Origin of the sequence: Bradyrhizobium sp. TM102, assembly GCF_009176685.1 — a bacterium.
Lineage (GTDB): Bacteria > Pseudomonadota > Alphaproteobacteria > Rhizobiales > Xanthobacteraceae > Bradyrhizobium > Bradyrhizobium ottawaense.
On sequence record NZ_AP021855.1, the window covers coordinates 6,065,800 to 6,287,980 of the forward strand.

Consider the following 222,181-nt stretch of genomic DNA (forward strand, 5'->3'; position numbering starts at 1 on the left):
TCTGCGCAGCCGCCTGAGAGTTGGTCCCAGACCGCTCGCCCTGCGCCTGATTGCCGGTTGGCGCCGTCGGTGCCTGCTGAGCCTGGTTGGTCCCGGATGCAGCGGGCGCCTGCTGCGCCTGATTGCTATTGGCCGGCGGCGGATTGGACCGATCCTGCGCCTGGTTCGTGTTTGCCGGCGGCGGGTTGGCGCCCTGCTGGGTCGCGGGCTGGTTGCCGGTCGTGTTCGAGCTTGCCGTGCCGCTCTGCGGCCGCGAGGTGTCCGTGCTGTTCGCAGCATTGGACGTGCCCGATCCGGAATTGGCAGCCCCGGAGGACGGCGCGGTGCTCTGCGTCGTCTGTGCCGAGGTTCCTGTCGACGGTGATTGCTGCGGCTGCGATGTGGTCTGCGGCGTGCCGGCCGCGCCGGATGGCGAGGTCGTCGCTGGCGCCGTGGAACTTGATTGGGATTGCGGCATCTGCTCAGACTTCGTGGTCGTGCTCGGCGATTGCGCGAAGGCGGCGTTCGCCAGCACCAGCCCTAATGCGGTGGTTGCCAACAGGCGGATCATGGTTCACTCCCTTTTATCAAACGAACGTTGGCTACTAACCTGCGCTAAAACGGCCGGTTCCACTTTTTCCCGAGACAAAGCGGACCGCTTCTGCACGGAACCTGCGATGCCATCGAAGAGTGCCGGGATCATCGCCTATCGCAAACGCCGGGCGATCGAGATCCTTCTCGTTCATCCCGGCGGGCCGTTCTGGCGCAACAAGGATCTCGGCGCCTGGTCGATCCCCAAGGGCGAGTATGCGGACGAAGATGATGCGGAGGCCGCCGCGCGACGGGAATTTGCCGAGGAGCTGGGATTCGAGCTGTCCGTGCCGCTGATCGCGCTTGGCGAGGTCAAGCAGCGCGGCGGCAAGCTCGTCACCGCGTTCGCCGCCGAGCTCGATATCGACGTGCACAGCATCCACAGCAACACGTTCGAGATGGAATGGCCGCCCCGCAGCAGCAAACGGCAAGTCTTCCCGGAGGTCGACCGTGCCGAATGGTTCACGCTCGAAGAGGCGCGGGAGAAGATCAACGCAGGACAACGCCCGCTGCTCGATCGGCTGGCGCAGCTGGCCGGCGGTGAATAGCGATGGAAACAGGTGCGCTCCCTACTCCGCCTTGATGTCCGCGGCAGCGACGACCTCGGCGAGCTCCTTGGTCTCCTTCGCGATCTTCGCGGCGTACTCGGCCGGGGTCAGCACGCTGACCACGCCCTGCGAACCGAGCTTGTCCGCGACCGCCGGATCCTTCGCGGCCGCGGCGATCTCCCGGTGCAGCGTCTCCAGGATCGGCGCCGGCGTCGACTTCGGCATGAAGAAGCCGACCCAGAACGAGATGTCGAAGCCGGGGAAGCCGGCTTCCGCGACGGTCGGCACATCGGGCAGCGCCGGCAGCCGCTCGGCCGACGACACCGCGAGCGCGCGCAACTTTCCGGCCTTGACCAGCGGCACGGCGGAGAGCGGATCGAACACGGCCAGCACCTCCTGGGCGAGGATGCCGACCTCGGCGGCCGAACCGCCGCGATAGGGCACGTGGATCAGCTTGATGCCGGCCTTCTGGCTGAGCAGCTCCATGGCGAGATGGGCAAGGTTGCCGTTGCCGCCCGAGCCGTAAGCCAGCGCACCGGGTGCGGACTTTGCCGCGGCGACGAGATCGGCGACGGTCTTGACGTTTGCCGTCTTGGGATTCTCCGGATTGACCACGAGCACGAGCGGCGCCGACACGACGGTCGTCAGCGGCGCGAAGTCCTTTTCCGGATCGTAGCGGATATCCTTGAATAGCGTCTTGTTGAGCGTGATGGTGGAGGAGTTGCAAGCGAGCATGGTGTAGCCGTCGCCTTCCGCATGCGCGACACCTTCGGCCGCGATCATGCCGTTGGCGCCGGCGCGGTTCTCGACCACGAAGGGCTGCCCGAGCTTGTTGCCCAGGCGATCGCCGATGATGCGCGCGACGACGTCGACCGGCCCACCGGCGCTGAAGCCGACCATGATTTTGACCGGCCGCACCGGATATTTCTGCGCCGAGGCCTGCGTCGACAGCGCAGCGGCGCACAATCCGGCGATGACGGCCAGCAGGCGGGCGGTTCGTTGCATTGGTTCTCTCCCCAGACATCAGCAGCGCCGCTTGTGCAGGCTTGTTGGTGCGACGCATGTGAAGATCATGAATAGCGGTCACGCCGGATTTCGCAATCGTGTTCGGGCGCCCGCATTCCGCCGCACGGCACGTGCGCGCCGCCTCCAAGCAAAAAATGCGAAAACAACCCCATGCACAGTAGACGGCCCCTGTCGGAACAAGGACTTACGCCAGGCCGCGAGCTTCGGATGTTACGAAACGATTTTGACTCGTCGGGCAAAACAGGGGCATAATGCCATCATCGCGATCCGCGTCAGCACCCGGCCTCCACGATCATGTGGGCCTCGCTTCGATCGCGCACAAGCCCAGCATCGACATTTCAAAACGCAATCGCCGCACGGCAACTGAGAGGGTCGGCTCGCACCAGAGGGGCCGGCTCGCGCATGCCGTGGGCTCGAAGGAGACATCGACATGACAACAGCCATGACACGCAACAGCACGACGCCAATCGTCAGGTACGGCAGCAGGCCCACCCCCCGGGTCAAGCTCACCGGACAACGGATCGCAATTCAGCATCCGGACGCGGAGACCGGCGAGCACTTGATGGGCGAGGCGCTCGGTGCCGTCGATCAAGACGCTCTGCATGGCATCCTCAAGCAATTGACGAAAGCCAGCGTGATCCTGCAGAAGCCCGATGAGGACAATCTCGCCTTCATGATCTCGATGATGAAAGGCATCGCGCCGCGGAATTCTCTCGAGACCATGCTGACGGCGCAGATGGTGTCCGTCCACGTCGCGACCATGCGCTTTGCCTGCCGTCTCGCCTTCGCCGAAGGCATCCCGCAGCAGGAGGGCATTTCGCGCACATTGACCCGGCTGGCCCGCACCTTCGCAGCCCAAATGGAGGCCCTCAACCGCCACCGCGGCAACGGCGAGCGTCCGATCACGGTGCAGAACCTGTCGGTACAGGACGGCGGCAGCGCGATCGTGGGGAATGTCGCGCAGCATGCGCATCTCATCGCTCCCGAGCCGGGCACCGCGATAGAGGCGGGACCGGTGCCGTCCGGCAACGCCGGCGAGCGCGAACGGGCCGAGGCCATGCAAGGCATCACCGCATGAGTGCCGATCGCATCCGCAACACGCGCGCGATGTCGGCGAGCGCGCGCTGCGGCGCCAGCACGCGCGGCGGCCTCGCCTGCCGCGCGCCGGCGGTGCGCGGCAAGCTCCGCTGCCGCATGCACGGCGGCGCGGCCGGATCGGGCGCGCCATGGGAAAACCGCAATGCCCAGAAGCATGGCGCCTTCACGCAGGAGCGGATCGCGGAACGAAGGGCGATCCGGGAGCTGTTGGACGAGACGGGGAAGCTGCTGGGGGAGCTGGATCCGGACTAAAAGGAAAGCAGGTAGATCGGAAGCGTCGAGGCGACAGATCCGTTCAGAAGGACATGAGCGACACCGCCGCGCCCCTTGCCCACGACAATTCCAGGACGCATTCGCCCGCGCGAAGTGCTGCAGCGTCGGGCCGTATCACCGGCTCGCCGGCCGAAAGCTAGCGCGGCGCGTTTGTCGGATCGACTGCGGAAATCTGCAGCCCTGCCTCATCCAGCGCCTGGGCAATCTGCTTCGCCAGCAGCTTGGCCTCTTCGGTCCCGATCTGCGTGTCGGGATGTCCCTTGAAGAACGCGCAAATGGTCGTGGCGATGATGGTATTCACCTGGTGCAAATCATCCATTTGATGCACGCGAAGTTGCGAACGGATTCACCCGGAAGAGGTGGCGCATCGCGAACGCACAGGAAGAGCGGTCAACGCAAGCCGAAGAACGACAGAATGGCTGCGATCACGACGACTAATCCTATGAGGTAAATCAGGCCGTTCATCGGAGTTCTCCTTTTCGATGGGGTAACCGAATCTATCCGGGGGACGTGAGTCCACCCTTGAGTCCATCCTTGGCGCTGCTCTGCTCCACGAGCTCGAGCTTTTCGAGCTGAACTTCCTTCTCTATGGCCGTCAGGGAGTTGCCGATCTTTTCGACGATCCTGACCAGATCGGCATCGGAGATCTTAAGGCGCTTTCGAACGGACTTGACCTGCTTTGCGTTCGCAAGATCAAGCGTCGTGCGAATGACCCGTGGCGGCCTTGAGCACAGCATGAGCAGGTCTCCTGACCAAGGTAAGAGCCGTGACGTCTCTTTTGTTCCGAATCTTCGTCAGACAACGCGTACTGAATGACGGAATAGACGAGACGACGACGATAGGAGGCGCGATAGACAAGGGATGCGTGTCGGCGCAGAGAACTTCGACCGCGTCGACAGCGGGTCTCACAAGCGTAAGTTGATCTTCCCGGCTACGCCCTCGGTCCCGCCTTGGCATTGTAGACGAATTACGTCGCAGCGCCGGTCGTCTCAACCTCGCGGCGCGCTCGCCGCGCCTCGAACGGTCTCGAAGTTGGCGGGCTGCAGCGCGGCTCGTCTCTCCGCGATGGCGTTGCTCAACAGGCCGAGCACCAGACCGAATGCTGCGAGCTCCTCTTCCTCGATAGCGCCGTCGTCGTAGCATTCGAGCGTTTCAGCTATGATGGCGTCGGCCTCGCGCTGCAGAACCAGAAGCTCCTGGCTCGATCCCGCGGTTCGCGCGCTGGACACCATGGCCAGGATTCTCTTGCGGTGGTCGGTGGTCTCCTCTCTTTCGTCGCGATTCAAATAGCGACGCAACCAGGCAGCGGCCGAGCCGATCCCGGAGAGAAGCAGGAGCCCGAACCAGAAGTAATCGCCGTATCGGTCGAGGAAAGTACGTTCGTTTCCGTCGATGACAGCCGCCGCTCCCCGATGCACCGGCAGCTCCGTGTCCTTGTCGACATCAGGCTTGGTGATGTGCGCAGCGCCCGGGACCTGCCTCGCAATCGCCTGGCGAACGGCAAAGAGCTGACGGAAAAAGGCGGCGACTGTCGTTTCAGGCAGAGACTTTCTCGCGACGATGAGGTGGCTGACGCTGACCGTTTCAACCTTGTCACCCGGCCAGGCCGGATCCGCATTGAAGACGCTGGGCGGAATTTCCTCCGATTCATACCGTGGATGCTTCAGGGCGATCGCTTCCGACGTCTCGATGGCGAGAAATTTCGGCTCGCCGCGCAGGCGCGCCGTTGCAGCCACGGCATCGGACGTGACTTTGCTGTCGAGCGGCCCGACCGCCATGAATGCATCGATGGTAAGATCGCGTGCCAGCTCCTCAGTCTGGTCCGTGCCGAAGTGTGTCACGACCACCTTGTCCGCTTCGACTCCGGAGGCGCTCAGGATGACGCGTAGCAACGCGGCGTTCACCGGGGTCCGGCCGATCACGCCGACGCGGCGCCCTGCGAGATCGGCGACCTCCTTGATCTTAAGCGCGAGCTTTCTTTTCGAGCCCTTGCCCGCAGATCCAGACGGAGCCCACAGCACGACGAAGTTCTTGCGCACGACGGCGACGGTCTGCGCCTCGGCAGGCATGTCCAGGTCGCCCCGGCCGACGGCGAGGTCGGTCTTGCCAGCCCCAAGCAGCGCGAGAGCCTCCACCGCTCCGTTGGTCTCGATCGGAAGCAGCCTGATCGTCCGACTTTCGTCGCCGAACGCATCGGCCATCGCCTGAATGACTTTGTAGTCGTCGCTGCCTGGTGGTCCAACGGCAATGCGGAGGGTGTCCGGCCGCAACGTATAATAGAGAGCGCCCGCCGCGGCGCCAAAGACAAGGAATCCCACGGCGAGAACCAAGAGCAAGGAATTGCTCCTCCTCCGCTCTCGGCGGGCCGCCTCGCTGGTCGTTTGACTTGTACTCTCGGATGAAGACATTGCCGCCGCTGGCCGCAGGTGAAGGCGCGTCCTGCCTGGCAGGATGCCACGTTTCCCCAAGGACAACGTCTGGCGGCCGTCCTGGTTCATAACCGCCGCCTGAGGCCGGCAATGCGATCAGGCGCGTCGTCGTGACGGCCCGCAGACAGGCGGCAAACGCCGTGCTGATTGCCGGCTGAAGCCACAATCCGGAATGAGGGGGGCGCGCTGCCGCCATTGGCGCCCGCCCCGCCATCATGTATCCCCACCCGAAACCCCCTCGGGACGGGACGCCCATGGCCACCAACGACGACGCGGGCATCGCCACCCGCGCGCTGATCTTCGCGCTGCTCGCCCTCGCCTGCGGCCACATGCTCTCCACCTTGCTGCGCACCATTCCGGCGGTCAGCCTCGACCTCATGGCGGCCGATTTCCATATCGAGCCGCAGGCGCTGGCGAGCCTCACCTCGATCTATCCCTTTGCCTTTGCCGCGGCTCAGATCCCGGTCGGGGCGGCGATGGACCGGTTTGGCGTGCGGCCGGTCTCGCTGAGCCTGCTCGCGGGGACCGTATTCGGCGCGGTGGCGTCGGGCTTTGCCACGGGGGCTGCGAGCTTTGCGGTCGGGCAGTTCATGCTGGGCGTTGCCACGTCCGGCATGCTGATGTGCCCGATGACGCTGGCGGCCAAGCAATTGTCGGCGGCACGCTTCGGGCTGTGGTCGGGCGCGATCCTCTCGATCGGCAATATCGGCATGCTGTTGTCGTCGAGCCCGCTCGCTTTCGTCGTCGACGCTTACGGCTGGCGCGCCGGGTTCTGGATGTCCGCGGCTGGCGGCGTCGCAGTCGCGCTCGCCGTGTTCGCGCTGGTGCCGCAGCAGCCGGCCGAGCACAAGGACGATTCCTCGCCGTTGTCGCAGATGATCGAGGTGCTCAGGCTCGGCCTTTCACGTCCGTTGCGAGGGCTGATTGCGCTCGCGCTGGTGTCGCTGGCAACTTCGCTGGTGCTGCGCGGCCTGTGGGGCGGACCGTGGCTGATGGACGTCAAGGGCTTGTCGCGGGTCGAGGCCGGCAACCAGCTCGGCGCGTTCACGCTGGCGATGATCGCAGGGCCCCTGTGCATCGGCATGATCGACCGCAGGCTCGGTCGTCGCCGCGCGCTGGTCGCGGTCACGCATATGGCCGGGGCGCTGCTGCTGGCGCTGATGGCGCTCGGGGCGCCGCATTACCCCGTGTCCGTTTTGTTCGGCGTGCCCGTGATGCCGCCGCAATACGACCTCGTCCTGTTCGTGCTGATCGGCCTTGCGACCTCCGCCCAGCCGCTGCTGTTCGGCATGTCCCGCCAACTCGTCGATGCGCAAGTGGCGGGCAAAGCGCTGGCGGCGGTGAACCTCGCCTTCTTCCTCGGCGCGGCGCTGATGCAGTCGGTGACGGGCGCGGTGGCGGCACTCGCCGGCCTGCCTGCGGTGCTGCTGTTCATGGCTGCCATGCTGGCATTCGGCGTGCTGATCTTTTTGACTTACACCTCGCCGCGTTCGTAGGATGGCGGGCCGGTCTGCCAAAGGAAATAATCATGCCCGTCGATACCAAAGCCGCCACCGACCGCCTCATGCGCTTCCTCGCCGTCGAGGGCGTGACCGGACAGGAGGCGGCGATCGGGCGTGAGCTCATGGCCGCGCTGAAGGAGAGCGGCGTGCCGGCAAAGGCGATCCGGCTCGACGACGCCAACACCCGCATTCCCGTGCCGACCGAGACCGGCAACCTGATCGTCGACCTGCCCGGCCGCGGCGCGCTGCACAACCAGCCGCGCATCATGTTCATGACCCACATGGATACCGTGCCGCTGTGTGCCGGGGCCAAGCCGAAGAAATCAGGCCGCAAAATCGTCAACTCCGCCAAGACCGCGCTCGGCGGCGACAATCGCTGCGGCTGTGGCGTGCTGGTGACGCTGGCGGCCGAGCTCGAGAAGCATAAGCTCGACCATCCGCCGATCACGCTGTTGTTCTGCGTGCGCGAGGAGAGCGGGCTCTATGGCGCGCGCCACGTCAAGCTGGACGAGCTCGGCTCGCCCGTGATGGCCTTCAACTATGACGGCGGCTCGGCCTCCAACGTCGTGATCGGCGCGGTCGGCGCCGATCGCTGGACCGTCGAGATCATGGGGCGCGCCTCGCATGCCGGCGTCGCGCCGGAGCGCGGCATCTCCTCGACCATGATCATGGCGCTCGCGCTCGCCGAGGTGAAGGCCGGCGGCTGGTTCGGCAAAGTGGTGAAGGGCAAGCGGCAAGGCACCAGCAATGTCGGTCCCGTCACCGGCGGCGAGGGCCGCCCCGCGGGCGATGCCACCAACGTCGTCACCGACTACGTGCATGTCCGCGGCGAGAGCCGCAGCCATGACGGAAAGTTCTTCAAGGAGATCACCAAGGCCTACAAGGCCGCGTTCGAAAAGGCGGCAAAGAAAGTGACGAATGCGCAGGGCAAGTCCGGCAGGGTCAAGTTCAAGGCCGAGACCGACTATTATCCGTTCCGCATGAAGGACAGCCAGCCCATCATCAAGCGCGCGGTCGAGGCTGTCTCCGCAGTCGGCGGCACTCCGAACGTCCGCACCGCCAATGGCGGCCTCGATGCCAACTGGATGGTCCGCCACGGCATTCCGACCGTGACCTTCGGCGCCGGCCAGAACGAGGCGCACACGATCGACGAGTGGATCAATCTCGACGAATACGACCGCGCCTGCGCGCTGGCCGTGCAACTTGCGACGATGCGGTGAGTTTCCGTCTGTAGGGTGGGTTAGCCGAAGGCGTAACCCACCACTGTTCGTCTCCGTGGAAGCACAAGTGGTGGGTTACGCCGAGCACATGCGCTTTGCGCATCTGCTCGGCTAACCCACCCTACGAACCAAAAACAAAAAGGGAGGCCACATGCCGCACATCGCAAATATCGAGACCGGGCTCTACCGGATCCCCCTCCCCGTCACGCTCTCCGACTCCACGCATGGCGAGATCGTCGCGTTCGAGCTGATCACCTGCCGCATCCGCGATGCCGACGGCGCCGAGGGCGTCGGCTACACCTACACCGTGGGCCGCAACGGCGGCGCTGTCGCCGACATCCTCAAGCGCGAGATCCCCGCGCTGATCGAGGGACGCGAGGCCGACGATACCGAGGCGATCTGGCATCACGTCTGGTGGGCGCTGCATTATGGCGGCCGTGGCGGGCCCGTGGTGCTGGCGCTCTCCGCGCTCGACATCGCGCTGTGGGATTTGAAGGCGCGGCGCGCCAAGCTGCCGCTGTACCAATTGCTCGGCGGGTTCGACGCGCGCGTGCCGTGCTATGCCGGCGGCATCGACCTCGATCTCTCCGTGGAGGCGCTGCTCAAGCAGACCGACGGCAATCTCGCCAAGGGCTTTCGCGCCATCAAGATGAAGGTCGGCCGGCCCGATCTCAAATCCGACGTCGCGAAGGTCTCCGCGATGCGACAGCACCTCGGCGACGGCTTTCCGCTGATGGTGGACGCCAACATGAAATGGACGGTCGAGGAGGCGATCCGCGCCGCCCGGGCCTTCGTTCCCTACGACCTCACGTGGCTCGAGGAGCCGATCATCCCCGACGACGTCGCCGGCCACGCGCGCATCTTGCAAGCGGGCGGCGTGCCGATCGCGGCGGGCGAGAATTTGCGCTCGCTGTGGGAGTTCAAGAGCTACATCGCCAGTGGCGCGGTGTCCTATCCCGAGCCTGACGTCACCAATTGCGGCGGCGTCAGCGCCTTCATGAAGATCGCGCGGCTGGCGGAAGCATTCAACCTGCCCGTCACCAGCCACGGCGCGCACGACATTACCGTGCACCTGCTCGCGGCCTGCCCGAACCGATCCTATCTGGAGGCGCACGGCTTCGGGCTCGACAAATATATCGAGCACCCGCTGGTGCTGCAGGAGGGCAAGGCACAGGCTCCGGACCGGCCCGGGCACGGCATCAGCTTCGACTGGTCGGGGCTGGCGAAGCTGGCGTGACACCCATTGGCCGTCATTCCGGGGCGCGACGAAGTCGCGAGCCCGGAATCCATCGGCCCCAGAGGTTGCTGCACGATGGATTCCGGGTTCGCGCCAAAAGGCGCGCCCCGGAATGACGAGGGAGAGACGGCGCGTGGCTGCACGCAAGGCATTCCAACGCGCTTGATGCATGCCGCGGATTATCCGCTATGGTGGCGGCAACCGAAATTTTGCGAGAGACCGCTGCCTTGACACCCGAGCTGCACCAGAAACTGACCGCGTGGCGCCGGCACCTTCACGCGCACCCGGAGCTGTCGCTTCAGGAGAAGGAGACCGCCGCTTTCGTGCAGGACAAGCTCACCGAGCTCGGAATTCCCTTCGAGTCGGGCATCGGCGGCCACGGCATCGTCGCGACCTTGACGCGCGGGCATGCGCGCAGCCGCGTCGGCTTGCGCGCTGACATGGATGCACTGCCGATCACCGAAGATACCGGGCTTGCCTACGCCTCCGGGACATCAGGCGTGATGCATGCCTGCGGCCATGACGGACACACCGCCTCGCTGCTCGGCGCCGCTGCGCTGCTCGCCGCCGACAGCAGCTGGAGCGGCACGGTCGATTTCATCTTCCAGCCGGCCGAGGAAGGTTTTGGCGGCTCGCGCGCGATGGTCGCGGCCGGGCTGTTCGACCGCTTTCCGATGGAACGGGTGTTCGGCTTTCACAATTGGCCGGGCCTTGCCGCCGGCACCATCGCCGTGCATGACGGCGTCGTCATGGCCTCCGGCGGACGCATCACCATCACCATCGAAGGCCATGCCGGCCACGCCGGCATGCCGCATCTGACGCGCGATCCGGTGATGGCGGCCGGTCATCTGATCGTGGCCCTGCAATCAGTGGTCTCGCGCAGCGTCGATCCGCTCGACACCGCCGTGCTGTCGCTCTGCACCATCGAAGGCGGCACCGCGCCGAACCAGATCGCCGGACGCGTCACCATCCGCGGCACGCTGCGGTACCACCGCGAGGCGGTCAAGGACACCATCCTCGACGGCATCGAACGGACCTGCGCCGGCATCGCGACCAGCTTTGGCGTCAAGGTGACGCCCGAGATCGTCTGGGGTGTGGGTGTGGTGATCAACACGCCCGCTGAAGCGGGCCTTGCGCGGATCGCCGCCGAGAAGGTGCAGGCCGAGGTGCGGCGCGACCTCGCGCCCAGCATGGCCGGCGAGGATTTTGCCCACTATCTCCAGCAGCGGCCGGGCGCCTTCGTCTGGATCGGCAACGGCGAATTGCGCGACGGCGCCGAGCTGCACGGCCCGCGCTACGATTTCAACGACGCGATCCTGCCGGTGGCGTCGAGCTGGATGGCGGAAGTCGCCAAGAGGGCGCTGGCGTCGAACTAGTTCACGAGATCTCGCCGGGGCAACTTCCAATCCGACCGCGGTGCGAACGTCTCCTCGACGGGCGCCACGTGATATCCGGCAGGGAGAAGCCGGCCGCCCTCCTCGTCCGCGACCGGAACGTCGGTCACGAGGCCCTCGATCAAGGCGGCTTCCCACACCTCCTTCTCGGTCGGAAAGGGATCGCCGATCTGCTTGTTGCCTTCGAACAGCGCGTACATCGGTTGCGGTCCTTGCGTTGGCGGGTTCACCAGCAACGTATCGGCTGCCTGGACGTTCCTCTCCGGCAAAGGCAACGGAGGGCACGGAAACAATGGCGCGCGTTCTGGTCGGAACTTCGGGCTGGCATTACGACTCCTGGCGCGGCCCGTTCTTCCCAGAAGGCGTAACGCTGAAGCAGCAGCTGCGCTACTACGCCGGACAATTCGACACGACAGAGCTGAACGGCGTGTTCTACCGCACGCCGACGCCCGACGCGGTGAAAGGCTGGCGCGAGCAGACCGGCCGCGATTTCGTCTTCGCCTGGAAAGCGTCGAAATTCATCACGCACTGGAAGCGCCTGTCGGAGCGCTCCGTCAACAGCCTCGAGCTGCTGGAGGACCGCATCTCTCGGCTCGGCGGCAAGGCCGGCCCGATCCTGTTCCAGCTGCCGCCGCAATTCCAGGCGGATGCGGACCGCCTCGCGTCCTTCTTCAAGCTGTTGTCGCGGAAACGGCGTTACAGCTTCGAATTCCGGCATCCGAGCTGGTATCAGCCGCGCATCCTCAAAATGCTGGCGGACGAGAACATCTCGCTGTGCCTGTCCGACCATCACGACGCGCCGGCGCCCTGGAAGCGCACCGCGGATTTCGTCTATGTCCGCGGACACGGGCCGGGCGGGCGCTATCACGGGCACTATACCAGGGCGACGCTGGCGCAATGGGCGAAGCGCATCAAGTCGTGGAAGCGGCAGGGCTGCGACGTCTATGTCTATTTCGACAACGACCAGAAGAGCGCGGCGCCCGCGGACGCCAAGGCGTTGAAGCAGCTGCTCTAGATGACACCGCTTTGCCGAAGCGCCGCGATCGCAGCCGCGTCATAGCCGAGTTCGGCGAGGACGCGATCGGTGTGCTCGCCGAGCGTCGGCGGGCGGCTCGTGATGTTGCCCGGCGTTTCCGACAGCCGGACGGCGGCACGCGTCATCGGCGCGGGCTTCGGCAGGCCGGGATAGTCGACGTCCTGCAGGAAGCCGGCGGCGCGGATGTGCGGATGATCCAGCGCCTGTTGCGGTGAGAGGACCGGCCCGGTCGGAATCATGGCCTGGCCCAACGCATCGACGGCTTCCTGCGTGGTGCGCCCGGCGCACCAGCGCGCCATCCGCTCGCTGATGATGGCGCCATTGTTGCCGCGGCTGATGTCGTCGGCAAAGCGGGCATCGTTCAGCCACAGCTCCTCCTCGCCCATCAGCCGCGCCCAGCGCTTGAACAGCGGATGCCCGGTGACCTGGCACAGCACCCAGCCGTCCCGGGTGCGGTAGATGTCGGCGGGCGCTGCGGTCTGGCCGAGATTGCCCGTCGGCACGCGATTGACGTTGATCACGGCCTGCTCGATCAGCGTCGCGTTGGTGAAGGACAGCGCGGTTGCGAGCAGCGCGCCCTCGACGATCTGCCCGCGCCCGGATTTGCCGCGCTCGATCAGCGCGGCGAGCGTGCCGAACGCACAATGCAGCGCGGTGCCGAAATCGACCCAGTTCACCGCGGCGCGGTACGGCGGATCGCCAGTGCCGGTCATGTACACCGACCCCGACATGACCTGCCCGACGCCGTCGAAGCCGACCCGGTCGGACCAGGGTCCCGGGCCGCCGAACGCGGTTGCGGTCGTCAGGATGATGTCGGGCTTGATCGCCTTCAAGGACTCATAGTCGAGCTTCATCGCGCGCAGGGTCTGCGGCGGCAGATTGGCGACGACGACGTCCGCGGTCGCAACCAGCCGGCGCATCACCTCCTGCCCCTCCGGCTTCATCGGATCGAGCGTGATGCACTTCTTGTTGCGGTTGACCTGGAGGAACAGCGCGCCCTCGCCGCCTTCGCCGACCGGCGCCACGAACCGATCCTCGCTGCCCTCGCGCTTCTCCACGCGAATGACCTCGGCACCGAATTCGGCCAGCAAGGTCGCGCAATAGGGCCCGGCGATATAGCGCCCGAAATCGAGCACGCGCACACCCTCCAGAACTCCTCCCATCGATCCCTTCCCCGTTGTTCTCTGCAGATTACAGGGACTGGCTGCGAGGGCAAGTTGGGAAGCGGGATGCACGTGCGACTTTCATCATCGCATCGCGAACAGCTCCTGATGAAACCGCTGTTCGACGGGGAAGCCGTGCGCGCCAAGGTCTCGTCTGAGCGCTTCCCCGAAACCCGCCGGACCACAGAACCAGATGCTCGCTTCGCGCCATTGCGGCACGGTTTCGCGAATGCGTTCGCCGGTCAGTCGTCCGTGACGGGCGTCGATGAGGACGTGGAGACGAACATTTGCCGAGCGCGCGTCTGCTGCGAGCTTGCCGAGGGCTTCCTCATCCACATCAGTGGTGGTGTGAAAGAGGTCAACCGCCTGCGCGACGGAGCAACCCGGAATATCCTTCGGCATGGCCATCTGTTTCATGCGGGCAACGAAGGGCGTGATGCCGATACCACCGCCGATCCAGATCTGGTGCGAGCAATCGTCATCGAAGGTGAAGCAGCCATAGGGCCCTTCCACCTTCACCTTCTGCCCGACACGGAGCTTCTCCCGCAGCCGGCTGGTGTGGTCCCCGAGTTCCTTGGTGATGAAGATGATCCTGGGCTCTGCGGCATTCCAGCACGAGGCGATCGTGTAGGGATGCGCGCCCTCGGAGACATCGGACGTGGCGAAGGCGAACTGGCCCGGCCTATGCCCCGGCCAGCCATGGGGCACCTCGATCTCGGTCTCGATTGCCCTGACGCCGGGATAATATTTGAGCGCGGTGATCCTGCCGTGGACCTGGCGACGGGCGCCAATGCGCCGCAACAGCGCGACAGCCGCCGCCCATGTCCCGAACGCAAGCAGCGCCCCCACGATCCAGCCGAGCGGCGACATCCAGTAGCTGAACTTCATCAGCGTGACGGCGTGAAACACCAATACCAGATACGCGACGGCGAGGAGCCGATGCGTCTTGTAGAAGAGCCGATAGGGGAACATTTGAATGAGCGCCAAGGCAATCAGCACGACGGCGCCGTAGAAGGCCCACTCGCCCAGCCCCTCCGCCGGTCCATGCAGGCCCGCAAGGAAGGCCTCGATGGGATTCTCGATGGCGGGTCTTTCTCCACGCTGCGGTCGGGTCAGCAAACCCCAACCGACCGCCCATTTCGGGGCATTGGCCCAGAGCCAATGGATAATGGCAGTCACGAGGGCAGCGATACCGAGCCATTTGTGCAAGCGGTACATCTTGTCGAGGCCGCCCAGCCACGCCTCCGGCCAACGTGGTCGCAGCGCGAGGATCATCGCCATGCTCATGCAAACGATTGCCAGGACGCCGCTCAGCTGCACCATCCTCTCGCGAAGTGGGAAGAAGGGGCCCGGCCCAAATGGCTGGGGCTCCGCAATCAGCCACAGGAGGACGAGAACCGCCAGGCCGCCCCAAAATACCCGTTTGAGCTTCTCCATGCCGTCGTTGCCTCACAACGTTACGGCGCCAGCTTGACCTGATCGCGCCGCGTTGCATTGAGCTGACTCAAGCCGGATCGTGATGAGCTGCAGGGCCTGGTCGAGGCTGAGCGTGAAGGATTCTCTTTCAGCTCGTCGCCTGACGACCGCCTGAAACCGCCCCGCGACGCATCCTGCGTCGCGGGGCCGCAGCTCATTCCGTTCAAGACTTTGCTCCAGCGCAAACTCCTGAATGCCGCAATCTCCCACCTGAGAGCAAAGAAGCTCTTCGGAGGAAATCCCGTGATCATCTCAACCAAATCGCTCATACCCGCAGCCCTCGCGCTCTGTCTCGTCCTGGGGCAGTCTGCTCTCGCCGCCGGACCACACACGCATGAAGGACCAACCACGACCGCCGGGCCGGTGCTCAACCACGGCAAGAAGTGGCCGACCGATGACGTCTTGCGCCGCGGCATGGACGACATCAGCCTTGCCATGAGGCAATCGCTGGCACCCATTCACGGCAAAGTGTTTACGCCTGCGCAATACGAGGCTCTGGCGAAGCGAATCCAGGCGCAGGTCGATGACGTCGTAGGAAACTGCAAGCTGCCCGAGCAGGCCGACCAGCAACTTCACCTTGTCCTCGAGCAGATCATCGACGGCGCGGCCAAGATGAAAGCCGGGACCAGCCGCGATCAAGGAGCCAATAAGATCGTGCGGGCGCTCGCTCAGTACGGCAAGTATTTTGACCATGCCGGCTGGCAACCGCTGGAGCATTGAGGTCGATTGCCGCTGCCGCCTATGCGGCCACGGCCTCGTAGATGTCCTCCTCCTGGGCCGTGTGCATGCGCACCAGCGTTTCGATCGCCTCGATCACGCGCTGAGCGTCGCGAATGAGGTAGCGGTCGATCTTCTCTGACGGCAGATCCTCCGCGATCCGGGCGAGCAGCCGCGCGAGATGCAGTATCTCGCGATGCGCACGGCTCATGGCAGAGAGTCCGTGGCGGTCGCGCAGCACCTCGTTGAGCTTCGGATAGACGCTGTCTTCATCCTCGCGTTCGTGCATCACGACGCTGCCCTGGACCAGTCGGTGGGCCTCGCCAATCAAAGTCGCGGCGGATTCGGGCACCGCATCGTCCAGCGCATCGACGATCTGCCGCAGGCGGTCGAGATCCCTAAGCAGGGCCTGATGATCGTGATGCAACGTCAGCCCCTGCTCCGCGGTGAGGCGCGGACCGCCCCTGACGAGGGGCGGATTGAGCGCCCGCAGCGCGTTCAGGATGACGGCAACATCGATCACCTCCTGAACGATCGCGGCGGGGACGGGATCGAGCCAGCCAAGGCTGGCCGCGACCATGGCTACCAATGACAACCCCATCCCGACGAAGATGCTTTGCAGGGCAATGTGCCGCGCGCGCTGGGCGATGATGATCGCTTCGCCGACCCGATCGAGCCGATCCGTGAGAATCACCACATCTGCCGCCTCGGAGGAAGCGCTTGCACCGCGTGCACCGAGCGCGATCCCCGTGTCAGCCACGGCCAGCGCCGGGGCGTCATTGATGCCATCGCCGACCATGATGGTCGGATGCAGCCGCTGTTCGCTACGCACCGCTTCGACCTTGTCCGAGGGAACGCGATCGGCCAGCACGGCATCGAGATCGAGCGCCGCTCCGATGGCCTGCGCCGCCGCGGCGCGATCACCCGTGACCATCACCATCCGCGCGATGCCGGCGTCGCGCAGCAGCCGGATCGCGCGTGGCGTGTCGGCCCGCAATTCGTCGGCCAGCAGCAGCGCGCCGATCAGGCGGCCGTCCACCGCGACGAGGACGATCAGCGCCGAGCGCCACGAGGCACGTCGAATCGCCCGCAACGTCCATGGCGACAGCTCGGCTCGCGAGAGAAGCATCTCTCGCGAGCCCGCCACGACTTGGCGTCCGTCGATCTGGCCGCTGAGGCCGGAACCCATGGTCTCCTTGACATGTTCCGGCGGCTTCAGCTTGAGCCCCTTGGCGAGGGCCGCAGCGACGACGGCCTTCGCAAGCACGTGATGCGAAGCTTGCTCGAGCGACGCCCCGAGCGTGAGGACCTCATCCGGATCCTCGCCCGGCGCGACTTCTACGGACAGCAACCGCGCTCCGCCCACCGTCAGGGTACCGGTCTTGTCGAAGAGCACGGTGTGCGCATGGGCCAACGCCTCCAGCGCCTTCCCGCCCTTGACCAGGATACCGCGGCGGGCCGCTTGCGCCACCCCGGCGATGAAGGCGACAGGTGCGGCCAGAATTAAGGGACACGGCGTCGCCGCCACCAACACGGCAAGGCTGCGGGTTACGTCGCCGGAGATGTGCCATGCCACGAAGGACATGACGAGTGTCACCGGCAGGAAGATCAGCGCATACCGGTCGGCCAACCGCACAAAGGGAGCTCTCGCTGTTTGCGCCACAGTCACCATGCGCACGATGCCCGCATAGGTACTCTCGCTGGCCGCCGCGGTCACGGTCAATTGGAAGGTCTCGCCCGCATTCAGAGAGCCGGAAAGAACGGCGCTTCCGCGGGTCTTCTCTATCGGAATCGGCTCGCCAGTCACCGCGGACTCGTCGATCGCAGCGAAGGCCGACGCAACGACACCATCGACCGGCACGATCTCGCCGGCTTTAACCAGAAGCTCTTCGCCGACCGCGACGTCCTCGATCGGAACATCCTCGATCCGCTCGCCGGACTTGCGATGGACCTGCCGCGGCGCCCGATCAACCAGGGATCGCAGATCGTGCTCCGCCCGTGCGATCGCGATCTCCTCCAGGACATTGCCGCCGGAATACATCAGCGCGACCACGGCGCCTGCGAGCGGCTGTCCGAGCGCCAACGCCGCACTCATCGACAGCAGCGCGATCGCGTCTACTCCGACGCGGCCTCTCAGCAGGTCCTGGACGATCGAGGCCGCCAATCCTGCAATCACGGGCGCCGTGCCGAGCGCCCAGGCGAGATCGGCCAGATCAGGTCGGCCCGCGGCTCGCGCGAGAATACCCGCGGTCAACCCTGCGATTGCGATTGCAACCAAAGCCCATCGCAAGACCCGATCAAACGACATGGCTTGGCGCACCCGCCCTCCGGTATCCGCTCGCTATTGCTGCGGGACGGAGCTCTTGCTCCTGTGCATGAACGTCATCATCTCTTCGAAAGTGAGCTTCCCGTCCTTGTCGCGATCCATTGCCTTGAAGATCCGTTCGTGAGCGACTTGAAACTCGGGCAACGAGAGGATCCCGTCACCATCGGCATCCATCAGCGCGAAGATGATGCGGAAGACGACCGGCGGCTCCATGGCGTCACTGCCCGAGCCATGCCCCTTCATTCCTTGTCCCATCATTCCGCGCCCCATCATTCCCATCATATCTCCACCGCGCATCGGACTCTGCCGCTCGGCGGACGGGCTGGCAGGAGAGCTCGATTGCGGCGACGCCGGCGTCTGCTCCTGTCCGGGATGATGGCCCTGATGGTCCGCCGGCGATTGAGCCAACACCGGCTGGCCCAAGGTGACGAACAGCAACGCTGCAGCAATGGTTCGACCTAGCATGGTGCTTCCTCCGGCCTTGGTGTGGGGCCTAAGAAAGTGTCGAACTTCTCCGATTTTACCTTGAGCCAAGTCAAGAAAGCGGCTTCTGCCCAGATGGCTTTTCGGCGCGGCTGACCTCGGTGCCGCATTCAGCCGGCGAGATCGCCCAAAACGGAACCTGCCGCCGGTTCTGCCGGCTGCTTTCTGCGATCTCCCGATCCCGAGGCGGAGTTCCCGCGGCCTAGCTGCCGCCCCTGTGGGCGCAGCCAATCGCCTCCGTCAGGACCTTGCGGTCGCCGATGTGATTGGCGAGCAGCAGGATCAGCCGTGCGTTCATCCGCAGCGCCTGCTCCTCGTCGAGGTCGCGCTGACTGTTGATCAGTTCGGCGTAGAAGTCGTCGGGATCGGCGATGTTGGGTGACAAATTGAGCGTCATGCTGCCAGCTCCTTCCGTCCGGTGGTGTCGTGCCCGGAGGCCCGCAACATCGCATCCGCGATGCTTGCCTCGTCGAATCCGGTCCAGCGTGCGGCGACGTATTGATCGGGTCGGAACAGGTAGGTGGTTCCGGGCGAAGCGCCGTAGCGCGCGGCAAGCAGGCCGGAGGGATCGGCGATGTCGCGGCCGACGACAATGAGCTTCGCTTTGAGCGGCCCCACCGCGATCTCGGTCTTGTCGGTCTCCTTGCCAAAGGCCACGACCGTGAAGCCATCGCCGAGACAATGGAGGAACCAGGCGGGCTTGCCATCCACCGTGATCGGCGCATCGGCCGCATTGGTGCCGGGCCGCACGCCGCCCATCATCGCATTGCCGTCAGGCGTATTGAGCGCCGACGTCGCATAGGGCGTCGGCGTCGAGAGCCGGCCGCTGTTGACCAGCGGGCGCGCAAAGCCGTGATGGCGGGCGAGCTCCAGCACCGCGTCACGGAAATAGCGGCTCACTCTCGTCTTCGGCGTGATGAAGTCGGTGGCCCGCGTCGAGTTCAGGATGTTGTCGTCCGCGGCATAGGCGCGCTCCTCGTGATAGCTGTCGAGCAGCGCTTCCGACGCTTCGCCGCGCAGCACCATCGCGAGCTTCCAGGCGAGATTGTCGATGTCCTGGACGCCGGTGTTGGCGCCGCGCGCGCCGAACGGCGAGACCTGATGCGCGGCGTCGCCGGCGAACAGCACCCGGCCCTGGCGGAAATTGTCGATGCGCCGGCAGGCGAACTGATAGATCGAGACCCATTCGAGCGCGAACTCGGTCTCCTCGCCGAGCATGGCGCGGATGCGCGGGATCACCCGCTCCGGCCTCTTTTCCTCATCGGGATCGGCGTCCCAGCCGAGCTGGAAGTCGATGCGCCAGATCTTGTCCGCCTGCCGGTGCAGCAGCACGGACTGGCCGCGGTGGAACGGCGGATCGAACCAGAACCAGCGCTCGGTCGGGAAATCCGCCTTCATGGCGACGTCGGCGATCAGGAAGCGGTCCTGGAAGAACTGTCCCGTGAACTCGGCGCCGACCATCTTGCGCACGTCGGAATTGGCCCCGTCGCAGGCGATGACCCATTGCGCCTCCATGGTGAAGATGCCGTCGGGCGTTTCCACCGCCAGCGTCGCATGGTCGGCGGCCTGCTTCAGGCTGATCAGCCGGTGCTTCCAGCGCAGCTCGATCAGCGGATTGGCCCTGCATTTGGCGACGAGGATCTCCTCCAGATGATATTGCTGCAGATTGATCATGGCCGGCCATTGGTGGTCGGCCTCGGGCAACAGATCGAACTCGTAGGACAGCTGGTCCTGGAAGAAGACCCTCCCGACATTCCAGCTCACCCCGCGGTCGACCATGGGCGCCGCGCAGTCGAGGCGGTCCCAGATCTCGAGCGGACGCTTGGCGTAGCAGACCGCGCGCGAGCCGATCGAGACGGTGTCGTTGTCGTCGAGCACCACGACCGGCTGGCCGCGCGCGGCGCAGTCGAGCGCCGCGGTCAGGCCGATGGGACCCGCGCCGATCACCACGATCGGATGCCGCTTCACGATCCCCTCGGCCTGCTCCAGAGAGCGCCGGTAACCGAACTTCGGATAGATGTAGCTCGCCATGTTCGCTTCCTGATGCGCGTGCCTGGGATCAATGCGCGTCCGCGAATTCCTTCTCGTGCATCCAGGCAGTGTGGCGCGGCGGGCGCTTGGTGCGCGACCATTCCTCGACCATCTCGTGCGCGACCGACTTCATGCGGTCGATCTGCTCGGGCGTAGCGGTCCAGGCCGCGATTTCCAGGCGATGGCCGCTCGGGTCACGGAAATAGATCGACTTGAAGATGGTGTGGTCGGTGACGCCGACGACGTCGAGTCCGGCGGCCTCCGCGCGCGCCTTGGCCTCTTCCAGCTCGGCGAGGTCCTTGACCTGGAAGGCGATGTGCTGGGTCCACTCCGGCGTGTTGGGATCGCGGCCCATCGGCGGCGAATTCGGCAGCTCGAAGAAAGCGAGGATGTTGCCGTTCCCGGCATCGAGAAAGATGTGCATGTAGGGATCGGGCGCCTTGGTCGAAGGCACCCGATCCTCGGCAATGGCGCCGAGAAGATCCATGTTCATGACGGTCTTGTAGAACTCGACAGTGGCCTTGGCGTCGACGCAGCGATAGGCGACGTGATGGATCTTCTCGATTTTCATGGCGTTTCGCTCCCTGGACTTGCGGTTGCGAAATTAGTATCAGATGTTACTATTTCCTGAATTTGATCTGGATCAATCCACTCTGAGGAATTTTTCGGGTGGATCGGCGGACGGGAATCGCGTGATGGGACGTTCGAGCGTGGCACGCGGGGAAGCGGCCAAAGTCGCAGCGGCGCAGGATGGCGTCGAGCTGGACCTGCAGCGATATTTTCCGTACCGGCTGGCACGCCTCGCCGAGCAGGTGTCTCTGGCGGTTGCCGAAGTCTATTCCGAGCGCTTTGCGCTGACACGGCAGGAATGGCGCGTGCTCGCCATCCTCGGCATGCGCCCGGAGATTGCGACCAAGGAGATCGGCCCGCTGACGACGCTCGACAAGATGCAGGTCAGCCGCGCCGTGCAGGGCCTGGAGGCGCGCGGCATCGCCGGCCGCAAGCACCATCCCGACGATCGGCGCGAGCTGATAGTCTCGCTGACCCCAGCCGGTCGCGCGCTTTATCGCAAGATCGTGCCTTACGCGCTGGCGCGGGAGACGAAGCTGCTTGGGGAGCTGACCGCCGAAGAAGTGGCGGTGCTCGACCGGGTGATGCGCAAATTGTCGGCCGCGCTGGCGTAGCTTCTCCCGCTCAGCCCCACTTCATCTCGCCCTTGGCAACCTTGGAGCCGATATCGAGCGCGACGCCCATGCCGAGATTCGGGAAGCGGGCTTCCATGGCAGCCTTCAGCGCAGCGCTGTCAGCCGCCTTCGCCAGCTCTTCGTCGAACGCGAGCAGATACGTCCTGGTGTGCTCGACAGCGGAAAGATCGACGGCGACGCCCGCGGCCATGTGGCCCGGCACGACAAGGGACGGCTTGCGGGCCGTGATCTTGTCGAGGTTGGCGACCCAGGCTGCGCGCTGTTCCTTGGTCGGCGTATCGGCGGTCCAGACATGCACGCCGGAGAAGATCATCACGCCGCCGAACACGGCATTCAAGGACGGAACGAAGAGATAGCGGCGGTTGGCGAGACCTTCGGCGTTGACGATTTCGATCGCCTCGCCGTCAACCGCAAGAGAAGCCCCATCGAACGCTTCCGGCAGAACAACATCGGCGAGCGTCTGCGGACCGTTCTCCTTGAGCTGCGGTCCCCAGACGGCGAGCTTCTTCTCCACATTCGCCTTGATGCCCGCGAGCGTCGCGGACGCCGCCAGCACCTTGGCATTCGGGAAAGCCTCGCGCACCGGCTTCAGGCTGAAATAATAGTCGGGATCGGATTGGCTGATATAGATGGTGGTGAGCTTCTTGCCACTCGCCTTGATCGCCTCGACGAGCGCGCGTCCGTCCGGATAGGAGAAGCCGCCGTCGATCAGTACCGCCTCGGTCGGACCGGAAAGCAGGACGGGCGCACGAAAAAATCCATTGGGGCCTGCGGGAAAATGTTTCCAGCTCAGCTTGGCCTCCGCGGCATGGCCGACGTCGGCGGCCGCGAATAATGCGGCGGCACCCGCGGCAAGGCTGGTCTTCATGATCCGTCTCCTCGACAACATGGCTCTCTCCATTGAACTCTGCAGGGAAATCAGTTTGGGTGATCAGGCGGCACGAAGTTGTGCGGCCAGCAGATCGAACCGCCCGAACAGCATGCTGCCGTCGAGCAGCCTCCGCCCGGCGCCCTCGCCGACCACCAGAGCCGGCACGCCACCGGCCCCAAATCGCGTCATGTCGGCGCGCGCGGCCGCGATCCGCGCCTGGTAAGCCGCGATCAATGCATCGTCAGGCGCCCGCACGCGGCGTGCCGCATCGGCCAGTTGCGCGCCCTCGAGCACGTCGGCGACGACTTGAAGGCTGGAATTGTCGCGGCCATCGACGTAGCGGGCGCGCTGCAAGAGCTTGAGCGCCTCGAGCTCACGGGCCGGACCACCCAGGCCCACGGCGACGACGCCAAGGGTCGCTGCCGCCGAGTCGAACAGGCTGCCGGTATTGCCGAGAATGCCGGTGCGATAGGCCTCACTGAACGGCTGGCCGGTCAAGCGTGCGATGCGCTGGTCGTTCTGCCAGGCATAGGCGGCAAAATGCTGGTCCATGGTCCGCGCCGCAGGGCCCGCAAACAGGCCGGTCGGTGCCAGCACCAGGGTGGCATCGCCGTGCGCGGCAAGCTGCTCCAGCACCGGCGAGGCGCCGTAGCACCAGCCGCAGAGAGGGTCGAAGAGATAGGTGATTTGCATGATTTCGGGCCGCCAATGTTCGATGCAGAGAAACCTAGCGGCCGATCATTATTTGATAAATATCAGATAATGGTACATATTGTTTGTTATTAGCTAACAATGGCGACGACCGCATGGAAGCGATCAACCTCAACCGCCTCGCTTATTTCGCAGCCGTGGTCGATGCCGGCTCGTTCACACGCGCTGCCGAGCGCCTCGGCATCACCAAGACCGTCGTCAGCCAGCAGGTGGCACGGCTCGAAGCAGAATTGAAAACGGCTTTGCTGCTGCGGACCACCAGGAGGGTCGAGCCGACCGAAGCCGGCCGGTTGCTGCATGCCCGTTGCGTCATGATCCTGCGCACGGCGGAAGATGCCGTCGACGAGCTCGCGCAGACCAATGCCGAGCCGATGGGCATGCTGCGGGTCGCCGCGCCGAACGACTATGGCGCAACGATGATCGCGCCGCTGGCGGCGAAGTTTGCGCGAAAATATCCCGCTTGCAGTGTCGAGCTGATCCTGTCGGACACGCGAACGGACCTCCTCGCTAACCAGATCGACCTGTCGATCCGGGTCGGCTGGCTGAACGATTCAAGTCAGCAGGCCAGGCGGATCGGATCGTTTCGGCAATTGCTGGTGGCCGCACCGGACGTGGCAGCGGCGTTCCGGAGCAAGACGCCCGACGAGCTTGCGGCTCTGCCGTTCATTGCCAACGGCGCGCTCGACGAGCCGCTGGTCTGGCGCTTCACCAGACGCGATATCGACAGCCGCACGATCCGCATGCGGCAGTCGATCTCGATCAACACGACGCCTGCGGTGCTGGGCGCAGCCCTCGCCGGCGGCGGACTCTGCGTGCTGCCCGACTACCTGGTCGCGGAGCATTTCAAGTCCCGCCGGCTGGTCCATGTCCTGCCATCCTGGAGCTTGCCGGCCGGCGGGATCCATGCCGTGTATCCCGCGGCCCGGTTCCGGCCGCCGAAGATCACGGCGTTCGTGGCCATGCTGGTGCAGGAAGGCCGCGTGCTCGCCAGCAAATTTCCGGAATGAAAAAATTTCCGGAATGACACATGCGCGCCTGTTCACGCCGCCGATCGATCCGGCAGGCCGCCCCGCAGAGCGTCAAGCAGGCGCTGCTCGCGCTCGATCCGGGCGCGATAGAGCTCGCGTTCGCTCTCGCTTCTGGCACCGGCCAGCAACACGCGATAGTGCCCGATCACCTTCTCGCTGCCGCTGATGAGGAGGTTGCGGACGTCACTCATCGTTCCACTCCGGTCGTGGCAATCGCCGATGGCGCGTTTGGAACGGTGAATGCGGCCGGGAAGGCATCGGCGGCGAGAGCCTCGAGCGCGGTCTGCTCCTCGGCGAGGCGTCGTTCGATAAACTGGCGCTCAATGTCCGACAGCTCAGTCTTGAGCAAACGTCGATAACGAGAGAGGTTGTTGCGGTGCGCGCGGATGCGGGCGAAATCCTGATCGAGCATCGTCGTCACTCCTGACGGTCTTTCACGGTCCTTTTCGAATTAGCGGTGTCGGAAGAAGCATCTTCCGGCGCAAAAAATATTCAGGCTTGTTTTGCTGTCAAGATCCTCTTTCGCCGCTTCCTTGACGCCGCCGGGCCCCGAAAAAAATTTTGCGCGTCCCTCTTGCAAGGGACTTGTGGCGCTCTAAGTCGTTTTTCGCCGCGAGAGCGGTGTGCCGGATGCCCGATCGGGTCCGGCGCGGGCGCCGGGTCGGGCTTCTTCGGATCCGTTCCCGTTTCCTGACTGGCGCTCCTTCGTATCCATCTTGCTCTTTGGAGGACTTGGTATGAGGACCACCTTTGACTTCGCGCCGCTGTGGCGCTCCACCATCGGCTTCGATCATCTGGCCGACCTCGTCGACAGCACGCTGCGCCAGGCGGGCGAGGACAATTATCCCCCCTACAACATCGAGCGCTCCGGCGAAGACCAATACCGGATCACGCTGGCCGTGGCGGGCTTTGGCGTCAACGACATCAGCGTGACCGCCGAACAGAACGCGCTCACCATCGAGGGCCGGAAGCCGGACAGCGCCGCGCGCGAATATCTCTATCAGGGTATCGCCGCGCGTCCGTTCCGCCGCGTGTTCAATCTCGCCGACTACGTCCAGGTCAAGCAGGCCGCTTTCCAGGACGGTCTCCTGGTCATCGATCTCCTGCGCGAGATTCCGGAGGCCATGAAGCCGCGCCGGATCCAGATCGCGGGTGCTGCGTCACCGCAGATCGAGCAGAAGAAAGCGGCTTAGGCCGGTCGAACGCGTTCGACAGCGACGACCATGGCGGATGGCGACCGATCGCCATCCGCCGATCGGACCATCCCTTCGAAAGGAGTGTAGAGGGAGACAAGTGATGACCAATGCCAATGCGACCATTGGCGGTGTCGGCGCGCTGTTCCATCCCGCTGCGCATCATGCTTCGCCGAGCGCCGTCCTCGACGATGGCAAGCTCTCGACAGCGGAGAAGCGGATCATATTGTCGTCGTGGGCTTCGGACATGTACGCCGTCGAATCCCATCCCGCGCTGCGTGAGATTCCCGGCATGGATCGGCCGATCCGGCTTGCGGACATCCTCACCGCGCTGCGCAAGCTCGATGACGACGACGACCCGCCGCCCGGCGGCGGCGTCCCGATGCGGCTGCGGCGGCCCTGGGCCGCCGCAACGCCGTAATCGAGACCAGCCAAAGGATCTGTACAAGGCCGGCTTCGCCAATTTCAGGGAAGCGGAGCTTCTGGCTGGGGCGGGAGGGATCGAACCTCCGAATGGCGGAATCAAACTCAGTTTGATTATCTAACGGTTTCAAGGCGCGTTTGGAAAAAATGGCCAAAACGCCTCTAGCAATTCCAATAACTTGGCGGACGTTTCCAAATAAGGAAGCAACCTTCACAGGGAGGATCAGTCCCGAAAAACCTGAGGCAGCAGATTCTCCCTTTGTCGGGACGACGGCGAGCAGGAGAGCAGTGGCTGCAGATGCTACAATTACCGACATCCCAAACAGACGGAGTGGGCAAACCGGCGGCTAGCTCTTTGATTCGCGGACTCGTCGACCTTGTCGGGCAGGCCGCACGTTAATCTTTGCAAGTTCGCGACGCTCGGCGTCCGACAACTGCCAATCCTCGCACTGACCGCAGAGCTGCCAGAAGACGTCATATAACTTGCTTCGAGCGACCTTGACGATTTCGGTGTCGTCGAAGTCGCGAGAGTTCAGGAAGATTGGCAAGGCAAAACTGGTCTGATCGCTTTCGAATTGAAACGTCAAACGGATGTCCTCGGCTCGTTCGTTCGGCGAAATCATCTCGATGCGTGCGACGCTTATCTTGAATTTGCCCATTGCCTCACCGGGTCGACTTTGATCGATCCTTCCATATGAAATATCACTTGCCACGGGCCAGTTCTTCCTGCCGCCATGGTCGCCGCCTCGGCTTGATCTCGATCGAGATCAGCACCAATGCAGCCGCGACAATCACCAGAATGCCAGCGAGGCTGAGCGCGATCTGCATCGCTAGCTCATCGGAGATGCTGGACAGGGCGATGTGGCTGGCAGGCGCCAGCAGAACGCCGCGCTTTCGATCTCCACCGTCATCCGCCGCGTGTAGGCGCTCGGCGCGGCCACATCCCCCTCAAGGTCGACACGTGCATCATTCTCTGGACGCCATCGCGTCGCTTCCTGAGCATCAGATGGATCGATCGAACTGATCGTTACCATCTCGAAGAGCCGCAGAGCGGCGGCGCGCAGGTGCCGGTCAGCGCTGCGGACGACACTGCTTCGATCGCCGCCCGCGTACCGCCGACGTCAATCAAGCTTGCATGAACGGTGCGCCTCTTTTGCTCGAATTGCTATCCCATTCTCGGGCTTGTCGAATCATTGACGAGATGCCTGCTCGAGTTCGATCGGGCAGGCGAGCACCGTCCCATCGTCTCCTGCTCTCTCGCTCAACGCGCGGAAGAGCGGCAGCCTCCTCGGCGACAGGATCTCAGACGGACAGCCTGTCTTACCATCCCGCAGCGAATCCCATGGATCGACAGAACGGAACCAGCGCCGAGCCGCGATTGCCGTGGTTCTGTCTGTCAGCACCCAGGCGGGTCGGTTGGACGCAGGGCAAAGCCTGTCCGCGCACTGCTTTGGCAATCTTATTTATGCCTGAGGCTCGTTGTTCGGCCCTTCGATCCCCATATATCCAAGTCTACCCTGGTCAGCCGTCGAGATTGGCCGGAGCGCGCGGAGACTTCCAACGAAAGGGCTCTGCATATGTTCAAATCTCAGCAGCATCGCGCAAGAACAACCGCGTCCGGCGAACTCGTCAAGGGTTCGACCAGCGCTGAGGAAAGCCACAAATTCAAGAGCTGGCGTGCCGGCTTCGTCTTGTTGACGGCGCACGGGCACAAGAATGAAGTCGGTCGCAACGAGCTGCCTTCAGCAAAGGATACGCCTAGCAATGCGAGATCGGGCGCCGCCGCTCTGTCGCGGTGGGAGAACGAGGGAGGCTCAGTTCGCGACGAACTGCCGACGTGACTAAACGCGGAAAAGTTGGAGGACTCGCCGCGTTCAACCGGCAACATCCTTTTATCGAGGTTCTGTTCTCGGACATTGCGGAAAGTGGCGAGGCCTTAGATCTAAGTGAGCTCGTGCGAGAGGTTTTGCCGGCATTTCACAGGCTGACTTGAGATCTGCACCGCGAGCTTGCCGCGAAAAAAAAGCACCGCCGAACAGGACTCGGTCGTGATATCAAGTGGGCTGATGTCACGCGTTTGGCCCGGCGCTTGGTTTGGCCGCGCGGGATCAGTCCTTCCGGTCTATCTCGGATTTGTCGCGCAGAACCGCGTTCAGAAGCGCGCTATGAACCTCGATCTTTCCATTGTAGCTGATGAAGCCGAGCTTGCGGAACTTGTTCATGAAGAAGCTAACCCGTGATCGGGTCGCACCGATCATCTCGGCCAGCGTTTCCTGGCTGATGTTGACGCCAATGGGCTGAGAGCTGGCTTCCTTGCCGAAATTGGCCAGCAGAAGCAACAGGCGCGCCAAGCGTTTCTCGCTCGAATTGAAGAGTTGGTCGATCAGGTCTTCTTCAATCCGGCTATTGCGCGCGAGCAAATAAGCCATGAACAATTGAGAGAACTTCGGCTTGCCTTCGAGCGCTGCAATCATCGCCGTCTTCGATATTCTCGTGATGACACAGGCCTCCGTTGCCGTGGTAGTGGCAATACGCAATGGATACCATTGAGGCAGCCCTCGCCAAAGAATTGTCCCGGCTCCAGAATCCCGACGACGCTTCCTTACCTTGGTCCGAAACGACCGTTAGCTTGATCTTTCCCTCTTGAATATAGAATACCGCGTCCGCGACATCTCCCTGCGCGAACACGTTCTGACCTTTGCCAAATTTCGAAATCGATTTTGCTAGAGGCGGGCGCGTCACTGCGCAGATTTCCGCCGCGCGACTTGCCTGACTATCCACGCAGCTCCACAGCTTTGTTGCTACCAAGCGATTCGGCACAAGCCTTTGCAACCGCCGAGTTTGGCTCAGTGCTTCCCGGCATCGTGGCCCAACCGCCTTTTTCGACGAACTTGCTCTGATCCCATGCATAGGTCGCCTTCTTCATTTCGACCAGGTTCGCCGACGCATCAGCGGCTTGTCGAAACTTCTCAACGCAGATGGGTGTGAGAGCTGCGACGACAGCCGTAGCAGCACTATTCTTCGCGATGGTCTCGGCGGACCCACCCGTCACCCAGCCGCCCCAGCCGAACCCCACGATTGCCAGAGCAATCGCTCCGGCCACAGCTCCCCACAGTGCCGGCCGCACGGCAGCTTTTGTCTCCCTGGAGATTTCCATGATTTTCACCTTGAGTCAGAGGTATGCTGAGCTTCACCCGTTAAGGAGGCTAGACACGTCGAGCGATCGGCGTCTGTACCAAATTGCTCACACAGCGCGTGCGGACACTCGTTGGATGGCCTGGATGCATCTAATCCGGTCGGTTCGCTGCAGTCAGCGCCTGCGGCTGGCGCCTTATGTGGCGAGTATCTGTCACGCGATGCGCCGGAGCTACACGGCCTTTGTGAGATTCCCGGCTCTTTGCAGTTGAGCGCGGCGGTGCCCAACATTTTCGCCCGCTTTGTTCAAGGGGGCGCCCTAATTTCCGGTTCCGCGGGTCCTAGGAAACGGCCTCAGTGCGGGTGGCATCTGAGGCCGCTTGAAACCTTCCGCCGGGCATTGGGCAAAATGTCGACCGGTCGGCCGGCTTTGCTTTCGGAGATAAGTCACCGATTGCTGAGGACCAAGAACTCCCAAGGTCAATCGTTCCGTCCATTTGAAATATTGAGTGTCCTGACCAGGACTGGACTGAATATTCGAAAGGCTCGGGGTTGCCGCCTCCGCCAGACGTTATGAAATGAAAGAGGCCGCCAACTGGGGCGGCCTAGTACTCGTCCTTGTCGCTGTGATGAAGGTTGAAAGCTCGATCGTACCTGTCGCGGGCTTCGGTACCAATGCTGTATCGGCCGGGCCACCATGAATGTGGTGGACTGTAGTTGTCCTTCTCAGCGTCTTCTTTAGCTTTTTCGTCCAGTTTTTGAGGCGTCCAAAACGACATTGATTGATCTTTACCCACACCTTGGTCCTCCAAGTGGGACGACAATCCTCGTCCAGAGCTAATTTGACTCCTGGCCAATTCAAGTTAGGAGACTTGACCTTGAGATTGGCAATTCAACTCGGTGCCGGACGCAGAGCTAAAGGCGTTTGGCCACGACGATCACCCGAACGTGGGCAATCTGATCGGCTATTCCCATCGCAAGCTCGGCAATTCCAAGTTCTCGGAGGGCTGGTACGAGCTCAGGCTGAAAGCCGTACTGACGTGTCAGTATTGCGGCCTCTGGCAAATTGAGCAGGGCAACCGCGACCAGGCGCAAGAAAATGCAGAAAGGCCGGCATCGCTGCCGGACCTTTCTTTTTCTTTGAACGCTGCACTTAGAAATCCATACCGCCCATGCCTCCCATGCCGCCGCCACCCGCGGGCACGCCGCCGCCGGCGTTCCTCTTCGGTACCTCGGCCACCATGGCTTCAGTGGTGATCAACAGAGCCGCGACCGAGGCCGCGTTCTGGATCGCCACGCGAACCACCTTGGTCGGGTCGATGATGCCCTTGGCGACCAGGTTGCCGTACTCACCAGTCTGCGAGTCGAAGCCGTAGGAGTACTGCTCCTTTTCCAGGATCTTGCCGACGATGACCGAGCCGTCTTCACCGGCGTTGATCGCGATCTGGCGAGCCGGAGCCGACAGCGCCTTGCGCACGATCTCGACGCCGGTCTTCTGGTCATCGTTCTTTGTGCGCAGCCCCTTGAGATGCTCGGAGGCACGCAGCAAGGCGACGCCGCCGCCCGGCACGATGCCTTCCTCGACCGCAGCCCGGGTCGCATGCATCGCGTCATCAACGCGATCCTTGCGCTCCTTCACCTCGACCTCGGTCGCGCCGCCGACGCGGATCACCGCGACGCCGCCAGCGAGCTTGGCAAGACGCTCCTGGAGCTTCTCACGGTCGTAATCCGAGGTGGTCTCCTCGATCTGCGCCTTGATCTGGGCCACGCGCGCCTCGATGTCGGCCTTCTTGCCGGCGCCGTTGACGATCGTGGTGTTCTCCTTGTCGATCATCACCTTCTTGGCGCGACCGAGCATGTTGAGCGTGACGTTCTCGAGCTTGATGCCGAGATCTTCCGAGATCGCCTGGCCGCCGGTCAGGATCGCGATGTCCTGCAGCATGGCCTTGCGGCGATCGCCGAAGCCCGGAGCCTTGACGGCCGCGACCTTCAGGCCGCCACGGAGGCGGTTCACGACGAGGGTGGCAAGCGCCTCGCCTTCGACGTCTTCTGCGATGATAATAAGCGGCTTGCCGCTCTGTACGATTGCTTCCAGGAGCGGAAGCAGTTCGTTCAGGCTGGAGAGCTTTTTCTCGTAGATCAGGATATAGGCGTCGTCCATTTCAACGCGCATCTTGTCGGCGTTGGTGACGAAGTAGGGCGAGATGTAGCCGCGGTCGAACTGCATGCCCTCGACGACCTCGAGTTCGGTCTCGAGCGATTTGGCTTCCTCGACGGTGATGACACCCTCGTTGCCGACCTTCTTCATGGCGTCGGAGAGGAACTTGCCGATCTCCGCATCGCCGTTGGCCGAGATGGTGCCGACCTGGGCGATCTCCTCGTTCGAGGTGACCTTCTTGGAGTTCTTGACGAGGTCGGCGACCACGGCGTCGACTGCCAAGTCGATACCGCGCTTGAGATCCATCGGATTCATGCCCGCGGCAACCGCCTTGGCGCCCTCGCGCACGATGGCTGCGGCCAACACGGTCGCGGTGGTGGTACCGTCGCCTGCGGCGTCGGCCGCCTTCGAGGCCACTTCACGCACCATCTGTGCGCCCATGTTCTCGAACTTCTCTTCGAGCTCGATTTCCTTGGCGACGGTGACGCCGTCCTTGGTGATCCGGGGAGCACCGAACGACTTGTCGAGGACCACGTTGCGGCCCTTCGGACCGAGCGTGACCTTTACCGCGTTGTTGAGAATTTCGACGCCGCGCAACATGCGGTCACGGGCATCGACGCCGAATTTGACTTCTTTGGCTGACATAGTGGTCTCCGTTTTCAACCGGTCAGATCCCAAAGACCCGCGCAACTGGCGAGCTCTCGAGGGATGAGATTTGAATTGCGGGCCTCATCCTTCGAGAACCCGGCTACGCCGAATCCCAGGGTAAGGAAAACTGACTGGCGCTTACGCGGCCTTCTTCTTGGCAGCGGGCAGATCAGTGAGAACGCCCATGATGTCGCTCTCCTTCATGATCAACAGCTCCTGGCCGTCGATCGTGACCTCGGTGCCCGACCACTTGCCGAACAGCACGCGGTCGCCGACCTGCACGTCGATCGGGATCAGCTTGCCGGCTTCGTCGCGGCCGCCGCGGCCGACGGCGGTGACTTCGCCCTGGGAGGGCTTCTCCTTGGCGGTGTCCGGAATGATGATGCCACCAGCGGTCTTGTCTTCGGCCTCAATGCGCTTGACCACGACACGGTCATGGAGCGGACGGAATTTCATGCGATTCTCCCTGGCTTTTTTGATTGTTTCTGGATTGGCAGTCGTAACGAGCTACGTGCTCGTAACCGGAGTCTTCCGCGTCCATCAAGACGTCAGTCTTCATTTCAAAAATTAGCGGCGATCAGATCGTAAGAACCCCTGCTGCCGCGGACGTACACCCTGGCAGCGGCGGCACAGATCACATCACGGTTGGAATCGAATGCGTTCAGGAAACCCGTTTCATTGGGGTGAGCGTCCGGTTGAAGTCGCCTCAGCGCGTCTTCCTCTATGAAAAACGATGCCTCTAGCGCGCTATCGTATCCCCAAAAACGCACGGCATGCCGCGTTCGGTCATATGAACGACTATAATTTGGAAACTCGATCATGGTGGGTCCGATCAAGTCCGCGCAAGGGCAAAAGATGTCGAAAGCGATCAGGCTGCGCTAAGCTGTAAATGGCTACTCTGGAATCGGACTACAACCTGCCCACGACATTAAGTTATGACCAGCCTCGCTATTCGGCGGAGCGTCACCATCCCCTCATATCACCGAGCATCCCTGGCTATTATCGGTGACTGAGAGTGTTGCGCTCCCGCCGTTTTGAAAAGGCGGTTCCAAAGGTCGAATATCGATAGATTCAGTGTTAGTGGGTGGCTCGTACCTCCGGTATTGCTGCCGATCTTTTTCGGGCTGTTGATCGTCGCTGCAATAGTTATTCAATGGTAGTCCCCCTCGGCGGACCCGCGCCATCGACTCAAGCCAACAGCGAGTTGGCTCCGATGAAATGACTAACGAGCTGAATGTCAGGGCGGCGGCCCTTGGTGCGATCCTTTCACAAGCTACGACCGTCACGCGTACTGCGCTCAATCCAACAGGTGATCAGCTCGTCCTTAGGGACCGAGCGATCGTTGTGCGAAAATCGCGGACACCGTCCGGTGACCGATTTCGAGTTTCTGGAAGATGTTGTGAGTGAATCGTGGCGAACAAAGATAGCGAGGTCTCCAACGGACGGCGGAATCCACCTTTTCCAAATGGAGCAACGGCGACGGCAATTAATCGAGCAACATCAACTGGCTGGGGCGGGAGGGATCGAACCTCCGAATGGCGGAATCAAAATCCGCTGCCTTACCGCTTGGCTACGCCCCAACAGGCGACCTGGGGCCGGCGGAAGAACTGGCTACCGCAGATTCCCTTGGTCGCAGCCGGTCTATAGGGAGCGGCGCAGCATTTCAACCGCCTGGAGGGGCAAAATACCACAGCCCCGGGATCGGCCGCGCTACACTCTCTTTATGGGCCCGCGACGGCCCCGTTCTGACCGCCACCGTCCGGCCCCTCCCGCCCCATTGAGACCTCCCCCATTTCATGGGAATAGGGCGCCAAGACCTATCCACGGGAGTGAGCCATGACCTACCGCGCGCCGATTTCTGACATGCTGCTGTCGCTCAATCACGGCGCCGGCCTCAAGGCTGCGGTGGAGGCCGGTCATTACGGCGATTTCGACGCCGACATCGCCGCGGCCGTGCTGGAGGAAGCCGGCAAGTTCGCAACCGACGTCCTGGCCCCGCTCAACAAGGTCGGCGACGAGCACGGCATCAAGCTCAGCGACGGCAAGGTGACGACCGCGCCGGGCTGGCCGGACGCCTACAAGCGCTGGACCGAGGGCGGCTGGAACGCGGTGTCCGGCCCGGAGGATTTCGGCGGCCAGGGCCTGCCGATCGCGATCAATGCTGCGTGTACCGAGATCTGGAGCGCCTCGAACCTCGCCTTCGGCCTCTGCCCGCTGCTGACGGCGTCGGCGATGGAGGCGCTGGACGCGCATGGCAGCAGTGAGCTGAAGAAGATCTATCTCGAAAAGCTCGTCTCCGGCGAATGGACCGGCACGATGCAGCTCACCGAGCCGCAGGCCGGCTCCGACGTCGGCGCGCTGCGCACCCGCGCCGAGAAGCAAGCCGACGGCACCTATCGCATCAAGGGGACGAAGATCTTCATCACCTATGGCGAGCACGACATGACCGACAACATCGTGCATTTCGTGCTGGCGCGTCTGCCCGATGCGCCCGCCGGCACCAAAGGCATCTCGCTGTTCCTCGTGCCCAAGTTCATGGTCAATGCAGACGGCTCGCTGGGGCAGCGCAACGACATCTATGCGAGCGGCGTCGAGCACAAGCTCGGCATGCATGCCTCCCCCACCTGCACCATGACCATGGGCGATCATGGTGGCGCCATCGGCTTCCTCATCGGCGAAGAGAACCAGGGCATGCGCTGCATGTTCACGATGATGAATCAGGCGCGCCTTGGCGTCGGCCTGGAGGGCGTCGGCGTCGCCGATCGCGCCTATCAGCAGGCTTTGTCCTATGCGCAGGAGCGCAAGCAGGGCCGCGCCGTCGGCAGCAAGAGCGACGGCTCGGACGCGATCTTCGTGCATCCCGACGTCAAGCGCATGCTGATGCGGATGCGGGCGCAGACCGCCGCCGCGCGCACCATCTGCTACGCGACCGCGGTCGCGATCGACGTCTCGACGCGCGCCAGGGACCCCAAGGTGCGTGCAGATGCCGCCGCGCGCGCGGCGCTGCTGACGCCGATGGCCAAGGGCTATTCCACCGACATCGGCAACGAGGTCGCCTATCTCGGCGTGCAGGTGCATGGCGGCATGGGCTTCATCGAGGAGACCGGTGCGGCCCAGCATTATCGCGATGCCCGCATCACCGCGATCTACGAAGGCACCAACGGCATTCAGGCGATCGACCTCGTCACGCGCAAGCTCGCGGCCAATGGCGGCGCTGCCGTCTGGGCGCTGCTCGACGAGCTCGCAGCGACGGTGAAGAAAGTCGAAGCGTCGAACGATCCGGCTTTTGGCACCACGGGCGTCAAGCTGCGCGAAGCGCTGGAGGCCTTGACGCGCACCAGCAAATGGCTGCTGGAGCGCGTGACGTCCGCGCCGAACGAGGCGCTTGCCGGCGCGACACCCTATCTGCAGCAGTTCGGCTCAACGCTCGGCGGCTGCCTGCTCGCCTCCGAGGCGCTCGCCGCCAAGGCCGACGGCAACACGGACGCCGCGCGCTACGTCTCGCTGGCACGCTTCTTCGCCGAGAACATCAGTGTGCAGGCCGGCGCGCTCGAGCGCACCGTGACCGAGAGCGCGGAATCGGTCGCGGCGGCGGATGCGGTGCTGCTGGGGTGAGCTGCTTACCGAGTACACGGATGCGTAGGGTGGGTTAGCCGTAGGCGTAACCCACCGCTTGTGCCGCTGCGTGAACAAAAGAGGTGGTTAGCCCTGCAGATGCGCTTTGCGCGTCTGCAAGGCTAATCCACCCTACGAACTCCGGGCTACGAAGCGACCGTCTTCCTGCCCTGCCCCGGCCGCCACAACACGATGCCCGCCGCCACGAGATCCAGCACGACGCACATCGCAAACGCCATCGTGTAGTTGCCCGTCAAGCTGCGCACGAGGCCGACGATGCCGGGGCCGAAGGCGCTGACGATGCCGCTGATCGAGGTGCCCAGTCCCATTGCGGCGGCGAAGGCGGCGGCGCCGATCTCGCGCTGGATGATCAAGGGCGGAAACGTGATCATGTTGCCGATCGAGAAGCCGTAGACGGCGCAGCACACCAGCAGCACGGTCGGGCTCGTGCTCTGCACGAGAACGAACAACGCCGCCGCCTGGCTCGTCATCGACGCCGCGCAGGCGAGCCGGGGATCGAGCCGGTCGACGAACAGGCCGAGCGACAGGCGGCCGACCACCGCCATCGCCGCCATGATGGTGACCGCGCCGCCTGCGGCCGGGCGGCCGATCAGCGGCTCGAGAAAACTCACCTGGTGGATGATGAATCCCATCTGCGCCAGCAGTGCGATCGCGATCGGCAGCACCATGGTCCAGAACGCCGCGTTGGCGAGCAGCGCTTTGCGGGAATGACTTGGCGCGGCCGCGCTCTCGCCGGAAGGGCGTCCGCCCGAAGCCGGCGAGGTCCCGGCAGGCCAGCCGATGAAGGTCACGACCACCGGCAGCACCAGCACCATCATCGCGAGCGTGGCCGCCAGCATGGCGGAGCGAAATCCGATGCTGCCGGTCAACGACAGCAGCAGCGGAACGAGGATGATGCCGCCGCAGGTCGCGCCGTTGAACGCGAGGCTGAGCGCGAGCCCGCGCCGGCGTTCGAACCAGGAATTCAACACGGTCGCGATCACCACGGTGCCCATGCCGGTCCAGCCGACCGACATCAGCGCATAGGCGAGATACAGCTGCCAGGGCGTCTGCATCAGCGCCAGCAGCACCGTCGAGGCGCCGAGCGCCGCCAGGCCGCACAGGATCAGCGACCGCAAGCCGATGCGGGCGAGCAGATCGTCGGTGAAGATGACGAGGACGGAGGTCAGGAGAAACGAGAAGGTGCTGGCCGCGGAGACCAGCGTGCCCGGCCAGCCATGGGCGCGCTGCAGCTCGGCGAGATAGACGCCCTGGCCATACAGGCCGAAGCCGAACATGAAGAAGGCCATCAGGAAGCAGGCCAGCACGACGCGCCAGCCGCGGTAGTGCAGCGAGGATTCGTCGACGCGGGTTGCGGCAATCATCAATCGGGCAATCGGGTCACATGGAACCGCGCGGGATCGTGCACCACAACCACCGGTTTTTCAAATGAAACATTGTAGCCAATTGTTGCGGCGCGTTGGCGTCGAAAAGGTTGACTCAGCGCATTGGCACGCCTGCGGGATCATGTAGGCTGATGCTCGGCGAGACTCGCGAAGCGGCGAGCATCGCGGCGCGCGCAGGGGGCTCTCATGCCGAATGGCAATATCGTCGTCACCGAAGAGCGCGGAACGCGTGTCATCACCCTGCGCCGCCCGGGCAAGAAGAACGCGATCACCCAGGACATGTACCGGGAGATGAGCCACGCGATCGACACCGCGCAGAACAACCCCGACATCCGCTGCATGATCATCACCGGCGGCTCAGGCGTGTTCACCGCAGGCGATGATATCGACGATTTCATGCGCGCCGACACCGCACGCCCCGAGACGTTGTCGGAAGGCGCCAAGTTTCTCTATTCGCTCGCCCTCAACGTCAAGCCGATCATCGCCGCCGTCGACGGCGCCTCGATCGGCATGGGCACCGTGATGCTGTTTCACTGCGACTACGTGCTGGCCTCGAACGCTGCGACCTTCTCCGCGCCCTACATCCATCTCGGCCTGGTGCCGGTCGGTGCCGCCAGCCTCTTGATGCCGAACACGATGGGATATCAGCGCGCCTTCGCGATGCTGGTGATGGGGCGAACTTTTTCCGCCGCGGAGGCTCACGCGGCAGGCTTCGTCAACGCCGTGGTGTCGCCCGGACATACCGAGGTCGAGGCGCGCAAGGTGGCGCGCGAAATCTGCCGGCTGCCGGCCGAGGCGGTCGCAACCTCCCGCAAATTGCTGCGCGCGCCCGCCGAAGAGCTCACCCGCCGCATCGACCAGGAAGGCCATCTGTTCGGCGAGCGGCTCAAGTCGGAGGAAGCGGTGGCGGCGTTCAATGCGTTTGCGAACCGGAAGAAGAAGTAGCGGCGCTCTTCCCCTTGTGCGAGACGGGCGATGGTCTGTCTCCGCGAGTTCGGCACCGTAGGGTGGGCAAAGGCGCACTTGCGCCGTGCCCACCATCAATCCCGAAGTCACGAGAGGCCGTGGGCACGCTTCGCTTTGCCCACCCTAAGATACTGAGGTCGGGAAGAAGGCCTGCACGTTCACGACAATCCTTCGTGAAATCTTCGCGCGGACCGACTAATCTTGTTCCATGCGATACCGATCCATCCTCGCCGCCCTCACTCTCGCCTTCGCCCTCCCCGCCTCGGCCCAGACCGCCGCGCCGGTCGAGTTGCGCGTGCTCGCGATCAACGATTTTCACGGCAATCTGCGGCCGCCGCCGGGCGGCATCCGCATCGCCGATCCCGAGGACGGAGCCAGGAAGGTGATGGTGGCGGCCGGCGGCGCCGAATACATGGCGACGCTGGTGAAGCAGCTGCGCGAGGGGCACAAGAACACGATCTTCGTCGCCGCCGGCGACCTGATCGGTGCGAGCCCGTTCCTGTCGGCGATGTTTCACGACGAGCCTTCGGTCGAGGCGCTTTCGCTGATGGGTCTAGCGATCAGCTCGGTCGGCAATCACGAGTTCGACGAGGGCAAGACCGAGCTGCTCAGGATGCAGAACGGCGGCTGCCATCCGGTCGACGGCTGCCAGGGGCCGCATCCGTTCACGGGCGCCAAATTCCGCTATCTCGCCGCGTCCACCATCGAGACCGCGACGGGCAACAGCGTGCTGCCGCCCTACGATATCCGGGAATTCGACGGCATCCCGATCGCCTTCATCGGGCTGACCTTGAAGGAGACCGCGGGCATCGTCTCGCCATCCGGCATCGCCGGGCTCGAATTCCGCGACGAAGCCGCGACGGTGAATGCGCTGGTGCCGCAGCTGAGGGCGCGCGGCGTCGAGGCGATCGTGGTGCTGATCCACCAGGGCGGCGAGCCCGCCGGCGACTACAATGAATGCCCTGCCATTACCGGGCCGATCGTCGACATCGTCAAAAAATTCGACCGCGCCGTCGACGTCGTCGTCAGCGGCCACACCCACCGCGCCTATGTCTGCGACATCGACGGGCGGCTCGTCACCAGCGGCGACAAATACGGCACGCTGGTCACCGCGATCGATCTCAAGCTCGATCCCGTAACCCGCGACATCGTCAATGCCAAAGCCGAGAACGTCATCGTCGCCAATGCCTCGCTGGCGAAGGACACGGAGCAGACCGCGCTGATCGAGGCCTATGACCGGCTCTCGGCGCCGATCGCCAACCGGCCGGCCGGATCGGTGACGCAAACGTTGTCACGCGTGCCGAACGAGGCCGGTGAAAGCGCGCTCGGCAACGTCATCGCGGACGCGCAGCTTGCTGCGACCAGGGACGCCAAGGATGGCAGCGCTGTCATCGCACTCACCAATCCGGGCGGCATCCGCACCGACATCGTCCCGAAGGAGAACGGCGCGATCTCCTTCGGCGATGTTTTCGCCAGCCAGCCGTTCCGCAACCGCCTCGTCACGATGACCCTGACCGGCAACCAGCTCAAGGAGATGCTCGAGCAGCAATGGCTGGACCCGAAGCGGCCGCGGATTCTCCAGGTGTCGAACGGGTTCAGCTATGCCTGGGATGCGTCGAAGTCATTCGGCGAGCGCGTGATCGCCGACAAGATGATGCTCAACGGCAAGCCGATCGAGCAGGCCAGCGGCTACCGCGTCACCCTCAACGATTACCTCGCAGTCGGCGGCGATGGTTTTACCGTCGCCAAACAAGGCACGGCGCCGCAATATGGCGGCTACGACGCGGACGCGCTGTTCGCGTTCTTCCGGGCGCACGGACCGATCGGCCCGCTGCCGCTGAGCCGCATCCTGCGGGTGAATTGATCCGGATCAAACGGGCCAGAATGGGACGACCCTTTGCCATTCCCGTTCAAACGCATAGATTGGGATTTGCATTGCGTTTTGGCGCCGGATGCGCCAAGCGACGTCGAAAGCCCGCATCCATGAGGCCGACCTGATGAGCACGCTTCTCCTTTCCCACAAGGCCTGCCTCGACCATGTCACGCCGCCGGGACACCCTGAAAGGCCGGATCGCCTGCGTGCGGTGGAGGAAGCGCTGTCGCATGAGCGCTTCCAGTTCCTGGTACGCGACCAGGCGCCGGAGGGCGATCTCGATCTCGTCACGCTGTGCCACAACGAGCACTACGTCACCGAGCTGCGCCACATCGCACCGAGCAGCGGGCAGGTCTATATCGACGGCGACACCTCGATGTCCCCTGGCACGTGGGAAGCGGTGATGCGCGGCGTCGGCGGCGCGGTGGCGGCGACCGAAGCGGTGATGGCGGGCGAGCATCGCAACGCCTTCGTCGCGGTGCGCCCGCCCGGCCATCACGCCGAGATCGGCAAGCCGATGGGCTTCTGCTTCTTCGACAACGTCGCCATCGCCGCCCGCCACGCGCAGCGCAAATACGGCATCAAGCGCGCGGCCATCGTCGATTTCGACGTGCATCACGGCAACGGCACGCAGGACATCTTCTGGTCGGACCCGACCGTGATGTACTGCTCGACGCACCAGATGCCGCTGTTTCCGGGCACCGGCGCCACGGGCGAGCGCGGCGACCACGACACCATCGTCAACGCACCGCTCGCCTCCGAGGACGGCGGGCCGGAATTCCGCTCCGCGTTCGAGAATTTGATTCTGCCGCAGCTCGAAAAATTCAGCCCCGAGCTTGTCGTCATCTCCGCCGGCTTCGACGCGCATTATCGCGATCCGCTGGCTTCGCTGAATTTGCGCGCGGAGGATTATGCCTGGGTGACGCGCAAGCTGATGGATCTCGCCGACAAGTCCGCGGGGGGGCGCGTTGTTTCGGTGCTCGAGGGCGGCTATGACCTGCAAGGACTGAAAGAATCTGTTACGGCGCATGTCGGCGCCCTGATGGGCGCCTGACGACGCCCGCCACATTAAGCCCGCAAAACCCGCCTTCACTGCAAGGAAAGCGAATCGGGCAATCGGAAACGGATATGGCCGAAAATACTCAAGTCGACGTCTCCAGGCTTACCTTCGAGCGCGCGATCGAGGAACTCGAAACGATCGTGAAGCGGCTCGAGGACGGCAAGGTGCCGCTCGAGGAATCCGTGACGATCTACGAGCGCGGCGAGGCGCTGAAGCGCCGCTGCGAGGAATTGCTGCGCCAGGCCGAGGCGCGCGTCGACAAGATCACCACCGATGCCAGCGGCCAGGCCACCGGCACCGCGCCGCTGGACGTGCAGTAGGAAAGCCGAGACTTTCCCGCTCAGTCTTCTGATGGCAGCCCCGAAACGTCATCACGTGGCCGCCCGCATCGATTTCACGATCGCACGGCGCTATCCCGCTGAGCGCCGCGGTTCCGTGCAGGCGGATCGGATGCCGCCCCTTCCGGAAATCGGTCCTTCAGGACCAAAAAAAGATCTCATTCAGGCGAAAAAGCCTGCCAGGGGACCCGGCAAGGCTGGAACCCATTGTCCCGGGCCACGGTTAACCACTCTGGCCCGCCGGTTGCATCTGCATACCCCCAATCGGTCCTGCGGGTTGGCTTTGGCCCAAGCTTTGGTGTAAAGCTGCGCGGAGTGTGGCTTTTTGCAAGCCTTGCGTGGGCAGAGAATTCCGACGACAAGCGCTTCAAACTGCTAATGAAATTGGCTGGGACGGACGAAGCCGATCTAAGTGACAGGGATCACAGAGACTGAACCGGAGCGCACTTAAGCTTACCTAAGCTTGAAGACGGGGCCTTGCCCCATGCAGGTGGCTCCGACGGTTTGAGGACTCGCGCTGCGCCGATATTGTGCAAACCCATCGCGCACCGGAATGACCTTCCGGCGCTGACAAATTGGAAATCGCCGTGAACGCATACAGTAAAACGCCGCTTCTCGACACCATCCGGACGCCGGACGACCTGCGCAAGCTCAAGATCGAGCAGGTTCGCCAAGTCGCCGACGAGCTGCGGCAGGAGACCATCGATGCCGTCTCGGTGACCGGCGGTCACTTCGGCGCGGGCCTCGGCGTGGTCGAGCTCACCACCGCGATTCATTACGTCTTCGACACGCCGCGCGACCGGCTGATCTGGGACGTCGGCCATCAGGCCTATCCGCACAAGATCCTCACCGGCCGGCGCGACCGCATCCGCACGCTGCGCACCGGCGGCGGCCTGTCCGGCTTCACCAAGCGCAGCGAGAGCGATTACGATCCGTTCGGCGCGGCGCATTCCTCGACCTCGATCTCCGCCGGCCTCGGCATGGCGGTGGCGCGCGACCTCTCCGGCGGCAAGAACAACGTTATCGCCGTGATCGGTGACGGCGCGATGTCGGCCGGCATGGCCTATGAGGCCATGAACAACGCGGGTGCGATGAACTCGCGCCTGATCGTCATCCTCAACGACAACGACATGTCGATCGCGCCGCCGGTCGGCGCCATGAGCGCCTATCTGTCGCGGCTCTACTCCGGCAAGACCTATCGCACGCTGCGCGATGCGGCCAAGCAGATCAACAAGCGCCTGCCCAAGATCATCGCCAACCGCGCCAACCGCGTCGAGGAATATTCCCGCGGCTTCATGATGGACGGCGGCACGCTGTTCGAGGAGCTCGGCTTCTACTATGTCGGCCCGATCGACGGCCACAATCTCGACCATCTGCTGCCCGTCCTGAAGAACGTCCGCGACATGGAGACCGGCCCGATCCTGGTCCACGTCGTGACGCAGAAGGGCAAGGGCTACGGCCCGGCTGAAGCCTCCGCCGACAAGTACCATGCCGTCGTCAAGTTCGACGTCGCGACCGGCACCCAGGCCAAAGCCAAGCCGAATGCGCCGGCCTACCAGAACGTGTTCGGCCAGAGCCTCGTCAAGGAAGCGCAGAAGGACGACAAGATCGTCGCCATCACCGCGGCGATGCCGTCCGGCACCGGTGTCGACATCTTCAACAAGGCCTTCCCCGACCGCACCTTCGACGTCGGCATCGCCGAGCAGCACGCGGTGACCTTCGCCGCCGGTCTTGCCAGCGAAGGCTACAAGCCGTTCTGCGCGATCTACTCGACCTTCCTGCAGCGCGGCTACGACCAGATCGTGCATGACGTCGCGATCCAGAACCTGCCCGTCCGCTTCGCCATCGACCGTGCCGGCCTCGTCGGCGCCGACGGCGCCACGCATGCCGGCTCGTTCGACAACGCCTATCTCGGCTGCCTGCCGAACATGGTGATCATGGCGGCGGCCGACGAAGCCGAGCTCGTGCACATGGTGGCGACCCAGGTCGCGATCGACGACCGTCCGAGCTCGCTGCGCTATCCGCGCGGCGAAGGCCGCGGCATCGAGATGCCCGAGGTCGGCATTCCGCTCGAGGTCGGCAAGGGCCGCGTGATTCGCCAGGGCAGCAAGATCGCCCTGCTCTCCTTCGGCACGCGCCTCGCCGAATGCGAGAAGGCGGCCGATGAGCTCGCAGCCCACGGCCTGTCGACCACGATCGCCGACGCGCGCTTCATGAAGCCGCTGGATACCGAGCTGGTGCTCAAGCTTGCCCGCGACCACGAGATCCTGATCACGATCGAGGAAGGCTCGGTCGGCGGCTTCGGCTCGCATGTCGCGCAGTACCTGACCGATCAGGGTGTGCTCGACACCGGCATGGTCAAGTTCCGCTCGATGGTGCTGCCCGACGTGTTCCAGGACCACGACACCCCGGCCGCGATGTACGGCCGCGCCGGTCTCGACGCCAAGGGCATCGTCGCCAAGGTGTTCGAGGCGCTCGGCAAGGACGTCAAGGCCGAGACGGTCAAGCTGGCTTGATCGTGGCTTTCTTCACCTCTCCCGCTTGCGGGAGAGGTCGCGACAAAGGCGCGGGTGGGGAAGCGCAGTTTCGCCGCGATTCGAAGCTTGCCTGAATTTCTCCGAAGCAGTCAGTCATGAAGATCTATCTGGCAGGCCCCGACGTGTTCCTGCCGGATGCAATCGAGATCGGCCGGCAGAAGGTCGCGATCTGCGGTCGCTACGGGCTCACCGGCCTCTATCCGCTCGACAACGCCATCGACCTCACCGCGCCCGATGCCGCACGGCAGATCTTTTGCGGCAACGAGGCGATGATGGATGCGGCTGACGCCATCATCGCCAATCTCACCCCGTTCCGCGGCGCAGGCGCCGATCCCGGCACCGTCTACGAGCTCGGCTACATGGCCGGCCGCCGCAAATTGTGCCTGGCCTATTCCAACGACGGCGCCGCCTATGCCGACCGCCTCGGTCGCTTCATGGAGGTCACCTCCGAGGACGGGCGGCTGGTCGATGCGCAGGGGCTGACGGTCGAGGATTTCGGCCTCGTCGACAATCTCATGATGATCCATGCCCTGGAGCTGCACGGCTGCCCGCTGGTGACGCCGGCCGCGATGCCAATCGACGTCTGGCACGATCTGGCCGCGTTCGAGACTTGCGTCCGGATGGCGGCCGCGCGATTGATCGCTACATAAGCGACAAGCCCTGTCCTGGAGAGTCGATTGTCCCCCGCCCGCAAGCGCGCAGATGTATTGCTGGTCGAGCGCGGCCTGTTCGAGAGCCGGGCGCGGGCGCGCGCGGCGATCGAGGCGGGCCTCGTCACCGCCGACGACAAGCCGGTCGCCAAACCGTCGGAGACGATTGCCGAGGACGCCGTGATCCAGGCCGAGCCCGCGCACCCCTACGTCTCCCGCGGCGGCGTCAAGCTCGCCGGCGCGCTGGAGCGGTATCCCATCGAGATCGAGGATCATGTCTGCCTCGACGTCGGCGCCTCCACCGGCGGCTTCACCGAGGTGCTGCTGGCGAACGGCGCGAGCCTGGTGTTCGCCATTGACGTCGGCACCAGCCAGCTGCATGCCTCGCTGCGCGACCATCCCAAGATCGTGTCGATGGAGGCGACCGACATCCGCAGCTATGACGGCAAGCGGCTGCCGGCACGGCCCGATGTCGTCGTCATCGACGTCAGCTTCATCTCGCTGAAGACCGTGTTGCCGGTGGCGCTGTCGCTGGCGGCAGCGCCGATGAGCCTGCTGGCGCTGATCAAGCCGCAATTCGAGGCTGACAGGAAGCACAACAAGAAGGGCATCGTCCGCGACGCCGCCGTGCACCGGGAGATCTGCGACGACATCGCCGCCTTTGCCGCTTCGCTCGGCTGCACCGACATCGAGATCTTCCCCTCGCCGATCACGGGCGGCGACGGCAATATCGAATTCTTCCTGGGCGCGCGCCGTGGTTGAGCGTCTCACCATCGACCATGTCGGCCATCGCGGCGACGGCGTCTGCCTCGACGCCGGCGAAGCGATCTACGTGCCCTACACGCTGGGCGGCGAGACCGTTGAGGTCGATCACGTCGTAGGCAACCATCCCGACCGCCGCAAGCTGCTCGCGGTCGACGTCGCAAGCCGGGAGCGCATCGAGCCGTTCTGTCCGCATTTCGGCGTTTGCGGCGGCTGCGCCATCCAGCACTGGTCGACCGAGCCATACCACGCCTGGAAGCGCGGCATCGTGGTGGAGACGCTGGCGCAGGCCGGCATCGATTGCGAGGTGGCGCCGCTGGTCGATGCTCATGGCGCCGGCCGCCGGCGCGTCACGCTGCACGGCCGGTTCGGCACGCATGACATCCTCAAGGTCGGTTTCTCCGCGACGAGCTCACACGACGTCATCCCGATCCATCGCTGCCCGATCCTCGATCCCGCACTCGACGGCGCGCTCGACGCCGCCTGGGCGCTGGCGGAGCCGCTGACGTCCAAAATGCCGGTGACCAAGCCGCTCGACATCCAGATCACCGCCACCGCCAACGGCCTCGATGTCGACGTGCGTGGCTCCGGCCCGCTGCCGACGCCGCTCGTCACCGCGCTGTCGCGCGTCGCCGAGCAGCACCGCCTGGCGCGGTTGACGCGGCATGGCGAATTGGTGCTGCAACGCCTGGCGCCGACAATAAAGATGGGCCGCGCTGAGGTGACGCTGCCGCCGGGCTCGTTCCTGCAGGCGACCGTCGCGGCCGAAGAGACGCTGGCAGCGCTCGTCGCGGAACGCATCGGCAAGGCCAAGGAGGTTCTCGACCTCTTCTGCGGCGTCGGGCCGTTCGCCTTGCGGCTCGCCGAAAAAGCGCGCGTCACCGCCTATGACAACGACGCCGGCGCTGTCGCAGCGCTGGCAAAAGCAGCGCGCACGCCGGGCCTGAAGCCGATCAAGGCCGAGCCGCGCGATCTGTTCCGCCGCCCCCTGGTGCCGCCGGAGCTGCGCGGCTTCGACGCCGTGGTATTCGACCCGCCGCGCCAGGGCGCGCAGGCGCAGGCGCTGAAGCTCGCCGCGAGCAAGGTGCCCGTCGTGGTCGCGGTGTCCTGCAACGTCGCAACCTTTGCCCGCGACGCGCGGCTGCTGATCGACGGCGGTTACAAGATCGACGCCGTAGTGCCGGTCGATCAGTTCCGGCACACGCCACATGTGGAGCTGGTGGCGCGGTTCAGCCGGTGACGTTGCACGCGCCCGCTCACCCTCGTCCGGGCCGCTATGCTGACGGCTCGAATTGCGGCTGCCATCGCAACAAATAGGACTGCAGCGAGCGCACCGCGATCGCCAGCAGGATGCCGACGAACATCATGACGAAGATCGCGACCATCATCTCGCTGGCATTGGCGCGCGCCTCCGCTTCGATGATGAGCTTGCCGAGGCCGCGCTCGGCGCCGATGAACTCGCCGACGATGACACCGATCAGCGCGAAGGACACCGCCGGCAAAAGCGAAGCGAACACCCAGGCGAGCGCGGACGGGATCACGACGGTACGCAGCACGGTGAATTCGCTGGCGCCGAGCAGACGGGCGGCCGCGATCTGGTCGCGGTCGACGGCGCGCGTTCCCTCGAAGGTATTGAAGAACACCACGAAGAAAACGACGAGCCATGCGGTCGCGATCTTGGAGAGGTCGCCGAGGCCGAAGATCAGGATGACGAGCGGCACCAGCGCAATGCGCGGTATCGAGTTGAGCGCCACGATGTAGGGCCCGAACACGCGGGCAAGGAAGTCCGAACGGCCGAGGATCAGGCCGGCCGCGATGCCGCTCGCTGAGCCGAACAGAAAGCCCCACCAGGTATTCTTCAGCGTGACGAGCGTGGCGAGCCACAGATTGTTGTCGTTGCCCCTGATGCAGGCGGCAAAGCCGCCGGCGTCAGAGAAGCAGCCGAGCCGCAGAAAGCTCTGCCAGATCAGCGACGGCTTGGCGACGAAATAGGGATCGAGGATTTTGGGCACGTAAGCCCTCGGCAGCAGCGCCTTGCTCCATTCGAAGCCCCACTGCCAGATGACGAGCACGGCTGCGAGAATGGCCAATTGCCAGAACAGGATTACGGTGCGGCTGTTGGACATGGTCAATCGGCCCTGGTGCGGCGGAATTCTTCGCCGAGGGAGTGCCAGATGTGAGAATAGAGACGGCCGAATTCGGCGCTCTCGCGCACGGAAACGGGATCGCGCGGCCGCGGGATGGCGACGTCGAAGTCTTCCTTGAGACGCCCGGGCCGGGCCGAAAGCAGGATGATGCGGCTCGCCAGCGTCAAGGCCTCGCCGAGATCGTGCGTCACGAACAGCACGGTCTGCCGCTCGCGCTCCCAGATCTCCAGCAGCGTCTTGTGCATCTCCAGCTTGGTGTGGGTGTCGAGCGCGCCGAACGGCTCGTCCATCAGCAGGATCTCAGGCTCCAAAATCAGCGTGCGCATCAAGGCGACGCGCTGGCGCATGCCGCCGGACAGCATGCGTGGAAAGCTCTGCGCAAAGCCCGAGAGCCCGGCCTTCTCGACCGCCGAAGCGACGCGCCCGGCGCGCTCGGTCTTCGGCAATCCCGCGATCTCCAGCCCATAGCCGATGTTCTGCTCCACGGTTCGCCAGGGAAACAGCGTATCGCGCTGGAAGACATAACCGACCCTGGGGTTGACCTTGCCGGTCTCGACGGTGTCCTGATCGATCAGGATGCGTCCGCCAGAGCGCGGCAACAGCCCCGCGACCATGTTGAGAATGGTGCTCTTGCCGCAGCCGGACGGACCCAGCAGCGCAACGAACTCGCCCTGCTTGACCTCGAAGGAGACGTCATCCACCGCCACGAACTCGCGGCCGGACGCGTTGAAGCGCTTGGCAAGCCCTTGCACGGCAATGCGGACACGCGCTGCCGCTGTGTGATCCTCGTCGCGCGCGAGCGCAAGACCCTGGCCCGGCGCGGCGATCATTTGTACTTCGCCCTGGCTGCCTGGAGGAAGCTCATGTCGACGACATCCTCGTATTTGGTCTCGGGAATATCCGTGCCCTTGCGGTACCAGGGCTTGGCGCCGCGTTCGAACGCGGGCTTGTCGATGACACCGTCATAGGCCCAGGTCGACTTGTCGAAACCGAGCTCGGCGCTGACCGCATCGGGGTCGATGCCCGAGAAATACTTCGGCGTGACCAGCGCCTGCACCTCCGCGAGCGGCGCAGCTTTCACGAACGCCATGGCGCGGTAGATCGCATTGACAAAGGCCTGCACCAACGCCTTGTCCTGCTCGACCGTGTCCTGGAGCGTGTAGATCACGAGCACGGGCAGCGCGCCGCCGAAATCCTTCTCGAACACGCCCGGCTTGGACGTGTCGTAGATCGTCCTGCCAAAGCCCTTCTTTTCGACCTCGACGATCCAGCTCGGCGGCGCCATGATGGCGTCGAACTGCTTGGTCTGGAGCGAGGGGAACATCGTGTTGGGCCCCCCGCCCGCGACCCAGTTCACCCTATCACCGAGCCCGCGCGCCTCGAACACATAGGTGCCGAACACCCAGGTGCCGGAGCCGATGGCGGTGGCGGCAACGATCGGCTTGGCACCGTCAGGCCGCTTGTAGTCGGCAAGCTTCTCGACCGAATTGATCCCGCTGTCGTAGAGGTCCTGCCGGACCATGATGTTGGCGTAGGAGCACACCATCTCGGTGGCGAGCAGGATCTTGCAGGGCTTACCGCGGGCGCCGAGCTGGAGCGGGTGGCTGGCATCGCCGTGCGCGAACAGTGCCTGCCCCGCCGCCAGCGTCTGGCGTCCGAACGTCCCGGCATTGCCGGTGACGAGCTTTGAATCGAGCCCCTCGTCCTTGAAGTACCCCTTCAGCTCCGCAATCATGCCGATGGCGTAGACAGGCGACACCGGTCCGAAGGCGAGCGAGACCTGCTTGCTTTGCGCAAGCAATCGTCCCGGCAACAGCGATGCTCCGGCCAATGCGGAGCCCGCGATCAGCGCCTGGCGCCTGGTAATGCTCATATGCTCCTCCTCCCTTGTCTCTTGTCCGATACGCCGATCGGTCAGGACGGCGCGACCTTGATCGTCCCTGCCTGTCGCAGCGTGTCGATCTCGTCCGGAGACATGCCGATCTCGCTCAGGATCTCGCTGCTATGCTCGCCGATCCCAGGGGGATCATAGCGGTTGGGCAGCCGCCTTCCGTCCATGGAAATCGGCAACAACGGCGTCTTGGCCTCGTTACCGTCGGGCAGCCGAATGGCGGTCAGGCCGCCGGACTGGTTGAGATGCGGATCATCGAAGAGATCGCCGGGCTTGTTGACCGGCGCATAGGGAAGATCGAGCTGCTCGAGGCGCGCGGCAAGATCGGCCTTGTCCCACGGCTTGAAGATCTTCGCGATCTCGGGGATCAGCCAGCCGCGATGATCGACGCGGTCGTTGCTCGTTGCAAAGCGCGGATCAACGAGCCAGGCTTCACGATCGAAGGCGCGGCAGAACGCCTCCCATTGCTCTTCACCGACGATGGTGACGAACAGCTTCGAGCCGTCCCTGGTGTCGAAGAGATCGTAGACCGGCCATGGGCTGTCCTTGATCGAATACGGGATCGACGGCTGGCCGCTGACCACCTCGCACATCATGGCCTGCGCCATCAGGAACACGTTGTTCTCGTACAGCGCGCTCTGGATGTAGCGCCCCCGGCCGGTGCGCTGCCGCTCGGCCAGCGCAGCCTGGATCGCGATCACGCCGAACATGCCGCCCATGACATCGTTGACCGAGGCCCCGGCACGCATCGGGCGGTCAGGCAGGCCGGTCATGTAGGCAAGGCCCCCCATCATCTGCACCACCTCGTCGAGCGCGAGGCGGTTCTCGTAGGGGCCGGGCAGATACCCCTTGAGCGAGCAATAGATCAGGCGCGGCGCGAAGGCCGCGACGCTCTCGTAGTCGAGGCCGATCCGCTTCAACAAGCCCGGCCTGAAATTCTCGATCATGACGTCGCTGCTCTCGATCAGCCTGCGTGCGACGTCCTGGCCTTCCGCGGTCGACGTATCCAGCGCGATGCTGCGCTTGTTGCGGCTGTAGGTGGCGAAGAAACCGGCGGCTGGGCCCTTGAAAGTGCGGGTGCGGTCGCCCTTGGGCGGCTCGACCTTGATCACGTCGGCACCGAGATCGGCGAGGATCAAGCCGCAGCTCGGCCCCATCACCATCTGACTGAACTCGATGACACGAATGCCGGCGAGCGGGCGAAGCTCCGATGCCGTCTCACGCGCAACCGGCGTCATGCCGCGCTCCGCAGGACTTTGGGAATGCCGGCCTCGTGCAGATGCCCCGACAAGTGTTTTGCCGGGATATGGCGGGCGAGAATCTCGCGCGTCTGCATCAGACGGTCGAGGTCGATGCCAGTGGAGAGGCCCATGCGCTCCAGCATGAACACGAGGTCCTCGGTGACGATGTTGCCGCGCGCACCGGGGGCAAAGGGGCAGCCACCGAGGCCTGACACGGCGGCGTCGAAGCGGCGAATGCCGGCTTCGAGACCGGCGACGGCGTTGGCAAGGCCGGCGCCGAGCGTATCGTGCAGATGCAGCCGCAACGTCATTTGCGGCCCGACCTCGCGTCGCACGGCTGCAACGATCTGGCCGATCAGCTTTGGGGTGGCGTAACCAACGGTGTCGGCAAGCCCGATCTCGTCGGCACGGGCCTCGGCAAAGGCGCGCGCCACCCGGCACACCGCCGCTTCACTGACCTCGCCTTCGAGCGAGCAGCCGAAGGAGGTGGAGATCGCGCCCATCAGCTGCGGACGCTGCCCCACGGGCCGGGCGTCGATCGCGGCGCGAACCGCGCGAAATCCCTCGATCTGCTCATCGACAGTCCGGCGCACATTGGCCTGGTTGTGCGTCTCGCTCGCCGAGATGACGAAATAGATGGCGTCGACACCGGCGGCGATGGCACGCTCGGCGCCCTTCACGTTCGGCACCAGCGCACCGATGGTTGCCGACCTGTGCGTGAGCGCGTGCGCCATCACCGTATCGACATCGGCGAATTGCGGCACGACCTTTGGCGGCACGAACGAGCCGGCATCGATCTCGCGCACGCCGGCAGCAGCGATCGTGTCGATCAACGCGCATTTGGCTTCGGTCGGAACGAAGATGTCGAGATTCTGCAGACCATCGCGGGGAGCGACCTCGCAAATATGGACATCCGGCGCGCGTGCCATCGGGCTCTCCCTCGGTCGATTGTATATTGTTGCATAAAAGAACAATCCATGGGACAGTCTGTCAAGCCCTAAACTTTGCGTGCACTGCAATGACTGCATCCGACAGTTCCCGACAGCGCGGCACCCGAACCGACGGTTCCGAACGCGCCGAGCACCTCGCCGGCCTCATCATGGCGTTCGCCCGGCGCGAAGGCATGAAGGCCGGCGACCGCTTGATCGAACAAAGGCTTGCCGACGCGCTGGACCTTTCACGCGCGCCGATCCGGCTCGGCCTCAAGGCTCTGGAGGCCGCGGGGTTGGCGCGCGGCGAGCCGCATCGCGGCTTTGTGCTGGCCAAGAATCCCACCAGCGGCGCAGCCCAACCGGCGCTCGCCGCTGTCAGGCGCAACGAGCAGGTTTATGCGTCCGTCGCAGGCGACGTGCTCGCGAGCCGGCTGCCGACCGACGTTACCGAGGCGGAGCTGATGCGCCGCTATGACGTCACGCGGGCCGAGCTGCAGCGGCTGCTGGACCGGATCGCTGCCGAGGGCTGGATCGCACGCCTGCCGGGCTATGGCTGGCGTTTCGCAGAGACGGTCTCCAGTCCCGAATCTCAAGCACAGGCCAAGGCGTTTCGTGCGGTGATCGAGCCGGCGGCAATCGCGCAGCCGGGTTTTGCCCTGCCGCAGGAAGTGATCGTACGTCTGCGCGAGCGCCAGCTGCGCGTCTTCGAAGGCGAGCTCGAGAAGATGACGATCGGCGAGATCTTTCGCTCCGGCTGCGAATTCCACGAAGACATCATCCGCGGCGCCGGCAATCCCTTTTTTCTCGAAGCGCTCAGGCGCGTGAACTCGATCAGACGCCTGTTCGCCTATCGCAGCTTCGCCGACCGCGACGGCATGCGGCGTCACGTGCGCGAGCATCTGCGCCTGCTCGACATTCTGGAAACCGGGCGTTATGCCGAAGCGGCGGAACTGATGGCCAAGCACCTGCAGCGGCCCCTGGTGGCGGGCTTGTCGTGATGCTCAAGCCAGGATTCCCTGGACCCGCCATCCGATCTTGATTCCGCTCAATCGTTCTGGCGCCCGTTGGTGCTAGAGGCTTGCTGTGCAAGGGCATGGAGCGGACGTTTGTGGTTGACCGGCGACAGTTCATCGGGGCCGCGCTCGGGTTGCCCGCGGCTGCGATCGGCGGCTTCCCTGCCGCAGGGGCAACGATGACCTATGACGAGGCAGTGACGACGTCTCGGGCTCCGCTGCAGGCCGTGCCGAGGGATCGCGAGCTCGTGCGCTTTGCCATCCTCGCCGCCAACAGCCACAACACCCAGCCGTGGATCTTCTCCGCTCGCGGCAACGAGATCGCGATTGCACCGGACTTCACGCGCCGCTGCCCGGCCGTCGATCCGGACGATCATCACCTCTTCGTCAGTCTCGGCTGCGCCGCCGAAAACCTCATCCTCGCCGCATCCACGCTGGGCTGGCGCGCCGATCCGGTCATTGACGGCGACCGGATCGTGATCGCGCTTGAGCAGGCCCCGCCGGCCGCATCGGCGTTGGCGGCCGCGATTCCGGTCAGGCAATGCACCCGCGCGGCGTTCGACGGCAGGCCGGCCGCAACCGAGTCCTTGCGCCAGCTCGAAAGCGCCTGCCGCGAACCTGATGTCGCGGCCATCCTGATGACCGAGCGCGCCGCGATCGCCGGGGTCACCGACTATGTGCTCGAAGGCAACTCCGTGCAAATGCGCGACAAGGCCTTCATGCGCGAGCTCGTGAGTTGGATTCGCTTCAACGAGACGGAGGCGCTCGCGACCATGGACGGGTTGTTCTCGCCCGCCTCGGGAAACCCGTCTCTGCCGTCATGGCTGGCACGGCCGCTGCTGAAGTTCTTCTTCACGGAGCGCAGCGAAAACAAGAAGTACCGGGAACAGCTCGCCAGCTCTGCGGGCGTCGTCGTGCTCGCGGCCGATCGCAGCGATACATCGCACTGGATTGCGGTCGGCCGCGCCTGCCAGCGCTTCGGCTTGCAGGCGACCGCGCTCGGGCTCAAATATTCCTTCGTCAACCAGCCGGTCGAGGTGGCGGCGCTGAGGCCGCAATTCGCGGCCTCAATCGGACTGGGCGAGCGGCGTCCCGATATCGTGATGCGTTTCGGGTACGGCCCGGACCTGCCGAAATCGCAGCGGCGTCCGCCGGAGCTTGTGATGCGATCCTAACGCCGAAGGCCGCCCAGGACCGGCGACTCGCCGGGCAGCATGTTCGATCTGATATCGCTGTCCATGCGACCCGAGTCCTGCTGGATGAAACCGGCGCCGAACGACAGACTGAGGTTGGAGGTCGGTTTGAACTCGACGCCCGCAAATGCGCTGGTGCCGGGTACCGCGCCCGACGTCAGCGGCGCCACCGAGCTGCCGATGCCATTGCCATATTTCAACGTCTCGAAGCCGGCAAAGAACGTCACGGGCAAGCCGCCAGCTGTCTTGGTGGTGTAGCCGAACTGCGTGCTGTCATAGGAGAGCGCGCTGAAATTGCCGGCAAGTCCGCTCTGACTAAGCCCGGTCTGACTCTGCCCGGTCTGACTGAGCCCGCTCCAATTGAGGTTGCCGCGCTGGCTGCCGACGAAGAAGCCATTCGCAAAATTAGTGCGCCCGCCTGCGTCACCGGCATTGAAGCTTGGAAAATTGCCGTAAGGATCCGAGCTCTGGCCATCGCTGCCGCCAAAGCCAAACGGTCCGCCCGGTATGACATACCTCAGCGGTGCAACTTGCGCATCAACGGAGGTGCCGCCGAGCCAGAGCACGGCGAAGATAGCTGCAAGACCGCATGAAGTTGCAAGGCGGGACATTCAGGTAACCTTCGAAAACCTCGCAAATCATACCCTCCGGCGATGAGGAATGCCAGCAAGGCTGCGCCGGCATCGCCTCAGCCGGGTTCCGGGATACCCATGCCGAAGGTGAGTTGATTGCCATCGGCATCAACGATGTCGAAATCGCGCATGCCGTAATCGCGATCCTCCGGCTGGTTGATGGCCTGGCGCCACGGCCGGACAATTCGGCATAGAGCTGGTCGACGTCGCGGACGAAAATGCAGAGGCCGCCCTGCCCGGGCAATCGTTTCGTCCTGGCCGCTGCAAGCAGATGCAGAGCGACAACGTCGCGGCAGAGGCAGGCATAGGACAAGGGCGCACACCATATTCGAAGGTGACCTCGAACCCGAGCACGTCGCGGTAATAGGCGAGGCTCGCGGCGATGTCGGAGACGACGAAAACGGTGGCGGAGCCGGCCATCATGGGATGTTCGTCGGTCATCTGTCCTCTCCAAGTCGCGAGCAATCTCCCGCACGCAGCCTAGCATGCGCGCCCGAGGTCTTGCACGGGTCGCGCCGCAACGTAAGCTGGTCATGAAGCGGGCCCTCTTGCCGCTGACGATGCCGCATCTGACGGAACGGACTGACGATGTCTGGCGGCTGATCGGCGATGGCGCCCTTGCGGCCGCCCGCGAAGTCTTGCGCAAGATCGAGGGGCAGTTGAAGGCGCTGCCTCAATGAAGCATGGAGAACTCGGTGACATCTGACGACCCGGTCGTATACGAGCGTCTCGACGACATCGCCCGCATCACGCTGCGCCGCTCGCCCGTCAATGCGCTGAGCCTCGAGATGATCCGCGCAGTTGTTGCCGCCTTCCGCCGCGCTGCGGACGACGACGGCGCACGCGTGGTCGTGCTGGCGAGCGCAATTGCAAAACGTTTTTCGGCAGGCCTCGACCTCGACATCCTGCTTGGCAGATCCGGCGCCGAGATCCGGGAATTCCTCCAGGCGCTCTATATCGACCTTTACGATGCCCAGTACGGGCTCGGAAAGCCCTCGATCGCCGCGGTCGGCGGTGCGGCGCGGGGCGGCGGCATGACCATGGCGGTGTCCTGCGACGTGGTGCTGGCAGCCGAGAGCGCGACGTTCGGCTATCCCGAGATCGACGTCGGCGTCATTCCCGCGATCCACTACGCGCATCTGCCGCGCATCGTCGGACGACACCGCGCCTTCGAGCTGCTGTTCACCGGCCGGGTCTTCAGCGCCATGGAAGCACGCGAGTTCGGCGTGGTGAATCGCGTCATCGCGGATGCGGAGCTCGAGGCCGAGGTCGCGAAGCTCGCTGCGCAGTTCACCGGCAAATCAGCCGCGGTGCTGCGCATGGGCCGCGCGGCCTTCATGCGCCAGATCGATCTCGACTATCGCCGCAGCATTGCAAGCGCCGTGGACGATTTCTGCATCGTCGCGACGTCGGATGAGGCGCAGGAGGGCTTGAGGGCGTTCGTGGAGAAGCGGACGCCGAATTGGTGAGGACAGCAGGCCCGGCGCGTGTTCGGGGCGCCGCGCGTTCAGGCGGTCCTGTCGACGGAGGACGACGTGTCGGCCGGCGGATATTTCGTCACCGGCACCATGAAGGATTTCGTGCCGACCTGGTAGATGACCTTGCCGTTCTGCCCGTCATCGGTCGCGATCTGCGTCTGCCCGAACATGATGACGTTCTTGTAGACGTAGCCGGTGCCCTGGCGCGTGACGCCGTCGGTGGTGACGCTGACCTGCGCTTCCTTGCCATTGACCGCGAGCACCTTGAAGCTCGCGCTCTTGCCGTTGGCGCTGGAATAGCCGCCCCAGCTTCCCATGAGGCGGCTGTCGGAAGCCGGCGGGGCCTGCTTCTCGAGATTCGCGGTCTGCTTGCCGGCGCCCCCGAAGGAGAACAGCATCACCATGTTCTTGCCGTCCTTGGTGCCGACCGTGACCCCGCCAAAAGTGATAAGTGTGCCCTGAACCTCGGCAAAGCCGCGCTCGGTGTGCCCGTTATGGGTGTACTCGACCTGCGCCCGGGCGCCGCGGATGTTCACGACCTTGAAGCCGACGGGCTGGTTATTGCCCACCCAATTGCCCTTCCAGTCGCCGACCAGAGCACTCTGGTGATACAGCCGCTCGTTGGCGGGCGAAATCTGGTTGGTGCTCGATGTGACGGTGGCCATTGGACTGCTCGGAGACAGGTCTGACAAACCCGCTTTCGTTCGCCTCAGCAGATGTCAGGGTGCTGGCTCGAAACGGACAGAAACCACGCGATTAGGGACACGCGCCGGTTAACGATCGATTAATTTCAACTGCCGGGTGCGGTGGGGCAAATGATCTCATCTTCGGTAGGCGCGGGCATCGTCCGGACAACCCGAGTTCTAGAAGGCGAGCCTCAACCCGCCGCGCCCGCCATAAACCACACTCGAGTCCGACGCCTTCAGGTAGTCGCCAGAGACGAAGAAGCTGGCCGCGCCTCGGCTGAGCTCGAGGCCGCCTCCGCCCAGAACACCCCAGATCGTGTCGGCGCCCGGCGTTGCGAACGGAATGGCCTCGCCGAGCAGCGTGGCGTTCACCGCCGCACCGCCCACCCGTTGCGCGCCGAGCACGCCAACGCGGAGGCTCCCGGTGATCACCGCAAAGTCGGCGCTACGGATCGTTCCCGATAATTTCAGCTCAGCGCGCTCCTCGAGCTCCGACAGCCGGCGTCCGCCCACCGTCAGACTCGCCGTCGAAGCGCTCTCGTTGTAGCCGCCGAGGTTGCCGGCGAGATAGCGGATGCGTCCCACCGGGGTCAGCCGCCACGTCGTGCCGCCCATCTCGCCCAGCTCGATGTGACGCCCGAGACCGAGTTCGGGGATCGCGTACAAGCCGGCGTAGTCGCCCAGGGCAGTCTCGATCCCGGTCGGCGCCAGATTGTTGCTGACCACGCGGGAGCTATGTCCTGACAAGCGGCCGAGCTGGATCATCATGTCGAGGAAGGTGTCGCCGAACGTGCCGCGGGCGAAGGCGCCGCCGAACGCGACATCCGAGCTGACGCCGTTGAGATTGAGATCCTCCGTGCTCCGCATGGCGCCCGCGCCGACGAACGCGCCGAGACGAAAGAACGGATTGGCCTGCCAGTCTCCGCCGATGAAACCGCCCTGGAAGCGATTGACGGTGTGGAGCAGCGGGCCTGTTGCCGATTGATCTCGCTCGCCGGCGAAGCCGCGCGCCCACATGCTCACTCCGCCGCCATAGACGGCCGTCGGCCCCTGCGGCGTCATCACCGCGGCGAAGGCCTCGCGCGCGCCCTGCGCCGGTCTGACCGCCGTGGCGTAGCTCATCGCCGGTCTCGCAGCGGGCGGAGGCGGCTCCGCCAGCGGCAGCGCCGACGTCACCGCCGCGGAGAACGCCAGGATGTTGCGGTTGGTCGCCGCGAAAGGCGTGGGATCGACCGTGACGACCCGCGATCCCTGCACGATGTAAGGCCCCGCCGAAGTGACGGTCACGCCCGCGAGCGAGTTGAAAGTGTAATTGAAGTTGCCACCGCGGAAATCCACCCGATCGGCGCCGCCGCCGAGATCGATGCGGCCGATGATCCGGGAGCCGGCGAACGAAGTGAGCGTATCGGCCGCAGAACTTAAGGAAATCGCCAGGCTGCTGATATTCGCCGCCGCTATCAGGCCGGCATTGCTGATATCGGCCCTCAACGCATAGATCGCCGAAGCGCCGGGATCGCTGACCGACACCGTGCCGGTGTTGAAGAGCGTGAGATCGACGGTTGTGATCGCAATGCCCCGCCCCGCGATCGTGCCGGAATTGTTGATCGCGGCGATCCCGGCATCGATCGCAACCGAGTTGGAGAGGATCGCGCCGGAATTGTCGATAGTCGCCGAGCTCACCGAAACGGCGGAGACGCTTCCCGAGACGGTGCCGCTATTGACGAGCTTGACGCCAGAAAACGAAGCGATGCCGTAGGAGCCGCCGGAAATGCTGCCGCTGTTGGTGATGTCGCCGGCCCCGACGAGGTTGATGGCCCGCAAATTCCCGACGATCGAGCCGGAGTTGACGATGGTCGCGCTCGCGGCACTGAGGCCGTCGGAATTGCCGCGCACCAAGCCTGAATTCGTCAGCTTCAGGCTGCCGCTGAGATCGATGCCGGGGCCGCCGGTGGCGGTGATGGAGCCGGAGTTGGCGATGGTGGCCGTGGCGCCGTGAACACCTGACGTCACGCCGCTGATCGATCCGGAATTGGCCAGGGTGAGGGCCATAACATCGATCGCCGCCGCGGTGGCCGCGGCGATCGAGCCCGAATTGGTGATGGCGGCGGTCGGTGCGAAGATCGCCGTCGTCTGCCCGCTGATCACGCCCGAATTGACCAGCGCGAGGTTGACGAATGCATCGATGGCGGTGCCGCCGGTGCCGCTGATCGTGCCCGAATTGACGATGTTGCCAACGTTGGTGAAGATGCCGAACTGGCCCGAAACGCTGCCGGAATTGTCGAGGTTCAAGGTGAAGCCGGAGGTCGCGATGCCGATGCTGGCGCCACTGATCGTGCCGCGATTGGCGATCGTTGCGCCCGCGGAATCGACGGCGGTGCCGCCGGACAGGATCGTGCCGCTATTGTCGATCGTCGCGCCGTTCACCGACAAGGCGGCATTGTCGCCATACACCAATCCGCGGTTCGCGAGCTTGACGGTGGAAAACGAGAGAATGCCGTAATTGCCGGAAATGTTGCCGCTGTTGGTGATGTCGCCAAAGCCGCTCAGGCTGATCGCCTGGCCGGACGTGCCGACGATCAAGCCGGAATTGGCAATGGTCGCAGTCGCCGCGCGGACACCGTTCTGGCTGCCTTGCACGGATCCCGAATTGGTCAACGTCAGGCTGCCGCTGAGATCGATGGCGGTGCCTCCGCTCGCGAAGATCAGGGCGGAATTGGTGATCGTGGCCGTGGCGCCGAGAACGCCGGACGTGACGCCGCTCACCGTGCCGCGATTCAGCAGGCTCCCGGTATTGAAGGTGATGCTCGCGGCACCCGCCGTGACCGTGGCGCCGGTGTCCACGGTGACGTTCAGATTGGTGAAGCCGGCACCGCCGTAGCCGCCCGCCGTCGCGCCAGTGCAGACGGCCGACACATCGTTTCCGGCCGCGGGCGTGCATGCGGCTTCGGCCCGTGCCGTCAGCAGCATCGAGACGGAAGCGCAGGCGGCGGCGATCGCCACGCAGCGTGCTGCTACGGCGCCAATTTTCGAAGCCATGTGTGCTGGGAATGATGCGGCAATTGCGTGTGCGAGATGGGAAACGAAGAGAAACGAACACTCAACTCTTAGGTTGCTTTGCAACGGCCGGCAATCGAGTTGGAACCGGGTCGAACGCGGCTCGCCCGGGTTGTGGCTAATCCGCCACAAAGCCGACTGCGACGCTACCGTCATCGCGATCGTCGCCACGAGACGGCAGCGAGCATTGGCGACGTAGCACGCCGCTCAGCGCCCCCAGCGGTCCGACCAGATCTTCTCGCCGATCAGGCAGTTGACGCGCGGCTCCTTGTCGGCGACGGGCATCACGGGGCGCTCCGGCGTGCGGCCGGCGACCTCCATCAGCAGCTTGGTGCGGATCGCCTCCTTGAACTTGTCGCGGTCCTTGATCGTGATGACGAAGGAGCCCGGACCGCCGATGACGCAGTCCTCGTAGTAGAAATCGAGATTGTCGATATCCATGGTCGAATAGGACGGCTCCTTGACCATGATCGGCAGGCCGTTGATGACGACGCCCTTCTCCAGCGCGGCGTCGCGCGCCACCGTGACCGGACCGCCATTGTTGTTGGGGCCGTCGCCGGAAATGTCGATCACACGGCGCAGGCCCCGATAGGGATCCTCGTCGAACAGCGGCATCGCGAACGTGATCGCACCGGAGATCGAGGTGCGCGAGGCGCGCCGGATCGGCGTCTTCATGATCTCGGCGGCGACTGCATCCGCCGTCTCCGGGCCGTCGATCAGCCGCCAGGGAATGATGATCTTCTGGTCGCTCGAGGCGGCCCACTCGAAATAGGTCACCGCGATCCGGCCGTTCGGTCCGAGCTTCAGCGCCTGAAGAAATTCCTTCGACTGGATCGCCTGCGCATAGCCTTCGCGCTGGATCGCGAGTTCGTCCATGTCCATGGAGTAGGACACGTCGACCGCGAGGATCAGCTCGACGTCGACCGTCTGCGCGTCCCTGTCGGCCGCAAACCGCTGCGGCTGGTTCTTTGGCGGTTCAAATTTTGGTCCTGGTGCCGCGATGCCCGCGACGTCCCCTCCGGCAAACATGCCGGCAACCAGCACAGCCCCGATCGAGAACAGCAAACGCATCGCAGTCTCCCGTCGTATGACGCGATGGTGACATGCAATCGCCGAGCCGCAAAGGGCGAAGATCGCTTGCGCTTCACATTCGAGTTAGGAAGCTGCGGGTCGGGACTGTGCACGCCCTTGCGCGAAGCTGCCGCCGTGTTGCCGCGCTCGCGCCGCTGGAACGCGCCAGATTGCTCGCATCATCGGGGCCCGCGTTGCGCAAAGCCGGAACGACGAGCCGCGGGACAGAGCGCCCCACCTACTTGTCCGGCCCGATTTCCATGCTAGGTTGGCCATACAGATGGGGATGGAGTCCCCCGATAACCGCCCGCCGGTCGATGACCGTGGTGGGCTGATGACTCCTGCTTGAGGAGGGGCAAACTTTGGGCCTCTGCCTTCGGCGGGAGCATGGACAAACCCGCCGATGGCGGGTTTTTTGTTGTCTGGCGACGAAAGCCGGGAGAAGGCGAAGACGTGACGACGACGACACCGAATGCTGCACGTAGCGCCCTACCCAGAGGGATCTGGGTGCTCGGCTTCGTCTCGATGCTGATGGACATCTCCTCCGAGATGATCCACGCGCTCCTGCCGGTCTATCTCGTCACCGTGCTCGGCGCTTCCACGCTCACCGTCGGCTTCATCGAGGGCATCGCGGAGGCGACGGCCTCGATCACCAAGATCTTTTCCGGCGCATTGTCCGACTGGCTCGGCCGGCGCAAGCTGCTCGCAGCGCTCGGCTACGGGCTCGCGGCCTTCACCAAACCGCTGTTCCCGCTTGCCCCCAGCGTCGGATGGCTGGTGGCGGCGCGCTTCATCGACCGCGTCGGCAAGGGCATTCGCGGCGCGCCGCGCGATGCGCTGATCGCCGATATCGCGCCTCGCGGCCTGCGCGGGGCGAGCTTTGGCCTGCGGCAATCGCTCGACACCATCGGCGCCTTCGTCGGACCGCTCGTGGCGATCGGCCTGATGTGGTGGACCGCTGACAATTTTACCGCGGTGTTCTGGGTGGCGGTGCTGCCGGCCTTCTTGTCGTTCGGCTTGATCGCGTTCGCGGTGAGCGAGCCGGAGCCGGATCCGAGCCGGGAGCCTGCAGGGAATCCGCTCAATCTCGCCGCGATGCGGCAGCTCGGCACGGTTTATTGGCGCGTCGTGGCCGTCGGCGTCGTCTTCACCCTCGCGCGCTTCAGCGAGGCTTTTTTGATCCTGCGGGCACAGAATATCGGGCTCAATGCGATGTGGGTGCCGGCGGTGCTGGTGCTGATGAACATCGTCTACGCGCTGTCGGCCTATCCGGCCGGCGTGCTCTCGGACCGGATCAACCGGACCGGCCTGCTCGCGCTCGGGCTCGTTTTCCTCGCGTGTGCCGATCTTGCGCTGGCGCTGCTGCCGAGCCTTGGCGGACTCGCACTCGGCGTCGCGCTGTGGGGGCTGCATATGGGACTGACGCAAGGCCTGCTCTCGGCCCTCGTCGCCGACGCCGCGCCGCCCAGCCTGCGCGGCACCGCGTTCGGCTATTTCAACCTGTTCACCGGCCTTGCCTTGCTGGCCGCGAGCGTGATCGCCGGCGCGCTGTGGGACGCCTATGGTCCGGCAGGAACGTTCTTTGCGGGGCTCGGCTTCGCGCTGGTCTCGCTCGTGGGACTATTGGCCGTCGGCAACGGTCTGGCAGCGGAGGACAAATGAGGATGAGAGGTCGTTCGTCGTGCTGAGCGGAGCAATCGCCATCATGGTCGGCAGCGTGCTCGGCGGCTGCGCACGCTATTTCGTTTCCGGCGTGATCGCGCGGCGGCTGGGCGAGACGTTTCCGTGGGGCACCATGACCATCAACGTCACCGGTGCCTTCCTGATCGGCATTTTCGGCGCGCTGGCGACCCATCCCGGCTCGGCCTTCGCCGCGCCCAATCCGTGGCTGTTCGCGGTGACGGGATTTCTCGGCTGCTACACCACGGTGTCCTCGTTCAGCCTGCAGACGCTGACGCTCGTGCGGAGCGGCGAACCGATGCATGCGCTCGGCAATGTCGTGTTCTCGGTCGGGCTCTGCCTTGCCGCCGTCAGCTGCGGCTTCCTCCTTGCGGACGGTCTGGGAGGCTAACGCGATGGCATTTGTCGAAGCGTTGGCCAGGCCGCGGCTTCACCTCGCCCCGCTTGCGGGGAGAGGTCGGAATCTGCGTGAAACGCAGATTCCGGGTGAGGGGGACTCTCCGCGAGTCCAACTGCCACCTCCCTCGTGGAGAGCCCCCCTCACCCCGACCCTCTCCCCGCGCGCGGGGAGAGGGAGAAGGGCTAGAGGCCGATGAACTCTCCCGCCGAGCGCTGGCGCACTGCGATGCTTTACGGCTGGGTTGCTGTCGGCAGCATCGTCGGCGGGCTGACGCGCTATCTCGTCGGGCTCGCGCTCGACACCGGGCCGGGCTTTCCCTTCGCGACGCTGTTCATCAACGCAACGGGCTCGCTGATCATCGGCTTCTACGCGACGTTGACCGGCCCCGACGGCCGTCTGCTGGCGCGGCCCGAGCACCGGCAATTCGTCATGACCGGGTTCTGCGGCGGCTACACCACCTTTTCGACCTTCAGCCTGGAGACCTTCCGCCTGTTCCACGGCGGCATGAGATACACCGCGCTCGCCTATATCGCGGCGTCGGTCATCTGCTGGCTGGTGTCGGTGTGGGCAGGCCATATGATGGCGAGCCGCTACAACCGCTTGACGAGGAACTGACCATGCAAATCCCCAATCAGGCAGTTTCGCTCCGGATCTTCATCGGCGAGAGCGACCATTTCGACGGCAAGCCGCTTTATGAAGCGATCGTGATGACCGCGCGCGAGCGGCACCTTGCCGGCGCCACCGTGCTGCGCGGCCCCATGGGCTTCGGCAAATCGAGCCGGCTGCATACGTCGAAGATCCTGCGGCTTTCTGAAGATTTACCGCTCTTGATCGAGATCGTCGACAGCGAGGACAACATCAACGCATTCCTGCCCATCCTGGATGGCATGATGTCGAGCGGGCTGATCACCTTGGAGAAGGTGCAGGTCCTGCAATATGGTGCGAAGGCCGCAGGCTGATCGCTGCGGCGGGGAACTCGAGCCCGCCGTGTCCGGGAGGCGGAATGAACAATACTGTCACCAAGCCGAAGACGCGGACCAGGACCAAGGTCGAGCGGCTGAAGCTGCACAAGGTCATCCTGATCAACGACGACTACACGCCGCGCGAATTCGTCACCATGATCCTGAAGGCCGAATTCCGCATGACCGAGGATCAGGCCTACAAGGTGATGATCACCGCGCACAAGCTCGGCGCCTGCGTCGTCGCCGTGTTCACCAGGGACGTCGCCGAGACCAAGGCCACCCGCGCCACCGACGCCGGCCGCGCCAAGGGCTATCCGCTGCTGTTCACGACGGAGCCGGAGGAGTAGCGGCGCTATCTGCCCGCTTCGGGTCAATTTTAGCGATCCGCGCTACCGCAGGTTCAATCTCCTGTGTCACCACAACGCGATGACAGTCGCACTGCGCAAACAGCTCGCGCTCGAGCCCGCCCGCCCCGAAACCTCGTTCGGTCCGTTCAAGCTCCTGCATGCCCTGCCCTGGCTGATCCTGGCGGCTGCAATGCGGGTGATCGCGTTCGGCGGCGGCGCCGTGGCACTGCCGGCCATCATCGTTTCCGACATTTCGGTGCTGCTGGCGTTCTTTGCGACGGCACGACAATCGATCGAGGCGGCCGGCGGCCAATCCTCGCTCGGCACGCTGACATTGGGCGACCAGTTCAAGCTCTCCTTCTCGATCCTGTGGCGGATCATGCTCGTGATGATCGCTGCGGCGCTCAGCGCCGCAGCGATCGGCTATGAGGCTTCGTATCATCTGATGGCAGGCCTCGACGGCATGGCATTCGACCAGTTCACCCATCCCGGTCGATTCTGGAGCGCATGGATCGCCGCACTCGTGCTGCTCATGATCGTCCGTGCCGAGCGCGACGACGGCAAGGTCGCCCTGTTTGCCGCCATAGGCGAATTCGCGCGGCGCGGACTGTGGCTCGGCGCCGCCGTCATCGTCCTCGGCAGCGTCAACGTCGCCCTCGCCTATGGACAGGAAACGGTGCGCAGCGCGATTTGGAATTTCTGGCAGACCTCGTCGGCGACCCAGTTCAGCAAGAACCTGATCTATTTCGTCTTCATCTTCAGCTTTGCCATGCTGCGGCTGTGGATCACTCTGACGATCCTGACGCTTGGGCTGAGGCAGTCGTATGTGCGCGCTGATTAGTTCCGCCGACCGCTAGGCCATCACAACCGGTGTCTCCTCGCCGAGCCCGTACACGCGCTGCGCCTTGGAAAACCCCGCGATCGGAAACTCGCCGAGCTCGCGCCAGTCGTGGCGGCAGACATTGGCAAAACCTTCCGAGGCAACGACCGTCCGCCCCAGGCGGCCCGTGATCTTCTCGAGCCTTGCGGCAAGGTTCACGGCGGGACCAATGCAGGTGAAGTCGAGGCGGTTGCCGCCGCCGATATTGCCGTAGAGGATGTTGCCGACGTGCAGCGCGACGCCGAAGCGGAAGCGCTCGACGGCCTCGCCAACCGGAAAGGCCAGCGCCTCGACGCTGGCGCGGGACTCGCGCGCCGCTTCCAGCACGCGCGTGCAGACATGGGCGGCATCGCCGACATATTCGTCGATCGGGAACACAGCGAGCAGGCCGTCGCCCATGAATTTCAGCACTTCGCCGCCATGGCCGCGGATCGCAGTGACCTGACAGTCGAAATAGTGATTGAGGATCTCGACCACGGTCTCGGCCGGCAGCCGGTCCGACAGCGCGGTGAAGCCGCGCAGATCCGACAGCCAGATCGCGGCCTGCATGGTGTCGTTGTGACCGCGGCGGATCTGGCCGCCGAGGATGCGCGCGCCGGCGCGGTTGCCGACATAGGTGTCGAGCAGCATCTCGGCGGTGCGGCGCAGGCTGATGATCTCGCTGACGCGCGCCAGCGGCGTCACGATAGAGCGGATCGCCGCGATGTGGTCGTCAGTGAAGCCGCCGGGATGCCGTGTCACCCAGCTCGTCGCGTGGACCGAGCCGTCGAGAAACGGCATCGGCACCGCGATGTAGTCGGTCGCTCCTTCGGCGCGCAGGTCGTCGAGGATCGGAAACCGCTTGTTGTCGGGATCGCCGATGCGCCCCCTGACCTCGATCCCCTGCTCGAACACGATGCGGAGCGGGCTCGCGGCGAATTCGGGCGTGTCGAGGATCTCGAAATCGACGGTGCCGATCTCGACCTCCTCGCCCTGCCGCCAGATGAAGTTGCGGCCGAAGATCTCCGGATGCAGCGTGCGGATGAAGATGCCGAACCGCCAGATTGGCAGGCCGGCTTCGACCAGATGCTCGCAGACGTCCGCGATCATCTCGGCCGGGGTGCCTGACGACCGCGCGCCGTCGATCAGCCAGTTGGTGATGCGCTGGAGCTCGGAGCTTTGCATGCCCGCATTTGCGGACGAAGTTGTAGCGCCGTCAAGCTGCGCGGTGGGCTAGTACCGCGACATCAACGCCCCACCTGCCCGCGATCGCGCAAAAAGTGGTCGGCGAGCACGCAGGCCATCATGGCTTCGCCGACGGGGACGGCGCGGATGCCGACGCAGGGGTCGTGGCGGCCCTTGGTGAAGATTTCGGTGTCCGCGCCCTTGCGATCGACGGTCCGGCGCGGCTGCAGGATCGAGGAGGTCGGCTTCACCGCGAAACGCACCACCACCGGCTGCCCCGTGGATATGCCGCCCAGCACGCCGCCGGCATGGTTGGACAAAAAGCGCGTGCCGTCATTGCCGGTGCGCATCTCGTCGGCATTCTCCTCGCCGGTGAGCTCGGCGGCGCCGAAACCGGCGCCGATCTCGACACCCTTCACCGCGTTGATGGTCATCATCGCGCCCGCCAGATCGGAATCGAGCTTGGCGTAGATCGGCGCGCCAAGGCCGGCCGGCACGCCTTCGGCGACCACCTCGATCACCGCGCCGATCGAGGAGCCGCTCTTGCGGATGCCGTCGAGATAGGTCTCGAAGAACGCGGCCTTGTCCTTGTCCGGGCAGAAGAACGGGTTTCTTGCGATCTCGTCCCAGTCCCACTTCGCACGGTCGATCTTGTGCGGGCCGATCTGCACCAGCGCGCCGCGCACCTTCACGTCGGGCAGCACCTTGCGCGCGATGGCACCGGCGGCAACGCGCGTCGCGGTCTCGCGCGCCGAGGAGCGGCCGCCGCCGCGATAATCGCGCAGGCCGTATTTGGCCTCATAGGTGAAGTCGGCGTGACCGGGCCGAAACTTGTCCTTGATCTCGGAATAGTCCTTGGAGCGCTGGTCGGTGTTCTCGATCAGGAGCCCGATCGGCGTGCCGGTCGTCACCTGCACGCCGGTCTCCGGATGCGCCATCACGCCGGAGAGGATCTTGACCTGGTCCGGCTCCTGGCGCTGGGTGGTGAAGCGCGACTGGCCCGGCCGGCGGCGATCGAGGTCCTGCTGGATGTCGGCCTCGGTGAGCGGGATCATGGGCGGACAGCCGTCGACCACGCAGCCGATTGCCACCCCATGGCTCTCGCCGAAAGTGGTGACGCGGAACATGTGGCCGAAGGTGTTGAAGGACATCGCTGCTCGCTGGCTCGGTTCCGGCGTGTGGTAACGCGCCCTCGATGGAGGGTCAAATGCGTACCACATTCGTCATGGCCGGGCTTGTCCCGGCCATCCACGTTCTAGCTGCCGCGAGCGCGAAAGTCCGTGGATGCCCGGGACAAGCCCGGGCATGACGGCGGAGATTGGGGCGGCACCGTTAGCTATGCTTCTCCAGCCGGCCGTCGCGGAACACGTAGACGGCGCCCTGCTCGATATAGAGCTCGGCGGCACTGACGGGGGTCTCCAGGCCGAGTGACACCATCAGGGCCCGGCAGGTCCCGCCATGGGCGACCGCGACGATGTCGGTCCGCAGCTGGTCGTACCAGGCGCGAACGCGGACCTGCACGTCGGCATAGGTCTCCCCGCCGTCGGGGCCGACCGTCCATTTGTCGGCGAGGCGTCTGGCATAGACGCCGGGATCCTTCGCCTCGCTCTCGGCCAACGTCAGACCTTCCCAGACGCCATAGCCGATCTCGCGCAGGCGATCGTCGAGCGCATAATCCGCCACCGGCAGCTCTAACTTGGCGCGCGCGAGTTCCATGGTCTGGCGCGCACGGCCGAGCGGGCTCGACACATAGGGTAACGCCGCCTTGTCGCGGCCCTCGCGCTTGAACAGATCGGCGAGAATGCTGCCGGCCTGCACGGCCTGACCGCGTCCATGAGCGTTCAGCGGAACGTCCTTGGTGCCCTGAAGCCTCCCGAGCGCATTCCACTCGGTCTCACCATGGCGAAGGTAATAGATCGTGGGCACGGGCATTCCGGATTTGAGGCTAGTCCTTGCCGCCGAACGAGATGTCCGGCGCGTCCGGGCGCTTCATGCCGAGCACGTGATAGCCGGAATCGACGTGATGCACTTCGCCGGTGACGCCGCGCGAGAGGTCGGAGAGGAAATACAGCGCACTGCCGCCGACGTCCTCGGTCGACACGTTGCGCCGCATCGGCGCGTTGGCCTCGTTCCACTTCAGGATATAGCGGAAGTCGCCGATGCCGGACGCCGCGAGCGTCTTGATCGGACCTGCCGAGATCGCGTTGACGCGGATGTTCTTCTCGCCGAGGTCGGCGGCGAGATAGCGCACGCTGGCCTCCAGCGCCGCCTTGGCGACGCCCATCACGTTGTAATGCGGCATCCACTTCTCGGCGCCGTAATAGCTGAGCGTGATCAGCGAGCCGCCGTCGGTCATCAGCTTCTCGGCGCGCTGCGCCACGGCCGTGAACGAGTAGCAGGAGATCAGCATCGACTTGGAGAAATTCTCCTGCGTGGTGTCGACGTAGCGGCCGTCGAGCTGCTCGCCATAGGCGATCGCGTGCACCAGGAAGTCGATCTTGCCCCATTTCTCCTTCAGGACCGCGAACGCGGCATCGATGGTCGCGGCATCCGTGACGTCGCAATGGCCGAGCACGAGACCATCGATCTCGGCGGCGAGCGGCTCGACGCGCTTCTTCAGCGCATCGCCCTGATAGGTAAAGGCGAGCTCGGCGCCGGCGGCGTGGCATGCCTTGGCGATGCCCCAGGCGATCGAGCGGTTGTTGGCAACGCCGAGGACCACTCCGCGCTTTCCTTGCATCAGACCCGAATTCTGCGCCATTTTTGAACGTCCCGTCGAACTCTTGGTGAGGTCTGGAGGTACACCAGCCCTCCCCTGCGGTACAGCCCTAATACGCCGCGTTAACGCTGTTTCGAGCGCCGGAATAGCCGTTCCGTTCGGGTGTTATGATCGCTATAGGCGCTCGCGCCTGATACCAGGACGTCAAGACCGCAATGAGTGCGTTTCGCCAGAGTGTGGAAGCCATGATCCCGGCGTTGCGCCGCTACGCCCGCGCGCTCACGCGCGACGCGGACGCGGCCGACGATCTGGTGCAGGACACGCTGGTGCGAGCACTGCGTTCGGAGCGATTGTTTCTCGGAGGCGACGTCAGGAGCTGGCTCTACACGATCCTGACCAACCTCAACAAGAACCGGCGGCGCTCGCTGGCGAGGCGGCCGCAGTTCATGCAGCTGACGGAGAACAACCCGGATGCCAGCGGCACCGAAGCCGAAGGGCGCGACATCGAGAGAGCACTGGCCACGCTCGTCGAGGAGCAACGCTCGGTGTTGCTCCTGGTCATGCTGGAAGGCATGAGCTACCGCGAGGTCGCCGACATCCAGGGCGTGCCGATCGGCACCGTGATGTCGCGCCTCGCCCGCGCCCGCGCCCACGTCAAGGCCTCGCTGGAGGGCGAGCGACCGACGCTCAGGCGGGTGAAATGATGGCAGGGTTGATGCATCGCGTGTCATCCGCCAGCAGCATGAAGATGAGCTACGCGACGTCGAGCTTTGAACGACATTTAAGGCCACAGAGCCAGAGACGATTGATATGAACGACCGCAATATCCCAGTGACCGAGGACGAACTGCACGCCTATGTCGACGGCGAGCTGCCGGCCGAGCGCCGCGCCGACGTCGAGGCCTGGCTCGCCGCCCATCCTGAAGAGGCCGAGCGCGTGCAGTCCTGGCGCGCAATGGCGGAGATGCTGCACGCCCGCTACGATGCCGTCGCCCAGGAGCCGGTGCCGGCCCGGCTGGAGCTCGAGCGGCTGGAACGCCGCCCGCGGCAATGGCTCTATGGCGCCGCGGCGGCGGTGCTGGTCGCCTTCGTCGCCGGCGGCGCCGCCGGCTGGGTCGGGCATGGCGCCGCCAATGCCCCCTCCACCTTCCGAAGCTTTACGGCGGACGCGCTCGACGCCCACCGCCTCTATGTCGTGGAGGTCCGCCACCCCGTCGAGGTCGGCGGCAATGAGCGCGACCACCTGCAGGCCTGGCTGACCCGGCGCTGCGGCTGGACCGTGTTCGCGCCGAACCTGGAGGCGAGCGGGCTGAAGCTCGTCGGCGGCCGGCTGTTGCCGGGACCGAACGGTCCGGCCTCGTTCCTGATGTATGAGGGCGCCTCGGGCGAGCGCTACACGATCTACACCGCCAAGACCGAGAATGGTGCGACGCAAATGCGCTACGCCAAAACGGACAAGGACGGCGCGTTGTTCTGGGCCGAGCGCGGCGTCGGCTACGTCGTCAGCGGCGGCGGTGATCGCGACCGGCTGACCCGAGTGGCGCAGGCGGTGTATGATCAGGCCGAGAAAAACGGCACCTAGACAGCCGCTCGAGGGCGGTGCCTAGATTCCGTCATTGAAAATTTGGAATGAAGACATCGGCGCGTCTCATTATCGCACCGGATGATCACGCGAAAATGAGCAGCGTTCGATCCGCCGATCGACGCGGGCGGCCTCGATTGGGGTTTTTGGTACCGCGCTGGTCCCCCTCTCGAGGCCGCACCTTTTTATCGGCTGCCCCGCCGGGCAACCGACACGTCTCGAACGTCAGCGTCGAAGCGCGAGCCGCGCTTCAGGCGTATGTTGAGCATCATCCTTTTGGGAAGAGAATGCTCCGATCGTCGGGATGACTCGGCTAGCGCCCTAGCCGAGCCCGCTACGTGGATTGTAGGGGTGTTGGTCCCGCCACTTCTCCATCAATGCTTCAAGCTCGGCGTCGTTCCCGTCCGGTAGCATAATCCTGATGGTGACGAAGAGATCCCCGGTTCCGCCAGATTTCGGCAATCCCTTACCTTTGAGGCGGAAGGTCCGGCCACTGGAGGTATTTTTCGGAACCGAAAGCTCCACGGCATTGCCGAGGGTGGGCACGCGGACCTTGGCTCCGAGCACCGCCTCGTAGAGCGTCACCGGCAGATCGATCCGCAAGTCGGCGCCCTCGACCTTGAAGTGGGCGTGCGGCGCGATGTTGATGGTGATCAGGAGATCGCCAGGCGGATGGCCCTGCGCGGACTCGCCCTGTCCCCGGAGCCGGATCTGCTGGCCCTCAGTGACGCCGGCCGGAATCTTGACGTTGAGCTCCTTGCCTGTCGGCAGCCGGACGCGCTTCTCGCCGCCCTTGACCGACTCTTCCAGCGAGACGGACATGGCGACATTCACGTCGAGATCGAGCCCGACGCCGCCGGTGTCGAATTCGAACTGCCCGGCGCCGCCGGCCCCAGGCCGGGCGCCGCGCATCCCGCCGCCGAACATGCTGTTGAGGATATCCTCGAACGCGCCGCCGCCCTGGCCGGGACCGCCGCCGGAGCGGAACGTATAGCTTTCGAACCCGCCGGGGCCGGCGCGGCCGCGCGGCCCGCCACCGCCCGGAAAACCCTGGAAGCGCGGCTTGCCGTCGGCGTCGATCTCGCCGCGGTCGAACTGCTTGCGCTTGTCCTCGTCGCCGATGATCTCGTTCGCCGAGTTGATCTCGGAGAAGCGTTCGGCGGCCTTGGGGTCGTCCTTGTTGCTGTCGGGATGATGCTTCTTGGCAAGCTTGCGATAGGCGCTCTTGATCGCGGCAGCGCTGGCGCTCCGCGGCACCCCCAAGACCTCATAGGGGTCGCGCATCCGTCACGTCTCCTTCAAGAAATCGAATTGTTCAAAGGGCTCCCCGCCCCACCTGCAATCCATGTGGGGAGAGAGTGGCATTTTTGCAACTAGGGGCGCGCGCCGAATCCTAGCTCCGCCACGGCTTTAGCGTATGAATCTCCCAACGGCCACGGGTGCTTTGGCAGCCGGCACCCTGGAGCCAGCTTTCGGTCGCCCCGTTGACGTAGCTCGCCAGGAAATCGCGGCATTTGCGGCCGTCCTCGGCGGCATAGGACTGCGCGATCGGCGTCACCGAACCGCGCGCGCCGGTCTCCGGATTCTCCCAATGCTGGCTGGAATCCCTGTCGCCCTTGCTAAGGACGTCGGAGGCGGCGTTGCGGGCGAAGGCGAGATCGGTCTCGGTCGGCGGGGCGTCCTTCGCCGGCCGCGCGATCGAACCGGTGAGGTCGCTGTCGTCGGCCCTGGCGTAGGCACTCTTGTCATTGCGGGAAAAGCTGCATCCTCCGGCACCGAGCCCGATGAGAATGATCGTCATGACAAAGCCGGACGGCCGGATCGCCGATAGGCCAACGGGTCCCCATGCCCTATATAGGGCGGTAGCGGACGACAACGCGTTTTGGGCCGCGGGACGCAACTCGGACTCCAGACATGACCGACACGACCTCGATGAAACACCAGACACCCTTAACATCCGGTGATTTCACCGCCGCCGACGAGCCATTTGCGCTGTTCGAGGCCTGGCTGAACGAGGCGATCAAGAGCGAGCCGAACGATCCGAACGCCATGGCGCTCGCAACCGTCGACCCCGACGGCTTGCCTGACGTGCGCATGGTGCTGATGAAAGGCTTCGATACCGAGGGTTTTGTCTTCTACAGCCACATCGCCAGCCAGAAGGGCCGCGAACTCGCCTCAAATCCTAAGGCAGCGTTACTTTTTCACTGGAAGTCGCTGCGCCGTCAGGTCCGCATCCGCGGCAACGTGACGCCGGTGACCGAGGCCGAGGCCGACGCCTATTTCGCCACCCGACCCAAGCAGGCCCAGATCGGCGCCTGGGCGAGCAAGCAGTCGCAGGAGCTGGAAAGCCGCTTCGCCTTCGAACAAGCCATCGCGAAAGTCGCGGCCAGATACGTCATCGGCGAAGTGCCGCGGCCGCCGGGCTGGAGCGGCTGGCGCATCACGCCCTCGCGGATCGAGTTCTGGCACGACCGCCCGTTCCGCTTGCACGACCGCATCGAATTTCGCCGTGACGCGGCGGGCCAGAAGTGGTCCAAGACGCGGATGTACCCCTAAGCTTTAGGCCGACCTGAAAGATGTCCATGCCGCATTCGTCCAATGCGCCGCGCCGCACACTGCTCCTGACCGGAGCCAGCCGCGGCATCGGCCATGCCACCGTGATCCGCTTCTCCTCGGCGGGCTGGCGCGTCATCACCTGCTCGCGGCATCCGTTTCCGGAGGACTGCCCGTGGGACGCGGGGCCCGAGGACCACATCCAGGTCGACCTCGCCAACCCCGCGGATACCACGCGCGCGATTTCCGACATCCGCAACCGGCTCGAAGGCGGCACGCTGCATGCGCTGGTCAACAATGCCGCGATCTCGCCGAAGGGCGCGGGCGGCTCCAGGCTCGGCTCGGTCGACACCGATCTCGACACCTGGACGCACGTCTTCCATGTCAACTTCTTCGCGCCGATCATGATGGCGCGCGGGCTGATCGAGGAATTGAAGGCGGCCAAGGGCTCGGTCGTGAACGTCACCTCGATCGCGGGCTCGCGCGTGCACCCGTTTGCGGGCGCCGCCTACGCCACGTCGAAGGCCGCGCTCGCATCGCTGACGCGCGAGATGGCCTCCGATTTCGGCCGCGTCGGCGTGCGCGTCAACGCCATCGCACCGGGCGAGATCGACACCTCGATCCTGTCGCCCGGCACCGAGAAGATCGTCGAGCAGCAGATCCCGATGCACCGGCTCGGCACGCCCGACGAAGTGGCCAAGATCATCTACGTGCTGTGCACGGACACCTCGTCCTACGTCAACGGCGCCGAGATCCACATCAACGGCGGCCAGCACGTGTAGTCCGTTCGCGTCATTGCAGTGACGCAACAAGGGCGACAACCTCGCTCTCTCGTGTCCCGGACGCGTTGCGGCACGCAGTGACGCTGCGCAGAGCCGGGATCCAGGGGCGGCTCGGCACGCGGCGAGGTGGGCCCCGACTCTGCAGCGCACCGTCCACCCGGACGATGCTTCGCATCGCCGGGATGACGCTGCGCTGCGTCCGGGGCACGAGAACGGAGTGTGGCGCACATTGCGATGCTCCAGTGCACATCCCAGCGGCGGTGCCCGTAGGGCAAAGGCGCATGGCGCCGTGCCCACGAATTTAACCAATACGGGAGAGTGGTGGGCACGCTGCGCTTTGCCCACCCTACGACATCGAGATTGTGGCACGCAGCTCAAGTAGCAGACACGGCATCGCGGCCTCGCGGCGCAATTCGCCCGAGCTTTGCCTGGTCTCGCTACCCTCTAAATCCAAGAGGGCGCAGGGAAGGCCGGGTGCCCAGCTCGCACCCGCGGTCTGCTGCGCAATAGGCACACGCAGAAGAACCGCACAGCAGCATACAGGTGTGGCCAATCACTCGGCCTTCCCTGCGCAGTGGCTGGACGGCTTATGCCGTGATCTCCCGGGAGCCGACCATTCCTTCTGGCCTCCCTCGCCCCGCGAATTGATGATGCAGTCTGCCCGGTTGGGCTCGCTCGCACCTTCGCAGGACTTGACCGTAGCAACGACGGCCAGGACCACACGGTTTTGCCGTACGCACGGCCCGCCATTTCGCCGCAGTTTTCCCGAGCCCTGTCGACAAAGCCGGAAACTTACAGACGAGACGAAGCCTGACAGCGCCGCTCGTCGCACGAAGCCTCGGGCTCACAGGGACACCCCGCCCTGCCCGCGCCTCTCGTGCCGACGCTGCCGCGTCCACCGCAAGCCCGGCTCGCGATGCGTGACGACACATGATCGCCCCTCTTGGTGAGCCGGGATGGGCAACACATACGCCGAAACCGAATTTCGGTAAAGTGGAATATTTTCGGCGACGAGGATTGACAGAGCGCGACACAGGTCCCGCTTTCGGCTGGATGGGCGGTTCAGTCGCTCTCCAGCGCACCCGCCAATCGGACGTCACAGCCGATTGCCCTGAAGAGAAAGGGAAGCAAGGCGATCCAGACAACGCCGCCGCAAGACCTGGATCGCCCTCGCCTTCCGTTCCTCAATCGATTCGAATCCGACGTGACCTGTCGCGCGGCCGCGGAGCGGCCGTGCTGAATGCGGTCGAGCAGTCGTCGTCGTTCTCACCGTCGAGCAGCGGAGCACCACAGTGCCGGCACATGCGTGCCGACATCGACGACGCCTTGCCGCTCGCCAGGACCTGACGATAGTTCGCCAGGTCGATGACGTTGCGGGGCGACGTTATGTGTTTTTCAACCATGGTTGTTCCTCGCGGCTACGCACTGCTTATCGCAGACAAGTTTCGCGCAAACGTTCAGCCCACCGCTCAAATTTTACCGGAGGAATTGCGGCACGGCGAACACATCACGGCGCGGCCTCAATCCCGATCTATTCTGCGACACGATTCACCGTGTCTGTACGACCGGCGTAAGGTCTCGGTAGCTATTTTCCGAGCGCGACGAGATCAGAGCCACTTCTTCCACTTGAAGAGCCAGTACGGAAGAATCGCGGCGACAAGCATCATCACCAGCGCCATCGGATAGCCGTGCGCCCATTCGAGTTCCGGCATCATCTTGAAGTTCATGCCGTAGATCGAGGCGATCAGCGTCGGCGGCATCAGCACGACGGCCATGACCGAGAACAGCTTGATGATGTTGTTCTGCTCGAGATTGACGACGCCGAGCATGGCATCGAGCACGAAGGTGATCTTGCTGGAGAGATAGGAGGCGTGGTCGGTCAGCGAGGAAACGTCACGCTGCATGGTCTTGAGCTGCTCGCGCATGTCCTTCGACCATTTCACGCCCTCCACCACCGCCGAAAGGAAGGTGACGACGCGGCCGATCGACACCAGGCTCTCGCGAACCTTCGAGGTCAGATCGCCTTTGCGGCCGATCGAGATCAGGATCTGGGAATACTGCTTGGCGTGACCGTGGCGCTCGCTCTCGGGCTCGAAGATGTCGTGGCTGACCTGGTCGATCTCGGCGCCGCAGCGCTCCAGGATGTCGGCGCAGCGGTCGATCACGGCGTCCAGCAGTTCCATCAGCACCATCTCGCCGGTAATGGAGGGCGTGCAGGAGCGGGCGAGCTTGGCCTCGACCAGGGCGAACGGCTTCGGCAGGTCGTAGCGCACCGTCACCAGGCGGTGGTCGCCGAGGATGAAGGTCACCGCCGTGGTCCGGGGCATGTCGGTATCGGAGTGGCACATCAGCGTCGCGGTCATGTAGCGGGCGCCGTTCTCGATATAGAGACGGCTGGAGATCTCGATCTCCTGCATGTCTTCCCGGGTCGGGATGGCGATGCCGGCGAGCCGCTCCACCGCCTTGTCCTCGGCCGCGCTCGGGTTGACGAGATCGATCCAGACCGCGCTTTCCGGCAACGCGGTAAGATCTTCGATGACAACCTTCTTCAGAACGGACTCTGAGGGAACAAACACCGAAAACATGCACGACTCCAGAGAACCTGCGACAGAATGACAGCCCTTAGCGCGATTCTGACAAGTTCACGATGACAACCACATTAACGGAGCGTTGGCATTTGTGGCGGTGCCATGGCTCAACTGTGGCACGGAATCGACAGTCCGGCCCCCTTTGGCCCAAAAATCTTCACGGGGCCGCAAAACTTGCGGCAGAAAAGCCACAGCTTGGGTCTCGCAGCGCGGGATAAGGCCTTCAGTGCTGGAATTGTGGCAGATTTCAACGATAATGGGATTAACGGAGTCGAGGAACTTGGGCGGTAAGCTCAGGCCTTCCGCACGGTATTGTTTTGATTGGAACCAAATCATGTCGTCGCTGAAAGTTAAGTTGGGAATTCTGGCCGCCGGCCTGATGCTGTCGGGCTGCATGCAGGCCACGCATTTCGAGGCGACCGACACCAAAGCCTTCAAGCCGAAGGACAAGGAACTGCTCGCCAAGGTTCGGTACGAGAACACCCCGGTTGCGGAGCCGTTCCGCCGCGCCATCGTCCAATACCACCGCAAGGAATCGCCCGGCTCGATCGTGGTCGATTCCGACAATCACTACCTCTATTACGTGCTGGATGGCGGCAAGGCGATCCGTTACGGCATCACCGTTGGCGAAGAGGCCATGGCCTGGTCGGGCATCGCCAAGGTGGGCAGCAAGACCGAGTGGCCGGCCTGGCACCCCACCCCCGGCGAAATTTCGCGCCTGGGCGTGCCGACCTATGTCGCACCCGGCCCGGACAATCCGATGGGCTCTCGCGCGATTTACCTCTATTCCGGCGGGAAAGACACGTTGTTCCGCATCCACGGCACCAACCAGCCGGAATATATCGGCGCCTCGATCTCGTCGGGCTGCATCCGCCTGACCAACGAGGACGCGATCGATCTCTATGATCGCGTCAAGCTCGGCACCCTCGTCGTGGTGCTCGAGCCGAAGCACGGCGATTCGCCCTACAATTCGCGGCTGGCGCTCGGCGGCAGCCAGACCGGCCAGGCGGGCAGCTACTGATCGCCTGCTGATCTCTGAGATCCAAAAGCGCCGGTTTCACCGGCGCTTTTTTGTTGCCGGCTTGCGAGGCTGGGACTTGCTGCCGTCGGCCGCCGGCTTTTTCGCAGGCGCCGCGGACTTCTGGACCGCCTCGTCGTCGGCTCCTTCCTTTTCTTCAGGCTTGGCCTCGGGCTTGACCTCGGGCTTGGCCTCGGGCTTGGCCGCGACCTCGCGCGGTGGCGCCTCCTCGGGGCGTTCCGCCGGCAGCAGCGGGGCGACCTGCGGCAGGGGATCCCAGACGTTCCACTGGCAGATCCGGTAGTCGTTGCGCCGCTGCGCCAAATCCAGATGGATATGGTCCTCATGGTACCAGTCCGAGCCCGGGCCGAGCACGGTGGAAAACCGCGCGCAGACCGAGTGCAGCACGCGCTCGCGCACCTCGCGCGACATGGTGCGGTCGGTGAGGCCGATCGACTGCCCATTGGCCAGCTTGATGCCACGGACGTCGAGGGCGTTGGCCTTGCCGTGCTCAGACAGCAGCGCGCCGACGACGCGGTTGCGTCCGCGGCACTCGAACGAATCGAAATTGTCGAGTTCGCCAATGGTCGAGCCGAGGCTGGTGGCCAGCGGCGCCATGTCCTTGCGCAGCCAATCGGCGATCGCCGACGCCATGGTGCAGCGAAGGATCGCCGCCGGCTTGACCGTCACCTTGCGCTTGTCCGGCAGGACGACGGCTTCCAGCCGCACCAGATCCTCGCCGCCACAGGCGCCGGGGCCGCGGATATCCGGAATCGAGGGTGCGATCGCGATCTCCTCGGTCAGCGCGAGACGGCAGGCCGAGACCGGCTTCTGGGCCGGTGCCGCAGCCTCGGCGGGCTTGTCGGCGCCGGGTTTGTCCGCCGAAGGCTTGCCGTCCGCCTCCGGCGGGGCCTCGTCCGCTGCCTTGGGCGCGTCCTCGGGGCGCGGTCGCGGCAGCGGGATCCTGGCGGAATGAACCGCGGGGCGCGGCCGTGGTGCGGCGATACCGAAGATATCCAGCGGGGACGTATATTTTCGCGCCTCTGCCCTCTCGGCGAGCACGAGCGACAGCCCGAGCACAGCGGTAACCATTGCCGCGCCAGCGGACATATAGCCGCGACAAGACCATTTGCGGCGAAAGTCCGGCAGGCTAAAACTCATGACAATTCTTTGGCCCAACGCTGAGAGCGACAACGCGCCCAGCGACTTCTCGGAGGAACGTCGGAATGCTTGGTTTGATGCAAGATTGGCCCCTGCTCTGCCACCGGATCATCGAACACGCCGCCAAAATTCATGGCAAGCAGGAGGTGGTTACTCGCTCGGTCGAGGGACCGATCCATCGCACCAATTACGCCGAGATCCACAAGCGCGCGCTCAAGGTCTCGCAGATGCTGGAGCGCGACGGCATCAAGCTCGGCGACCGTGTCGCAACGATCGCCTGGAACACCTGGCGCCATCTCGAGGTGTGGTACGGCATCATGGGGATCGGCGCCATCTGCCATACCGTCAATCCCCGCCTTTTCCCCGAGCAGATCGCCTGGATCATCAACCATGCGCAGGACCGCATCGTGATGACCGACATCACCTTCGTTCCGGTCCTGGAGAAGATCGCCGACAAGCTGACGAGCGTGGAACGCTACGTCGTGCTCACCGACAAGGCGCACATGCCGCAGACGACGCTGAAGAATGTGGTCGCCTACGAGGACTGGATTGCGGAGGCCGACGGCAAATTCAAATGGAAGGACTTTGACGAGAACACGGCAGCGGCGATGTGTTACACGTCGGGCACGACCGGTGACCCGAAGGGTGTGCTGTATTCGCATCGCTCCAACGTGCTGCATGCGCTGATGGCCAACAATGTCGACGCGCTCGGTACCAGTGCGTCCGAGACGATGCTGCCGGTGGTTCCGCTGTTCCATGCCAATAGCTGGGGCATCGCCTTCTCCGCGCCCTCGCAGGGCACCAAGCTGGTCATGCCCGGCGCCAAGCTCGACGGCGCCTCGGTCTACGAGCTGCTCTCGACCGAGAAGGTGACGCACACCGCCGGCGTGCCCACCGTGTGGCTGATGCTGCTCCAGCACATGACCGCCAATAATCTCAAGCTGCCGGACCTGAAGATGGTGATCTGCGGCGGCTCGGCGATGCCGCGCTCGATGATCAAGGCCTTCCTCGACATGGGCTCGAACGTGCGTCACGCCTGGGGCATGACCGAGATGAGCCCGATCGGCAGCGTCGCGGCGCTGAAGCCACCGTTCCAGAACGCCACGGGGGATGCGCGGCTCGACGTGCTGCAGATGCAGGGCTATGCGCCCTTCGCGGTCGAGATGAAGATCACCGACGATGCCGGCAAGGAGCTGCCCTGGGACGGCAAGACCTTCGGCCGCCTCAAGGTCTCCGGCCCTGCCGTCGCCAAGGCCTATTACCGTGTCGAAAGCAGCATCCTCGACGAGGACGGCTTCTTTGATACCGGCGACGTCTCGACCATCGACGAGGACGGCTACATGCGGATCACCGACCGCTCCAAGGACGTGATCAAGTCCGGCGGCGAGTGGATCTCCTCGATCGACCTCGAAAACCTCGCGGTCGGTCATCCGGCCGTGGCGGAAGCTGCCGTGATCGGCGTGTTCCACCCCAAATGGGACGAGCGGCCGCTCCTGATCGTGCAGCTCAAGCAGGGTCAGCAGGCCACCCGCGAGGAGATCCTCAAATACATGGACGGCAAGATCGCCAAATGGTGGATGCCCGACGACGTCGCCTTCGTCGAAGGTATTCCGCACACGGCCACCGGCAAGATCCTGAAGACGGCGCTGCGCGACCAGTTCAAGGATTATCGCTTCCCGAACGCGGCGGCGTAAGCGCGCTCGGGGCCACCCTCCCCTGGAGGGTCCGGGACGAGCGGAGCTCGCCCGTGGGTCGGCTCACATGAAGCGAAGCGCAATGTGAGACGGGGTGGGGTGATCTCTCCACACGGTCACCGCCTCAAATGGAGACACTGTCACCCCACCCCGCTCGCGCTCCGCGCGATCGACCCTCCCCCTCCAGGGGAGGGTAAGTCCCTTGAATTTGCCCCCGCGCCGTGGTCTCAACGGCCCATCGTCGCGCCAGATCGGCCGGCATCGCCAACCCCGGCAGAGCTCACTCGATGGCCCGCAGGTTTTCCGCTCCCTATCAGTCGGAGCCCGTGTCCAGCCTCGCGAGCTGGGCGCGCAATCTGGCCGTGTTCGCGGTGGTGGCGGTGGTGGTCTCGATCATCATCGTCCGCTTCGATTTCCTGGAGCCGAAACCGGCGCTCGCGACCTTCTTCGGCGGGCTCGCGATATCAGGCCTGTCGATCCTGTTCGGGCTCGCCGGCTTTGCCGCGATCTGGCAGAACGGCTCGCGCGGCATGGCGCGCATCCTGCTCGCTTTGCTCATCGACGGGGCGATCCTCGCCTATCCCGCCTATCTGGCCTTGCAATATCGCAAGCTGCCGGCGATCTACGACATCACCACCGACCCGATCGATCCGCCGCGTTTCGACGCGCTGGCGCGCCTGCGCACCGGCGAGGGCACCAACACCGCGGTCTATGCCGGGCTCTATTCCGCGGAGCAGCAGCGCCATTTCTACCCTGATATCGAGCCCGTCGAGCTCGAGATTTCCGTCGACCGCGCCTATGCGATCGCGCTGCAACTCGTCAACAAGCGCAAATGGATCGTCATCGACGAGCGTGCACCGCAGCCGCCGCGCCGCATCGGCCGTATCGAGGCGGTGGCGCGCACGCCGATCATGGGTTTTCGCGAGGACATTTCGATAAGGTTCGTGCCGGACGGCGATGATTCCCGCGTCGACATCCGCTCTGCCTCGCGCAATTTCGACAGCGATCTCGGCAGCAATGCCGCGCGCGTCAAGAAATTCATCGACGATCTCAACACCGCTGCCGATGCCGACGCGCTCAAGCCGGTGAAGAAGACGCCGGTGGCGCCGCCGAAGGCGCCGGCAAAGACGGTGAAGAAATAGCTGGCTGTCATCCGGGGCGTGCGAAGCACGAACCCGGAATCCATCGGGCGGCGGAGTTTGTCGATGAATGGATTCCGGGCTCTCGCTTCGCGAGCCCCGGAATGACGGCGAAGGCTACGCGCCAGCCATCCGATACGTCCCGCCAATCACGGGATCGCCCTCGGTCGCGACCACGCCGCGGGCGACCAGATCTTCCAGGTGCGCCAGCACGGAATAGCCGGCGGCCGTCGTCAGCCTCGGATCGATGCCGATATAGATCGCGCGGACCATGGTCGGGATGTCGGTCTCGCCCTTGGCGAGGCGGTGCAGGATCGAGGCCTCGCGCGCCTTGCGATGACGGATCAGGAAGCGCACGAAGCGCTGGCCGTCGGGGATCTCGGGGCCATGGCCGGAGAAGTAGAGATCCTCCTCGCGTGCGGCGAGCCGGTCGAGCGAGTCCATGTAGTCGATCATCGAGCCGTCGGGCGGCGCCACGATCGAAGTCGACCAGCCCATCACGTGATCGCCGACGAAGTTGAACTTTCGCTCCGGCCAGGCGAATGCCAGATGATTGGCGGTGTGCCCCGGCGTCGCCACGGCCTCGAGCCGCCAGCCGTCGCCTTCGACGACATCGCCATGGGCGACCTTGACGTCCGGTGCAAAATCGCGGTCGGCGCCGGATTCCGGATTGTGCTTCTCGCTCTCGAAACGCGGGCGCGAGGCCCGGTGCGGGCCCTCGGCATAAACCGGCGCGCCGGTCGCCTGCTTGATCCGCGCGGTGTTCGGTGAATGGTCGCGATGGGTGTGGGTGACGAAGATATGGCTCACCGTCTCGCCGCGCACGGCATCGAGCAGCGCAGCCGCATGGGCCGCATCGTCCGGACCGGGATCGATGATCGCGACATTGCCCTTGCCGACGATGTAGCTGACCGTGCCGGTGAAGGTGAACGGGCTCGGATTGTTGCAGAGCACGCGGCGCACGCCGGGTCGGACTTCCTCGACGATGCCGGCTTTGAGCGGAAAGTTGCGGTTGAACGGGACGTCGTCATTGTCGGACATGGCTTGCTCATACCTTGCTGACTTCGTCATGCCCGGCCTTGTGCCGGGCATCCACGTTCTTCGCGCGGCCTAAGACGTCGATGGCCGGGTCGTCTCGCGCGAAGACGCGCTTCGCGCTTTTGCCCGGCCATGACGTCGAAGAGTTTCCTGCCGCTTAACCTTACGAGCTCAGAAGAACGCCTGAATGCCCGTGATGGCGCGGCCGAGGATCAGGGCGTGGACGTCGTGGGTGCCCTCGTAGGTGTTGACCGTCTCGAGGTTATGGACGTGGCGCATCACATGGTACTCGATCGAGATGCCGTTGCCGCCGTGCATGTCGCGCGCGACACGGGCGATGTCGAGGGCCTTGCCGCAATTGTTGCGCTTCATGATCGAGATCATCTCGGGCGCGAACTTGCCCTCGTCCATCAGGCGGCCGACGCGAAGCGAGCCCTGCAGGCCGAGCGCGATCTCGGTCTCCATGTCGGCGAGCTTCTTCTGCACGAGCTGGGTCGCGGCGAGCGGCTTGCCGAACTGCTTGCGGTCGAGCGTGTACTGGCGCGCGCGATGCATGCAGTCCTCGGCCGCGCCGAGCGCGCCCCAGGAGATGCCGTAGCGGGCTCGGTTGAGGCAGCCGAACGGCCCCTTGAGGCCGGAGACGTTGGGCAGCAGCGCGTCTTCGGGAACCACGACGCCGTCCATCACGACCTCGCCGGTGATGGAGGCGCGAAGCGAGAGCTTGCCGCCGATCTTCGGCGCGGAGAGGCCCTTCATGCCCTTCTCCAGCACGAAGCCGCGGATCTGGTTGTCGTGCGCGGCCGATTTGGCCCACACCACGAACACGTCAGCGATCGGCGCGTTGGAGATCCACATCTTGCTGCCCGTGAGGCGGTAGCCGTCCGCGACCTTCTCGGCGCGCGTCTTCATGCCGGCCGGATCGGAGCCGGCATCAGGCTCGGTCAGGCCGAAGCAGCCGACCCACTCGCCGCTGGCGAGCTTCGGCAGATACTTCTTGCGCTGGTTCTCGTCGCCATAGGCGTAGATCGGATACATCACCAGCGATGACTGCACCGAGTTCATCGAACGATAGCCGGAATCGACCCGCTCGATCTCGCGCGCGACGAGGCCATAGGCGACGTAGCTCGCATTGGCGCAGCCATATTCCTCCGGCAGCGTAATGCCGATCAGGCCGAGCTCGCCCATTTCGTTGAAGATCTCGCGATCGGTCGTCTCTTCGAGATAGGCCTTGGAGACGCGCGGCAGCAGCTTGTCCTGGGCATAGGCGCGGGCAGTGTCTCGCACCATGCGCTCGTCTTCGGTGAGTTGCTCGTCGAGCAGGAACGGATCGTCCCATTGGAAAGAAGCCGCAGCCGGCTTGTCCTTGGCCTGAGGGCGCACGCTCATGAAACGTCCTTTCGTCTGGTTCCGTCAGAAATTGCCCGACAAACTAAAGCGCCGCGGCAACAAGTGCAATTGCATCCTGGTTCGGTCATTCCGGGTCGCGCAACGGCGCGAACCCAGCAACGGCGTCGTCAGCTCTCGAGCTGTTCGTTGGCGACGATCTCGATGCCGAAGCCCGACAGGCCCTTGTAGTCGTGCACCGAGGAGGTGAGATGCCGGATCGAGGTGACGCCGAGGTCGCGCAAGATCTGCGCGCCGACGCCGACCTCGCGCCACTGGCGGTTGCGGTCTGCCTCCGTCGCGCTCTCGTCGGGCAGCGGGGCGACGGGGACACCGGCAGCGCCGTCGCGCAGATAAACCAGAACGCCACGGCCGGATTTCTTGAAGTGCTCGAGCACCGTCGCCATGCGCTTGTGGCCCGTGAAAGTGTCCTTGACGATGTTCGGCTTGTGAAAGCGCGTCAGCACGTTCTTGCCGTCACCGACGCCGTTATAGACGAAAGCGACGTGGGCGATGGAATCGAACGGCGAACGGTAGGCATAGCCTTGCAAGGGTCCGATCGGGCTTTCGGTGACGAAGGTCGAGACCCGCTCGATCAGCTTCTCGCGCGCCTGACGGTAGGCGATCATGTCCGCGATGGTGACGTGCTTGAGCTTGTGCTTGGCCGCGAACTGCGCGACCTGCTCGCCCTTCATCACGCTGCCGTCGTCGTTCATCAATTCGCTGATGACGCCGACCGGCGGCAGGCCGGAGAGCTTGCAGAGATCGACGGCGGCCTCGGTATGGCCCGAGCGCAGCAGCACGCCGCCATCCTTGGCGATCAGCGGGAAGATGTGGCCGGGCCGGGCGAAATCGTTGGCGCCGACATTGGGATTGGACAGCGCGCGGCAGCAGGAGGCGCGCTCCTCGGCGGAGATGCCGGTGCCGCCATCAGGCTTGTAGTCGATCGACACCGTGAAGGCGGTGGTGTGCGCGGAATCGTTGTGGGCCACCATCGGATCGAGCCGCAGGCGGCGCGCGTCCTCGGTCGTCACCGGCGCGCAGACGATGCCTGACGTATGGCGGATGATGAACGCCATCTTCTCGGCGGTGCAGAGCGAGGCGGCGACGATCAGATCGCCCTCACCCTCACGGTCCTCGTCGTCGGTGACGACCACGAGCTCACCCCGGGCAAAGGCCTGCAAGACTTCCTGAACGCTATCGGGCATGTCCCAATCTCTATCGGTTATGCCGGGAGGCTTAGCCGGACTTGAGCCGGGGCGCTAGTGTCCTGGACGCAACCGCATATTCCGGGCAGCGGGCCATCGGAGGCCAGCCTTGCACCCCAGCCTTGCACCGAAGATACCAGGGATATAGGCGCAGACGGCCGGAGCGGAAGGCGGCCGAGCGCCGTCAGGGCAGCACTTCGCGGCGTTCGCCGAGCCGCTGGTCGAGCTCGGCGCGCTTGTCGGCCAGAAGGCCGGCCTGCGCGGCCTCAATGACCGTGAACAGCTCATGAGCGTCGCTGAGCCGGGTCACGGTGACGTAGCTTGCGCCGGCCGCATAGAGCTCGTCCACGTCCGACAGGAGATCGGCCGTGGCCACGATCAGGGCGGTCGGATTGAGCGCGCGGACGTGGCGGACCAGCTTCTCGTTGCTGGCGCCCTTCAGCAGCGAATCCGGCACGCTGAGGATGATCATCTCGGACTTGCCGACGCCGGCATGGAGCAGCGTATCCGCGCTGCTGATGTCGCCATAGATCACGTGCAGGCCGCGCGACAGCAACGTCTGGTACACATTGGGGTTGAAATCGACCACGGTGATCTGCTCGAGCAGCACCGGCGTCTGCCGTTCGATCTCGGCCAGCAGCGCGCTCGCCGCACGGAAAAAACCGAGGATGACGATACGGCGGGCCTCGCCATGGCCGCCCTCGTGCCCCTCCTCGGCATGGCCGTTGCCGTGATCGAGGTCGCGCAGGCCGATCCGCTTCAGGGGGCCGATCGCCCAGCGGGTGATCTCGTCGCTGCGGCTCATCGCAAAGGTCGAGAGCACCGCGAGCACCACGAAGGCGAAGGAGGCGGCATTCGCCGTCTGCGCTGCGATATGGTGATCGGCGACGCCGGTCTGGATCACCACCAGCGAGAACTCGGAGATCTGCGCGAGGTTCAGCGCCGGCAACAGGCTGGCGCGCAAGCCCTGCTTCATCAGATAGAGCGGCGTGAAGGTGGTGACGAGGCGGCTCACCACCGTGAAAGCCGCGATCATCAGCGCCAGCCCGATCACGGAGAGGCCGGGGACGGGAATGGTCATGCCGAGTGCGACGAAGAACAGGGTGATGAAGAAGTCGCGCAGCGTGGTGACCTTGGCGGTGACGTCGAGCGCGTAGGGAAAGGTCGAGAGCGAGACGCCGGCGATCAGGGCGCCCATCTCGCGCGACAGCGACAGCCGCTCGGCGGTCTCGGCGACGAGAAAGCACCAGGCCAGCGCGCCGAGCAGGATCAGCTCGGGCCGCCGGGCGATCTGGTGGAACAGCCGCGGCAGCACGTAGCGGCTGACCAGCAGAGCTGCGGCGACCAGCACCGCGACACGGCCGATCGAGAGCAGGATGACGCTGGCCTGCAGATTGGCAAGGCTCGGCTGCACCGCCAGAAACAGGATGGCGAAGATGTCCTGGAGCACCAGCACGCCGAGCGTGATGCGTCCTGGCAGCGTGTCGAGCTCGCGTTTCTCGTAGAGCACCTTGACGATGATGACGGTGCTCGACAGCGCGCAGGCGACGCAGAGATAGACCGCATCGAAGTGCCCGCCCCCGAGTGACAGGCCGATGCCGACGAAGAACAGGACCCCGAGCAGGCAGCCGCCGAGGAGCTGGCCGCCCGCCGCGAACAGGATCACCTTTCCCGCCCGCACGATCTTCTTCAGATCGATCTCCAGGCCGATCATGAACAGCATGAAGATCAGGCCGAGCTCGGAGATGACGCCGATCGATTCCTGCGAATGGACCCAGCCCGCGCCGAATGGACCTATGCAAAAGCCGGCGATAAGATAGGCCAGAATGAGCGGCTGTCGGGAGAAATGGGCGAGCAGGCCCAGCATCCAGGCAAACAGAATACAGAGAGTGATGTCGCGAATGAGCTCATGCATGCCAAATTGGTCCGTTTTGCCGCACCCTAGAGGCGGGTTGCGGCGCGGCAAGCGAGCAATTCGTCACATGCGAAAAGGGCTGTTCGCAGCAATGCTGCTATGTCCCCTCGCCTTTGCCGTGCCCGCCGTCGCACAATCCAAGGTCAATATTGAACAGAACTTTGCCGATTCCCTCACCGCGCTGCCGAAGGAGGAACTCGCAATCTCCGGTGGATTCTACGTGCCTGCCTATTCCAGCGTCGCAATGAGCCAGGGCAAGCTGCGCGTCGACTTCTCGGTGACCTTGAGTGTTCACAACGCCTCCGAGACCCAGCCGCTGGTGATCAAACGCATCGCTTATTTCGACACCGCAGGCAAGCAGGTCGAGAGTTATCTGAAGGCGCCGGTGGCCGTGAGGCCGCTGGCCACCGTCTCGATCTTCATTCCGACCGACGACGTGCGCGGCGGGACCGGGGCCAATTTCCTCGTCGACTGGGCCGCGACAGGCGAGATCGCCGAGCCCGTGGTCGAGGCCCTGATGGTTGGCGGCGTCGCCAATGCGCATTACGCTTTCATCAGCCAGGGCCGTCCGACTAGGACGGCCACAAAGAAGTGAGTCCGTCCGACCCGGACGGCTAGCAAGAAGTAAGGCCGTCCGACCCGGACGGCCGGCAAGACACAAGGCTGGCCGGCGCAACGCCGGCTGGCTCAACAAGAACAAAACGAGGAACGCCCATGACGTCCAGCTTCGATTTCGCACCCCTGTTTCCGGCAGGGCTGCCGGCCCCTTCTGCGCGCTGGACCGGCCTCGCCAAATACAGTTTTGTGGGCGGCAATAACGATTCCGAACAGGTGCCGCTCGACGAGTTGATCGAAGCGACCAACACGGTGCTGCGGCGAGAGGGCCGGTCGCTCGCCACTTACGGGCTGGCGCATGGGCCGCAGGGCTACCTGCCCTTGCGCGAATTCCTGGTGACCAAGCTCAAGCGCGATGCCGGCATCAACTGCACCGTCGACGATCTCCTGATCGTGTCCGGCTCGCTCCAGGCGCTCGACCTCGTCAACGCGACGCTGCTGACCCGCGGCGACACCGTGATCTTCGAGCAGGACAGCTATCAGGGCTCGCTGACCCGCCTGGCACGGCTCGGCGTCAATGTGGTCGGCGTCCCCCTCGACAAGGACGGCATGCGCATGGACGTGCTGGCCGCGACGCTGGCCGACCTGAAGAGCCGCGGGATCCGGCCGAAATACATCTACACCATTCCGACGGTGCAGAATCCGACCGGCAGCATCATGCCCGAGAGCCGCCGCACCGAGCTGGTACGGCTCGCGACCGAGTATGGCGTGCCGATCTTCGAGGACGATTGCTATGCCGATCTCGTCTGGTCGGGGCAGCGGCCGCCGGCGATTCATGCGATGAGCCCGAACGGCGGCGTGATTCATATCGGCTCGTTCTCCAAGTCGATCGCGCCGGCGCTGCGCGTCGGCTTCATCGTGGCGCCCTGGGAGGTGATGTCGCGGATGCTGGCGCTGAAGACGGATGCCGGCTCCGGCGCGCTGGAGCAGATGGTGCTCGCCGCCTATTGCAAGCCGCATTTCGCGAGCCACGTGCCGGCCCTGACCAAGGCGCTGCGCACCAAGCTCGACACGCTGATGGAGGCGCTGAACGAGCAGTTCGGGACGGCCGCCGAGTTCGAGGAGCCCAAGGGCGGCATCTTCCTCTGGGTGAAGCTGCCCGACCAGGTCGATACGCTGAAACTCTATCAGGCCGCTCTCACCGCCGGCGTCTCGATCAATCCGGGGCCGGAATGGTCGACCAACAAGAGCCATGCCAGCTCGCGCCTCAGGCTGTGTTTTGCGAGTCCGACGCACCAGCAGATCCGCGAGGGCGTCGCCGTGCTGGCCGAGGTCTGCCGCAAGGAATTCGGGGTGCCGGCCCGGAGTGCCAATGTTGAGAAGCGGGCCTGAGGCCGCGGCCTCACGCCTCGACGTGAAACTCCACGTTGACTTGGCCGCTCCCGGAGGACGGAAAATAGTCGCAGAGCTGCTCGGCGGCGCCGCGGTAGTCGTACCAGCCAAGCGCGGCGAACAGCATGATGGTGTCGGCCATGCCGCCTTCGCCGTTGCACTTGGTGGCGTAATCCGGAAGCATGTCGAGGAATTCGCGATAGCGGCGGCTCTGCCACAGCTCGAGCACGCGCAGATCGACCTGACGGTTGAACTCGCTGGCGACCGACGTCCAGGCCTCGGGGCCCAGCTTCTTGTTCGGCCAGAGCCGATGCGAGAGCGAACCGCTGGCGATGATTGCGACGCGTTCACCGGATTCATCGATCGCGCGGCGGGTCGCTTCACCGAGGATCCGGCTCTCCTCGAAGGAGGTGAATAGCGGCGAGGCGACCGAGACGACCTTCGCGAAGCCGTCCCGGTTCAGGTAGTGCATCGGCACGACGGTGCCGTATTCGAGCCCGAGGCTGGCCACCTGATGGGCGATCACGTTCAGGCCGGCGTCCCCGGCCCTATCAGCGATGGCTTCGGCCAGGCGCGTGTCGCCCGGCAAATCGTAGCGCAGATCCTGGATCATCTGCGGCGCCTCGTGGCTCGTGAACGAGCCGCAATGCCGCGCATTGGCATTGATGTGGTAGCCGAAATTGGAGAGCCAGTGGGTATCGAACACCACAAAGCAGGTCACGCCGCGCTCCTTCGCCCGCCGGCCGAGCTCGCGCAAAGACCTGACCGCCGGCTCGCGCGCATCGCGTAACGGGCTGCCGGGTTGCTCCGACAGCATCAGCGATGGAACGTGGGTGACCTTGGCCGCGAGTACGAGTTGCCCCATGGCGGTCACCCCGAAGCGTCAGGCCGCCTGTGGCTGGCTGCCGTGGATCGCGGAGGCCAGCCTCAGCAAGAGGACGATCGAGACGTTGCCCTTGCCGGCCTCGATCTGGGCGATATAGCGCTCGGAAATCCCGGAACGGCGGGCCAGCTCGCGGCGCGACAGGTCGCAGCGCATGCGCGAGGACCGCAAGCGATCGCCCAGCTCGGTCAGAAACGCGGTCTCGGAATAAGGCGGCACGGCGCAGCTCCCCGGCAGCACTTCGCCCGCAAAATCCATGACTTGATTCAGCATTGGTCTATCCAGGTTCGCCTTCGGGAAGTGCCATCCTACGCCGGAAAAGACCGGCCTCATTGACGCGGATCAAATTCGCGAGCGATCGGCGGGCAGCCATGGACGGAAGCGGACGGGATGCTACACTTTGGAATTCTTCGAGGCGGGGTTCTTTCAGGACATGACGCGTTGTTTGAGCCGCTGGATCGCGGCTGCGATGCTGTGGGCGGCGATCACCTCCACGGCAGGTGCCGAGACACTGACCGCGACGGTCGAGCAATGGGGCCTGCTCGGCTCGTGGGCGGTCGATTGCGCGACCGGGCCCGACCGCGACAAGGGCGCGCTCCTGACTTACGAAATCCGGAAGGACGGCCGGGTGATGTACCGGCGCAATTTCGGCGAGGCCAGGGACGAGAACGAGGTGGTGTCGGCCAGGGTCAGCGCCGAGGGCCTGCTCAATGTGATGGTGTACTTCCCTTCGCTGCACCAGGCCCGTGAGTTCGGGCTGCTGCTGGCGAAGGACGGCAGCAGCCTGCGCGCGATCTACAATCGCAGCGAGCGCGGCGAGTACACGATCAGGGACGGCAAGTACGTCGCCACCGGCGCGCCGACGCCGGCGCAGCAACGCTGCGATTAGTCTCCTGAACAGCTGTTCAGAATTCTCCCGCGTTTCCTCCGGAACGTTCGCGCCAATGCGCGGTTTAAATGTGCATTCGATTGGAGGAGGACATCATGAAGAAGCTTGGTTATGTGGTTGCGGCCCTGGGTGCGCTCGTGATCGCGGCGCCGACGCTGGCGAACGCAGAGACGGTGGTGATCAAGCGCGGCGGCTACCACCACCATCATCACGGGCCGTACGGCGCTCGCGCCGAATTCCGCGGCCATCGCGATTACGGCTGGCATCGCGGCCATCATCGCGACAAGGTCGTGGTGATCAAGCGCAGCCATCGCCATCACAACTGGGACTAATGCAGAGCGCATATGGAAATGGCCCCTCACGGGGCCATTTCTCTTGCGCGCAGTCTTGTAGGGTGGGCAAAGCGACTTGTCCGCCATAGCTCGAGGAGCGACGGCGGAAGCGTGCCCACCGCTTCCGTAGTGATCAAGGAGAAGTGGTGGGCACGGCGCAAGGGCGCCTTTGCCCACCCTACGATTATTCTGCGTTCGCAGGGCGTGTTGACGAAGCTAATCCCACGCCGGCGCGAAGCCCGGATTGACGCAGCGGCGGTCCTTTGGCAGCGCCGCGATCTTGTTGCGGTCGGCATCGTCGAGCGTGATTTTCAGCGCATCGAGATTGGCTTGCTGGCTCTCCCGGCGCGAGGCCTTCGGAATCGCGGCGACGCCGTCCTGGTCGAGCAGCCATTTCAGCGCCACCTGCGCAGCGGTTGCGTTGTGCCTGGCGCCGATCTCGGCCAGCACCGGCTCCGAGGCAATGCGCCCTTGCGCGAGCGGACAATAGGCCACCAGCGGGATCGACTTCGCGGCGAGATAGGTCAGCACCTTCGATTGATCGAGCATTGCGTGATATTCGATCTGGTTGCAGGCGATCGGCGCCCTGATGTCCTCGACCACGGTCTTGAGCAGCGCCGTGGTGAAATTGGCAACGCCAATCGCCCGCGTGCGCCCCTCCTGCTTCAGCTTCATCAATGTCTCGAACACCGCACCCCAGTTCGCCGCCTTCGACGGCCAGTGCACGAGATAGAGATCGACATGATCGAGCCTGAGCTTGTTCAGGCTGGTATCGAAGGCGCGGCGGATCGCGTCGGGGCCGAGGTTCTCATGCCAGACCTTGGTCGTGACGTGCAGCTCGCCGCGCGGCAGGCGAGCCGCGGCAAGGGCAGCGCCGATGGATTCTTCGTTGGCGTACATCTCGGCGGTGTCGATGTGGCGATAGCCGATCGACAGCGCGCTCTCGACTGCGGCGCGGCAGGCATCGCCCTGCATGCGGAAGGTGCCGAGGCCGAGCTTGGGCATGCTGATGCCCTGGGTCTTCAGATTGTCCATGAACAGGCTCCTGACGTCGTTCAACCCGCTGGATGCACGCGGCGTTGCCGCGTGGGCAGACTCTTCGGTGATGGAAAAGAGGTGGCGGGAGTGAGGAGCATAGCCCGGCATGGGCAGCGCGGCCAATCAAGATCGGGTTAGCATTGCACGCACGATTCCTCTCAGACGTCATGCCCGGGACGAGCCCGGCCATGACAACTGGGCTCATAATCGCCCCGCCCCTCACGAATGCTGCGCCACCACGGCAGGTCGCGCCTGCGGCTGCGGTTCGAGATCGACCGACCAGAGGTCGCGATTGTCGACGTCTTTCAGCGTCACAGTCATCACGCCGCTGGCACCGTCGATGTCGACGCGGCCGAAGAATTGCAGTCCGAAACACGGCGCCAAATTCTCGCCCTGCGCCGCGCTACAGCCGTTCTGGTACATCGCGACCGGACCAAAGGTGTTGTCGAGCTCGCCCGGGCCCCAGGTGCCGGCGTGCAGCGGGCCGGAGACGAACTCCCAGAACGGCTCGAAGTCTTGAAACTGCGCCTTGCCGGGATCGTAATAATGCGCGGCGGTGTAATGCATGTCGGCGGTCAGCCAGACGATATTGCGCACGCCGGCGCGCTTGATGGAGGCCAGAAGGTCGGCGATCTCGTGCTCGCGCCGGTCGGGCGGCCCATCACCAAGCGCGACGGCATCCAGGCTGACCAGGCCGATCGGCAAATCGGCCGCAATCACCTTCCAGGTCGCGCGCGAGGCCGCGAGCTCGCGCTTCAGCCAGGCGAGTTGCTCGGCACCCAAAATCCAGCCGCGGTGATCGCCGCCCTTGTTCCAGCTGTCGTCGCGATAGCTGCGCATGTCGATCATGAAGACGTCCAGCAGCGGGCCGTAGGCGATCTTGCGATAGACCCGGCCTTGCCGCGCGCCGAGGTCGCGGATCGGCATGAAGTCGAAGAAGGCGCGGCGGGCGCGCGCGACCAGGCGCGGGGTGCCGTCGTCCTCATAACCGGCCTCGTCATGGCTGCCGGCCGGTGACCAGTCGTTGGTGACCTCGTGGTCGTCCCATTGCGCGAACATCGGCACCTCGGCGTGGAAGGCGCGAAAATTCTCGTCGAGATGGTTGTATCTGTAATTGCCGCGAAACTGCGCCAGCGTGTGCGCGACCTCGGACTTTTCCTCGGTCACGAGGTTGCGCCAGATCTCGCCGTTCGGCAGCCTCTGCTCGGAAGGAACCGTGCAGTCGGCGTAGATGTGATCGCCGGAGTGGATGAAGAAATCCGGACGGTTATCGAGCATGGTGCGATAGCTGCGATAGCCGCCGCGCGAAACGTCGATGCCCCAGCCCTGCCCCGCGACATCCCCGGACCACACGAACGAGATCGACCGGCCCGCGGCCGGCGCGGTGCGGAAATGGCCGACGCGGCTTTCGCCGGCAATGCCGGCCGCGATGTCGTCGAAGCGCACGCGGTAGAAGATATCCTGGCCGGGCGGCAGATCGTTCAGCAGCAGCTTTGCGGTGAAATCCGCATCAAGCAGAGCGTCGCGCGAAGCTGACGCGATGATGGTCTCGAAGCTCTCGACGGTCGAGCATTCCACCTGCATCCGCGCGGGGCGGTCGGCGCGCGCCCAGATCACGGCGGAGTCCCCAGAGACGTCGCCGGACTGGATACCGCCCGCGATCTGCGGCCGATCGGCGGCGCGGCTGAGGTGTGGCGTTGCGAGCGTGCCGAGCGAGGCGACGGCGAGGCTGGAGGTCGAGCGGACCAGGAATTGCCGCCGGGTCCATGCGCGCGAAGCGCGGAGCGTTGCCATTCAGGAAACCTTCGTCGAATCGCGACGGAAGGTGCCTGCGCTCCTTGACTCCTACCCTTACGGTTTCTTGACCCCGCGCCTACGGTTTTGCGACGCGCCGATGACGCGCTCAGACCGGGTTAACGCTGCCAGTTGCAGATGCCGCCGGAGCGGCACGGCCAGGTTTGGATGCGGGTATCCCTCGCCTGCGCATCCAGCGGATTGCCGTGGCGATGCGCGAGTTTGGTCCGGGCTGCGCCGCGCGGCTGGGCAGGCCTGGCGTGCGCAACCTTCGGCTCGGCCGCACGGACGCGTTCGGCCGCAACCTTCTTCGGCGCGTCGACGGGTGCGGCGCGGGCCTGCGCCTCATTGCCGCCGCGCGCTTCCAGCGCAACCGGAGCGAAGTGCGTCTCGGGCCCGAGACGTTTCGGCGACAGCACGGCCTTGGAGAGATCGAGGCCGAGATATTCGTCTGGCTTGTAGTCGTCAGCGCGCGCGAAGCCGCCCCATGCGATCACGAGGGCAACGGCAACTGCAAAAGGAATGCTTTTCAGGACCACGGACGCCTCCTGAAATTGATTTTGAAAGGGATATTTTATCCTTATTTAGGAGGCCTCGCTTGCGATTCCAGCGGCCAAGTGCCGCCGTGGTTAAGAAGTTTAGCGGTGTCAAGCGACCTTTCGCGTCGCCCCCGTCCCATCCAGGAACCCCATCAAACGGCTACGGATGATCTGTTCCGCCTCGGTCATGATCCGATCGACGAGTTCCTTGCAGGAGGGGATGTCGTGGATCAGGCCGGCGACCATGCCGCAGCTCCACGCGCCGGCGTCCATCTGTCCCTCCAGCATGATCCTGGGATAGACGCCCGCGACCTGATCGTGGATGTCGTCGATCTTCAGCTTGTCGCCCTTCTCGCGCTCGATCTCGATCAGGCGATCGACATTGGCGTTCCTCAGCACGCGCTCGGTGTTGCGCAGGCTGCGCATGATCAGGCGGGTGTCGAGCTCGGTCGCGGCGACCAGCGCATTCTTCACGTTCTGATGCACGGGCGCTTCCTTGGTGGCGATGAAGCGCGTGCCCATGTTCATGCCGGCGGCACCCAGCGACAATGCCGCGACGAGGCTGCGCCCGTCCGCCATGCCGCCGGAGGCGACGAAGGGGATCTTCAATTCCTCCGCCGCGCGCGGCAGCAGGATCATGTTGGGAATGTCGTCCTCGCCGGGATGACCGCCGCACTCGAAGCCGTCGACGCTGACGGCATCGCAGCCGATCCGCTCGGCCTTGAGTGAGTGACGCACCGAGGTGCATTTGTGGATGACCTTGATGCCCGCCGCCTTCAGCGCCGGCATGTATTGTTCGGGGCTGCGGCCGGCCGTCTCCACCGCCTTGATGCCACCCTCGACGATGGCCGCGATGTATTCCGGATAGGGCGGCGCCGCGAAGGTCGGCAGGAAGGTGAGGTTCACGCCGAACGGCTTGTCGGTCATGTCGCGGCAGCGCGCGATCTCCTTGGCGAGCAATTCCGGCGTCTTCTGCGTTAGGCCGGTGATGATGCCGAGCCCGCCGGCATTCGACACGGCGGCGGCCAGCTCGGCAAAGCCGACGAAATGCATGCCGCCCTGGATGATGGGGTGCTCGATGCCGAACAGCTCGGTGATCGCGGTCTTCACTTAATTCGCCTCCCGGAATTTGCTCAGATCGGGTTCAGTCTAGCCGGACTTTTGCGCCGCGGTCACCATTTCTCTCCGACGGTGGATCTCCATTTCGAGGATCCCCGAGGCCCACACCTCGCGAGGGCCCCGCTGCCATTCGTGAACGCCGGCTCAAAAAGAAGCGCGGCACAGTGCGTGCCGCGCTCGTCTCTGACGTCTCACGGGAAGCCCGCCTGTCTCAGTGCGTCTTCGTCTCGTGCCATTTCTCGAGATCGGGCTTCTCCTCGTCCGATCCCTGCTCCTTCTCCGGATTGCCCTTCCAGGGCTTGTCCGTCTGCCGGTGCGAACCCCAATCGTTCTGCTGCCGGGGATCGTCGTTAGGCCGTTCCTTGCTCATCGATCTCCCTTTCCGTGAACGTCAAGCAAAGGGAACACCATAATAGGAGTTGATGCCGCGCACCGCGGCATCATCACCCCAGTTCCAATCGCTTCGTTCGCCATATTTCGGCGCCCCTTCCAGTTCCTTGGTGGTGATGCCGGTGACATACCCGCCAAGCTCCGTGTCGTATTTCAGCGACTGCCAGGGCAACGGGTAGTGGTCGTTGCCGAGGCCCAGGAATCCGCCGAAGCCAAGCACGGCGTAGGACACCCTGCCGCTGACCTTGTCGATCATCACGCGTTCGATCGAACCGATCCGGTTGCGGTCGGCGCCGTAAACCGACGTTCCCTCGACCTTGTCGCTGCCGATCAGCCGTCCCATCTCGCTGCGGCCCAGCTCGCCTTGATTCAGCATCTCAATCCTCCACTCAGCCAATGTGAATCAACCGGATGAGCAAGCGATCGTTCCGGCGCCGATGTTCCCGGAAGTGGACCAGGAACATCGCAGGGAAGGAGCCGTTCTCTGAACTTCACGCACAACCGAGAGCCACGCGCGATGTCCCAGACCGTCTCCGACTTCATCGTCCAGCGTCTGCATCAATGGGGCGTGCGGCACATCTTTGGCTATCCCGGCGACGGCATCAACGGCGTGTTCGGCGCGATGAACCGGGCCCAAGGCAAGGAAGGCGAGATCGGCTTCGTGCAGGCGCGGCACGAGGAGATGGCGGCATTCATGGCCAGCGCCTACGCAAAATTCTCAGGGCAGCTCGGCGTCTGCATCGCGACCTCGGGCCCGGGTGCCTCGCATCTCATCACCGGGCTCTACGATGCGCTGCTCGATCACCAGCCGGTGCTGGCGATTGTCGGCCAGCAGGCCCGCAACGCTCTCGGCGGGCACTATCAGCAGGAGATCGACCTTCTCTCCATGTTCAAGGACGTCGCCGGTGCCTACGTCATGCAGGCATCCTCGCCTGCGCAAGTGCGACACTTGATCGACCGAGCCGTGCGGATCGCGCTGGCGCGGCGGGCCCCGACCGTGATCATCCTGCCCAACGACCTGCAGGAAGAAGCTTTCGAGAGCCCGCCACGTGCACACGGCACGCTGCATTCCGGCATTGGTTATAGCGCGCCCAGCATCATGCCACGTGAGGCCGATCTCGATCGCGCCGCGGAAGTGCTCAATGCCGGCAAGAAGGTCGCGATGCTCGTCGGCGCCGGCGCCCTTGGCGCAACCGACGAGGTGATCGCCGTCTCTGACCGGCTCTCGGCCGGCTGCGCCAAGGCGCTGCTCGGCAAGGCCGCGCTGCCCGACGACCTGCCGTGGGTCACCGGCTCGATCGGCCTGCTCGGCACCGAGCCCAGCTACAACATGATGATGGAGTGCGACACGCTGCTGATGGTCGGCTCTGCCTTCCCCTATGCCGAGTTCCTGCCGAAGGAAGGCGCGGCCCGCGGCGTGCAGATCGACATCGACGCCGGCATGATGTCGATCCGCTTTCCCATGGAGGTCGGCCTCGTGGGCGATGCCGCCGAGACGCTGCGCGCTCTGTTGCCGCGGCTGAAGCCCAAGAGCGACGGCGCCTGGCGCCAAAGTATCGAAGCTGACGTCGCGACATGGTGGAAGACGCTGGATGGCCGGGCACATCAGCCGGCGGCGCCCGTCAATCCGCAGCTCGTCGCCTGGGAATTGTCCCCGCGCCTGCCCGACCGTGCGATCATCACCAGCGATTCCGGCTCTTGCGCCAATTGGTTCGCCCGCGACCTGAAGATGCGCCGCGGCATGACGGCCTCGCTCTCCGGCGGCCTCGCCTCGATGGGCGCCGCGGTGCCCTATGCGCTCGCCGCCAAATACGCCCATCCGGACCGTCCGGTGATCGCGCTGGTCGGCGACGGCGCGATGCAGATGAACAACATGGCCGAATTGATCACCGCCGCGAAATACTGGCGCTCCTGGCGCGACCCGCGCTTCGTCGTCTGCGTCTTCAACAACGAGGACCTCAACCAGGTGACCTGGGAGCAGCGCATCATCAACGGCGACCCCAAATTCGAAGCCTCGCAGCGCATTCCCGACGTCTCCTATTCACGCTTCGCCGAGCTCATCGGCCTGCGCGGCATCTTCGTCGACACCCCACAGCTGCTCGGCTCGGCCTGGGAGCAGGCGCTGGCAAGCGAGATGCCCGTCGTGCTGGAGGTGAAGACCGATCCCGAAGTGCCGCCGCTGCCGCCGCATATCACGCTTCAGCAGGCCAAGAACTTCTCGCTCGCCCTCTTGAAGGGCGATCCGAACGAGAGCGGGATGATCAAGGGAGCAGCGCGGCAGGTGCTCGAAACGATCCTGCCCGGAAAGCAATGAGGTCAACCATGAGCGACTTTCGCGACATCCAGCACGGCGTCAACGATCCCGTCGATGGCGTCGATGTGAAGTACCATTTCAACGACAACAAGACTCCGCACGAGCGCGCGCAGCGCCATGCCGATGTGCGTGCCGAAGCCACGGCCGTCGCCGCCGAGCCGTTTCTCCCCGAGCGGCTGCGACGCAAGCCGACCGATCCCATCAATCCGCGCACCGGGCGGAATCCGGCGGATTAGTCGTTAGGAACCTCGGCGCATACGACGTGTTGATCGGCGCAATATCGCGCGGCAAGAGGCCGCGCGCCCACTCGGAGGGACCGAACATGAAACGTACCATCATCGCCTTGCCTGCGTGCTTGTCGCAGGGCCCGCGCTCGCCCAATCTCTTGGCGAGAAGACCGGCGTCAATTCGGCGCTCGGTGTCGCGCCAACGACTACCGACTTCGTCAAGCAGGTCGCCATCAGCGACATGTTCGAGATCGAGTCGAGCAAGCTCGCTACGCAAAAGGGCAACGCGCAGGAGAAGAGCTTCGCGCAGCAGATGGTGACCGACCACACCAAGACCAGCACCGAGCTCAAGGGTCTCGTCGGTGACGGCAAGGTGCAGGCGACCCTTCCGACGGCGCTCGACAGCTCGCACCAGAGCAAGCTCGACAAGCTCAAGAGCGCGAATGGCAAGGACTTCAGCTCGGACTACAATTCCTACCAGGTGAGCGCCCATGAGGATGCCGTGTCGCTGTTCGAGCGCTACGCCAAGGGCGGCGACAATTCGGCGCTGAAGGATTGGGCCGGCAAGACTCTGCCGGCGCTCAAGCACCATCTCGACATGGCCAAGGAGCTCGGCAAGGCGCCGAGCGTCGGCCAGGCGAAGTAAACCTCGAACGAGGGCGCCGGCTTGGCCGGCGCCCCGCGGGCCTGGTGCCGACGCGGCCGAACTCAGGAACCTTCGTTGATTCCGGGCTTTACAAATTTGTCATGAAGAACATCTCGCCTGCGGACCGATGGCGCTCGTAACAGTCAAACCCACCCGGATCGATACGGCGATCGCGAACGAGATCGCGCACCACACCAACTCCGGCCTCGAGCATGCGGCCCAGACATTGACCTGGGGCGCCGACGAGCATGTGCTCATCGCGCTCGCCGCCGCGGGATGGCTCTACACCCGGCTGCGGCAACCGCAGCAGCGTCGCGTTGCAGATCACATTCTCATGGTCTCGCTGGCGACAGCCGTGCTGCCGCATGTCCTCAAATCCGTGTTCGATCAGACCAGGCCGGACCGGCTGACGGTCGCCGGCCACTGGCGCGGCGTCCCCTTCTCGGGGCGATCACGCGACGCATTTCCCTCCGGTCACGCCGTGCACATGGGCGCCCTCGCCTCGGCGGCCGACCTGTTGCCGCCTGCCCGGCGTCAGGCGGTCCGCTTCGTTGCCGTGGCGCTATCGTTGACGCGCATCGTGGTGCTGGCGCATTGGGCCAGCGATGTGGTGGCCGGTTTCACGCTCGGCGTCGCCGTCGAGCGACTGTTCAGGCCGTTCACGCTGGCGAAGCGGCGGTCCAAGGCCTCACGGACACGGCCATGACCGAATATCTCCTGCGCTTCATCGCCGGCGGCCTGATCGTCTCTGCCTTCTCCATCCTGGGCGACATGCTGCGGCCGAAGAGCTTTGCCGGACTGCTCGGCGCGGCGCCGTCGGTCGCTCTGGCCACCCTCAGCATCGCCGTCGTCCAGCACGGCCCGCAATATGTCGCCGCCGAAAGCTGGACGATGATCTATGGTGCCATCGCACTCGGCTGCTACAGCATCGTCGTCTGCCATCTCCTGATGAGGTTTCATTTCTCCGCACTGCCAGCCACCATTCTCGCTTTTGCCGCATGGCTCGTCGTCGCCTTCGCTCTGCTCGCGGGTTTCGGAGGTGCTGCCTGATGCTGGTCAAGATGTCTGCATCGGCGCTGAAACAGACTCGGTGGTACGAGTACGGTATCCGCTTTCTGCTCGGCGGACTGGCGACGGTCCTCGCGGGAGCCGTGACCACAGGTTTCGGCGTCTCCGTCGGCGGCCTCTTCCTCGCGCTCCCCGCCATCTTCTGCGCCAGTGCAACGCTGATCGAAAGCCATGAGCGCCGCGCCAAGGAAAAGGCCGGCCTCAGCGGAGACAGACGCGGGCAGCAGGCCGCAGCGCTCGATGCCGCCGGTGCCGGCCTTGGGAGCATCGGTCTCGCAGCGTTCGCTGCAGTCTTTTATCTCGTGGTTTCGACAACCGTGATCGGCGCATTCGTCGCCGCCATCCTGGTATGGGCGGCCGTGTCGGTGTCGGCTTGGTGGCTGCGGCGAAAGCTTCGCATCACCTCGAGGACCGTGCAGACCAAACGCATGGGGCCATCAGCGAGGGGCCGCGGCCTCTTCCCGTAGCATCAGAAAGCCGTACATCTCGGCGGCCGTCTGAAGCTGATCGATGCGCGCAAGAACAATTTCGCGCTGGCGGCCGTCCGGCAGGCCCGACAGTTCATGCTCGAGCCGCAGCTTCTGCGCCCCGAGACGCTGTTCGAATGTATGTGGCTCAGATCGTCTTCGCATCTTCCGTCCTCGGTGGCTGCAGTCCCGGGCTGTTGGCCCAGCGCTCGACTTGTTCGATGACCTTCTGGTGGCTGGGACGCACCGGCTTGGGGGCTTCCGGCTCTTCGGAAAGCTTGCGAGGCAACCTGACTTCGTCCGTCATGGCTTCTCTCCCTTTCCATGAGAATGCGCCACCGCCGGAGTCGTTTCAATAATAAATCATTGATTTTGTTATATTTTCTTACTCATTCGGCGTCTTTCTCGACTCTTGTGGAACTCCCGCCAAGTTGGTTCGTTGAGTAACCTACTCAACCTGCTCAATTTGTGTGATCGACCATGAACGACCTTCGCGCCGAGCGCCTACAGGTCATGCTCACGCCGGAAGAGTTGGCCGCCGTTGACGATTTCCGGTTCAAACATCGCATGCCGACGCGGGCGGCAGCGGTCCGCGAACTGCTCAAGTTCGGATTGGCCGCCGTCGGCGTCGACGCGGCTGCGGGTGTGAAGTCGAGCAGCTTCGGCGTTTTCGGCCGCGGGCCCGACGGGCATACGCAGGAGGATCCCGAGAACGGCACCGGGGGCTGACCCACAGGAGCCGTTCATAAGCAAACGACCCCGGCACGGGGCGTGCCAGGGCCGTCTTGGAGATTGCTTCCGGCGCACCGGGGGCGTGACAACCGGGAGCAACCTGTCGACGCGTCGCGCGAGGATTCGTTCCTCGCGCTGACCGTTGCGTCTAGCCGCTCGGCGCGTCGCCGGAATCGTCCGGCGTCATGCCGGAGCCCGGCGTCTTGCTGTTGTCGTTGAGCTTGGGATCGCGCGTCGCCTCCCGCGACGGCGAGCCTTTCGAACCCGTCTTTTGCGGATCCGTCTTGTGCACGGACTGTGCGCGCTGCTTGTCGCGCGGCTGTTCCTCCGCCCGTTTGTCCTTGACGATGCCGTGGTCGGAATGGGCCATGATGTGCTTTCACCTCTCCTGATGTGTCGAAGCGCTTACGCACTGCGGCGTCGAATGTTCCGGCGAGGCGCTAGCTGTGCGCCGCGTGGACCGCAGCCGACGCATTCCCCAGATGAACCTGGCGCACCGTCGTCACCGTCGCGAACGCGACCGAGACACCAAAGGCGAGAATGAGTGAAAGAAGAGCCAGACGTGGAGCCATCACAAAACCTCCTTCTGGAAGCGAAAACCAACGCGATCGACTGTCCCCTGATCATCCTGGATTGGTCGCTTGCATTCCGTGAGCGGTCTCACACGCGGATTCACGAAAAGCAGAGCCCTCACGCATCCCGCTTTTGAGGGAAACGGACTACGAGAGGCGGAATTTCCCCGTCGAGCCAATCCTGCTCGTGGGCGAGCGCCGTCCAGGCGTCCGCCATGCGCGAAAAGCGCTTGTGGGCGGGTTGTCCCTCGGCGCGCTCGGCGAGCTGAAGACAGTTGTCGGCATTATCCCTGAAGATGTCAGACTGTTTCATATTGAAGACGTGGGGACGGAACTCTCGGGTCGCAACCCGCTTGCCGGATCGTAATGTTCAGGGAACTCCGCACGCCATTGGCTGTTTGATATCGATGCGAGTTCTTGTCGCGATCATCCTGGCATTCATCAGCACCGCAGCGCTTGCCGACAGCACCGGTGAACGAAAGTCTGGCGACCGCCCTCCGAGCGCAACCGACGTCATCAGCGGCCTTTATGATTTCAGCCGCTTCCAGCAGGGCCTCCTGGAGAGCACCGATCTGAAGGGCAACGCCGAGGTCAAGAACCTCGCCGCCTTGCGTGCCGAGGAAGCGGCCAAGCGCGACAAGGCGCTGAAGCAGATCCAGGAGGCGATCGGCGCGGAGCCGCGCATCGGCAAGACGACGTCGGTCAGCGCGGGCCTGGTCGAGCCCGAAACGTCCGACGGACCGACTTACGTCCGAAGCTTCTATGCCTCGCAGATTCCCGAATATGAATCGGCCATTGACCTGCTCGAACGCTATTTGAAGGCGCCCGATAACGCGGCGCTCGCAACGTTTGCGCGCGAGCAGCTCCCGATGCTGCGCGCACAGGTCAAGGACGCCGGGCGCACCATGGCGGACAAGTAGCCCCCTCTATTTATTTGTCGTTCGGATGATGTTGCTGGCTCTGCGGTCGCACGGTGCGGTCGCTCTCCGGCATCCGGTCCCGGCCCGCATCCCCATTGTCGTCCTTGCCGCCCGAAGACGAGGTGCCGCTGCCGCTCGGGTTCGACCGGGTCGCCGCCCCCGTCGTCGGAGTATCCGCCCTCGGGCTGGCGGAGCTCGCGGCGGGATCGCCGGTCACCGCCCCGCGGCCGCTGGGCGCTCCGCCCTGCGCCAAGGCCGACCCGGCAAACAGCACGACGACGATCGCGGCAAGTCCTGCTTTCATATCCGTTCTCCATGTCTTTGCGGGCTAACCGCGAGGGTTGGCGCTCGTTCCGAAGGGTGGCGGGGACGAACGAGCGGGCCGCAGGATCGCGGACGCCAGCCCTTTTCGAATTCGGATGGAACCAATTCGGCGGATCGTGGTTATATTTGCCGGGCTGAGCAAAGCAGGTTCCATTTGCTGGCGCCGCAAGGTTGGCGCTTGATTTCGAATTTGGCTGACGCTCTATGTTGACCAATCGCGTCTGGCCATAGATTCGGCCGACACCTGCGGGGGAATCAGTATGAGCGACCTCGATCCCGGATCTGCATCACGGTCCGGTCGTCGCGTCCCAAAGCCAAAGCCCAACGGTGTATCGGATCCGGATTCCCGGGCCGAATTGCTGCTCGCCCTGCAGGCCATGCGCAGCGGCGATTTCTCCGTCCGCATGAGCGGCGACTATCTCGGCATCGACGGCAAGATCGCCGACACTTTTAATGAAATCATCGCCGCCAACCAGCGCATGGCGCAGCAGCTCGAGCTGGTCGGCCAGGTGGTCGGCCGCGAAGGCAAAACGCGCCAGCGCGTGAAGTTCGGCCTCGCCTCGGGCTCCTGGGCCGACATGGAAGGCTCCGTCAACACGCTGATCGACGACCTGCTGTGGCCGACCCGCGAGGTGACGCGTGCGGTCGCGGCGGTGGCGCAAGGCGACCTGCTCCAGACCGTCAAGCTCGACGTCGACGGCCGTCCGCTCCGGGGCGAATTCCTGCAGTCGGCGACCATCGTCAACACCATGATCAAGCAGCTCGGCGTGTTCACCTCCGAGGTGACGCGCGTGGCGCGCGAGGTCGGCACCGAGGGCAAGCTCGGCGGCCAGGCCCAGGTGCCGGAAGTGACCGGCGTCTGGAAGGACCTCACCGAGAGCGTCAACTCGATGGCGAACAACCTGACCAACCAGGTTCGCAACATCGCCGAGGTGACGATCGCGGTCGCCAACGGCGACCTCTCCAAGAAGATCACGGTCGACGTCCGCGGCGAGATCCTTCAGCTCAAGGAAGCCATCAACACGATGGTGGACCAGCTCCGCTCCTTCGCCTCAGAAGTGACGCGCGTGGCGCGCGAGGTCGGTACCGACGGCAAGCTGGGCGGCCAGGCGATCGTGCCCGGCGTCGCCGGCACCTGGAAGGACCTCACCGACTCCGTCAACGCGATGTGCGGCAACCTGACCGCACAGGTGCGCAACATCGCCAACGTCACCACCGCCGTGGCGCGCGGCGACCTGTCGCGCAAGATCACGGTGGACGTGCGCGGCGAGATCCTGGAGCTGAAGGACACCATCAACACCATGGTGGACCAGCTCAACTCGTTCGCCTCGGAAGTGACGCGCGTCGCGCGCGAGGTCGGCACCGAAGGCAAGCTTGGCGGACAGGCGCAGGTGCCTGGCGTTGCCGGCACATGGAAGGATCTCACCGACAACGTCAACTTCATGGCCTCGAACCTGACGGCGCAGGTCCGCAACATCGCCGACGTCGCCACCGCCATCGCGAGCGGCGACCTCTCGAAGAAGATCACGGTGAACGTCTCGGGCGAAATCCTTCAGCTGAAGGAGACGCTCAACACCATGGTCGACCAGCTCAACGCGTTTGCCGGCGAAGTGACCCGCGTGGCGCGCGAAGTCGGCACCGAGGGCCGGCTCGGCGGCCAGGCCAACGTGCTCGGCGTCGCCGGCACCTGGAAGGACCTCACCGAGAGCGTCAACTCGATGGCGTCGAACCTGACCGCGCAGGTTCGCAACATCGCCGAGGTGACCACCGCGGTCGCCGGCGGCGATCTGTCGAAGAAGATCACGGTGGACGTGCGCGGCGAGATCCTGGAGCTGAAGGACACCATCAACACCATGGTGGACCAGCTCAACGCCTTCGCCGGCGAAGTCACGCGCGTCGCGCGCGAGGTCGGCACCGAAGGCAAGCTCGGCGGCCAGGCCGTCGTGCGCGGCGTCGGCGGCACCTGGAAGGACCTCACCGACAGCGTCAACTCGATGGCCTCGAACCTCACCGGCCAGGTCCGCAACATCGCCGAGGTCGCGACCGCGGTCGCCAAGGGCGATTTGTCGAAGAAGATCACAGTGAACGTGTCGGGCGAAATCCTTCAGCTGAAGGAAACGCTCAACACCATGGTCGACCAGCTCAACGCCTTCGCCGGCGAAGTCACGCGCGTCGCCCGCGAGGTCGGCACCGACGGCAAGCTCGGCGGCCAGGCCGGCGTGCCCGGCGTTGCCGGCACCTGGAAGGACTTGACCGACTCCGTGAACTCGATGGCGGGCAACCTCACCGCCCAGGTCCGCAACATCGCCGAGGTCGCGACTGCGATCGCGGGCGGCGACCTGTCGCGCAAGATCACCGTGGACGTGCGTGGCGAGATCCTGCAGCTCAAGGACACGCTGAACACGATGGTCGACCAGCTCAACCGCTTCGCGGGCGAGGTGACGCGCGTGGCGCGCGAGGTCGGCACCGAAGGCCGCCTCGGCGGTCAGGCCAACGTGCCGGGTGTCGCCGGCACCTGGAAGGATCTCACCGACAGCGTGAACTCGATGGCGGGCAACCTCACCGCCCAGGTCCGCAACATCGCCGAAGTGACCACCGCCGTCGCGCGCGGCGACTTGTCGCGCAAGATCACCGTCGACGTGAAGGGCGAAATCCTCGAGCTCAAGAACACCATCAATACGATGGTCGATCAGCTCAACGGCTTCGCCGGCGAAGTGACGCGCGTGGCGCGCGAGGTCGGCACCGAAGGCAAACTCGGCGGACAGGCCGAGGTGCCCGGCGTCGCCGGCACCTGGAAGGACCTCACCGACAACGTCAACTTCATGGCCTCGAACCTGACGGCCCAGGTCCGCAACATCGCCGAGGTCGCGACCGCGATCGCAGGCGGCGACCTGTCGAAGAAGATCACGGTGGACGTGCGCGGCGAGATCCTGCTGCTCAAGGACACCTTGAACACCATGGTCGAGCAGCTGCGCTCCTTCGCCGCCGAAGTGACGCGCGTCGCGCGCGAGGTCGGCACCGAAGGCCGGCTCGGCGGTCAGGCCGTCGTGCCCGGCGTCGGCGGCACCTGGAAGGATCTGACCGACAACGTCAACCTCTTGGCCGCGAACCTCACCACCCAGGTCCGCAACATCGCCGAAGTGACCACGGCGGTCGCGCGCGGCGACTTGTCGCGCAAGATCACCGTCGACGTGAAAGGCGAAATCCTCGAGCTGAAGAACACCATCAACACCATGGTGGACCAGCTCAACGCCTTCGCCGGCGAAGTCACGCGCGTGGCGCGCGAGGTCGGCACCGAGGGCAAGCTCGGCGGCCAAGCGCAGGTGCCCGGCGTCGCCGGCACCTGGAAGGATCTCACCGATACCGTCAACTTCATGGCGGCAAACCTGACCGAGCAGGTGCGCGGCATCGTCAAGGTGGTGACCGCGGTCGCCAATGGCGACCTCAAGCAGAACCTCACCGTGAAATCGAAGGGCGAGGTCGCTGCGCTCGCCGACACCATCAACAACATGACCGAGACGCTCGCCACCTTCGCCGACCAGGTGACGTCGGTGGCACGCGAGGTCGGCGTCGAAGGCCGGCTCGGCGGTCAGGCCAACGTGCCGGGCGCGGCCGGCACCTGGAAGGACCTCACCGGCAACGTGAACCTCCTGGCGGCCAACCTCACCTCGCAGGTGCGCGCGATCGCCGAAGTCGCGACCGCCGTCACCAAGGGCGACCTGACGCGATCGATCCAGGTCGATGCCCGCGGCGAAGTCGCCGAGCTGAAAGACAACATCAACACGATGATCACGAATCTCCGTCTCACGACGGACGTGAACACCGAGCAGGACTGGCTGAAGACCAACCTCGCCAAATTCACCAACATGCTGCAGGGCCAGCGCGACCTCACCACCGTCGGCCGGCTCTTGCTCACCGAGCTGTCGCCGCTGGTGAACGCCCATACCGGCGTGATCTATCAGATCGAGAGCGAGGACAATCCGCAGCTCCTGCTGCTCGCCTCCTACGCCAGCGACGGCATCTATCCGTATCAGCGCGTGCTGCAGTTCGGCGACGGCCTGATCGGCCAGTGCGCGCTCGACAAGCGGCCGCGCGTGGTCGCCGACATTCCATCCGACGTGGTGCCGATCAACTCGGCGCTGTTCCGCGTCGCGCCGAAGAACCTCGTCGTGCTGCCGGTGCTGTTCGAGGGCCAGGTCAAGGCCGTGATCGAGCTCGCCTCGCTCGTCTCCTTCACGACCTCGCAGATGACGTTCCTGGAGCAGCTCACCGACTCCATCGGCATCGTGCTCAATTCGATCGAAGCGACGATGCAGACCGAAGGCCTGCTCAAGCAGTCGCAGCAGCTTGCCGGCGAGCTCCAGACCCAGCAGCGCGAATTGCAGCAGACCAACGACCAGCTCGAGCAGAAGGCGCAGCAGCTCGCCGAGCGCAACGTCGAGGTCGAGCGCAAGAACCAGGAGATCGAGCAGGCCCGCCGCGCCCTCGAGGAAAAGGCGACCGAGCTTGCGCTGACCTCGAAGTACAAGTCCGAATTCCTCGCCAATATGAGCCACGAGCTGCGCACGCCGCTGAACTCGATCCTGATCCTTGGACAGCAGCTCACCGACAATCCGGACGGCAACCTCTCGGCCAAGCAGGTCGAATTCGCCCGCACCATCCACGGCGCCGGCACCGATCTGCTCAATCTCATCAGCGACATCCTGGATCTATCCAAGATCGAATCCGGCACGGTGACGGTCGACGCCGAGGAAATCCTCACCGCGAACCTGCTGGAGACCGTCGGACGGCCGTTCCGGCACGAGGCGGACAACCGCAATCTCTCGTTCAAGATCGACGTCGATCCGAACCTCCCACGCAGCATCGTCACCGACTCCAAGCGCCTGCAACAGGTCCTGAAGAACCTGCTCTCCAACGCCTTCAAGTTCACCGCGGAAGGCGAGGTGCGCCTGAATGTCACCGCCGCGGTCGGCGGCTGGGGAACGGATCATCCGGTGCTGAACTCCGCGCCGGCGGTGATCGCGCTCGAAGTGTCCGACACCGGCATCGGCATTCCCGTGGAAAAACAGAAGCTGATCTTCGAGGCGTTCCAGCAGGCCGATGCCGGCACCAGCCGGAAATATGGCGGCACCGGCCTTGGGCTTGCGATTAGTCGCGAATTGGCAAGCCTGCTCGGCGGCGAAATTCATCTGCGCAGCTCGCCGGGCAAGGGCTCGTCGTTCACGCTGTATCTGCCGCTCAAATATTCCGGCCCGACGCTCGCACCGCGCGCCGCACCCGCGCCGCAGCAAAACAATCAGCCGCCTGCGCTGCAGCCCGCCGCCGCGCCGGAGCAGCAGCGCGTCATTGAGCAGCTTCCCGACGACCGGCTCAACCTCGAGCCTGGCGACAGCATCCTTCTGATCGTCGAGGACGACCCGCATTACGCGCGTGTACTGGTCGACCTCGCGCGCGACAAGGGATTCAAGGTCCTGGTCGCCGCCCGCGGTGCGGAGGCGCTGGAGCTTGCCAAGCAATACCAGCCGAGAGCAGTCTCGCTCGACGTGTTCCTGCCCGATATGCTCGGCTGGACCGTGCTGAGCCAGCTCAAGCACAATCCGCTGACCCGCCACATCCCCGTGCAGATCATCACGCTCGACGAGGACCGCCAGCATGCGCTGGCGCGTGGCGCGTTCTCCTTCGTCAACAAGCCGACGACGACCGAGGGCGTCTCGGCCGCGCTGACGCAGATCAAGGAGTATGCACGGCCGCGGCGCAAGCGGCTCCTGATCGTCGAGGACAACGAGGCGGAGCAGCTTTCGATCCGCGAGCTGCTGCACCACGACGACATCGAGATCGTGACGACGGACACCGGCGCCGGCGCGCTCTCGACGCTGCGGGAGGCGCCCTGCGATTGCGTGGTGCTCGACCTCAGGCTGCCCGACATGAGCGGTTTCGAGGTGCTGGACCAGATCCGCAACGACGAGGCGCTGTCCAACGTCCCGGTCGTCGTCTTCACCGGCCGCGAGCTTTCGGCGGAGGAGGATGCGGAACTCCACACCATGGCGCGCAGCATCGTGGTCAAGGGCGTGGAATCGCCGGAGCGCCTGCTCGACGAGACCGCATTGTTCCTGCACCGCGTGATCACGGAGCTTCCGGTCGAGAAGCAGCGCATGCTGGAGAAGCTGAACAGTTCCGACGAGGATTTGATCGGCAAGACCGCGCTGCTCGTCGACGACGACGCCCGCAACATCTTCGCGCTGTCGAGCGTGCTGGAACGGCGCGGCATGAAGGTGCTGACCGCCACGACCGGCCGTGAAGCCGTCACCCTGGTCGAATCCAATCCGGAGATCGCCATCGTTCTGATGGACATCATGATGCCGCAGATGGATGGCTACCAGACCATCGGCGTCATTCGCGAAAACCAGGCCTTCGCCCGCCTTCCGATCATCGCGCTGACCGCCAAGGCGATGAAGGGTGACCGGGAAAAATGCCTGGAGGCCGGCGCGTCCGACTATCTCGCCAAACCCGTCAACACCGATCAATTGCTGCTTGCGATCCGCATGTGGCTGCACCGATGAGTTTGGATCCGCGAATGGACCACGAAAAGGTCAACATCCTCCTCGTCGACGACCAGCCGGCCAAGCTGCTCGCCTATGAGGTGATCCTGAAGGAACTCGGCGAGAACCTCGTGGTCGCTTCGTCCGGACGCGAGGCGCTGGAGGTGCTGCTCAAGACCGAGATCGCGGTGATCCTGGTCGACGTCTGCATGCCCGAGCTCGACGGCTTCGAGCTTGCCGCGATGATCCGCGAGCATCCGCGCTTCCAGAAGACCGCGATGATCTTCATCTCCGCCATCCAGGTCAGCGACATCGACCGGCTGCGCGGCTACGAGATGGGGGCGGTCGACTACGTGCCGGTCCCGGTCGTGCCGGAGGTGCTGCGCGCCAAGATCAAGGTGTTTGCCGAGCTCTACCGCAAGACCCGCGAGCTGGAACGGCTGAATCAGGAGCTCGAGGATCGCGTCCGCGCACGCACGGCGGAACTGGAGAACTCCACCGCGAAGCTGCGCGAAAGCGAGCAGCGGCGCAGCATGGCCATCGCGGCCGGCAAGATGGGTTCCTGGGATTGGGACTGGATCAGCGGCGACTGGATGTGGGACGAGGGGCAATATCGCATCTTTGGCGTCGGCCCGGAGAGCTTCGAGGTCAATCCGGCCAACGTCCAGGCGCTGTTGCATCCCGACGACGTCGATCAGTTGCGCAAGGCGATCGCCGAATTCAACAAGGGCACGCGTGCCTATGAGACCGAGTTCCGCATTGTGCGGCCCGACGGCGAGGTGCGCTGGTGCGTCGGCACGGCGGCCGCGACGGTCGACGACAGCGGTCGCGTCGTGCGCGTGAGCGGTGTCACCGTGGACATCACCGAACGCAAGCGAGCCGAGGAACGGCAGAATTTGCTGGCGCGGGAAGTCGATCACCGCGCCAAGAATGCTCTGGCGCTGGCGCAGTCGATCGTCCGCCTCACCCGCGCCGACGAGGTCAAGGCCTATGTCAGCGCCGTCGAAGGACGCATCAATGCGCTGGCGCGCGTGCACACCATCCTGTCGCTGTCGAGCTGGCAGGGCGCGGAGCTCTCCAAGCTGATCGACGAGGAGCTTGCGCCCTATTCGCTCGGCGGCCAGATCATATTGGCGGGTCCGGAGGTCCAGTTGCTGCCGGCGACGGCCCAGACGCTGGCGCTCGCGCTGCACGAGCTCTTTACCAACTCGGCCAAGTATGGCGCACTCTCGACCAGGTCGGGACGGCTCACGATCGGCTGGCAGGTCGAGGACCAGCTGCTGACGCTGAGCTGGGAGGAATCCGGCGGTCCGCTCGTCATGACGCCGAAATCGCGCGGCTTCGGCACGCGGAGCCTGCTTGCGAGCGTCGAGTCCCAGCTCGGTGGACAGGCGCAATTCGATTGGCGAGCCGAAGGACTGTTGTGCCGCCTCAAGGTGCCGCTGACACGCAAGACGGCGACGGCCGCCCCCGGAAAATTCGACGCCCCCAGCTCAGCCGAATTGCAACGCGCCTCGGGCTAAAGCGCGATGCGATCAGGATGAAGCGTCATCGCGCTTTGGTTTGTTGTTTGAGCATGATCTTTTCGGAAAACCGCTGCGCACTTTTCCGGATCATGCTTTAGCCCGACGCCGCCATCCTGGTTTGCCGCGGCGGCCGCGCTTCCTCGGCGAGGCGTCCTTCGAGCCAGGCTTCCGTTTGAGCGAGGTCGCGTAGCGCCCTCGCGTAGCGGCGGGCCGCACTTCGCTCCGCACCGCGCGGCAGTTTGCGGGCCTTGCGCAGCATGTCCGCAGCCGCGTTGCGATAGGCCAGCGAGCGGTAAAGAAAGACTACCTTACCCATATCGAATGTTCCCGTTTTGCTGACGCTCATCCTCGCAGGCCCGGCATGAACGTCGGATGAAGCCGGTGATGACAATTCCTTCATGCGTTTGGAACCGGCGAATATGGCCCGCGTTTGCATGTCAGTTCGGGATGCGGTTCCCATGCGCGCAAAAAAGTCGTCGGACCTGATCTCTCCCACCGGCCTCATCAAGCTGATGACGCATGCGATGATGGGCGCAGCCCTCGGCCTCGCCTTCAGCCTCACGCTGATCCTGTCCAATCCCGCCGTCGCCAAGCTGCTCGATCATGGCGGAAGCCAGGCCGCAATCGTCTTCGCCCTCACATTGGTGACGACGTTCGCGATCGGCGCGACACTCACCGGCGTCGTGTTCATCCTCGCAGAGGACAAGCAATCTTGAAGCGTGCGTGCGGCCCGGCAGATGCGTTTGTCGGGAACTCCTTCGGCAAATGGCGGTTGGCTGCCTGCGTCAATTTAACTCAGGGAGTTCCCCGCATGACAACGGCAAAACTCGTTCTCACCGCAATGTTGGCCACCGGCCTCGCCGCCGCGCCGCTCGCCGCACAGGCCAAGTCGCACAAGGCCAAACACGGATCATCGATGTCGTCCTCGCAGACCACGGGCGCCAACACCAAGGCCTCGAAGGGCGCGGATCCTTCCGGCCAGGGCGGCTCCGGTCCCGGCTCGGACCAGGGCGGCACCATGACGAACAAGAGCAGCAAGGGCATGAGCAATACCAAGTGAGCTCAGGCCGACATGACATCAAAAGCCCCGCGGCGACGCGGGGCTTTTTTTCTTGATGCGGGATCGGCAATCGAGCGCCACATCGTCGAGCGCCGGCGTCAGCTCGTTACGGGCGACGCGTTTCAGAGTTGAGCGGGCGGCTCGCAGCATTCGTCTTCACGAGTTGCTCGAGCTGCGCCCGCTTGCGTCCGATCAGAAGTTGGGCCGCAGCATCGTCGAGCCCCGCACGCTGCAATTGCCGGATGGCCGAGCCCAATTCGAGAATCTCGGCGCGCAACCTCAAGATCCGGTAAGTGTCCGGGTCCTCCTCCACGGCGCCCCCCCAAAAGGTGTCAGCGCCGCGTGCTCGCGCGCTCGGGACCGACGGCTGTCTTCACGAGACGAAGGCGCACCCGGTCGCGAACGTCAGGCAGGACATCGCCGCCGCCAGCAGCCTTCCATTCGCCGATCAGCAAATTGACCTTCCGGCGCAAATCCATCTGCGCCAGGGCTTGCTGGACGCAATCGCGGTCGCCGTTGATGAGATACCGCACGGAGGCCTCGACGCCGGCCATCTCAACCCTCAAGGCGCTGATTTTACGTCGAATTTCATTAATTCTGTTGTCCATGGCTTGTTAGAACAAAATAAGAACATATAGTCAAGTCACGATTTCAGGACGGAGAAGCGACATGCAGGTTCAGGGCAAATACGACGCCAGGGTTTTCCTCGCCGAGCAGATGACACGGACGCAGGGGCTGAGGTTGAAACGGCTAAGCGAAGAAGCGTATCAGCCCGCGCAATATGCGCGCGATCTGTCCTTCAGCGAGGCCGCACGTCGTATCCAGGTGCTGGAAGCCGAGATCGAGCTGGCGAATTCCTTCTAGGCTGCGCCTGGAACACTGTCCGCGTCCTTCGGAACCATGCCCGTGTCGAATGGTTCTCCCCGGCCAAGGGAGAACATGCATGGCACGCAAGGCAAAGAAGCGCAGCTACTCGCGCAGCGCCGGCAGCGATGTCGAGAGCGAGATGCGCCGCTACAAGAAGGGCACCGCCAAGAGCGGTCGCAAAGGCCGTGGCGGACGTGTGAAGAGTCGCAAGCAGGCGATCGCGATCGGACTGTCGAAGGCACGCAAGAAGGGGAAGAAGGTCCCGAAGAAGGCCGCCAAGAAGACCTCCAAGAAGACGTCCAAGAAGACCTCCAAGAAGAGGACGACCAAGAAGAGGACAACCAAGAAATCGTCGAAGCGCAAATCCAGCAAGCGCTGACCGTTGGCCTGTGTCAGATCATGCTGCCCGGCATGAAGCAGCGGATCGAAACGCCGAACGCGGTCTTCACCGGCCACACCATGGTGCGGCCGGCGCGGTTCGGCTCGGTGATGACGGCTTCGTCCGGCACCTCGATCCACTCGCCGTCGAGACGCACGCGATAATGCCCGTTATGCGACTCCCAGTCGGGATCGGCGACGGCAAAACCATCCGCATCCGAACAGCACGGACCAAGGTGGCTGCGCAGGCTGTCGAACCATGGCTTCAGGGGTGAGTCCGCGTAGCGGCCGTCGTCCCGCCCGAGAGCGTTTCCGCCCCAGAGCACGAATGGCGCCACGAGTAGCGCCCTCCTCAGCGAGAGCTTCAATCGATCCATGTCGGCACCGATCAAATGCGAACCAGCGGCCAGTTCCGGAAACCGGCGGCAAGTTCGAAGTTCCACGCTTGCAACTGGTCCCGGTGGCATCGTTGCCGCCGGCGACCTGCACGAGTCGGAACTTTGATGAGCGAACACGGCTTTTTCGGACGAACCGCGTCATCGTCGCTGCCGTTAACGAGAATGTTATCGATTGCCTCCCGGGAGTCCTGAAGGCGAACGAAAAAGGCGGCCTCGAGGGCCGCCTTTCTTGATCCATGCCGATCGGCGTTCGCCTCAGGCGAGTGGTACCGCGACGAAGCGGGTCGCCTGCGCGCTTCTGACCTGCAACAACACGCTACGCTTGCCGGACGATTTGGCCTGCGCCAACTCCGAGCGGACGTCGCCGACATTGGCGACGGCCTTGCCGCCGACGTTGAGGATGACGTCGCCGGTCTGGATGCCGCGCTGCGCCGCCGGCCCTTGCGGATCGACTTCGGTGACGACAACGCCCTTCTGGCCAGCGCCCTGGACGTCACCGGCCGGAGCCAAAGCAAGACCGAGGCGCGGCGTGCCGGAGCCCGGCTGGTCCTTGCCAACATCGGCCTTGGCCTGCCGTTCGTTCGGCAGTTCGCCGAGCGCGAGCGTCACCGTTTTGCTGTCGCCTTTGTGGAAGACGTCGAGCTTCACTGAGCTGCCAGGCGCAAGAGTCGCGATCGTGCGGGCGAGGTCGCGGGAGTCCTTGATCGCGGTGCCGTTGACGGCGGTGATGACATCGCCCGCCTCGATGCCGGCCTTGGCCGCCGGGCTGCCATCCTGCGGACTGTCGACGATCGCACCGCGCGCCTCCTTCAGCCCGAGGCTGTCGGCAATCTCGGCGGTGACCGGCTGCACTTGCACGCCGAGCCAGCCACGGGTCACCGCGCCCTTGTCCTTCAGCTGCGCGACGACGAGCTTTGCGGTCGAGGCCGGAATGTCGAAGCCGATGCCGACCGAGCCGCCGGAGGGCGAGAAGATCGCAGTGTTCACGCCGATCACGTTGCCGCTCATGTCGAAGGCCGGGCCGCCGGAATTGCCCTTGTTGATGGGCGCATCGATCTGGATGAAGTCGTCATAGGGGCCGTTGCCGATGTCGCGGCCACTGGCAGAGACGATGCCGGCAGTCACGGTGCCGCCGAGGCCGAAGGGGTTGCCGACCGCGACCACCCAGTCGCCGATGCGCGGCTTCTGGTCGGAGAATTTGACGAACGGGAAGTCCTTCTTGCCGTCGACCTTGATCAGCGCGAGATCGGTCTTCGGATCGGTGCCGACGACCTTGGCGGTGTAGCTCGTGCCGTCATCCATGGTCACCTGCACCGACTCGGCGTGGTCGACGACGTGGTTGTTGGTCACGGCATAGCCGTCGGCGGAGATGAAGAAGCCGGAGCCTTCGCCCGTGATCATCTGATGGCGCTGGCGCGGCATGCCGTTCATGCCGCCCGGGCCACGGAAGCCGAACTGCCGCGAGAACTGGTCGAACGGGGTGTCCTCGTCCTGATCCATCCGGTTCTGCTGCAGCATCGCGCTCTTGTCGTTGTCCTGGTCGATCTTGACCCGCACCGAGATGACCGCGGGTTTGACCTTACTGACGAGGTCACCAAAGCCCGGCGGCGTCGCGGCGGATTCGGCGGCCTGGGCCGGGGTAATGAAGGAGCTCGGACCGAACGGCGAAGAGCCGGGAGCAGCCGCCAGCACGGCCACGCCGAGCGCGGCCACGGTGCCGAGCAGCGCAAGCCGGCGCGGCCTCAGGATCTTGCGGGACGTGGTGTCGGAATTGACGCGATCGTTCATGTCGAAATGTCCATGTTGGATAAGGTGTCGCCTTGCCTCCAACATGGCCATCGTCACCTTACGACGTCCCGTCCATCCGATTAAATCTTCGCAAAGAATGCGCGGGCCCCGGGAAAGTCGTCCCTGCGCATTTGATACAGCTCAACGCGGGTCCTTCGGGCAGTGAAAAAATGCGGCCACCGGATGATGTTCATCGGAGGCGCGCCATGTACAAAGACATTCTCGTCCACATCCCCACCGAACGCCCCATGCGCTGCGCGATCGAAGGCTCGATTTCGCTCGCGGCGCGGTTCAACGCCCATCTCGACGCAGTCGCGATCGGCTATGTTGCGACCAGTGCGGCTTACGTGATGGAGGGCGGCGCTGCGGTCGCGGCCGTGTTCGAACTGGAACGCGAGCGCGCGGTAGAGCGGGCCGAGGCCGCGCTGGCGGTGTTTGGCATCGAAGCGGCGAACGCCGGCATCTCCTACGGCTGCCGCGCGCTCGGCGCGATCCCGGTAGACGCGGCCGGCTCGCTCGGCGAGATGGCACGGTTGCACGACCTCAGCGTCGTGCTTCAGCCAGATCCGGCGCAGGGCTCGTTCGACAACGACGTGCCGCGCGAGATCCTGTTCCAGGCCGGCGGCCCGGTGCTGTTCCTGCCCTACACCTTCCATGGAGCTTTCAAGGCGAACCGGATCGGCATCTGCTGGGACGGCAGCCGCCTCGCGGCCCGCGCCGTGCACGATGCCGCACCGTTCCTGGCGCGCGCCGATGAGATCGTGATCATCACCATCAACGAGGCCGATGCGGTCTCCGACGAAGCTTCAGCGAACGGTCTGGCAAGACATCTCGGCCGGCGCGGACTGTCGACCCGCACGGTCGGCCTGTCGGCGACGCGCGCCGACATCCAGCCGACCATCCTGTCGCTGGCGGCCGACGAGGGCCTCGATCTCCTGGTGATGGGCGGCTACGGCCATTCGCGGTTGCAGGAGCGCGTTCTCGGCGGCGTCACCCGCGCCATGCTGCAGGCCATGACGGTCCCGACGCTGATGTCGCATTGAGCCGGGCCGGCCCGGCGCCATCACGCCGCGACCGGGGTCTCCCACGTCGCGGGTACGGCGTCGCCCTCGTCGTGCTGCACATTGCACGCGTCGAAATGCGCCTTGAGCTCGACCTCGGCGAGATATTCGAAATGTTCGGCCTGGCCGAGGAGTTCCCAGTTCTGAAGCGGCCGGTAGGCCGCCTGCTGACGACAGAGGGACGCCAGCGCCCGGTAGCGACGTACGTTCTCCATGAGACCCTCCCTCGCATTCACTGGGCTTATTGCCCCGATTTGCGTCAGGCCGATGGCGGTTGTGCAAAAGATTTGCTGCGCCTAGCCTCGGCTCGCTGCTAGGAAATATATGTCCGGGCCAAAGTTCCAAATGAACCGCGCCTTGGACCCGAAGGCTAGGCGTAGAGCCGGCGCTCCACGGTCACGCCGACCAGGTCAAGATAGCGCTCGATCAGGGCGGGCCGACCGACCAGATAGCCCTGCATCTCCTCGCAGGCCTCCCGCGCCAGGAAGGCACGCTGCGCTTCCGTCTCCACCCCCTCGGCAATGACCGGGATACGCAGGGCGTGCGCGAGACTCAGGACCGCGCGGACGATCTCGGCCGATTGCGGCGTCGCCTCGAGATTGGAGATGAAGCTGCGATCGATCTTGATCTTGTCGAACGGGAACGACTGGAGATAGGACAGCGAGGAATAGCCGGTGCCGAAATCGTCCATCGCGATGCGGATGCCGAGCGCCTTCAGCCGCCGCAGCAGATTGAGCGCGCGGGTGAAATCGCCGATCAGCACGCCCTCGGTGATCTCGACCTCGAGCCGCGTCGGCGTCAGCCCCGTCTCCAGCAGGATCTGGTGGATCGAACGTTCGAGATCGCCGGCCTGGAACTGGATCGGCGACAGGTTGACGGCCACCTGCAGCGGCCGCGGCCAGGAAGCCGCCTCGCGGCACGCTTCGCGCAAGACCCATTCGCCGATCTGGACGATCAGCCCGTTCTCCTCGGCGAGCGGAATGAACTGGTCCGGCGGCACGAAGCCGCGGGTCGGATGGTTCCAGCGCAGCAGAGCCTCGAAGCCGATGACCTCGCCATCCACCCGCGCCTGCGGCTGGAAGTAGACCAGGAACTGGTTCTGCTCCAGCGCCAGTCGCAGGTCGTGCTGCAACAGCCTGCGGTCGCGCAGCTCCTGGTCCATCTCGGATTCGAAGAAGCGCACCCGGCCCCTGCCCTCGCGCTTGGCACGGTAGAGCGCCGAGTCGGCGTTGGCGAGCAGCGTGGCGGCATTCACGCCGTCGTCCGGATAAAACGCGATGCCGACGCTGAGGCCGACATGGGAGAGATAGTCGTCGACCTCCAGCTCCTGGCCGATGGTCTCGACCAGGCGTTCGGCGAGCGCCAGAACGTCATCGCGGCTGATGTCGTCGGGCATCAGGATCATGAATTCGTCGCCGCCGATACGGGCGACGAAGGCGCCGTCGGCTTCCTCGGCAAGCCGGTCCGCCGCCGCCCGCATCAGCAGATCGCCGACGGGGTGGCCGAACACGTCGTTGACTTCCTTGAAGCGGTCGAGATCGAGGCTGAGCACGGCAAAACTGGTCGCCGCCTCCTGCGCCCGCTCCAGCCGTTCGCCGAGCACGGCGTTGAAGGCGCTGCGGTTCGGCAGGTCGGTCAACGCATCATGATGCGCAAGATGGCTGATCCGCGCCTCGTTGGTGATCCTCTCGGTGACGTCCTCGATCACGCCGACCAGGTATTGCGGCGCGCCGCTGCCGTCCCTGACCAGCAGCTTGCGCGAATTGACGAGACGATCGCGGCCCTTCACGCCGACCTCGAGCAGATGCCCCTCCAGGAACATCGGCGCGCCGCTGTCGACGACGCGGCGATCCTGCTCGTTGACGACGCGGGCGATATGGTCCGGAAAGATCTGCTGCGGAGTCTTGCCCAGCATCGCCTCGCGCGGCATTCCGTAATACTCTTCGCCGGCGCGATTGAGCAGGACGTAGCGGGAATCCTTCGCATCCTTGGCAAACACCGCGATCGGGATGCTCTCGATGATGCTGTCGAGGAATTCGCGCGCCCGCAGCAGATCCTGTTCGGCGCGCTTGTGCGTCTGTTCGAGTTCCTCGATCATCAGCTTCATTGCACGGTCGGTGCGGCGGCGATCGCGATCGCCCTCCTCGTAGGCCGCACCGACGAGCTCGCAGAGCTTGGTCAGGTCGACCTGTCCGGACTCGTCCGTCGACTGGCGGATCTGTCTTGCGAGCAGCCGGTGCATGGTCAAGCTGCCGCCTCCGCGATGACGGTGACGGTCATGGTCTGGTTGTGCAGCTCGCAGCGGCCGGACGCGGCCGGCGGAGCGATCTCGCCATAGGAGTAGAACCCGATCCGGACGACGTCCTCGCCGAGCTCGGCGGCAACGGCATCCAGCTCGTCCTGCGTGCGCTGCCCCATCACCCTGCGGCGGCCGGTACAGCTCACCAGGATGGCAAGCTTGTCGCCGTCCACGCCCTCCGCAAGTGCACTGCGCGCCTGCCGGCCGGCCTCGCCAGCGCCGGCGGCAAGACTGTCGAAATTGGCGCGCATCAATTGCGCGGTGCATCCTTCCGGAATGTCGGCGGCGAATGTCAGGGTGCGGGCATTGCGATCCACCGCGAACACCGAGCGCACGATCTGCCGGTCCGGCTCGGCCTCATCGTGAATGCGCAAGGGGAATGCCAGACCCGAACCCGGCATCGCCTCGGCTTCTTCCTCCCCGAGATAGCGGGTGTAGAGGTCGAGCGGCGGCTCGCCGTCGAGTTCCACGACCACGGATCCTTCCGACTTCGTCACCTTGCGACGCGGGCCGAACACGTCCCAGCCGCCGGCACAGCCATGCGCGAAGCGGAACGAGGCGCCGTAGAATGCGATTGCGGCAACGCGGTTCGGCGACGGCTCGGCGTCGGCTCCGACGATCGTCTGTTCAAATCGGGTGCCGTCGCCGGCGAGCCCGCCGGTGACCGGCAAATCCGGCCCCAGAACCTCGGTGATTCCGGCAAGCAGTTCGCCGCCGTTCACCGCCAATCCGTCGGACAGGACAAACAGACCCGCCAGATCGGCCGCCAGCGCCTGGCGGGCAAGGCGCGCACCGCAGGCCCGCGACGCATCGCGGGTCTCGACGACCTCCTGCACCAACCGCACTTGCGTATGGGCGAAGCGCAAGGCGACCGCGATGACTTCGTCATCGCAGATGTCGTCGCCGTGGATCTGGCCGCCGGTGCTGCAGCCGACGATATGGCTCTCGGGATAAAGACCGCGCAGCTCGCGATAACGTTTGCCGTCCACCAGTTGCTCGCGGCTGCCGAAATAGAGCACGAGCTGGGGCGGCTCGCGCAGGGCATCCGCTCCGCGCCAACCATGGGCAGCATTCCAGTGACGATATTGAATGTGCATCCCACGCTCTCTGCAGTCCTTGAACCACAGATTGTGGAGCGGCGCATTGCGTCGCCGTTAATCACGCGTCTACTTCGACACCGTTGGTTACCCCGGCATGAAAGCTAATGCCGACTCGCGCCGGATTCTCCGTAGGACTGCGGGAAAATTTCGGTTCCCTCCAAGCGATCGACACGTCGGCGTAAACACCTAAGTGAGACCGCCCGTAATCTACCGGGTGCGCGCGCCTTCGCCGAGGCGCATCGGCTGCACGGCATTATCTTGCCGCTTTGGAACCCGGCCCGTCTCGGCGGCGACGCGGATGGCCTGGATATTCGCGGCATATTCGGCAACGCTCTTGCCGCGAAACACCGCGGAGCCCGCCACCAGCGTATCAGCGCCCGCTGCCGCCACGGCAGCGGCATTGTCGCGCGTGACACCGCCGTCAACCTCGAGCTGGATCGGCCGGTCGCCGATCATGGCTTTGATCCGTTCGATCTTCTCGAGCTGGGATTCGAGGAAGGACTGGCCGCCGAATCCCGGATTGACCGTCATCACCAGCACGAGATCGATGCGGTCGAGCACATAGGCGATCGCGCTCTCGGGAGTCGCGGGACACAGGCTGACACCGGCCTTCTTGCCGAGCGCACGGATCGCCTGCAGCGAGCGGTCGAGATGGGCGCCGGCTTCGGCATGAATCGTGATGACGTCAGCCCCGGCCTTCGCGAACGCTTCGAGATAAGGATCGACAGGCGCGATCATGAGATGCACGTCGAATATCTTCTTCGTCGTCGGGCGGATCGCCTTGATGACATCGGCACCGAAGCTGATGTTCGGCACGAAGTGTCCGTCCATGACGTCGCAATGGATCCAGTCGGCGCCGGCCGTGTCGATTGCGGCGATCTCCTCGCCGAGGTGCGCGAAATCCGCGGCCAGGATCGAGGGAGCGATGATGATCTCTCTGGTCATGGCTTTGCACTCCGCGCATCGGCGCCGCCGCTGAAGACACGGCTCGCCAGGACGTCCATGGGATCGATGGTTTCGAGATCGTCGACATCGAGCATACGGTCGAGGTCGGACACCAGGCGATCGGCCTGGCGCAAGCGGATGCGGTCGACGGCGTTGCGGATCGAACGCCCATTGGAGAAGAACGGCTGGGTCCGGCGCAGCGCGATGTATTTCTCGAACGCCTCGCGGGCCGCAGCCGAGAAGCGATAGCCCCGCTCCTTCAGCATCAGCTCGGCAATGACGAGCAGCTCGGCTTCGGCATAATCAGGGAATTCGATGTGATGGGCGATGCGCGAGCGGAAGCCGGGGTTGGACGCGAAAAAGCTCGTCATGCGCTCGCCATAGCCGGCGAGGATCACGACGAGGTCTTCGCGCTGGTTCTCCATCACCTGGAGCAGGATCTCGATGGCCTCCTGACCGTAGTCGCGTTCGTTGTCGGGGCGATGCAGATAATAGGCTTCGTCGATGAACAGCACGCCGCCCATCGCCTTCTTCAGGATCTCCTTGGTCTTCGGCGCAGTGTGGCCGATATATTGCCCGACGAGATCGTCGCGCGTCACCGAGATCACCTGCCCCCGCCGCACGAAGCCGAGCCCGTGCAGGATCTTGGCCATGCGCAGCGCGACGGTCGTCTTGCCGGTGCCGGGATTGCCGGTGAACGACATGTGCAGCGTCGGCGGAGCCGATGCCAGGCCCGCGCGCTGCCGGATGCGTTCGATCAGCAGCAGAGAGGCGATCTGGCGCACGCGGTTCTTCACCGGCTTCAATCCGATCAGCTCCTGCTCGAGCTGCTGCAGCGTGTCGGTGATCCCGGCCGCTTCCGCTTCCTTGCGGAGATCGAATTGGGTCTCGCCGGGCTCAGTCGTCGTTGCGTGGGGAACATCCAGCATCGTTACCTCGAAGAAAAGGAGCTTCGCCGCGGGGGAGCGGCGAAGCAGTGGTCCGCCAAGGATGCGGAGCAGGGAGAGCTCCGCGCGGAAGCGGATGGCTTACGTTGGCGCGTGCGCGGCCGGCCGGCGCACGGTGGTGTAACGGATCGCGCGGCCGCCGACTTCCTGCCGCACCAGCTCGAACTCCGCCTCATGCGGAGGCCTATTGACGAGGAAGGAGATCCGCACCGATTCCCAGCCATGGCTTGAATCGAAGCCGCTGATGCGGATGTACTTGTTGCCATACACCCTGCGGCACTCCGCGAGCTCCATCATCACGCCGGCGGCGTCCTGGAGGTCGAACATCGGCAGGCCCCACATCTCCCAATAGGTGTTGCGGGGATGAGGATCGTCGGTGAATTCGATATTCACCGCCCAGCCGTTGCCGAGGCAATATTGCACCTGCTTATAGATCTGATCGTCGGTGAGATCCGGCAGGAACGAAAAGCAACCCTGAGTGAGTTTCATGCTGCGTCTCCTCAAACGGTTTCGAGCGCGGTCGGCACGAAGTCCGGCGTGTCGGTGGATTGATAGTTGAACGTCACGTCCTTCCAGACCTCGAGCGCAGCCTTCAGCGGCGTGCAGGTCTCGGCCGCCCTGGCCAGGATCTCCGGACCTTCGTGGACGTAGTCGCGCCCCTCGTTACGGGCGAGGATCATCGCTTCCAGCGCCACGCGGTTGGCGATCGCACCGGCCGCAATGCCCATGGGATGGCCGATGGTGCCGCCGCCGAACTGCAACACGACGTCTTCGCCGAGCAGGTCGAGCAGCTGATGCATCTGGCCGGCATGGATGCCGCCGGAGGCGACCGGCATCATCTTGTTCAGGCTCGCCCAGTTCTGGTCGAAGAACAGGCCATGCTCGAGCTTGGTCGGGTTGAAGTCCTCGCGGCAGACGTCGTAATAGCCGCGCGTGGTGTTGGGGTCGCCTTCCAGCTTGCCGACCACCGTGCCGGCGTGGATGTGATCGACACCCGCGAGCCGCATCCATTTGGCGATGACGCGGAACGACACGCCATGGCTCTTCTGCCGCGTATAGGTCGAGTGACCGGCGCGGTGCAGATGCAGGATCATGTCGTTGCGCCGCGCCCATTTGGCCATCGACTGGATCGCGGTGTAGCCGATCACGAGGTCGATCATGACGATGCACGACCCGAGCTCCTTGGCGAACTCGGCGCGCTCGTACATGTCCTCCATCGTGCCCGCGGTGATGTTCAGGTAGGTGCCCTTGACCTCGCCGGAGGCCGCCTGCGCGCGGTTCACGGCCTCCATGCAATAGAGGAAGCGATCGCGCCAGTGCATGAAGGGCTGCGAGTTGATGTTCTCGTCGTCCTTGGTGAAGTCGAGGCCGCCCTTCAGCGCCTCGTAGACCACGCGGCCGTAGTTGCGGCCTGAAAGCCCGAGCTTCGGCTTCACGGTCGCGCCCAGCAGCGGCCGGCCGAACTTGTCGAGCCGCTCGCGCTCGACCACGATGCCGGTCGCCGGTCCCTGGAAGGTCTTCACATAGGCGACAGGGAAACGCATGTCTTCCAGCCGCAGCGCCTTGAGCGGCTTGAAGCCGAACACGTTGCCGATGATCGAGGCCGAGAGGTTCGCGATCGAACCCGGCTCGAACAGGTCGAGGTCATAGGCGATGTAGGCGAAATACGAGCCCGGCGTGCCCGGCACGGGATCGACGCGGTAGCATTTTGCGCGATATTTCTCCGCCGCGGTCAGGCGATCGGTCCACACCACGGTCCAGGTCGCGGTCGAAGATTCACCGGCGACGGCCGCGGACGCTTCGATCGGGTCAACGCCTTCCTGGGGCGTGACGCGAAACAGCGCGATGACGTCGGTGTCCTTTGGCGTGTAGTCGGGCTCCCAATAGCCCATGCGCTTGTATTCCATGACGCCCGAGCGATAGCGCTCTTTGCCGCGGACCGTGCCGGTATGTGCGTTCATGTCTCTCTCCTGCTGTTTTCTCTGTTGTTTCCGATTGACTAGGCCGCAACGGGCTCGCGGGCATCGACGCGCGGATCGAGCTCGCCGGCGCGATAGCGCCGCGCCATCTCGCTCAAGGGAATGACCTTGATCTTGCTGGCATGGCCCGCGGTCCCGAACTGCTCGAAACGGTCGCGACAGAGCTCGCGCATCGCGTCCATCGCCGGTTTGAGGAATTTGCGCGGGTCGAACTCGGAACGCGTTTGCGCGGCGACCTTGCGGAACACGGCCGTCATCGCGAGGCGGCAGTCGGTGTCGATATTGACCTTGCGCACGCCGCTCTTGATGCCGCGGACGATCTCCTCGACCGGCACGCCCCAGGTCTGCGGCATCTCGCCGCCGAACTGGTTGAACATGTCCTGCAGCGGCTGCGGCACCGACGAGGAGCCGTGCATCACCAGATGCGTGTTAGGCAAGCGGCGATGGATCTCCTCGACCACGCGCATCGCCAGGATGTCGCCATCCGGCTTGCGGCTGAACTTGTAGGCGCCGTGCGAGGTGCCCATCGCGATGGCGAGCGCATCGACCTTGGTGGCACGAACGAAGTCGACCGCCTGGTCGGGATCGGTCAGGAGCTGGTCGTGGCTGACCGTACCCTCGACGCCGTGGCCATCCTCCTGCTCGCCACCGCCGTGCTCGAGCGAGCCGAGCACGCCGAGCTCGCCTTCGACGGAGGCGCCGACCCAGTGGGCGAGATCGACGACGCGGCGGGTGATCGCGACGTTGTAATCGTAATCGGCCACCGTCTTGGCGTCGGCCTTGAGCGAGCCGTCCATCATGACGGAGGTGAAGCCATGGGCGATGGCGGAGGCGCAGGTCGCTTCGTCATTGCCGTGGTCCTGGTGCATGCAAAGCGGGATGTCCGGATAGGTCCGCTCCAGCGCGTCGATCATGTGCGAGAGCATGAGATCGCCGGCGTAGCTGCGCGCGCCGCGCGAGGCCTGGATGATCACGGGCGCGTCGACCTCGGCCGCCGCCTGCATGATCGCGATGCCCTGCTCCATATTGTTGATGTTGAACGCCGGCACCGCATAGCCATGGCTGGCCGCGTGGTCGAGCAGTTGGCGAAGTGTGATACGGGCCACGAGAAGTCCTCCTTATTGTCGCTTGCGAGCGACCGCCCGGCGGGCGGCTTCCGCAATGCTTTGCGGTGTGATGCCGAATTCGCGGTACAGCACCGGCGCCGGCGCCGAGGCGCCGAAGCCGCGCATGCCGACGAATTCGCCCTCAGCGCCGAGCCAGCGCGCCCAATCGCCCTGCACGGCCGCCTCGATTCCGACACGCGGCGCGGTACCGAGCACGGTGGCGCGGTAGTCGTTCGGCTGCTCCTCAAACAGGGCGAAGCAAGGCGCGGAGACCACGGCCGCACGAATGTGCTCCGTCGCAAGCAGGCGGGCGGCTTCCAGTGCAATCGAGACTTCCGAACCGGTTGCGATCAGCGTCACGTCGCGTCCGCCGTCCGGCGAGACGACGAGATAGGCGCCGTGTGCGACGCGGTTTCTGCCGCGCGCATCGCTACGGAAGGTCGGCAACGCCTGCCGCGACAGGCACAGCACGGAGGGGCGGTCTTCGGAATTGAGTGCGCAATCCCAGGCTTCCAGCGTCTCCACCGCGTCGGCGGGACGGAACACCAGCAGGTTCGGGATCACCCGCAGCGCGGCAAGATGCTCGACAGGCTGGTGCGTCGGGCCGTCCTCGCCGAGGCCGATGGAATCGTGGGTCATCACATGGATGACGCGCAGCCGCATCAGGGCCGCAAGGCGGATCGCGGGCCGGCTATAATCGGAGAACGCGAGGAACGTGCCACCGTACGGGATGAAGCCGCCATGCAGAGCGAGGCCGTTCATCGCGGCGGCCATGCCGTGCTCGCGAATGCCGTAGTGGATGTAGTCGCCGGCGAACGTCCCGCGCTTGACGGGGACTTGCAGCTTGACGTGCGTGAGGTTCGAATGCGTCAGGTCCGCGGAGCCGCCGACCAGGCCGGCAATCGTCCCGGCGATGCCGTCGAGCACCTGTTGCGAGGCCTGCCGCGTCGCGAGCTTCGGACGCTCGGACGCAAAGCGTTCGCGCAACTTCGCCGCGGCCAGCGCGTAGGCGGCCGGCAGGGCAACCGCCTTGCCTTCGACGAACATGTCGCGCTGCTCGGCCGTCGCGCATTCATAGCGATCGAGCCAGGCGAGCCGCTCGACCTGGCCGCGTTGCCCGATCATCCGCCACGCCTTCTGGACCGTGACAGGCACCACGAAGGGTTGATAGTCCCAACCCAGCGTCCGGCGCGCCGCCGCCGTCTGCTCGGTCCCGAGCGGCGCTCCATGGGCTTTCTCCGTGCCCTGCCGATCAGGCGCGCCGTAGCCGATGACGGTGCGACAGGCGATCAGCGACGGCTTTGCGGTCTCTCGCTCCTCTGCGATCGCCTGCGCAATCGCTTCGGGATCGTGGCCATCGATGCTGCGCACCGACCAGCCGGAGGCGGCGAAACGCGCCAGCTGGTCGTCGGACGTCGCCAGCGAGGTGGGCCCATCGATCGAGATCCCGTTGTCGTCGAACAGCACGATCAGGCGGCCAAGCCCGAGATGCCCGGCGAGCGAGAGCGCTTCCTGGCTGAGGCCCTCCATCAGGCAGCCGTCACCCGCGATCACATAGGTGAAATGATCAACGAGGCCGTCGCCATGTCGCGCGTTGGCCATCCGCTCGGCGAGCGCCATGCCGACCGCGGTCGCGATCCCCTGCCCCAGTGGCCCCGTCGTCATCTCGACGCCCGGCGTGTGACCATATTCCGGATGGCCCGGCGTCTTCGAGCCCCATTGCCGGAATGCCTTGATGTCGTCGAGGCTGACGTCGCCGCCGGTCAGATGCAGCAACGCATAGAGCAGCATCGAGCCATGGCCCGCCGACAGCACGAAGCGGTCGCGGTCCGGCCAGTTGGGGTGCGCCGAGTCGAACTTCAGGAACCGCGAGAACAGCACGGTTGCGACATCCGCCATGCCCATGGGCAGGCCGGGATGACCCGACTGCGAGGTCTCGATGGCGTCGACCGCGAGGAAGCGGACGGCATTGGCGAGATCGTTGTGCGTGACCGCCGTGAGGTCGGCTTCGGCATGAACCGAGATGTTCATTGGATTCTCTCCTCGTTCACTTCAAGCTGCGCTTGCGCTCGATCAGCTGCATGATCAGCGGCGTCAGGATCAGCTGCATCGCGAGATCGAGCTTTGCGCCGGGGCACACGATCGAGTTCGCGCGGGACATCCAGCTCTGCGGCAACATCGAGAGCAGATAGGGGAAGTCGATGCCGCGCGGGTTCTTGAAGCGAATCACCACCATCGACTCGTCCGGCGTCGGGATCCAGCGCGCGATGAACGGATTGGAGGTGTCCACCGTCGGCACGCGCTGGAAGTTGATGTCGGTCTCGGTGAATTGCGGGCAGATGTAGTGGATGTAGTCGGGCATCCGCCGCAGGATGGTGTCGGTGACGGCCTCGGTCGAATAACCCCGCGCACTGCGGTCGCGGTGCAGCTTCTGGATCCATTCGAGATTGATGACCGGCACGACGCCGATCTTGAGGTCGGCATAGCGCGCGACATTGACCTTGTCGGTGACGACGGCGCCATGCAGGCCCTCGTAGAACAACAGGTCCGAATTCTCCGGCAGCCGCTTCCAGTCGGTGAAGGTGCCGGGCGCCGCGCCATGCAGCGCGGACTCCTCGGCGTCATGCACGTAGTGCCGTGTCGTCGCGGTGCCGGTCTCGCCATAATCGCGGAACGCGCGCTCCAGCTCCTCGAACAGGTTGGTCTCGGGGCTGAAATGGCTGAAATGCTTGTTGCCGCGATCGGCCTCCTTCGCCATCTGCGCGCGCATCTCGGCGCGGTCGTAGCGATGGAAGGCGTCACCCTCGATGTAGGCCGCGTTGACCTTCTCGCGGAAAAATATCTGCTCGAAGGTCTTCTTGACCGAGGTGGTGCCGGCGCCGGAGGAGCCGGTGATGGAGATGATCGGATGCTTCCTGGACATCGGATGCCCTCCTTACAGCCGGAAGAATCCGCGCCGCGCGAACAGCGGCGCTGAGACACTGGCAACCAGCAGCGGATCGCAATGCAGTTCCTCGACGCGGCGCACCTCGTTGCTCGAGCCCATGATCAGCGGCACGCGCTGATGCAGGCTCTGCGCCGAGAGATCGAGGATGCGCTCGCGCCCCGTCGTGGCGGAGCCGCCGGCCTGCTCGATGATCATGGCCATCGGATGCGCTTCGTAAGTCAGACGCAGGCGGCCGTCGCCATAGCCGGCACGCGCGTCCGAGGGATAGAGGAAGATGCCGCCACGGGTGAGGATGCGATAGGCCTCGGCGACCAGCGAGCCGACCCAGCGCATGTTGAAATCGTGATTGGCTGGCCCGTCGACGCCGGCGAGGCACTCGTCGACGAAGGCACGCACCGGCGAATCCCAGTGCCGGCGATTCGACGCGTTGATCGCGAACTCCTCGCAGGCCTCGGCGATCTGCGCGCCGCTGCGCGCGAGGCGGAAGCAACCCGCCTTGCGATCGAGCGTGAAGATGTCGACGCCTTCGCCGAGCGTCAGCACCAGGGAGGTCTGCGGCCCGTAGGTGACGAAGCCCGCCGCGAGCTGCGCCGAGCCGCGCTGATGGAAGGCAAGCGAGAGGTCGTCGGGCGCGGGCAGGATCGAGAAGATCGTGCCGACCGTCATGTTGATGTCGATGTTGGAGGAGCCGTCGAGCGGATCGATCGCGATGCAGATCTTCGCCTCACGATCGCCGATCTGGGCCTCGCGCATTTCTTCCGAGGCGAGCGCGGCGACCGGCAGCTTGCTGAGGCAGCGGCGCAGGATCGCGTCCGCCTGCACGTCGAGATCGCGCTGGACGTCGCCGTCGCTGTTGCGGCCGGTGGTCAGGCCGGAGGCGTCCGCGAGATCTCCGGTGGCGATCAGGTCGGCGATCTCGATGGCCGCTGCCGCGATGGCATCGACCGCGGCCGCCACGGCGAGCGCATGAGGTGCGGTCTCCGAATACCGTTGAAGGTGGTCGTCCAGCCTCAATTGCCCGGTCATCTGCGCATCCCCTTTGCCGGCGCCGTATCCAGTTCCCTCCCCTCTGGAGGTCGGTACGGTCAGTCCCGGCATCAGGAGATTGACAGGGGCGGCTTAATAAGGAAAATTTCTATTCATAATGAGCGTCAAAGAATTTTCTTATAATGGCCCCAGCCATGCGGCGGCCCAGCTCCGGCATCTGACGATCCGGCAGCTGCGCTCGCTTGCGGCGCTCTCGGCCAAAGGCAGCGTGACGGCGGCGTCCGGGCATCTCGGGCTGACCCAGCCGGCCGTGACCCAGCAACTCCGCCAGCTTCAGGATCTCGCCGGCCTGCCGCTGGTGCAGCGGACCGGCGACGGCATGCTGCTGACGGAGGCGGGCAAGGAGGTCTTGACGCTGGCCGAGCGGGTCGAGGCCGCCATCATGGACTGCCAGGGCGCGCTCGACCTGCTCGCCGGGCGGACCGGCGGCACCGTGCATCTCGGCGCGGTCTCGACCGCGAAATATTTCGTGCCGCACGCGATCGCGGCGTTCTCCAAGCGGTACCCCAAGATCGAGATCAAGCTCACCATCGGCAACCGCGAGGAGATCCGCGAGGCCATGCACGGCTATGACCTCGATTTCGCGGTGATGGGTCGGCCACCGGCCGACGTCACGGTCGACGTCCGCCAGCTCGGGCGCAATCCGCACATCATCGTCGCGCGCAAGGGGCACTGGCTGGAGAACGATTCCGGCCTCAACCTGACCGACCTCGTCCACGAGACCTTCCTCACTCGCGAGCCCGGCTCGGGCACGCGGACGCTGATGGAGGGCATGTTCCAGAAGTCCGACCTCGAGCCGATCATCGGCATGGAGATGAGCAGCAACGAGACCATCAAGCAGGCCGTGATCGCCGGGCTCGGCATCGCCTTCATCTCGGCCCACACCGTGGCGCATGAGCTGACCGAGGGCCGACTCATCGTGCTCGACGTCGCGGGCCTGCCGATCGTGCGGCAATGGTACGTGATCCGCCGCAGCGACAAGGTGCTGCTGCCGCCGGCGCAGGCGATGTTCGATTTTCTGGGCTCGGAAGGGTCGAACTACCTGCCCGACGTGCCCGAGTTCGGCGGACGATGATCCGCCCGCGCTCAGCTCATCAGCTTCATGGCAACCGTCGCCGCCAGAATCACGATGATCTGGAGCAGACGCTCCGTCGTGAAGATGCGGTTGAACGTGATCATCGCTTGCCCCGGCCGACGTGAGGGAGATTTCGGTCGGCCCGTTGCTAGCACAGGCGGGCAGCCAGACAACTCCGTAATTGCCACAGGTGCCGCTTGCCGCCGGCCTGTTGCGAGGAGACCGCACGTCATCCCCTCCCCGGCTGACGGTCGATCCACCACGCAACATCGCGCGCGGCGCCCTCCTGGAATCCGACGACCGGCACGCCTGCAGTCACGCCGCGGAGGCGGCGGACGTCGGCGGCAATGATCGGCTCGGCGTCGATGCCCGTTGCATCGACGGCGCCGAACCTGGCCAGATGGCGTGCTTCGAGGAGACCTGCGACATGCTCGATCACGCTGCGCAGGCTGCGCGTCTCGCCACTGGCGAGATTGACGACGCCGGAGAGCTCGCTGTCGAGCACGGCGGCGATCATCTGCGCGAGGTCATCGACATAGACGAAATCGCGAAGCTGCCCGCCATGCGAGCAATCGAAATGCTGTCCCGCGCGAAGGCTCCGGATCAGCGAGGGGATCAGGCGCGCCTCGGGCTCGTGCGGCCCGAACGGGACAAACACGCGGCCCCAGGCGGCGCCTGCCGCGATATAGGCTTCGGCCGTCGCGAGCTTGGCTTGTCCGTACAGTGTCGTGGGACGGCATTGACTCACCTGCTCCTCGCACGGGCCGCTCTGCGGTCCGTATTCGAGGCAGCTTCCGATGCCGAGGATGCGCTGGGTGCCGCGGGCTCGCGCACGTGACAACAGGTCAATGCTCGCCTCGGCCCACAACCGATTGACGGGATCCTCGCGATAGCGGCCCGGCCGCACCTCCCATGCGAGATGAACGAGATGCGTCGGCCGCGATGCCGACAGCGCATGTACGCGGCCGGCTTCGGTGAGGAGATCGGCCGCATGCCATGTCACACCGGCCACCGCCGATTGAGTCGCGCGCGTGACGCCGTGCACCTCGAAGCCGCGACCAGTCAGCACAGGCAACAGCGCACGACCGACGAAGCCGGACGCGCCCGTGACCAACACCCGCCTCATGCGAGACACGGCAGCGCGCGGTCGCGCGCGGACAGAATAGGATCGGCAAGCGGCCAGTCGATCGCGAGCGATGGATCGTCCCAGCGAATGCCGGCCGCGCCTTGCGCGTCATAGGGCACATCGATGCAATACATCAGCTCGGTGCCCTCAGTGAGCGTCTGGAAGCCGTGCGCGCATCCAGCGGGAATGAATACGGCATTGCCACGGCCGGCGGCGAGCTCGACCGAGCACCATTGTCCGTAGGTCGGCAGCGACCGGCGCAGATCGACGATCACGTCGAACGCGCGGCCGGCAACGCACCGCACCAGCTTGGCCTCCGGCCGGCCGGCCTGGTAGTGCAGGCCGCGCAACGTGCCGGCGCGCTCGTTATGCGAGAGGCTGTGTTGCGCGAAATGCGTCGGCAGGCCCTGCGCCGCGAAGGCCTCAGTGTCGAACAGCCGGGCGAAGAATCCGCGCGCGTCGGTCTCCGGCTCGATCCCGATTTCAACCACGCCTGGCAGCGCCAATGCAGTGAACTTCATCCCGGGCCCCCGCACCGCGACGCCGCCGTTGCGAACGTCGGTTCACCGAAACGCCTTTTGGGTTGCATCATGCGCAACGTTGTCGGAGTTTCCGTGGCTTGGGAGAATTCACTAACAGCCGCGGCACGACGGCACAACCGGACGATCCGTTCATGGACAGGCATCGATGCCGCTTTTGCGCGCGGGAGCTCGATGAGACCTTCGTCGATCTCGGCCTGTCGCCTTTGGCGAATTCCTTCGTGCCGCCGGAGCGGGCGGAGGCGACTGAGCCGACCTATCCGCTGCATGCCCGTGTGTGCCCCGCCTGCGGACTGGCGCAGCTTCCGCAATTCGAGCCTGCGGCCAACATCTTCGAGCAGTATCTGTATTATTCGTCCTATTCCGAGAGCTGGCTCCGGCATGCGGAGAGCTATGCCGCCGAGATGGTCGTCCGTGCGAAGCTCGGCGCAGCGTCCGAGGTGATCGAGATCGCCAGCAACGATGGATATCTGCTGCAATATTTCCTGCGCGCCGGCATCCGTGCGCTCGGCATCGAGCCGGCCAGCGGTCCGGCGGCCGCTGCGATCGCCAAGGGGATTCCGACCCGGATCTGCTATTTCGGCCGCGACGTCGCGACCGCGCTGCGCGCCGAAGGTCATAGGCCCGAGCTGATCGTCGCCAACAACGTGCTGCCGCACGTCCCTGATATCAACTATTTCGTCGCGGGCCTGCGCATTCTCCTGCCCGAGACCGGACGCGCCACGCTGGAGCTTCCGCATCTGTTGCACCTGATCGAAGGCATCCAGTTCGACACGATCTATCACGAGCATCTGTCGTACTTCTCGCTCGCGACCCTGGAGAGGGTCTTTCGCGCACACGCCTTGCGCGTCTTCGACGTGGACGAATTGCCGACGCATGGCGGCTCGCTCCGTCTGCATGTCTGCAGCGAGAACGCGCCTCGGAGCGCCTCGCTTGCACTCGAGAGCTTGCGCCGGCGCGAGACCCTGGCAGGGCTCGACCGGCCGGCGAGCTATCGTGATTTCCAGGCGAAGGTGGCGGCCAAGCGCGAGACGATCCGCGACTTTCTCGTCGCGGCGCGGCGCGCGGGCAAGACGGTGCTGGCCTATGGCGCGCCTGCGAAGGGCAACACGCTGCTCAATTATTGCGACGTCACGCGTGAGCTGATTCCGTTCACCGTGGACCGCAATCCGCATAAGCAGGGCCTGCTGCTTCCGGGATCGCATCTGCCGATCCGCGATCCCGCCGCCCTGATCGCGGCCAGGCCCGATTACGTCTTCATCCTGCCCTGGAATCTGAAGGACGAGATCATCGCCCAGCTGGCGGAGGTTCGCGCCTGGGGCGGACAATTCGTGGTGCCCGCGCCCGATCTGACGATCATATCGTGAGCGATGGTTAACAATCAGGCTGCGAGCGGAGCGGCGTAGTCCGCGCGCAACGCGAAATAGGCTTCCAGCTCCGACAACGCCCGCGCTTCCCAATCGCTCGCCTGCTCCAGCAGCGACCAGCTCTGGCCCGGGCGGAACGCAGCGGTCTGGCGATAAAGCGATGCGATGCCGCGATAGCGGCGCACATTCTCCAAGATGGCTTGACCGTTCATGTCCGAAAACTCCCTCGTCATTCCCGGGGGAGAAACTGCGGCCAAATCTTTTTCGAAAAGTTAGCGGCGCGCGGCAAGCTTGCGGATGGTTGCCGGACTGTTGCGCGGACGCAACGTGCACGGCCGGGCAAGGGCGAATTATTGCGGATTCGTTGCCGCGCTCTCGCCCGGGGACTTCAACCCGCCCTGGCGGACGATCCTCATGGTCTCGCGGCAGAGATCGGCGAGGCCAATCAGCAGCACCGCGAGCAGGCAGAACAGGTTGATGGCATCGGTATTTGCGTTGCTCAGCGCGTTGAACTCGAAGAAGGGCGGAATGAACGCCCACCACACCAGGGGAATGGTGAACAGCGCGGCAAACCCCGCCGCCGGCGTACCCGCAACGATGCCGAGTATGAACAGGCCGGGCAGGAACGCTGCAAAATAGAGCTTTGCGCCGAGCGCAACGCAAATGCCCTGAAACGCAGCCGACATGGCGACAACGACGCATCCGAGCAGAAACGCCTGCCACGACCATGGCCGTACCCGCGGTACGCCAAACAGTCCCGCACGCCTCATCAGCCTCCCCCTGCCGCCCATTAACCGGGCCCGCTTGAGACCAAAGTACTACAGCAGCACCGGAATCGCGAGATGCAAATTGCATCACCCGGCTGCCTCCCGCGGCCTGGTAAACGGCCGCATCGCACAATTGCTGTGGCCGGCGGCTATTCGATCGCCGCATAGAGCAAGCCGATGACGGGCAGAGCGAGGCCGATGGCCGATGCGAGCGTCCAGCCACCTTGCGCGAAAGCCCAGGCGCCGACCGCGGAGCCGGCCGCGCCGGCGGTGAAGAACGTCGCCATGTAGAGGCCGTTGAGGCGGCTGCGGTGCTCGTGCCCGAGCGCGAAGATGGCGCGGAAGCCGAGCACGACATTGCCCTGGACGCCGACGTCGATGGCAATTGCCGCCGCGACCAGACAGACCAGGTTCAGCATCGAGCCGGGCGCGCCGAGATAGGTCACGAGGAAGCCCCCGGCCGCGAGCAGCATCGCGACCAGCGTCGCGATGCGGCTATGGCCGCGATCGGCGAGCCGTCCGGCGATGGGCGCCGCGAACACGCCGGCCACGCCGGCCAGCGCAAACAGCGCGATGCCGCGCTGGGTGAAGCCGAACGCGTCGGCGAGCTGGAGCGGTGCCACCGTCCAGAACAGGGTGAAGCAGCCGAACAGGCTGGCCTGGTAGAGCGCCCGGCGCCGCAGCAGCGGCGTCGCCCGCACCAGATGCGGCATCGACAGCAACAGTTCGCCATAGTGCATCCGCGTCACCGGCTTGCGGTTCGGCAGCGTCATCCAGAGCACGGCCGTCAGCACGATCATCAGCGCGGCGGAGGCGAAGAACACCGCGTGCCACGACAGCGCCGAGGTGACGAAGCTCGACACCGGACGCGCCAGCATGATGCCGAGCATCAGGCCGGTCGAGACGTTGCCGACGACACGGCCGCGGATGGCTTCCGGCGCCAGATGCGCGGCATAGGGAATGATGATCTGAACCGCGACCGAACCGAGGCCGATGAACAGCGCGGCGATCAGGAACGGCAACGCATGGGTGGCGAACGCGGCGGCGAGCAGCGCCGCCGCGCCGAGCGTGATGACGGAGCAGATCAGGATACGGTTCTCGACGAGATCGCCGAGCGGCACGATCAGCAGCAGCCCGGTGCCGTAGCCGATCTGCGTCATGGTGACGATCAGCCCGCCAGCTGCGTGCGACAGGCCGAGCGCGGCGCTGATCGGGGCGATCAGCGGCTGCGCATAGTAGATGTTGGCCGCGATCATGCCGCAGGCCGCGGCAAGCACGAAGGTCAGGCGCTGCGACACCGCATCCGGTTCGGGTGCGGTCTCGATCGTGGCATTCATCGTCATGACGCATAGTCTCCGAGAAATCGGGAACGATCATTTCCTAATATGACACAAATTCAGGCGAGCAGTTTCATCGCGACGCCGACGAGGCGGGCTCCGTCGAGCGGCAGACGCGCCTTGCCGACGACACGCAGGCCCTGCGTGATGCAGATCATCAGCCGCGCGGTGTCGTCGGCCGCGACATGACCGGGAATCGAGCCGTCGACCTGCCCCTCGCGAATGAGGCCGGCGATGAAATCTTCGTTGGTCTCGAGCTGCGCGGCGACGCGGGCGGCGACGACGGAATCGACCGCCGACAATTCGACCGCACTGCCGACCACGAGGCAGCCGCGCCGTCCCTCGGCGCCCTGGGACTGCGCGACATAGGACAGCAGCACATGGCGCAGTCGCTCACGGCCGTTTTTGCCGTGCGCGGCGGCGCCGCGGGTCTGCTCCTGGCGCAGCGCCGTATAGCGCTCGAAGGCGGCCAGGAACACCGCATGCTTGTCGCGAAACGCCTTGTAGATGCTCCCCGTCGCCAGCCGCATCGCCGCGGTAAGGTCGCCGATGGAGGTCGCATGATAGCCGCGCTCACGAAACACCCGCACGGCGCGGTCCAGCGCCGTATCCATGTCGAATTCCCGGGGACGACCGGGCGGACGGGCGGCAGACGGCGATCGGCGGGCGGCTTTTTGCATTGCGGGATAATAGGGAATGATTGTTTCCTAATAAAGACAATTGGTTGTGATGGGGGAGATCGGGTGGTCGGATAAGCAGGCCCCGGGCCTCGTGTCCCGGACAAGCAGCAACGCGAAGCGTTGCGGCGCAGAGCCGGGACCCAGAAGGCGACAGGGCGCGATGCGGATGGATGGGCCCCGGCTCTGCAGCGCACCGCCCCGGACGATGCTTCGCATCGCCCGAGCGCTGCGCTGCGTCCGGGGCACGCGAGCGGAGTGCGGCGATCGCCCTCTCCACCGTCATCGCGACGAGCTCTAGCGACGAAGCAATGACGGTGTATGAGGCGATGGCTCGTTCTCCAAGTGCGCAGTGCCGTAGGGTGGGCAAAGGCGCATAGCGCCGTGCCCACGATCTCTCTCCATAAGCAACAAGACGTGGGCACGCTGCGCTTTGCCCACCCTACGATATCGAGTTTGTGGCACGCAGCTCAGCTCACAGACACGCCTTCGCGTCCTCGCGGCGGATTTCGCCCGAGCTTTGCTTCAACTCTCCACCCTCCAATCCAAGAGGGCGCAGGGAAGGCCGGGTGCCGGTTCGCACCCGCGGTCCGCTGCGCGAAATGCACACGCAGGAAGAACCGCACAGCAGCATACAGGTGGTGCCGATCACTCGGCCTTCCCTGCGCGATGGTCGGACGGCTTATGCCGTGATCTCCCGGGAGCCGAACTTTCCTTCTGGCCTCCCTCGCTCCCGCGAATTGGATGATGCAGTCTGCCCGGTTGGGCTCGCTCGCACCTTCGCAGGACTTGACCGTAGCAACGACGGCCAGGACCACACGGTTTTGCCGTACGCGTTCAGCGTCGCTCGTCCGCACGCGGTTTCGGGCTCACAGGGACTACCCGCCCTGCCCGCTACCATCTCGTGCCGACGCTGTCGCGTCCACCGCAACCCGGCTCGCGAAACGTGACGACGCGCGATCGCCCCTCAAGGTCAAGCCGGGATGGGCAACACATACGCCGAAACCGAATTTCGGTAAAGTGGAATATTTCTGCGCGCGTGGATTGACAGAGGGCGACACAGCCCTCTCCGCTCCGTCAAGTCAGGATGGAGATCACCCCTTCCGCAACACCGGCGTCCCATGCGCCGTCGTCGTCACGCCCTTCCGTTCCACGATCATCCCATAAGCCTGCGGCTGGCGGTGAAGGTCGAAATTGAAGGTGGTGCGCTTGTAGGAGTTGCAGAGGTCGAGATCGCAGCGCGCCAGCGCGATCTCGTCGCCCTTGGTCGTGCATCGCGCGATGATCTCGCCCGAGGGCGCGATGATGCAGCTGCCGCCGATGTGATCCACGCCCTCCTCGACGCCGGCCTTGGCGACGCCGACCACGAAAGTGCCGTTCTGGTAGGCGCCGGCCTGCATCACCAGATGGTTGTGGAACAGCGAGAGATCGTCATGCTCGGGCGCGGGCGGATTGTGCACCGGCGTGTTGTAGCCGATCAGCACCATCTCGACGCCCTGCAGGCCCATCACCCGGTAGGTCTCGCTCCAGCGGCGGTCGTTGCAGATCGCCATGCCCATCACGCCGCCGAAGGCCTCGGTCACGCCAAAACCGCTGCCCGGCTCGAAGTAGCGCTTTTCCAGATGCTGAAATTTCCGCCACGGCTCGGGCTCGGCATGGCCGGGCAGATGGACTTTGCGATACTTCGAGACGATCGCGCCGCTCTCGTCGACCAGAATGGACGTGTTGTAGCGCCTGACGACATCGGCCTCGACCGTCAGTTCGGCATAGCCGAGATAAAAGCCGATACCGATCTCGCGGGCGAGATCGAACAGGGCACGCGTCTCCGGCCCCGGCATCTCGCGCTCGAAAAAACTGTCGATCTCGGCCTGATCCTCAAAATACCAGCGCGGAAAAAACGTCGTCAGCGCAAGCTCGGGATAGACGATCAGATCGCAGCCGCAGGCTTTCGCCTCGCGCATCAAGGCCATCAGCCGGGCGACAACTTCCGTCCTGCTCGCGGTCCTTGCGATCGGGCCAAGCTGGCCGGCTGCGATAGTTACGAATCTCGCCACGCCTCATTCCCTCGTCTTCCGGAGTGCATCGGGCCTGAGCCTATCTAGCAGCGCACCGCGCGCACAGGCCGGCTCGACCCATCGTCGCGATGAGGCACAATCAAATTCCATGCCTGTGGGTATCATTGTGCAGCGGCCGGCGGCCGCGCCTCAAAACGTTGCGAATCTGCAACGGTTCCCCGCGATCTGAAGCCGGACAAAACAAACTCCCATTCCGGCCACGAACCGCTCTCACAAGGCCGTGAGACTAGCAGGGGAACGACGATGCGTGCACAACGCGTTTGGAAAGTGAATGGAGATGCCAGCATCGGGCAGCTCCAGTCGAGACTGGACGATCTGAACAAGCGTCTCGGTCAACTCGAAAACCAGCATCCGGAGAGCTGGAAACTCGAGGAACTGAGAGCGAGCGCGCTCAGCCTGTCCCGCGAGATCGACGACATCCGCTGCGCCGAGGCGACGGCGGCATTGAGCGAGTTGCTGCGGAAGTAGTCACCCCCTGGCGATTCGGCGTTGGCGCCAGCGAAACCCGTCGCTCCCTCTCAGTCGCGCGAGGAACCAACCTCTCTCGCCGTCATTTCCATGAGAGCATGGAGCACGATCATGACCAGGCACCTGACGCGAACCCATCTCGCGCGCGGCGTGGCCGGCGCGGTATCCACGCTGGTCCTGTGCGGGACGGCGGCCTTCGCCCTCGCGCGCCATTTCGCGCTGTAAGGGATTTCGCATGACGTCCGATCCCGAGGAGCAGGTGAGGCTGCAAGGTTTTGGCGAGATGACGCTACGCACGGCGATCGCGACGCTGACGGCGCTCGCGCCGCGGGAGCAATCGGAGGCTGCGATCTTCCGGGTGCGTGACGGCGTGCGTCTCGCGCAAAGCGAGATCGCCGAACTCGCGTCGAGCTGGGACATACCTGCGACGCCTGAAGTCAGGTCCCCAAAACTCGTCCCCGAACAGCACTGGCCCGACATCGTTCGCGGCATGGTGCGCGAAGCGCCGCTGCCGGCGCTGCTGGTGGCGTTTCTGGTGGGGGTGGTGGTGGCAAGGCGGTGAGGAACCCCACCGCCCGCCCGGGGACCCCGACCTATTCGTGACGATCCATCGCGGACGTCGCCTTGGTGTCGCGCATCGTCAGATAGACCAGCAGCGAAACCGCGATGCAGCCGGTCAGATACCAGTAGAACCAGCTTTCGTGGCCGATCGACTTGAACCATAACGCGATCGATTCGGCGGTACCGCCGAAGATCGAGACGGTCAGCGCATAGGGCACCCCGACGCCCGTTGCGCGTACGCTGGTCGGAAACAGTTCCGCCTTCACCACCGCATTGATCGCAGTATAGCCCGACACGATCATCCAGGCGGCGGCGATCAGCAGGAAGGCGGAAAATGCATCGTGCGTGGCCTGCAGCGTCGTCAGCAACGGAATGGTGAACAACGTGCCGGATACGCCGAAGCCGATCAGCAGCCATTTGCGCCCGATGCGGTCGGAGATCGCACCGTAGACCGGTTGCAGCACCATCGCGAAGACGAGGCTTCCCGCTGTCACCATGGTGGTCTGGTCGTCGGTCAGCTTCACCGACAGGCGGAGGAATTTCTGCATATAGGTGGTGTAGGTGTAGAACGCCGCCGTGCCGCCCATGGTCAGCCCCACCACGAGCATCAGCTCACGCGGGTAGTTCAGCAGCGCGCGGATCGAGCTGGATTTCTTCACCGCGGCCTGGCTGCTCTTGAAGGCGTCAGTTTCGTGCAGATTGCTCCGCATCAAGGCCGCGACGACCGCGAGCACGGCACCGAACGCAAATGGCACGCGCCAGCCCCAGGCCCGGATCTCCTCAGTCGAGAGAAACACCTTCTGCAGGAGAAGCAGCACGAGGATGGCGCAGAGCTGCCCGCCGATCAGGGTCACGTACTGGAAGCTGGAGTAGAAGCCGCGATTCTTCTCGTCGGCGACCTCACTGAGATAGGTGGCGCTGGTGCCGTATTCGCCGCCGAGGCTCAGCCCCTGCAGGACCCGCGCGAGGCCGAGGATGACGGGAGCGGCCAGACCGATCGAAGCATAAGTCGGTGTCACCGCAATGATCAGCGACCCGAAGCACATCATCACGACGGACAGCGTCAGCGCGTTGCGCCGGCCATAGCGATCGGCCAGATGGCCGAACATCCAGCCGCCGAGCGGGCGCACCAGGAAGCCCGCAGCAAACAGCAGCGCCGCATTGAGCTGCTGCACCACCTCGTCACCATCAGGGAAGAACGCCTTGGCGAAATACAGGGAGAACGCCGCATAGGCGTAGAAATCGTACCACTCGACGAGATTGCCGACCGAGCCGACGAAGATCGCGCGCAACCGGCGCTTCATGTCGGTGATATCGGCACGCTGCTCCGTGGCGGGCGCTCCGACAGTCTGAATCGAGGCTTCCTGTGAACTCACGACGTCCTCCGCAGATTTATTGGAAAACCGGATGGTTTCGGCGGTGCTTCAGCAACGGCCGTGCCAATCGTGAGCGGCACGCAAAAACGGGGGGAATTGCCGTAAATTGCGCAGTTTTGGAGGAGGACGGCCACGCGAGGGCGGGAGCGTCGGCAAGAATCCGCCGATGCGAATGTCGACATCGGCGGATTTCCGCCGATCAATCGCCGGCTCAGGGCTCCCTGCGGCCGGGCCGCGCCAGCGCGTATTTCGCCATCTTCTCGTTCAGCGTCCGGCGCGGCACGCCGAGCTCCTCGGTGACGGCGGCAATCGACCAGTCATGCTCGCGCAAGGCGGCCTCGATCAGCGCACGCTCGTAGGCCGCAACACGGTCGGCGAGCGACCGCTGCGGCGCTCCCGGTTCGCCGCGTCGAAGGATCTCGGCGACGCTGCGACCGGTCGCGACCAGTCCCAGCGCATAGCGTTCGGCGACGTTCTTCAGCTCGCGCACATTGCCAGGCCAGTCATGCGCGAGCAGCGCATCGAGATCGTCCGCCCGCAGCGGCGACATCGTGCGGCCCGCGCCCTGGGCGGCAGCGGCGGCAAAATGCTCGAACAGCAGCAGGACGTCATTGCCGCGCTCGCGCAGCGCCGGCAGGTGGACCTCCGCCGCCGCAAGACGGAAGTAAAGGTCGGAGCGGAAGCGCCCCTGGCGGCTGTCGGCCGCGAGATCACCCTTGGCTGCCGCGATGACGCGAACGTCGACCGGCAGCAGCTTGTTGGACCCGACCCGCTCGATCGCGCGCTCCTGCAGCGCCCGCAGGATCTTGGCCTGGAACGGAAGCGGCATGCTTTCGATCTCGTCGAGCAACAGCGTGCCGCCGCTCGCGTGCTCGAACTTTCCGATGCGGGCGCCACGTGCGCCGGTGAAGGCGCCGGCCTCATGGCCGAACAATTCGCTTTCAAACAATTCGGCCGGGATCGCGGCGCAGTTCACGGCAACGAAAGGTGCCTTCGCGCGCGGACCGAAATCGTGCAGGGCCCGCGCCACCACCTCCTTGCCGGTTCCGGTCTCGCCGGTGACGATCACGTCGCGATCGTGACCGGCGAGCTCGAGCACGCTGGCGCGCACCGCGACCATCGGCTTCGACAGGCCGATCAGGCGGGCATCGATCTCGCCAGGCGCGGCGAGGCGATCCGAGAGCTGGCGAAGCTGCAATTTCAACTGTCGCCGCTCGATCGCGCGGGTCATGACTGCCGAGAGCAGCTCGGGATCATGAGGCTTCTGCAGGAAATCGTAGGCGCCCTCGCGCATCGCAGCGACCGCCAGAGGCACGTCGCCATGCGCGGTCAGGAGCACGACGGGAATATCAGGATCGGCGCGGCGAATGTCGCGCATCAACTCGAGCCCGGATCGCTGCGGCATGCGAAAATCGGTCAGCACGGCGTCGGGCGGAGTTTCCTTCACGAGGCGCATGGCCTCGTCCGCGCCCGCGGCAACCCGGACCGTGAACCCGCCCAGCTCCAGCCACTGCCGCACCGAATTGCGGACGATCTCCTCGTCGTCGACGACGAGCAAGGACCCGCTCATGCCTGCAGTTCCGATTGCTGGAAAACCGGCGCGACATCCACGACCGGAATGACGACCTTGAAAGTCGAGCCTTTGCCCGGCGCGCTCTCCACCAAGATATCTCCTCCGAACTCCCTGACGATTCCGTACGAGATCGAAAGCCCGAGGCCAAGCCCCTCGCCGATCTCCTTGGTGGTGAAGAACGGGTCGAACAGCGATTTGAGGTGCTCGGGTACGATGCCGGCGCCGGTGTCGCCGACCTCGATCACAGCGCTGTCGTCGCGGCGGCCGAGCCGGACCTGGAGCACCCGCCGCTCGCAATCGCGCATCGCATCGATCGCATTCGACAGCAGATTGACGACGACCTGCTCGAGCCGGATCGGATTGGCAAGGCTATGGAGCGGCTCGGCAGGCGCCTCGCGCACCACCTCGATATGCTCGTGGTCGATGCGGTATTGCAGCAGGCGGACCGCATTGTCGATGACAGGCGCGAGCTCTACGGCGCTGCGCGTCCCGGTCTCCTTGCGCGCGAACATGCGCAGGTGATCGATCAGTGCCATCATGCGCTCGGCGATCGAAGACATCAGGTCGAGGTTGGCGGCCGCGCGATCGACCTCGTTGCGGCGGAGCAGGACGCGACTGCTCGCTACATAGGTGATCAGCGCCGCGAGCGGCTGGTTGATCTCGTGCGCGACGCCGGCAAGCGCCTGGCCGAGGCTCGCGAGCTTGGCGCTCTGCACCAGGCTTTCCATGGTCCGGCGCAGCTCTTCCGTGCGCTCGGCCACGCGCCGCTCGAGAACGTCATGCGCCTCGAGCTTCGCCCTGACGGCCTGCCGCCGCTGCCAGGCAACCAGCACGACCAGCAGCGCGGCGACGAGAGCCAGGACGCTCGCGATCGCGACGGTCGCCGCACTGCGCTTGGCATCCGCGACGTCCGAGAACAGGAGCAGCTTCCAGCCCTGGTCGTGCGGATGGACCTGAAGGGCGTATTCCCCGAGCTCGGCATTACCGCGACCGCGCGCGCGACCGATCTGGATGCGCTGCCGATCGCGCTCGGGCACGAAGATTGGAGCGGCGTCGATCGCCTGACCGAATTGCTGTGCGGCGTTCAGCTCTGCGAGCCGCTCCGCCGGCACCGGGAGCAGCGGACGATATTTCCAGTCCTCGCGGCTGGCGAGGAAGATCACGCCGTTCTCGTCCTCCATCGCCACGAGGTCGCCCGCCCGCGCCCAGTCGGACTCGAGCGAACCGAGATCGATCTTGACCACGGCGACACCGAGGGTTTTGCCGCCCTCCACGATCCGATGCGACAGGAAATAGCCGGGCTGTCCCGTGGTGGCGCCGACGGCGTAGTAATGGCCCTCGCCGGCGCGCATGGCGTCCACGAAATAGGCGCGGAACGCGTAATTGTGTCCGACGAAACTCGAATCCTGGTCGAAATTGCTCGCCGCCAGAGCGAGACCGGTGCTGTCGAGGACATACAGCTCGGCCGATCGAGCTCCCTGGTTGAGCGATTTGAGGTAGCGATTCGCGGCGGCGGTCGCCGATGCGTCATGGGGATCGCGGTAGAGCTCGCGGATGGGATCGGCGAGCGACAGAACCGCCGGCAAATAGCGATAGCGCGCGACGGTCGCGTCGAAGGTGCTTGCAATCAGCGCAAGCCGGTCATTGCCCTCCCGCTGCATGCGCGCGAACCCTGCATCCAGCGCGAGAACGTAGGCCAGCCAGCCCACCGCCGCGATCGCCGCAAGCGCGAGAGCGCCCGTCAGCGTGTGCCGCAGCAGAGCTGGACGAGGAGTTTGCATCTGGGCTCCGGACCGGGACGATATCGCTAGGTAGCATATCGCGCGACCGGCGCCCGAGGGGACCGCCGCGCGGAAAAGGGGCTGCTGGGGGAATGCCGAGCCGTCCGGTCGGTCGGGTCCGGCCCATGGGCCGCAACAAGCCATGCCGCCGCAACAGACCGCCCTGCCCGGCCAAATCGGCCGTGGACCCGATCCCGAAATCGTTGCAAAAAGGCGCTCCCGAGGCGCCGGCGGCCGGTCCGCCAAGCCTCTGGAAAACGTCGACTTTTGGAAGAATGGTCGGAGTGGCAGGATTCGAACCTGCGACCCCTGCGTCCCGAACGCAGTGCTCTACCGGGCTGAGCCACACTCCGACAAGAAGGCGGCTTATAGCGGCGGGTTCGGCGCACTGCAAGCGGCCGGCATGAGGAATTTTGTCCCTGTGAAAACGGGTCTTGAAACGCTGATTTTACCGGCCGGCGAGGCCGGCGTCGAGGCTGCGGCCCGCACGCTGGCCTCCGGCGGGCTGGTCGCGTTTCCGACCGAGACCGTCTACGGGCTCGGGGCGGATGCGGCCAATGCCGCCGCGATCGCCCATCTCTACGCCGCCAAGGGGCGGCCGGCGTTCAATCCGCTGATCGCCCATGTCCCGGACATTGCCGCCGCGCGGCGGATCGGCCGGTTCGACGCGCGCGCGTTGAGGCTCGCGGAAGCGTTCTGGCCGGGACCGCTGACGCTGGTGGTGCCGAAGACGGAGGGCTGCGCGGTGGCCGAGCTCGCCACCGCGGGCCTCGACACGGTCGCGATTCGCATTCCCGCGCACAAGGTGGCGCAGGCGATCCTCCGCGCCTTCGGCGGCGCCGTGGTGGCGCCGTCCGCCAACATCTCCGGCCACGTCTCGCCGACGTTGGCGGCCCATGTCGAGAGCGACTTGTCGGGGCGGATCGACCTGATCGTGGACGGCGGGCCTGTAACGGTCGGCGTCGAATCGACCATTGTCGGCTGCCTCGAGGCACCGATGCTGCTTCGCCCCGGCGGGCTGTCGCGCGAGCGGATCGAGGCTGTGCTGGGCGCCCCCCTGGCCCGGCTGCCGGTGGAGGCCGAGAGCGACGACAGCCAGCCGCTGGCACCGGGCATGCTGGCCTCGCATTACGCGCCGCGCGCCAGCGTGCGGCTTCGCGCGCAGGACGTTGCGCCCGGCGAAGCGCTGCTGGCGTTTGGGTCTGAGCGCCTGCCTGGCGTCGATGCGGCCGTCGCTGTCATCAATTTGTCGCCCACCGGTGATCTCGATGAAGCCGCCGCAAATCTGTTCGGCTATCTTCGCGCCCTCGATGCGAAGGGGCCACGGGCCATCGCGGTGATGACGATCCCCGAAGACGATCTGGGCGAAGCGATCAATGACCGGCTGCGCCGGGCTGCGGTGGCGAGATAGCGCATGATCCGGACCCGAAGGGCCGCGTTGGCGAAAAGTGTGTAGCGGTTTTTCCGATCAGATCATGCGCAAAAGATCAAGAGCGAAGTAGAGACGAGACAATGAACATCAATAAGCCTGCGATCCCTCCACTTGCGCCCGAACTGATCGACCAATTCCGCAAGATCGTCGGCGACAAGCACGCGATCACCGATGCAGCCGACATCGAGCCTTACGTCACCGAGGAGCGCAATCTGTTCCACGGCCGCTCGCCGCTGGTGCTGCGCCCGGGCTCGACGGCGGAGGTTTCCGAAATCTGCAAGCTCGCCTCAGAACACAAGATCGCGCTGGTGCCGCAGGGCGGCAATACCGGGCTCGTCGGTGGGCAGACCCCGCACAATGGCGAGGTGGTGGTGTCGCTGCGGCGGCTCGACAAGATCCGCGAAGTCGACACGGCGTCCAACACCATGACGGTCGAAGCCGGCGTGGTGCTGCAGATCGCGCAAGCGAAGGCGTCCGATGTCGACCGGCTGTTTCCGCTCTCGCTCGGCGCCGAGGGCAGCTGCACCATCGGCGGCAATCTCTCCACCAATGCCGGCGGCACCGCCGCGCTCGCCTATGGCGTGGCGCGCGAGATGGCGCTGGGGCTGGAAGTCGTGCTCGCCGACGGGCGCGTGCTGGGCGTGCTGTCGAAGCTGAAAAAGGACAACACCGGCTACAATCTGCACAATCTCTTCATCGGCGCCGAAGGCACGCTCGGCATCATCACGGCGGCGACCTTGAGGCTGTTTCCGAAGCCGCGGGCGGTCGAGACCGCCTATGTCGGGCTGAAGTCGCCAGCGGCGGCCTTGAAGCTGCTGACCATCGCGCAAAGCGAGGCCGCGAGCGCGCTGACGAGTTTTGAACTATTGTCGGAGATGGCGGTCGATTTCTCGGTGCGGCACGGCATCGACGTGCGCGATCCGCTCAGCGAGAAGCATCCCTGGTACGTGCTGATGGAGTTGTCCTCCCCCGGCGACGACGCCCGCACGCCGCTGGAGACGATCCTCGCCCGCGCCATGGAAGAGGAGATCGTCGACGACGCCGTGATCGCGGCCAACCTCAGCCAGCGCAACAATTTCTGGAAGCTGCGCGAGGAGATGTCGTCGGCGCAGAAGCCGGAGGGCGGCTCGATCAAGCACGACATCTCGGTGCCGATCGCCGCGGTGCCTGAATTCATCGCGGAAGCCAACGCCGCCGTGGTGAAGCTGATCCCGGGCGCGCGGCCGGTGCCGTTCGGCCATCTCGGCGACGGCAATCTGCATTACAATGTCAGCCAGCCGATCGGGGCCGATACCGCGGATTTTCTGGCGCGCTGGCACGACATGAACGCCGTCGTGTTCGAGATCGTGCTGCGCATGGGCGGATCGATCTCGGCCGAGCACGGCATCGGCGTGCTCAAGCGCGACGAGCTGCCCGACGTCAAGGACAAGACCGCGATCGAGCTGATGCGCGCCATCAAGGCGATGCTCGATCCGCTTGGCATCATGAATCCGGGGAAGGTGCTGTGAGCGCTCTTGCGATCGACGCCATCGGGGATGCCGATGTCGAAGAGGTCGTCGCGCTGTGGCAGCGCTGCGGCCTGACGCGGCCCTGGAACGACCCGCATGCCGACATCGCTCTGGCACGGCGGCGCGATAACTCGACCGTGCTGGTCGGGCGCGACGCCGGCGCGATCGTTGCGACCGTCATGGTCGGCCATGACGGCCACCGCGGCTGGGTCTATTACGTCGCGGTCGACCCCGACGGCCGCAAGCGCGGCCATGGCCGCGTCATCATGGCGGCGGCCGAGGACTGGCTGCGCGCGGCCGGAATTTCGAAGCTGCAGCTCCTCGTCCGCCGCGAGAACGCGCAGGCCAATGCGTTCTACGGCTCGCTCGGCTTCGAGCTATCGACATCCGTGATGTTCCAGAAGTGGCTCGACGGCCGCTCCGCCACGCCAAGCAACTGAGATCAGGCAAATGACCATTTCCGACCGCGTCCGCATCAAGGACGTCCGCGTGCTCTCGGACGGCTGGACCACGCTGAAGACCACCACGTTCGAGTACCGGCGCGCCAGTGGCGAGTGGCAGACGCAGCACCGCGAGACCTATGAGCGCGACAACGCCGCCGCCGTGCTGCCCTATAACCGCGCTGGGCGTACCGTGATCCTGGTGCGCCAGTTCCGCCTGCCGGCCTTCATCCGCGGCTACAACGATCTCCTGATCGAGGCCGCCGCCGGCGTGCTCGACAACGCCGAGCCCGAAGAGCGCATCCGCGCCGAGGCCGAGGAGGAGACCGGCTATCGCCTGCACCACGTCCACAAGGTGTTCGAGGCCTTCATGAGCCCCGGCGCCATCACCGAGAAGCTGCATTTCTTCGTCGCCGAGTACGAGCCTTCGATGCGGGTCAGCGACGGCGGCGGCCTGGAGCATGAGGGCGAGGACATCGAGGTGCTGGAGCTTTCGATCGACGAGGCCCTGGCGATGATCGCCGACGGCCGCATCATCGACGCCAAGGCGATCATGCTGCTGCAATATGTGGCGCTGCACGTGTTCAGGTGAGCTTGCTTACCCTCCCCTCCAGGGAAGGGTCAGAGGCGCCGCCCCACCTCATTCTGCAATTCAGGCCTGCGCCCCCCTTGCCCCCCGTTGAGCAACCACAAAACTATCTCTAGTCTGTCGCCAACCAAGAACCAGGAGACGCGCCATGTCCGCGCCGCGCGACGACGAATTCGGCTTTGCGCCCGACTATGATTCCCCCGTCCCCTACATGCAGCGCACCCGCGATTATTACGCGGCGATCGGCTACACCACCGCGTATCGCTGGGCGCATTACACCGAGGCGCCGTTTCAGCCGCTGAAGAAGCCGCTGGCAAAGTCGCGCGTGACCATCATCACGACCGCTGCGCCGTATGATCCCAGCAAGGGCGATCAGGGGCCGGGCGCGGCGTATAATGGCGGCGCCAAGTTCTACCAGGTCTATGACGGCGACACATCGAAAGAGCACGATCTGCGCATCTCGCATATCGGCTACGACCGCAAGCACACCTCGGCCACCGACAACGGCACCTGGTTTCCGTTGCCGCAGCTCTTGAAGGCCTCCGCCGCCGGCCGCATCGGCGAGGTCGCCCGGCGCTTCTTCGGCGCCCCGACCAACCGCAGCCATCGCGTCACGCTTGACACGGATGCACCGGACATCCTGGCGCGCTGCCTTGCGGACAAGGTTGACGTCGCGGTGCTGGTGCCGAACTGCCCGGTCTGCCACCAGACCACCGCGCTGGTGGCGCGGCATCTGGAGCGGAACGGCATCCCGACCGTGATCATGGGCTGCGCCAAGGACATCATCGAGCACGCCGCCGTTCCGCGCTTCCTGTTCTCCGACTTCCCGCTCGGCAATTCCGCCGGCAAGCCGCACGACGTCGCCTCGCAGGCGCAGACGCTCGAGCTGGCGCTCAAGCTGCTGGAGAGCGCGAGCGGTCCGCAGACCACGATGCAGTCGCCGCTGCGCTGGAGCGAGGACGCCTCCTGGAAGCTCGACTACAACAACGTCGCCCAGCTTTCGCCGGAAGAGCTGGCGCGCCGCCGCGCCGAATTCGACAAGCAGAAGGAGATCGCGCGCGGCAACCGCGCCGCCTGACGTCCTCCAATGACAACAAATCAAGGGAGAGCGACGTGACGCGACCGTTCGAGGGCGTGAAGATTTTGGACTTCACCCAAGTGCTGGCCGGCCCCTATGCGAGCTACCAGCTCGCGCTGCTGGGAGCCGATGTCGTCAAGGTCGAGCGGCGCGAGGGCGAGGACATGCGCCGCACGCCGCTGTCACGCGAATGGGCCGAGCGCGGGCTCGCCCCCGCATTCCAGGCCGTCAACGGCAACAAGCGCAGCCTGACGCTCGATCTGCAGAAGCCGGAGGCGATCGCGATCGTGAAGAAGCTCGCAGCGACCGTCGACGTCGTCATGGAGAATTTCCGCCCCGGCGTGATGGACAAGCTCGGCATCGGCTATGAAGCGCTGTCCGCGATCAATCCAAAACTGATCTATTGCGCGGTGTCGGGTTTTGGCCAGACCGGCCCGGATCGCCTGCGGCCCGGCTATGACGGCAAGATGCAGGCGCTGTCGGGCATCATGGCGATCACCGGCCATCCCGAGACGGGGCCGACGCGCGCGGGCTTTGCGGTGTGCGACGTGCTGTCGGGCGCCACCGCCGCGTTCGGCGTGTCGAGCGCGCTGTATCAGCGCGACCGCACCGGCAAGGGCCAGTTCGTCGATGTCTCCATGCTGGAGGCGACGATGGCGTTTCTATCGGGACAGATCGCGGACTGGTCGGTCGCCGGCCATCGCCAACAGCTCTCGGGCAATCAGGCGGTGAGCCGCAGGACCACGGCGAATTTGTTCAAGTGCGGCGACGGCCACATCCTGCTCGCCGTCAACAACGAGAAGCAGTACCGCGCGCTGATGGCTGCGCTTGGCCGCGAGGACACGCTGTCAGATCCGCGCTTTGCCGACTGGTTTTCCCGCAACGAGAACGAACCCGCGCTGCGCGCCATCATCGAAGCTGCGCTGGCGGCAAAACCGACGCGCGAATGGGAAACGATCCTGGAGGACGCCGGCGCGCCTTGCGCCAGCATCTGGAAGGTCGAGGAGGTGATCGACCATCCGCAAATCAAGGCGCGCGGCGCGATTCAGCAGCTGGATACGCCCTACGGACAGCTGCGCTTTGCCGGCAGCGGCTTCAAGCTCGCCTATGGCGGCGGCAGGCTGGACCGGATGGCACCGGAGCTCGGCGCCGATACCGATGCGGTGCTGGGCGAGCTGGGGTTTGATGCGGCGGAGATCGCGGCGTTGAAGGCACGGGAGATTGTGTGACGCTCCAACAAAAAACTCGGCCGTCGTCCCGGACAAGCGTCAGCGCAGATCCGGGACCCATAGCCACAGGATTGGGTTTGGCGAAGACTCGTGGTTATCAGCCCGCGCCACAACTTCTCCCTGGGGTTATGGGTCCCGGATCTGCGCGCGCTTTGGGCGCGCTTGTCCGGGACGACGGCGGAGTGAATGGCGCCAGCTTGGCTAGAACAACGACCCCTGCCCGTCATCAGATGACGCCGCCGCTTTCCGCGCCGCCTTCTTCGGTTTCGCCGCCTCTGCTTCCGCCGCCATCTCCTCCGCGCTGATCGGCAGCAGCAGCTGATCGTCGTCATTGGCGACGCGGTTGACGCGGGTGGAGACCGGGTGCCAGGCGAATTCGCCGATGTGCGGCGCCGTCATCAGCGGCAGGATCGCATCGACCTCGTCGCCCCTGATGTCGAGCCAGCGCTCGAAATCGCGCGGGCTGATGGTGACGGGCACGCGGTCATGCAGGGCGGCGAGATCCTCGCCCGCCGCGGCCGTGACGATCGCGACCGTGTCCAGCTCCTCACCGTTCGGCCCGGCCCAGGTCTCGAACAATGCGGCAAAGCCGAGCGGCGCACCGTCGGCGCGGTGGATGAAGAAGGGCTGCTTGCGGCCGTCCGCCACCTTCCATTCGTAATAGCCATCGGCCGGGATCAGGCCGCGCCGCCGGCGAATCGCGCGTTTGAAGGCGGGCTTCTCCAGCACCGTCTCGGAGCGCGCATTGATCAAGAGCGTAAAGCCCTTGGGGTCCTTGACCCAGCCCGGCAACAGGCCCCAGCGCATCAGGCGAAAATGCCGCGCGCCGTTCTCGGCCAGAACGACCGGAATCGGTTGTGTCGGGGCCACATTGTACCGGGGCGGGAAATTCGGCTGCTCGATGTAGCCAAACAGTTGCCGCAAAGCCGCGGGGGCCGAAGTTATGACGAAGCGTCCACACATCCCAAGGTGTCTATATAGGGTCCGTTCAGGTCCTTTTAACCCCGAACGTTAACACTGCGGCAGATGAGCTCAACGGCCTCCCAACCCGCGCGGACGCATGCACAGACGGGCCCCGAGGCCGCCGACTGGGCCGAGCGGCTGCGCGTGGCCAATATCAACCCGCGGACCGGGCTTGCCACCGACTATCTCAACCATTTCAATGAAGCCGTGATGCTGCTGGAAATGGTTCCGGACATGCCGGAATGCGCGGAAGATTTCTTGACCTGGTCGCCGCTGTCCTATGCCGAGCATTTCACGGCATCGAACTTCAAGGCGCGGGACCTGGCCATCGAGGCCTATGAGAAGGCCAACCCCAACGTGCGCGCCCAGTTCGACCACATCACCGATACCATGACCTCGATCCTGACGGCGGTCGGCTCGGCCATGCGCGAGGTCGAGAAGGACACGACCCGCGTCCGCCTCGCCGAGCAGGCCACGCTCTGGGTCAAGCCGCTGATCGCCGCCTGCGGCGGCATCATCAATGGCGGGGCGGAAGCCGACGTCGACACCATCATGGCGAACTGAGCTGTGGTTGCCGTCGTCCAGCCCACCCATCCCCAGCTCGCCGTCAGCGCCGCCATTTTCCGCGACGGCAAGGTGCTGCTGACCCGCCGCGCCCGGTCGCCCGCCAAGGGCTTCTATTCGCTACCGGGCGGCCGGGTCGAATTCGGCGAGTCGCTGCACCAGGCCCTGAGCCGCGAGGTCGACGAGGAGACCGGGCTCGACATCGCGATCGTCGGCCTCGCCGGCTGGCGCGAGGTGCTGCCGGCGGCGGCCGGCGCCGGCCATTATCTGATCATGTCGTTTGCCGCCCGCTGGGTAGCCCGGGAGACGGTCCTGAACGACGAGCTCGACGACTACCGCTGGATCGCCCCCGACGCTCTGGCGGACCCCGGAGACCTCAAGCTGACCGGAGGACTGGAGGAGGTCATCCAGTCCGCCGCGCGGCTGATTGGAGCCTAGCTGGCGCCGTGAGCTCCACCTCTCCCGCGAGCGGGAGAGGGAGCGCACCGCCCGTGTGGCTCACCTTGCTTCCCCGGCCCCGACGGGGCATACACCCCGCCGATGTCGACGCGATTTCTGGTCATTTTTGCCCTGATTCTCGCCTGCGCCTCCGGGCCCACGAGGGCCCAGGACGTGGCGGCGCCGTTCGACGCCGATTTGCAGCGGCTGGCCGAGATCCTCGGCGGGCTGCACTATCTGCGCGGCATCTGCGGGTCCAACGAGGGCAACAAATGGCGCAACGAGATGCAGGCGCTGATCGATGCCGAAACCCCCTCCGGGGAGCGCCGCACCCGCATGATCGCCGGCTTCAACCGCGGCTATAACGGCTTTCAGCAGACCTATCGGAGCTGCACGCCCGCCGCCACCGTCGCGATCCGCCGATACATCGAGGAAGGCTCGAAGATCTCGCGGGATCTCACGGCGCGCTACGCGAACTAGGTTCTCTCCACTGTCATTCCGGGGCTCGCGTAGCGAGAGCCCGGAATCCATTTCGCGGCAGTGTCTGCGGCACGATGGATTCCGGGTTCGCGCTACGCGCGCCCCGGAATGACAGCGTGGCTGGAACCCTGTCATCGACTTTGTACACAGCCGTTAACCGTTCTTAAAGATGTGGCCTAGCGGTCGTTAATGCGCGTGCTACACCTCTCGCACAGCGCATCGCCGTGGATCGCGCCCCAGCCCCGATCGAGTTTCATGAGCCAGCCGATTTCCTACGCCCCCGACCGCGCGCCGCTGCCCGATCACGAGCAGAAGCAGGCCGCACTGAGTTATCTCAACGAGGCCTGGGCCGAAGCGCGCCATGAGGGCGTCGACGGCGACTGCCTTGCACAGGCGAGCCTGTTTGCGGCCTTCGCCGAACTCGTCGGCACCTACGGCGAGGACGCGGTCGCCAAGTTCGTCGAGGGTTTTCCCGGCCGCATCCGCAACGGCGAGTTCTCGGTCACGCTCGCAAGGCAGTAATCCCTCGTCACGAAAATGACCCCGCCACGCGGGCGGGGCCAGTCAACGGATGAATGACTTTGCGAACGGATTTGGCGAAAGCCTTCGCGAAGTCTGCCGCGTTTATCGCACGGAAGCCGCTTGCCGCGGACAAGCATTAGTCTCGCGGCGGCCGGGAGATGTTCCCGCGGCGATCAGGAACCTGCTCCCTCCCCTCACGGCTCGACCTTGAGCGTCGCTTTCATGTTGGGATGATAGCGGCAGTAATAGTCGATCACTCCCGCCTTCTTCAGAACCGATGTCGCCGACTTCTTCGGCGGCAATGTCACGTCGAAATCGCCATTCTTCGCCGTGGCGGTGTGGGCGAAGACGTCCTTGTTGATCCAATTGATGGTGTCGCCGACCTTGGCCGACACATCGGCCGGAGATATCTCGAGGTTCTCCATCGTGATCTCGATGGTCGCGGCGCGCGCCGGGGCGACCATCGCCGCAAGGACAAGTGCTATGGCGATCGAAGCCAGTCGCTCCGGCATCATTGCCTCCCCTATTTCAGCTCTGCCGCAACGTGCTCGGCGTGTTGCTGATGGCCCTGGAAGATCTTCAGGCCGGTCTGCAGCAGGCTCTTCAGCTCCGCATTGTTCGCCGACGGAATCAGCTGGGTCTCCAGCGCGCCGTTGACCGCCTTGTGGTAGGCGACCTCGTTGGCGACATAGGCCTTGTCGAAGGCGGCGCCACTGAGCTTGTCGAGCTCGGCCAGCTTGTCGCTCGCCTGCTTCGACAGCGACTTGCTGGTGTCGTTGTCTTCAGGCGTGACGTTCAGCTTCTTGACCAGCGCGAGCGCCTGCTTGTTGACCGCCTCGTGGTCGCGCAGCATGTCCTCGGCAAACGCCTTGACGTCCTTGTTCTGTGCCTTCTTCTGCGCCTGCTTGGCGGCGTTGATGTCGATCACGCCGGCGGTGTAGGCGATGTGGGCGATCTGGGGATCGGTGGGCTTGTCGGCTGCGCCGGCGCTTTGCAGCAGCGCGGGGCCAGACAACAGAATTGCCGCGGCGATCGCCGCGCTCCGTCGGGTGAACATGGCTCGATACTCCTGTGGTGCCGGACGCTGGCCGGCGCGTTGCTTCACAGGGATTGGATGCGAGTTTCGAGCAAACGTTCCCGAAAAATTACGCCCCGACGCCAAGGCGCCCCAGCACGGCCTCGGTCAGGCGCTCGCAGCGCTGTCCGGCGAACGGAAACGCGTCCATCACGACGGGGCCGATCTTCTTCTCGACGTTCTCGCGCAGCAGGGTGCGCGCACGATGCAGCCGCGTCTTGACGGTCTCCGGCTTGATGCCGAGCAGCCCGGCCGTCTCCTCCATGCTCATGGCCTCCATCACCCGCGCGATGAAGACCATGCGGTAGACGTCGGGCAATTCATCGACCGCGTGTTCGACGACGCGCTGGATCTCGCGTTGGGCCATGGATTTTTCCGGATCGGTTGCGGCGGACGAAAGGGGAAACTGGATGATCTGTGCTTCCAGCGTTGCCTCCGGCACCGATCCCAGCTCGACCTGCGGCTTCCGACTGCGCAAGCGTCCGAGCGCGTCGTTGATCGCAATGCGCGACAACCAGGTCGACAGCGCGGCTTCACCCAGAAAACCGTCGAGATGTGTGAAGGCGCGGACGTAGGTTTCCTGCACCACGTCCTCGGCCTCGCTGTCGCTGCGCAGGATGCCGCGGGCGAGGCGATAGAGCCTGCGGTTGTTGGCCTGCATGATCTCGCGGAGCGCGGCCTCGTCACGGCGCCGCGCGCGCTCGATCAGCTCGGATTCCGACGTCCTGAGGCCGGCGGACAGGCCGGCTGCGGTCCCTGGCATGGCGGGCACCTTATCTCCATTGGTTCCGGACATTGGATGCCGGCCGGGGGAAAAGGTTCCAGACTTTTCCCAAACCTAGTCCGTTTCGATCGGCAGCGCCGGATCCCTCGCCCATTCGCCCATCGAGGCGTCGTAGAGCGTCAGTCTGTCGTAGCCGAGCTGCGTCAGCAGGAACAGGTCGATCGTCGCCGAGATGCCGCCGCCGCAATAGCAGATTACATTCTTGTCGCGCGTGACACCCTGGGCCGTGAATTTCGCTTCGGCGTCCGCCAGGCTGGTCAGCGTCTTGTCGGCGTTGACGAGCGTTGCGGCTGATACGTTGACGCTGCCGGGAACGCGGCCGGGCCGGCCGTAGCGGCTCGGCTCGAGGCCGCGATGAAACTGCGGCCCGAGCGCGTTGACGATGACCGTCGAGGGATCGCCGATCCGCGCCTTCACAGTCGTCTTGTCGACGAAGAAGCCCGCGCGCGGCGCGGCCTTGAAGATGGTGGCCGGATATCCCCTCGGCGCGCCTGTCTCAATCGGCCGCCCCTCTTCCTTCCATTTGTCGAGACCGCCGTCGAGCACATGGGCATCGACGCCGAGCGAGCGCAGCATCCACCAGAACCGCGTCGCCCACATCATCGTGCCGATGCTGTAGAGCACGATGGTCTTGCTCGCATCGAGGCCGTGGCGGCCGAAGGCGGCCTCCAGCTGGGCGACATCGGGCATCATGAAGAACTGCTGCGCTGAAGCGTCTGAGAACTCGCCCTGCAGGTCGAGGAAATCGGCGCCCGGAATGTGGCCGGCCGCGAACGTCTTGTCGCCGGGGACTGCGCGGTACGGCACGTCGCTGCCGGGCGGAACAGGCTCGTTGTAGGTCGTGCAGTCGTAGAGGCGCAGGTTGGGATCGCCGAGCATGGCGGCGAGCTGCTCGGTCGATATGAGAGCGGCTGGCTGGGACATTGGACCTCTCCCAATTTGAGCTAGTGCGTCGTGGCACACTGTCATTTCCCGCGAAGGCGGGCAATCCAGTGTTCCAGAGGCAGCAGCCGTATCAGCCAACTATCGCCGCGGAGTACTTGATGCCCCGGTCAAGCCGGGGCATGACAGCAGAGGGAGAGGCTTGACCTACTCCTACTGCTTCAGCGTCTCCAGAAACCGCACCGGCTCGCCCTGCGAGGCCGTCACCAGCTCGCCCTGCCACATCACGCGGCGGCCGCGGATGAAGGTGCCGACGGGCCAGCCGGTGACTCGGACGCCGTCATAAGGCGTCCAGCCGGCTTTCGACGCCACCCATTTGTTGGTGATGGTCTCGCTGCGCTTCAAGTCGACGATGGTGAAATCGGCATCGTAGCCCGCGGCGATGCGGCCCTTGCAGGCCATGTTGTAGAGGCGCGCGGGGCCGGCGCTGGTGAGATCGACGAAGCGTGCCAGAGAAAGCCGGCCCGCATTGACGTGATCGAGCATCAGGGGCACCAGCGTCTGCACGCCGGTCATGCCGGAGGGCGAAGCCGGGTAGGTCTTCTGCTTCTCCTCCAGCGTATGCGGGGCGTGGTCGGAGCCGAGCACGTCGATGATACCCTGCTCGATGCCGCGCCAGATGCCGGCGCGGTGATCGGCGCCGCGCACCGGCGGGTTCATCTGAGCCAGCGTGCCGAGCCGCTCGTAGCACTCGGGCGCAACCAGCGTAAGATGGTGCGGCGTCGCCTCGCAGGAGGCGACGTCCTTGTGGTCGCGCAAAAACTCGATCTCTTCCTTGGTCGAGATGTGCAGCACGTGGATGCGCTTGCCGGTCTCGTGGGCGAGCTTGACGAGGCGTTGCGTCGCCATCAGCGCCGCGGTCTCGTCGCGCCACACCGGATGCGAGCGCGGATCGCCCTCGATGCGCAGCGACTTGCGGTCGTTGAGTCGGTATTCGTCCTCGGCATGGAAGGCCGCGCGGCGGCGAATCACCTGGAAAATGCGACGCAGGCTCTCATCGTCCTCCACCAGCAGCGCACCGGTCGAGGAGCCGATGAACACCTTGACGCCGGCACAGCCCGGCGCGCGCTCCAGTACCGGAAGGTCCTGCACGTTCTCGCGGGTGCCACCGATGAAGAAGGCGAAATCGCAATGCATGCGGTGATGGGCGCGCTTTACCTTGTCGGTGAAGGTGGCTTCAGTCACGGTGAGCGGCGAGGTGTTCGGCATCTCGAACACGGCGGTGACGCCGCCCATCACGGCGCTGCGCGAACCGGTCTCGAGGTCTTCCTTCTGCTCCAGCCCGGGCTCGCGGAAATGCACCTGCGTGTCCATCACGCCGGGCAGGATGTGCAGGCCCTTGCAGTCGATGACCTCCGCGGCCGAGGCCTGCGACAACGGCCCCAGCTCGGCGATGCGGCCGCCGGTGATGCCGATATCGCGAACATTCTCGCCGTCCTGGTTGACGACGGTGCCGCCTTTGAGGATCACATCGAAACGCTGGGTCATGGCTGAAGGCCCTTGTCATCCCCAAGCGCAGGGCTCGAGGTCTTGTCGTTTATGCCTCGCGGGCTTACGTTCCGGAGCAACATGTCGCAAGAGATTTTCGCATGAAATCAGCGTTTCTTCCCGACCGGGGCGTGGTCAAGGTCGCGGGCGAGGACGCGCGCAACTTCCTCAACGGCCTGGTCACGACCGACCTCGACAGGCTGAAACCGGGGCTGGGGCGATTCGGCGCGTTGCTGACGCCGCAGGGCAAGATCATCGTGGATTTCCTGATCACGGAAGTCCCCGCGGGTCACGGCGGCGGGTTCCTGATCGACTGCCCCAAAGCGCTGGCCGAGAGCTTCGCCACCAAGCTGAAATTCTACAAGCTGCGCGCCAAGGTCACGGTGGAAAACCTCGATCTCGGCGTGCTCGCCGCCTGGGACGGCCAGCCTGCGGCGCAGCCCGATCTTGCCTTCGCCGATCCACGCAACGAAACGCTCGGCTATCGCATCCTGATCCCCGAAGATCTCAAGCAGAAGCTCTCCGACCTCATCGGGGCCGAGCTGGTCGATGCGGCCGACTACGAGGCGCACCGCATCGCGCTCGGCGTGCCGCGCGGTGGGCTCGATTTCATGTACAGCGATGCATTCCCGCACGAGACCAACATGGACCGCCTTGCCGGCGTCGATTTCGACAAGGGTTGCTATGTCGGCCAGGAGGTCGTCTCGCGCATGCAGCATCGCGGCACCGCGCGCACCCGCAGCGTGAAGGTACTGCTCGATGGCCCCTCGCCCGAAGCCGGCGCGACCATTCTCGCCGGCGACAAGCCGGTCGGCACCATCGGCTCGACATCCGGCGGCAAGGGCATTGCCCTGGTGCGCATCGACCGTGTCGCCGACGCGCTCGATGCCGGCCAACCCCTCACCGCAGGCGGCCTCGCCTTGAAGCTGGCAGAACCTGACGTCGTCCGTATTCCTGCGAAGCAGCCCACCGCATGAGCCGAGCCCCTCGCCTGCATCCCGACGGAAAGACCCGCTGCCCCTGGCCGGGCGATGACCCGTTCTACGTTGCCTATCACGACACCGAATGGGGCGTGCCGGAATATGACGACCGCGCGCTGTACGAAAAGCTGATCCTCGACGGTTTCCAGGCCGGCCTGTCCTGGATCACGATCCTGCGCAAGCGCGACAATTTCCGCAAAGCCTTCGACGATTTCCAGCCGGAAAAGATCGCGCGCTACAATGCCAAGAAGGTCCACGCGCTGATGAACGATGCCGGCATCGTGCGCAACCGCGCCAAGATCGACGGCACGATCGCGAGCGCGAAGTCTTATCTCGATATCATGGAGAAAGGCCCGGGCTTCTCGCAGCTGCTGTGGGACTTCATGGGCGGAAAGCCGCTCGTCAATCATTTCAAGACCACCGCGAGCGTGCCGGCCTCGACGCCATTGTCGGTGCAAATCTCGAAGGAGCTGTCCTCGCGCGGCTTCAAGTTCGTCGGCCCGACTATCGTCTATGCCTTCATGCAGGCGACCGGCATGGTCAACGACCACCTCGTCGACTGCCACTGTCACGCCAGCTGCAGCAAGACGCAGCGCAAGCCGCGCCTCAAGGTCAAATGACGGCCAAGAAGACTGCACGCGACGTGGCGTCCCGCGCCTGGCAGCGCATGCTGTCGGGCCGGCGGCTCGATCTGCTCGATCCCTCCCCGCTCGACGTCGAGATCGCCGACATCGCGCACGGGCTGGCGCGCGTCGCGCGCTGGAACGGGCAGACCGTTGGCACGCACATCTTCTCGGTCGCGCAGCACACGCTGCTGGTGGAGACCGTGATGCGGCACGAGATGCCGCGGGTCGACCAGCGCATGCGGCTTGCAGCCCTGCTGCATGATGCGCCCGAATATGTCATCGGCGACATGATCTCGCCGTTCAAGGCGGTGCTCGACGGCCATTACAAGGCGGTGGAGAAACGCCTGCTCGGCGCCATCCACATCCGCTTCGGCCTGCCGCCGGTGCTGCCTGAGGAGGTCACGCAGGCGATCAAGGCCGCCGATCGCGGGGCAGCCTATCTGGAAGCGACCGAGCTTGCCGGCTTCAGCGAGAGCGAGGCGCGGCGCCTGTTCGGCAAGGATCCCGGCCTCTCCGACAGCGTCCGGCGCGACTACCTTACGCCCTGGACCGCGGCGCGAGCCGAGAAGCAGTTTCTGGAGCGATTTGGCGCGGTGTTTGCGTAGGCATTGTCGTGAATCGGTGGCGCCCGTAACTCCGGTGTCGTCCCTGCGAAAGCAGGGACCCATAACCACGGGGTGCGGTTGCGGCGCAAAACTGGCAACCACGAGTCTTCGTCAAACCGCTCCTGGGGGTCATGGGTCCCGGATCAGCGCTCCGCTTCGCTGCGCTTGTCCGGGACGACGGTGAGGCTTCGCTTTGCCCACCCTACGGCACCGGCTATAATCGCGGCAAAAAGGTCCGCCATGATCCACGTCTGTTCCCTCGCCGCGCTTCCCGAAACCGTCCGCCTCACCAGGGCCAGCCACGTGCTGACCGTGATGGCCAATGTCGAGCAGGTGGCGCGGCCGGTGTCCGTGCTGCCCGCCAACCATCTCAAGGTGTCGATGGACGACATCACCGAGGAGATGGATGGTTTTACCGCACCGTCCGAGACGCACATCGATCAGGTGCTGAACTTCGTGCGCGGCTGGGACCGTAGCGCGCCGCTGGTGGTGCATTGCTATGCCGGCATCAGCCGCTCCACCGCGAGCGCGTTCGCGGCGGTCTGCGCGCTCAATCCGAACCGCGACGAGCTCGAGATCGCCAGGAAGATCCGCGCGGCCTCGCCGATCGCCTCGCCGAACCGGCGCATCGTCGGCCTTGCCGACCGCGCCCTGGGACGCAACGGCCGCATGCTGCGCGCGCTCGACGAGATCGGCCCGGGCGCGATGATGGTCGAAGGCCGTCCCTTCGTGATCGAGCTCGAATGAGGCGAGAGTCGGATAGCAGCCGCAACGCCGCGCTCACTTTGATGCGCAGGCGCATCCACGTCGTCATGGCCGGGCTTGTCCCTGCTATCCACGAACTTTCTCGCGACACGAAGAACGTGGATGCCCGGGACAAGCCCGGGCATGACGAGTTTGTGGCAACTTCCTCGATCATCATCGCATGAGCGACACGCTCCTCACGCCGATCGAGATCGGCCTGACCGCGGCGATCGTCGCGATCGAGGGGCATGAGCCCCTCATCCTCACCGCGCGCGGCAGTGACGGGCTTGCCGGTCTGCCGTTCGGCCCGTTCGACGCGCTCGCGCATCGCACCTTCGACATCGGCCTGCGCGCCTGGGTCGAGGAACAGGCGGGCTTGCGGCTCGGCTATGTCGAGCAGCTCTACACATTCGGCGATCGCGGCCGCCATGCCGAGGCCAGCGACACCGGCGCGCATATGGTGTCGATCGGCTATCTCGCCTTGACGCGCGCGGTGGACGGCGAGCTTGCAGCCAATGCGGCGAGCTTCGCGCCATGGTATCGCTTCTTTCCCTGGGAAGACCGGCGCGAGGAGCCGCCCGCAATCATCGCCCGCGACATCATTCCGGCGCTGACCGAATGGGCGGCGGAGGAGACCCCGGACACGACGCGCGCACTCCCGCGCAAGGATCGCGTGCGGTTCTATTTCGGCCTCGACGGGGCGGCCTGGGACGAGGAGCGCGTGCTCGACCGCTACGAGCTGTTGTATGAGGCCGGGCTGGTCGAGGAGGCGCGGCGCGACGGCCGCCCTGCGGCATTAGCGCGCAAGACGCTTCCCCCGCTCGGGACCTCGATGCAGTTCGATCACCGCCGGATTCTCGCCACGGCGATCGCGCGGCTGCGTGCAAAACTGAAGTATCGTCCTGTCGTCTTTGAACTTTTGCCGCCCGAATTCACACTTACCGAACTGCAGCATACGGTCGAGGCAATCTCCGGCCGGCACCTGCACAAGCAGAATTTCCGCCGCCTGGTCGAAATGGAAGCCCTGGTCGAACCGACCGGGGTGATGTCGACACAGACGGGCGGACGGCCGGCGGCACTCTATCGCTTCCGGCGCGACGTGCTCCAGGAGCGGCCCGCGCCGGGCTTGCGCGTGCGCTCCCGGCGCTAACCCGACATACTACGTGACCGGCCCCTGCCCGCCGGTCGCCTGGAGGCTTTATGTTCGACGGCCCGTTTGACGTCTTTGCGTGGATCATTGCGATCGCCGCCTTCCTGATCGCGATCAAGGCCTCCAGCCAGGCGGCCGAGCTGCGCCGGCGACTGAATTCGCTCGAGGAGATGTTCTACGCGCAGCGGCAGGTGCAGCCGCCGCCGCTCATGCCGGTGCAGGAGCCAGCGCCTGCGCCCGCGACGACGGCCGCCGAGCCGCCGCCGCTTGCACCCGAAGCCGAAGCGGCACCGCCTCCACTCGTCACCGAAGAGCTTTCACCGCCGCCGCTCGAAGCGGGCCCTGCGGCTGCCGCACCACCTCCCATGCCGGCCGCTGCGCCCGGCTTCGAGGAGCAGCTCGGCACCCGCTGGGTGGTGTGGATCGGCGGCCTTGCGCTCGCGCTCGGCGGCTTCTTCATGGTGCGCTATTCGATCGAGGCCGGCCTGCTCGGCCCCGGCGTGCGCGTGTTCCTGGGTGGCCTGTTCGCAGCTGCGCTGCTCGGGGCCGGCGAGTGGTCGCGGCGCAAGGAGAGCATTTCCAACATCCAGGCGCTGCCGATCGCCAACATCCCGGCGATTCTCACCGCCGCGGGTACGGCGGTGGCGTTCGCGACCATCTATGCCGCCTATGCGCTCTACGGCTTCCTCGTGCCCGCGACCGCCTTCGTGCTGCTCGGCATCGTGGCCATGTGCACGCTCGCCGCGGCGCTGCTGCATGGGCCGGCGCTGGCCGGCCTCGGCGTGGTCGGCGCCTTCGTGACGCCGCTCCTCGTCTCCAGCGGCAAGCCGGACTACTGGGCGCTCTACATCTATCTCGCCATCGTCACCGCCGCGAGCTTCGGCCTCGCGCGCATCCGGCTGTGGCGCTGGCTCGCGGTCACGACGATCGCCTTTGCCGTGCTCTGGGTCTTCCCGGGTCTGGATAGCGAAGAGTTGCAAGTCGCGCCGCACGCCTTCCACGTCATCGCAGGCTTCGTGCTCGCCGCGCTGCTCGTCGTCTGCGGCTTCATGTTCGGCCCCAGCATCGAGGACGGCGAGATCGAGCCGGTCTCGTCGAGCTCGCTCGGCGCCTACCTGTTCGGCGCCATGCTGATCGTGCTGTCGAGCGCACATGCGGATCTGGCCCTGATCGCGTTCACGCTTCTCGTTGGCGCGACGCTTCTCGTCGCCTGGCATGCGCCGGCGGCCACCGGCGCGCTCGGCGCGGCGGCAGCGACCGTCTTCATCGTGTTCGCCGAATGGGCGGTGCGCGCCAATCCCGACATGCTGGTGCTGCCGGGCGGCGCGATGTCCGGTATCGGGCCGACCGCGATCGACAGCTCCGTGACGCTGCATCTGATGATGGCCGCGATCTTCGCCATCGGCTTCGGCGTTGCCGGCTTCCTCGCGCAGGGCCGCTCGAACTCGGCAATCATTCCCGTGGTGTGGTCGGCCGCAGCCGTCGCCACGCCGATCGCGATCCTCATCGCGCTATACGCCCGCATCGCCCATCTCGACCGCTCGATCCCGTTCGCGATCCTCGCGGTACTGCTCGCAGCCGCCTTTGGTGCTGCGACCGAAGCGCTCACGCGCCGCGAAACCCGGCCGGGCGTCGCCGTCTCAACGGCCCTGTTCGCGACCGGCACCCTTGGCGCGCTGGCGCTGGCGCTGACCTTCGCGCTGGAGAAGGGCTGGCTGACGATCGCGCTGGCGCTGATGTCGCTCGGCACCGCCTGGATCTCGATGCAGCGGCCGATCCCGTTCCTGCGCTGGCTCGCCGCCATCTTCGCCGGCATCGTCACCGCGCGCATCGGCTATGATCCGCGCATCGTCGGCGACGCCGTCGGGACCACGCCGATTTTCAACTGGCTGCTCTGGGGCTATGGCCTGCCGGCGGCCTCGTTCTGGGCCGCGAGCATCTTCCTGCGCCGCCGCGCCGACGATGCGCCGCTGCGCATGGTCGAGACCGCGGCGATCCTCTTCACCGCCCTGCTCGCCTTCATGGAGATCCGGCACTTTGCGACCAACGGCCGGATGACCTCGCCGCCGTCGCTGCTCGAATTCGCGCTGCAAGTCTGCGTCACGCTCGCGATGGCGATCGGGCTGGAGCGCTTGCGGCTGCGCAGCCGCAGCATCGTGCACAATGTCGGCGCGGTCGTGCTGACGGCGATCGGCGGGCTCATCAGCGTGTTCGGCCTCCTGATCCTGGAGAACCCGCTGATCTGGCGCATCGACGTCGGCGGTGCCGTGTTCAACCTGCTGCTGCTCGGCTATGCGCTGCCGGCGGTGCTGATGCTGCTGCTGTCCTATGCGGTGGTCGGCGAGCGTGGCAAGGTCTACGCCAACACCATCGCCGGTGGCGCGCTCGTGTTCGCGCTCGCCTATGTCACGCTGGAGATCCGCCGCTTCTATCACGGCCCGATCCTCTCCACCGGCGGGACGACGGGCGCCGAGCAATACACTTATTCGATCGGCTGGCTCGCCTTCGGCGTGCTGTTGCTGGGCGTCGGCATTCTCGTCAACTCGGAGCGTGCACGGCTGGCCTCGGCTGCCGTCATCGCACTGACGATCCTGAAGGCCTTCGTCATCGACATGTCGACACTGACAGGCGTCTACCGCGCGCTGTCGTTCATGTGCCTCGGCGTCGTGCTGGTCGCGATCGGCTGGCTCTACCAGCGCATCCTGTTCCGGCGGCAGGTCGCACCGCCGCCGGCTCCGCAGGCGAGCAGCTGAACTAACTTGAGCATGATCCTTTCGGAAAACCGCTTCACACTTTTCCGGATCATGCTCCTGAAGATCAGGCCGCGCGGACCGATTCCAGGAACTGCGCGACCTCGACCTTCAAGCGGGTGCTGTCGGTCGCCAGCGATTTCGCCGCCGAGAGCACTTCGCCCGAGGCCGAGCCGGTGTCGATCGCGCCGCGCTGCACGTCGGTGATGTTGGACGAGACTTCCTGCGTGCCGAGCGCGGCCTGCTGGACGTTGCGCGAAATCTCTTGCGTCGCGGCGCCCTGCTCCTCGACGGCGGCGGCGATGGCCGAGGACACCTCGGACAACCGCTCGATGGTGCCGCCGATCTCCTGGATGGCGCTGACGGATTCCTGTGTGGCCGACTGGATGCCGGAAACCTGCGCGCCGATCTCGCCGGTGGCCTTCGCGGTCTGCTCGGCCAACGCCTTGACCTCGGAGGCGACGACGGCAAAGCCGCGACCGGCTTCGCCTGCGCGCGCCGCTTCGATGGTCGCGTTGAGCGCCAGGAGGTTGGTCTGGCCGGCGATGGTGTTGATGAGCTCGACGACGTCGCCGATGCGGGAGGCCGCCTGCGACAGCGCGTTGACGCGATCGTTGGTCCGCGCCGCCTGCTCGACGGCTTCCGCGGCCATCCGTGCCGAATCCTGCACGCGGCGGCTGATCTCGGTGATCGAGGACGACAGCTCTTCCGAGGCGGACGCCACCGCCTGGACGTTGGTGGAGGCTTCCTCGGACGCTGCCGCAACGACGGTTGCGAGTTCCTGGCCGCGCTGCGCCGTGCCGCTCAACGTGGCCGCGGAGGCCTCGAGCTCGGTCGAGGCCGACGACACGGTCTCGACGACCTCGCCGATCATGGCCTCGAAATTGCGCGTGATGGCATCGACGCGGCGGCCGCGTTCGATTTTGGCCTCGGCGTCGCGAGCAGCCGCCTCATCGGCGGCCTTCTTGGCGATCAGCGCCTCCTTGAAGATCTGAAGCGCATCCGCCATCGAGCCGATCTCGGTCTTCTCGCCGCGATGCGGCACTTCGGCCGAGAGGTCTCCTTCGCCGAGCGACTGCATCGGACGAATGATCGAGGCGATGCCGCGAGAGACGTCGCGCACGAGATAATAGGCGGCGCCGATCGCGATCACGACCGAGAGCACGATGATGCCGACCAGGACGCGGAAGATCGTGGCGTAACTGTCGGCCGCCTGCTTGGTCTCCAGCTCGGCACCCTGGTTATTGAGCTCGATGCCCTTCTGAAGCAGGGGATCGGCGGCCTGAGCCATCTTGGCGACCTTGGTCTGCAACATCTCGTTGGCGTCGGTCGGGAAGCGGCCGACGCTCTTACGCGACAGCGCCATGGTCTCCTGCACGCCGTTCAGATATTCGCCCCACGCCTTGCTCCATTGCTCATAGAGCGCGCGCTCTTCGGCGGCCGTGATCAGCGGCTCGTAGACCTTGCGCGTCTTCTCGATGCGCTCACGCAACGAGCCGAGGCGCTTCTCGGCGGCTTCCTTGCCTTCGGCGGTGTCCTGCATCAGGTGCAGACGCAGCGCGACGCGCAGCTCGTTGATGTCGGCGCGCATTGAGCCGAGCGCACGCACGCTCGGCAGCCAGCTCTCCGCGATCTCGACGGTATGAGCATTGATGTTCTGCATGGTGCCGATCGCCGTCACGCCGACGCCGGCGAGTGACAGCACGAGGACCGATAACACGGCCAGAAGCTTGAAGACGATCGACAACTTCGACATCACACAAATCCCGATGATATCCTGGCAGCACGCACGTCACCCGCGCCGCAGGCGTCACGGCGGACGACCGGGCGGAGGTCAGTTCAACAATGCTGGCTGGTTCTTATCCCGTAAGATTGCGCCCCATAATTGCAAGCAGGCGTTAACAGGAGCCTACGTAAAACTACGGGTCGGCCTCTTCGGACGCTATTTTCTCCGCAGCCGTGCTGCGACGCGAACACGACGCGCCGCCACATTCACCGGGCGGCGGCCGCCTCAGGCCGCCCGCACCGATTCCAGGAAACGCGCGACCTCGCTCTTGAGCCGGTTGCTCTCCTGCGACAGCGACTGCGCGGCCGAGTGCACCTGCGCCGAGGCAGCCCCGGTCTCGCCGGAGCCGCGCTGGACGTCGGCGATGTTCGACGAAACCGCGGAAGTTCCTTGCGCGGCGTGCTGGATGTTGCGGGAGATCTCCTGCGTGGCGGCCCCCTGTTCCTCCACTGCAGCAGCGATGGTCGACGAGATCTCCGACATCCGCGCGATGGTGTCGCCGATCTCCTTGATCGCGCCGACGGATTCGTCTGTCGCGGACTGGATCGCGCCGATGTGCTGACCGATTTCGCCGGTGGCTTTCGCGGTCTGCTCCGCAAGCGCCTTCACTTCGGTCGCGACCACCGCAAAGCCCTTGCCGGCTTCGCCCGCCCGCGCCGCTTCGATCGTCGCGTTGAGTGCCAGGAGGTTGGTCTGCGCGGCGATGGTGTTGATCAGCTCGACGACGTCGCCGATGCGGGAAGCGGCCTTGGTCAGCTCGGCGACGCGCGCATTGGTGCGCTGGGCCTGCCCGACGGCGACGTCGGCGACACGCGCCGATTCCTGCACCTGGCGGCTGATCTCGGACACTGAGGAGGTCAGCTCTTCACTTGCAGACGACACCGACTGCACGTTGGCGGACGCCTCCTCCGAAGCCGCTGCCACGGCGGTGGCGAGGCTGTTGCCGCGCTCGGCGGCGTGGGTCAGCGTATTCGACGACGCTTCGAGCTCGGTGGCCGCCGACGATACCGTCTCGATGATCTCGCCGACCGCGCCTTCGAACGTATCGGCGAGCCGTTGCATGTCGAATTTGCGCTGCTCGCGCCGACGCGCGTCCGCTTCGGCCTGCTCGGCGCGCAGCCGGTCGGCCTCGGCCATGTTGCTCCTGAACACCTCGACGGCACCAGCCATCTCACCGATCTCGTCCTTGCGGCCAACGCCGGGGATTGCGACTGACATGTCGCCCTTCGCCAAACCGGTCATCGCGCGAACCATGGCGATCAGCGCTGTCGAGATCGAGCGGCCGGTGAAGAAGGACACGCTCCCCACCAGCAGGATGGAGCATCCGAGTGCGACCCACATCCAGAGCTTGATCGAGGCCCGCATTGACTCTTCGGCGGCCCGCGCAGCGTCGTATTGCTGACTGACGGTCTTTTCGATCTCGTCGAGGACGGGCTCGATGGTGCGGAACTCCTTGGACATTGCCGAGCCGTGCGCGGTCAGATCCTGCGCGCCGGCTGCCCACGCCACGAAGTCGTCCTGGTATTTGGAGAGCTTCTTGCCGATATCGGCCTTGACGGCCGGCGGGATCGCCGAAGCCTCGACTTGCCCGGAGAATTCCGTCGCCGTCTTCTTCAGGGCGTCGAGATATTTCGGGTCGCGGCGCAACATGAAGTCTTTCTCGTGACGACGCATCGTCAGCATGCCGCTGGTGAGCCTGGGATCGTCGACCTCCTTGAGCTTGGTCTCGATGCCGTGCACCGCCGTGCGCAACGAGCCTGACAGCCCGAGGGTTTCGTTCAATCCAAGCCTGACCTCGGCCTGCTCGACGGCCGCGAATTCGCTCACGTATCTCTCGAATCCGGTGCGGACCAGTGACGCCTTTTCTCCGACCGCCGCGTACCCTGCCGCACGCGCCGCGCTGCCGAGGCGATCAAGATTTCGGGTAATGTCGGAAGCAAGTTCGGCGTGACGCTTCGCATAGGATTGATCGCGGCGGAGCTGGAAATCCTTCTCGGCCCGGCGCGCTTCGAGCAATTGCTGCGAGATCCGCTGGTTCAGATCGGACAGCCGGCGCGCGTCTTCAGCAGCGTCGCGGGACGTGTCCTGAGAGAGGCTGCCAATCTGGTAGATCGTGCCGAAGGCGACGAGCCCAATGAGGCCGAACAGTCCGATCGCCATGACCTTGTGAGTGAGGCGAATGGAAATGCCGCTCATGAAAGTGCTCCAACGATTGAGACGCAATACGCGAAAGGCGACTCAGCGCCCCAAATATTGCGGGCATCATGACTGCGCCGCTTTTCCGGAAGGTTAACCCTGCGCGCATCGGTCGCGGCGTCGAGATACGCGCGCGAGCAACCGCCACGCATTCACGCGTGATGGTTGCAAGCAGGACCTGCCGAAAGACGCCACCGTCAGGCCGCGCGCACGGTGCCGAGAAACTTGCCGACCTCGAGCTTGAGGCGGTTGCTGTCGCCGGACAGCGATTGCGCCGCCGCCAGCACCTGCGAGGACGCCGAGCCGGTCTCGCTCGCGCCGTGCTGCACGTCGGTGATGTTGGACGACACCTGATGGGTGCCCTCCGCCGCCTGCTGCACGTTGCGGGAAATCTCCTGCGTCGCCGCGCCCTGCTCTTCGACGGCAGCCGCGATGGTCGAGGAAATCTCCGACAGTTTCTCGATGGTGTCGCTGATGTCCCTGATGGCGCCGACCGAATGCTCGGTCGCGGTCTGGATGCTGGCGATCTGCTGGCCGATCTCGCCGGTCGCCTTCGCGGTCTGCTCGGCGAGCGCCTTGACCTCGGAGGCGACAACGGCAAAGCCGCGGCCCGCCTCGCCGGCGCGCGCGGCCTCGATGGTCGCATTGAGCGCCAGGAGATTGGTCTGGCCGGCGATGGTGTTGATCAGCTCGACCACGTCGCCGATCCGCGCCGCCGCCTTCGACAATTCGCCGACGCGGTCGGTCGTGGTGCGGGCCTGGCTGACCGCTTCGCTTGCGACGCGCGCGGATTCCTGCACCTGGCGGCTGATCTCCGTGATCGACGACGACAGCTCCTCGGTCGCCGACGCCACCGACTGCACGTTGGTGGACGCCTCTTCGGAGGCGGCAGCAACCATGGTGGTGAGCTCCTGTCCGCGCGCCGCAGTCGACGTGAGCGTCGACGCAGACGCTTCCAGTTCAGTCGCGGCCGACGACACGGTGTCGACGATCTCGCCGATCGCCGCCTCGAAGCCATCGGCCAGCTTGGACATCTCGGCCTTGCGTTGCGCGGCTGCAGCCTGATCCTGCCTGATCTTGGCCTCGGCCTCCTCGCGCGCCTTCTGTTCGGACACGATCTTGAACTTCTCGACAGCCGCCGCGACACCACCGACCTCGTCCTTGCGGCCGAGACCGGGCAGCACCACGGAAAAGTCGCCGCCGGCGAGCTTGTCCATGGCCACCGTGAGCGCGCGGATCGGCCGTGCGATGGTCAGGAACGACATCAGCCAGGAGCAGAGGAGGACGAGCGCCGTGAAAACGCCAATGACCATTGCGATATGCTCGCTGGACGCCATCTCCCGCGCGGAGGCCGCAACCTCCTCTTCGCTTCTGTGCCTGGCGACGTCGGCAATCTGATTGGCTGCCTGGTCCATCTCGCCTGCGATCGGCAACGTGACCTCGCGGGCGAGACGCGTCCCCTCATCGACGAGCTTGGCGAGGCGAGCAGCGGCATCCTCGCCCGTGAGAGCCAGGGCGGCACCGCGCACGGATGCGAGCTGCTGAGCTCCCTTGAGATAGTTCGCCGTGAGGACCTTGAGCTTCTCTATCCTCGCGCGGTTTTCCGGCACGTGCGAGAGCGTGAGCATTGCGTCGGCAACCTTCACCAAATGACCGGCGCGTTCGACCAGCGCGTCGCGCGCCTTCTGCAGTTCATCTGAATTATTGGCGAGGCGGATGTCGCGTGCGGCGAGCTGCATGGCGCGCGCCGCGAGCTTGGATTCGACTGCCTCGCGCGCCAGCTCCTGCTGCTCGGACGCCGTCTGGCTGGACCGGCGCACGTTGCCGTTTCCGATCACCTGACCCGCGATCATCGCGAGGACCAGGAGGATGCCGAGCGCCGATGAGATCGCCAGCTTGGTCCCAATCCGCAAATTCTGAACGAGGCTCAACATGGGCTTGCTTCCCCCCTAGGGAATGCGCGGCCGAGTCATTGCCAGCCGCCCTCGGCGTTGACCGCCCTTGTCCGAAAAGTATGCGTTCGCCATTCCAATTTGGTTAACGCGACCTCCGGGCAACTACTGGATCGGTAGGAAAATCCCTTGAATTTCAGCACGGTATGCGCGCTTAACAGGTTAATCACACGCAGTGATAGGAGCCCCGCTCTGCTGCGTTACGCTCTCGCCGACGAGGCTGATGCGAAAGACCGGCTTCTTGTCCTCGTCGAGCAGCTCCATGCACCACTCGGCGTTCGGCTTCAGGCCGCGCGCGATGCCGCCGAGCAGATTGGCGCAGACCTCGGTCATCTCGGTCCAGGCGGCAGTGCGATCCTCGAACTCGTACGGCTGGTCGGCGGCGCCGGAATAGCGACCGGTGCTGATGCGGAAAAAGTACAGCGACATCGTTGAACCCTTTTATCGGGCCGCGCCCCCGGCCGACCGCAAACTGGGGCGCGAACAGCTACCAACGCATGAAAGCCGCCGTCCGTATGACTACGGCGCGGCGGCTCGGCGTTCGATGGACGTCTTCAACGACAAAGTGCGCGGAACCGACCGCGCAGCCCTCTCACTGGGTGGAACGGCGCAGCTCCAGCGGGCCCTCGTTCCTGGCGGGCTCCGACTTGATCTCCGACTTCACCGGCTCGAGCCGGCTGCTCTCGACACGCGGCGTCTCGACGCGCGCGGCGACTTCGGTGTTGGTCGCGCTGACGGAACCGGTGTGCTCTGTCCTGTGCAGCGAGCGCGGACGCGCCGCAGCGCGCGCCATCAGCATCTGGTTGCCACCCTGGTGATGGAAGTCGCAATAGGCGAAGCCCATCCCCGACACCGAGCCGCGGAAGCTGCGATCGTCGGTCTTTTCCAGGTTGAAACACGGCTCGAACGGAATGCCCTTGATCGAGGCGCAGACGTTCTGGCCACGGATCTGGAGCGTATTGCCGGGCAGGCGGAGATGCTTGACCGGGCCCGCGCCGGAGAACTGCACCGCGCCGGCGGCGCCGAGATCGTCCAGGATGCGGCCCGCGCCGCGGGTGCCGTCGAAACAGGTGAAGGCAAAGACCTTGCCCGCCACGAAGCGACGCGCCTCGTCGGCGTTCATGCCTCCGGCAAGGGCCGGCGCAAACGTTGCTGCCGCCGTGACAGCCCCCAACACAATACGCGCAAGCATGCTCAACTCCGAACCAACCCCCGCAGCGGGCGATGCCTTATCTCTTTACCCGCTGCTTACCATACCAACCATGGCGACATTGAAGCAGCTTGGTTGGTAAAGTCTGAACGCCGTTAGACAATTTTTACCACGATGCGACCGCGGACCTGGCCCGCCAGGATTTTCGCGCCCCACTCCGGCACCTCATCAAGAGGAATTTCGTGAGTGATTTCAGTTAGTTTGGTCCGATCCAGATCTGACGCCAGGCGCTGCCACGCGGCTTTCCGCGGCTCGATCGGGCACATCACGGAATCGATGCCGAGAAGGCACACCCCGCGCAAAATGAAAGGTGCGACAGACGACGGCAGGTCCAGGCCGGCGGCCAAGCCGCAGGCCGCGATCGCCCCGCCGTATTTCGTCATCGACAGCAGATTCGCCAGTGTGGTCGAGCCGACGCTGTCGACGCCACCCGCCCAGCGCTCCTTTGCGATCGGCTTGGCCGGCGCCGACAATTCGTTGCGGTCGATGATCTCGGCTGCTCCCAGCTGCTTCAGATAGTCAGCCTCCGAGGCGCGGCCGGTCGAAGCGATGACGTGGTAGCCGAGCTTGGAGAGCACGGCGATCGCGACCGAGCCGACGCCGCCGGCGGCGCCCGTCACCACCACAGGGCCGCTCTTCGGCGAGAGACCGTGCTTCTCCAGTGCCAGCACCGAGAGCATCGCAGTGAAGCCGGCGGTGCCGATCGCCATGGCATCGCGTGCCGACAGGCCTTGCGGCAAGGCCACCAGCCAGTCGCCCTTCACCCGCGCCTTCTCGGCATAGGCGCCGAGATGGGTCTCGCCCATGCCCCAGCCGGTGCAGACGACCTTGTCGCCGGCTTTCCATTGCGGATGCGAGGATTGCTCGACCGTGCCGGCGAAGTCGATGCCGGCGATCATCGGGAAACGGCGCACCACCGGCGCCTTGCCGGTGAGCGCGAGGCCATCCTTGTAGTTCAGCGTCGACCATTCCACGCGGACGCTGACGTCGCCGTCCATCAGCTCGGCTTCATCGAACTGCGTCAGCGCGGCGGTGGTGCCCTTGTCCGCCTTGTCGATCCGGATCGCCTTAAATGTGGCCACGACTGAACTCCCTGACTTGTTTGTCGGGGATGTTTAGCCGATCACACAGGCTGCGCAACCGCCCGAACGACAGGTTTCTCCACGATCGGAAGGTTGATCAGCGCGGAAAGCACGCCGAACAGGATCGAGAGCCACCAGATCGGCGTATAGGAACCGAAGCGCTCGAAGACGATGCCCCCGAGCCACACGCCGAGGAAGCCGCCGACCTGATGGCTGACGAAGGCAAAGCCATACAGCGTCGCAAGCCAGCGCGTGCCGAACATCAGCGCCACCAGCGCCGAGGTCGGGGGCACCGTGGACAGCCAGGTCAGGCCGGAGACCGCACCGAAAGCGATCGCCGAGAACGGCGTGATGGGGAACGAGATGAAGGCGAGGGTTGCGAGCGCACGCGTGAAGTAGATGGCCGAGAGGATGTAGCGCTTGGGCAGCGAGTTCTGGAGATAGCCGACGCAGAGCGAGCCGATGATGTTGAACAGGCCGATCGCCGCGATCACCCAGCCTCCGGTTTGCGTCGAGATGCCGCGATCGACCAGGAAAGCCGGCAGATGCACGGTGATGAAGGCGAGCTGGAATCCGCAGGTGAAGAAGCCGAGCACCAGCAGCACATAGGAGCGGTGACCGAAGGCTTCGGCGAGCGCCCTGGTGATGGTCTGCTCATCCGCCGGCGTCGCACTGGCCGCAGTTGCAGCCGGCGGCGTCGAGAGCGCCAGTGACAGCGGGATGATCAGCAACATCAGGAAGCCGAACACGGAGAGCGCCTGCTGCCAGCCGAAATTGTCGATCAACGCGACGCCGATCGGCGCGAACAGGAACTGGCCGAACGAGCCCGCCGCCGTGCCGGCGCCGAGCGCGAGGCCGCGCTTCTCGGCGGGCAGCAGCTTGGTGAACGCCGACAGCACCAGATTGAACGAGCAGCCGGCAAGACCAAAACCGACCATGACGCCGGCGCCGATGTTGAGCGACAGCGGCGTCGAGGAATAGCGCATCAGCAGGAGGCCGCCGGCATAGAGCAGCGCGCCGACGCACATCACCCGGAACAGCCCGAAGCGATCGGCGACCGCGCCGGCGATGGGCTGGCCCAGTCCCCACAGCAAGTTCTGAAAGGCGATGGCGAGGCCAAACACGTCGCGGCCCCAGGAGAATTCATGACTCATCGGCTGCACGAAGAAGCCGAGCGCCGAGCGCGGACCGAAGCCGAGCATGCCGATCGCACAGCCGCACAGAATGATGACGGCGGGGGTACGCCAGCTGGAGGAACGTGAGGCCGGAGCGAGTTCGCCCACTGATGTCGACATGGTATTCCCTGTCTGTCATTTGGCGGACTCGCAAAGAGGCGCCGCGAACGCGTCATTTAATGCATTTGCATGAAAATCCCAAATCAAAAACGGTTGCATTCCACGAGGGGCTGCCGCGGGAGCATTGCGTTTCAATCTGGCCTCGCCCGACGCGTCGGACGACGATCTGACGAGATCGTGTGCGTCGGGACCTAGCCGTCCTCGGCAGAGCGTGCTATTTGTGATTTACTCATATTGAGCATATATGAGGTTCGATGAAACCCACTCCGGCCCCTCGGCCGGATTACTCAGGCCCTACATATACTCATATTGAGTATAAATGACATGCGAGGGAGGCTTTGATGCCGATCACTGCAATCTACGGTCCAGACGATTTTGCCAACCGGCCGCAGGGCCATCTCGCCTCCTCCCCCCGCCCCGCACCGGCGCCCACAGCGCGCGCGCTGCCGACGCCCTCGCTGGAATGGACGGCGGAGGTCGAACGCACCACCGCCCCGCTCTATGAGCGCGTGAAGCACGTCATCCCTCCGATCGAGTGGCCGTTGATGGCGCCGACGATCAAGGCGATCAACGAGCTGAAGCGCGCGCGGGGCGCGGTGATCCTCGCCCATAACTACCAGGCGCCGGAGATCTTCCACTGCGTTGCCGACATCGGCGGCGACTCGCTCCAGCTCGCGGTCGAAGCCACCAAGGTGGAGGCCAATGTCATCGTCCAGTGCGGCGTGCACTTCATGGCGGAGACCTCGAAACTGCTCAACCCCGACAAGACGGTGCTGATCCCGGATTCGCGGGCCGGCTGCTCGCTGGCCGCCAGCATCACTGGCGCCGACGTGCGCCTGCTCCGCGAAAAGTTTCCGGGCGTGCCTGTCGTCGCCTACGTCAACACCTCCGCAGAGGTGAAGGCCGAGGTCGACATCTGCTGCACCTCGTCGAACGCGGTGCAGGTGGTCGAGAGCCTGAACGCGCCAAGCGTGATCTTCCTGCCCGATCGCTATCTCGCCACTTACGTGGCCTCGAAGACCGACGTGAAGATCATCGCCTGGAAAGGCGCCTGCGAGGTGCACGAGCGCTTCAAGGGCGAAGAGCTGCGCGCCTTTCGCGAGGCCGATCCGTCCGTGCAGATCATCGCGCATCCGGAGTGCCCGCCGGACGTGCTGGCGGAAGCCGACTTCACCGGCTCGACCGCGCACATGATCAATTGGGTGCGCGAAAAGCGGCCGCGGCGGCTGGTGATGATCACGGAATGCTCGATGGCCGACAATGTGCGCGCCGAGCTGCCCGACGTCGAGATGCTGCGCCCCTGCAATCTCTGCCCGCACATGAAGCGCATCACGCTCGCGAACATTTTGGACAGCCTGCTGACGCTCCGCGAGGAGGTGACGATCGATCCCGCCCTGGCGTTGCGTGCAAGGCGCTCGGTCGAGCGGATGATCAATCTGAAGAATTGAGGGCAACACACACCGCGTCACACACGACTGTCGTCCCGGACAAGCGCAGCGAAGCGGAGCGCAGATCCGGGACCCATAACCACAGGAAGATGTGGTTGCGAAGGAAGGCAACACGCAGTTTCGCGCAACAATTTCTGCTGCGGCGTATGGGTCCCCGCCTTCGCGGGGACGACAGTGGAGTGAAAGGAAAGAACTATGACAAACACCATCCACAACCTCACCCGCACCGACGACATCGTCATCGTCGGCGGCGGCCTTGCCGGACTGTTCTGCGCCCTGAAGCTGGCGCCGCGGCCGGTGACCTTGATCTCGGCCGCGCCGCTCGGACAGGGCGCATCCTCCGCATGGGCGCAAGGCGGCATCGCCGCGGCGGTGGCCGAGGGCGACACGCCGGAAGCCCATGCCGCCGATACCATCGCGGTCGGCGGCGGCCTCGTCGACGAGGTGGTCGCACTTGGGATCGCGCGCGAGGCCGCGCCGCGCATCCACGATCTCTTGAGCTATGGCGTCCCCTTCGATCGCGATCTCGAAGGCAGGCTCGCCGTGGGACGCGAAGCGGCCCATTCGGCCCGGCGCATCGTGCATGTGCGAGGCGATGGTGCCGGTGCCGCGATCATCGCGGCCTTGAGCGAAGCGGTGCGCCGCACGCCCTCGATCCGTCTGGTCGAGGGGTTCGTCGCCGAGGCACTGCTGGTCGAGGATGGCGCCGTCGCCGGTCTTCAATTGCGCGAGGCCGGCAACTTCCAGGCAAAGCCGTTCCTGCTCGCCTCGCGCGCGGTGGTGCTTGCCACCGGCGGCATCGGACATCTCTACGCCGTCACGACCAATCCAATGGAAGCCAGCGGCTCCGGCCTCGCCATCGCCGCGCGTGCCGGTGCCGTGATCGCCGATCCGGAATTCGTGCAGTTCCATCCAACCGCCATCATGGTCGGCCGCGATCCGGCACCGCTCGCCACCGAAGCGTTGCGCGGCGAAGGCGCGACGCTGGTCAATGGCGCCGGTGAACGCTTCATGGTTGCGCGCCACCCGCTCGCGGAGCTCGCGCCGCGCGACATCGTGGCCCGCGGCGTATTCGCCGAGATTGCGGCCGGGCGCGGCGCCTTCCTCGATGCGCGCCAGGCGCTGGGCGCGCGCTTTGCGGACAAATTTCCGACCGTGCATGCGAGCTGCATCGCCGCCGGCATCGATCCGGCCACGCAGATCATCCCGATTGCCCCGGCCGCGCACTATCACATGGGCGGCATCGCGGTGGACGGACGCGGCCGCAGCTCGATCGACGGACTCTGGGCCGGTGGCGAGGTGTCGTCGACCGGCGCGCACGGCGCCAACCGGCTCGCCTCGAACTCGCTGCTGGAGGCGGTGGTCTACGCCATGCGCATCGCCGACGACATCGCCGGCTGCTCGATCCCCGCGCCTGCCCGCCTCCCCGACGCACCGGTCGCGTCGCGCGGCGGCACGCCGGATGCTCTGGCCGGGAAGCGGCTGCGCGCGATGATGAGCGCGCATGTCGGCGTGATCCGCGAGAGCGACGGCCTCTCCGAGGCCGTGCACCACTTCGCTGCGCTCGAACGCGAGGCAACGAGCATCGCGCTGCGCAACATGGCGACGTCTGCCCTGCTCGTTGCCGCCTCGGCGTGGAGCCGCCGCGAGAGCCGCGGCGCGCATTTCCGCTCCGACCATCCGGCTGACGTCCCTGCGCAGGCGCAGCGAACGATGACGACGCTCACGGCGGCGCGCGAGATCGCGGAAAGCCTGAGCTCCCTGCCGCGCGTTGCGCAATCCATGATCGCCTGAAGGAGTTTTCCATGATTACCACCACCTCCCTGCTCTATCCCGACGCCTTCCTCTCGCCGCTTGGGATCGGCGAAGCCGTGCAGCGCGCGCTCGACGAGGACCTCGGCCGCGCCGGCGACATCACGTCGCTGGCGACAATCCCGGAAGCGACCAGGGCGCAAGCCATTCTGGTGGCGCGCCAGTCCGGCGTGATCGCCGGATTGCCGCTGGCACTCGCGACATTGCAAAAACTCTCCTCCGACATCGACGTGCGCGCGCATGTCCGTGATGCCGCACGCGTTGTCCGCGGACAGCAGGTGCTGACGATCTCGGGCCCTGCGCGCGCCATTCTCACAGCGGAGCGGACGGCGCTGAATTTCGTCGGCCGCCTGTCGGGCGTCGCGACGCTCACGGCCGACTATGTCGCCCGCACCGAAGGCACGAAGATGCGCATCTGCTGCACGCGCAAGACCACGCCGGGGCTGCGCGCGCTGGAGAAATACGCCGTGCGCTGCGGCGGCGGCTTCAATCACCGCTTCGGCCTCGACGATGCGATCCTGATCAAGGACAACCACATCGCGGTCGCCGGCGGCATCTGTGCGGTGCTGGAGCGCGCCCGCGCCCATGCCGGCCATCTTGTCAAGATCGAGATCGAGGTCGATACGCTGGCGCAGTTGCGCGAGGTGCTCGATACCGGACTTGCCGACGCCGTGCTGCTCGACAACATGGACCTTGCGACATTGCGCGAGGCCGTGCGGATCAACGAGGGTCGTCTCCAGCTGGAGGCGTCCGGCGGCGTCACGCTGGACTCGATCGCGGCCATCGCGGCAACCGGCGTCGACTACGCTTCGGCGGGCGCGCTGACGCATTCGGCGCCGAACTTTGATTGCGCGCTGGATATTGAGATGTGAGATCACCGCTCTGAGCCCAGGGCTGGCTGCACCTCTCCCGCTTGCGGGGGAGGTCGGCGCGAAGCGCCGGGTGGGGGCTCTCTCCACACGGGGGGTCTCGCCTGCGGAAACACCCCCTCCCCAGCCCTCCCCCGCAAGCGGGAGAGGGAGCATACCTTCACTGCGGCAACGATTGATTGCCTCAGCGCCGCTCGCTCACGCCCATCTCGGCAGAGCTCTTGGCTTCCTGCGCGAGCTCGGCTGACAGCGCGGCGGTCTGGGCCGGGGTGCCCCAACTCGGTTCCTCGCTTCCGTCGCCCCAGGCGCGCGGGCGATAGAAGGTGTGCACGCCGGTCTTGTACATCTTCTTCATCTCGGCGACCCAGGACGGGCGCACCCAGTAGGCGTGATAATGAGTGGACTTGCCCACCTCGGGCAGCCAGATCTGGCCGTCGAGCATCGCCTTCGCGATCTTCTTGGCGCGCTCCCACATCTCGGGCTCGCGGATCACGTCGGCATTGTTGTCGCAGGCGAAGGTGAACTGGCAGGCGAGATGGCGGTGCTTGTTCTGATAGACCGCTCCGCACACGGTGTCGGGATATTTGCCCGAGAACACGCGGTTCATCACCACCTGCGCCACAGCCATCTGGCCGCGAACGGCCTCGCCGCGCGACTCGAAATAGACGGCTTCCGCAAGGCACTTCTCGGACTTCGCGCGCGACTTGTCGTCGAGCGCGAGACGCTCCGCCGGCGATCTGGCGCGCTGGTTGTCGGCGTTGACCTCACCCTTCGGCGCGACGCTCTCGCCGCTCTCGATATCCTTGGCGATGTCCACCGTCGGCGGCGATAGCGAGGCCGTCACCTTCATGTCGGGATCGGGCATCACGATCAGCGGCTCGGCGCCGGGCTGCCAGCTCTCGATGCTTTCGAGATTGCCGCCGAGCGAGGAACTGCCGAAGAACAGGTTGGAGGTCTTGACGCTGAAGGGATCCCGCACCGGCGTCGTCGGCGCAGTGGTCCGCTTAAGCGCCTCGAGCGGCTGCACCGCGAACGCGCGCGCGGCGTCGCTGGCCCGCGGTGGATTGGAATATTGCGGCAGCGGCGGCGCGCGGAGCGCTTCCTGGAGTTCGGGATCGAGGGCGGCCGCGGATTCCGGCGACATCGCCTGCGGCAGCGCCGCGGTCTTGGCGCCGAACACCGAGCTGTTCGACGTCGCGGGATCCTGCTGCGCCGGTGCCGCAGCGGGCGCGGCCGCCTCGGGAGCCTCGGTCGGCGCAACGGTCGCGAGGCGATCACCCTTCATGGAGCGATCGACCTTGGGAAAGTCGGAAGCCTGGTAGCGCGGCGCAGCCTGCAGCCCCGGATTGCGGCTGATCGCGCCGGTGACGTCGCGGCCATCGAGGCTCGCCAGGCGAACCATCGCGCTTTGCGGAACCGAGGTGCCGATGGGGCGGGAAAAACTGTAGGTGGCGAGCTGGATCGAGGACGCCGCGGAGAACACCTGCTTCTGCCAACGCTCGGCTACGCCGGGTTGGCGCGCCAGCAGAGAGGCAATATCCTGATAGCCGGTCTCTCTCGGCATCAATGCGAAGATGCAGAGACCGATGCCGAAGGACGCGAACCGCGCGCCCTTCGGATGGTTACGCAACACAGACATCGATACGCTCACGCTACGCTTACGCCAGAAAAATCGAAACGCAGTACATCCGTGCAATTCGATCTTTATCGTAAGTATCCAATTTAGGTTGCCGGGGCGTTAATCGGCGTTGCGCGTGCGGCACACTCAAGCGATTGCAGGTGTTTTCACGGGGTGATCGCGCACGGTGGTAAACGCGTCCTCACGCGAAGCGGTAAACAACCGGTCAACGCGAATGGTGAAGGAACTCTTGCTGGCGCGTATCATTACGGGACGCGCGTGTGGTTCCTTGTTGTCCGAGCTTCCGCCTCGTCATTGGAGGAGCTGTTGCGACGAAGCAATCCGGGCTGCCGCCGTGGAGAGATTCTGGATTGCTTCGCTGCGCTCGCAATGATGGGTTGGCGAGAGCATCGCGAAAACGAAAAGAGGCGGGGTTTTGGCCCCGCCTCTTTCATCCGCATTCTAGTTCTGCTTACGCCTGGCTGGCGATCGCCTTGCCGAGTGCGGCTTGCGCCGCTGCGAGACGGGCGATCGGCACGCGGTAGGGCGAGCAGGAGACGTAGTCGAGGCCGATGTTGTGGCAGAAGGCGACGGAAGCGGGATCGCCGCCGTGCTCGCCGCAGATGCCGACCTTGAGCTTCGGGCGGGTCTTGCGGCCGCGCGCGACGCCGATCTTGACGAGCTCGCCAACGCCTTCCTGGTCCAGCGCGACGAAGGGATCGACCGACAGGATGCCCTTCGCCACGTAGGGACCGAGGAAGCTCGCCGCGTCGTCGCGGCTGATGCCGTAGGTGGTCTGCGTGAGGTCGTTGGTGCCGAACGAGAAGAACTCGGCCGACTCTGCGATCTCGGCCGCGAGCAGACAGGCGCGCGGCAGCTCGATCATGGTGCCGACCTGATAGGTCAGCTTGGTGTTGGTGTCGCGCATCACCGCCTGGGCGGTCGCATCGATCCGCGCCTTGACGAGGTCGAGCTCCATCTTGGTCGCGATCAGCGGCACCATCACCTCGAGGCCGACGGCCTTGCCGGTGCGCTTCTCGGCCTCGACCGCCGCCTCGAAGATCGCACGCGCCTGCATCTCGGCGATCTCCGGATAGGCGATCGCGATGCGGCAGCCGCGGAAGCCGAGCATCGGATTGAACTCCGAGAGCTCGCGCGCGCGGTCAGCCAGGCGCCGCGGGTCGGTATTCATGGCGCGTGCCACTTCCTCGACCTCGGCGTGGGTATGCGGCAGGAACTCGTGCAGCGGCGGGTCGAGCAGACGGATCGTGACGGGCAGGCCCTTCATGATCTCGAACAGCTCGACGAAGTCGGCGCGCTGCATCGGCAGCAGTTTGGCGAGCGCCGCGCGGCGGGACTGCTCGTCCTCGGAGAGGATCATCTCGCGAACCGTGCGGATGCGGGTCTCTTCGAAGAACATGTGCTCGGTGCGGCACAGGCCGATGCCTTCGGCGCCGAACTTGATCGCGGTGCGCGCGTCGTCGGGCGTGTCGCCGTTGACGCGGACGCCGATCTTGCGGACCTGGTCGGCCCAGGCCATCAGCGTGCCGAACTCGCCGGACAGCTCCGGCTCGATCATCGGCATGCGGCCGGCGAGCACCTGGCCGAGCGAGCCGTCGATCGTGATGACGTCGCCGGTCTTGAAGGTGCGCGAACCGATGCTCATGGTGCCGCGGCCGTAATCGACACGGATGGTGCCGCAGCCGGAGACGCAGGGCTTGCCCATGCCGCGCGCGACCACCGCCGCGTGCGAGGTCATGCCGCCGCGCGTGGTCAAAATGCCTTCGGCGGCGTGCATGCCGTGGATGTCTTCCGGGCTGGTCTCGATGCGGACCAGGATGACCTTGCGCCCGTCGGCCTGAAGCTTGGCGGCCTCGTCCGAGGAAAACACGATCTCGCCGGAAGCAGCACCCGGGGATGCCGGCAGGCCGGTCGCAATCACGTCGCGCTTGGCGTTGGGATCGATGGTCGGATGCAGCAGCTGATCCAGCGAAGCCGGATCAATCCGCGTCACCGCTTCCTTCTTCGAGATCAGGCCTTCATTGGCGAGCTCGACGGCGATGCGCAGCGCCGCCTTGGCGGTGCGCTTGCCGCCGCGGGTCTGCAGCATCCACAGCTTGCCGCGCTCGACGGTGAACTCCATGTCCTGCATGTCGCGGTAGTGCTTCTCGAGCTGCGTGTAGATCCGCGTCAGCTCCTTGAAGGCCTCCGGCATCGCCGCTTCCATCGACGCCTTGTCGGAGCCCGATTCCTGGCGCGCCTCCTCGGTGATATCCTGCGGCGTGCGGATGCCCGCCACCACGTCCTCACCTTGCGCGTTGATCAGGAACTCGCCGTAGAGCTTGCTCTCGCCGGTCGAGGGGTTGCGGGTGAAGGCAACCCCGGTCGCCGAGGTCTCGCCCATGTTGCCGAACACCATGGCCTGCACGTTGACCGCGGTGCCCCAGGATTCCGGAATGTCGTGCAGCTTGCGGTAGGTCACCGCGCGCGCGTTCATCCAGGATGAGAACACCGCGCCGATTGCGCCCCAGAGCTGGTCGTGCGGATCCTGCGGGAAGTCCTTGCCGGTCTCGCGCGCGACGGCGTCCTTGTACTTGCCGACCAGCTCGACCCAGTCCTCGGCGGTGAGGTCGGTGTCGAGGGTATAGCCCTGGCCGTCCTTGAAGGTGTCGAGGATTTCCTCGAAGTGATGATGCTCGAAGCCGAGCACCACGTCCGAATACATGGTGATGAAGCGGCGATAGCTGTCGTAGGCGAAGCGGCGGTCACCCGACAATTCCGACAGCGCTTCCACGGTCTGATCGTTGAGGCCGAGGTTGAGCACGGTGTCCATCATGCCCGGCATCGAGGCGCGCGCGCCGGAGCGCACGGAGACGAGCAGCGGGTTCTTGGCATCGCCGAAGATCTTGCCGGTCAACTTGCCGACATAGTCGAGCGCCTTCTCAACCTGCGACTGCAACTCCTTCGGATAGGATTTGTCGTGGGCGTAGAAATAGGTGCAGACCGAGGTCGGGAGGGTGAAGCCCGGAGGCACCGGCAGGCCGAGATTGGCCATCTCGGCAAGGTTCGCGCCCTTGCCGCCGAGCAGGTCGCGCATCTCCGTGCGGCCCTCGGCCTTGCCGTCACCGAACGTGTAGACCCATTTGCCGGCCTTGCCCGCGGCCGGCGCGGCCTTGGCTGATACAGCCTTCTTCGGCGCAGGCTTCGCAGCGACCTTCGGCAGAGCCGCCTTGGTCACAGCCTTCGCAGCCGGCTTGGCAGCAGCCTTTGCGGCAGTTTTGGCGACCGGCTTTGCGGCAGCTTTGGCGAGCGGCTTGGGCGCGCTCTTGGCAAGCGTCTTGCGGGCTGCCGGCGCGGCTTTCGCCTTGGCGGAAGACTTTGATTTCGCTGGAGTTTTATTGGGCTTCGAGGCGGCTTTGGCCATAGCTTGCACACAACCTGCGAGAGGAATGGGAATTCGCGGGCCTTACACCATTTTGGGCGGGCCCGCGCAAGTCGGACAGTTCCGGAAAATGAACCCCTAGAGGCGGAGCCATTTCAGGAGCCCAAGCCCGATCGCACCGTTCACAATAAGGAAGATCGCGACGATCAGGTTGAGAAGTCGCGGCATGATCAGGATGAGCACGCCCGCAATCAACGACAGGATCGGCGAAATGTGGGCGACGGTGATGTGCATGAATTTTCTTTCTGTGGAGGTGGGGCGAATCGCGGGCGGATCATAGCCCTCCCGGTTCCGCGAGTAGAGACGCGCAAGACGTGATGCGAGTTCCGGCACCCACGAAAACTGCCTGAAATTGCCGCGAATGCGGCGGGCCTTTTCCCGGAACATTGCGAAGGGTGCATGCATTGGCCAACCGGTCGCGCCATTGGCGCGTCCGAAAATAAAATTCACGTCGAAGGAGTTGTCCATGCGGAACAGGATTCTCGCTCTTGTAGCGCTCGCGGCCGCGATCGGCTCGCCCCTTGCGGCGCAGGCGCAAAGCGGTGTCACCGTCGGACGCGCGCCCGCCGTGGTCGACAGCGGCCCAACCATCGCAGTCGAACAGCGGCCGGCCTTCCGCGAGTACGTCGTCGAGCAGCGTGTGCCCGCCTTCAGCATTCCCGATCGCATCATCGTCGGCACGACATTACCCGAGGCAGGCGTCACCTATTATGACGTGCCGCAACGCTTCGGCGCCACCACCTACCGCTACACCGTCGTGAACGGCGAAACCGTTCTGGTCGAGCCGCGCTCGCGCCGCATCGTCGAGGTGCTGGACTAGCACGGATCGACTGTTGGCACTGATCGACTAGATGTCCGGCGCGTCACTTCAATCAGGCTGGCGCGAGCAGTGTAATCGGACATCAGGCCCCGCCCGGTCTTCCCCCCGCCGGGCGGGGCTTTTTGCGCTGTCATTCCGGGGCGCGCCACTTGGCGCGAGCCCGGAATCCATACTCACGATGGTGGTTATGGATTCCGGGCTCGTGCTTCGCACGCCCCGGAATGACAGCGGTATTTGCCCCGCGAGCGCGACCTCAATCCTGGATCTTCGAGAAATCCGCCACCGCACGCGTGGCGCTGCGGATCTCGTTCAGCAGCTTGAGGCGGTTCTCGCGCACCTTCGTATCGTCGTCGTTGACGCGGACCTTGTCGAAGAACGCATCGACCGGCGGACGCAACTTGGCCATCGCGCTCATCGCGGCCGCGAAGTCTTCCCTGACGACGGCGGCGCTGGCTTCCGCCTGCACTTCGCCTATCGCCTTTGCCAGCGCCTTTTCCTCGGCCAGGCTGTAAAGCGCAACGTCGGGCGCGCCTTCGAAGCTGCGCTTGTCCTTCTTCTCCTCGATGCCAAGGATATTGCTGGCACGCTTGATGCCAGCCAGCAGGTTCTTACCGTCGTCGCTCTCGAGAAACTTTCCGAGCGCCTCGACGCGGCGGACGATCATCAGCAGGTCGTCCTGGCCGCCGAGCGCAAACACGGCATCGACGAGATCGTGCCGCGCGCCCTGCTCACGGAGCTGTACTTTCAGGCGATCAGCGAAGAAGGCGAGGAGGTCGCTCGGCAGCTTCTGCGCATCGGCCGGCTTCACCGACAAACCGGTGAGCGCAGATGTCGCCACCTTCATGAGCGACAGACGCAGCGCGTTCTCGGCGATCAACCTGATCACGCCCAGCGCCGCGCGACGCAGCGCATAGGGGTCCTTGCTGCCTGTCGGCTTCTCGTCGATGGCCCAGAACCCGACCAAGGTATCGATCTTGTCTGCAAGCGCGACCGCAACGCTGACCGGATCGGTCGGCACGCGATCAGTCGGTCCTTGCGGCTTATAGTGCTCCTCGCAGGCGGCGGCGACGGACGCGTCCTCGCCCTGGGCCAGCGCATAGTACTTGCCCATCAGGCCCTGCACTTCGGGGAATTCGCCGACGACCTCGGTGAGCAAATCCGCCTTCGCCAGATGCGCCGCGCGCGTCGCCTTCGCGACATCGGCGCCGACCAGTGCCGCAATCTCGGCTGCGAGCCGCTCGATGCGCTTGATCCGCGCTGCCTGCGTGCCGAGCTTCTCGTGGAACACGATCTGCTCGAACTTCGGCAGCCGATCTTCGAGTTTCGTCTTCAGGTCTGTCTCGTAGAAGAACTTCGCATCCGACAGGCGCGGACGGATCACGCGTTCGTTGCCTGATACGATGACCTTGCCGCCGTCGGCCGCCTCGATATTGGCGGTGAGGACGAACTTGTTGGTCAGCTTCCCGGTCTTGGGATCCTTGACCACAAAGCACTTCTGGTTGTTGCGGATGGTGGCGCGGATCACCTCGTCCGGAATCGCGAGATATTCCGCTTCGAACGATCCCATCATGACGACGGGCCATTCGACGAGGCCCGAGACCTCGTCCAGCAGCACCTGATCTTCGACCAGTTCGAAGCCTTGTGCGAAGGTCAGCTCCTTGGCGTCGGCGAAGATGATGTCCTTGCGCGCCTGCGGATCGAGGATGACCTTGGCGGCCTTCAGCTTCGCTTCGTAGTCTTCAAAACGACGCACGGAAATCGCGTCCGGCGCCATGAAGCGATGACCGTAGGTGGTCTGGCCGGTCGTGATGCCATCGACCTCGAATTTCACGACATCGGGCTCTTCGGTCTCGAGCCCGAAGGTCGCGGTGATCGCGTGCAGCGGACGCACCCAGCTCAGCGAACCCGGCTTGCCGGAGCGCGCGCCCCAGCGCATCGATTTCGGCCAGGGGAAGGTGCGGATGATGACGGGCAGGATTTCCGCGAGCACGTCGATCGCGTCGCGGCCAGGCTTCTCGATCAATCCGATGTAGAAATCACCCTTGGGGTCGCGCTGGATTTTTGCTTCATCCAGCGACTTCAATCCCGTCGCCTTCAGGAAGCCCTGCACGGCCGCGTCGGGCGCGCCGACCTTCGGACCGCGACGTTCGGTCTTGAGGTCAGGCTGGCGCGCCGGGATGCCGTGCACGGTGAGCGCGAGGCGGCGCGGCGTCGCGAACGCCTTGGCGCCCTCGTAAACCAGGCCTTCGGCGACGAGCTTGTCGGTGACCAGGCGGCGCAGATCGTCGGCCGCCTTCCCTTGCATGCGCGCGGGGATTTCTTCGGAGAACAGTTCAAGCAAAAGATCGGGCATCAGGCCGCTCCGCCCGCTTCAGTATGGATCCAGGCCTCGCCGCAGGCCTTGGCCAGCTCACGCACGCGAAGAATGTAGCTCTGCCGCTCGGTCACGGAGATCACGCCGCGGGCATCGAGCAAGTTGAAGACGTGGCTGGCCTTGATGCACTGGTCGTAGGCCGGCAGCGCCATCAGATGCGCCTCGCGCTTGTCGTCCTTCCAGCCGGCGTCGAGATATTTCCGGCAGGCTGCCTCCGCCATCTTGAACTGCTCGAACAGCATCGCGGTGTCGGCGACTTCAAAATTGTGCTTCGAATATTCGCGCTCGGCCTGCAGGAAGACGTCGCCATAGGTGACTTTGGCATCGCCGTCGCGGCCGTTGAAGTTGAGGTCGTAGACGCGGTCGACGCCCTGCACATACATCGCGAGGCGCTCGAGACCGTAGGTGAGTTCGCCCGCGACCGGCGCGCATTCGAAGCCGGCGACCTGCTGGAAGTAAGTGAACTGGCTGACTTCCATGCCGTCGCACCAGCACTCCCAGCCGAGGCCCCAGGCGCCCAGCGTCGGGCTCTCCCAATCGTCCTCGACGAAGCGGATGTCGTGCACGGCGGAATCGATGCCGATCGCGGCCAGCGACTTCAGGTACAGCTCCTGAAGGTTCGGCGGCGACGGCTTCATGATCACCTGGAACTGGTAATAGTGCTGCATCCGGTTCGGGTTCTCGCCATAGCGGCCGTCCTTGGGCCGGCGCGAGGGCTGCACATAGGCCGCGTTCCAGGGCTTTGGCCCGAGCGCGCGCAACGTGGTCGCCGGATGGAAGGTACCCGCGCCCATCTCCATGTCGTAGGGCTGCAGGATCACGCAGCCCTGCTCGGCCCAGAACCGCTGGAGCGCGAGGATGAAGCCCTGGAACGAGCGTTCCGGGCGCATATGGGCGGGCAATGAGGCGTCCATCGTCAGATCAGGCTCTCGCGGGGGGGTTGAATCGCGCGGGACCGTATCGACGGCGGGAGTGGGAATCAAGGCAAAGGGGCGGATTCGGGCTTAACGGCCGCCGTAGAGTGACGGTGCCGTAGGGTGGGCAAAGCGAAGCGTGCCCCCCATCGTCGCCACGATTGCCGAAGGGAATGGTGGGCACGGCGCAAGAGCGCCTTTGCCCACCCTAGGGCACCTTACATGGGGCGCGCCTAACCCGGCCGATAGGCTCCGGTCACGGGGTCACGTTTCAGGGTCTGGATGTTCCCCATATGGGCGGCCTCGGCGACGCGCGAGAGGCGCATCTCCTCCAGCTCCCGGTTGATCCTGACAGCAGTCTTGTAGGCCCAGCGGACCACGGCAAGCCCACCCAGGACGCCCGCGAAAGCGACGAACGGCGGCATCGGTCGATCCTCGTTGAGTGCTCAGCCCCCACGCACATTGTTGCGCAGTCGGGGCTGCGCCGCAATCGGCAGGCCAAGAGGCCAAATGGCGCGGGAGGGCTGCGCCTAGAACCCGAATTTCGCCCAGATCGCCCGCGTCTCAAGCGCCGAGATCAGATCGTCCGGCAGGCCGACCATTGATTCCATGGCCGAAAGCTGCCCCGCGCCGGGCGATTTCCGGCCCAGAAAGCCGGAGAGCAGCCCGGTCGGCTGCGCGATCACGGGGGTGAGAACCTTCTCGCCATAGCGGGCACGAAGAGTTGAGCGGAGATCGCCGATGCTGTCGGCGAGCCCCAGCGCGATCGAACTCTCGCCGGCCCAGTATTCGCCCGTGAACAGGGCGTCGTCCGCGCCCTTGAGGCGCGCGCCGCGGCTCTCCTTCACCAGGGAAATGAAAATCTGATGGATTTCGCGCTGGAGCGCCTTCAGCTTGGCGACGTCGTCGGGGTTCTCGGGGAGGAAAGGATCGAGCATCGCCTTGTGCGCGCCGGCCGTGTAGAGGCGCCGCTCGATGCCGAGCCGCTTGATCGCCTCCTGGAAACCGAAGCTGCCGCCGACCACGCCGATCGAGCCGAGGATCGAAGAGGGATCGCAGATGATCTCGTCGCCGGCGCAGGCGATCATGTAGCCGCCGGACGCCGCAACGTCCTCGACGAACACGAGCACCGGCAGCTTCTTCTCCGCCGCGAGCTGCTTGATGCGCAGGTAGATCTGGCGCGACTGCACCGGCGAGCCGCCGGGCGAGTTGATCACCAGAGCCACCGCCTTGGCGTGCCGGTACGAGAACGCGCGCTCCAGCACCCGCGCGACGCCCGCCAGCGTCATGCCCGGGCGCAGCGGCGTCACCGCACCGATCACACCGGACAGCCGCACCACCGGTACGACCGCGGTACCGGGGCGGAAGCGCGCCGGCAGATATTGCATGAGCTTGTCGGCCAGGCCGGAACTCTCACGATCTTTCAATTGTTCGGCCATGCCGTTACCTCTGATTAACCATTTCTTATCACGCGACTGTCATTGGAAGTGCCTGGAACGTGTTGCAGATTTTCCGTTGGGAGGCTGCAATGAGGCAGCGGAGAACACCATGAAAATCTATCTGCTGATGCTGCTGATCGGTGCGCTGTTCATGGCGATCCGCTTGACGTCCCCGCAAGAGCAGCAGTCGGAATCGCTTCCGCAGTAAGTCGTCACGGTTCCATCAGCGGCAAGGCCGCTCTCCCCTCCAAAATCTCCGTCACCTCTTTTTTGGACACGCCTGACTCGTCGTTGAGCATGAGGCCCGGCAGCAATCGCGTCGGAGCCCGGCCGCCTTTGACCGCACGCACCAGCACGCGGATCGCGGGCCGCCCCGCCTCACCGTGAACCGGCAGGATCGAAAGGCTCCCGAAGCCGCGTGACAGCGCCGCCAGGACATCGGCGATGCCATCTGCGCGCCAGATCAATGTCAGCACACCATTCGATCGGAGGATGCGCCGCGCTGCATGCACCCAGGCATGCAGGGTCTCCTCCGTCGCCACATGCGCGGTGTGACGCGCCTGATCCGGCGAGCCGCGATGCCGGGCCGGATCGTTGAAGGGCGGATTCATCAGCACCGCGTCGACGCTGTCGGGCGGCAGCCCGTTTGCCGCAAAGGCCGTGGCGTCGGCGGTGACATCGAGCAGGATGATCTCGGCGGCAAGCGCATTCGCGGCTGCATTGGCGCGCGCGAGCTCGGCCAGCTCCGGATTGATCTCGACCAGGCTCAGCCCGATACCAGCGACGCGCCGGGCCAGCGCCAGCCCGGCCGTGCCGATCCCGGCGCCGAAATCGACCACGCGGTCCCCGGGGCGGGCCTCCGTCGCCGCCGCAAGCAGAATGGCGTCGTGCCCGGCTCTGTGGCCACTCCGCTTCTGTCTCAGGCGCAATTGCCCGCCGAGAAAGGCGTCCTCGGTGATATCTGCGGCCTCACTCATCGCCGCGCAGTTCGTGGCTGAGGCCGGCCTCGGTGAGGAGCTCCCGCGCCTCCTGGGCGTCGTCCTCATGAACCAGGATCCGCCGCGGCAAAATGCCGAGCGAGCCCTCGATGATGCTCATGTTCTGGTCCAGCACCAGATGATGGATGTTGGCGCCGTCGAGCAGCGCGCCGATCGCCGACACCAGCACCATATCGTTGGTCCGAACCAGTTCACGCAAAACGCAGGTTTCCTTGCCTGAGAGGGGGCTAAAGCGGCAAATGTCAATGGTTCCGCGGGCCTTGCCGCATCCGCCGCCAGTTTCTATTGTCTTTCCGTCAGAATAGCCCCTCCGGGGCAAATATTGGAGACCGGCGTGGCCGTCATCGTACCTTTCGAAACTCCCGGCGCGTCGATCGAAGAGCTGGTTGCCCTTGTCGCCCCTGATATGGAGCGCGTCAACGCCACGATCCTGTCGCGGACCGGTTCGGACGTGACCATGATCCCGGAGGTCGCCAACCATCTGATCTCCTCCGGCGGCAAGCGGCTGCGGCCGATGCTGACGCTCGCCATGGCCAACCTCGCCGGCTACACCGGCGACGGCCACATCAAGCTCGCCGCCTCCGTCGAGTTCATGCATACCGCCACGCTCCTGCACGACGACGTCGTCGACGAGAGCGAGATGCGCCGCGGCAAGCTGTCGGCCCGCATGCTCTGGGGCAACGAGGCGAGCGTGCTGGTCGGCGACTTCCTGCTCGGCCAGGCCTTCCGCATGATGGTCGAGGTCGGCTCGCTCCGCGCGCTCGACATCCTCTCTGCGGCCGCCGCCACCATCGCCGAGGGCGAGGTGATGCAGCTGGCCGCCGCCAAGAACACCGCGACCACCGAGGACGAATATCTCGCCGTGATCCGCGGCAAGACCGCCGAGCTGTTCGCCGCCGCCTGCGAGGTCGGCCCCGTCATCGCCAACCGCCCCAAGGCCGAGCAGACCGCCTGCCGCTCGGTCGGCATGAATCTCGGCATCGCCTTCCAGCTCGTCGACGACGTGCTCGACTATGGCGGCAAGAGCGCAAAGCTCGGCAAGAACACCGGCGACGATTTCCGCGAGGGCAAGATCACCCTGCCCGTCGTGCTCGCCTTCCGCCGCGGCAACGACACCGAGCGCGCGTTCTGGATCCGGGCGCTCGAGCGCGGCGAGATCGGCGATAGCGACCTCGATCACGCCATCGGGCTCATGAACAAGCACCGCGCGCTCGAGGACACGCTCAGCCGCGCCCAGCACTACGGCGCCATGGCGGTGGACGCACTGGCGCTGTTCCCCTCCTCGCCGATGAAGAGCGCGCTGGAGCAGGTGGTGGCGTTCTGTCTGGCAAGGTCGCACTAGGCTTTTGCGTTTCGGCGCACCGCCAGCGAAACATCCGGTGTCGTCCCTGCGAACGCAGGGACCCATACCGCGTGATCCATCGATACAGTGTCGGTGCGAGTACCGATAACATCCGATCTTCGCCAAACCACTCCCTGTGGTTATGGGTCCCGGCGTTCGCCGGGACGACACCGGTGAGATAGGTCCGGACTATCTCCACATCGTCATTGCGAACGCAGCGACTTGTCCGCCGAAGCCTTGGCGAAGGCGGAGCAATCCAGAATCCCTCCGCGGAGACGGTCTGGATTGCTTCGCTTCGCTCGCAATGACGGAGTTCGGGGCAACAACACAGTCACTCTCGTGTCCCGGACGCGCTGCAACGCCCTTCGCGTTGCTGCTGCAGAGCCGGGACCCACGGGACATCCGCAGTCATCAGCAACATGGGCCCCGGCTCTGCAGCGCACCGCTGAAGAAGCGCTGCGCTGCGTCCGGGGCACGAGGTTGCCTAGTCACTTGCATTTTGCAAGTCACTCACCTACCTTCCCGCCATGCAACCCAAATCCCCCTCGATCCTGGAATGCCCGGTCGGCCGTGCCGTCGAGACGGTCGGCGAATGGTGGAGCATCCTGATCCTGCGGGATGCGTTTCAGGGTGCGACGAAGTTCGACGAATTTTCGCAAAGCCTCGGGATCGCTCCGAACATCCTGTCGCGGCGCCTCGCTCACCTCACCGCGAGTGGCATGTTCGTGCGGCGCCGCTATCATGAGCGGCCGCCGCGTTACGAATACGTTCTGACCGACAAGGCGCGGGATTTCTTTCCTGTGATCGCTACGCTGCTCGCCTTCGGCAACAAGCATCTCGCGCCCAAGGGCGAATCCATTCTGCTGGCGAACCGGAGCGACGCTCGCCCGTTCGATCCGGTCGTGGTCGACGCTACCGACATGCAGCCGATCACGCTCGCCAATACGGTCGTCGTCGCCGGTCCCCGCGCCAGCCGCGGCATGCGCAAGCGCATCGCTTCACTCAAGGCCATGAACCCGGCCGTCGCGCCGGCTGGAGAGTAATATGCGTCGTATCGTCGTGACGGGAATGGGCGCGGTGTCGCCGCTCGGCTGCGGTGTCGAAACCTCATGGCGCCGGCTGCTCGCCGGTCAAAGCGGACTGCGCCCGCTGCCCGAATGGGCGCAGGCGCTGCCGGCGCGCATTGCCGGACTCGTGCCCGACAAGGCCGACGATGCCGATGGCGGCTTCGATCCCGCGCAGGCCGCCGCACCAAAAGACCAGCGCAAGATGGATCGCTTCATCCTGTTCGCGCTGCTCGCGGCCGCCGAGGCGATCGCGCAGGCGAAATGGACGCCGCAGGATGCTGCCGCGCTGGAGCGCACCGCGACGATCATCGCCTCCGGCGTCGGCGGTTTCCCGGCGATGGCGGAGGCGGTGCGCATCACCGAGCAGCGCGGCGTGCGCCGGCTCTCGCCGTTCACGATCCCCTCGTTCCTGGCCAATCTCGCCGCCGGCCACGTCTCGATCAAATACGGCTACAAGGGCGAGCTCGGCACACCGGTCACCGCATGCGCCGCCGGCGTCCAGGCGATCGGCGATGCCGCGCGCATGATCCATGCGGGCGAAGTCGACATCGCGATCTGCGGCGGCGCGGAGGCCTGCATCGACATCGTCAGCCTCGGCGGCTTTGCCGCGGCCCGTGCGCTATCGAGCGGGTTCAACGCGGAGCCGGCGCGGGCCTCGCGCCCGTTCGATCGGGACCGCGACGGCTTTGTCATGGGCGAAGGCGCCGGCATTCTTGTCATCGAGGAGCTGGAGCATGCGCTCGCGCGTGGCGCCATGCCGATCGCAGAAGTGATCGGATACGGCACGACGGCGGACGCCTATCACATGACGTCCGGTCCGCCCGACGGCGACGGCGCCCGCCGCGCCATGGAGATCGCGCTTCGGCAGGCGAGCCTTGCACCGGCAGATCTGCAGCACCTCAACGCCCACGCAACATCGACGCCCGCCGGCGACGAGAGCGAGCTTGGCGCGATCGCCGCGCTGTTCGGCCGTAACCGCGGCATCGCCGTCAGCGCGACCAAATCGGCCACCGGCCATCTGCTCGGCGCCGCCGGCGGCCTCGAGGCGATCTTCACCGTGCTCGCTTTGCGCGACCAGATCGCGCCGCCGACGCTCAACCTCGAAAACCCCGATGCGGGCGCTGAGGGCATCGACATCGTCGCCGGCAGCGCGCGGCCGATGCCGATGCAACACGCAATCTCCAACGGCTTTGGCTTCGGCGGGGTCAATGCCAGCGTGATCTTCCGCCGCGCGGGCTAAACGAGAGCCTTGCAATCGCGGCCCGCTCCGTTACCAAAACAGGATGATCGAAACGAATTTCTGGCTGTTCCTGGCCGCAGCCTGTCTCATTGCCGCCGTTCCCGGCCCCGGCATCTTCTACGTTGCGGCACGGACCTTGTCGGAGGGACGCACCAGCGGGTTTGCATCGACCGCAGGCACGGCGCTGGGCGGACTGGTTCATGTGGTCGCGGGGAGCCTCGGCATCTCCGCAATCATCCTCGCCAGCGCCGAATTGTTCGCCGCCGTTAAATTCGTCGGCGCGCTCTATCTGGTCTGGCTCGGCATCAAGACTTTCCGGAGCGCCGGCCGCGCACTGTCGCTCGAGGGAGAGCCGGCCGGTGACACGTGCGCGTTCCGCGACGGCGTGCTGGTCGAGGCGCTGAACCCGAAGACCGCCGCGTTCTTCCTCGCCTTCATTCCGCAATTCCTTGATCCCGCGGGATCGAGCCCCACGCTGCAGTTCATCATGCTGGGCGCGATCTCGGTGGCGTTGAACACGCTTGCCGACGTCGTCGTGGTGCTGATGGCCTCCGCAACACGCACGCAGCTGATCGGACGGCCGCACCTGATGCGACGTCTCACGCAGGGCTCCGGCGTGTTCATTGCAGGGCTCGGCCTATCGCTGGCACTGGTGCGGCGGCCTGTGAATGGATAGCGCCCCGATGCCCGCCCCGCAAAGCCGCTTCTACGAGTCTCATGGTCTACGGCTGCATTACGCCGATTGGGGCAATGAGGGCGCGCCGCCTCTCATCCTGGTCCATGGCGGCCGCGATCACTGCCGGAGCTGGGACGTCATCGCCCGGTCGTTGCAGCCGCATTTTCATGTGGTGGCGCCCGACCTGCGCGGCCATGGCGATTCCGACTGGACCAGGGGCGGCAGCTACGCACTGACCGAATATGTCTACGATCTCGCGCAGCTCATCCGCACCATCGCAGCGTCTCAGGTGACCCTCGTCGGCCATTCGATGGGCGGCATGGTGAGCCTGATCTTCTCAGGGTCATTCCCTGAACAGGTCTCGAAGCTGGTCGTGCTCGACGGCGTGACGATGCTGCCGGACACGCCAAAGCCGCCGGCGCATGAGCGCATCGGCAAATGGGTGGTCCAGCTCGACAAGCTGCACGACCGCTCGCCGCGCCGCTATGCGACCCTGGCGGACGCAGCGGCGCAGATGGTGCTTCACAACAGGCGCCTGTCCCGCGACCTCGCGCTGCATCTCGCCACGCACGGCGCACGGCAGAATGAGGACGGTACCTATAGCTGGAAGTTCGATCCCTATCAGCGCGCCTCGGCGCCGCACCGGCTCTGGCCGGACGACCACATCACGCTGTGGTCGCGCATCACCTGCCCGACGCTGCTCTTGAACGCCGGCGAAAGTTTTCTCGCCGGTGCCAGAGCAGCAGGCCTGGAGCGTTATTTCCCGCAAGCGCGCGTCGAGACCATCGCCGGGGCGGGACACTGGCTGCAGCACGACAAGCCGCAGGAAGTGCTGGGCGAGATCCGTGGGTTTCTTGGGCTGGCCGAGGACGGCGCGGGTTAGCTCCGCTGCCGTAGGGTGGGCAAAGGCGCGTCAGCGCCGTGCCCACGTTGTCGGAAGTGGTGGGCACGCTTCCGCCTTCGCTCTTCGAGCTACGGCGGACAAGTCGCTTTGCTCACCCTACGGCACCGTCGCTTAGCTCAACGTCCCCGCATGCACCCACCAGCCGGGGTGGTCGCGCCGGATCTTTTCGGCCGCGGCATGGGTATCGGCGGGCGAGCCGTAGATCGCAAAGCACGTCGCACCCGAGCCGGACATGCGGGCCAGCTTGACGCCGGCGGAGTCGCGCAAGGCCTCCAGCACATCGCCGATGACAGGTTCGATCCGCAGCGCAGGCGCTTCGAGATCGTTGGGAACGCTTTCGAGAACGTCGACCCAATCGGCGATCGACCCACCCTCCTCCGGCCAGGCCGGAGCTCGGAAGACCGAGGTGGCGCCGACCAGGAGCTCGCCGTTGCGCAGGCCCAGCTGCTGGAAAACATCCTTGGTGGCCACAGGCACGCGCGGATTGACCATCACGCAAGGCATGCTCGGCAGTGCGAGCGGCAGCAGCTGCTCGCCGACGCCGGTCATGTCGCAAGCGCGCGAGAACAGGCACACCGGCACGTCCGCGCCGGTCGCGAGCGCGACCTTCCGCAGGCGCGGATCGTCGAGCGACAAATTGTTGAGACGCGCCAAGAGCCGCAGCGCCGCCGCGGCGTCGGCCGAGCCCCCACCGATGCCGGCGGCAACCGGCAGCACCTTGTCGAGCGCAAACGCGCCGAGCTTCAGGTTCGGCACGGCCTCCGCCAGCAGCTTGGCCGCCTTGAACACGAGATTGTCCGCGGTATCGCCGCAGGCCGCGGCCAGCGGTCCGGTGGTTGCGAGCTTCAGCTCGCCGCCCGGCTCCAATGTGAGCCGATCGGCGCAGTCGGCAAACGCGACCACGCTTTCGAGATCGTGATAACCGTCGGCGCGACGGCCGACGACGCGAAGGCTCAAATTGACCTTCGCGCGCCCTTCTTCAATCAACGCCGACATTGGCGATCAGCCCCCAACGAAAAACTCAACCGCCCTTGCCGTCGTCCTTCTTCTTTTCCGCCTGCGCGGCTGAAGAGTTCGAATTGTCCTCGGTCATGCCGTTAGCGATCTTGGCCTCGATCTTCGGAAGCTCTTCCGGCTCGGGCTTGAGGTCACGCGCATGCGCCCACTGGAACTTAGCTTCCAGCGTGCGGCCGACCCGCCAATAGGCATCGCCAAGGTGATCGTTGATGGTGGGATCCTCGGGCTTGAGGTCGATCGCGCGCTCGAGGTTCTTCACCGCTTCTTCGTAGTTGCCGATGCGGTAATAGGCCCAGCCCAGGGAATCGACGATGTAGCCGTCGTCGGGACGCTGCTCGACGGCGCGCTTGATCATCTTCATGCCTTCGTCGAGGTTCACGCCCTGGTCGATCCAGGAATAGCCGAGATAGTTGAGGACGTGCGGCTGGTCGGGCTGGAGCTCGAGCGCCTTCTTCATGTCGGCCTCGGCCTTGGCCCACTGCTTGGAGCGCTCCTCGCAGATACCACGATAATAGTACCAGACGCTGTTGGCCTTGTCGTTGCCGGGCGGCAGCACGTCGACGCCTTGCGAATAGGTCGCGCCGCAGTCGCCGAACCTCTTGCGGCCGCGCTCGATGTTGCCGAGCGCCATGATCGCTTCGAGGTCCTTGGCATCCTCCGATGTAACGCCCTTGAGGATCTTGATCGCCTCGTCGGTGCGGTCGGCGGAATCCAGATCGATGGCAAGCTGGATCTGCGCGTTACGCTTGAGCGGCGAGGTCGACGGCACGCGCTCATAGACCTTGATCGCCATCTGCGGCCGCTTCACGGACTCGTAGAGATCGGCGAGCGAGAGCAGCGCCAGCGGATGGGTCGGCTGGAGGTAGAGCGAGAGCTGGAGGTAGACCAGCGCCAGATCCTCGCCGCCGCGGCGGGTCAGCGTGGCACCGATGCCGTAGAGCGCCTCGGCGGCGCCAGCCTGGGCGGAATCGACCAGCGGCGGCATTTTCTTGCCGGCCTTGGTGTCGCGCAGGCCTTCCTGGATCAGCGGATGGCGCGCGAGCTTCTTGTCGAAGGCCTGATAGACGGTGGTCGCGGCGGCGGAGTCCTTGTTGCGCGACAGCCAGCGCGCATAGGCTTCGGTCACGCGCAGCATGGAATCGTCGAGCTTGTAGGCGCGCTCGAAGCGGGTACCGGCGTCCTTCTCCTTGCCGGAGAGCTCGAGGATCATGCCGGCGTGAAGGTCCTTGAACAGCGGGTACCATTCGGGACCTGCCAGCTTGTCGATGGTGGCGACACCGCCCTTGGCGTCCCCGGCACCGTAGGCGGCCCAACCCGACAGCAGCGTGGCGACGAGATCGGTGATCGGACCGCGGATCGACTGGTTGATGTTGGTCTGCGCGGCTGCGTACTTCTTCACCTTGAGATCATGCACGCCGACGACGAGACGCGCGACGCGGTTGGTCTTGTCGATGGTGAGGACGCGCTCGGCGAGCTTGACCGCTTCGTCGATGTCGCCGTCGGCGACCGACGAGATGAAGGCGCGGTCAAGCAGCTCGTTGTTCTTGGGATCGGTGCGCAGGGCCGAGCGGTAGAACGCAGCGGCGGAGGCCGCGTCGCGCTCGACGCTGGCATGGCGGGCGGCGAGATAGCTACCGGCACCCGTGAGCGACTTCAGATCGTTTCGGGTCGGAAACTGCGCCGCCGTGTTCTCCGGGTGATCCGGCGTCTGCGCCAGGACGCTGCCGGGGACGGTCGCGATCGCTGTGCCCATGAGGGCGATGGCAGCAACAGTCCAGCGGTTGAAACGATTTGAAAACATCAGGGCTCGCCTTGAGTTGGTAGTGCCTGGGTTTGCAGCAGAGGGCCGTATCGCATGCGAACGCGGGCGGTGGCATCGGGACCCGGAACCGTCCGGCGGACAATGCCGCTTTTGGCGCTTCGCCGCAAGGATTCGGGCCGGACGATCCCCTCCGCACGCCTTAAATCGGCCAAGTGACCGGCCAAGAGCGGTCCCAAGACGCTGCCAGTATGGCCTTATCGTGGCCGCGACCGGTGGCCGCAGCCGTGTCCTCACGCGAACGTGCGCCGGATCACCCTCGTGATCAGGTCCTTTGCTCGGCCGGCCCTTACATCGCCTCGTAGTTCGGACCGCCACCACCCTCCGGAGGAACCCAGGTGATATTACCGTTGGGGTCCTTCACGTCGCAGGTTTTGCAGTGGACGCAGTTCTGGGCGTTGATCTGGAAGCGCGGGCTCGTGCCCTCCTCGACCCATTCATAGACGCCGGCCGGGCAATAGCGATTCGAGGGACCGGCGAACACGTCGTGCTCGGAGGTCTTTTGCAGGTTCATGTCGGTGACCTTGAGATGGACCGGCTGGTCCTCCTCATGATTGGTATTGGACAAGAACACCGAGGACAGCTTGTCGAACGAGATCTTGCCGTCCGGCTTCGGGTAGTTCTTCGGCGTGTGCTGCTTGGCCGGATCGAGCGTGGCGCGATCGGGTTTGGCGTGCGCCTGGGTGCCGAACAGCGAAGCGCCGAACAGCGTGTTACACCACATGTCGATGCCGCCGAGTGCGACGCCCAGCACGGTGCCGAACTTCGACCACAGTGGCTTGACGTTGCGGACCAGGAACAGATCCTTGCCGACCGACGACGAGCGCCACGCATTTTCGTATTCGACGAGTTCGTCATTGGCGCGATCGGCGGCCAGCGCCGCCGCGACATGTTCAGCCGCGAGCATGCCGGTGCCCATCGCATTGTGCACGCCCTTGATGCGCGGCACGTTGACGAAGCCGGCCGCGCAGCCGATCAGCGCGCCGCCGGGGAAGCTCAGCCTCGGCACGGACTGGTAGCCGCCCTCGGTAATGGCGCGCGCGCCATAGGCGAGACGCTTGCCGCCTTCAAAGGTGCCGCGGATCGAAGGATGGGTCTTGAAGCGCTGGAATTCATCGAACGGCGACAGGTACGGATCGTCGTAGTTCAGATGCACGACAAAGCCGACGGCGACGAGGTTGTCGTCGTAATGATAGAGGAACGAGCCGCCACCGGTCTTCAGGTCGAGCGGCCAGCCGAAGGAATGCTGGATCAACCCCTTCTGGTGCTTGGCGGGATCGATCTGCCAGACTTCCTTGAGGCCGATGCCGAACTTCGCCGGCTCGCTCTTGGAGTCGAGCGCGAACTTGGCGATGAGCTGCTTGGTCAGGCTGCCGCGGGCGCCTTCGGCGAACAGCGTGTACTTGCCGAGCAATTCCATGCCACGGGTGAAGGAGTCCTTCGGCTTGCCGTCCCGGCCGATGCCCATGTCGCCGGTGGCAATGCCCTTGACGTTGCCGGCGTCGTCATAGAGCACCTCGGCCGCGGCGAAGCCCGGATAGATCTCGACGCCGAGCGCTTCCGCCTTGCGCGCCAGCCAGCGGCAGACATTGCCGAGCGAGCCGATGTAGCAGTGATGATTGTCCATCAGCGGCGGCATCATGAAGTTCGGCAGCTTGATCGCGCCGCCGGCCGTCATCCAGTAGAAGCGGTCGTCCTTCACCTGCGTTTTCAGCGGGCAGTCGGAATCCTCGCGCCAGTCCGGAACGAGCTTGTCGAGCCCGGCCGGATCGATCACGGCACCGGAAAGAATGTGCGCGCCGACCTCCGAGCCCTTCTCCACCACGACGACGTTGAGATCGGCGTTGAGCTGCTTCAGCCGGATCGCAGCCGACAGGCCCGAGGGGCCGGCGCCGACGATGACGACGTCGAATTCCATGGATTCGCGCGGGGGAAGTTCTTCGGTGCTCATCTGATCTCAGCCCTTGAGACGGTCCTTGGTCATTTGCGCCCTCTTGTTTCCGATTTTTCCGGGTAGGACAACCACGGAAATGCGTTTCGCCGGGGTGCAAAGGGGGTGCAAGGCGCCCTAAACTGGACTTCCCCGGTTCTGGTAGGCCAGAACCGGGGAAGTCCCATCTTTTTTGACGCGTTTTCTTCACGCGAACCGAGTGCCCACTTCGCTCGAAAACGCTATGCTCTAATAGTCAGACTTTCCCATGATACCCGAACCCGCACCCACCGTCCGCGAGCTTCTTGCCTTCTATCTGGAGGCCGGCGTCGATTGCGCGCTCGCGGAGGAACCGATCGACCGCCTGGCGGAATTGGATGCCCCGCCGCCGGCCCCGCGCGTGGCGCCTCCGGTCGAGGCACCGCGGCCGGTCGCCGCGCCGGCGGTGATGCGCGGCGAGGCCGCACCTGCGCCCGACATCGCGATTGCCTCGGCGCGCGAGGCTGCGCGCACTGCGCCGACGCTGGACGCGCTACGCGAGCTGATGCAAGGCTTCGAGGGTTGCGCGCTGAAGCACACCGCGACGCGATTGGTATTTGCCGACGGCAATCCGCAGGCGCGCATCATGTTCGTCGGTGAGGCGCCGGGCCGCGACGAGGACATCGAGGGGCTGCCCTTCGTCGGGCGCAGCGGCAAGCTGCTCGATCTCATGATCGGCGCGATCGGCCTCAACCGCAGCACGGCCTACATCGCCAACGTGATTCCGTGGCGGCCGCCCGGCAATCGCACCCCGACGCCGCAGGAGACGCAAATCTGCCTGCCCTTCATCCAGCGCCAGATCGAACTGGTGAATCCCGACGTGCTGGTGACGCTTGGCAATCCCTCGACGCAGACGCTGCTCGGAACGCGCGAGGGCATCATGCGCACCCGCGGGCGCTGGTTCGACTACGAGACGGGGGCGCGCACCATCCGCGCGCTGCCGACGTTCCATCCGGCCTATCTGCTCCGCTCGCCGTCCTACAAGCGGCTGGCCTGGCAGGATCTGCGCGCGATCGCCAAGGTGCTGACGGGGTAGCGAGCTCTCGTGTCCCGGACGCGGTGCGGCACGCAGTGACGCTCCGCAGAGCCGGGACCCAGAAAGCAACACAGTACGATGCGGCGGGATGGCCCCGGCTCTGCAGCGCACCGCCGAAGAGGCGCGGCGCAGCGTCCGGGGCACGAGACCTACGTCCTCACGTCCCCTTCGGCCGCACGATGGCCCAGCCGACGCGCAAGAGCTGCTGGCGACCGGTCACCAGCCATTCGAAGGCGCGCGGGACTTCCGGGACGATGCCGGGAAAGCGCTTGAGGATGTCCGGCGGCGGCGTGCCGGCGGTATCGGAAGCGCGCCAGACCACGACGCCGCCGGTCTCGCTGAATTTGGCCTGATTGATCCACGGCGTGCGCGCAGGGTCGGCGTCGATGAAGAGATGCGGCCGGCCGGAATGCAGCGTGATCAGGCTCGCAAGCGAGGTCTCGCCGGCCACCGCACGCAGGCGATGGTTGGTGCGGCGGGCAAAGCTCTCGTCGAAGAAGTCCGAGATCGCGCGCGCCGGCATCGAGGTCGCGATCTCGTTCGTGCCGGTCCAGGGCAGCAGCAGGACGGCGAGCACGACGCCGACGGCCGGCGCCACGACGGCGGCGGCCCAGACCGTCCGCAGCATCCGCGCACGGCGCATCGCGATGAGATCGCCGGCTGCGACCACCACGGCAAGCCCGGACACAACCAGCACGACGCCGGCGCCGCCGACGACGGAGTCGAGCCCGAGCAGGCCGGAGATGAGCACCGCACCCAGCGCCGGCGCCAGCGCGAAGAAATAGACGAAGTTGCGCGCCAGCGGCTCGACCGGTGGTCGGTAGATGATCGGCGGCTCCTCGCCCTTGCCGGCGAACAGCCCGGTGTTGAGGAATGTCAGCGCCGGGATCGCAGCGGCCCCGAGCACGAGGCCGCCGAACAGCCAGGCCGCATGCAGGGCGCGGGCATCCAGCTCCGCAACTTGCGGCAAGGCCGGCATCACCAGCGTCTCGGCGCGCATCAGCCAGACCGCGTAGGGCAGCGCCAGCACCGCGACGACAACAAGCGCGAACAGCGGATCGAGCGCGCGCAGCGTCCGGCGGCCGCCGGCGGTCGAGACCGCGAAGACGACGAGCAGCAGCAGCAGGAAGATCGCCGCAGGCGTCGTCAGCAGCAGGAGACCGGCCTCGATCGACCAGGCGAACCAGGCATTGCCGCGACGCTGGCCGATGATCTGCCAGGAGTGCAGCAGCAGCAGCGCCCAGAGCGGCCGGGCCAGGACAAGCGGGCCGAAGTCGAGCGCCGACGAGGAGAAGGCGAGCACCGTCATGGTCAAGAGCACCGCGAGCACCGCCTGCTGCGAGCCGACCACGGCGCGGGAGAGATGATAGAGCGCAATGAACGTCGCGATCTCGCAGAGCTCGGCGAGCACATAGACGCCGAACATGTGGCCGCCGGCGGCGCGATAGGCGATGTCGGCGAGCCAGACCGGCAAGGGCGGACCGAGATCGGTGCCGACCTGGTATTCGCGTCCGAAAGCCAGGAGCGTCGCAAGGCTGCCAGGCGGGCTGCGGTAGAACACCAGCGCCACGAACAGCCACATCGCGGCCTGCAGCAGCACGGCGATCCAGACGATCAGCCGCGGCCGGGCGCGAATGAGCTCGATGACCAGGGAGGTAAACCGCATGCAACGCCCGAAAGATGCAGCCAACCCGTCCAGCCGGCCCTATTCGCTCACAAACACTTTGATAAGGGGCGCTGCGCGTTGTGGCAACGACGGTTTCCTCGTCATGCCCTGGCTTGTCCCGCCTGGCTAACTCTAGAGATTCGCCGACGCGTCGATTTCGACGCTGGCTTCCACCGGCACCTCGACCTCGGTCACCGCAAACAGATCCGGCACCGGCTCGACGGTCCACGGCATGTGCTTGGCGCGTGCGGCCGCGACCGGGGCGAAGAAGCGGCGGTGATGGACGGAGGGGCCGAGGCGGTCGAGCGCGTCGAGGTGCTCGGGGACGGCGTAGCCCTTGTGCTGCTCGAAGCCGTAGCCGGGACAGTCCTGCGCCAGAGCGCACATCAGGCGGTCGCGCGTCACCTTGGCGATGATGGAGGCCGCCGCGATCGACAGCACGATGCCATCGCCGCCGATCACGGCTTCGCAATCGCAAGGAGTGTCGAGCCGGTCGCGGCCGTCGACGAAGACGTGCCTGGGCGCCTCCGGCAGTGCCACGACGGCGCGCTTCAGCGCCCACAATGAGGCGCGCAATATATTGTCGCGGTCGATTCGCGAGGGCGAGGCGACGGCGACCGAGACCTGGGCGGTGGCGCAGATCTTGTCGAACAGTTTTTCGCGCTCCTCCGCCGTCAGGCGCTTGGAATCGTCGATGCCGCGCGGGATGCGGTCGGGGTCGAGAATCACGGCTGCAGCCACCACGGGGCCGGCGAGCGGCCCGCGGCCGGCCTCGTCGCAGCCGGCGACCGGCCAGACGCCGCACTTGATCAGCGCGCGCTCGCGCCGGAAGCTCGGCGGTGCGACCGCGATGATGCCTTTCTTGCCTGCGGGAACGGTCGTTGTTTTGGTCGCAGGCGCTTTGCCGGCCTTGGCGGGCGCTGCCTTTTTCGCAGCGTCCTTCCTTGGCGCGTCTTTGGCCGGTGTCTTGGCGGACTTGTCCCGAATCATGGCGGGGATCGTGCGCAAGCGGCCCGGCCGGCGCAACCGGGAACCCGGCGCAATTCCCGTTATTCAGGCCGCCCTACTCCGCCAGATGCACCCGCCGGTCCTCGCCGACCTCGATGCCGGGTGCGACCACGACCTCCCAGGGATGGCCGTCGGGATCGGCAAAATAACCGGAATAGCCGCCGTAATCGGTCTCGTGCGCGGCCTTCGCGAGCTTTGCCCCCTTGCCGAGGGCAAAGGCCAGCACTGCATCGACCTCCTCTCGGGTCCGACAGTTCCAGGCGATCGTGATGCCGCGGAAGGTCGATGGCCTCGGCTGGTCCGGCAACGCCGCGTCGGCCGCGAGCTGATCCCAAGGATACAGCGCGAGCACCGGACCGCAGGTATCGTAGAACGCCACCGCCTCGCCGGTCGCCTTTAGCCGGCGCGAGAACCCGAGCGCGTCGTAAAAGGCGATGCTGGCGCGGATATCGCTGACACCGAGCGTGATGACGGTGAGCCGCGGCACCGGAGCCGAAACTTGCTTACTCATACGACACCTCTTCCACACTTCCCGCTCAGAACAGGCTCAGCTGATCGCCGTTCCGCTTCGGCCGGGCAAAATGATCCGTGGTCAGCTTGGAGCGCCTTTTGTTGAGGCCGAGCCTGTCGCAGGCGATCTCGAAGCGGCGGCCGATGGTCCAGGCCATCGGTCCGGTGCCCTTCATCCGCTCGCCCCATTTCGCATCGTAGTCGCGCCCGCCGCGCATGTCGCGGATCAGCGTAAAGACGTGGCGATAGCGGTCCGGATAGTTCGCCATCAGCCATTCGCGGAAGAGATCGCGCACCTCCAGCGGCAGCCGCAGCAGCACATAGGAGGCCTCCTTGACGCCGGCATGGGCGGCCGCGTCCAGGATGCGCTCGATCTCGGAATCGTTCAGCGCGGGGATCACGGGCGCGACCATCACGGTGGTCGGGATGCCGGCGTCCGAGAGCTGCTTCAGCGCTTCCAGCCGCTTCGGCGGCGTCGAGGCGCGCGGCTCCATGGTGCGCGCCAGCTTCGGATCGAGCGAGGTGACCGAGATGGCGACCTTGGCGAGGTTGCGCTTGGCCATCCGCGCGAGAATATCGATGTCGCGCACCACCAGCGCCGATTTGGTGACGATGCCGACGGGATGGCCGGCACGCTCGAGAACCTCGAGGATGCCGCGCATGATTTTGCGCTCGCGCTCGATCGGCTGATAGGGATCGGTGTTGGTGCCGATCGCGATCATCCGGGGCTCATAGCCGGTCGCGGCGAGCTCCTTCTCCAGCAGCGCCGGCGCCTCGGGCTTGACGAACAGTTTTGACTCGAAGTCGAGCCCCGGCGACAGGCCGAGATAGGCATGGGTCGGCCGCGCGAAGCAATAAACGCAGCCATGCTCACAGCCGCGATAGGGATTGATCGAGCGATCGAAGCCGATATCGGGGGAATCGTTGCGGGTGATCACCTTCCGCGAGGTGTCGACCCCGACACTGGTCTTGAACGGCGGCAGCTCTTCCAGGCTCTGCCAGCCGTCGTCGAAGGCGACGCGCGCCTCGGCCTCATAGCGGCCGCTGGCATTGGACTGTGCGCCCCGCCCTCGCCTGCGCGCGCGGTCGATGGCGACGCCAAGTTCTGGAAAGTCAGAGTCCACACCCGCCGGCTCGGAGGGCGCCTTGACCGGCGGGTGCTTGAGAGCATGAGACGATGCTGCTGGACTCATGAAGCCAGGATAGCACGACAACGGAACAAATCAAGAACACAAACAAAAGATGGGAAAACAACCCCATGCACAGTAGCCGCCCAAATTTCGGGCGCGGTCCTTTGACCTCACGCAACATGCCCGTCGCAACGATTTCGTTTGATGCCGGCCAGGGATCAATCGTCGCGGAACAATGTTGGTGACGATCGCCGGGTGAAGGTCAGCAGGAACATGGCAAATCAACAACAATCGGCCGCGGCAAGCAGCAACCTCGACCTCCTCGATCGCTACTGGCGCGCCGCGAACTATCTCTCCGTCGGGCAAATCTACCTGCTCGACAATCCGCTGCTGCGCGAGCCCCTGCGGGCCGAGCACATCAAGCCGCGCTTGCTCGGCCATTGGGGCACGACGCCCGGCCTGAACTTCATCTACGCCCATCTCAACCGCGTCATCCGCGCGCTCGATATCAGCGTGCTCTATGTCTGCGGTCCCGGCCATGGCGGTCCCGGCATGGTCGCCAACACCTATCTGGAGGGCAGCTACAGCGAGATCTATCCCGACATCGCGCGCGACAAGGACGGATTGCGCGAGCTGTTCAGGCAGTTCTCCTTCCCAGGCGGCATTCCGAGCCACGCGGCACCGGAAACGCCGGGTTCGATCCACGAAGGCGGCGAACTCGGCTACGCGCTGGTGCACGCCTACGGCGCGGCGTTGGACAATCCCGATCTGATCGTGGCCTGCGTCGTCGGCGACGGCGAGGCCGAGACCGGCCCGTTAGCTGCGTCCTGGCACTCCAACAAGTTCCTGAACCCCGCGCATGACGGCGCGGTGCTGCCGATCCTGCATCTGAACGGCTACAAGATCGCCAATCCGACCGTGCTCGGGCGAATGCCCAACAGCGAGATCCGCGATCTCTTTCGCGGCTTCGGCCACGAGCCGCTGTTCGTCGAGGGTGATGATCCCAAATTGATGCACCAGGCCATGGCGGACGCGCTCGACGTCGCGCTCGCCAGCATCCGCTCGATCCAGCAGCACGCACGGGACGGGCGCAAAAGCGTCGAGCGGCCGCGCTGGCCGATGATCGTGCTGCGCAGTCCGAAGGGTTGGACCGGTCCGAAAGAGGTCGACGGCAAGAAGGTCGAGGGTTTTTGGCGCGCGCATCAAGTCCCGGTGGCGGGCTGTCGCGAGAACCCGGCGCACCTCAAAGTTCTCGAAGACTGGATGCGCAGCTACGAGCCCGAAAAGCTGTTCGACCAGAGCGGCGCGCTCATTCCAGAACTTCAGGCGCTCGCGCCCGAAGGCATTCGCCGCATGGGCGCCAATCCGCATGCCAATGGTGGCCTGCTCAAAAAGGAGCTGAGGCTGCCGGACTTCCGCAGCTTTGCCATCGAGGTGCCGCAGCCCGGCGGCGCCATCGGGGAAGCGACGCGCGAGCTCGGCAAATTCCTGCGCGACGTCATCCGCCTCAATGCGAAGGAGCGCAATTTCCGCATCATGGGCCCGGACGAAACCGCGTCAAACCGGCTGGACGCGGTGTTCGAGGAGACCGAGCGGGTCTGGATGGAGCCGATCGAGCCCTATGACGTGCACCTCGCGCAAGACGGCCGCGTGATGGAAGTCTTGAGCGAGCATCTCTGCCAGGGCTGGCTCGAGGGCTATCTGCTCACCGGCCGCCATGGTTTCTTCTCCTGCTACGAGGCCTTCATCCACATCGTGGATTCCATGTTCAACCAGCACGCCAAATGGCTGAAGGTCACGCGCGATCTGCCATGGCGGCGCCCGATCGCCTCGCTCAATTATCTCCTGACCTCGCATGTCTGGCGGCAGGACCATAACGGCTTCAGCCATCAGGATCCCGGCTTCGTCGATCTCGTCGCCAACAAGAAGGCCGACATCGTCCGCATCTATTTCCCGCCCGATGCCAACACGCTGCTGTGGATCGCAGATCACTGCCTACGGACCTACAACCGCATCAATGTCATCGTCGCCGGCAAGCAGCCGGCGCCGCAATGGCTGTCGATGCAGGACGCTGCCACGCATTGCGATGCCGGCATTGGCATCTGGAGCTGGGCGGGGACGGAAGATGCGGGCCAGGAGCCCGACGTGGTGATGGCCTGCGCCGGCGACGTACCGACGCTGGAGACGCTCGCCGCCGTCGACCTGTTGCGCAAGGCGCTGCCGGATTTGAAGATCCGCGTCGTCAACGTCGTCGATCTCATGACGCTGCAACCGAAAGACCAGCATCCGCACGGCCTGTCCGACCGCGACTTCGACAGCCTGTTCACGCGCGACAAGCCTGTCATCTTCGCCTATCACGGCTATCCCTACCTGATCCATCGGCTGACCTATAACCGCACCAATCATGCCGGCATGCATGTGCGCGGCTTTGCCGAGGAAGGCACCACGACGACGCCGTTCGACATGGTCGTGCTCAACGAGCTCGACCGCTACCACCTCGCGATCGAGGCGATCGAACGCGTGCCCGGGCTCGCGGCCAAGGCTGCGCAAGCGAAGCAGCAATTCCGTGACAAGCTGATCGAGCATTCGCGCTATGTGCGCGAGCACGGCGAGGACATGCCTGAGATCCAAGGCTGGGTCTGGCCTAACAGCTCCGGCGGCAATACCCCGGCCGAAGCCGGCGACTAGCCATGTCGGACACGGTCCTCGTCCTCAACTCGGGATCGTCGAGCATCAAGTTCGGCCTGTTCGAGATCTCGGCTGTTGAACCCCGCCTGCTCTGCAAGGGACTGCTCGACGAGCACGAGGCAAAACCCCGGCTCGTGGTGAAGAGCCCCGCGGGCGAAGACCTGTTCGAGACATGGAGCGAGGCGCCGGACGCCGACGGCGGCCATCTGTTCGCCGATGTGCTTGCCTTCATCGACGACCGGTTCGGCGGACACCACCTGCGTGCCGTCGGCCATCGCATTGTTCACGGCGGGCCGGATTATTCAGGCCCGGTCGCGCTGACCGACGACGTGATCGGAAAGCTTAAGGCGCTGACGCCGCTGGCGCCGTTGCACCAGCCGCGGTGCCTCGCGCCAATTCGTGCGCTCGCGGCGATTCGACCAGCGCTGAGGCAGATCGCGTGCTTCGATACGGCGTTCCATCACGGCCTGGCGCCGCCGGCGAGCCGCTTCGCCATTCCGAGGCGCTACGAGGAACGTGGCGTCCGACGCTACGGATTTCACGGCCTCTCCTTCGAGTATGTCGCGGGACGCCTCGCCGAGATTGCGCCGGAGCTCATCGCCAAGCGTACCGTCATCGCGCATCTCGGCAACGGCGCCAGCCTGTGCGCGTTGCGCAACGGCCGCAGCGTCGACACCACCATGGGGCTGACGCCGCTCGACGGTCTCGTGATGGGCACACGCTGCGGCACGATCGATCCCGGCGTGCTGCTCTATCTGCAGCAGCACGAAAAGATCTCGATCGAGGATGTCCAGCACCTGCTCTATCACCAGTCGGGCCTGCTCGGCGTCTCCGGCATCTCCGCGGACATGCGCACGCTGCTTGCGAGCGGCGAGGTTGACGCGCGAGACGCGGTCGATCTTTTCACCTTCCGCGCGGCGCAGCAGGTCGCGATGATGGCAACCACGCTTGGCGGCCTCGACTGTCTGGTCTTCACCGGCGGCATCGGCGAGCACGCCAAGGAGATCCGCAGCGCGATCGGCGAACGTCTCGCATGGATGGGCGTGCGCATCGATGCCGCGGCGAATGAGGAGACACGTGAGCGGATCAGCGGTAGCGATAGCGCGGTCGATGTGCTCGTCATTGCAACCAATGAAGAGCTGACGATCGCGCGCCATTGCGCTGCGCTGCTGCAGCAAGGCCATCCCAACTGAAAGAACGTGTCAGTCTCGTAGCGTGGACAAAGCGACTTGTCCGCCGTTGCTCGAAGAGCGAAGGCGGAAGCGTGCCCACCACGTCTGTCAATGTGGCGTCGATGGTGGGCAGGGCGCAAGTGCGCCTTTGCCCACCTACGATTCCTGACTCGTGTGGACAGAAGAGGGCACAATGACACGCACGAACTAATGCGTTCCCGACCATATCTGAAAACACCCGATCGCGACCTCGATCACGATCAGGACCACGACCGCGATCTCCAGGCGGAGCGAGCGCTGGGTGTCGATGATGTCGGTCAGCGCGTTGGCGGTCTCCGACACCGCGGTGAGCTTGCGCTCGAGCGTGTCGAGGCGTTCTTTCAGCTCGTACTCGTCCTCGAGGCGCGAATAGAGCCGGTCGAGCTCGGGCTTCTCCCAGAGCACGTCGGGCTTCTCGGCGATCGCGACGCGCCCGGCGACGCGCTGCTGCACCAGCAGTGCATTGCCGATCAGTTGCAGGATGCCCTTGCGACGGCGCGGCGTGCGTCCGTGCTCGGCGAGCTCCCGCGCAAACGGCTCGATCACATCGAAGACCGCGGCGACGCGGCGCTCGTCGCGCGCGAGCGACGTACTCTTGGCGAGCGCGTCCGCAACAAGCAGCAGCCGGTCGTCGGAGAACTTTGCGAGGCAGATCGGCCCGCCCGGCTGGATCGCTTCAGTGCTTTCATCCTTGCAGAGCTGTGCCTGCGCAATCTCTTCCTCATACGGGCTGAGCTCGCCGATAACCCGCGGCTTCAGGCTGTCGATCAGCACTTTCTCCTCGGACGGGAGCAGCCCGATCAGCACCACGACGCCGTAACGAAAGATCACGGCGAGGCCGGCATGGACACGGAAGGCGGCGGGCGTCGACGAGACCAGCGTGCCGATCTCGAGACCGGCGGCGTTGATGCGATCGCCCAGCATCAGCGCGCGGATCCGCAAGGTCGGCGCAGCCTCCGGCTTCGGCGATGTCGAGGCCGTGCCAACAGCGAGTTGATCGGCGTTCACAGGAAGCCTCCGCCGCCACCAAAGTCACACATGTCCCGTTCGAACCTTTCTTGCAGGGCGCCCCGTCCCTGCAGGAGCCAACTACCCGCGCGCCGCGCAATGTCGCCGTAAAACTCCAGGTCAATCCCCCCGGGACGAGCTTGTGCCGAAACATTCGGCAACATCGCCAACCCGCGCGTGACACATTTGGCTGCGAGGACTGGCTGCAGTTTACCATCGCACGCCGAAGCGCGGCCGGAAAGTTGCACTCGGCAACGCCACGTGTTTATGACAACATCATAACAAGCTACGCTTCTCCCGAAGTGCAGACATTGAAGCCTCAATCATGCTGAGCGTCATCATTCCGACCGAAGGCGTCGAGCAGACCGCGGTGGCGACTCTGGCCGCGCTGGTCCCCGGGGCCGCCGCCGGCGTCATCCGCGAGGTGCTTCTGGTCGACGGCACCCGCAACGGCGTCATCGAGCGGGTTGCCGACGTCGCAGGCTGCCGTTTCGTCGGCTTCGAGGGATCCTCGCAAGGCGCCGCGCTCGCGGCCGGCGCGCTCCAGGCCCGCTCGCCGTGGCTGATGTTCCTGCCCGCAGGCGCCGTGCTCGAAACCGGCTGGATCGAGGAAACCACCCAGTTCATCCAGGCCGTCGCGACCAGCGGACGGGACCGTGCTGCCGTGTTCCGCTATGCACGCTCGCCTTACGCCGATACCGGATTGCGCGACATCCTCCGGGCCGTGGTGCGCAGGGTGATCGGCCCGCTCGGCGATCAGGGCCTTTTGATTGCGCGTGATCATTACGACCGGATCGGCGGCTACCCGCCGCAGGCCCGCCGTTCCGAGGCACGGCTGCTCCGGCGGCTCGGCCGCTCGTCCCGGACCGTGCTGCGCAGCCAGATCGTCATGGTCGGCTGAAGTCACCTGATACTTGCCAAAGTCAAATAATTAATTGACAATGGCAAATATTGAGGTGCCGTCATGCCATCAAGCTCTTCCCCATTACCCCTTGCAATCGAGCAGGTCGCCGACGATCGCATCGCAGCGGTCCGCGCCTTCAACCGCTTCTATACCCGCAAGCTCGGTGTGCTCGACCAGCATCTTGGGAAGAGCCCGTTCTCGCTCAGCGAGGCCCGCGTGCTCTACGAACTCGCGCATCGCGACGAGCTGGCGGCAAAGGAGATCGGAATCGAGCTTGGCCTCGATCCCGGCTATCTCAGCCGCATCGTGCAGAGCTTCGACGAAAAGGGGCTGATCACGCGCAGGCCCCTGCCCGCAGATCGCCGGCAATACCAGCTCAGCCTCACCGCCAAGGGCCGCCAGACCTACGCCAAGCTGAACCTGAGCTCGCAAAACGAGGTCGCCGCAATGCTGGCTCAGCTTTCGGCCAGCGATGCAACGCGGCTCACGCAGGCCATGGCGACCATCGAGGCCCTACTGGAGCAACGTCGAACCCAGCCTGCGGCTTTCATGCTGCGCAGCCATCGCGTTGGCGACATGGGCTGGGTCATCTCCAAGCAGGCCGCCGCCTATGCCGCGGACTACAACTGGGACATCAGCTACGAAGCGCTGGTCGCCGAGATCTGCGCACAGTTCATCAAGAACTACGATGCCGCGCGCGAGCACTGCTGGATCGCGGAAGTGGGCGGCGAGCCCGTCGGCTCGATCTTTCTGGTCAAGGCCACCGACGAGATCGCCAAGCTGCGCCTGTTGCAGGTGGAGAAGAAAGCGCGCGGGCTCGGTGTCGGCCGTGCGCTGGTCGAGCAATGCCTCCAGGGCGCTCGCGAGCGGGGCTACGGCAAGATGACGCTGTGGACGCAGAGCATCCTGGTTGCCGCACGCGGCATCTATCAAAGCGCAGGCTTCAAGCTCGTGAAGCAAGAGAAGCACCACAGCTTCGGTGCCGATCTGGTCGGCGAGACCTGGGAGCGGGATCTGTAGCGCTGTCGCTACAAGTCAGGAATCGTAGGGTGGGCAAAGGCGCATGAGCGCCGTGCCCACGGCCCCTGCGTTGCGGACAGAGATCGTGGGCACGCTTCCGCCGTCGCTCTTCGAGCTATGGCGGACAAGTCGCTTTGCCCACCCTTGTACTGATGATGCGGAACCCCCCCGAGAACGATCCGCCCTTACACCGTCGCGCCTTGCGCCTTCGGCCTTCGCAGATGCTCGTCCAGCCGCGGCATGATCTCAACGAAATTGCACGGGCGCGTGCGGTAGTCGAGCTGAGTGGCAAGGATGCCGTCCCAGCCATCGCGGCAGGCGCCGGGCGAGCCCGGCAGGCAGAAGATGTAGGTCGCGCCCGCGACGCCGGCGGTGGCGCGGCTCTGGATCGTCGATGTCCCGATCTTGGCGTGGCTCAGCATGTGGAAGGCGATGGAAAAACCGTCCATGCGCTTCTCGAACAGCGGCTCGATCGCCTCCGGCGTGACGTCGCGTCCGGTGAAGCCGGTGCCGCCGGTCGTGATGACGACGTCGATGCCGCTATCTGCGATCCAGCGGCGAACGACGGCGCGGATCGCCTCGACATCGTCGGTGACGATCTCGCGCGCGGCGAGACGATGGCCGGCCGCAGCTAGGCGGTCGGCAAGCGTCTGGCCGGACTTGTCATCCGCGAGCGCACGGGTGTCGGACACGGTGAGCACCGCGATGTCGAGCGGGATGAACTGTTTTGCTTCGTCGATGGAGGCCATGATGCGTCTCTCGTGTCCCGGACTAGGTGCGGCGCAACAGCGCCGCGCCGCAGAGCCGGGACCCATTTAGAGGCTTGGGAGACCGGCGGTGTGGGCCCCGGCTCTGCAGCGCACCGCTGAAGTAGCGCTGCGCTGCGTCCGGGGCACGGCAGCGAGACTACTACGTCCCGCCGCCGAACGTGTTGCAGGCCTGGACCGTGCCCTGCTGGTAGCCGGTCATGAACCACTGCTTGCGTTGCGCCGCCGAGCCGTGGGTGAAGGAGTCAGGCACGACGCGTCCCGTGGCCTGGCGCTGCAGCGTATCGTCGCCGATCGCGCTCGCCGTGGTCAGCGCGGCGTCGATGTCGCCGGCTTCCAGGAAGTTCGGACGCTTCTTCGACTCGCGATTGACCCAGACGCCGGACAGGCAATCGGCCTGCAATTCCACCTTCACCTGGAGCGCGTTGGCCTCCGCCTTCGAGCCCGCCTGCTGCTGCAGCCGCGTCACGCGCGGAATGATGCCGAGGAGGTTCTGGATGTGATGGCCGGCTTCGTGCGCGATGATGTAGGCGGTGGTGAAGTTGCAGGCGGACTTGCCGGAGCAGCCGCGGAAGCGCGTCTCGACCTCGCGGAAGAACGAGGTGTCGAGGAAGATGGTACGATCCGGCGGACAATAGAACGGCCCCATCGCCGACTCTGCCCGGCCGCAGCGGCCGCCATTGGTGACGTTGCGGAACAGCACGACCTTCGGCCCGGTGTAGGACTGGCCCGAGGCCTGGAAGATCTCGCTCCAGCGGTCGTCGATCTCGCCGAGAATGCCGGAGATCATGCTGCCCATCTCGTCGGTCGGGGCACCGCGCTTGGCGGTCGAAGACGACTGGCGATCGGTCTGGTAGCTCGGCGCCTGGCCGCCGCCGGTGAGGATCTCGGCGCCGCCGATCAGGATGCGCGGATCGATGCCGAAGGCGTAGCCGACCAGGCCGAGCACGATGATGGTGCCGATGCCGAGCCCGCCGCCGCCCATCGGAAGGCCGAACCCGCCTCCGCCACCGCCGCCTCCACCATCGTCGCGACGATCCTCGATGTCGTCGCTGCGGCGGAAATCATCGTAGCGCATGGCGGGTTTCCCTCAGTCCTCGATTGGCATCATTTGGGCGCAGAAGCGCGAAAGCTCAACGCGCCACACACGTAAAATTTCCGTTGCTTTTATCAATATCCCGCTCGGCAATTATTGCCTAGTGCGACAGCATGCCGATGCCAGCAATTTTTTCCGAGGGTCGAGCAATTTTTTCCGAGAGAAATTTGGCGCCTTTTTAGAGCCATGATCGCTCCCGCAACGCGACGAAACGCGAAATACACTGCAAAACACGGCGAGTGCGCGCAGTGAACCGCACGCGGGGAGCGATGCGAGGCCTGCTCACGAAAGCGGCGGGTTAAGTCGATTTTTACTTTGCCGCTTCATTGTAACGGTCAGTCGGTTGTTTGGTCCCGCGTCGCCGACAGCGTCGCCTGAGTCAGAGTTCTTGAGTCATGGTAGTGTCGCGTCGCGGGGCGTCTGCAAGGGCGCCCCGCACAAATTTTGAGTCCGCTTCGCACAGCATCATCCTCGGTGATTGCGTCGCCGAGATGTCGAAGCTTCAGGCTGGTTCGGTCGACCTCGTGTTCGCCGATCCGCCCTACAATCTCCAGCTCAAGGGCGATCTCAAGCGCCCCGACGAATCCCATGTCGACGCCGTCGACGACGACTGGGACAAGTTCGATTCGTTCTCCGCCTATGACGATTTCACCCGCGCCTGGCTGCTTGCCGCCCGCCGCGCGATGAAGCCGTCGGCGACGATATGGGTGATCGGCTCCTATCACAACATCTTCCGCGTCGGCGCGATCATGCAGGACCTCGGCTTCTGGCTCCTGAACGACATCGTCTGGCGCAAGTCGAACCCGATGCCGAATTTCCGCGGCCGCCGCTTCACCAACGCGCACGAGACCATGATCTGGGCCGCGCGCGACGAAAAGGCCAAGGGCTACACGTTCAATTACGAGGCGCTGAAGGCCGCGAACGAGGACGTGCAGGCACGTTCCGACTGGCTGATCCCGCTTTGCACCGGCGAGGAGCGCCTCAAGGGCGCCGACGGCAAGAAAGTGCATCCGACGCAGAAGCCGGAAGGCCTGCTCGCGCGCGTGCTGCTGTCCTCGTCCAAGCCCGGCGATCTCGTGATCGATCCCTTCAACGGCACGGGCACCACCGGCGCCGTGGCCAAACGCCTCGGCCGCTCCTATATCGGTTTCGAGCGCGACAAGACGTATGCCAAGGCTGCCGAAGCCCGCATCGCCGCGGTCGAGCCGCTGCCGGAAGCAAGCCTTGCCCCGTTCATGACCGCGCGCGAAGCGCCGCGGGTCGCGTTCTCCGAACTGATCGAGCGCGGCATGATCATGCCCGGCACGAAGCTGTTCGACGCCAAGAAGAAGCTCGGCGCGCTGGTCCGTGCCGACGGCGCCATCATGTTCGGCGACAAGGTCGGCTCGATCCACCGCATCGGCGCGGTGGCGCAGGGCGCCCAGGCCTGCAACGGCTGGACCTTCTGGCACATCGAGACCAAGAAGGGCCTCAAGCTGATCGACGAGCTCCGCGCCGAAATCCGCGCCGGCATGGCGGCGGAGTGATCCTCTCCGCCGTCATTCCGGGGCTCGCGAAGCGAGAACCCGGAATCCACCCAACCACAGCACATGCGGCCCAATGGATTCCGGGCTCGCGCAAGAGGCGCGCCCCGGAATGACAGCAGTGGTGGTTGAAAGCCGCCCCCGCCAGGACTAGATTCGCCCGATCAGCCCCGTCCTGACGGTGGGCCCCATGCGACGACAGTCCGAGACATTGCTGCTGGTGCCGCTGCTGCCGATCTTCCTGCTCGGCATGTTTCCGATGTTCCTGATAGCCCTGCTCGGATTCTTCGGCCTCGCGCTGTTCGGCGTGCTCGTGATCTCTGTCGGGCTCGCCAGCAGCAACGAGGCGCACGACAATTTCAATCACGACGTCATCGTTCACGGCTACGCGCGCGGATCGGAGCGCGCGGCGCGGGCCTCCGACATGCATCTGGCCACGCGGCTCGGGCTGCGGCTGGAAGCGGTCGGCGCCGCGATGGTCGTTACGGCGGCAATCGGCCTTTGTTACGCCGGCTGATCTGCGTGGCGCGCAGATACCGCCCGGCAAACTCGCCGGTTGCCCTCCCGCAACGGGTTCGGGCAAGACAGGCCGCACGGCAATGACGCTGCGTCCGCGCCTTGCAAAAACACTGGGGAGATCGATGCTCAAATTCTATTTCAACGGATCGCCGAACCCGACCAAGGTCGCGCTTTATCTGGAGGAGTCCGACCTGCCCTTCGAGCCGGTGAAGATCGACACCCGCAAAGGCGAGCAGTTCACGGCCGAATTCCTCGAGATCAATCCGAATGCCAAGGTCCCGGCGATCGACGATGACGGCACCATCGTGTTCGACAGCAACGCCATCCTGCTCTATCTCGCCGAGAAGACCGGCAAGTTCCTGCCCGCCGCGAGCGTGCGCGGCGAGACGCTGTCATGGCTGATGTTCATCGCAACCGGCGTCGGGCCGTATTCGGGTCAGGCCGTGCACTTCAAGCATTTTGCGCCAAAGGACCAGAACCACGATTACGCCCATAACCGCTACCAGTACGAGACGGATCGCCACTACAAGGTTCTCGACGGTCACCTCAAAGGGCGCGGCTACATGGTTGGCGACAGCTATTCCATCGTCGACATGGCGCTGTGGGGCTGGGCGCGGATGCTGCCGTTCAAGCTCGGCAACGACGCCTTCGCGCGCTACCCCAACGTGAAGCGGCTGGTCGACGAGATCTCGGCGCGGCCGGCGGCGGCACGCGCGATCGCGCTGAAGGACAAGTTCAGCTTCAAGGCCGAGATGGACGACGAGGCACGCGCCAACATGTTCAAGCACATGGCGACCAAGGTCGCCTGATCGCACCGCGCCGTTCTTTTTCAGGCCACGCGCATGCGCGTGGCCTTTTGCGTTTGAGATTCAGGCGGCGTGGACCGAGTTCAGGAACTTGGCCACTTCGAGCTTGAGGCGGTTGCTGTCGGCCGACAGCGAGCGCGCCGCCGACAGCACCTGCGATGAGGCCGATCCGGTTTCGGAGGCGCCACGCTGCACGTCGCCGATGTTGGACGACACCCTCTGCGTGCCATGGGCCGCCTGCTGGACGTTGCGGGAAATCTCCTGCGTCGCCGCGCCCTGCTGCTCCACGGCGGCCGCGACCGTCGACGAAATCTCCGACAGCCGCTCGATGGTGCCGCTGATCTCCCTGATCGAGCCGACAGATTCCTCCGTCGCGGCCTGGATGCCGGAGACCTGCTGGGCGATCTCGCCGGTGGCCTTCGCCGTCTGCTCGGCGAGCGCCTTGACCTCGGAGGCGACCACGGCAAAGCCGCGGCCGGCTTCACCCGCGCGCGCCGCCTCGATGGTGGCGTTCAGCGCCAGGAGGTTGGTCTGGCCGGCGATGGTGCTGATCAGCTCGACCACGTCGCCGATCCGCGCGGCGGCCTTGGAGAGCGCGCCGACGCGGTCATTGGTCCTGCTCGCCTGACCGACGGCCTCGACCGCGATACGGGCGGATTCCTGCACCTGGCGGGCGATCTCCGACACCGAGGAGGAGAGCTCCTCGGTCGCCGAGGCAACCGCCTGCACATTGGCCGAGGCCTCCTGCGAGGCGCTGGCGACCTCCGTTGACAGGTCCTGGGCCCGCGAGGCGGTCGTGGTCAAGGTGCCGGCGGAGGCTTCGAGCTCGTTCGATGCCGACGACACGGTGTTCACGATCTCGCCGACCGCCTGCTCGAACTGATCGGCGAGCCTGACCATGTCCTTTTTGCGGCTTTCCGCCTGCCGCGCCTCGACCTCGGTCTGCTCGGCGCGCAGTCGCTCGGTCTCGACCATATTGTCCTTGAACACCTGGATCGCCTTGGCCATGTCGCCGATCTCGTCGGCCTTGCCGCGGCCGGGGATCTCGACCTCGAGATTGCCGCCCGCGATCAGCCCCATCGCGCGCGTCATCGAGGCCAGCGGACCGACGATGCCGCGGGCGATCAGGAAGGCGACGATGCAGCCGAACAGGACGGCGAGGCCACCGGCGATCTCCTGAATGGTCGTGGTGCCCGCGATCACGGCTTCGGCGGTCGTACGCGATTCCTGATAGTCCTTCTTCAGGGTCGCTTCCGCGGCCTTGAGCCTGCCGACGCTGTCGACGATGAGGGGCGCGAGGCTCTTGTGGTAGATCTCGTCGGCCTGAAGCATCGCGGCGGAGGTCGTCTCGAACGCCGATTTGTAGATTCCGAGCGAGGTCTTCACCGGCGCGAGCGTGGAGCGCAATTCCGCCGCCTGCGGGCTCTTTTCGAGAGCCGCGAGCCGCTGCGCCGCCCTATCTACGCTCGCCCTGAAATTCGCGGGTCCCTGCGCGTCGCGCAGCGCCAGGAAACGCCAGTTCGCGACCCGAACAAGGAGGATCCTGGATTCGAGGTCGGCGACGAGGGCCGCGGTGTCTTCGTCGACGGCGGCGCGCGCCGCATCGACCAGCTTGCCCATCTTGACGGCCAGCTCCTCGCCGCTCGGCAGCAACGTCGCCTTGCCCGTTCTCGCCTCGTTGACGGCGTCGCCGAGATTGTCACGCAGGCGTCGCATCTTGGCAATGTCGTCGATGAGGCCGTTGTAGAGCGCTCGTCGATCCTCCGAGAGCGTCCCCTTGGCGCCGACCCGCAACAGCTCGGTCGCCGCGGTTTCCCGCTCTTGCGCCTCCTTCATCGCGGGCTCGTTGGCGTCGTAGACGTAACGCAGATTGGCCCGCTGGATCGCCTGAAGCTGGGTCGATATCTCCAAAACCCGCGCCGTGCTGTCCGAAAGTGCGGATTGTCTTGCGACCTGATCCTGCACCGCCCGCAAATTCCAGACGGCAACCACCGCCATCACGAGACCAACCACCACCAAGGCCATGAAGCCTGCGTACAGGCGTCCCCTGATCCGCAAACGAAACTTCGGCATTCCCACTGTCCACCCAGATGCATTTCACTTCGAGCGGCCGAACAATTTCACGACCACCCTGGCAGCCGCGCGTCTTTGCGACCCACGCTGCACTGCGACACAATGGGGGACACTCGTTAATTGAACCTTCAAATTTTTCGCGCGATCTGGATCTGCGGGCGCGAAAACTGCTGCTTTTGTCAGCAGCTATGCAAAGTTCGCGTACGAATCCCGAGCGGGATGCGCAGAGCTGCATGCGTTCACAGGACGAACGACTATTGGGCGCCAGCCTGCTGCAATTTGCCGAGCGCGTGCTCGACCACTTCCAGCGTGTACGGCTTCTGAACCACCGGCGCCGAGGCCAGATCCACCGGAAGCGGCGCGCGCTCGCCATAGCCGGTTGCGAAGATGAAGGGCACGCCGATCTCCTTCAGCTTCTGCGCCACCTTGATGCTGCTCTCGCTGCCGAGGTTGAGATCGAGCAGGGCAAAGCTCGGCCGGGTCCGCTCGATCGAGCGCAGCGCCTGGTCGACGGTCGCGGCGGTGTCGACATGACGCGCGCCGAGATCGAGCAGGATGACCTCCGCCGCCATTGCGATGATCAGATTGTCCTCGACGATCAGCGCGGTCTCGGAGATCCGGGGTCGGCTGGACTGCTGTTCCTCAAGACGCATGGCGGCTCCTGCTATCGACGGCACCAGCTCGACGAAATTGGGGGGAATGACGAACGTCGCCTGCACGCCCAGAAGGTCGAAGCGGATTTCGGCATCGCCCTTGAGATCGAACGGCACCGAGCGCTCGATGATCGTGGTGCCGAAGCCACGCCGCGACGGTGGCTGCACCGGTGGGCCGCCGCTTTCCTTCCATTCGATCACGAGGCTCGACGAGGGATCGAGGCGCCAGACTACCTCCACGCTGCCGGTGGAATCGGCGAGCGCGCCGTATTTGGCGGAATTGGTCATCATCTCGTGGACAACGAGGGCCAGCGTGGCGAACGCCTTGGGATCGAGCGCGACGTCCGGCCCGCCCATCTTCACCCGGCCTGCGCGCGCCCCCAGATAGGCGCCGGCTTCGGATTCGAGGAGGGTCCGCAGCGCCACCGGCGCCCAGTTCAGGTTGGTGATCTGGTCATGGGCGCGGGCCAGCGCCTGGATGCGACCGCCGAGAACGCTCGCAAACTCCTCCACGCTCATCGCCGTGTCCTTGCTCTGCGCCACCAGCGCGCGGACCAGGCTCAGGATGTTGCGGACGCGGTGATTGAGCTCGGCGATCATCAGCTCCTGCCGCTCCTGCGCGCCGCGGCGCTCGCGCGCGGCGAGGTCGGACAATTGCAGGATCACTTCCAGCAGTGTGACGCGCAGACTCTCGGCGATGCGGATGTCCGCTGCCGACCACGGTTTCGACTGGCCCGCCACGGTCTCCTGCCAGAGCTCGAAGCTCTTGCGCGGCGTCAGGCGCGGCCCGTTCGGACCTTCGTCATAGATCTTGTCGGGAGCGCCGGCCCAGTTCACCGCCCGCGTGACCTCGCGCCGGAAGAAGATCAGGCAGTCGCGCGGGGTCCGTGAGATCGGAATGGCGAGAAAACCCGCCGCGCGGTCGCGAAAAGCCTGGCCAGCGGCATAGACCTTGGCGATCTCGGCGCTGGCGAAGATCCGGCCCGGCGAGGTCCGGTTGATGAAGGCGACGAGGTCCTTCACCTCGTCTTCGGTCGGCGTGTCTCCCTCGAGCGCGATCTTGTTTTCGGACCAGACCGCGACGCCGTCGCAGTCGATCATCTTGCGGTAATCGCCGAGAAAGTCGACGATCGCGCGGCGGCTGTGGTCGTGCGAAGCAGCGATCTCGATCAAGCGCTCCTGGACCTGGTGGGCCCGCGCCTCATAGGCGACATCGCCCTCGCGCTCGCGTCCCTCGACGATCCAGGAAAACATCTGCCCGAACAGCTCGGAGGCCGTACGCTTGTCGAACGAAATGTACCGCGGCGAATAATGATGACAGGCGAACAGACCCCACAGCTTGCCATCGCGCAGGATCGATACCGACATCGAGGCGGCCACCCCCATGTTGCGCAGATATTCGATATGGATCGGCGAGACCGAGCGCAGCACGCTCATCGAAAGGTCGAGCAATCCCGCATTGTGCGTGGCGGTCGACATCAGGGCAGCCGACCTGGCGTTGACGTCGGCAATGATGCGCAGCCAGTTGCGCTGGTAGAGGGCGCGCGCCTGCCTTGGGATATCCGATGCAGGATAACGCAGGCCGAGGAAGGATTCGAGCCCTGCTTCCGCGGTCTCGGCGATCACCTCGCCCGATCCGTCCGGGTGAAACTGGTAGACCATGACGCGATCGAATCCGGTCAGCACCTTGAGCTGACGCGCGGCCTCCCGCGCGAGCTCGGTCATGCCGCGCGTCTTGCGGATCCGTTCGAGCATCAGGCGGACGAGCTCGCCGGAATTGACGCCGGGCTCGTGGACGCTCGGCTCCGCCTCGACGATGAGGTAGACGCCGGAGAAATGGATCGAGAGATCGTAAAGCGGTTTGCCGGCCTGGAGCTCGACGCCGAACAGGCGCTCGGTCGCATCCGGCCCACTCAAATAGTCGACGCGACCGCGGATGGTCTCGACAGCGGCTTCGGAGATGGCGCTCGTCAACGGCTGCTGGAGCAGATCGGCGACGTCGCTTCCGAGAAAGCTGCCGACATTGTCCGAGGCCATGCAGATCGTGAAATCCGAGAGCACAGCGAGCATGAAGCCAAACGGCTGCACGCTGCCGGGAATGTGGATCGGCTCGCGATCGCAATTGGTGAGATTGACCGCCTCGTTCATGCCCGCTCCGCCGCCCGCTCGAACGCGGCGAAGGCAACCCGCGCCGCCGCGATCACCTCGACCTCGTCGCAGGCCTCTTCGCCTTGAAGCTTCGACAGGAAACTCTGCCACAGGCGCTTGCCGGCACCATGGCTGAGATAGCTGGTGGCCTCCGTCATGCGCAGGTCGGCGGCCTCCGCGACCTCTTTCAGCAGGAATCTTGCCCCGAGCCGAGAGCCCTCCAGCACGTACATCGTACCGAGCATGCCGCTGGGCGTCAGCGGCGGCACGGATACGGTGGATTGCGCGGCGCTGCCGAGCCGCCCGAGATCAGCCGCGATCGCGGCACTGCGCGACCGCTCCGGCCAGTCCGGAAATATCCTGGCGACGCCTGCCGCGACGAGCGCGGCCTCGAGCGGAAGAAGCGCGCCGGCGCTGGCTTGAAGAAAGCGGCGATAGCCCGCCAAGACGGTGAGATCGAACGACGAAAGTTGCGCATCGAGCTCCCGGTGCGCAGCCGCAGTCGCATCTCTCAGTCGCTCACGAAGTCCAGGGAAGCCAGGGTTCACCTGTGTCGAGACGTCCGAAACCCCAGCCAGCATGAAATTCCCACACGCGCGCAATGCCGGGGGCGCGATTGCCCCGGAAGCGAAGGAAACGCCGGCGGAATCCGAAGGTTCCGCCGGCACTGGAATATCTGGAGAGGCGCGGGCCGTACCCTCGACTCTTTATTTATTTCCGCCGGCGGGGCCTGTGGAGCTCGTACGCGATCTCCGCCCTGGTCATCCCGCAGTCCAGAAGCTCCCGCTCGCTCATGGCGGCGAGTTGATCCCGGGCCCGGGACCGTTCGCGCCTGATACGGACCGTTTCGACCAGCGCCCGCCACGCCCGCACGACCATCGCCGGCTCCGCCCGATGAAACCCGCCGGCGGACGCGACGCGCAATCCACTCAGCTCCCAGCCCTCACCGGCGCCTGCGGAAAAGAACCGAGCGCCCGCTCGGTCAGGATCGAGTCGCAGTACTCGCGTATCTCCTTGATCTTGCCGTCCTCGAGACGAAACACCAGGCAATAGTCATTGTCGTAGCGCACGCCTTCGGGCGTGACGTTGTCGCCCTTTGCCTCCACGACGACCACATCGCCGTCGGCGATGAAGCGGTGAGCGACCGTGCGCGTGCGGTCGCGCAGGCGGG

Annotated in this window: 219 protein-coding genes, 2 tRNA genes, 3 pseudogenes and 1 riboswitch (2 of these 225 running past the window's edge); of the genes and pseudogenes, 97 read left to right on the forward strand and 127 right to left on the reverse strand. The window is 65.1% G+C overall.

What is annotated here, in order from left to right:
* Positions 1 to 550, reverse strand: the beginning of a protein-coding gene (locus GDN70_RS28720) for a DUF1236 domain-containing protein (protein WP_152103329.1). Its footprint begins 578 nt before the window's first position; the window shows 550 of its 1,128 coding nt (coding positions 1–550); it begins with the start codon at positions 548 to 550; its stop codon lies off the left edge, out of view.
* A 106-nt stretch (positions 551 to 656) separates the two neighbouring features.
* On the opposite strand from GDN70_RS28720, the gene GDN70_RS28725 reads away from it, so the two are divergent.
* On the forward strand, positions 657 to 1,118 hold the full coding sequence (locus GDN70_RS28725; protein ID WP_097669002.1) for an NUDIX domain-containing protein: 462 nt from the start codon (positions 657 to 659) through the stop codon (positions 1,116 to 1,118).
* 21 nt (positions 1,119 to 1,139) lie between these two features.
* Here GDN70_RS28725 and GDN70_RS28730 read toward each other — a convergent pair whose 3' ends face one another.
* The gene (locus GDN70_RS28730; protein ID WP_028143142.1) at positions 1,140 to 2,123 is read right to left on the reverse strand and encodes a tripartite tricarboxylate transporter substrate binding protein; all 984 of its coding nucleotides are present in this window, start codon (positions 2,121 to 2,123) and stop codon (positions 1,140 to 1,142) included.
* 451 nt (positions 2,124 to 2,574) lie between these two features.
* On the opposite strand from GDN70_RS28730, the gene GDN70_RS28735 reads away from it, so the two are divergent.
* Together GDN70_RS28735 and GDN70_RS28740 are read left to right on the forward strand one after the other, a co-directional pair.
* A complete protein-coding gene (locus GDN70_RS28735; RefSeq protein WP_038971803.1) occupies positions 2,575 to 3,222 on the forward strand; it encodes a hypothetical protein in 648 nt (215 codons plus the stop codon).
* The gene (locus tag GDN70_RS28740; RefSeq protein WP_038971802.1) at positions 3,219 to 3,494 is read left to right on the forward strand and encodes an HGGxSTG domain-containing protein; all 276 of its coding nucleotides are present in this window, start codon (positions 3,219 to 3,221) and stop codon (positions 3,492 to 3,494) included. Before GDN70_RS28735 ends, GDN70_RS28740 begins: the two co-directional genes overlap by 4 nt.
* 157 nt (positions 3,495 to 3,651) lie before the next feature.
* Here the strand turns inward: GDN70_RS28740 and GDN70_RS28745 are convergent, their stop codons facing one another.
* The 3 genes from GDN70_RS28745 to GDN70_RS28755 form a co-directional block, all read right to left on the reverse strand.
* Positions 3,652 to 3,834 (reverse strand): hypothetical protein, encoded by a 183-nt coding sequence (locus GDN70_RS28745; RefSeq protein ID WP_091964622.1) that lies wholly within the window; start codon positions 3,832 to 3,834, stop codon positions 3,652 to 3,654.
* A 178-nt stretch (positions 3,835 to 4,012) separates the two neighbouring features.
* Positions 4,013 to 4,252 (reverse strand): DUF3606 domain-containing protein, encoded by a 240-nt coding sequence (locus GDN70_RS28750; RefSeq protein ID WP_049801728.1) that lies wholly within the window; start codon positions 4,250 to 4,252, stop codon positions 4,013 to 4,015.
* A gap of 252 nt (positions 4,253 to 4,504) precedes the next feature.
* Positions 4,505 to 5,923, reverse strand: coding sequence for a TAXI family TRAP transporter solute-binding subunit (locus GDN70_RS28755; protein ID WP_152103752.1), 1,419 nt, complete (start codon positions 5,921 to 5,923; stop codon positions 4,505 to 4,507).
* A 275-nt stretch (positions 5,924 to 6,198) separates the two neighbouring features.
* On the opposite strand from GDN70_RS28755, the gene GDN70_RS28760 reads away from it, so the two are divergent.
* The 4 genes from GDN70_RS28760 to GDN70_RS28775 all read left to right on the forward strand — a co-directional run bounded on the left by GDN70_RS28760 (position 6,199) and on the right by GDN70_RS28775 (position 11,279).
* The gene (locus tag GDN70_RS28760) at positions 6,199 to 7,440 is read left to right on the forward strand and encodes an MFS transporter (protein WP_152103330.1); all 1,242 of its coding nucleotides are present in this window, start codon (positions 6,199 to 6,201) and stop codon (positions 7,438 to 7,440) included.
* A gap of 32 nt (positions 7,441 to 7,472) precedes the next feature.
* A complete protein-coding gene (locus tag GDN70_RS28765; RefSeq protein ID WP_038971797.1) occupies positions 7,473 to 8,666 on the forward strand; it encodes a M20/M25/M40 family metallo-hydrolase in 1,194 nt (397 codons plus the stop codon).
* A gap of 151 nt (positions 8,667 to 8,817) precedes the next feature.
* Complete coding sequence (locus GDN70_RS28770; RefSeq protein ID WP_152103331.1) at positions 8,818 to 9,903, forward strand: mandelate racemase/muconate lactonizing enzyme family protein; 1,086 nt, start codon at positions 8,818 to 8,820, stop codon at positions 9,901 to 9,903.
* Between the two features lie 227 nt (positions 9,904 to 10,130).
* Entirely contained in the window at positions 10,131 to 11,279 is a 1,149-nt protein-coding gene (locus GDN70_RS28775) for an amidohydrolase (protein ID WP_173015884.1), read from the forward strand.
* Here GDN70_RS28775 and GDN70_RS28780 read toward each other — a convergent pair.
* A complete protein-coding gene (locus GDN70_RS28780) occupies positions 11,276 to 11,497 on the reverse strand; it encodes a hypothetical protein (protein ID WP_152103333.1) in 222 nt (73 codons plus the stop codon). The two genes, GDN70_RS28775 and GDN70_RS28780, sit on opposite strands and share 4 nt — an antisense overlap.
* Positions 11,498 to 11,589: 92 nt before the next feature.
* On the opposite strand from GDN70_RS28780, the gene GDN70_RS28785 reads away from it, so the two are divergent.
* The gene (locus tag GDN70_RS28785; RefSeq protein ID WP_038946928.1) at positions 11,590 to 12,312 is read left to right on the forward strand and encodes a DUF72 domain-containing protein; all 723 of its coding nucleotides are present in this window, start codon (positions 11,590 to 11,592) and stop codon (positions 12,310 to 12,312) included.
* Here GDN70_RS28785 and GDN70_RS28790 read toward each other — a convergent pair.
* Both GDN70_RS28790 and GDN70_RS28795 read right to left on the reverse strand, forming a co-directional pair.
* Complete coding sequence (locus tag GDN70_RS28790) at positions 12,309 to 13,496, reverse strand: CaiB/BaiF CoA-transferase family protein (RefSeq protein ID WP_152103334.1); 1,188 nt, start codon at positions 13,494 to 13,496, stop codon at positions 12,309 to 12,311. The two genes, GDN70_RS28785 and GDN70_RS28790, sit on opposite strands and share 4 nt — an antisense overlap.
* Positions 13,497 to 13,580: 84 nt before the next feature.
* Complete coding sequence (locus GDN70_RS28795) at positions 13,581 to 14,933, reverse strand: ferric reductase-like transmembrane domain-containing protein (RefSeq protein ID WP_152103335.1); 1,353 nt, start codon at positions 14,931 to 14,933, stop codon at positions 13,581 to 13,583.
* Positions 14,934 to 15,215: 282 nt separating this feature from the next.
* Here GDN70_RS28795 and GDN70_RS28800 point away from each other — a divergent pair, with 282 nt between their 5' ends.
* On the forward strand, positions 15,216 to 15,692 hold the full coding sequence (locus GDN70_RS28800) for a hypothetical protein (protein ID WP_244429084.1): 477 nt from the start codon (positions 15,216 to 15,218) through the stop codon (positions 15,690 to 15,692).
* Between the two features lie 19 nt (positions 15,693 to 15,711).
* On the opposite strand, the gene GDN70_RS28805 is transcribed toward GDN70_RS28800, so the two are convergent.
* The 5 genes from GDN70_RS28805 to GDN70_RS28825 form a co-directional block, all read right to left on the reverse strand.
* Positions 15,712 to 17,997 (reverse strand): heavy metal translocating P-type ATPase, encoded by a 2,286-nt coding sequence (locus GDN70_RS28805; protein ID WP_152103753.1) that lies wholly within the window; start codon positions 17,995 to 17,997, stop codon positions 15,712 to 15,714.
* Between the two features lie 33 nt (positions 17,998 to 18,030).
* The gene (locus tag GDN70_RS28810) at positions 18,031 to 18,480 is read right to left on the reverse strand and encodes an EF-hand domain-containing protein (protein WP_152103336.1); all 450 of its coding nucleotides are present in this window, start codon (positions 18,478 to 18,480) and stop codon (positions 18,031 to 18,033) included.
* A gap of 220 nt (positions 18,481 to 18,700) precedes the next feature.
* Positions 18,701 to 18,895, reverse strand: coding sequence for a DUF2783 domain-containing protein (locus GDN70_RS28815; RefSeq protein WP_152103337.1), 195 nt, complete (start codon positions 18,893 to 18,895; stop codon positions 18,701 to 18,703).
* Positions 18,892 to 20,529, reverse strand: a complete 1,638-nt coding sequence (locus GDN70_RS28820) for an FAD-dependent oxidoreductase (RefSeq protein ID WP_028143157.1) — start codon at positions 20,527 to 20,529, stop codon at positions 18,892 to 18,894. Before GDN70_RS28820 ends, GDN70_RS28815 begins: the two co-directional genes overlap by 4 nt.
* Before the next feature lie 28 nt (positions 20,530 to 20,557).
* Complete coding sequence (locus GDN70_RS28825; protein ID WP_028143158.1) at positions 20,558 to 21,100, reverse strand: VOC family protein; 543 nt, start codon at positions 21,098 to 21,100, stop codon at positions 20,558 to 20,560.
* A 124-nt stretch (positions 21,101 to 21,224) separates the two neighbouring features.
* Here GDN70_RS28825 and GDN70_RS28830 point away from each other — a divergent pair, with 124 nt between their 5' ends.
* Entirely contained in the window at positions 21,225 to 21,713 is a 489-nt protein-coding gene (locus tag GDN70_RS28830) for a MarR family winged helix-turn-helix transcriptional regulator (RefSeq protein WP_038946918.1), read from the forward strand.
* 10 nt (positions 21,714 to 21,723) lie between these two features.
* Here GDN70_RS28830 and GDN70_RS28835 read toward each other — a convergent pair whose 3' ends face one another.
* Both GDN70_RS28835 and GDN70_RS28840 read right to left on the reverse strand, forming a co-directional pair.
* Positions 21,724 to 22,623: an MBL fold metallo-hydrolase gene (locus GDN70_RS28835; protein ID WP_173015885.1), complete on the reverse strand. Its 900-nt coding sequence runs from the start codon at positions 22,621 to 22,623 to the stop codon at positions 21,724 to 21,726.
* A gap of 42 nt (positions 22,624 to 22,665) precedes the next feature.
* Positions 22,666 to 23,298 (reverse strand): DsbA family protein, encoded by a 633-nt coding sequence (locus GDN70_RS28840; RefSeq protein ID WP_038971792.1) that lies wholly within the window; start codon positions 23,296 to 23,298, stop codon positions 22,666 to 22,668.
* Between the two features lie 113 nt (positions 23,299 to 23,411).
* On the opposite strand from GDN70_RS28840, the gene GDN70_RS28845 reads away from it, so the two are divergent.
* Entirely contained in the window at positions 23,412 to 24,323 is a 912-nt protein-coding gene (locus tag GDN70_RS28845) for a LysR family transcriptional regulator (protein ID WP_038946915.1), read from the forward strand.
* A gap of 32 nt (positions 24,324 to 24,355) precedes the next feature.
* Here GDN70_RS28845 and GDN70_RS28850 read toward each other — a convergent pair whose 3' ends face one another.
* Together GDN70_RS28850 and GDN70_RS28855 are read right to left on the reverse strand one after the other, a co-directional pair.
* The gene (locus GDN70_RS28850; RefSeq protein WP_028143162.1) at positions 24,356 to 24,535 is read right to left on the reverse strand and encodes a hypothetical protein; all 180 of its coding nucleotides are present in this window, start codon (positions 24,533 to 24,535) and stop codon (positions 24,356 to 24,358) included.
* The gene (locus GDN70_RS28855) at positions 24,532 to 24,756 is read right to left on the reverse strand and encodes a hypothetical protein (RefSeq protein WP_038946914.1); all 225 of its coding nucleotides are present in this window, start codon (positions 24,754 to 24,756) and stop codon (positions 24,532 to 24,534) included. Before GDN70_RS28855 ends, GDN70_RS28850 begins: the two co-directional genes overlap by 4 nt.
* Positions 24,757 to 25,081: 325 nt before the next feature.
* Between GDN70_RS28855 and GDN70_RS28860 the strand changes: the two genes are divergently transcribed.
* Both GDN70_RS28860 and GDN70_RS28865 read left to right on the forward strand, forming a co-directional pair.
* Entirely contained in the window at positions 25,082 to 25,537 is a 456-nt protein-coding gene (locus tag GDN70_RS28860) for an Hsp20 family protein (RefSeq protein WP_028143164.1), read from the forward strand.
* Positions 25,538 to 25,640: 103 nt separating this feature from the next.
* The gene (locus GDN70_RS28865; RefSeq protein ID WP_152103339.1) at positions 25,641 to 25,958 is read left to right on the forward strand and encodes a hypothetical protein; all 318 of its coding nucleotides are present in this window, start codon (positions 25,641 to 25,643) and stop codon (positions 25,956 to 25,958) included.
* Positions 25,959 to 26,307: 349 nt separating this feature from the next.
* On the opposite strand, the gene GDN70_RS28870 is transcribed toward GDN70_RS28865, so the two are convergent.
* Positions 26,308 to 26,619 carry a hypothetical protein gene (locus tag GDN70_RS28870; protein WP_028143165.1) on the reverse strand — a complete coding sequence of 104 codons (312 nt, stop codon included), beginning with the start codon at positions 26,617 to 26,619 and terminating at the stop codon, positions 26,308 to 26,310.
* 43 nt (positions 26,620 to 26,662) lie between these two features.
* Positions 26,663 to 26,788: a hypothetical protein gene (locus tag GDN70_RS35720; RefSeq protein ID WP_256379438.1), complete on the reverse strand. Its 126-nt coding sequence runs from the start codon at positions 26,786 to 26,788 to the stop codon at positions 26,663 to 26,665.
* Between the two features lie 749 nt (positions 26,789 to 27,537).
* Between GDN70_RS35720 and GDN70_RS28880 the strand changes: the two genes are divergently transcribed.
* The gene (locus tag GDN70_RS28880; protein ID WP_028143166.1) at positions 27,538 to 27,801 is read left to right on the forward strand and encodes a hypothetical protein; all 264 of its coding nucleotides are present in this window, start codon (positions 27,538 to 27,540) and stop codon (positions 27,799 to 27,801) included.
* A gap of 26 nt (positions 27,802 to 27,827) precedes the next feature.
* A pseudogene (locus GDN70_RS35605) lies at positions 27,828 to 27,953 on the forward strand (signal transduction histidine kinase); the annotation flags it as partial.
* Between the two features lie 115 nt (positions 27,954 to 28,068).
* Here GDN70_RS35605 and GDN70_RS28890 read toward each other — a convergent pair.
* The 6 genes and pseudogenes from GDN70_RS28890 to GDN70_RS28915 all read right to left on the reverse strand — a co-directional run bounded on the left by GDN70_RS28890 (position 28,069) and on the right by GDN70_RS28915 (position 33,481).
* Positions 28,069 to 28,702: pseudogene (locus tag GDN70_RS28890) on the reverse strand (Crp/Fnr family transcriptional regulator).
* A gap of 31 nt (positions 28,703 to 28,733) precedes the next feature.
* Entirely contained in the window at positions 28,734 to 29,117 is a 384-nt protein-coding gene (locus GDN70_RS28895) for a hypothetical protein (protein ID WP_028143167.1), read from the reverse strand.
* A 1,131-nt stretch (positions 29,118 to 30,248) separates the two neighbouring features.
* A complete protein-coding gene (gene groL, locus GDN70_RS28900) occupies positions 30,249 to 31,898 on the reverse strand; it encodes a chaperonin GroEL (protein ID WP_152103340.1) in 1,650 nt (549 codons plus the stop codon).
* A gap of 141 nt (positions 31,899 to 32,039) precedes the next feature.
* Positions 32,040 to 32,357, reverse strand: a complete 318-nt coding sequence (gene groES / locus GDN70_RS28905; RefSeq protein ID WP_038950533.1) for a co-chaperone GroES — start codon at positions 32,355 to 32,357, stop codon at positions 32,040 to 32,042.
* A 104-nt stretch (positions 32,358 to 32,461) separates the two neighbouring features.
* Positions 32,462 to 32,722, reverse strand: coding sequence for a DUF1488 domain-containing protein (locus GDN70_RS28910; RefSeq protein ID WP_080670259.1), 261 nt, complete (start codon positions 32,720 to 32,722; stop codon positions 32,462 to 32,464).
* Positions 32,723 to 33,406: 684 nt separating this feature from the next.
* Positions 33,407 to 33,481, reverse strand: a tRNA-Gln gene (locus tag GDN70_RS28915).
* A 256-nt stretch (positions 33,482 to 33,737) separates the two neighbouring features.
* Here GDN70_RS28915 and GDN70_RS28920 point away from each other — a divergent pair.
* A complete protein-coding gene (locus GDN70_RS28920; RefSeq protein WP_028144217.1) occupies positions 33,738 to 35,516 on the forward strand; it encodes an acyl-CoA dehydrogenase in 1,779 nt (592 codons plus the stop codon).
* Positions 35,517 to 35,662: 146 nt separating this feature from the next.
* Here the strand turns inward: GDN70_RS28920 and GDN70_RS28925 are convergent, their stop codons facing one another.
* Positions 35,663 to 36,901 carry an MFS transporter gene (locus GDN70_RS28925; RefSeq protein ID WP_152103341.1) on the reverse strand — a complete coding sequence of 413 codons (1,239 nt, stop codon included), beginning with the start codon at positions 36,899 to 36,901 and terminating at the stop codon, positions 35,663 to 35,665.
* Positions 36,902 to 37,108: 207 nt separating this feature from the next.
* Between GDN70_RS28925 and GDN70_RS28930 the strand changes: the two genes are divergently transcribed.
* The 8 genes from GDN70_RS28930 to GDN70_RS28970 all read left to right on the forward strand — a co-directional run bounded on the left by GDN70_RS28930 (position 37,109) and on the right by GDN70_RS28970 (position 46,348).
* The gene (locus tag GDN70_RS28930; protein ID WP_028144215.1) at positions 37,109 to 37,867 is read left to right on the forward strand and encodes an enoyl-CoA hydratase-related protein; all 759 of its coding nucleotides are present in this window, start codon (positions 37,109 to 37,111) and stop codon (positions 37,865 to 37,867) included.
* Between the two features lie 229 nt (positions 37,868 to 38,096).
* Positions 38,097 to 39,752 (forward strand): bifunctional UDP-sugar hydrolase/5'-nucleotidase, encoded by a 1,656-nt coding sequence (locus GDN70_RS28940; RefSeq protein WP_038972683.1) that lies wholly within the window; start codon positions 38,097 to 38,099, stop codon positions 39,750 to 39,752.
* A gap of 133 nt (positions 39,753 to 39,885) precedes the next feature.
* On the forward strand, positions 39,886 to 40,815 hold the full coding sequence (locus GDN70_RS28945; protein WP_028144213.1) for a histone deacetylase family protein: 930 nt from the start codon (positions 39,886 to 39,888) through the stop codon (positions 40,813 to 40,815).
* A 74-nt stretch (positions 40,816 to 40,889) separates the two neighbouring features.
* Positions 40,890 to 41,141 carry an exodeoxyribonuclease VII small subunit gene (locus GDN70_RS28950; protein WP_008132970.1) on the forward strand — a complete coding sequence of 84 codons (252 nt, stop codon included), beginning with the start codon at positions 40,890 to 40,892 and terminating at the stop codon, positions 41,139 to 41,141.
* Positions 41,142 to 41,746: 605 nt separating this feature from the next.
* On the forward strand, positions 41,747 to 43,675 hold the full coding sequence (gene dxs / locus GDN70_RS28955; RefSeq protein WP_028144212.1) for a 1-deoxy-D-xylulose-5-phosphate synthase: 1,929 nt from the start codon (positions 41,747 to 41,749) through the stop codon (positions 43,673 to 43,675).
* Positions 43,676 to 43,791: 116 nt separating this feature from the next.
* The gene (locus tag GDN70_RS28960) at positions 43,792 to 44,346 is read left to right on the forward strand and encodes a nucleoside 2-deoxyribosyltransferase (protein WP_152103342.1); all 555 of its coding nucleotides are present in this window, start codon (positions 43,792 to 43,794) and stop codon (positions 44,344 to 44,346) included.
* Positions 44,347 to 44,373: 27 nt separating this feature from the next.
* A complete protein-coding gene (locus GDN70_RS28965) occupies positions 44,374 to 45,108 on the forward strand; it encodes a TlyA family RNA methyltransferase (protein ID WP_028144210.1) in 735 nt (244 codons plus the stop codon).
* Positions 45,101 to 46,348 (forward strand): class I SAM-dependent RNA methyltransferase, encoded by a 1,248-nt coding sequence (locus GDN70_RS28970; RefSeq protein WP_152103343.1) that lies wholly within the window; start codon positions 45,101 to 45,103, stop codon positions 46,346 to 46,348. Before GDN70_RS28965 ends, GDN70_RS28970 begins: the two co-directional genes overlap by 8 nt.
* Positions 46,349 to 46,382: 34 nt before the next feature.
* On the opposite strand, the gene GDN70_RS28975 is transcribed toward GDN70_RS28970, so the two are convergent.
* From GDN70_RS28975 to GDN70_RS28995, 5 genes are read right to left on the reverse strand one after another with little or no spacing between them, the layout of a single operon-like run.
* Complete coding sequence (locus tag GDN70_RS28975; protein WP_028144208.1) at positions 46,383 to 47,234, reverse strand: ABC transporter permease; 852 nt, start codon at positions 47,232 to 47,234, stop codon at positions 46,383 to 46,385.
* 2 nt (positions 47,235 to 47,236) lie between these two features.
* Entirely contained in the window at positions 47,237 to 48,085 is an 849-nt protein-coding gene (locus GDN70_RS28980) for an ABC transporter ATP-binding protein (RefSeq protein ID WP_152103344.1), read from the reverse strand.
* Entirely contained in the window at positions 48,082 to 49,128 is a 1,047-nt protein-coding gene (locus GDN70_RS28985; RefSeq protein ID WP_152103345.1) for an ABC transporter substrate-binding protein, read from the reverse strand. The genes GDN70_RS28980 and GDN70_RS28985 overlap by 4 nt, the downstream gene beginning before the upstream one ends.
* A 41-nt stretch (positions 49,129 to 49,169) precedes the next feature.
* Positions 49,170 to 50,384: a CaiB/BaiF CoA-transferase family protein gene (locus tag GDN70_RS28990; RefSeq protein WP_152103346.1), complete on the reverse strand. Its 1,215-nt coding sequence runs from the start codon at positions 50,382 to 50,384 to the stop codon at positions 49,170 to 49,172.
* Positions 50,381 to 51,316: a hydroxymethylglutaryl-CoA lyase gene (locus GDN70_RS28995; protein ID WP_152103347.1), complete on the reverse strand. Its 936-nt coding sequence runs from the start codon at positions 51,314 to 51,316 to the stop codon at positions 50,381 to 50,383. Before GDN70_RS28995 ends, GDN70_RS28990 begins: the two co-directional genes overlap by 4 nt.
* 89 nt (positions 51,317 to 51,405) lie before the next feature.
* Between GDN70_RS28995 and GDN70_RS29000 the strand changes: the two genes are divergently transcribed.
* Positions 51,406 to 52,317 (forward strand): GntR family transcriptional regulator, encoded by a 912-nt coding sequence (locus GDN70_RS29000; RefSeq protein WP_244625832.1) that lies wholly within the window; start codon positions 51,406 to 51,408, stop codon positions 52,315 to 52,317.
* 95 nt (positions 52,318 to 52,412) lie between these two features.
* Positions 52,413 to 53,507, forward strand: coding sequence for a Tat pathway signal protein (locus GDN70_RS29005; protein ID WP_152103348.1), 1,095 nt, complete (start codon positions 52,413 to 52,415; stop codon positions 53,505 to 53,507).
* Here GDN70_RS29005 and GDN70_RS29010 read toward each other — a convergent pair.
* Both GDN70_RS29010 and GDN70_RS29015 read right to left on the reverse strand, forming a co-directional pair.
* Positions 53,504 to 54,136 carry a hypothetical protein gene (locus tag GDN70_RS29010; RefSeq protein WP_038950553.1) on the reverse strand — a complete coding sequence of 211 codons (633 nt, stop codon included), beginning with the start codon at positions 54,134 to 54,136 and terminating at the stop codon, positions 53,504 to 53,506. The two genes, GDN70_RS29005 and GDN70_RS29010, sit on opposite strands and share 4 nt — an antisense overlap.
* 129 nt (positions 54,137 to 54,265) lie before the next feature.
* The gene (locus GDN70_RS29015) at positions 54,266 to 54,598 is read right to left on the reverse strand and encodes a VOC family protein (RefSeq protein ID WP_244611293.1); all 333 of its coding nucleotides are present in this window, start codon (positions 54,596 to 54,598) and stop codon (positions 54,266 to 54,268) included.
* Between the two features lie 92 nt (positions 54,599 to 54,690).
* Between GDN70_RS29015 and GDN70_RS35215 the strand changes: the two genes are divergently transcribed.
* The gene (locus GDN70_RS35215) at positions 54,691 to 54,837 is read left to right on the forward strand and encodes a hypothetical protein (RefSeq protein ID WP_154694139.1); all 147 of its coding nucleotides are present in this window, start codon (positions 54,691 to 54,693) and stop codon (positions 54,835 to 54,837) included.
* Positions 54,838 to 54,852: 15 nt separating this feature from the next.
* Positions 54,853 to 55,626, forward strand: coding sequence for an enoyl-CoA hydratase/isomerase family protein (locus tag GDN70_RS29020; RefSeq protein ID WP_152103349.1), 774 nt, complete (start codon positions 54,853 to 54,855; stop codon positions 55,624 to 55,626).
* Positions 55,627 to 55,664: 38 nt separating this feature from the next.
* On the opposite strand, the gene GDN70_RS29025 is transcribed toward GDN70_RS29020, so the two are convergent.
* The 3 genes from GDN70_RS29025 to GDN70_RS29035 form a co-directional block, all read right to left on the reverse strand.
* A complete protein-coding gene (locus tag GDN70_RS29025; RefSeq protein ID WP_028144198.1) occupies positions 55,665 to 56,300 on the reverse strand; it encodes a hypothetical protein in 636 nt (211 codons plus the stop codon).
* Positions 56,301 to 56,498: 198 nt separating this feature from the next.
* Positions 56,499 to 59,321 (reverse strand): autotransporter domain-containing protein, encoded by a 2,823-nt coding sequence (locus tag GDN70_RS29030; protein WP_038972672.1) that lies wholly within the window; start codon positions 59,319 to 59,321, stop codon positions 56,499 to 56,501.
* A gap of 261 nt (positions 59,322 to 59,582) precedes the next feature.
* The gene (locus GDN70_RS29035; protein WP_028144196.1) at positions 59,583 to 60,446 is read right to left on the reverse strand and encodes a DUF1194 domain-containing protein; all 864 of its coding nucleotides are present in this window, start codon (positions 60,444 to 60,446) and stop codon (positions 59,583 to 59,585) included.
* 273 nt (positions 60,447 to 60,719) lie between these two features.
* A riboswitch (Fluoride riboswitch) is annotated at positions 60,720 to 60,797 on the forward strand.
* 102 nt (positions 60,798 to 60,899) lie between these two features.
* Here GDN70_RS29035 and GDN70_RS29040 point away from each other — a divergent pair.
* The 6 genes from GDN70_RS29040 to GDN70_RS29065 all read left to right on the forward strand — a co-directional run bounded on the left by GDN70_RS29040 (position 60,900) and on the right by GDN70_RS29065 (position 64,676).
* On the forward strand, positions 60,900 to 62,108 hold the full coding sequence (locus tag GDN70_RS29040; RefSeq protein ID WP_028144195.1) for an MFS transporter: 1,209 nt from the start codon (positions 60,900 to 60,902) through the stop codon (positions 62,106 to 62,108).
* Positions 62,109 to 62,127: 19 nt separating this feature from the next.
* Positions 62,128 to 62,517 (forward strand): fluoride efflux transporter CrcB, encoded by a 390-nt coding sequence (gene crcB, locus GDN70_RS29045; RefSeq protein ID WP_028144194.1) that lies wholly within the window; start codon positions 62,128 to 62,130, stop codon positions 62,515 to 62,517.
* Positions 62,518 to 62,718: 201 nt separating this feature from the next.
* A complete protein-coding gene (gene crcB / locus GDN70_RS29050) occupies positions 62,719 to 63,141 on the forward strand; it encodes a fluoride efflux transporter CrcB (RefSeq protein WP_038950557.1) in 423 nt (140 codons plus the stop codon).
* Positions 63,142 to 63,143: 2 nt separating this feature from the next.
* Entirely contained in the window at positions 63,144 to 63,485 is a 342-nt protein-coding gene (locus GDN70_RS29055; RefSeq protein ID WP_028144192.1) for a DUF190 domain-containing protein, read from the forward strand.
* A gap of 44 nt (positions 63,486 to 63,529) precedes the next feature.
* On the forward strand, positions 63,530 to 63,835 hold the full coding sequence (clpS, locus tag GDN70_RS29060; RefSeq protein WP_152103351.1) for an ATP-dependent Clp protease adapter ClpS: 306 nt from the start codon (positions 63,530 to 63,532) through the stop codon (positions 63,833 to 63,835).
* Between the two features lie 79 nt (positions 63,836 to 63,914).
* Positions 63,915 to 64,676: a hypothetical protein gene (locus tag GDN70_RS29065; RefSeq protein WP_038950559.1), complete on the forward strand. Its 762-nt coding sequence runs from the start codon at positions 63,915 to 63,917 to the stop codon at positions 64,674 to 64,676.
* A gap of 12 nt (positions 64,677 to 64,688) precedes the next feature.
* On the opposite strand, the gene GDN70_RS29070 is transcribed toward GDN70_RS29065, so the two are convergent.
* From GDN70_RS29070 to fabI, 4 genes are all read right to left on the reverse strand, one after another.
* Positions 64,689 to 65,879 carry an adenylate/guanylate cyclase domain-containing protein gene (locus GDN70_RS29070; RefSeq protein ID WP_038972671.1) on the reverse strand — a complete coding sequence of 397 codons (1,191 nt, stop codon included), beginning with the start codon at positions 65,877 to 65,879 and terminating at the stop codon, positions 64,689 to 64,691.
* A gap of 62 nt (positions 65,880 to 65,941) precedes the next feature.
* Positions 65,942 to 67,030 (reverse strand): chorismate synthase, encoded by a 1,089-nt coding sequence (aroC, locus tag GDN70_RS29075; protein ID WP_038972670.1) that lies wholly within the window; start codon positions 67,028 to 67,030, stop codon positions 65,942 to 65,944.
* A 181-nt stretch (positions 67,031 to 67,211) separates the two neighbouring features.
* Positions 67,212 to 67,811 carry a histidine phosphatase family protein gene (locus GDN70_RS29080; RefSeq protein WP_038972669.1) on the reverse strand — a complete coding sequence of 200 codons (600 nt, stop codon included), beginning with the start codon at positions 67,809 to 67,811 and terminating at the stop codon, positions 67,212 to 67,214.
* Positions 67,812 to 67,824: 13 nt separating this feature from the next.
* Entirely contained in the window at positions 67,825 to 68,640 is an 816-nt protein-coding gene (gene fabI, locus GDN70_RS29085) for an enoyl-ACP reductase FabI (protein WP_028144187.1), read from the reverse strand.
* A gap of 173 nt (positions 68,641 to 68,813) precedes the next feature.
* Here fabI and GDN70_RS29090 point away from each other — a divergent pair, with 173 nt between their 5' ends.
* Both GDN70_RS29090 and GDN70_RS29095 read left to right on the forward strand, forming a co-directional pair.
* Positions 68,814 to 69,302 (forward strand): RNA polymerase sigma factor, encoded by a 489-nt coding sequence (locus tag GDN70_RS29090; RefSeq protein WP_028144186.1) that lies wholly within the window; start codon positions 68,814 to 68,816, stop codon positions 69,300 to 69,302.
* A gap of 106 nt (positions 69,303 to 69,408) precedes the next feature.
* Positions 69,409 to 70,179, forward strand: a complete 771-nt coding sequence (locus GDN70_RS29095) for an anti-sigma factor (RefSeq protein ID WP_028144185.1) — start codon at positions 69,409 to 69,411, stop codon at positions 70,177 to 70,179.
* 321 nt (positions 70,180 to 70,500) lie between these two features.
* Here the strand turns inward: GDN70_RS29095 and GDN70_RS29100 are convergent, their stop codons facing one another.
* Together GDN70_RS29100 and GDN70_RS29105 are read right to left on the reverse strand one after the other, a co-directional pair.
* Positions 70,501 to 71,463: a DnaJ C-terminal domain-containing protein gene (locus GDN70_RS29100; RefSeq protein WP_028144184.1), complete on the reverse strand. Its 963-nt coding sequence runs from the start codon at positions 71,461 to 71,463 to the stop codon at positions 70,501 to 70,503.
* 109 nt (positions 71,464 to 71,572) lie between these two features.
* Entirely contained in the window at positions 71,573 to 71,980 is a 408-nt protein-coding gene (locus GDN70_RS29105; protein WP_028144183.1) for an RT0821/Lpp0805 family surface protein, read from the reverse strand.
* 113 nt (positions 71,981 to 72,093) lie between these two features.
* Here GDN70_RS29105 and pdxH point away from each other — a divergent pair, with 113 nt between their 5' ends.
* The gene (gene pdxH / locus GDN70_RS29110; RefSeq protein ID WP_038950564.1) at positions 72,094 to 72,735 is read left to right on the forward strand and encodes a pyridoxamine 5'-phosphate oxidase; all 642 of its coding nucleotides are present in this window, start codon (positions 72,094 to 72,096) and stop codon (positions 72,733 to 72,735) included.
* A gap of 26 nt (positions 72,736 to 72,761) precedes the next feature.
* Positions 72,762 to 73,514, forward strand: coding sequence for an SDR family NAD(P)-dependent oxidoreductase (locus GDN70_RS29115; protein ID WP_038950565.1), 753 nt, complete (start codon positions 72,762 to 72,764; stop codon positions 73,512 to 73,514).
* A gap of 1,184 nt (positions 73,515 to 74,698) precedes the next feature.
* Here GDN70_RS29115 and GDN70_RS29125 read toward each other — a convergent pair.
* Together GDN70_RS29125 and GDN70_RS29130 are read right to left on the reverse strand one after the other, a co-directional pair.
* On the reverse strand, positions 74,699 to 74,917 hold the full coding sequence (locus tag GDN70_RS29125; protein ID WP_038972668.1) for a hypothetical protein: 219 nt from the start codon (positions 74,915 to 74,917) through the stop codon (positions 74,699 to 74,701).
* A gap of 204 nt (positions 74,918 to 75,121) precedes the next feature.
* Complete coding sequence (locus GDN70_RS29130) at positions 75,122 to 76,099, reverse strand: magnesium transporter CorA family protein (protein WP_028144018.1); 978 nt, start codon at positions 76,097 to 76,099, stop codon at positions 75,122 to 75,124.
* Positions 76,100 to 76,436: 337 nt separating this feature from the next.
* On the opposite strand from GDN70_RS29130, the gene GDN70_RS29135 reads away from it, so the two are divergent.
* Positions 76,437 to 77,123, forward strand: a complete 687-nt coding sequence (locus tag GDN70_RS29135; protein WP_018321707.1) for a L,D-transpeptidase — start codon at positions 76,437 to 76,439, stop codon at positions 77,121 to 77,123.
* 36 nt (positions 77,124 to 77,159) lie between these two features.
* Here the strand turns inward: GDN70_RS29135 and GDN70_RS29140 are convergent, their stop codons facing one another.
* On the reverse strand, positions 77,160 to 78,281 hold the full coding sequence (locus GDN70_RS29140; protein WP_152103352.1) for an extensin family protein: 1,122 nt from the start codon (positions 78,279 to 78,281) through the stop codon (positions 77,160 to 77,162).
* Positions 78,282 to 78,346: 65 nt separating this feature from the next.
* Here GDN70_RS29140 and GDN70_RS29145 point away from each other — a divergent pair, with 65 nt between their 5' ends.
* Both GDN70_RS29145 and GDN70_RS29150 read left to right on the forward strand, forming a co-directional pair.
* The gene (locus tag GDN70_RS29145; protein WP_038950567.1) at positions 78,347 to 79,975 is read left to right on the forward strand and encodes a fatty-acid--CoA ligase; all 1,629 of its coding nucleotides are present in this window, start codon (positions 78,347 to 78,349) and stop codon (positions 79,973 to 79,975) included.
* Between the two features lie 287 nt (positions 79,976 to 80,262).
* Positions 80,263 to 81,117, forward strand: coding sequence for a DUF1499 domain-containing protein (locus tag GDN70_RS29150; RefSeq protein ID WP_028144022.1), 855 nt, complete (start codon positions 80,263 to 80,265; stop codon positions 81,115 to 81,117).
* A gap of 114 nt (positions 81,118 to 81,231) precedes the next feature.
* On the opposite strand, the gene GDN70_RS29155 is transcribed toward GDN70_RS29150, so the two are convergent.
* The 4 genes from GDN70_RS29155 to GDN70_RS29170 all read right to left on the reverse strand — a co-directional run bounded on the left by GDN70_RS29155 (position 81,232) and on the right by GDN70_RS29170 (position 86,658).
* Complete coding sequence (locus GDN70_RS29155) at positions 81,232 to 82,155, reverse strand: MBL fold metallo-hydrolase (RefSeq protein WP_028144023.1); 924 nt, start codon at positions 82,153 to 82,155, stop codon at positions 81,232 to 81,234.
* 168 nt (positions 82,156 to 82,323) lie between these two features.
* Positions 82,324 to 83,538 (reverse strand): acyl-CoA dehydrogenase, encoded by a 1,215-nt coding sequence (locus GDN70_RS29160; protein ID WP_028144024.1) that lies wholly within the window; start codon positions 83,536 to 83,538, stop codon positions 82,324 to 82,326.
* A 128-nt stretch (positions 83,539 to 83,666) separates the two neighbouring features.
* On the reverse strand, positions 83,667 to 84,743 hold the full coding sequence (gene ribB, locus GDN70_RS29165) for a 3,4-dihydroxy-2-butanone-4-phosphate synthase (RefSeq protein WP_028144025.1): 1,077 nt from the start codon (positions 84,741 to 84,743) through the stop codon (positions 83,667 to 83,669).
* Between the two features lie 184 nt (positions 84,744 to 84,927).
* Positions 84,928 to 86,658, reverse strand: coding sequence for a cation:proton antiporter (locus GDN70_RS29170; RefSeq protein ID WP_028144026.1), 1,731 nt, complete (start codon positions 86,656 to 86,658; stop codon positions 84,928 to 84,930).
* A gap of 67 nt (positions 86,659 to 86,725) precedes the next feature.
* Between GDN70_RS29170 and GDN70_RS29175 the strand changes: the two genes are divergently transcribed.
* Together GDN70_RS29175 and GDN70_RS29180 are read left to right on the forward strand one after the other, a co-directional pair.
* The gene (locus tag GDN70_RS29175; RefSeq protein ID WP_028144027.1) at positions 86,726 to 87,253 is read left to right on the forward strand and encodes a DUF3124 domain-containing protein; all 528 of its coding nucleotides are present in this window, start codon (positions 86,726 to 86,728) and stop codon (positions 87,251 to 87,253) included.
* Positions 87,254 to 87,372: 119 nt separating this feature from the next.
* Entirely contained in the window at positions 87,373 to 88,605 is a 1,233-nt protein-coding gene (locus tag GDN70_RS29180; RefSeq protein ID WP_028144028.1) for a PLP-dependent aminotransferase family protein, read from the forward strand.
* A 10-nt stretch (positions 88,606 to 88,615) separates the two neighbouring features.
* On the opposite strand, the gene hpaD is transcribed toward GDN70_RS29180, so the two are convergent.
* Both hpaD and GDN70_RS29190 read right to left on the reverse strand, forming a co-directional pair.
* Complete coding sequence (gene hpaD, locus GDN70_RS29185) at positions 88,616 to 89,470, reverse strand: 3,4-dihydroxyphenylacetate 2,3-dioxygenase (protein ID WP_152103353.1); 855 nt, start codon at positions 89,468 to 89,470, stop codon at positions 88,616 to 88,618.
* Positions 89,471 to 89,488: 18 nt separating this feature from the next.
* Entirely contained in the window at positions 89,489 to 89,761 is a 273-nt protein-coding gene (locus GDN70_RS29190; protein WP_026202606.1) for a helix-turn-helix domain-containing protein, read from the reverse strand.
* Positions 89,762 to 89,921: 160 nt separating this feature from the next.
* Between GDN70_RS29190 and GDN70_RS29195 the strand changes: the two genes are divergently transcribed.
* Positions 89,922 to 90,377 carry a hypothetical protein gene (locus tag GDN70_RS29195; RefSeq protein ID WP_028144030.1) on the forward strand — a complete coding sequence of 152 codons (456 nt, stop codon included), beginning with the start codon at positions 89,922 to 89,924 and terminating at the stop codon, positions 90,375 to 90,377.
* A gap of 95 nt (positions 90,378 to 90,472) precedes the next feature.
* Positions 90,473 to 90,709, forward strand: a complete 237-nt coding sequence (locus GDN70_RS29200) for a hypothetical protein (RefSeq protein ID WP_038950575.1) — start codon at positions 90,473 to 90,475, stop codon at positions 90,707 to 90,709.
* Positions 90,710 to 90,925: 216 nt separating this feature from the next.
* Here the strand turns inward: GDN70_RS29200 and GDN70_RS29205 are convergent, their stop codons facing one another.
* The 6 genes from GDN70_RS29205 to GDN70_RS29225 form a co-directional block, all read right to left on the reverse strand.
* A complete protein-coding gene (locus GDN70_RS29205; RefSeq protein WP_038950576.1) occupies positions 90,926 to 91,744 on the reverse strand; it encodes an aldo/keto reductase in 819 nt (272 codons plus the stop codon).
* Between the two features lie 222 nt (positions 91,745 to 91,966).
* Positions 91,967 to 93,541: an alkaline phosphatase gene (locus GDN70_RS29210; RefSeq protein ID WP_038950577.1), complete on the reverse strand. Its 1,575-nt coding sequence runs from the start codon at positions 93,539 to 93,541 to the stop codon at positions 91,967 to 91,969.
* A gap of 119 nt (positions 93,542 to 93,660) precedes the next feature.
* Positions 93,661 to 94,080: a hypothetical protein gene (locus tag GDN70_RS29215; protein WP_152103355.1), complete on the reverse strand. Its 420-nt coding sequence runs from the start codon at positions 94,078 to 94,080 to the stop codon at positions 93,661 to 93,663.
* Between the two features lie 108 nt (positions 94,081 to 94,188).
* Positions 94,189 to 95,190, reverse strand: a complete 1,002-nt coding sequence (locus tag GDN70_RS29220; protein ID WP_038972660.1) for a nitronate monooxygenase family protein — start codon at positions 95,188 to 95,190, stop codon at positions 94,189 to 94,191.
* Between the two features lie 220 nt (positions 95,191 to 95,410).
* Positions 95,411 to 95,569 carry a hypothetical protein gene (locus tag GDN70_RS35220; protein WP_018321727.1) on the reverse strand — a complete coding sequence of 53 codons (159 nt, stop codon included), beginning with the start codon at positions 95,567 to 95,569 and terminating at the stop codon, positions 95,411 to 95,413.
* Between the two features lie 21 nt (positions 95,570 to 95,590).
* Positions 95,591 to 95,965, reverse strand: coding sequence for a PRC-barrel domain-containing protein (locus tag GDN70_RS29225; protein ID WP_028144036.1), 375 nt, complete (start codon positions 95,963 to 95,965; stop codon positions 95,591 to 95,593).
* A gap of 141 nt (positions 95,966 to 96,106) precedes the next feature.
* On the opposite strand from GDN70_RS29225, the gene GDN70_RS29230 reads away from it, so the two are divergent.
* The 6 genes and pseudogenes from GDN70_RS29230 to GDN70_RS29255 all read left to right on the forward strand — a co-directional run bounded on the left by GDN70_RS29230 (position 96,107) and on the right by GDN70_RS29255 (position 100,311).
* A complete protein-coding gene (locus tag GDN70_RS29230; protein WP_152103356.1) occupies positions 96,107 to 97,903 on the forward strand; it encodes a thiamine pyrophosphate-requiring protein in 1,797 nt (598 codons plus the stop codon).
* Between the two features lie 8 nt (positions 97,904 to 97,911).
* The gene (locus GDN70_RS29235) at positions 97,912 to 98,139 is read left to right on the forward strand and encodes a hypothetical protein (RefSeq protein ID WP_028144038.1); all 228 of its coding nucleotides are present in this window, start codon (positions 97,912 to 97,914) and stop codon (positions 98,137 to 98,139) included.
* Between the two features lie 86 nt (positions 98,140 to 98,225).
* A pseudogene (locus tag GDN70_RS29240) lies at positions 98,226 to 98,776 on the forward strand (DUF4142 domain-containing protein).
* A gap of 127 nt (positions 98,777 to 98,903) precedes the next feature.
* Positions 98,904 to 99,482, forward strand: coding sequence for a phosphatase PAP2 family protein (locus GDN70_RS29245; RefSeq protein WP_028144040.1), 579 nt, complete (start codon positions 98,904 to 98,906; stop codon positions 99,480 to 99,482).
* Positions 99,479 to 99,826, forward strand: a complete 348-nt coding sequence (locus GDN70_RS29250; protein ID WP_028144041.1) for a DUF3147 family protein — start codon at positions 99,479 to 99,481, stop codon at positions 99,824 to 99,826. Before GDN70_RS29245 ends, GDN70_RS29250 begins: the two co-directional genes overlap by 4 nt.
* Positions 99,826 to 100,311, forward strand: coding sequence for a hypothetical protein (locus GDN70_RS29255; RefSeq protein ID WP_038972659.1), 486 nt, complete (start codon positions 99,826 to 99,828; stop codon positions 100,309 to 100,311). Before GDN70_RS29250 ends, GDN70_RS29255 begins: the two co-directional genes overlap by 1 nt.
* Here the strand turns inward: GDN70_RS29255 and GDN70_RS29260 are convergent.
* Both GDN70_RS29260 and GDN70_RS35225 read right to left on the reverse strand, forming a co-directional pair.
* On the reverse strand, positions 100,282 to 100,476 hold the full coding sequence (locus tag GDN70_RS29260) for a hypothetical protein (RefSeq protein ID WP_038972658.1): 195 nt from the start codon (positions 100,474 to 100,476) through the stop codon (positions 100,282 to 100,284). The two genes, GDN70_RS29255 and GDN70_RS29260, sit on opposite strands and share 30 nt — an antisense overlap.
* On the reverse strand, positions 100,460 to 100,618 hold the full coding sequence (locus GDN70_RS35225) for a hypothetical protein (RefSeq protein WP_018321736.1): 159 nt from the start codon (positions 100,616 to 100,618) through the stop codon (positions 100,460 to 100,462). Before GDN70_RS35225 ends, GDN70_RS29260 begins: the two co-directional genes overlap by 17 nt.
* Positions 100,619 to 100,791: 173 nt before the next feature.
* On the opposite strand from GDN70_RS35225, the gene GDN70_RS29265 reads away from it, so the two are divergent.
* Positions 100,792 to 101,040 (forward strand): hypothetical protein, encoded by a 249-nt coding sequence (locus GDN70_RS29265; RefSeq protein ID WP_028144042.1) that lies wholly within the window; start codon positions 100,792 to 100,794, stop codon positions 101,038 to 101,040.
* Between the two features lie 151 nt (positions 101,041 to 101,191).
* Here the strand turns inward: GDN70_RS29265 and GDN70_RS29270 are convergent, their stop codons facing one another.
* From GDN70_RS29270 to GDN70_RS29275, 3 genes are all read right to left on the reverse strand, one after another.
* The gene (locus tag GDN70_RS29270) at positions 101,192 to 101,413 is read right to left on the reverse strand and encodes a hypothetical protein (RefSeq protein WP_028144043.1); all 222 of its coding nucleotides are present in this window, start codon (positions 101,411 to 101,413) and stop codon (positions 101,192 to 101,194) included.
* 70 nt (positions 101,414 to 101,483) lie between these two features.
* Positions 101,484 to 101,615 carry a hypothetical protein gene (locus GDN70_RS35725; protein WP_256379439.1) on the reverse strand — a complete coding sequence of 44 codons (132 nt, stop codon included), beginning with the start codon at positions 101,613 to 101,615 and terminating at the stop codon, positions 101,484 to 101,486.
* 118 nt (positions 101,616 to 101,733) lie between these two features.
* Positions 101,734 to 101,928 (reverse strand): hypothetical protein, encoded by a 195-nt coding sequence (locus tag GDN70_RS29275; protein ID WP_028144044.1) that lies wholly within the window; start codon positions 101,926 to 101,928, stop codon positions 101,734 to 101,736.
* Between the two features lie 94 nt (positions 101,929 to 102,022).
* Here GDN70_RS29275 and GDN70_RS29280 point away from each other — a divergent pair, with 94 nt between their 5' ends.
* Positions 102,023 to 102,535, forward strand: coding sequence for a DUF4142 domain-containing protein (locus GDN70_RS29280; protein ID WP_028144045.1), 513 nt, complete (start codon positions 102,023 to 102,025; stop codon positions 102,533 to 102,535).
* A 10-nt stretch (positions 102,536 to 102,545) separates the two neighbouring features.
* On the opposite strand, the gene GDN70_RS35230 is transcribed toward GDN70_RS29280, so the two are convergent.
* Positions 102,546 to 102,839: a hypothetical protein gene (locus GDN70_RS35230; RefSeq protein ID WP_028144046.1), complete on the reverse strand. Its 294-nt coding sequence runs from the start codon at positions 102,837 to 102,839 to the stop codon at positions 102,546 to 102,548.
* 280 nt (positions 102,840 to 103,119) lie between these two features.
* On the opposite strand from GDN70_RS35230, the gene GDN70_RS29290 reads away from it, so the two are divergent.
* Both GDN70_RS29290 and GDN70_RS29295 read left to right on the forward strand, forming a co-directional pair.
* Positions 103,120 to 109,419, forward strand: a complete 6,300-nt coding sequence (locus tag GDN70_RS29290; RefSeq protein WP_028144047.1) for a HAMP domain-containing protein — start codon at positions 103,120 to 103,122, stop codon at positions 109,417 to 109,419.
* A gap of 14 nt (positions 109,420 to 109,433) precedes the next feature.
* On the forward strand, positions 109,434 to 110,921 hold the full coding sequence (locus GDN70_RS29295) for an HWE histidine kinase domain-containing protein (protein WP_028144048.1): 1,488 nt from the start codon (positions 109,434 to 109,436) through the stop codon (positions 110,919 to 110,921).
* Between the two features lie 97 nt (positions 110,922 to 111,018).
* Here GDN70_RS29295 and GDN70_RS29300 read toward each other — a convergent pair whose 3' ends face one another.
* Positions 111,019 to 111,240, reverse strand: coding sequence for a hypothetical protein (locus GDN70_RS29300; RefSeq protein WP_028144049.1), 222 nt, complete (start codon positions 111,238 to 111,240; stop codon positions 111,019 to 111,021).
* Positions 111,241 to 111,382: 142 nt separating this feature from the next.
* On the opposite strand from GDN70_RS29300, the gene GDN70_RS29305 reads away from it, so the two are divergent.
* Both GDN70_RS29305 and GDN70_RS29310 read left to right on the forward strand, forming a co-directional pair.
* Complete coding sequence (locus tag GDN70_RS29305) at positions 111,383 to 111,640, forward strand: hypothetical protein (protein ID WP_038972656.1); 258 nt, start codon at positions 111,383 to 111,385, stop codon at positions 111,638 to 111,640.
* Between the two features lie 95 nt (positions 111,641 to 111,735).
* Entirely contained in the window at positions 111,736 to 111,984 is a 249-nt protein-coding gene (locus tag GDN70_RS29310) for a hypothetical protein (protein ID WP_038972655.1), read from the forward strand.
* Positions 111,985 to 112,090: 106 nt separating this feature from the next.
* Here GDN70_RS29310 and GDN70_RS29315 read toward each other — a convergent pair whose 3' ends face one another.
* Together GDN70_RS29315 and GDN70_RS29320 are read right to left on the reverse strand one after the other, a co-directional pair.
* Positions 112,091 to 112,297 (reverse strand): hypothetical protein, encoded by a 207-nt coding sequence (locus GDN70_RS29315; RefSeq protein ID WP_028144052.1) that lies wholly within the window; start codon positions 112,295 to 112,297, stop codon positions 112,091 to 112,093.
* A 19-nt stretch (positions 112,298 to 112,316) separates the two neighbouring features.
* Positions 112,317 to 112,538: a hypothetical protein gene (locus tag GDN70_RS29320; protein WP_028144053.1), complete on the reverse strand. Its 222-nt coding sequence runs from the start codon at positions 112,536 to 112,538 to the stop codon at positions 112,317 to 112,319.
* A 115-nt stretch (positions 112,539 to 112,653) separates the two neighbouring features.
* On the opposite strand from GDN70_RS29320, the gene GDN70_RS29325 reads away from it, so the two are divergent.
* Entirely contained in the window at positions 112,654 to 112,848 is a 195-nt protein-coding gene (locus tag GDN70_RS29325) for a DUF3072 domain-containing protein (protein WP_018321749.1), read from the forward strand.
* A gap of 79 nt (positions 112,849 to 112,927) precedes the next feature.
* Entirely contained in the window at positions 112,928 to 113,230 is a 303-nt protein-coding gene (locus GDN70_RS29330) for a DUF6496 domain-containing protein (protein WP_028144055.1), read from the forward strand.
* Between the two features lie 13 nt (positions 113,231 to 113,243).
* Here GDN70_RS29330 and GDN70_RS29335 read toward each other — a convergent pair whose 3' ends face one another.
* Positions 113,244 to 113,606 carry a hypothetical protein gene (locus GDN70_RS29335; RefSeq protein ID WP_028144056.1) on the reverse strand — a complete coding sequence of 121 codons (363 nt, stop codon included), beginning with the start codon at positions 113,604 to 113,606 and terminating at the stop codon, positions 113,244 to 113,246.
* A gap of 276 nt (positions 113,607 to 113,882) precedes the next feature.
* On the reverse strand, positions 113,883 to 115,415 hold the full coding sequence (locus GDN70_RS29340) for a Do family serine endopeptidase (RefSeq protein WP_028144057.1): 1,533 nt from the start codon (positions 115,413 to 115,415) through the stop codon (positions 113,883 to 113,885).
* Between the two features lie 206 nt (positions 115,416 to 115,621).
* Here GDN70_RS29340 and GDN70_RS29345 point away from each other — a divergent pair, with 206 nt between their 5' ends.
* On the forward strand, positions 115,622 to 116,458 hold the full coding sequence (locus GDN70_RS29345; protein WP_028144058.1) for a universal stress protein: 837 nt from the start codon (positions 115,622 to 115,624) through the stop codon (positions 116,456 to 116,458).
* Positions 116,459 to 116,478: 20 nt separating this feature from the next.
* On the opposite strand, the gene GDN70_RS29350 is transcribed toward GDN70_RS29345, so the two are convergent.
* The 11 genes from GDN70_RS29350 to GDN70_RS29400 all read right to left on the reverse strand — a co-directional run bounded on the left by GDN70_RS29350 (position 116,479) and on the right by GDN70_RS29400 (position 128,825).
* Positions 116,479 to 116,691 carry a hypothetical protein gene (locus tag GDN70_RS29350; RefSeq protein ID WP_038951145.1) on the reverse strand — a complete coding sequence of 71 codons (213 nt, stop codon included), beginning with the start codon at positions 116,689 to 116,691 and terminating at the stop codon, positions 116,479 to 116,481.
* A gap of 155 nt (positions 116,692 to 116,846) precedes the next feature.
* A complete protein-coding gene (locus tag GDN70_RS29355; RefSeq protein WP_240536467.1) occupies positions 116,847 to 118,718 on the reverse strand; it encodes a bifunctional diguanylate cyclase/phosphodiesterase in 1,872 nt (623 codons plus the stop codon).
* Positions 118,719 to 118,720: 2 nt separating this feature from the next.
* Positions 118,721 to 119,872 carry an FIST signal transduction protein gene (locus GDN70_RS29360; protein ID WP_097668740.1) on the reverse strand — a complete coding sequence of 384 codons (1,152 nt, stop codon included), beginning with the start codon at positions 119,870 to 119,872 and terminating at the stop codon, positions 118,721 to 118,723.
* A gap of 210 nt (positions 119,873 to 120,082) precedes the next feature.
* Positions 120,083 to 120,820, reverse strand: a complete 738-nt coding sequence (gene rpe, locus GDN70_RS29365) for a ribulose-phosphate 3-epimerase (protein ID WP_152103359.1) — start codon at positions 120,818 to 120,820, stop codon at positions 120,083 to 120,085.
* Positions 120,817 to 121,749, reverse strand: a complete 933-nt coding sequence (gene cbbX, locus GDN70_RS29370) for a CbbX protein (protein ID WP_097668741.1) — start codon at positions 121,747 to 121,749, stop codon at positions 120,817 to 120,819. Before cbbX ends, rpe begins: the two co-directional genes overlap by 4 nt.
* Before the next feature lie 99 nt (positions 121,750 to 121,848).
* Positions 121,849 to 122,256 (reverse strand): ribulose bisphosphate carboxylase small subunit, encoded by a 408-nt coding sequence (locus tag GDN70_RS29375; RefSeq protein ID WP_028144064.1) that lies wholly within the window; start codon positions 122,254 to 122,256, stop codon positions 121,849 to 121,851.
* A gap of 11 nt (positions 122,257 to 122,267) precedes the next feature.
* Complete coding sequence (locus GDN70_RS29380; RefSeq protein WP_028144065.1) at positions 122,268 to 123,728, reverse strand: form I ribulose bisphosphate carboxylase large subunit; 1,461 nt, start codon at positions 123,726 to 123,728, stop codon at positions 122,268 to 122,270.
* A 38-nt stretch (positions 123,729 to 123,766) separates the two neighbouring features.
* Positions 123,767 to 124,852 (reverse strand): class II fructose-bisphosphate aldolase, encoded by a 1,086-nt coding sequence (fba, locus tag GDN70_RS29385; protein WP_152103360.1) that lies wholly within the window; start codon positions 124,850 to 124,852, stop codon positions 123,767 to 123,769.
* A gap of 12 nt (positions 124,853 to 124,864) precedes the next feature.
* Positions 124,865 to 126,883, reverse strand: coding sequence for a transketolase (gene tkt, locus GDN70_RS29390; RefSeq protein WP_152103361.1), 2,019 nt, complete (start codon positions 126,881 to 126,883; stop codon positions 124,865 to 124,867).
* 16 nt (positions 126,884 to 126,899) lie between these two features.
* Positions 126,900 to 127,775: a phosphoribulokinase gene (locus GDN70_RS29395; RefSeq protein WP_018321765.1), complete on the reverse strand. Its 876-nt coding sequence runs from the start codon at positions 127,773 to 127,775 to the stop codon at positions 126,900 to 126,902.
* A 12-nt stretch (positions 127,776 to 127,787) separates the two neighbouring features.
* A complete protein-coding gene (locus GDN70_RS29400; RefSeq protein ID WP_038972649.1) occupies positions 127,788 to 128,825 on the reverse strand; it encodes a class 1 fructose-bisphosphatase in 1,038 nt (345 codons plus the stop codon).
* Positions 128,826 to 128,943: 118 nt separating this feature from the next.
* On the opposite strand from GDN70_RS29400, the gene GDN70_RS29405 reads away from it, so the two are divergent.
* Complete coding sequence (locus GDN70_RS29405) at positions 128,944 to 129,921, forward strand: LysR family transcriptional regulator (protein ID WP_028144069.1); 978 nt, start codon at positions 128,944 to 128,946, stop codon at positions 129,919 to 129,921.
* Positions 129,922 to 130,150: 229 nt separating this feature from the next.
* Here the strand turns inward: GDN70_RS29405 and GDN70_RS29410 are convergent, their stop codons facing one another.
* Together GDN70_RS29410 and rfbC are read right to left on the reverse strand one after the other, a co-directional pair.
* Positions 130,151 to 131,047, reverse strand: coding sequence for an NAD(P)-dependent oxidoreductase (locus GDN70_RS29410; protein ID WP_028144070.1), 897 nt, complete (start codon positions 131,045 to 131,047; stop codon positions 130,151 to 130,153).
* Complete coding sequence (gene rfbC / locus GDN70_RS29415; RefSeq protein ID WP_152103362.1) at positions 131,044 to 131,568, reverse strand: dTDP-4-dehydrorhamnose 3,5-epimerase; 525 nt, start codon at positions 131,566 to 131,568, stop codon at positions 131,044 to 131,046. The genes GDN70_RS29410 and rfbC overlap by 4 nt, the downstream gene beginning before the upstream one ends.
* Before the next feature lie 152 nt (positions 131,569 to 131,720).
* Here rfbC and GDN70_RS29420 point away from each other — a divergent pair, with 152 nt between their 5' ends.
* On the forward strand, positions 131,721 to 132,953 hold the full coding sequence (locus GDN70_RS29420) for a class I SAM-dependent methyltransferase (protein WP_038951135.1): 1,233 nt from the start codon (positions 131,721 to 131,723) through the stop codon (positions 132,951 to 132,953).
* 14 nt (positions 132,954 to 132,967) lie between these two features.
* On the opposite strand, the gene GDN70_RS29425 is transcribed toward GDN70_RS29420, so the two are convergent.
* The 5 genes from GDN70_RS29425 to GDN70_RS29455 form a co-directional block, all read right to left on the reverse strand.
* Positions 132,968 to 133,165: a hypothetical protein gene (locus GDN70_RS29425; protein ID WP_028144073.1), complete on the reverse strand. Its 198-nt coding sequence runs from the start codon at positions 133,163 to 133,165 to the stop codon at positions 132,968 to 132,970.
* A 138-nt stretch (positions 133,166 to 133,303) separates the two neighbouring features.
* Entirely contained in the window at positions 133,304 to 133,639 is a 336-nt protein-coding gene (locus tag GDN70_RS29430; protein ID WP_244429233.1) for a DUF4118 domain-containing protein, read from the reverse strand.
* A 230-nt stretch (positions 133,640 to 133,869) separates the two neighbouring features.
* Positions 133,870 to 135,063, reverse strand: a complete 1,194-nt coding sequence (locus GDN70_RS29435; protein WP_038951133.1) for an MFS transporter — start codon at positions 135,061 to 135,063, stop codon at positions 133,870 to 133,872.
* 53 nt (positions 135,064 to 135,116) lie between these two features.
* Positions 135,117 to 135,671, reverse strand: coding sequence for a TetR/AcrR family transcriptional regulator (locus tag GDN70_RS29440; protein WP_038951132.1), 555 nt, complete (start codon positions 135,669 to 135,671; stop codon positions 135,117 to 135,119).
* Positions 135,672 to 136,828: 1,157 nt separating this feature from the next.
* Positions 136,829 to 137,788 (reverse strand): N-carbamoyl-D-amino-acid hydrolase, encoded by a 960-nt coding sequence (locus tag GDN70_RS29455; protein WP_038951192.1) that lies wholly within the window; start codon positions 137,786 to 137,788, stop codon positions 136,829 to 136,831.
* A 264-nt stretch (positions 137,789 to 138,052) separates the two neighbouring features.
* Between GDN70_RS29455 and GDN70_RS29460 the strand changes: the two genes are divergently transcribed.
* Together GDN70_RS29460 and GDN70_RS29465 are read left to right on the forward strand one after the other, a co-directional pair.
* Positions 138,053 to 138,277, forward strand: coding sequence for a hypothetical protein (locus GDN70_RS29460; protein WP_028141616.1), 225 nt, complete (start codon positions 138,053 to 138,055; stop codon positions 138,275 to 138,277).
* A 235-nt stretch (positions 138,278 to 138,512) separates the two neighbouring features.
* Positions 138,513 to 138,839 carry a hypothetical protein gene (locus GDN70_RS29465; protein WP_038951193.1) on the forward strand — a complete coding sequence of 109 codons (327 nt, stop codon included), beginning with the start codon at positions 138,513 to 138,515 and terminating at the stop codon, positions 138,837 to 138,839.
* A 31-nt stretch (positions 138,840 to 138,870) separates the two neighbouring features.
* On the opposite strand, the gene GDN70_RS29470 is transcribed toward GDN70_RS29465, so the two are convergent.
* The 4 genes from GDN70_RS29470 to GDN70_RS29485 all read right to left on the reverse strand — a co-directional run bounded on the left by GDN70_RS29470 (position 138,871) and on the right by GDN70_RS29485 (position 143,921).
* The gene (locus GDN70_RS29470; protein WP_028141618.1) at positions 138,871 to 140,142 is read right to left on the reverse strand and encodes an MFS transporter; all 1,272 of its coding nucleotides are present in this window, start codon (positions 140,140 to 140,142) and stop codon (positions 138,871 to 138,873) included.
* Positions 140,143 to 140,425: 283 nt separating this feature from the next.
* Complete coding sequence (locus GDN70_RS29475; protein ID WP_038951195.1) at positions 140,426 to 141,784, reverse strand: sigma-54 dependent transcriptional regulator; 1,359 nt, start codon at positions 141,782 to 141,784, stop codon at positions 140,426 to 140,428.
* Positions 141,781 to 143,568: an ATP-binding protein gene (locus GDN70_RS29480; RefSeq protein ID WP_049806750.1), complete on the reverse strand. Its 1,788-nt coding sequence runs from the start codon at positions 143,566 to 143,568 to the stop codon at positions 141,781 to 141,783. The genes GDN70_RS29475 and GDN70_RS29480 overlap by 4 nt, the downstream gene beginning before the upstream one ends.
* A gap of 276 nt (positions 143,569 to 143,844) precedes the next feature.
* Positions 143,845 to 143,921, reverse strand: a tRNA-Pro gene (locus GDN70_RS29485).
* Between the two features lie 50 nt (positions 143,922 to 143,971).
* Between GDN70_RS29485 and GDN70_RS29490 the strand changes: the two genes are divergently transcribed.
* The 6 genes from GDN70_RS29490 (at position 143,972) to GDN70_RS29515 (ending at position 149,844) form a co-directional block, all read left to right on the forward strand.
* A complete protein-coding gene (locus tag GDN70_RS29490; RefSeq protein WP_162131358.1) occupies positions 143,972 to 144,979 on the forward strand; it encodes an L-threonylcarbamoyladenylate synthase in 1,008 nt (335 codons plus the stop codon).
* 101 nt (positions 144,980 to 145,080) lie between these two features.
* The gene (locus GDN70_RS29495) at positions 145,081 to 146,508 is read left to right on the forward strand and encodes an FAD-binding oxidoreductase (protein ID WP_038972095.1); all 1,428 of its coding nucleotides are present in this window, start codon (positions 145,081 to 145,083) and stop codon (positions 146,506 to 146,508) included.
* The gene (locus tag GDN70_RS29500; protein ID WP_038972096.1) at positions 146,505 to 146,948 is read left to right on the forward strand and encodes a GNAT family acetyltransferase; all 444 of its coding nucleotides are present in this window, start codon (positions 146,505 to 146,507) and stop codon (positions 146,946 to 146,948) included. Before GDN70_RS29495 ends, GDN70_RS29500 begins: the two co-directional genes overlap by 4 nt.
* A 10-nt stretch (positions 146,949 to 146,958) precedes the next feature.
* Entirely contained in the window at positions 146,959 to 147,540 is a 582-nt protein-coding gene (locus GDN70_RS29505) for an NUDIX domain-containing protein (protein ID WP_028141623.1), read from the forward strand.
* Positions 147,541 to 147,685: 145 nt separating this feature from the next.
* Complete coding sequence (locus GDN70_RS29510; protein WP_038972097.1) at positions 147,686 to 148,615, forward strand: glycine reductase; 930 nt, start codon at positions 147,686 to 147,688, stop codon at positions 148,613 to 148,615.
* Between the two features lie 35 nt (positions 148,616 to 148,650).
* On the forward strand, positions 148,651 to 149,844 hold the full coding sequence (locus tag GDN70_RS29515) for a CaiB/BaiF CoA-transferase family protein (RefSeq protein ID WP_038972098.1): 1,194 nt from the start codon (positions 148,651 to 148,653) through the stop codon (positions 149,842 to 149,844).
* 201 nt (positions 149,845 to 150,045) lie between these two features.
* On the opposite strand, the gene GDN70_RS29520 is transcribed toward GDN70_RS29515, so the two are convergent.
* Complete coding sequence (locus GDN70_RS29520; RefSeq protein ID WP_038972099.1) at positions 150,046 to 150,807, reverse strand: SOS response-associated peptidase; 762 nt, start codon at positions 150,805 to 150,807, stop codon at positions 150,046 to 150,048.
* 63 nt (positions 150,808 to 150,870) lie between these two features.
* On the opposite strand from GDN70_RS29520, the gene GDN70_RS29525 reads away from it, so the two are divergent.
* The 4 genes from GDN70_RS29525 to GDN70_RS29540 all read left to right on the forward strand — a co-directional run bounded on the left by GDN70_RS29525 (position 150,871) and on the right by GDN70_RS29540 (position 152,811).
* Complete coding sequence (locus GDN70_RS29525) at positions 150,871 to 151,371, forward strand: hypothetical protein (protein ID WP_018323385.1); 501 nt, start codon at positions 150,871 to 150,873, stop codon at positions 151,369 to 151,371.
* A gap of 3 nt (positions 151,372 to 151,374) precedes the next feature.
* On the forward strand, positions 151,375 to 151,809 hold the full coding sequence (locus GDN70_RS29530) for an NUDIX hydrolase (protein ID WP_095426947.1): 435 nt from the start codon (positions 151,375 to 151,377) through the stop codon (positions 151,807 to 151,809).
* Positions 151,810 to 151,911: 102 nt separating this feature from the next.
* Complete coding sequence (locus GDN70_RS29535) at positions 151,912 to 152,289, forward strand: TIGR02301 family protein (RefSeq protein ID WP_038972104.1); 378 nt, start codon at positions 151,912 to 151,914, stop codon at positions 152,287 to 152,289.
* A gap of 255 nt (positions 152,290 to 152,544) precedes the next feature.
* The gene (locus GDN70_RS29540) at positions 152,545 to 152,811 is read left to right on the forward strand and encodes a hypothetical protein (protein ID WP_018323382.1); all 267 of its coding nucleotides are present in this window, start codon (positions 152,545 to 152,547) and stop codon (positions 152,809 to 152,811) included.
* A gap of 194 nt (positions 152,812 to 153,005) precedes the next feature.
* On the opposite strand, the gene GDN70_RS29545 is transcribed toward GDN70_RS29540, so the two are convergent.
* From GDN70_RS29545 to GDN70_RS29565, 5 genes are all read right to left on the reverse strand, one after another.
* Entirely contained in the window at positions 153,006 to 153,326 is a 321-nt protein-coding gene (locus tag GDN70_RS29545) for a cupredoxin domain-containing protein (RefSeq protein ID WP_028141630.1), read from the reverse strand.
* Positions 153,327 to 153,334: 8 nt separating this feature from the next.
* Positions 153,335 to 153,868: a DUF4142 domain-containing protein gene (locus GDN70_RS29550; RefSeq protein WP_028141631.1), complete on the reverse strand. Its 534-nt coding sequence runs from the start codon at positions 153,866 to 153,868 to the stop codon at positions 153,335 to 153,337.
* 88 nt (positions 153,869 to 153,956) lie between these two features.
* The gene (locus tag GDN70_RS29555; RefSeq protein ID WP_038951206.1) at positions 153,957 to 154,649 is read right to left on the reverse strand and encodes an RNA polymerase sigma factor; all 693 of its coding nucleotides are present in this window, start codon (positions 154,647 to 154,649) and stop codon (positions 153,957 to 153,959) included.
* A 75-nt stretch (positions 154,650 to 154,724) separates the two neighbouring features.
* Complete coding sequence (locus tag GDN70_RS29560; RefSeq protein WP_028141633.1) at positions 154,725 to 155,594, reverse strand: sulfurtransferase; 870 nt, start codon at positions 155,592 to 155,594, stop codon at positions 154,725 to 154,727.
* A gap of 171 nt (positions 155,595 to 155,765) precedes the next feature.
* A complete protein-coding gene (locus GDN70_RS29565; protein WP_038972105.1) occupies positions 155,766 to 157,100 on the reverse strand; it encodes a dihydroorotase in 1,335 nt (444 codons plus the stop codon).
* 101 nt (positions 157,101 to 157,201) lie between these two features.
* Here GDN70_RS29565 and GDN70_RS29570 point away from each other — a divergent pair, with 101 nt between their 5' ends.
* The 6 genes from GDN70_RS29570 to GDN70_RS29600 all read left to right on the forward strand — a co-directional run bounded on the left by GDN70_RS29570 (position 157,202) and on the right by GDN70_RS29600 (position 163,958).
* Positions 157,202 to 158,077, forward strand: a complete 876-nt coding sequence (locus tag GDN70_RS29570; RefSeq protein WP_028141635.1) for a folate-binding protein YgfZ — start codon at positions 157,202 to 157,204, stop codon at positions 158,075 to 158,077.
* Positions 158,074 to 158,700, forward strand: coding sequence for a DNA-3-methyladenine glycosylase I (locus GDN70_RS29575; RefSeq protein WP_028141636.1), 627 nt, complete (start codon positions 158,074 to 158,076; stop codon positions 158,698 to 158,700). The genes GDN70_RS29570 and GDN70_RS29575 overlap by 4 nt, the downstream gene beginning before the upstream one ends.
* The gene (locus tag GDN70_RS29580) at positions 158,697 to 159,311 is read left to right on the forward strand and encodes a YfbR-like 5'-deoxynucleotidase (RefSeq protein WP_152103363.1); all 615 of its coding nucleotides are present in this window, start codon (positions 158,697 to 158,699) and stop codon (positions 159,309 to 159,311) included. Before GDN70_RS29575 ends, GDN70_RS29580 begins: the two co-directional genes overlap by 4 nt.
* A gap of 240 nt (positions 159,312 to 159,551) precedes the next feature.
* The gene (locus GDN70_RS29585) at positions 159,552 to 160,058 is read left to right on the forward strand and encodes a tyrosine phosphatase family protein (RefSeq protein ID WP_028141638.1); all 507 of its coding nucleotides are present in this window, start codon (positions 159,552 to 159,554) and stop codon (positions 160,056 to 160,058) included.
* A 178-nt stretch (positions 160,059 to 160,236) separates the two neighbouring features.
* Entirely contained in the window at positions 160,237 to 161,205 is a 969-nt protein-coding gene (locus tag GDN70_RS29595; RefSeq protein ID WP_028141639.1) for an NAD regulator, read from the forward strand.
* A 50-nt stretch (positions 161,206 to 161,255) separates the two neighbouring features.
* Complete coding sequence (locus GDN70_RS29600) at positions 161,256 to 163,958, forward strand: DUF2339 domain-containing protein (RefSeq protein WP_152103364.1); 2,703 nt, start codon at positions 161,256 to 161,258, stop codon at positions 163,956 to 163,958.
* Positions 163,959 to 164,022: 64 nt separating this feature from the next.
* Here GDN70_RS29600 and GDN70_RS29605 read toward each other — a convergent pair whose 3' ends face one another.
* From GDN70_RS29605 to GDN70_RS29635, 7 genes are all read right to left on the reverse strand, one after another.
* The gene (locus GDN70_RS29605; protein ID WP_028141641.1) at positions 164,023 to 165,711 is read right to left on the reverse strand and encodes a methyl-accepting chemotaxis protein; all 1,689 of its coding nucleotides are present in this window, start codon (positions 165,709 to 165,711) and stop codon (positions 164,023 to 164,025) included.
* A gap of 255 nt (positions 165,712 to 165,966) precedes the next feature.
* Positions 165,967 to 167,937 carry a methyl-accepting chemotaxis protein gene (locus tag GDN70_RS29610; RefSeq protein ID WP_028141642.1) on the reverse strand — a complete coding sequence of 657 codons (1,971 nt, stop codon included), beginning with the start codon at positions 167,935 to 167,937 and terminating at the stop codon, positions 165,967 to 165,969.
* 197 nt (positions 167,938 to 168,134) lie between these two features.
* Entirely contained in the window at positions 168,135 to 169,871 is a 1,737-nt protein-coding gene (locus GDN70_RS29615; RefSeq protein ID WP_095426942.1) for a methyl-accepting chemotaxis protein, read from the reverse strand.
* Positions 169,872 to 170,051: 180 nt separating this feature from the next.
* Positions 170,052 to 170,318 (reverse strand): hypothetical protein, encoded by a 267-nt coding sequence (locus GDN70_RS29620; RefSeq protein ID WP_028141644.1) that lies wholly within the window; start codon positions 170,316 to 170,318, stop codon positions 170,052 to 170,054.
* Between the two features lie 163 nt (positions 170,319 to 170,481).
* Positions 170,482 to 171,081, reverse strand: a complete 600-nt coding sequence (locus GDN70_RS29625; protein WP_097668749.1) for a hypothetical protein — start codon at positions 171,079 to 171,081, stop codon at positions 170,482 to 170,484.
* 113 nt (positions 171,082 to 171,194) lie between these two features.
* Positions 171,195 to 172,181: an MDR family oxidoreductase gene (locus GDN70_RS29630; protein WP_038972116.1), complete on the reverse strand. Its 987-nt coding sequence runs from the start codon at positions 172,179 to 172,181 to the stop codon at positions 171,195 to 171,197.
* Positions 172,182 to 172,222: 41 nt separating this feature from the next.
* On the reverse strand, positions 172,223 to 173,476 hold the full coding sequence (locus tag GDN70_RS29635) for an MFS transporter (RefSeq protein ID WP_152103365.1): 1,254 nt from the start codon (positions 173,474 to 173,476) through the stop codon (positions 172,223 to 172,225).
* A 341-nt stretch (positions 173,477 to 173,817) separates the two neighbouring features.
* Here GDN70_RS29635 and nadA point away from each other — a divergent pair, with 341 nt between their 5' ends.
* From nadA to nadC, 3 genes are all read left to right on the forward strand, one after another.
* Positions 173,818 to 174,924, forward strand: a complete 1,107-nt coding sequence (gene nadA / locus GDN70_RS29640; protein WP_152103366.1) for a quinolinate synthase NadA — start codon at positions 173,818 to 173,820, stop codon at positions 174,922 to 174,924.
* A gap of 195 nt (positions 174,925 to 175,119) precedes the next feature.
* Complete coding sequence (locus GDN70_RS29645; protein ID WP_152103367.1) at positions 175,120 to 176,718, forward strand: L-aspartate oxidase; 1,599 nt, start codon at positions 175,120 to 175,122, stop codon at positions 176,716 to 176,718.
* An 11-nt stretch (positions 176,719 to 176,729) separates the two neighbouring features.
* Positions 176,730 to 177,608: a carboxylating nicotinate-nucleotide diphosphorylase gene (gene nadC, locus GDN70_RS29650; protein WP_152103368.1), complete on the forward strand. Its 879-nt coding sequence runs from the start codon at positions 176,730 to 176,732 to the stop codon at positions 177,606 to 177,608.
* A 181-nt stretch (positions 177,609 to 177,789) separates the two neighbouring features.
* Here the strand turns inward: nadC and GDN70_RS29655 are convergent, their stop codons facing one another.
* From GDN70_RS29655 to GDN70_RS29665, 3 genes are all read right to left on the reverse strand, one after another.
* Positions 177,790 to 179,244 carry a cell wall hydrolase gene (locus GDN70_RS29655; RefSeq protein ID WP_038972119.1) on the reverse strand — a complete coding sequence of 485 codons (1,455 nt, stop codon included), beginning with the start codon at positions 179,242 to 179,244 and terminating at the stop codon, positions 177,790 to 177,792.
* A 451-nt stretch (positions 179,245 to 179,695) separates the two neighbouring features.
* Positions 179,696 to 182,647 carry a pyruvate, phosphate dikinase gene (gene ppdK, locus GDN70_RS29660; protein ID WP_173015887.1) on the reverse strand — a complete coding sequence of 984 codons (2,952 nt, stop codon included), beginning with the start codon at positions 182,645 to 182,647 and terminating at the stop codon, positions 179,696 to 179,698.
* 96 nt (positions 182,648 to 182,743) lie between these two features.
* On the reverse strand, positions 182,744 to 182,899 hold the full coding sequence (locus tag GDN70_RS29665) for a DUF3096 domain-containing protein (RefSeq protein WP_080670142.1): 156 nt from the start codon (positions 182,897 to 182,899) through the stop codon (positions 182,744 to 182,746).
* 232 nt (positions 182,900 to 183,131) lie between these two features.
* Here GDN70_RS29665 and GDN70_RS29670 point away from each other — a divergent pair, with 232 nt between their 5' ends.
* Positions 183,132 to 183,485 (forward strand): DUF1236 domain-containing protein, encoded by a 354-nt coding sequence (locus tag GDN70_RS29670; protein ID WP_028141653.1) that lies wholly within the window; start codon positions 183,132 to 183,134, stop codon positions 183,483 to 183,485.
* A 253-nt stretch (positions 183,486 to 183,738) separates the two neighbouring features.
* On the opposite strand, the gene glyS is transcribed toward GDN70_RS29670, so the two are convergent.
* The 6 genes from glyS to GDN70_RS29705 all read right to left on the reverse strand — a co-directional run bounded on the left by glyS (position 183,739) and on the right by GDN70_RS29705 (position 189,409).
* The gene (glyS, locus tag GDN70_RS29675; protein ID WP_038948277.1) at positions 183,739 to 185,838 is read right to left on the reverse strand and encodes a glycine--tRNA ligase subunit beta; all 2,100 of its coding nucleotides are present in this window, start codon (positions 185,836 to 185,838) and stop codon (positions 183,739 to 183,741) included.
* The gene (locus GDN70_RS29680) at positions 185,838 to 186,773 is read right to left on the reverse strand and encodes a glycine--tRNA ligase subunit alpha (RefSeq protein ID WP_038948278.1); all 936 of its coding nucleotides are present in this window, start codon (positions 186,771 to 186,773) and stop codon (positions 185,838 to 185,840) included. Before GDN70_RS29680 ends, glyS begins: the two co-directional genes overlap by 1 nt.
* 233 nt (positions 186,774 to 187,006) lie before the next feature.
* Positions 187,007 to 187,198, reverse strand: a complete 192-nt coding sequence (locus GDN70_RS29690) for a hypothetical protein (RefSeq protein ID WP_028141656.1) — start codon at positions 187,196 to 187,198, stop codon at positions 187,007 to 187,009.
* Positions 187,199 to 187,303: 105 nt separating this feature from the next.
* A complete protein-coding gene (locus GDN70_RS29695; RefSeq protein WP_028141657.1) occupies positions 187,304 to 188,212 on the reverse strand; it encodes a S49 family peptidase in 909 nt (302 codons plus the stop codon).
* Positions 188,213 to 188,424: 212 nt separating this feature from the next.
* Entirely contained in the window at positions 188,425 to 189,189 is a 765-nt protein-coding gene (locus tag GDN70_RS29700) for a tRNA1(Val) (adenine(37)-N6)-methyltransferase (RefSeq protein WP_028141658.1), read from the reverse strand.
* Complete coding sequence (locus GDN70_RS29705; RefSeq protein WP_018323354.1) at positions 189,182 to 189,409, reverse strand: DUF2007 domain-containing protein; 228 nt, start codon at positions 189,407 to 189,409, stop codon at positions 189,182 to 189,184. The genes GDN70_RS29700 and GDN70_RS29705 overlap by 8 nt, the downstream gene beginning before the upstream one ends.
* 135 nt (positions 189,410 to 189,544) lie before the next feature.
* Here GDN70_RS29705 and GDN70_RS29710 point away from each other — a divergent pair, with 135 nt between their 5' ends.
* The 5 genes from GDN70_RS29710 (at position 189,545) to GDN70_RS29730 (ending at position 194,418) form a co-directional block, all read left to right on the forward strand.
* Positions 189,545 to 190,552, forward strand: coding sequence for a polyprenyl synthetase family protein (locus GDN70_RS29710; RefSeq protein WP_026202916.1), 1,008 nt, complete (start codon positions 189,545 to 189,547; stop codon positions 190,550 to 190,552).
* A 527-nt stretch (positions 190,553 to 191,079) separates the two neighbouring features.
* Positions 191,080 to 191,595 carry a helix-turn-helix domain-containing protein gene (locus tag GDN70_RS29715; protein WP_028141659.1) on the forward strand — a complete coding sequence of 172 codons (516 nt, stop codon included), beginning with the start codon at positions 191,080 to 191,082 and terminating at the stop codon, positions 191,593 to 191,595.
* Position 191,596: 1 nt separating this feature from the next.
* Positions 191,597 to 192,859: a beta-ketoacyl-ACP synthase II gene (fabF, locus tag GDN70_RS29720; protein WP_152103370.1), complete on the forward strand. Its 1,263-nt coding sequence runs from the start codon at positions 191,597 to 191,599 to the stop codon at positions 192,857 to 192,859.
* Positions 192,860 to 192,902: 43 nt separating this feature from the next.
* A complete protein-coding gene (locus GDN70_RS29725) occupies positions 192,903 to 193,535 on the forward strand; it encodes a LysE family translocator (RefSeq protein ID WP_038972124.1) in 633 nt (210 codons plus the stop codon).
* A gap of 7 nt (positions 193,536 to 193,542) precedes the next feature.
* Positions 193,543 to 194,418, forward strand: coding sequence for an alpha/beta fold hydrolase (locus GDN70_RS29730; protein WP_152103371.1), 876 nt, complete (start codon positions 193,543 to 193,545; stop codon positions 194,416 to 194,418).
* Between the two features lie 132 nt (positions 194,419 to 194,550).
* Here the strand turns inward: GDN70_RS29730 and GDN70_RS29735 are convergent, their stop codons facing one another.
* From GDN70_RS29735 to GDN70_RS29745, 3 genes are all read right to left on the reverse strand, one after another.
* Positions 194,551 to 195,435, reverse strand: a complete 885-nt coding sequence (locus GDN70_RS29735; protein ID WP_097668754.1) for a 4-(cytidine 5'-diphospho)-2-C-methyl-D-erythritol kinase — start codon at positions 195,433 to 195,435, stop codon at positions 194,551 to 194,553.
* Between the two features lie 25 nt (positions 195,436 to 195,460).
* The gene (locus GDN70_RS29740; protein WP_152103372.1) at positions 195,461 to 197,257 is read right to left on the reverse strand and encodes a tetratricopeptide repeat protein; all 1,797 of its coding nucleotides are present in this window, start codon (positions 197,255 to 197,257) and stop codon (positions 195,461 to 195,463) included.
* Between the two features lie 307 nt (positions 197,258 to 197,564).
* Positions 197,565 to 199,226, reverse strand: a complete 1,662-nt coding sequence (locus tag GDN70_RS29745) for an electron transfer flavoprotein-ubiquinone oxidoreductase (RefSeq protein ID WP_097668756.1) — start codon at positions 199,224 to 199,226, stop codon at positions 197,565 to 197,567.
* Positions 199,227 to 199,473: 247 nt separating this feature from the next.
* On the opposite strand from GDN70_RS29745, the gene GDN70_RS29750 reads away from it, so the two are divergent.
* Entirely contained in the window at positions 199,474 to 200,280 is an 807-nt protein-coding gene (locus GDN70_RS29750; RefSeq protein WP_152103373.1) for a uracil-DNA glycosylase family protein, read from the forward strand.
* 157 nt (positions 200,281 to 200,437) lie between these two features.
* Here GDN70_RS29750 and GDN70_RS29755 read toward each other — a convergent pair whose 3' ends face one another.
* The 4 genes from GDN70_RS29755 to GDN70_RS29770 form a co-directional block, all read right to left on the reverse strand.
* The gene (locus GDN70_RS29755) at positions 200,438 to 201,946 is read right to left on the reverse strand and encodes a glycosyltransferase family 39 protein (protein ID WP_095426932.1); all 1,509 of its coding nucleotides are present in this window, start codon (positions 201,944 to 201,946) and stop codon (positions 200,438 to 200,440) included.
* 132 nt (positions 201,947 to 202,078) lie between these two features.
* A complete protein-coding gene (locus tag GDN70_RS29760) occupies positions 202,079 to 202,936 on the reverse strand; it encodes a ribonuclease HII (protein ID WP_038948292.1) in 858 nt (285 codons plus the stop codon).
* 73 nt (positions 202,937 to 203,009) lie between these two features.
* On the reverse strand, positions 203,010 to 203,465 hold the full coding sequence (locus GDN70_RS29765; RefSeq protein ID WP_038948293.1) for a VOC family protein: 456 nt from the start codon (positions 203,463 to 203,465) through the stop codon (positions 203,010 to 203,012).
* A gap of 25 nt (positions 203,466 to 203,490) precedes the next feature.
* Complete coding sequence (locus GDN70_RS29770; RefSeq protein WP_028141670.1) at positions 203,491 to 204,657, reverse strand: PA0069 family radical SAM protein; 1,167 nt, start codon at positions 204,655 to 204,657, stop codon at positions 203,491 to 203,493.
* Between the two features lie 210 nt (positions 204,658 to 204,867).
* Between GDN70_RS29770 and GDN70_RS29775 the strand changes: the two genes are divergently transcribed.
* A complete protein-coding gene (locus GDN70_RS29775) occupies positions 204,868 to 207,282 on the forward strand; it encodes a phosphoketolase (RefSeq protein ID WP_028141671.1) in 2,415 nt (804 codons plus the stop codon).
* A 2-nt stretch (positions 207,283 to 207,284) separates the two neighbouring features.
* Entirely contained in the window at positions 207,285 to 208,475 is a 1,191-nt protein-coding gene (locus GDN70_RS29780) for an acetate/propionate family kinase (RefSeq protein WP_038972133.1), read from the forward strand.
* 186 nt (positions 208,476 to 208,661) lie between these two features.
* Here GDN70_RS29780 and GDN70_RS29785 read toward each other — a convergent pair whose 3' ends face one another.
* Positions 208,662 to 209,501, reverse strand: coding sequence for an RMD1 family protein (locus tag GDN70_RS29785; protein WP_018323338.1), 840 nt, complete (start codon positions 209,499 to 209,501; stop codon positions 208,662 to 208,664).
* A gap of 325 nt (positions 209,502 to 209,826) precedes the next feature.
* Here GDN70_RS29785 and GDN70_RS29790 point away from each other — a divergent pair, with 325 nt between their 5' ends.
* Together GDN70_RS29790 and GDN70_RS29795 are read left to right on the forward strand one after the other, a co-directional pair.
* Positions 209,827 to 210,402 (forward strand): glycosyl transferase, encoded by a 576-nt coding sequence (locus tag GDN70_RS29790; RefSeq protein WP_028141674.1) that lies wholly within the window; start codon positions 209,827 to 209,829, stop codon positions 210,400 to 210,402.
* Between the two features lie 63 nt (positions 210,403 to 210,465).
* Positions 210,466 to 211,425, forward strand: coding sequence for a helix-turn-helix domain-containing GNAT family N-acetyltransferase (locus GDN70_RS29795; protein ID WP_049801738.1), 960 nt, complete (start codon positions 210,466 to 210,468; stop codon positions 211,423 to 211,425).
* Positions 211,426 to 211,610: 185 nt separating this feature from the next.
* Here the strand turns inward: GDN70_RS29795 and moaB are convergent, their stop codons facing one another.
* Both moaB and GDN70_RS29805 read right to left on the reverse strand, forming a co-directional pair.
* Positions 211,611 to 212,174 (reverse strand): molybdenum cofactor biosynthesis protein B, encoded by a 564-nt coding sequence (gene moaB, locus GDN70_RS29800; RefSeq protein ID WP_038972136.1) that lies wholly within the window; start codon positions 212,172 to 212,174, stop codon positions 211,611 to 211,613.
* Positions 212,175 to 212,334: 160 nt separating this feature from the next.
* The gene (locus GDN70_RS29805) at positions 212,335 to 213,270 is read right to left on the reverse strand and encodes a neutral zinc metallopeptidase (RefSeq protein WP_028141677.1); all 936 of its coding nucleotides are present in this window, start codon (positions 213,268 to 213,270) and stop codon (positions 212,335 to 212,337) included.
* A gap of 413 nt (positions 213,271 to 213,683) precedes the next feature.
* On the opposite strand from GDN70_RS29805, the gene GDN70_RS29810 reads away from it, so the two are divergent.
* From GDN70_RS29810 to GDN70_RS29820, 3 genes are all read left to right on the forward strand, one after another.
* Positions 213,684 to 214,814 (forward strand): site-specific DNA-methyltransferase, encoded by a 1,131-nt coding sequence (locus GDN70_RS29810; protein ID WP_028141678.1) that lies wholly within the window; start codon positions 213,684 to 213,686, stop codon positions 214,812 to 214,814.
* 187 nt (positions 214,815 to 215,001) lie between these two features.
* Positions 215,002 to 215,328: a hypothetical protein gene (locus tag GDN70_RS29815; protein WP_028141679.1), complete on the forward strand. Its 327-nt coding sequence runs from the start codon at positions 215,002 to 215,004 to the stop codon at positions 215,326 to 215,328.
* Between the two features lie 124 nt (positions 215,329 to 215,452).
* Positions 215,453 to 216,139 carry a glutathione S-transferase family protein gene (locus tag GDN70_RS29820; RefSeq protein ID WP_038972137.1) on the forward strand — a complete coding sequence of 229 codons (687 nt, stop codon included), beginning with the start codon at positions 215,453 to 215,455 and terminating at the stop codon, positions 216,137 to 216,139.
* A gap of 60 nt (positions 216,140 to 216,199) precedes the next feature.
* Here the strand turns inward: GDN70_RS29820 and GDN70_RS29825 are convergent, their stop codons facing one another.
* The 5 genes from GDN70_RS29825 to GDN70_RS29845 form a co-directional block, all read right to left on the reverse strand.
* Positions 216,200 to 218,209, reverse strand: coding sequence for a methyl-accepting chemotaxis protein (locus GDN70_RS29825; protein ID WP_173015889.1), 2,010 nt, complete (start codon positions 218,207 to 218,209; stop codon positions 216,200 to 216,202).
* 254 nt (positions 218,210 to 218,463) lie between these two features.
* Complete coding sequence (locus GDN70_RS29830) at positions 218,464 to 221,010, reverse strand: HWE histidine kinase domain-containing protein (RefSeq protein WP_152103375.1); 2,547 nt, start codon at positions 221,008 to 221,010, stop codon at positions 218,464 to 218,466.
* On the reverse strand, positions 221,007 to 221,591 hold the full coding sequence (locus tag GDN70_RS29835) for a biliverdin-producing heme oxygenase (RefSeq protein WP_152103376.1): 585 nt from the start codon (positions 221,589 to 221,591) through the stop codon (positions 221,007 to 221,009). The genes GDN70_RS29830 and GDN70_RS29835 overlap by 4 nt, the downstream gene beginning before the upstream one ends.
* A gap of 130 nt (positions 221,592 to 221,721) precedes the next feature.
* Positions 221,722 to 221,889 carry a DUF1127 domain-containing protein gene (locus GDN70_RS29840; RefSeq protein ID WP_152103755.1) on the reverse strand — a complete coding sequence of 56 codons (168 nt, stop codon included), beginning with the start codon at positions 221,887 to 221,889 and terminating at the stop codon, positions 221,722 to 221,724.
* Between the two features lie 50 nt (positions 221,890 to 221,939).
* Positions 221,940 to 222,181: the 3' portion of a nuclear transport factor 2 family protein gene (locus GDN70_RS29845; protein WP_038972141.1), read on the reverse strand. The gene runs 202 nt beyond the window's last position; 242 of the gene's 444 nt are visible here — the last part of the coding sequence; the start codon falls outside the window, past its right edge — the gene reads right to left on this strand; it ends in the stop codon at positions 221,940 to 221,942.

Bases quoted from the DNA above. Each gene is read 5' to 3' on its own strand.
- GDN70_RS29625 (WP_097668749.1), bottom strand. From the start codon at position 171,081: ATGCTTGCGCGTATTGTGTTGGGGGCTGTCACGGCGGCAGCAACGTTT.
- GDN70_RS35230 (WP_028144046.1), bottom strand. From the start codon at position 102,839: ATGAAAGCAGGACTTGCCGCGATCGTCGTCGTGCTGTTTGCCGGGTCG.
- GDN70_RS29695 (WP_028141657.1), bottom strand. From the start codon at position 188,212: ATGGCCGAACAATTGAAAGATCGTGAGAGTTCCGGCCTGGCCGACAAG.
- GDN70_RS28980 (WP_152103344.1), bottom strand. From the start codon at position 48,085: ATGATCGCCGCGCCGGGCCAGGGTCTTGCGCTCGCGCGCGACGAGGAT.
- GDN70_RS29520 (WP_038972099.1), bottom strand. From the start codon at position 150,807: ATGTGTGGACGCTTCGTCATAACTTCGGCCCCCGCGGCTTTGCGGCAA.
- GDN70_RS28850 (WP_028143162.1), bottom strand. From the start codon at position 24,535: ATGAGTGACGTCCGCAACCTCCTCATCAGCGGCAGCGAGAAGGTGATC.
- GDN70_RS28860 (WP_028143164.1), top strand. From the start codon at position 25,082: ATGAGGACCACCTTTGACTTCGCGCCGCTGTGGCGCTCCACCATCGGC.
- GDN70_RS28895 (WP_028143167.1), bottom strand. From the start codon at position 29,117: ATGGAAATCTCCAGGGAGACAAAAGCTGCCGTGCGGCCGGCACTGTGG.
- GDN70_RS29180 (WP_028144028.1), top strand. From the start codon at position 87,373: ATGACGTCCAGCTTCGATTTCGCACCCCTGTTTCCGGCAGGGCTGCCG.
- GDN70_RS28925 (WP_152103341.1), bottom strand. From the start codon at position 36,901: ATGATTGCCGCAACCCGCGTCGACGAATCCTCGCTGCACTACCGCGGC.
- GDN70_RS28910 (WP_080670259.1), bottom strand. From the start codon at position 32,722: ATGATCGAGTTTCCAAATTATAGTCGTTCATATGACCGAACGCGGCAT.
- GDN70_RS29360 (WP_097668740.1), bottom strand. From the start codon at position 119,872: ATGCACATTCAATATCGTCACTGGAATGCTGCCCATGGTTGGCGCGGA.
- GDN70_RS28760 (WP_152103330.1), top strand. From the start codon at position 6,199: ATGGCCACCAACGACGACGCGGGCATCGCCACCCGCGCGCTGATCTTC.
- GDN70_RS29765 (WP_038948293.1), bottom strand. From the start codon at position 203,465: ATGAGTAAGCAAGTTTCGGCTCCGGTGCCGCGGCTCACCGTCATCACG.
- GDN70_RS28740 (WP_038971802.1), top strand. From the start codon at position 3,219: ATGAGTGCCGATCGCATCCGCAACACGCGCGCGATGTCGGCGAGCGCG.
- nadC (WP_152103368.1), top strand. From the start codon at position 176,730: ATGATTACCACCACCTCCCTGCTCTATCCCGACGCCTTCCTCTCGCCG.
- GDN70_RS29230 (WP_152103356.1), top strand. From the start codon at position 96,107: ATGTCCCAGACCGTCTCCGACTTCATCGTCCAGCGTCTGCATCAATGG.
- GDN70_RS29585 (WP_028141638.1), top strand. From the start codon at position 159,552: ATGATCCACGTCTGTTCCCTCGCCGCGCTTCCCGAAACCGTCCGCCTC.
- GDN70_RS29350 (WP_038951145.1), bottom strand. From the start codon at position 116,691: ATGGAGAACGTACGTCGCTACCGGGCGCTGGCGTCCCTCTGTCGTCAG.
- GDN70_RS28785 (WP_038946928.1), top strand. From the start codon at position 11,590: ATGGCGCGCGTTCTGGTCGGAACTTCGGGCTGGCATTACGACTCCTGG.
- GDN70_RS29190 (WP_026202606.1), bottom strand. From the start codon at position 89,761: ATGCTGAATCAAGTCATGGATTTTGCGGGCGAAGTGCTGCCGGGGAGC.
- GDN70_RS28765 (WP_038971797.1), top strand. From the start codon at position 7,473: ATGCCCGTCGATACCAAAGCCGCCACCGACCGCCTCATGCGCTTCCTC.
- GDN70_RS29000 (WP_244625832.1), top strand. From the start codon at position 51,406: ATGACTGCATCCGACAGTTCCCGACAGCGCGGCACCCGAACCGACGGT.
- GDN70_RS29100 (WP_028144184.1), bottom strand. From the start codon at position 71,463: ATGCGCGACCCCTATGAGGTCTTGGGGGTGCCGCGGAGCGCCAGCGCT.
- GDN70_RS29410 (WP_028144070.1), bottom strand. From the start codon at position 131,047: ATGAGGCGGGTGTTGGTCACGGGCGCGTCCGGCTTCGTCGGTCGTGCG.
- GDN70_RS28730 (WP_028143142.1), bottom strand. From the start codon at position 2,123: ATGCAACGAACCGCCCGCCTGCTGGCCGTCATCGCCGGATTGTGCGCC.
- GDN70_RS29460 (WP_028141616.1), top strand. From the start codon at position 138,053: ATGCGTGCACAACGCGTTTGGAAAGTGAATGGAGATGCCAGCATCGGG.
- GDN70_RS29540 (WP_018323382.1), top strand. From the start codon at position 152,545: ATGAGCCAGCCGATTTCCTACGCCCCCGACCGCGCGCCGCTGCCCGAT.
- GDN70_RS29830 (WP_152103375.1), bottom strand. From the start codon at position 221,010: ATGAACGAGGCGGTCAATCTCACCAATTGCGATCGCGAGCCGATCCAC.
- GDN70_RS29470 (WP_028141618.1), bottom strand. From the start codon at position 140,142: ATGAAGCGCCGGTTGCGCGCGATCTTCGTCGGCTCGGTCGGCAATCTC.
- GDN70_RS29250 (WP_028144041.1), top strand. From the start codon at position 99,479: ATGACCGAATATCTCCTGCGCTTCATCGCCGGCGGCCTGATCGTCTCT.
- GDN70_RS28960 (WP_152103342.1), top strand. From the start codon at position 43,792: ATGAAGATCTATCTGGCAGGCCCCGACGTGTTCCTGCCGGATGCAATC.
- GDN70_RS28750 (WP_049801728.1), bottom strand. From the start codon at position 4,252: ATGCTGTGCTCAAGGCCGCCACGGGTCATTCGCACGACGCTTGATCTT.
- rpe (WP_152103359.1), bottom strand. From the start codon at position 120,820: ATGACCAGAGAGATCATCATCGCTCCCTCGATCCTGGCCGCGGATTTC.
- ppdK (WP_173015887.1), bottom strand. From the start codon at position 182,647: ATGGCCAAAGCCGCCTCGAAGCCCAATAAAACTCCAGCGAAATCAAAG.
- GDN70_RS29260 (WP_038972658.1), bottom strand. From the start codon at position 100,476: ATGCGAAGACGATCTGAGCCACATACATTCGAACAGCGTCTCGGGGCG.
- moaB (WP_038972136.1), bottom strand. From the start codon at position 212,174: ATGGCCTCCATCGACGAAGCAAAACAGTTCATCCCGCTCGACATCGCG.
- GDN70_RS29035 (WP_028144196.1), bottom strand. From the start codon at position 60,446: ATGCGTTTGCTGTTCTCGATCGGGGCTGTGCTGGTTGCCGGCATGTTT.
- GDN70_RS29725 (WP_038972124.1), top strand. From the start codon at position 192,903: ATGATCGAAACGAATTTCTGGCTGTTCCTGGCCGCAGCCTGTCTCATT.
- GDN70_RS28810 (WP_152103336.1), bottom strand. From the start codon at position 18,480: ATGCTAGGTCGAACCATTGCTGCAGCGTTGCTGTTCGTCACCTTGGGC.
- GDN70_RS29595 (WP_028141639.1), top strand. From the start codon at position 160,237: ATGAGCGACACGCTCCTCACGCCGATCGAGATCGGCCTGACCGCGGCG.
- GDN70_RS29740 (WP_152103372.1), bottom strand. From the start codon at position 197,257: ATGTTTTCAAATCGTTTCAACCGCTGGACTGTTGCTGCCATCGCCCTC.
- GDN70_RS29655 (WP_038972119.1), bottom strand. From the start codon at position 179,244: ATGTCTGTGTTGCGTAACCATCCGAAGGGCGCGCGGTTCGCGTCCTTC.
- GDN70_RS29605 (WP_028141641.1), bottom strand. From the start codon at position 165,711: ATGTCGAAGTTGTCGATCGTCTTCAAGCTTCTGGCCGTGTTATCGGTC.
- GDN70_RS29430 (WP_244429233.1), bottom strand. From the start codon at position 133,639: ATGTCGGCTGCGTTTCAGGGCATTTGCGTTGCGCTCGGCGCAAAGCTC.
- GDN70_RS29015 (WP_244611293.1), bottom strand. From the start codon at position 54,598: ATGACCGACGAACATCCCATGATGGCCGGCTCCGCCACCGTTTTCGTC.
- hpaD (WP_152103353.1), bottom strand. From the start codon at position 89,470: ATGGGGCAACTCGTACTCGCGGCCAAGGTCACCCACGTTCCATCGCTG.
- GDN70_RS29380 (WP_028144065.1), bottom strand. From the start codon at position 123,728: ATGAACGCACATACCGGCACGGTCCGCGGCAAAGAGCGCTATCGCTCG.
- GDN70_RS29715 (WP_028141659.1), top strand. From the start codon at position 191,080: ATGCAACCCAAATCCCCCTCGATCCTGGAATGCCCGGTCGGCCGTGCC.
- GDN70_RS29125 (WP_038972668.1), bottom strand. From the start codon at position 74,917: ATGGTTGAAAAACACATAACGTCGCCCCGCAACGTCATCGACCTGGCG.
- nadA (WP_152103366.1), top strand. From the start codon at position 173,818: ATGCCGATCACTGCAATCTACGGTCCAGACGATTTTGCCAACCGGCCG.
- GDN70_RS29610 (WP_028141642.1), bottom strand. From the start codon at position 167,937: ATGAGCGGCATTTCCATTCGCCTCACTCACAAGGTCATGGCGATCGGA.
- GDN70_RS29815 (WP_028141679.1), top strand. From the start codon at position 215,002: ATGCGACGACAGTCCGAGACATTGCTGCTGGTGCCGCTGCTGCCGATC.
- groL (WP_152103340.1), bottom strand. From the start codon at position 31,898: ATGTCAGCCAAAGAAGTCAAATTCGGCGTCGATGCCCGTGACCGCATG.
- GDN70_RS29575 (WP_028141636.1), top strand. From the start codon at position 158,074: ATGAGCCGAGCCCCTCGCCTGCATCCCGACGGAAAGACCCGCTGCCCC.
- GDN70_RS29400 (WP_038972649.1), bottom strand. From the start codon at position 128,825: ATGACCGGGCAATTGAGGCTGGACGACCACCTTCAACGGTATTCGGAG.
- pdxH (WP_038950564.1), top strand. From the start codon at position 72,094: ATGACCGACACGACCTCGATGAAACACCAGACACCCTTAACATCCGGT.
- GDN70_RS29235 (WP_028144038.1), top strand. From the start codon at position 97,912: ATGAGCGACTTTCGCGACATCCAGCACGGCGTCAACGATCCCGTCGAT.
- GDN70_RS29665 (WP_080670142.1), bottom strand. From the start codon at position 182,899: ATGCACATCACCGTCGCCCACATTTCGCCGATCCTGTCGTTGATTGCG.
- GDN70_RS29245 (WP_028144040.1), top strand. From the start codon at position 98,904: ATGGCGCTCGTAACAGTCAAACCCACCCGGATCGATACGGCGATCGCG.
- GDN70_RS29645 (WP_152103367.1), top strand. From the start codon at position 175,120: ATGACAAACACCATCCACAACCTCACCCGCACCGACGACATCGTCATC.
- GDN70_RS28880 (WP_028143166.1), top strand. From the start codon at position 27,538: ATGTTCAAATCTCAGCAGCATCGCGCAAGAACAACCGCGTCCGGCGAA.
- GDN70_RS29620 (WP_028141644.1), bottom strand. From the start codon at position 170,318: ATGTCGCTGTACTTTTTCCGCATCAGCACCGGTCGCTATTCCGGCGCC.
- GDN70_RS29140 (WP_152103352.1), bottom strand. From the start codon at position 78,281: ATGAGTTTTAGCCTGCCGGACTTTCGCCGCAAATGGTCTTGTCGCGGC.
- GDN70_RS29755 (WP_095426932.1), bottom strand. From the start codon at position 201,946: ATGCGGTTTACCTCCCTGGTCATCGAGCTCATTCGCGCCCGGCCGCGG.
- GDN70_RS28770 (WP_152103331.1), top strand. From the start codon at position 8,818: ATGCCGCACATCGCAAATATCGAGACCGGGCTCTACCGGATCCCCCTC.
- GDN70_RS29340 (WP_028144057.1), bottom strand. From the start codon at position 115,415: ATGAACGATCGCGTCAATTCCGACACCACGTCCCGCAAGATCCTGAGG.
- GDN70_RS29025 (WP_028144198.1), bottom strand. From the start codon at position 56,300: ATGGCCACCGTCACATCGAGCACCAACCAGATTTCGCCCGCCAACGAG.
- GDN70_RS28855 (WP_038946914.1), bottom strand. From the start codon at position 24,756: ATGCTCGATCAGGATTTCGCCCGCATCCGCGCGCACCGCAACAACCTC.
- GDN70_RS29170 (WP_028144026.1), bottom strand. From the start codon at position 86,658: ATGCATGAGCTCATTCGCGACATCACTCTCTGTATTCTGTTTGCCTGG.
- GDN70_RS29305 (WP_038972656.1), top strand. From the start codon at position 111,383: ATGCGCGCAAAAAAGTCGTCGGACCTGATCTCTCCCACCGGCCTCATC.
- GDN70_RS28790 (WP_152103334.1), bottom strand. From the start codon at position 13,496: ATGGGAGGAGTTCTGGAGGGTGTGCGCGTGCTCGATTTCGGGCGCTAT.
- GDN70_RS29155 (WP_028144023.1), bottom strand. From the start codon at position 82,155: ATGTCCGACAATGACGACGTCCCGTTCAACCGCAACTTTCCGCTCAAA.
- GDN70_RS29130 (WP_028144018.1), bottom strand. From the start codon at position 76,099: ATGTTTTCGGTGTTTGTTCCCTCAGAGTCCGTTCTGAAGAAGGTTGTC.
- GDN70_RS29205 (WP_038950576.1), bottom strand. From the start codon at position 91,744: ATGGACAATCTGAAGACCCAGGGCATCAGCATGCCCAAGCTCGGCCTC.
- GDN70_RS28870 (WP_028143165.1), bottom strand. From the start codon at position 26,619: ATGGGCAAATTCAAGATAAGCGTCGCACGCATCGAGATGATTTCGCCG.
- GDN70_RS29280 (WP_028144045.1), top strand. From the start codon at position 102,023: ATGCGAGTTCTTGTCGCGATCATCCTGGCATTCATCAGCACCGCAGCG.
- GDN70_RS29290 (WP_028144047.1), top strand. From the start codon at position 103,120: ATGAGCGACCTCGATCCCGGATCTGCATCACGGTCCGGTCGTCGCGTC.
- GDN70_RS29745 (WP_097668756.1), bottom strand. From the start codon at position 199,226: ATGAGCACCGAAGAACTTCCCCCGCGCGAATCCATGGAATTCGACGTC.
- GDN70_RS35215 (WP_154694139.1), top strand. From the start codon at position 54,691: ATGAAGCGGGCCCTCTTGCCGCTGACGATGCCGCATCTGACGGAACGG.
- GDN70_RS29680 (WP_038948278.1), bottom strand. From the start codon at position 186,773: ATGGACGCCTCATTGCCCGCCCATATGCGCCCGGAACGCTCGTTCCAG.
- GDN70_RS29525 (WP_018323385.1), top strand. From the start codon at position 150,871: ATGAGCTCAACGGCCTCCCAACCCGCGCGGACGCATGCACAGACGGGC.
- GDN70_RS29105 (WP_028144183.1), bottom strand. From the start codon at position 71,980: ATGACGATCATTCTCATCGGGCTCGGTGCCGGAGGATGCAGCTTTTCC.
- GDN70_RS28780 (WP_152103333.1), bottom strand. From the start codon at position 11,497: ATGTACGCGCTGTTCGAAGGCAACAAGCAGATCGGCGATCCCTTTCCG.
- GDN70_RS29335 (WP_028144056.1), bottom strand. From the start codon at position 113,606: ATGGATCGATTGAAGCTCTCGCTGAGGAGGGCGCTACTCGTGGCGCCA.
- GDN70_RS29310 (WP_038972655.1), top strand. From the start codon at position 111,736: ATGACAACGGCAAAACTCGTTCTCACCGCAATGTTGGCCACCGGCCTC.
- GDN70_RS29210 (WP_038950577.1), bottom strand. From the start codon at position 93,541: ATGGCAACGCTCCGCGCTTCGCGCGCATGGACCCGGCGGCAATTCCTG.
- glyS (WP_038948277.1), bottom strand. From the start codon at position 185,838: ATGCCCGATCTTTTGCTTGAACTGTTCTCCGAAGAAATCCCCGCGCGC.
- GDN70_RS28950 (WP_008132970.1), top strand. From the start codon at position 40,890: ATGGCCGAAAATACTCAAGTCGACGTCTCCAGGCTTACCTTCGAGCGC.
- GDN70_RS28845 (WP_038946915.1), top strand. From the start codon at position 23,412: ATGGAAGCGATCAACCTCAACCGCCTCGCTTATTTCGCAGCCGTGGTC.
- GDN70_RS29795 (WP_049801738.1), top strand. From the start codon at position 210,466: ATGCCATCAAGCTCTTCCCCATTACCCCTTGCAATCGAGCAGGTCGCC.
- GDN70_RS29835 (WP_152103376.1), bottom strand. From the start codon at position 221,591: ATGCTGGCTGGGGTTTCGGACGTCTCGACACAGGTGAACCCTGGCTTC.
- GDN70_RS28865 (WP_152103339.1), top strand. From the start codon at position 25,641: ATGACCAATGCCAATGCGACCATTGGCGGTGTCGGCGCGCTGTTCCAT.
- GDN70_RS35725 (WP_256379439.1), bottom strand. From the start codon at position 101,615: ATGGCTCCACGTCTGGCTCTTCTTTCACTCATTCTCGCCTTTGGTGTC.
- groES (WP_038950533.1), bottom strand. From the start codon at position 32,357: ATGAAATTCCGTCCGCTCCATGACCGTGTCGTGGTCAAGCGCATTGAG.
- GDN70_RS29820 (WP_038972137.1), top strand. From the start codon at position 215,453: ATGCTCAAATTCTATTTCAACGGATCGCCGAACCCGACCAAGGTCGCG.
- GDN70_RS29825 (WP_173015889.1), bottom strand. From the start codon at position 218,209: ATGCCGAAGTTTCGTTTGCGGATCAGGGGACGCCTGTACGCAGGCTTC.
- GDN70_RS29420 (WP_038951135.1), top strand. From the start codon at position 131,721: ATGGACAGGCATCGATGCCGCTTTTGCGCGCGGGAGCTCGATGAGACC.
- GDN70_RS29225 (WP_028144036.1), bottom strand. From the start codon at position 95,965: ATGCTGAATCAAGGCGAGCTGGGCCGCAGCGAGATGGGACGGCTGATC.
- GDN70_RS29355 (WP_240536467.1), bottom strand. From the start codon at position 118,718: ATGCACCGGCTGCTCGCAAGACAGATCCGCCAGTCGACGGACGAGTCC.
- GDN70_RS28990 (WP_152103346.1), bottom strand. From the start codon at position 50,384: ATGACGCCGGTTGCGCGTGAGACGGCATCGGAGCTTCGCCCGCTCGCC.
- GDN70_RS29670 (WP_028141653.1), top strand. From the start codon at position 183,132: ATGCGGAACAGGATTCTCGCTCTTGTAGCGCTCGCGGCCGCGATCGGC.
- GDN70_RS29635 (WP_152103365.1), bottom strand. From the start codon at position 173,476: ATGTCGACATCAGTGGGCGAACTCGCTCCGGCCTCACGTTCCTCCAGC.
- GDN70_RS29840 (WP_152103755.1), bottom strand. From the start codon at position 221,889: ATGGTCGTGCGGGCGTGGCGGGCGCTGGTCGAAACGGTCCGTATCAGG.
- GDN70_RS29160 (WP_028144024.1), bottom strand. From the start codon at position 83,538: ATGAGCGTGCGCCCTCAGGCCAAGGACAAGCCGGCTGCGGCTTCTTTC.
- crcB (WP_038950557.1), top strand. From the start codon at position 62,719: ATGAACTCTCCCGCCGAGCGCTGGCGCACTGCGATGCTTTACGGCTGG.
- aroC (WP_038972670.1), bottom strand. From the start codon at position 67,030: ATGTCCTTCAACACCTTCGGCCACATGTTCCGCGTCACCACTTTCGGC.
- GDN70_RS29270 (WP_028144043.1), bottom strand. From the start codon at position 101,413: ATGGCCCATTCCGACCACGGCATCGTCAAGGACAAACGGGCGGAGGAA.
- GDN70_RS29465 (WP_038951193.1), top strand. From the start codon at position 138,513: ATGACGTCCGATCCCGAGGAGCAGGTGAGGCTGCAAGGTTTTGGCGAG.
- GDN70_RS35225 (WP_018321736.1), bottom strand. From the start codon at position 100,618: ATGACGGACGAAGTCAGGTTGCCTCGCAAGCTTTCCGAAGAGCCGGAA.
- GDN70_RS29395 (WP_018321765.1), bottom strand. From the start codon at position 127,775: ATGTCCAGGAAGCATCCGATCATCTCCATCACCGGCTCCTCCGGCGCC.
- GDN70_RS29560 (WP_028141633.1), bottom strand. From the start codon at position 155,594: ATGTCCCAGCCAGCCGCTCTCATATCGACCGAGCAGCTCGCCGCCATG.
- clpS (WP_152103351.1), top strand. From the start codon at position 63,530: ATGAACAATACTGTCACCAAGCCGAAGACGCGGACCAGGACCAAGGTC.
- GDN70_RS29565 (WP_038972105.1), bottom strand. From the start codon at position 157,100: ATGACCCAGCGTTTCGATGTGATCCTCAAAGGCGGCACCGTCGTCAAC.
- GDN70_RS28755 (WP_152103752.1), bottom strand. From the start codon at position 5,923: ATGTCTTCATCCGAGAGTACAAGTCAAACGACCAGCGAGGCGGCCCGC.
- GDN70_RS29090 (WP_028144186.1), top strand. From the start codon at position 68,814: ATGAGTGCGTTTCGCCAGAGTGTGGAAGCCATGATCCCGGCGTTGCGC.
- GDN70_RS28835 (WP_173015885.1), bottom strand. From the start codon at position 22,623: ATGTTGTCGAGGAGACGGATCATGAAGACCAGCCTTGCCGCGGGTGCC.
- GDN70_RS28725 (WP_097669002.1), top strand. From the start codon at position 657: ATGCCATCGAAGAGTGCCGGGATCATCGCCTATCGCAAACGCCGGGCG.
- GDN70_RS29175 (WP_028144027.1), top strand. From the start codon at position 86,726: ATGCGAAAAGGGCTGTTCGCAGCAATGCTGCTATGTCCCCTCGCCTTT.
- GDN70_RS29545 (WP_028141630.1), bottom strand. From the start codon at position 153,326: ATGATGCCGGAGCGACTGGCTTCGATCGCCATAGCACTTGTCCTTGCG.
- GDN70_RS29375 (WP_028144064.1), bottom strand. From the start codon at position 122,256: ATGAAACTCACTCAGGGTTGCTTTTCGTTCCTGCCGGATCTCACCGAC.
- GDN70_RS29055 (WP_028144192.1), top strand. From the start codon at position 63,144: ATGCAAATCCCCAATCAGGCAGTTTCGCTCCGGATCTTCATCGGCGAG.
- fabI (WP_028144187.1), bottom strand. From the start codon at position 68,640: ATGGCGCAGAATTCGGGTCTGATGCAAGGAAAGCGCGGAGTGGTCCTC.
- GDN70_RS28940 (WP_038972683.1), top strand. From the start codon at position 38,097: ATGCGATACCGATCCATCCTCGCCGCCCTCACTCTCGCCTTCGCCCTC.
- GDN70_RS29010 (WP_038950553.1), bottom strand. From the start codon at position 54,136: ATGTCCCGCCTTGCAACTTCATGCGGTCTTGCAGCTATCTTCGCCGTG.
- GDN70_RS29135 (WP_018321707.1), top strand. From the start codon at position 76,437: ATGTCGTCGCTGAAAGTTAAGTTGGGAATTCTGGCCGCCGGCCTGATG.
- GDN70_RS29780 (WP_038972133.1), top strand. From the start codon at position 207,285: ATGTCGGACACGGTCCTCGTCCTCAACTCGGGATCGTCGAGCATCAAG.
- GDN70_RS29535 (WP_038972104.1), top strand. From the start codon at position 151,912: ATGTCGACGCGATTTCTGGTCATTTTTGCCCTGATTCTCGCCTGCGCC.
- GDN70_RS28795 (WP_152103335.1), bottom strand. From the start codon at position 14,933: ATGGAGAAGCTCAAACGGGTATTTTGGGGCGGCCTGGCGGTTCTCGTC.
- GDN70_RS29005 (WP_152103348.1), top strand. From the start codon at position 52,413: ATGGAGCGGACGTTTGTGGTTGACCGGCGACAGTTCATCGGGGCCGCG.
- GDN70_RS29510 (WP_038972097.1), top strand. From the start codon at position 147,686: ATGTCCGCGCCGCGCGACGACGAATTCGGCTTTGCGCCCGACTATGAT.
- GDN70_RS29115 (WP_038950565.1), top strand. From the start codon at position 72,762: ATGCCGCATTCGTCCAATGCGCCGCGCCGCACACTGCTCCTGACCGGA.
- GDN70_RS29265 (WP_028144042.1), top strand. From the start codon at position 100,792: ATGAACGACCTTCGCGCCGAGCGCCTACAGGTCATGCTCACGCCGGAA.
- GDN70_RS29320 (WP_028144053.1), bottom strand. From the start codon at position 112,538: ATGGCCGGCGTCGAGGCCTCCGTGCGGTATCTCATCAACGGCGACCGC.
- GDN70_RS29570 (WP_028141635.1), top strand. From the start codon at position 157,202: ATGAAATCAGCGTTTCTTCCCGACCGGGGCGTGGTCAAGGTCGCGGGC.
- GDN70_RS28975 (WP_028144208.1), bottom strand. From the start codon at position 47,234: ATGTCCAACAGCCGCACCGTAATCCTGTTCTGGCAATTGGCCATTCTC.
- GDN70_RS28985 (WP_152103345.1), bottom strand. From the start codon at position 49,128: ATGAGCATTACCAGGCGCCAGGCGCTGATCGCGGGCTCCGCATTGGCC.
- GDN70_RS29480 (WP_049806750.1), bottom strand. From the start codon at position 143,568: ATGCAAACTCCTCGTCCAGCTCTGCTGCGGCACACGCTGACGGGCGCT.
- GDN70_RS29435 (WP_038951133.1), bottom strand. From the start codon at position 135,063: ATGACGATGAATGCCACGATCGAGACCGCACCCGAACCGGATGCGGTG.
- GDN70_RS29095 (WP_028144185.1), top strand. From the start codon at position 69,409: ATGAACGACCGCAATATCCCAGTGACCGAGGACGAACTGCACGCCTAT.
- GDN70_RS29775 (WP_028141671.1), top strand. From the start codon at position 204,868: ATGGCAAATCAACAACAATCGGCCGCGGCAAGCAGCAACCTCGACCTC.
- GDN70_RS29295 (WP_028144048.1), top strand. From the start codon at position 109,434: ATGGACCACGAAAAGGTCAACATCCTCCTCGTCGACGACCAGCCGGCC.
- GDN70_RS29615 (WP_095426942.1), bottom strand. From the start codon at position 169,871: ATGTTGAGCCTCGTTCAGAATTTGCGGATTGGGACCAAGCTGGCGATC.
- GDN70_RS29700 (WP_028141658.1), bottom strand. From the start codon at position 189,189: ATGAGTGAGGCCGCAGATATCACCGAGGACGCCTTTCTCGGCGGGCAA.
- GDN70_RS29150 (WP_028144022.1), top strand. From the start codon at position 80,263: ATGGCCCGCAGGTTTTCCGCTCCCTATCAGTCGGAGCCCGTGTCCAGC.
- GDN70_RS28825 (WP_028143158.1), bottom strand. From the start codon at position 21,100: ATGAAAATCGAGAAGATCCATCACGTCGCCTATCGCTGCGTCGACGCC.
- GDN70_RS28995 (WP_152103347.1), bottom strand. From the start codon at position 51,316: ATGGCACGCGCGCCGGATGTCCATATTTGCGAGGTCGCTCCCCGCGAT.
- GDN70_RS35720 (WP_256379438.1), bottom strand. From the start codon at position 26,788: ATGCAGATCGCGCTCAGCCTCGCTGGCATTCTGGTGATTGTCGCGGCT.
- GDN70_RS28920 (WP_028144217.1), top strand. From the start codon at position 33,738: ATGACCTACCGCGCGCCGATTTCTGACATGCTGCTGTCGCTCAATCAC.
- GDN70_RS29790 (WP_028141674.1), top strand. From the start codon at position 209,827: ATGCTGAGCGTCATCATTCCGACCGAAGGCGTCGAGCAGACCGCGGTG.
- GDN70_RS29475 (WP_038951195.1), bottom strand. From the start codon at position 141,784: ATGAGCGGGTCCTTGCTCGTCGTCGACGACGAGGAGATCGTCCGCAAT.
- GDN70_RS29200 (WP_038950575.1), top strand. From the start codon at position 90,473: ATGAAGAAGCTTGGTTATGTGGTTGCGGCCCTGGGTGCGCTCGTGATC.
- GDN70_RS28735 (WP_038971803.1), top strand. From the start codon at position 2,575: ATGACAACAGCCATGACACGCAACAGCACGACGCCAATCGTCAGGTAC.
- GDN70_RS29405 (WP_028144069.1), top strand. From the start codon at position 128,944: ATGAGCGTCAAAGAATTTTCTTATAATGGCCCCAGCCATGCGGCGGCC.
- GDN70_RS29495 (WP_038972095.1), top strand. From the start codon at position 145,081: ATGAACATCAATAAGCCTGCGATCCCTCCACTTGCGCCCGAACTGATC.
- GDN70_RS29300 (WP_028144049.1), bottom strand. From the start codon at position 111,240: ATGGGTAAGGTAGTCTTTCTTTACCGCTCGCTGGCCTATCGCAACGCG.
- GDN70_RS29690 (WP_028141656.1), bottom strand. From the start codon at position 187,198: ATGCCGCCGTTCGTCGCTTTCGCGGGCGTCCTGGGTGGGCTTGCCGTG.
- GDN70_RS28745 (WP_091964622.1), bottom strand. From the start codon at position 3,834: ATGGATGATTTGCACCAGGTGAATACCATCATCGCCACGACCATTTGC.
- GDN70_RS29770 (WP_028141670.1), bottom strand. From the start codon at position 204,657: ATGAGTCCAGCAGCATCGTCTCATGCTCTCAAGCACCCGCCGGTCAAG.
- GDN70_RS29550 (WP_028141631.1), bottom strand. From the start codon at position 153,868: ATGTTCACCCGACGGAGCGCGGCGATCGCCGCGGCAATTCTGTTGTCT.
- GDN70_RS29080 (WP_038972669.1), bottom strand. From the start codon at position 67,811: ATGCCCGTGCCCACGATCTATTACCTTCGCCATGGTGAGACCGAGTGG.
- GDN70_RS29070 (WP_038972671.1), bottom strand. From the start codon at position 65,879: ATGCAAAGCTCCGAGCTCCAGCGCATCACCAACTGGCTGATCGACGGC.
- GDN70_RS28945 (WP_028144213.1), top strand. From the start codon at position 39,886: ATGAGCACGCTTCTCCTTTCCCACAAGGCCTGCCTCGACCATGTCACG.
- GDN70_RS29065 (WP_038950559.1), top strand. From the start codon at position 63,915: ATGACAGTCGCACTGCGCAAACAGCTCGCGCTCGAGCCCGCCCGCCCC.
- GDN70_RS28805 (WP_152103753.1), bottom strand. From the start codon at position 17,997: ATGTCGTTTGATCGGGTCTTGCGATGGGCTTTGGTTGCAATCGCAATC.
- GDN70_RS28820 (WP_028143157.1), bottom strand. From the start codon at position 20,529: ATGGCGAGCTACATCTATCCGAAGTTCGGTTACCGGCGCTCTCTGGAG.
- GDN70_RS35220 (WP_018321727.1), bottom strand. From the start codon at position 95,569: ATGAGCAAGGAACGGCCTAACGACGATCCCCGGCAGCAGAACGATTGG.
- GDN70_RS29325 (WP_018321749.1), top strand. From the start codon at position 112,654: ATGCAGGTTCAGGGCAAATACGACGCCAGGGTTTTCCTCGCCGAGCAG.
- GDN70_RS29195 (WP_028144030.1), top strand. From the start codon at position 89,922: ATGACGCGTTGTTTGAGCCGCTGGATCGCGGCTGCGATGCTGTGGGCG.
- GDN70_RS29760 (WP_038948292.1), bottom strand. From the start codon at position 202,936: ATGATTCGGGACAAGTCCGCCAAGACACCGGCCAAAGACGCGCCAAGG.
- GDN70_RS29345 (WP_028144058.1), top strand. From the start codon at position 115,622: ATGTACAAAGACATTCTCGTCCACATCCCCACCGAACGCCCCATGCGC.
- GDN70_RS29810 (WP_028141678.1), top strand. From the start codon at position 213,684: ATGGTAGTGTCGCGTCGCGGGGCGTCTGCAAGGGCGCCCCGCACAAAT.
- GDN70_RS29805 (WP_028141677.1), bottom strand. From the start codon at position 213,270: ATGCGCTACGATGATTTCCGCCGCAGCGACGACATCGAGGATCGTCGC.
- fabF (WP_152103370.1), top strand. From the start codon at position 191,597: ATGCGTCGTATCGTCGTGACGGGAATGGGCGCGGTGTCGCCGCTCGGC.
- GDN70_RS29505 (WP_028141623.1), top strand. From the start codon at position 146,959: ATGACCATTTCCGACCGCGTCCGCATCAAGGACGTCCGCGTGCTCTCG.
- GDN70_RS28815 (WP_152103337.1), bottom strand. From the start codon at position 18,895: ATGACGCTCAATTTGTCACCCAACATCGCCGATCCCGACGACTTCTAC.
- GDN70_RS29730 (WP_152103371.1), top strand. From the start codon at position 193,543: ATGCCCGCCCCGCAAAGCCGCTTCTACGAGTCTCATGGTCTACGGCTG.
- GDN70_RS29735 (WP_097668754.1), bottom strand. From the start codon at position 195,435: ATGTCGGCGTTGATTGAAGAAGGGCGCGCGAAGGTCAATTTGAGCCTT.
- GDN70_RS28830 (WP_038946918.1), top strand. From the start codon at position 21,225: ATGGGACGTTCGAGCGTGGCACGCGGGGAAGCGGCCAAAGTCGCAGCG.
- GDN70_RS29425 (WP_028144073.1), bottom strand. From the start codon at position 133,165: ATGAACGGTCAAGCCATCTTGGAGAATGTGCGCCGCTATCGCGGCATC.
- GDN70_RS29490 (WP_162131358.1), top strand. From the start codon at position 143,972: ATGAGGAATTTTGTCCCTGTGAAAACGGGTCTTGAAACGCTGATTTTA.
- GDN70_RS29440 (WP_038951132.1), bottom strand. From the start codon at position 135,671: ATGGATACGGCGCTGGACCGCGCCGTGCGGGTGTTTCGTGAGCGCGGC.
- GDN70_RS28930 (WP_028144215.1), top strand. From the start codon at position 37,109: ATGCCGAATGGCAATATCGTCGTCACCGAAGAGCGCGGAACGCGTGTC.
- GDN70_RS29555 (WP_038951206.1), bottom strand. From the start codon at position 154,649: ATGCCAGGGACCGCAGCCGGCCTGTCCGCCGGCCTCAGGACGTCGGAA.
- GDN70_RS29145 (WP_038950567.1), top strand. From the start codon at position 78,347: ATGCTTGGTTTGATGCAAGATTGGCCCCTGCTCTGCCACCGGATCATC.
- GDN70_RS29255 (WP_038972659.1), top strand. From the start codon at position 99,826: ATGCTGGTCAAGATGTCTGCATCGGCGCTGAAACAGACTCGGTGGTAC.
- GDN70_RS29600 (WP_152103364.1), top strand. From the start codon at position 161,256: ATGTTCGACGGCCCGTTTGACGTCTTTGCGTGGATCATTGCGATCGCC.
- rfbC (WP_152103362.1), bottom strand. From the start codon at position 131,568: ATGAAGTTCACTGCATTGGCGCTGCCAGGCGTGGTTGAAATCGGGATC.
- GDN70_RS29580 (WP_152103363.1), top strand. From the start codon at position 158,697: ATGACGGCCAAGAAGACTGCACGCGACGTGGCGTCCCGCGCCTGGCAG.
- ribB (WP_028144025.1), bottom strand. From the start codon at position 84,743: ATGCCCGATAGCGTTCAGGAAGTCTTGCAGGCCTTTGCCCGGGGTGAG.
- cbbX (WP_097668741.1), bottom strand. From the start codon at position 121,749: ATGCTGGATGTTCCCCACGCAACGACGACTGAGCCCGGCGAGACCCAA.
- GDN70_RS29275 (WP_028144044.1), bottom strand. From the start codon at position 101,928: ATGAAACAGTCTGACATCTTCAGGGATAATGCCGACAACTGTCTTCAG.
- GDN70_RS29330 (WP_028144055.1), top strand. From the start codon at position 112,928: ATGGCACGCAAGGCAAAGAAGCGCAGCTACTCGCGCAGCGCCGGCAGC.
- tkt (WP_152103361.1), bottom strand. From the start codon at position 126,883: ATGAACATCTCGGTTCATGCCGAAGCCGACCTCACGGCGGTCACGCAC.
- GDN70_RS29750 (WP_152103373.1), top strand. From the start codon at position 199,474: ATGATACCCGAACCCGCACCCACCGTCCGCGAGCTTCTTGCCTTCTAT.
- GDN70_RS28840 (WP_038971792.1), bottom strand. From the start codon at position 23,298: ATGCAAATCACCTATCTCTTCGACCCTCTCTGCGGCTGGTGCTACGGC.